Origin of the sequence: Streptomyces sp. NPDC091282, assembly GCF_044757385.1 — a bacterium.
Lineage (GTDB): Bacteria > Actinomycetota > Actinomycetes > Streptomycetales > Streptomycetaceae > Streptomyces > Streptomyces gramineus.
Genome location: NZ_JBIVUX010000001.1, coordinates 856202 through 1086245, shown reverse-complemented (window position 1 = coordinate 1086245; position 230044 = coordinate 856202). Strand labels below are relative to the sequence as shown.

Annotated in this window: 197 protein-coding genes and 4 tRNA genes (2 of these 201 cut by a window edge); 126 read left to right on the top strand and 75 right to left on the bottom strand. The window is 72.1% G+C overall.

Features of this window, described 5'->3' with window-relative positions; genetic code table 11:
* The 10 genes from ACIQOE_RS04900 to ACIQOE_RS04855 form a co-directional block, all read right to left on the bottom strand.
* A protein-coding gene (locus ACIQOE_RS04900) for a glutamate ABC transporter substrate-binding protein (RefSeq protein ID WP_351319868.1) crosses the window boundary here: on the bottom strand, positions 1 to 926 show its 5' portion. The gene continues 100 nt to the left of window position 1, outside the view; 926 of the gene's 1026 nt are visible here — the first part of the coding sequence; it begins with the start codon at positions 924 to 926; its stop codon lies beyond the left edge, outside the window.
* Between the two features lie 29 nt (positions 927 to 955).
* The gene (locus ACIQOE_RS04895) at positions 956 to 2368 is read right to left on the bottom strand and encodes a hypothetical protein (protein ID WP_401409670.1); all 1413 of its coding nucleotides are present in this window, start codon (positions 2366 to 2368) and stop codon (positions 956 to 958) included.
* A gap of 304 nt (positions 2369 to 2672) precedes the next feature.
* The gene (locus ACIQOE_RS04890; protein ID WP_365559844.1) at positions 2673 to 3644 is read right to left on the bottom strand and encodes a BadF/BadG/BcrA/BcrD ATPase family protein; all 972 of its coding nucleotides are present in this window, start codon (positions 3642 to 3644) and stop codon (positions 2673 to 2675) included.
* Complete coding sequence (locus ACIQOE_RS04885; RefSeq protein ID WP_365559842.1) at positions 3635 to 4903, bottom strand: 6-phospho-beta-glucosidase; 1269 nt, start codon at positions 4901 to 4903, stop codon at positions 3635 to 3637. The genes ACIQOE_RS04890 and ACIQOE_RS04885 overlap by 10 nt, the downstream gene beginning before the upstream one ends.
* Positions 4904 to 4910: 7 nt before the next feature.
* A complete protein-coding gene (locus tag ACIQOE_RS04880; RefSeq protein WP_351319289.1) occupies positions 4911 to 5807 on the bottom strand; it encodes a carbohydrate ABC transporter permease in 897 nt (298 codons plus the stop codon).
* A gap of 2 nt (positions 5808 to 5809) precedes the next feature.
* Positions 5810 to 6751 (bottom strand): sugar ABC transporter permease, encoded by a 942-nt coding sequence (locus tag ACIQOE_RS04875; protein WP_351319291.1) that lies wholly within the window; start codon positions 6749 to 6751, stop codon positions 5810 to 5812.
* A 2-nt stretch (positions 6752 to 6753) separates the two neighbouring features.
* On the bottom strand, positions 6754 to 8103 hold the full coding sequence (locus ACIQOE_RS04870) for an ABC transporter substrate-binding protein (RefSeq protein ID WP_365559841.1): 1350 nt from the start codon (positions 8101 to 8103) through the stop codon (positions 6754 to 6756).
* A 78-nt stretch (positions 8104 to 8181) separates the two neighbouring features.
* Entirely contained in the window at positions 8182 to 9393 is a 1212-nt protein-coding gene (locus ACIQOE_RS04865; protein WP_401409667.1) for an ROK family protein, read from the bottom strand.
* A gap of 292 nt (positions 9394 to 9685) precedes the next feature.
* Complete coding sequence (locus ACIQOE_RS04860; protein ID WP_401409665.1) at positions 9686 to 10519, bottom strand: hypothetical protein; 834 nt, start codon at positions 10517 to 10519, stop codon at positions 9686 to 9688.
* Positions 10520 to 10798: 279 nt separating this feature from the next.
* The gene (locus ACIQOE_RS04855; protein WP_351935392.1) at positions 10799 to 11902 is read right to left on the bottom strand and encodes a mechanosensitive ion channel family protein; all 1104 of its coding nucleotides are present in this window, start codon (positions 11900 to 11902) and stop codon (positions 10799 to 10801) included.
* A 343-nt stretch (positions 11903 to 12245) separates the two neighbouring features.
* Between ACIQOE_RS04855 and ACIQOE_RS04850 the strand changes: the two genes are divergently transcribed.
* Positions 12246 to 12782, top strand: coding sequence for an HNH endonuclease (locus ACIQOE_RS04850; RefSeq protein ID WP_351319301.1), 537 nt, complete (start codon positions 12246 to 12248; stop codon positions 12780 to 12782).
* Positions 12783 to 12818: 36 nt separating this feature from the next.
* On the opposite strand, the gene ACIQOE_RS04845 is transcribed toward ACIQOE_RS04850, so the two are convergent.
* From ACIQOE_RS04845 to ACIQOE_RS04825, 5 genes are read right to left on the bottom strand one after another with little or no spacing between them, the layout of a single operon-like run.
* Positions 12819 to 13421: a hypothetical protein gene (locus ACIQOE_RS04845; RefSeq protein ID WP_365572265.1), complete on the bottom strand. Its 603-nt coding sequence runs from the start codon at positions 13419 to 13421 to the stop codon at positions 12819 to 12821.
* Positions 13418 to 14722 (bottom strand): hypothetical protein, encoded by a 1305-nt coding sequence (locus tag ACIQOE_RS04840; RefSeq protein WP_401410111.1) that lies wholly within the window; start codon positions 14720 to 14722, stop codon positions 13418 to 13420. The genes ACIQOE_RS04845 and ACIQOE_RS04840 overlap by 4 nt, the downstream gene beginning before the upstream one ends.
* Positions 14723 to 14727: 5 nt before the next feature.
* Positions 14728 to 15492: an ATP-binding cassette domain-containing protein gene (locus tag ACIQOE_RS04835; protein ID WP_401409662.1), complete on the bottom strand. Its 765-nt coding sequence runs from the start codon at positions 15490 to 15492 to the stop codon at positions 14728 to 14730.
* Entirely contained in the window at positions 15489 to 16415 is a 927-nt protein-coding gene (locus ACIQOE_RS04830) for a zf-HC2 domain-containing protein (protein ID WP_401409660.1), read from the bottom strand. The genes ACIQOE_RS04835 and ACIQOE_RS04830 overlap by 4 nt, the downstream gene beginning before the upstream one ends.
* Entirely contained in the window at positions 16412 to 16993 is a 582-nt protein-coding gene (locus ACIQOE_RS04825) for an RNA polymerase sigma factor (protein WP_351319307.1), read from the bottom strand. The genes ACIQOE_RS04830 and ACIQOE_RS04825 overlap by 4 nt, the downstream gene beginning before the upstream one ends.
* Before the next feature lie 157 nt (positions 16994 to 17150).
* Between ACIQOE_RS04825 and ACIQOE_RS04820 the strand changes: the two genes are divergently transcribed.
* From ACIQOE_RS04820 to ACIQOE_RS04810, 3 genes are all read left to right on the top strand, one after another.
* On the top strand, positions 17151 to 17360 hold the full coding sequence (locus tag ACIQOE_RS04820; protein WP_390632612.1) for a hypothetical protein: 210 nt from the start codon (positions 17151 to 17153) through the stop codon (positions 17358 to 17360).
* A complete protein-coding gene (gene malQ, locus ACIQOE_RS04815; protein ID WP_401409658.1) occupies positions 17361 to 19472 on the top strand; it encodes a 4-alpha-glucanotransferase in 2112 nt (703 codons plus the stop codon). It begins immediately after the preceding gene.
* Positions 19473 to 19565: 93 nt separating this feature from the next.
* On the top strand, positions 19566 to 19832 hold the full coding sequence (locus ACIQOE_RS04810; protein ID WP_351319311.1) for a hypothetical protein: 267 nt from the start codon (positions 19566 to 19568) through the stop codon (positions 19830 to 19832).
* 85 nt (positions 19833 to 19917) lie between these two features.
* On the opposite strand, the gene ACIQOE_RS04805 is transcribed toward ACIQOE_RS04810, so the two are convergent.
* Positions 19918 to 20517: a TetR family transcriptional regulator gene (locus ACIQOE_RS04805; protein ID WP_351319313.1), complete on the bottom strand. Its 600-nt coding sequence runs from the start codon at positions 20515 to 20517 to the stop codon at positions 19918 to 19920.
* 143 nt (positions 20518 to 20660) lie between these two features.
* Between ACIQOE_RS04805 and ACIQOE_RS04800 the strand changes: the two genes are divergently transcribed.
* A complete protein-coding gene (locus ACIQOE_RS04800; RefSeq protein ID WP_399008117.1) occupies positions 20661 to 22100 on the top strand; it encodes an FAD-dependent monooxygenase in 1440 nt (479 codons plus the stop codon).
* Between the two features lie 26 nt (positions 22101 to 22126).
* Here the strand turns inward: ACIQOE_RS04800 and ACIQOE_RS04795 are convergent, their stop codons facing one another.
* From ACIQOE_RS04795 to ACIQOE_RS04780, 4 genes are all read right to left on the bottom strand, one after another.
* Positions 22127 to 22579, bottom strand: a complete 453-nt coding sequence (locus ACIQOE_RS04795) for a DUF5707 domain-containing protein (RefSeq protein ID WP_351319317.1) — start codon at positions 22577 to 22579, stop codon at positions 22127 to 22129.
* A gap of 320 nt (positions 22580 to 22899) precedes the next feature.
* Complete coding sequence (gene pepN, locus ACIQOE_RS04790) at positions 22900 to 25473, bottom strand: aminopeptidase N (protein WP_401409655.1); 2574 nt, start codon at positions 25471 to 25473, stop codon at positions 22900 to 22902.
* A gap of 100 nt (positions 25474 to 25573) precedes the next feature.
* Positions 25574 to 26362 carry a glucose 1-dehydrogenase gene (locus tag ACIQOE_RS04785; protein ID WP_365559829.1) on the bottom strand — a complete coding sequence of 263 codons (789 nt, stop codon included), beginning with the start codon at positions 26360 to 26362 and terminating at the stop codon, positions 25574 to 25576.
* Positions 26363 to 26523: 161 nt separating this feature from the next.
* Complete coding sequence (locus ACIQOE_RS04780) at positions 26524 to 27540, bottom strand: aspartate-semialdehyde dehydrogenase (RefSeq protein ID WP_401409653.1); 1017 nt, start codon at positions 27538 to 27540, stop codon at positions 26524 to 26526.
* A gap of 322 nt (positions 27541 to 27862) precedes the next feature.
* On the opposite strand from ACIQOE_RS04780, the gene ACIQOE_RS04775 reads away from it, so the two are divergent.
* Both ACIQOE_RS04775 and ACIQOE_RS04770 read left to right on the top strand, forming a co-directional pair.
* A complete protein-coding gene (locus ACIQOE_RS04775) occupies positions 27863 to 28390 on the top strand; it encodes an RNA polymerase sigma factor (protein WP_401409651.1) in 528 nt (175 codons plus the stop codon).
* A gap of 2 nt (positions 28391 to 28392) precedes the next feature.
* Positions 28393 to 29127 (top strand): hypothetical protein, encoded by a 735-nt coding sequence (locus ACIQOE_RS04770; protein WP_401409649.1) that lies wholly within the window; start codon positions 28393 to 28395, stop codon positions 29125 to 29127.
* A 45-nt stretch (positions 29128 to 29172) separates the two neighbouring features.
* Here ACIQOE_RS04770 and ACIQOE_RS04765 read toward each other — a convergent pair whose 3' ends face one another.
* Complete coding sequence (locus ACIQOE_RS04765) at positions 29173 to 32472, bottom strand: S8 family serine peptidase (protein WP_401409647.1); 3300 nt, start codon at positions 32470 to 32472, stop codon at positions 29173 to 29175.
* 210 nt (positions 32473 to 32682) lie between these two features.
* Here ACIQOE_RS04765 and ACIQOE_RS04760 point away from each other — a divergent pair, with 210 nt between their 5' ends.
* The 6 genes from ACIQOE_RS04760 to ACIQOE_RS04735 all read left to right on the top strand — a co-directional run bounded on the left by ACIQOE_RS04760 (position 32683) and on the right by ACIQOE_RS04735 (position 39658).
* Complete coding sequence (locus ACIQOE_RS04760; RefSeq protein WP_351319331.1) at positions 32683 to 33147, top strand: NUDIX hydrolase; 465 nt, start codon at positions 32683 to 32685, stop codon at positions 33145 to 33147.
* Positions 33148 to 33410: 263 nt separating this feature from the next.
* Positions 33411 to 35198: a TIGR03767 family metallophosphoesterase gene (locus ACIQOE_RS04755; RefSeq protein WP_365559823.1), complete on the top strand. Its 1788-nt coding sequence runs from the start codon at positions 33411 to 33413 to the stop codon at positions 35196 to 35198.
* Positions 35199 to 35301: 103 nt separating this feature from the next.
* Positions 35302 to 36435, top strand: a complete 1134-nt coding sequence (locus ACIQOE_RS04750) for a serine hydrolase domain-containing protein (RefSeq protein WP_401409645.1) — start codon at positions 35302 to 35304, stop codon at positions 36433 to 36435.
* A gap of 152 nt (positions 36436 to 36587) precedes the next feature.
* The gene (locus ACIQOE_RS04745) at positions 36588 to 37004 is read left to right on the top strand and encodes a YciI family protein (protein WP_351319337.1); all 417 of its coding nucleotides are present in this window, start codon (positions 36588 to 36590) and stop codon (positions 37002 to 37004) included.
* Positions 37004 to 38143 carry an RNA polymerase sigma factor gene (locus ACIQOE_RS04740; protein WP_401409643.1) on the top strand — a complete coding sequence of 380 codons (1140 nt, stop codon included), beginning with the start codon at positions 37004 to 37006 and terminating at the stop codon, positions 38141 to 38143. The genes ACIQOE_RS04745 and ACIQOE_RS04740 overlap by 1 nt, the downstream gene beginning before the upstream one ends.
* 312 nt (positions 38144 to 38455) lie before the next feature.
* Positions 38456 to 39658: a glycosyltransferase gene (locus ACIQOE_RS04735; RefSeq protein ID WP_351319878.1), complete on the top strand. Its 1203-nt coding sequence runs from the start codon at positions 38456 to 38458 to the stop codon at positions 39656 to 39658.
* A gap of 75 nt (positions 39659 to 39733) precedes the next feature.
* Here the strand turns inward: ACIQOE_RS04735 and ACIQOE_RS04730 are convergent, their stop codons facing one another.
* Positions 39734 to 40771 (bottom strand): hypothetical protein, encoded by a 1038-nt coding sequence (locus tag ACIQOE_RS04730; protein WP_351319340.1) that lies wholly within the window; start codon positions 40769 to 40771, stop codon positions 39734 to 39736.
* A gap of 207 nt (positions 40772 to 40978) precedes the next feature.
* Positions 40979 to 43558 carry an aminopeptidase N gene (gene pepN / locus ACIQOE_RS04725; RefSeq protein ID WP_401409641.1) on the bottom strand — a complete coding sequence of 860 codons (2580 nt, stop codon included), beginning with the start codon at positions 43556 to 43558 and terminating at the stop codon, positions 40979 to 40981.
* A 135-nt stretch (positions 43559 to 43693) separates the two neighbouring features.
* On the opposite strand from pepN (ACIQOE_RS04725), the gene ACIQOE_RS04720 reads away from it, so the two are divergent.
* Positions 43694 to 44356 carry a DsbA family protein gene (locus ACIQOE_RS04720; protein WP_351319344.1) on the top strand — a complete coding sequence of 221 codons (663 nt, stop codon included), beginning with the start codon at positions 43694 to 43696 and terminating at the stop codon, positions 44354 to 44356.
* A gap of 33 nt (positions 44357 to 44389) precedes the next feature.
* On the opposite strand, the gene ACIQOE_RS04715 is transcribed toward ACIQOE_RS04720, so the two are convergent.
* The 7 genes from ACIQOE_RS04715 to ACIQOE_RS04685 all read right to left on the bottom strand — a co-directional run bounded on the left by ACIQOE_RS04715 (position 44390) and on the right by ACIQOE_RS04685 (position 52150).
* Positions 44390 to 45793 carry an amino acid permease gene (locus ACIQOE_RS04715; protein WP_401409639.1) on the bottom strand — a complete coding sequence of 468 codons (1404 nt, stop codon included), beginning with the start codon at positions 45791 to 45793 and terminating at the stop codon, positions 44390 to 44392.
* Positions 45794 to 45904: 111 nt separating this feature from the next.
* The gene (locus ACIQOE_RS04710; RefSeq protein ID WP_365559815.1) at positions 45905 to 46798 is read right to left on the bottom strand and encodes a TauD/TfdA family dioxygenase; all 894 of its coding nucleotides are present in this window, start codon (positions 46796 to 46798) and stop codon (positions 45905 to 45907) included.
* Between the two features lie 11 nt (positions 46799 to 46809).
* Entirely contained in the window at positions 46810 to 48147 is a 1338-nt protein-coding gene (locus tag ACIQOE_RS04705; protein ID WP_401409637.1) for an LLM class flavin-dependent oxidoreductase, read from the bottom strand.
* Positions 48144 to 48857 (bottom strand): ABC transporter ATP-binding protein, encoded by a 714-nt coding sequence (locus ACIQOE_RS04700; protein WP_351319352.1) that lies wholly within the window; start codon positions 48855 to 48857, stop codon positions 48144 to 48146. Before ACIQOE_RS04700 ends, ACIQOE_RS04705 begins: the two co-directional genes overlap by 4 nt.
* Entirely contained in the window at positions 48833 to 49675 is an 843-nt protein-coding gene (locus ACIQOE_RS04695; protein ID WP_351319354.1) for an ABC transporter permease, read from the bottom strand. The genes ACIQOE_RS04700 and ACIQOE_RS04695 overlap by 25 nt, the downstream gene beginning before the upstream one ends.
* Entirely contained in the window at positions 49672 to 50739 is a 1068-nt protein-coding gene (locus ACIQOE_RS04690; RefSeq protein WP_365559812.1) for an ABC transporter substrate-binding protein, read from the bottom strand. Before ACIQOE_RS04690 ends, ACIQOE_RS04695 begins: the two co-directional genes overlap by 4 nt.
* Positions 50740 to 50965: 226 nt before the next feature.
* A complete protein-coding gene (locus ACIQOE_RS04685) occupies positions 50966 to 52150 on the bottom strand; it encodes an ROK family protein (protein ID WP_401409634.1) in 1185 nt (394 codons plus the stop codon).
* A 438-nt stretch (positions 52151 to 52588) separates the two neighbouring features.
* On the opposite strand from ACIQOE_RS04685, the gene ACIQOE_RS04680 reads away from it, so the two are divergent.
* Entirely contained in the window at positions 52589 to 53173 is a 585-nt protein-coding gene (locus tag ACIQOE_RS04680) for a biotin transporter BioY (RefSeq protein ID WP_351319360.1), read from the top strand.
* 68 nt (positions 53174 to 53241) lie between these two features.
* Here the strand turns inward: ACIQOE_RS04680 and ACIQOE_RS04675 are convergent, their stop codons facing one another.
* A complete protein-coding gene (locus tag ACIQOE_RS04675; protein WP_401409632.1) occupies positions 53242 to 53952 on the bottom strand; it encodes an LPXTG cell wall anchor domain-containing protein in 711 nt (236 codons plus the stop codon).
* A gap of 261 nt (positions 53953 to 54213) precedes the next feature.
* Here ACIQOE_RS04675 and ACIQOE_RS04670 point away from each other — a divergent pair, with 261 nt between their 5' ends.
* Entirely contained in the window at positions 54214 to 55899 is a 1686-nt protein-coding gene (locus ACIQOE_RS04670) for a protein kinase (protein WP_401409630.1), read from the top strand.
* A 13-nt stretch (positions 55900 to 55912) separates the two neighbouring features.
* On the opposite strand, the gene ACIQOE_RS04665 is transcribed toward ACIQOE_RS04670, so the two are convergent.
* On the bottom strand, positions 55913 to 57394 hold the full coding sequence (locus tag ACIQOE_RS04665; protein ID WP_401409628.1) for an amino acid permease: 1482 nt from the start codon (positions 57392 to 57394) through the stop codon (positions 55913 to 55915).
* A gap of 214 nt (positions 57395 to 57608) precedes the next feature.
* On the opposite strand from ACIQOE_RS04665, the gene ACIQOE_RS04660 reads away from it, so the two are divergent.
* A complete protein-coding gene (locus tag ACIQOE_RS04660) occupies positions 57609 to 58094 on the top strand; it encodes a ribose-5-phosphate isomerase (protein ID WP_351319368.1) in 486 nt (161 codons plus the stop codon).
* Positions 58095 to 58164: 70 nt separating this feature from the next.
* On the top strand, positions 58165 to 58968 hold the full coding sequence (locus ACIQOE_RS04655; RefSeq protein WP_351319370.1) for a DNA-formamidopyrimidine glycosylase family protein: 804 nt from the start codon (positions 58165 to 58167) through the stop codon (positions 58966 to 58968).
* A 37-nt stretch (positions 58969 to 59005) separates the two neighbouring features.
* On the opposite strand, the gene ACIQOE_RS04650 is transcribed toward ACIQOE_RS04655, so the two are convergent.
* Complete coding sequence (locus ACIQOE_RS04650; RefSeq protein ID WP_365559803.1) at positions 59006 to 60247, bottom strand: GNAT family N-acetyltransferase; 1242 nt, start codon at positions 60245 to 60247, stop codon at positions 59006 to 59008.
* A gap of 175 nt (positions 60248 to 60422) precedes the next feature.
* Between ACIQOE_RS04650 and ACIQOE_RS04645 the strand changes: the two genes are divergently transcribed.
* Positions 60423 to 61586, top strand: a complete 1164-nt coding sequence (locus ACIQOE_RS04645) for a PP2C family protein-serine/threonine phosphatase (RefSeq protein WP_351319374.1) — start codon at positions 60423 to 60425, stop codon at positions 61584 to 61586.
* Positions 61587 to 61646: 60 nt separating this feature from the next.
* The gene (locus ACIQOE_RS04640) at positions 61647 to 62099 is read left to right on the top strand and encodes an HD domain-containing protein (protein WP_365559802.1); all 453 of its coding nucleotides are present in this window, start codon (positions 61647 to 61649) and stop codon (positions 62097 to 62099) included.
* Positions 62100 to 62104: 5 nt separating this feature from the next.
* Here the strand turns inward: ACIQOE_RS04640 and ACIQOE_RS04635 are convergent, their stop codons facing one another.
* Complete coding sequence (locus ACIQOE_RS04635) at positions 62105 to 63250, bottom strand: acyltransferase family protein (protein WP_401409625.1); 1146 nt, start codon at positions 63248 to 63250, stop codon at positions 62105 to 62107.
* A 462-nt stretch (positions 63251 to 63712) separates the two neighbouring features.
* On the opposite strand from ACIQOE_RS04635, the gene ACIQOE_RS04630 reads away from it, so the two are divergent.
* Positions 63713 to 63907 carry a hypothetical protein gene (locus tag ACIQOE_RS04630; protein WP_351319380.1) on the top strand — a complete coding sequence of 65 codons (195 nt, stop codon included), beginning with the start codon at positions 63713 to 63715 and terminating at the stop codon, positions 63905 to 63907.
* A 184-nt stretch (positions 63908 to 64091) separates the two neighbouring features.
* On the opposite strand, the gene ACIQOE_RS04625 is transcribed toward ACIQOE_RS04630, so the two are convergent.
* A tRNA-Gly gene (locus tag ACIQOE_RS04625) sits at positions 64092 to 64162 on the bottom strand.
* Positions 64163 to 64324: 162 nt separating this feature from the next.
* On the opposite strand from ACIQOE_RS04625, the gene ACIQOE_RS04620 reads away from it, so the two are divergent.
* From ACIQOE_RS04620 to clpX, 5 genes are all read left to right on the top strand, one after another.
* Positions 64325 to 64401, top strand: a tRNA-Pro gene (locus ACIQOE_RS04620).
* Between the two features lie 187 nt (positions 64402 to 64588).
* Complete coding sequence (gene tig, locus ACIQOE_RS04615; RefSeq protein WP_351319382.1) at positions 64589 to 65971, top strand: trigger factor; 1383 nt, start codon at positions 64589 to 64591, stop codon at positions 65969 to 65971.
* A 345-nt stretch (positions 65972 to 66316) separates the two neighbouring features.
* Positions 66317 to 66922 carry an ATP-dependent Clp protease proteolytic subunit gene (locus ACIQOE_RS04610; RefSeq protein ID WP_351319880.1) on the top strand — a complete coding sequence of 202 codons (606 nt, stop codon included), beginning with the start codon at positions 66317 to 66319 and terminating at the stop codon, positions 66920 to 66922.
* Between the two features lie 73 nt (positions 66923 to 66995).
* The gene (locus ACIQOE_RS04605) at positions 66996 to 67661 is read left to right on the top strand and encodes an ATP-dependent Clp protease proteolytic subunit (protein ID WP_189261441.1); all 666 of its coding nucleotides are present in this window, start codon (positions 66996 to 66998) and stop codon (positions 67659 to 67661) included.
* Positions 67662 to 67850: 189 nt separating this feature from the next.
* Positions 67851 to 69137, top strand: coding sequence for an ATP-dependent Clp protease ATP-binding subunit ClpX (clpX, locus tag ACIQOE_RS04600; protein ID WP_351319384.1), 1287 nt, complete (start codon positions 67851 to 67853; stop codon positions 69135 to 69137).
* Between the two features lie 72 nt (positions 69138 to 69209).
* On the opposite strand, the gene ACIQOE_RS04595 is transcribed toward clpX, so the two are convergent.
* Complete coding sequence (locus ACIQOE_RS04595) at positions 69210 to 70145, bottom strand: hypothetical protein (protein ID WP_401409622.1); 936 nt, start codon at positions 70143 to 70145, stop codon at positions 69210 to 69212.
* Positions 70146 to 70282: 137 nt separating this feature from the next.
* On the opposite strand from ACIQOE_RS04595, the gene ACIQOE_RS04590 reads away from it, so the two are divergent.
* From ACIQOE_RS04590 to ACIQOE_RS04530, 13 genes are all read left to right on the top strand, one after another.
* Positions 70283 to 72913, top strand: coding sequence for a valine--tRNA ligase (locus ACIQOE_RS04590; RefSeq protein WP_401409620.1), 2631 nt, complete (start codon positions 70283 to 70285; stop codon positions 72911 to 72913).
* 165 nt (positions 72914 to 73078) lie between these two features.
* A complete protein-coding gene (locus tag ACIQOE_RS04585) occupies positions 73079 to 75523 on the top strand; it encodes a SpoIIE family protein phosphatase (RefSeq protein ID WP_399008135.1) in 2445 nt (814 codons plus the stop codon).
* Between the two features lie 106 nt (positions 75524 to 75629).
* Positions 75630 to 77159, top strand: coding sequence for a bifunctional folylpolyglutamate synthase/dihydrofolate synthase (locus ACIQOE_RS04580; RefSeq protein WP_401410108.1), 1530 nt, complete (start codon positions 75630 to 75632; stop codon positions 77157 to 77159).
* 2 nt (positions 77160 to 77161) lie between these two features.
* Positions 77162 to 77518, top strand: a complete 357-nt coding sequence (locus ACIQOE_RS04575) for a DUF4233 domain-containing protein (protein ID WP_351319392.1) — start codon at positions 77162 to 77164, stop codon at positions 77516 to 77518.
* Positions 77519 to 77595: 77 nt separating this feature from the next.
* Positions 77596 to 78009: a nucleoside-diphosphate kinase gene (gene ndk, locus ACIQOE_RS04570; protein WP_351319394.1), complete on the top strand. Its 414-nt coding sequence runs from the start codon at positions 77596 to 77598 to the stop codon at positions 78007 to 78009.
* 327 nt (positions 78010 to 78336) lie between these two features.
* Positions 78337 to 79356, top strand: coding sequence for a rod shape-determining protein (locus tag ACIQOE_RS04565; RefSeq protein ID WP_046734341.1), 1020 nt, complete (start codon positions 78337 to 78339; stop codon positions 79354 to 79356).
* A gap of 176 nt (positions 79357 to 79532) precedes the next feature.
* The gene (gene mreC / locus ACIQOE_RS04560) at positions 79533 to 80540 is read left to right on the top strand and encodes a rod shape-determining protein MreC (protein ID WP_351319396.1); all 1008 of its coding nucleotides are present in this window, start codon (positions 79533 to 79535) and stop codon (positions 80538 to 80540) included.
* A 16-nt stretch (positions 80541 to 80556) separates the two neighbouring features.
* Positions 80557 to 81231: a rod shape-determining protein MreD gene (gene mreD / locus ACIQOE_RS04555; protein WP_351319398.1), complete on the top strand. Its 675-nt coding sequence runs from the start codon at positions 80557 to 80559 to the stop codon at positions 81229 to 81231.
* A gap of 94 nt (positions 81232 to 81325) precedes the next feature.
* Complete coding sequence (gene mrdA, locus ACIQOE_RS04550) at positions 81326 to 83578, top strand: penicillin-binding protein 2 (protein WP_365559790.1); 2253 nt, start codon at positions 81326 to 81328, stop codon at positions 83576 to 83578.
* 28 nt (positions 83579 to 83606) lie between these two features.
* Positions 83607 to 84806: a rod shape-determining protein RodA gene (gene rodA, locus ACIQOE_RS04545; RefSeq protein WP_351319402.1), complete on the top strand. Its 1200-nt coding sequence runs from the start codon at positions 83607 to 83609 to the stop codon at positions 84804 to 84806.
* Positions 84807 to 84968: 162 nt separating this feature from the next.
* The gene (locus tag ACIQOE_RS04540) at positions 84969 to 86474 is read left to right on the top strand and encodes a CHAD domain-containing protein (RefSeq protein WP_401409616.1); all 1506 of its coding nucleotides are present in this window, start codon (positions 84969 to 84971) and stop codon (positions 86472 to 86474) included.
* A gap of 103 nt (positions 86475 to 86577) precedes the next feature.
* Positions 86578 to 88560 carry a TIGR03960 family B12-binding radical SAM protein gene (locus tag ACIQOE_RS04535; protein ID WP_401409614.1) on the top strand — a complete coding sequence of 661 codons (1983 nt, stop codon included), beginning with the start codon at positions 86578 to 86580 and terminating at the stop codon, positions 88558 to 88560.
* A 34-nt stretch (positions 88561 to 88594) separates the two neighbouring features.
* Entirely contained in the window at positions 88595 to 89404 is an 810-nt protein-coding gene (locus ACIQOE_RS04530) for a S1 RNA-binding domain-containing protein (protein WP_401409612.1), read from the top strand.
* An 85-nt stretch (positions 89405 to 89489) separates the two neighbouring features.
* Here ACIQOE_RS04530 and ACIQOE_RS04525 read toward each other — a convergent pair whose 3' ends face one another.
* The 4 genes from ACIQOE_RS04525 to ACIQOE_RS04510 form a co-directional block, all read right to left on the bottom strand.
* Positions 89490 to 90695 carry a cytochrome P450 gene (locus ACIQOE_RS04525; RefSeq protein WP_351319410.1) on the bottom strand — a complete coding sequence of 402 codons (1206 nt, stop codon included), beginning with the start codon at positions 90693 to 90695 and terminating at the stop codon, positions 89490 to 89492.
* Positions 90695 to 90820 carry a hypothetical protein gene (locus ACIQOE_RS04520; protein WP_351319412.1) on the bottom strand — a complete coding sequence of 42 codons (126 nt, stop codon included), beginning with the start codon at positions 90818 to 90820 and terminating at the stop codon, positions 90695 to 90697. Before ACIQOE_RS04520 ends, ACIQOE_RS04525 begins: the two co-directional genes overlap by 1 nt.
* 80 nt (positions 90821 to 90900) lie before the next feature.
* Positions 90901 to 91701 carry an SDR family oxidoreductase gene (locus ACIQOE_RS04515; protein ID WP_401409610.1) on the bottom strand — a complete coding sequence of 267 codons (801 nt, stop codon included), beginning with the start codon at positions 91699 to 91701 and terminating at the stop codon, positions 90901 to 90903.
* Between the two features lie 15 nt (positions 91702 to 91716).
* Positions 91717 to 92067, bottom strand: a complete 351-nt coding sequence (locus ACIQOE_RS04510) for an antibiotic biosynthesis monooxygenase (RefSeq protein ID WP_365559779.1) — start codon at positions 92065 to 92067, stop codon at positions 91717 to 91719.
* 109 nt (positions 92068 to 92176) lie between these two features.
* Between ACIQOE_RS04510 and ACIQOE_RS04505 the strand changes: the two genes are divergently transcribed.
* From ACIQOE_RS04505 to ACIQOE_RS04490, 4 genes are all read left to right on the top strand, one after another.
* Positions 92177 to 92704 carry a winged helix-turn-helix transcriptional regulator gene (locus tag ACIQOE_RS04505; protein ID WP_399008143.1) on the top strand — a complete coding sequence of 176 codons (528 nt, stop codon included), beginning with the start codon at positions 92177 to 92179 and terminating at the stop codon, positions 92702 to 92704.
* 260 nt (positions 92705 to 92964) lie between these two features.
* On the top strand, positions 92965 to 93711 hold the full coding sequence (locus tag ACIQOE_RS04500) for an SDR family oxidoreductase (protein ID WP_401409607.1): 747 nt from the start codon (positions 92965 to 92967) through the stop codon (positions 93709 to 93711).
* Between the two features lie 60 nt (positions 93712 to 93771).
* Positions 93772 to 94389, top strand: coding sequence for a VOC family protein (locus ACIQOE_RS04495; RefSeq protein ID WP_399008145.1), 618 nt, complete (start codon positions 93772 to 93774; stop codon positions 94387 to 94389).
* Between the two features lie 52 nt (positions 94390 to 94441).
* Positions 94442 to 95665 carry a cytochrome P450 gene (locus tag ACIQOE_RS04490; protein ID WP_365572347.1) on the top strand — a complete coding sequence of 408 codons (1224 nt, stop codon included), beginning with the start codon at positions 94442 to 94444 and terminating at the stop codon, positions 95663 to 95665.
* A 16-nt stretch (positions 95666 to 95681) separates the two neighbouring features.
* Here ACIQOE_RS04490 and ACIQOE_RS04485 read toward each other — a convergent pair whose 3' ends face one another.
* Complete coding sequence (locus ACIQOE_RS04485; RefSeq protein ID WP_351319426.1) at positions 95682 to 96293, bottom strand: DJ-1/PfpI family protein; 612 nt, start codon at positions 96291 to 96293, stop codon at positions 95682 to 95684.
* A 188-nt stretch (positions 96294 to 96481) separates the two neighbouring features.
* Here ACIQOE_RS04485 and ACIQOE_RS04480 point away from each other — a divergent pair, with 188 nt between their 5' ends.
* Complete coding sequence (locus ACIQOE_RS04480) at positions 96482 to 96718, top strand: DUF6400 family protein (protein WP_401409604.1); 237 nt, start codon at positions 96482 to 96484, stop codon at positions 96716 to 96718.
* A 68-nt stretch (positions 96719 to 96786) separates the two neighbouring features.
* Here the strand turns inward: ACIQOE_RS04480 and ACIQOE_RS04475 are convergent, their stop codons facing one another.
* The gene (locus ACIQOE_RS04475) at positions 96787 to 97140 is read right to left on the bottom strand and encodes a DUF805 domain-containing protein (protein WP_365559769.1); all 354 of its coding nucleotides are present in this window, start codon (positions 97138 to 97140) and stop codon (positions 96787 to 96789) included.
* A 181-nt stretch (positions 97141 to 97321) separates the two neighbouring features.
* Here ACIQOE_RS04475 and ACIQOE_RS04470 point away from each other — a divergent pair, with 181 nt between their 5' ends.
* The 6 genes from ACIQOE_RS04470 (at position 97322) to obgE (ending at position 105884) form a co-directional block, all read left to right on the top strand.
* Entirely contained in the window at positions 97322 to 98167 is an 846-nt protein-coding gene (locus ACIQOE_RS04470; protein ID WP_401409602.1) for a hypothetical protein, read from the top strand.
* Between the two features lie 108 nt (positions 98168 to 98275).
* Positions 98276 to 99040 (top strand): TIGR03936 family radical SAM-associated protein, encoded by a 765-nt coding sequence (locus ACIQOE_RS04465; RefSeq protein ID WP_351319434.1) that lies wholly within the window; start codon positions 98276 to 98278, stop codon positions 99038 to 99040.
* 278 nt (positions 99041 to 99318) lie between these two features.
* Positions 99319 to 103401: an Rne/Rng family ribonuclease gene (locus ACIQOE_RS04460; protein ID WP_401409600.1), complete on the top strand. Its 4083-nt coding sequence runs from the start codon at positions 99319 to 99321 to the stop codon at positions 103399 to 103401.
* Positions 103402 to 103670: 269 nt separating this feature from the next.
* Positions 103671 to 103991 carry a 50S ribosomal protein L21 gene (gene rplU, locus ACIQOE_RS04455; protein WP_030217740.1) on the top strand — a complete coding sequence of 107 codons (321 nt, stop codon included), beginning with the start codon at positions 103671 to 103673 and terminating at the stop codon, positions 103989 to 103991.
* 14 nt (positions 103992 to 104005) lie between these two features.
* Positions 104006 to 104260, top strand: a complete 255-nt coding sequence (gene rpmA, locus ACIQOE_RS04450; RefSeq protein WP_020940020.1) for a 50S ribosomal protein L27 — start codon at positions 104006 to 104008, stop codon at positions 104258 to 104260.
* A 181-nt stretch (positions 104261 to 104441) separates the two neighbouring features.
* On the top strand, positions 104442 to 105884 hold the full coding sequence (obgE, locus tag ACIQOE_RS04445) for a GTPase ObgE (protein WP_365559765.1): 1443 nt from the start codon (positions 104442 to 104444) through the stop codon (positions 105882 to 105884).
* 45 nt (positions 105885 to 105929) lie between these two features.
* On the opposite strand, the gene ACIQOE_RS04440 is transcribed toward obgE, so the two are convergent.
* Positions 105930 to 106814: an NAD(P)H-binding protein gene (locus tag ACIQOE_RS04440; protein WP_401409597.1), complete on the bottom strand. Its 885-nt coding sequence runs from the start codon at positions 106812 to 106814 to the stop codon at positions 105930 to 105932.
* A gap of 172 nt (positions 106815 to 106986) precedes the next feature.
* On the opposite strand from ACIQOE_RS04440, the gene ACIQOE_RS04435 reads away from it, so the two are divergent.
* The 6 genes from ACIQOE_RS04435 to ACIQOE_RS04410 all read left to right on the top strand — a co-directional run bounded on the left by ACIQOE_RS04435 (position 106987) and on the right by ACIQOE_RS04410 (position 116798).
* Positions 106987 to 107898, top strand: a complete 912-nt coding sequence (locus ACIQOE_RS04435; protein ID WP_401410106.1) for a LysR family transcriptional regulator — start codon at positions 106987 to 106989, stop codon at positions 107896 to 107898.
* A gap of 270 nt (positions 107899 to 108168) precedes the next feature.
* Positions 108169 to 109719, top strand: a complete 1551-nt coding sequence (locus ACIQOE_RS04430; protein ID WP_401409595.1) for an alkaline phosphatase D family protein — start codon at positions 108169 to 108171, stop codon at positions 109717 to 109719.
* Between the two features lie 204 nt (positions 109720 to 109923).
* Complete coding sequence (locus tag ACIQOE_RS04425) at positions 109924 to 111129, top strand: hypothetical protein (protein WP_365572365.1); 1206 nt, start codon at positions 109924 to 109926, stop codon at positions 111127 to 111129.
* 354 nt (positions 111130 to 111483) lie between these two features.
* Entirely contained in the window at positions 111484 to 112983 is a 1500-nt protein-coding gene (locus ACIQOE_RS04420; RefSeq protein WP_351319447.1) for a bifunctional cytidylyltransferase/SDR family oxidoreductase, read from the top strand.
* Positions 112984 to 113136: 153 nt separating this feature from the next.
* Positions 113137 to 115251 carry a hypothetical protein gene (locus ACIQOE_RS04415; protein ID WP_401409592.1) on the top strand — a complete coding sequence of 705 codons (2115 nt, stop codon included), beginning with the start codon at positions 113137 to 113139 and terminating at the stop codon, positions 115249 to 115251.
* A gap of 386 nt (positions 115252 to 115637) precedes the next feature.
* Positions 115638 to 116798 (top strand): glycosyltransferase family 2 protein, encoded by a 1161-nt coding sequence (locus ACIQOE_RS04410; protein WP_401410104.1) that lies wholly within the window; start codon positions 115638 to 115640, stop codon positions 116796 to 116798.
* A 27-nt stretch (positions 116799 to 116825) separates the two neighbouring features.
* Here ACIQOE_RS04410 and ACIQOE_RS04405 read toward each other — a convergent pair whose 3' ends face one another.
* Positions 116826 to 118229, bottom strand: coding sequence for a polysaccharide pyruvyl transferase family protein (locus tag ACIQOE_RS04405; protein WP_401409590.1), 1404 nt, complete (start codon positions 118227 to 118229; stop codon positions 116826 to 116828).
* 213 nt (positions 118230 to 118442) lie between these two features.
* Here ACIQOE_RS04405 and proB point away from each other — a divergent pair, with 213 nt between their 5' ends.
* From proB to ACIQOE_RS04380, 5 genes are all read left to right on the top strand, one after another.
* Positions 118443 to 119570 (top strand): glutamate 5-kinase, encoded by a 1128-nt coding sequence (gene proB, locus ACIQOE_RS04400; RefSeq protein WP_362646422.1) that lies wholly within the window; start codon positions 118443 to 118445, stop codon positions 119568 to 119570.
* A 124-nt stretch (positions 119571 to 119694) separates the two neighbouring features.
* Positions 119695 to 120123, top strand: a complete 429-nt coding sequence (locus ACIQOE_RS04395; protein WP_351319455.1) for a hypothetical protein — start codon at positions 119695 to 119697, stop codon at positions 120121 to 120123.
* Positions 120124 to 120210: 87 nt separating this feature from the next.
* Positions 120211 to 121497 carry a glutamate-5-semialdehyde dehydrogenase gene (locus ACIQOE_RS04390; protein ID WP_351319457.1) on the top strand — a complete coding sequence of 429 codons (1287 nt, stop codon included), beginning with the start codon at positions 120211 to 120213 and terminating at the stop codon, positions 121495 to 121497.
* Between the two features lie 139 nt (positions 121498 to 121636).
* On the top strand, positions 121637 to 122239 hold the full coding sequence (locus ACIQOE_RS04385; protein WP_351319459.1) for a hypothetical protein: 603 nt from the start codon (positions 121637 to 121639) through the stop codon (positions 122237 to 122239).
* 89 nt (positions 122240 to 122328) lie between these two features.
* Positions 122329 to 123399, top strand: coding sequence for a hypothetical protein (locus ACIQOE_RS04380; RefSeq protein WP_401409587.1), 1071 nt, complete (start codon positions 122329 to 122331; stop codon positions 123397 to 123399).
* 95 nt (positions 123400 to 123494) lie between these two features.
* On the opposite strand, the gene ACIQOE_RS04375 is transcribed toward ACIQOE_RS04380, so the two are convergent.
* On the bottom strand, positions 123495 to 124637 hold the full coding sequence (locus tag ACIQOE_RS04375; protein WP_351319888.1) for a M48 family metallopeptidase: 1143 nt from the start codon (positions 124635 to 124637) through the stop codon (positions 123495 to 123497).
* Between the two features lie 101 nt (positions 124638 to 124738).
* On the opposite strand from ACIQOE_RS04375, the gene ACIQOE_RS04370 reads away from it, so the two are divergent.
* The 7 genes from ACIQOE_RS04370 (at position 124739) to ACIQOE_RS04340 (ending at position 129185) form a co-directional block, all read left to right on the top strand.
* A complete protein-coding gene (locus ACIQOE_RS04370; RefSeq protein ID WP_351319463.1) occupies positions 124739 to 124900 on the top strand; it encodes a hypothetical protein in 162 nt (53 codons plus the stop codon).
* Between the two features lie 166 nt (positions 124901 to 125066).
* On the top strand, positions 125067 to 125234 hold the full coding sequence (locus tag ACIQOE_RS04365; protein ID WP_351319905.1) for a hypothetical protein: 168 nt from the start codon (positions 125067 to 125069) through the stop codon (positions 125232 to 125234).
* Positions 125235 to 125303: 69 nt separating this feature from the next.
* Positions 125304 to 125996 (top strand): nicotinate-nucleotide adenylyltransferase, encoded by a 693-nt coding sequence (gene nadD / locus ACIQOE_RS04360; RefSeq protein ID WP_351319465.1) that lies wholly within the window; start codon positions 125304 to 125306, stop codon positions 125994 to 125996.
* Positions 125997 to 126021: 25 nt separating this feature from the next.
* Positions 126022 to 127764 (top strand): LytR C-terminal domain-containing protein, encoded by a 1743-nt coding sequence (locus ACIQOE_RS04355; protein ID WP_401409585.1) that lies wholly within the window; start codon positions 126022 to 126024, stop codon positions 127762 to 127764.
* 103 nt (positions 127765 to 127867) lie between these two features.
* Entirely contained in the window at positions 127868 to 128311 is a 444-nt protein-coding gene (gene rsfS / locus ACIQOE_RS04350; RefSeq protein WP_351319469.1) for a ribosome silencing factor, read from the top strand.
* Complete coding sequence (locus tag ACIQOE_RS04345; RefSeq protein WP_401409582.1) at positions 128311 to 128979, top strand: histidine phosphatase family protein; 669 nt, start codon at positions 128311 to 128313, stop codon at positions 128977 to 128979. The genes rsfS and ACIQOE_RS04345 overlap by 1 nt, the downstream gene beginning before the upstream one ends.
* A 133-nt stretch (positions 128980 to 129112) precedes the next feature.
* Positions 129113 to 129185 (top strand) — tRNA-Ala (locus ACIQOE_RS04340).
* A gap of 60 nt (positions 129186 to 129245) precedes the next feature.
* On the opposite strand, the gene ACIQOE_RS04335 is transcribed toward ACIQOE_RS04340, so the two are convergent.
* Positions 129246 to 130157 carry a helix-turn-helix transcriptional regulator gene (locus ACIQOE_RS04335; RefSeq protein WP_351319473.1) on the bottom strand — a complete coding sequence of 304 codons (912 nt, stop codon included), beginning with the start codon at positions 130155 to 130157 and terminating at the stop codon, positions 129246 to 129248.
* Between the two features lie 123 nt (positions 130158 to 130280).
* Here ACIQOE_RS04335 and ACIQOE_RS04330 point away from each other — a divergent pair, with 123 nt between their 5' ends.
* The 3 genes from ACIQOE_RS04330 to ACIQOE_RS04320 all read left to right on the top strand — a co-directional run bounded on the left by ACIQOE_RS04330 (position 130281) and on the right by ACIQOE_RS04320 (position 132229).
* Complete coding sequence (locus ACIQOE_RS04330; RefSeq protein WP_401409580.1) at positions 130281 to 131750, top strand: MFS transporter; 1470 nt, start codon at positions 130281 to 130283, stop codon at positions 131748 to 131750.
* A gap of 68 nt (positions 131751 to 131818) precedes the next feature.
* Positions 131819 to 131992: a hypothetical protein gene (locus tag ACIQOE_RS04325; protein WP_351319477.1), complete on the top strand. Its 174-nt coding sequence runs from the start codon at positions 131819 to 131821 to the stop codon at positions 131990 to 131992.
* 3 nt (positions 131993 to 131995) lie between these two features.
* Complete coding sequence (locus tag ACIQOE_RS04320) at positions 131996 to 132229, top strand: hypothetical protein (protein ID WP_006136074.1); 234 nt, start codon at positions 131996 to 131998, stop codon at positions 132227 to 132229.
* Here the strand turns inward: ACIQOE_RS04320 and ACIQOE_RS04315 are convergent.
* Positions 132208 to 133419 (bottom strand): glycosyltransferase 87 family protein, encoded by a 1212-nt coding sequence (locus ACIQOE_RS04315; RefSeq protein WP_401409578.1) that lies wholly within the window; start codon positions 133417 to 133419, stop codon positions 132208 to 132210. The genes ACIQOE_RS04320 and ACIQOE_RS04315 overlap by 22 nt on opposite strands.
* Positions 133420 to 133532: 113 nt before the next feature.
* Between ACIQOE_RS04315 and ACIQOE_RS04310 the strand changes: the two genes are divergently transcribed.
* Positions 133533 to 133605: transfer RNA gene (locus tag ACIQOE_RS04310), tRNA-Ala, on the top strand.
* A 189-nt stretch (positions 133606 to 133794) separates the two neighbouring features.
* Here ACIQOE_RS04310 and ACIQOE_RS04305 read toward each other — a convergent pair.
* Positions 133795 to 135405, bottom strand: a complete 1611-nt coding sequence (locus tag ACIQOE_RS04305) for an NADH-ubiquinone oxidoreductase-F iron-sulfur binding region domain-containing protein (protein WP_351940256.1) — start codon at positions 135403 to 135405, stop codon at positions 133795 to 133797.
* Complete coding sequence (locus tag ACIQOE_RS04300) at positions 135402 to 136697, bottom strand: cytochrome b/b6 domain-containing protein (RefSeq protein ID WP_401409576.1); 1296 nt, start codon at positions 136695 to 136697, stop codon at positions 135402 to 135404. Before ACIQOE_RS04300 ends, ACIQOE_RS04305 begins: the two co-directional genes overlap by 4 nt.
* Before the next feature lie 426 nt (positions 136698 to 137123).
* On the opposite strand from ACIQOE_RS04300, the gene leuS reads away from it, so the two are divergent.
* The 9 genes from leuS to holA all read left to right on the top strand — a co-directional run bounded on the left by leuS (position 137124) and on the right by holA (position 148920).
* The gene (gene leuS, locus ACIQOE_RS04295; protein WP_365559749.1) at positions 137124 to 140003 is read left to right on the top strand and encodes a leucine--tRNA ligase; all 2880 of its coding nucleotides are present in this window, start codon (positions 137124 to 137126) and stop codon (positions 140001 to 140003) included.
* Positions 140004 to 140155: 152 nt separating this feature from the next.
* The gene (locus ACIQOE_RS04290; RefSeq protein WP_351319487.1) at positions 140156 to 140890 is read left to right on the top strand and encodes a hypothetical protein; all 735 of its coding nucleotides are present in this window, start codon (positions 140156 to 140158) and stop codon (positions 140888 to 140890) included.
* A 72-nt stretch (positions 140891 to 140962) separates the two neighbouring features.
* Positions 140963 to 141808 carry a DegV family protein gene (locus ACIQOE_RS04285; RefSeq protein WP_401409573.1) on the top strand — a complete coding sequence of 282 codons (846 nt, stop codon included), beginning with the start codon at positions 140963 to 140965 and terminating at the stop codon, positions 141806 to 141808.
* Between the two features lie 353 nt (positions 141809 to 142161).
* The gene (locus tag ACIQOE_RS04280; protein ID WP_401409571.1) at positions 142162 to 143043 is read left to right on the top strand and encodes a helix-hairpin-helix domain-containing protein; all 882 of its coding nucleotides are present in this window, start codon (positions 142162 to 142164) and stop codon (positions 143041 to 143043) included.
* A complete protein-coding gene (locus ACIQOE_RS04275; RefSeq protein WP_401409569.1) occupies positions 143040 to 145691 on the top strand; it encodes a ComEC/Rec2 family competence protein in 2652 nt (883 codons plus the stop codon). Before ACIQOE_RS04280 ends, ACIQOE_RS04275 begins: the two co-directional genes overlap by 4 nt.
* A 4-nt stretch (positions 145692 to 145695) precedes the next feature.
* Positions 145696 to 146550 carry an arylamine N-acetyltransferase gene (locus ACIQOE_RS04270; RefSeq protein ID WP_401409567.1) on the top strand — a complete coding sequence of 285 codons (855 nt, stop codon included), beginning with the start codon at positions 145696 to 145698 and terminating at the stop codon, positions 146548 to 146550.
* A gap of 155 nt (positions 146551 to 146705) precedes the next feature.
* Positions 146706 to 147587 (top strand): YceI family protein, encoded by an 882-nt coding sequence (locus ACIQOE_RS04265; protein WP_401409565.1) that lies wholly within the window; start codon positions 146706 to 146708, stop codon positions 147585 to 147587.
* 51 nt (positions 147588 to 147638) lie between these two features.
* On the top strand, positions 147639 to 147884 hold the full coding sequence (locus ACIQOE_RS04260) for a hypothetical protein (RefSeq protein WP_362168824.1): 246 nt from the start codon (positions 147639 to 147641) through the stop codon (positions 147882 to 147884).
* Positions 147885 to 147930: 46 nt separating this feature from the next.
* A complete protein-coding gene (holA, locus tag ACIQOE_RS04255) occupies positions 147931 to 148920 on the top strand; it encodes a DNA polymerase III subunit delta (protein WP_365559742.1) in 990 nt (329 codons plus the stop codon).
* Positions 148921 to 149166: 246 nt separating this feature from the next.
* On the opposite strand, the gene rpsT is transcribed toward holA, so the two are convergent.
* On the bottom strand, positions 149167 to 149433 hold the full coding sequence (gene rpsT, locus ACIQOE_RS04250) for a 30S ribosomal protein S20 (RefSeq protein WP_401409563.1): 267 nt from the start codon (positions 149431 to 149433) through the stop codon (positions 149167 to 149169).
* A gap of 221 nt (positions 149434 to 149654) precedes the next feature.
* On the opposite strand from rpsT, the gene lepA reads away from it, so the two are divergent.
* Positions 149655 to 151529, top strand: a complete 1875-nt coding sequence (gene lepA, locus ACIQOE_RS04245) for a translation elongation factor 4 (RefSeq protein ID WP_362646368.1) — start codon at positions 149655 to 149657, stop codon at positions 151527 to 151529.
* A 273-nt stretch (positions 151530 to 151802) separates the two neighbouring features.
* On the top strand, positions 151803 to 153677 hold the full coding sequence (locus tag ACIQOE_RS04240; protein ID WP_351319502.1) for an AMP-dependent synthetase/ligase: 1875 nt from the start codon (positions 151803 to 151805) through the stop codon (positions 153675 to 153677).
* Positions 153678 to 153688: 11 nt separating this feature from the next.
* Here ACIQOE_RS04240 and ACIQOE_RS04235 read toward each other — a convergent pair whose 3' ends face one another.
* A complete protein-coding gene (locus ACIQOE_RS04235) occupies positions 153689 to 154285 on the bottom strand; it encodes a response regulator (protein WP_365559740.1) in 597 nt (198 codons plus the stop codon).
* Positions 154282 to 158385 (bottom strand): HAMP domain-containing protein, encoded by a 4104-nt coding sequence (locus ACIQOE_RS04230; protein WP_351319506.1) that lies wholly within the window; start codon positions 158383 to 158385, stop codon positions 154282 to 154284. Before ACIQOE_RS04230 ends, ACIQOE_RS04235 begins: the two co-directional genes overlap by 4 nt.
* A gap of 102 nt (positions 158386 to 158487) precedes the next feature.
* Here ACIQOE_RS04230 and ACIQOE_RS04225 point away from each other — a divergent pair, with 102 nt between their 5' ends.
* Both ACIQOE_RS04225 and hemW read left to right on the top strand, forming a co-directional pair.
* Complete coding sequence (locus ACIQOE_RS04225; protein ID WP_401409559.1) at positions 158488 to 160461, top strand: SpoIIE family protein phosphatase; 1974 nt, start codon at positions 158488 to 158490, stop codon at positions 160459 to 160461.
* A 75-nt stretch (positions 160462 to 160536) separates the two neighbouring features.
* The gene (gene hemW / locus ACIQOE_RS04220; protein ID WP_351319510.1) at positions 160537 to 161769 is read left to right on the top strand and encodes a radical SAM family heme chaperone HemW; all 1233 of its coding nucleotides are present in this window, start codon (positions 160537 to 160539) and stop codon (positions 161767 to 161769) included.
* Positions 161770 to 161802: 33 nt separating this feature from the next.
* Here the strand turns inward: hemW and ACIQOE_RS04215 are convergent, their stop codons facing one another.
* The gene (locus tag ACIQOE_RS04215; RefSeq protein WP_362646356.1) at positions 161803 to 162609 is read right to left on the bottom strand and encodes a DUF3097 domain-containing protein; all 807 of its coding nucleotides are present in this window, start codon (positions 162607 to 162609) and stop codon (positions 161803 to 161805) included.
* Between the two features lie 34 nt (positions 162610 to 162643).
* Positions 162644 to 163366: an MBL fold metallo-hydrolase gene (locus ACIQOE_RS04210; protein ID WP_401409557.1), complete on the bottom strand. Its 723-nt coding sequence runs from the start codon at positions 163364 to 163366 to the stop codon at positions 162644 to 162646.
* 163 nt (positions 163367 to 163529) lie between these two features.
* Here ACIQOE_RS04210 and hrcA point away from each other — a divergent pair, with 163 nt between their 5' ends.
* The 10 genes from hrcA (at position 163530) to ACIQOE_RS04160 (ending at position 174364) form a co-directional block, all read left to right on the top strand.
* Entirely contained in the window at positions 163530 to 164546 is a 1017-nt protein-coding gene (hrcA, locus tag ACIQOE_RS04205; RefSeq protein WP_351319516.1) for a heat-inducible transcriptional repressor HrcA, read from the top strand.
* The gene (dnaJ, locus tag ACIQOE_RS04200) at positions 164547 to 165683 is read left to right on the top strand and encodes a molecular chaperone DnaJ (protein WP_351319518.1); all 1137 of its coding nucleotides are present in this window, start codon (positions 164547 to 164549) and stop codon (positions 165681 to 165683) included. It begins immediately after the preceding gene.
* 106 nt (positions 165684 to 165789) lie between these two features.
* Positions 165790 to 166887, top strand: a complete 1098-nt coding sequence (locus tag ACIQOE_RS04195; protein WP_351319520.1) for a nitronate monooxygenase — start codon at positions 165790 to 165792, stop codon at positions 166885 to 166887.
* Entirely contained in the window at positions 166884 to 167630 is a 747-nt protein-coding gene (locus ACIQOE_RS04190; RefSeq protein WP_351319522.1) for a 16S rRNA (uracil(1498)-N(3))-methyltransferase, read from the top strand. The genes ACIQOE_RS04195 and ACIQOE_RS04190 overlap by 4 nt, the downstream gene beginning before the upstream one ends.
* A 49-nt stretch (positions 167631 to 167679) precedes the next feature.
* Positions 167680 to 168072, top strand: a complete 393-nt coding sequence (locus ACIQOE_RS04185) for a VOC family protein (RefSeq protein WP_351940226.1) — start codon at positions 167680 to 167682, stop codon at positions 168070 to 168072.
* Positions 168073 to 168171: 99 nt separating this feature from the next.
* Positions 168172 to 168720 carry a hypothetical protein gene (locus ACIQOE_RS04180; protein ID WP_351319525.1) on the top strand — a complete coding sequence of 183 codons (549 nt, stop codon included), beginning with the start codon at positions 168172 to 168174 and terminating at the stop codon, positions 168718 to 168720.
* A 46-nt stretch (positions 168721 to 168766) separates the two neighbouring features.
* Positions 168767 to 171976, top strand: coding sequence for a S41 family peptidase (locus tag ACIQOE_RS04175; protein WP_401409553.1), 3210 nt, complete (start codon positions 168767 to 168769; stop codon positions 171974 to 171976).
* Positions 171977 to 172055: 79 nt separating this feature from the next.
* Positions 172056 to 172409 (top strand): histidine triad nucleotide-binding protein, encoded by a 354-nt coding sequence (locus ACIQOE_RS04170; RefSeq protein ID WP_363019140.1) that lies wholly within the window; start codon positions 172056 to 172058, stop codon positions 172407 to 172409.
* 6 nt (positions 172410 to 172415) lie between these two features.
* On the top strand, positions 172416 to 173321 hold the full coding sequence (locus tag ACIQOE_RS04165; RefSeq protein ID WP_401409551.1) for a ribonuclease Z: 906 nt from the start codon (positions 172416 to 172418) through the stop codon (positions 173319 to 173321).
* A 20-nt stretch (positions 173322 to 173341) separates the two neighbouring features.
* Positions 173342 to 174364, top strand: a complete 1023-nt coding sequence (locus tag ACIQOE_RS04160) for an adenosine deaminase (protein ID WP_365559733.1) — start codon at positions 173342 to 173344, stop codon at positions 174362 to 174364.
* On the opposite strand, the gene ACIQOE_RS04155 is transcribed toward ACIQOE_RS04160, so the two are convergent.
* Positions 174361 to 175542 carry an MFS transporter gene (locus ACIQOE_RS04155; RefSeq protein ID WP_351319535.1) on the bottom strand — a complete coding sequence of 394 codons (1182 nt, stop codon included), beginning with the start codon at positions 175540 to 175542 and terminating at the stop codon, positions 174361 to 174363. The two genes, ACIQOE_RS04160 and ACIQOE_RS04155, sit on opposite strands and share 4 nt — an antisense overlap.
* Positions 175543 to 175778: 236 nt before the next feature.
* Positions 175779 to 176555, bottom strand: a complete 777-nt coding sequence (locus ACIQOE_RS04150) for an IclR family transcriptional regulator (protein WP_399008175.1) — start codon at positions 176553 to 176555, stop codon at positions 175779 to 175781.
* A gap of 109 nt (positions 176556 to 176664) precedes the next feature.
* On the opposite strand from ACIQOE_RS04150, the gene ACIQOE_RS04145 reads away from it, so the two are divergent.
* Positions 176665 to 177606 carry a 5-dehydro-4-deoxyglucarate dehydratase gene (locus ACIQOE_RS04145; protein ID WP_401409548.1) on the top strand — a complete coding sequence of 314 codons (942 nt, stop codon included), beginning with the start codon at positions 176665 to 176667 and terminating at the stop codon, positions 177604 to 177606.
* Between the two features lie 155 nt (positions 177607 to 177761).
* Positions 177762 to 178937, top strand: a complete 1176-nt coding sequence (locus ACIQOE_RS04140) for a carbohydrate kinase family protein (protein ID WP_399008613.1) — start codon at positions 177762 to 177764, stop codon at positions 178935 to 178937.
* 131 nt (positions 178938 to 179068) lie between these two features.
* Here ACIQOE_RS04140 and ACIQOE_RS04135 read toward each other — a convergent pair whose 3' ends face one another.
* On the bottom strand, positions 179069 to 179758 hold the full coding sequence (locus ACIQOE_RS04135; RefSeq protein ID WP_401409546.1) for an FAD binding domain-containing protein: 690 nt from the start codon (positions 179756 to 179758) through the stop codon (positions 179069 to 179071).
* Positions 179759 to 180007: 249 nt separating this feature from the next.
* On the opposite strand from ACIQOE_RS04135, the gene ACIQOE_RS04130 reads away from it, so the two are divergent.
* The 8 genes from ACIQOE_RS04130 to ACIQOE_RS04095 all read left to right on the top strand — a co-directional run bounded on the left by ACIQOE_RS04130 (position 180008) and on the right by ACIQOE_RS04095 (position 187112).
* Positions 180008 to 181075, top strand: a complete 1068-nt coding sequence (locus ACIQOE_RS04130; protein WP_351319545.1) for a PhoH family protein — start codon at positions 180008 to 180010, stop codon at positions 181073 to 181075.
* Between the two features lie 14 nt (positions 181076 to 181089).
* Positions 181090 to 181587 carry an rRNA maturation RNase YbeY gene (gene ybeY, locus ACIQOE_RS04125; RefSeq protein ID WP_351319547.1) on the top strand — a complete coding sequence of 166 codons (498 nt, stop codon included), beginning with the start codon at positions 181090 to 181092 and terminating at the stop codon, positions 181585 to 181587.
* A 17-nt stretch (positions 181588 to 181604) separates the two neighbouring features.
* Positions 181605 to 182906 carry a hemolysin family protein gene (locus ACIQOE_RS04120; RefSeq protein WP_362646322.1) on the top strand — a complete coding sequence of 434 codons (1302 nt, stop codon included), beginning with the start codon at positions 181605 to 181607 and terminating at the stop codon, positions 182904 to 182906.
* Positions 182903 to 183262 (top strand): MmcQ/YjbR family DNA-binding protein, encoded by a 360-nt coding sequence (locus tag ACIQOE_RS04115; RefSeq protein ID WP_351319551.1) that lies wholly within the window; start codon positions 182903 to 182905, stop codon positions 183260 to 183262. Before ACIQOE_RS04120 ends, ACIQOE_RS04115 begins: the two co-directional genes overlap by 4 nt.
* 51 nt (positions 183263 to 183313) lie before the next feature.
* Positions 183314 to 183664 carry a cytidine deaminase gene (locus tag ACIQOE_RS04110; RefSeq protein WP_351319553.1) on the top strand — a complete coding sequence of 117 codons (351 nt, stop codon included), beginning with the start codon at positions 183314 to 183316 and terminating at the stop codon, positions 183662 to 183664.
* Positions 183665 to 184011: 347 nt separating this feature from the next.
* Entirely contained in the window at positions 184012 to 184479 is a 468-nt protein-coding gene (locus tag ACIQOE_RS04105; protein WP_351319555.1) for a hypothetical protein, read from the top strand.
* A 160-nt stretch (positions 184480 to 184639) separates the two neighbouring features.
* Positions 184640 to 185974 (top strand): beta-xylosidase, encoded by a 1335-nt coding sequence (locus ACIQOE_RS04100; RefSeq protein WP_401409542.1) that lies wholly within the window; start codon positions 184640 to 184642, stop codon positions 185972 to 185974.
* A gap of 79 nt (positions 185975 to 186053) precedes the next feature.
* On the top strand, positions 186054 to 187112 hold the full coding sequence (locus ACIQOE_RS04095; protein ID WP_365563418.1) for a WxL protein peptidoglycan domain-containing protein: 1059 nt from the start codon (positions 186054 to 186056) through the stop codon (positions 187110 to 187112).
* On the opposite strand, the gene ACIQOE_RS04090 is transcribed toward ACIQOE_RS04095, so the two are convergent.
* Positions 187006 to 187344 carry a P-II family nitrogen regulator gene (locus ACIQOE_RS04090; protein WP_351319561.1) on the bottom strand — a complete coding sequence of 113 codons (339 nt, stop codon included), beginning with the start codon at positions 187342 to 187344 and terminating at the stop codon, positions 187006 to 187008. The two genes, ACIQOE_RS04095 and ACIQOE_RS04090, sit on opposite strands and share 107 nt — an antisense overlap.
* Positions 187341 to 188651, bottom strand: a complete 1311-nt coding sequence (locus ACIQOE_RS04085; RefSeq protein WP_351319563.1) for an ammonium transporter — start codon at positions 188649 to 188651, stop codon at positions 187341 to 187343. Before ACIQOE_RS04085 ends, ACIQOE_RS04090 begins: the two co-directional genes overlap by 4 nt.
* 166 nt (positions 188652 to 188817) lie before the next feature.
* Between ACIQOE_RS04085 and era the strand changes: the two genes are divergently transcribed.
* Positions 188818 to 189786 (top strand): GTPase Era, encoded by a 969-nt coding sequence (gene era / locus ACIQOE_RS04080; RefSeq protein ID WP_351319565.1) that lies wholly within the window; start codon positions 188818 to 188820, stop codon positions 189784 to 189786.
* A gap of 31 nt (positions 189787 to 189817) precedes the next feature.
* Here the strand turns inward: era and ACIQOE_RS04075 are convergent, their stop codons facing one another.
* From ACIQOE_RS04075 to ACIQOE_RS04065, 3 genes are all read right to left on the bottom strand, one after another.
* A complete protein-coding gene (locus ACIQOE_RS04075) occupies positions 189818 to 190300 on the bottom strand; it encodes a hypothetical protein (RefSeq protein ID WP_351319567.1) in 483 nt (160 codons plus the stop codon).
* A gap of 44 nt (positions 190301 to 190344) precedes the next feature.
* Positions 190345 to 194877 (bottom strand): DUF6531 domain-containing protein, encoded by a 4533-nt coding sequence (locus ACIQOE_RS04070; protein ID WP_401409539.1) that lies wholly within the window; start codon positions 194875 to 194877, stop codon positions 190345 to 190347.
* A gap of 66 nt (positions 194878 to 194943) precedes the next feature.
* Positions 194944 to 195792, bottom strand: a complete 849-nt coding sequence (locus ACIQOE_RS04065; RefSeq protein ID WP_401409537.1) for a helix-turn-helix transcriptional regulator — start codon at positions 195790 to 195792, stop codon at positions 194944 to 194946.
* A gap of 131 nt (positions 195793 to 195923) precedes the next feature.
* Here ACIQOE_RS04065 and ACIQOE_RS04060 point away from each other — a divergent pair, with 131 nt between their 5' ends.
* The gene (locus ACIQOE_RS04060; protein ID WP_362646301.1) at positions 195924 to 196781 is read left to right on the top strand and encodes an NAD(P)-dependent oxidoreductase; all 858 of its coding nucleotides are present in this window, start codon (positions 195924 to 195926) and stop codon (positions 196779 to 196781) included.
* Positions 196782 to 196791: 10 nt separating this feature from the next.
* Here the strand turns inward: ACIQOE_RS04060 and ACIQOE_RS04055 are convergent, their stop codons facing one another.
* From ACIQOE_RS04055 to ACIQOE_RS04040, 4 genes are read right to left on the bottom strand one after another with little or no spacing between them, the layout of a single operon-like run.
* Positions 196792 to 198045, bottom strand: coding sequence for an MFS transporter (locus tag ACIQOE_RS04055; protein WP_401409535.1), 1254 nt, complete (start codon positions 198043 to 198045; stop codon positions 196792 to 196794).
* Positions 198042 to 199403, bottom strand: a complete 1362-nt coding sequence (locus tag ACIQOE_RS04050; RefSeq protein ID WP_401409533.1) for a GH1 family beta-glucosidase — start codon at positions 199401 to 199403, stop codon at positions 198042 to 198044. Before ACIQOE_RS04050 ends, ACIQOE_RS04055 begins: the two co-directional genes overlap by 4 nt.
* Positions 199404 to 199462: 59 nt before the next feature.
* Positions 199463 to 199729 (bottom strand): protealysin inhibitor emfourin, encoded by a 267-nt coding sequence (locus ACIQOE_RS04045; protein WP_362646294.1) that lies wholly within the window; start codon positions 199727 to 199729, stop codon positions 199463 to 199465.
* A 21-nt stretch (positions 199730 to 199750) separates the two neighbouring features.
* Positions 199751 to 200836 (bottom strand): M4 family metallopeptidase, encoded by a 1086-nt coding sequence (locus tag ACIQOE_RS04040; RefSeq protein WP_365563437.1) that lies wholly within the window; start codon positions 200834 to 200836, stop codon positions 199751 to 199753.
* Between the two features lie 318 nt (positions 200837 to 201154).
* Between ACIQOE_RS04040 and leuA the strand changes: the two genes are divergently transcribed.
* The 15 genes from leuA (at position 201155) to ACIQOE_RS03965 (ending at position 217267) form a co-directional block, all read left to right on the top strand.
* Entirely contained in the window at positions 201155 to 202876 is a 1722-nt protein-coding gene (gene leuA / locus ACIQOE_RS04035) for a 2-isopropylmalate synthase (protein ID WP_365563440.1), read from the top strand.
* 185 nt (positions 202877 to 203061) lie between these two features.
* Positions 203062 to 203757: a TerB family tellurite resistance protein gene (locus ACIQOE_RS04030; protein WP_365576986.1), complete on the top strand. Its 696-nt coding sequence runs from the start codon at positions 203062 to 203064 to the stop codon at positions 203755 to 203757.
* 97 nt (positions 203758 to 203854) lie between these two features.
* Positions 203855 to 205036 carry a sialidase family protein gene (locus ACIQOE_RS04025; protein ID WP_351319591.1) on the top strand — a complete coding sequence of 394 codons (1182 nt, stop codon included), beginning with the start codon at positions 203855 to 203857 and terminating at the stop codon, positions 205034 to 205036.
* 62 nt (positions 205037 to 205098) lie between these two features.
* The gene (locus ACIQOE_RS04020; RefSeq protein ID WP_351319593.1) at positions 205099 to 205632 is read left to right on the top strand and encodes a SigE family RNA polymerase sigma factor; all 534 of its coding nucleotides are present in this window, start codon (positions 205099 to 205101) and stop codon (positions 205630 to 205632) included.
* Positions 205629 to 206564 carry a hypothetical protein gene (locus ACIQOE_RS04015; RefSeq protein WP_401409529.1) on the top strand — a complete coding sequence of 312 codons (936 nt, stop codon included), beginning with the start codon at positions 205629 to 205631 and terminating at the stop codon, positions 206562 to 206564. Before ACIQOE_RS04020 ends, ACIQOE_RS04015 begins: the two co-directional genes overlap by 4 nt.
* A 180-nt stretch (positions 206565 to 206744) precedes the next feature.
* On the top strand, positions 206745 to 208349 hold the full coding sequence (locus tag ACIQOE_RS04010) for an ABC transporter substrate-binding protein (protein ID WP_401409527.1): 1605 nt from the start codon (positions 206745 to 206747) through the stop codon (positions 208347 to 208349).
* A 4-nt stretch (positions 208350 to 208353) separates the two neighbouring features.
* Complete coding sequence (locus tag ACIQOE_RS04005; RefSeq protein ID WP_351319599.1) at positions 208354 to 209313, top strand: ABC transporter permease; 960 nt, start codon at positions 208354 to 208356, stop codon at positions 209311 to 209313.
* A complete protein-coding gene (locus ACIQOE_RS04000) occupies positions 209310 to 211352 on the top strand; it encodes a dipeptide/oligopeptide/nickel ABC transporter permease/ATP-binding protein (protein WP_401409525.1) in 2043 nt (680 codons plus the stop codon). The genes ACIQOE_RS04005 and ACIQOE_RS04000 overlap by 4 nt, the downstream gene beginning before the upstream one ends.
* Positions 211349 to 212347 (top strand): ABC transporter ATP-binding protein, encoded by a 999-nt coding sequence (locus ACIQOE_RS03995; RefSeq protein WP_365563457.1) that lies wholly within the window; start codon positions 211349 to 211351, stop codon positions 212345 to 212347. The genes ACIQOE_RS04000 and ACIQOE_RS03995 overlap by 4 nt, the downstream gene beginning before the upstream one ends.
* Positions 212347 to 213273: a dihydrodipicolinate synthase family protein gene (locus ACIQOE_RS03990; RefSeq protein WP_401409523.1), complete on the top strand. Its 927-nt coding sequence runs from the start codon at positions 212347 to 212349 to the stop codon at positions 213271 to 213273. The genes ACIQOE_RS03995 and ACIQOE_RS03990 overlap by 1 nt, the downstream gene beginning before the upstream one ends.
* Before the next feature lie 121 nt (positions 213274 to 213394).
* Positions 213395 to 213610, top strand: coding sequence for a hypothetical protein (locus ACIQOE_RS03985; RefSeq protein ID WP_351319607.1), 216 nt, complete (start codon positions 213395 to 213397; stop codon positions 213608 to 213610).
* A 49-nt stretch (positions 213611 to 213659) separates the two neighbouring features.
* Positions 213660 to 214409, top strand: coding sequence for a DNA repair protein RecO (gene recO, locus ACIQOE_RS03980; RefSeq protein WP_401409521.1), 750 nt, complete (start codon positions 213660 to 213662; stop codon positions 214407 to 214409).
* A 17-nt stretch (positions 214410 to 214426) separates the two neighbouring features.
* Positions 214427 to 215266: an isoprenyl transferase gene (locus tag ACIQOE_RS03975; protein ID WP_351319611.1), complete on the top strand. Its 840-nt coding sequence runs from the start codon at positions 214427 to 214429 to the stop codon at positions 215264 to 215266.
* Between the two features lie 85 nt (positions 215267 to 215351).
* Entirely contained in the window at positions 215352 to 216704 is a 1353-nt protein-coding gene (locus ACIQOE_RS03970) for a histidine-type phosphatase (protein ID WP_401409519.1), read from the top strand.
* Between the two features lie 23 nt (positions 216705 to 216727).
* A complete protein-coding gene (locus ACIQOE_RS03965) occupies positions 216728 to 217267 on the top strand; it encodes a YcxB family protein (protein ID WP_401409517.1) in 540 nt (179 codons plus the stop codon).
* A 10-nt stretch (positions 217268 to 217277) separates the two neighbouring features.
* Here the strand turns inward: ACIQOE_RS03965 and ACIQOE_RS03960 are convergent, their stop codons facing one another.
* From ACIQOE_RS03960 to ACIQOE_RS03945, 4 genes are all read right to left on the bottom strand, one after another.
* Positions 217278 to 217700, bottom strand: a complete 423-nt coding sequence (locus ACIQOE_RS03960) for a transcriptional repressor (RefSeq protein WP_351319617.1) — start codon at positions 217698 to 217700, stop codon at positions 217278 to 217280.
* A 61-nt stretch (positions 217701 to 217761) separates the two neighbouring features.
* Positions 217762 to 218664 carry a metal ABC transporter permease gene (locus ACIQOE_RS03955; RefSeq protein WP_365563469.1) on the bottom strand — a complete coding sequence of 301 codons (903 nt, stop codon included), beginning with the start codon at positions 218662 to 218664 and terminating at the stop codon, positions 217762 to 217764.
* Positions 218664 to 219428, bottom strand: a complete 765-nt coding sequence (locus ACIQOE_RS03950) for a metal ABC transporter ATP-binding protein (protein ID WP_351319621.1) — start codon at positions 219426 to 219428, stop codon at positions 218664 to 218666. Before ACIQOE_RS03950 ends, ACIQOE_RS03955 begins: the two co-directional genes overlap by 1 nt.
* A gap of 11 nt (positions 219429 to 219439) precedes the next feature.
* Complete coding sequence (locus ACIQOE_RS03945; protein ID WP_351319623.1) at positions 219440 to 220396, bottom strand: metal ABC transporter substrate-binding protein; 957 nt, start codon at positions 220394 to 220396, stop codon at positions 219440 to 219442.
* Between the two features lie 198 nt (positions 220397 to 220594).
* On the opposite strand from ACIQOE_RS03945, the gene ACIQOE_RS03940 reads away from it, so the two are divergent.
* Positions 220595 to 221977, top strand: a complete 1383-nt coding sequence (locus tag ACIQOE_RS03940) for a glycine--tRNA ligase (RefSeq protein WP_351319625.1) — start codon at positions 220595 to 220597, stop codon at positions 221975 to 221977.
* 179 nt (positions 221978 to 222156) lie between these two features.
* On the opposite strand, the gene ACIQOE_RS03935 is transcribed toward ACIQOE_RS03940, so the two are convergent.
* The gene (locus ACIQOE_RS03935) at positions 222157 to 223203 is read right to left on the bottom strand and encodes a chitinase (protein ID WP_365563474.1); all 1047 of its coding nucleotides are present in this window, start codon (positions 223201 to 223203) and stop codon (positions 222157 to 222159) included.
* A 172-nt stretch (positions 223204 to 223375) separates the two neighbouring features.
* On the opposite strand from ACIQOE_RS03935, the gene ACIQOE_RS03930 reads away from it, so the two are divergent.
* Positions 223376 to 224386 (top strand): aldo/keto reductase, encoded by a 1011-nt coding sequence (locus ACIQOE_RS03930; protein ID WP_351319629.1) that lies wholly within the window; start codon positions 223376 to 223378, stop codon positions 224384 to 224386.
* Positions 224387 to 224412: 26 nt separating this feature from the next.
* Positions 224413 to 225015: a TetR family transcriptional regulator gene (locus tag ACIQOE_RS03925; RefSeq protein ID WP_351319631.1), complete on the top strand. Its 603-nt coding sequence runs from the start codon at positions 224413 to 224415 to the stop codon at positions 225013 to 225015.
* Here ACIQOE_RS03925 and ACIQOE_RS03920 read toward each other — a convergent pair.
* The 3 genes from ACIQOE_RS03920 to ACIQOE_RS03910 form a co-directional block, all read right to left on the bottom strand.
* Positions 225002 to 225433, bottom strand: coding sequence for a hypothetical protein (locus ACIQOE_RS03920; protein ID WP_362645934.1), 432 nt, complete (start codon positions 225431 to 225433; stop codon positions 225002 to 225004). The two genes, ACIQOE_RS03925 and ACIQOE_RS03920, sit on opposite strands and share 14 nt — an antisense overlap.
* A 237-nt stretch (positions 225434 to 225670) precedes the next feature.
* Entirely contained in the window at positions 225671 to 226819 is a 1149-nt protein-coding gene (locus ACIQOE_RS03915) for a serine hydrolase domain-containing protein (protein WP_351319635.1), read from the bottom strand.
* 55 nt (positions 226820 to 226874) lie between these two features.
* Positions 226875 to 227093, bottom strand: coding sequence for a hypothetical protein (locus ACIQOE_RS03910; RefSeq protein WP_351319637.1), 219 nt, complete (start codon positions 227091 to 227093; stop codon positions 226875 to 226877).
* A 290-nt stretch (positions 227094 to 227383) separates the two neighbouring features.
* On the opposite strand from ACIQOE_RS03910, the gene ACIQOE_RS03905 reads away from it, so the two are divergent.
* A complete protein-coding gene (locus ACIQOE_RS03905) occupies positions 227384 to 229633 on the top strand; it encodes an ATP-binding SpoIIE family protein phosphatase (RefSeq protein WP_351319639.1) in 2250 nt (749 codons plus the stop codon).
* A gap of 352 nt (positions 229634 to 229985) precedes the next feature.
* Here ACIQOE_RS03905 and ACIQOE_RS03900 read toward each other — a convergent pair whose 3' ends face one another.
* On the bottom strand, positions 229986 to 230044 hold the 3' end of the coding sequence (locus ACIQOE_RS03900; RefSeq protein WP_401409512.1) for an MFS transporter. The gene runs 1369 nt beyond the window's last position; only the last 59 of its 1428 coding nucleotides appear in the window; its start codon lies off the right edge, out of view — the gene reads right to left on this strand; it ends in the stop codon at positions 229986 to 229988.

Sequence of the window (230044 nt, the reverse complement as noted above, 5' to 3'; positions counted from 1 at the left end):
TCGGCCCGGTAGCCGACCAGGATCTGATTGACCCGGCGTACCAGATCGGTCGCACCCTGCTTCATCGCCACGCCGTAGTACTCGGTGGTGAAGGCCGCGCCCTTCAGTTCGACCGTCGGGTCCTGCGCGGCCTGGCTGGCGGCCAGCGCGCCGTCGGTGACCACCGCGTCCGCCTCACCGAGCTGGAGCCTTACCAGGCAGTCGAGTTGGTTCGGCACGGTGGCGGAGATGTCGGCCGAGGCGGGCAGCTTCCCGGACTTCTTGTCCGCGTCCAGCTTCGCGTACGCCGTCGAACCGGCCGCCGTGCAGATCCGCCGGTGCGCGAGCGAGCTGTCGTACCCGGTGATCGGCGACGACTTGGGCGCCAGCACCTGCTGGCCGGTCTTGAAGTACGGGGCGGAGAACGCCACGTCCTTCAGCCGGTCGCAGTTGATGGTCATCGTGCGGACCACCATGTCGACCCGGCCGTCCTGGATCGCCGGTATCCGCTGGCTGGTCGGAATCGCCTTGAACTGCACCGCGTCCGGGTCGCCGAGGATGTCCTGGGCGATCCGGTGCACCAGGTCGATGTCGAAACCCTCCAGCTCCGCACCCGCGTTGTTCGGGTTGCGGTAGCCCCAGCGGTAGCTGTTCTGGTCGACGCCGACGATCAGCTTCCGCTTGGCACCGGTACGGGCCTTGATGGCGTCGATCGTCGTGCCGTCCGCGCCCGACGGCGACCAGGTCTCGTTCTGCGCCTGGGAGTCGGTGCAGTTGCCGGCCGTCGCCTGGCGGGCGGTGGCCGACCCCGACCCGCCGCGGCCCGCGCCCGTCGTGCTCCCCGCGGACGACTGGGTCAGCGGCAGCAGCAGGACGAACGCCAGCGCCACAGCGCAGCCGACCGCCATCGCGCCCACTCCGCCCCAGCCGCGCAGGGAGGCCCGCATCCTCCGCACGAACACCGTCCCGCCCCCTCTCACCGGTACTCCGAAAGCCTGCGCCCGATGCCGAACAGCGCGCCCGACGCCGCCGCCACACCCAGCATGGCGGCACCGATCGGCAGCCCGGACATCGCGTCCCGGCCGTCGGTGGCCCGCGCCTGGAACTCGCTCTCCTCGTGGGCGAGCGCGTTCTTCAGGTTCGCGTCGACGCTGTCGAAGCACTCGGCGGTCGCGCCCTTGTCGCCTATCACCTTGTCCAGCGCGGCCTGGTAGTCGCCGTTCTCGTCCTCGGTGCGGGCGTCGGCGTGCCGCTCCTTCCACACCTTCATGTTCCCCTGGGCGGCCTGCACGGGCTTGCTGCCCGCCTGGTCGTCGGCGAGCGCCGCGGCCTGCGAGAGGCCCTTGGCGAGGGCCGTCATGTCCTGGTCGAAGTCGTAGTAGTAGGCGTCGTAGGTCCGCCCGTCGACCGTGACCGTCTCCGCGCCGCGCGAGACCAGGCTGAGGTTCTCGTTGCCCCGGGCCTTCAGGGAGGCGATCCGGGCGTCGTGCAGCACGTTCAGCGAGCGGACGCCGTGGTCGTAGGAGCCGTCCAGGCCGGCGCGGGCGAGACTGTGGCCGACGACCAGCCACAGCAGCGTGACCACGGTGGCCGCGGAGGCCGCGACCAGGCCGTGGTTGAGCAGGCGGTTGGTGCGGCGGTAGTGGCGCAGCTGGGCCCAGCCGAGCGCGAGGAGGGCGAGCAGGCCGAGGACGATCGCCGCCCACGGATAGGGGGTCGCGTCCGCGTAGTCGGACGACAGCCGGCCGTTCTCCTTGGTGTAGAGATCCTCCGCGGCCGGGAGCATCTCCTTCTGCATCTTCTCGTTCGCGTAGCGCAGGTAGGCGCCGCCGACCGGATAGCCCTGGCGGTTGTACACGCTGGCCCGCTCGACCAGCCCCTTGTACTCCGGGAGCAGCTTGTTCAGCTTCGCCACGGCCGCCTCCGAGGGCGAACCGGGCTCGGAGTTGGCGGCGGCGGTGACGAGTTTCGCGGCGGCCGTCCTGATGTCCGACTCGTACCGGGCCCGGGAGGCGGCGGTCTCCTGACCGCCCGCCAGGAAGCCGCTGGCGGCAGCGGTGTTGGCGTCCGCCAGCGAACGGTAGATGTCGGCCGCGCCCGAACTCAGCGGCTGGCTGCGGTGCAGCACGTCGTCGGCCGCCGCCGCGCGGTCGGTCATCTGCCAGGCGGTGACCGCGCCGAAGGCGACGATCAGCACGGCGAGGACGGCCCCGATCAGGCGGAGCCGGCCGGGCTCGGTGGTGACGGCGGCACGCACCTGCCCGACACCCTCCGCGAAGGCGGTGCGCCGCCGGGGCGTCACCTCGGGCGCGGAAGAGCCGGTCCGCTGTGCGGGCAGGACGGTGCCCGCGCCCGGCGGTGCCGCGCTCTTCGTCGGCGGGTGTGTCACTCGACCTCCCCCATGGTCATCCGGTCGCCGCCCAGTATCGCCGCCCGGACTGACATTCGGCACCGGCCGTCACGGGATCTTGATCCGATCGCAGCGGAACCCCTGCCCATGAATACGCCGGGGGGATCGGTTCGGTTCCGCGAGGGTGGTGCGGGGGCACGGCGCGGGGGCGCGGCGCGGAGAGGATGCGGCATCGTGGCCGGGCGCGGGCCGGTGGGGGCCGGTCGCGCGGTTCCTTCCCCGGCCTTCGGCCGGGGGTGCCCCCAGCGCCCCTACGGGGCACGTCCGGCCCCCACCTGCGGTGTCACCCCTCGAAGTACGCCCGCACCCTCTCCTGCACGGGCAACCGGGCGCCCACCGTGTCCAGTCCCAGCAGCGCGGCGCCCAGCACCGGCCGGGCCCGGACCACGCTCGGCACCGCCTTGGGCGCCCGTGCCGCCAGCAGTTCCCGTACGCCGTCGTCCAGTTGCGGGTGACCGCCGGTCAGCACGCCGCCGCCCAGCAGGACCGGCGTCTCCTCGTCCAGCAGGTCGAGGCGGGTCAGCGCGACCGTGGCCATCGTCGCGACCTCCTGCGCGAGGCGGTCCACCACCGAGCGCGCCACCGGGTCGCCGTCGGCGGCCGTCGCGAACAGCACCGGCGTCAGCTCGTGCCGCCTGCCGTACGCGACGTGCTCCAGGTGCAGCGCCTCGATCAGCGCGTACATGGACGTCAGCCCGAAGTGCGCCGGAAGGGTGTCCACCAGGGCCGTCGGCCCGCCGCGCCCGTCCTCGGCCCGCGCCGCGTGCCACAGCGCCTCCTCGGCCAGGCCCCAGCCGCCGCCCCAGTCACCGGAGATGCGGCCTATCGCGGGGAAGCGGGCGGTGCGGCCGTCGGGGCGCATGCCGACGCAGTTGATGCCCGCCCCGCAGACCACCGCGACGCCCCGGGGCTCGGCCACGCCGGCCCGCAGGATCGCGAAGGTGTCGTTGCGGACGGTCACCGAACCGCCCCAGCCGCGGGCGGCCAGCGCGGTGGCCAACTGCTCCTCCTCCACCGGCAGATCGGCGTTGGCGAGGCAGGCGGAGACATGGCCGGCCGAGGTGACGCCGGCGGCGGCGTACGCCTCGGTGACCGCCGCCGCCACCTCGTCCACGGCCTGCTCGACGCCGACCACGGGCGGCCGGAAGCCGCCGCCGCGGGCCGTGGCGAGGACCTCGCCGTCCGCGGCGACCACCGCGACGTCGGTCTTGCTGTTGCCCGCGTCGATGGCGAGGACACTTGCGGTCAGGCCCACGCGAGGTGCTCCCGGTTGTGCGCGATCAGCTGGTCGGTGAGGGCGTCGGCGTAGGCGTACTGGCCGACGAGGGGATGCGAGAGCAGGGCCCGGAAGACCCGGTCCCGGCCGCCGCGCAGCGCCGCCTCCAGCGCCAGTTCCTCGTACGCCGTCACGTTCGCCACCAGCCCCGCGAAGAGCGGGTCGACGTCCGGGACGGGCAGCGGCACGGGCCCGCCGGAGCCGACCGCGGCCTGCACCTCGATCACCGCGTCGTCCGGGAGGAACGGGAGCGTCCCGCCGTTGTACGTGTTGACCACCTGGTACGGGTTGCCGCCGCCGCCCAGCAGCGCCGCCGCCAGGTCCACCGCCGCCTCCGAGTAGTAGGCGCCGCCCCGCTTGGCGAGCAGCTCCGGCTTCTCGTCGAGCGCCGGGTCGCCGTACATCTCCAGCAACTGCTTCTCCATCGCGGCCACTTCGGCGGCCCGGGACGGCTTGGTGCGCAGCTCCCGCACGACCTCGTCGTGGGCGTAGAAGTAGCGCAGGTAGTACGAGGGGATCACGCCGCCCAGCCGGTCCAGGAGCCCCGGCGGCAGCCTCAGGTCGGCGGCGATGGTGTCGCCGTGCTCCCCGAGCAGCTTGGGCAGCACGTTCTCGCCCTCGGGGCCGCCGAGGCGGACCGCCGTCTCCCAGGTGAGGTGGTTGAGGCCGACGTGTTCGAGGTGCACCTCGGAGGCGGTGACGCCGAGCAGGTCGGCGAACTTCCGCTGGAAGCCGATCGCCACGTTGCACAGCCCGACCGCCCGGTGCCCGGCCTGCAGCAGTGCGCGGGTCACGATCCCCACCGGGTTGGTGAAGTCGATGATCCAGGCGTTCGGGTTGGCGCGGCGGACGCGTTCGGCGATGTCCAGGACGACGGGTACGGTCCGCAGCGCCTTGGCGAGGCCGCCCGCGCCGGTGGTCTCCTGGCCGATGCAGCCGCACTCCAGCGGCCAGGTCTCGTCCTGCTGCCGGGCCGCCTGGCCGCCGACGCGCAACTGGAGCAGCACCGCGTCGGCGCCCTCGACACCGGCGTCCAGGTCCGAGGTGGTGACGATCCGGCCGCTGTGGCCCTGCTTGGCGAAGATCCGGCGGGCCAGTCCGCCCACCAGCTCCAGGCGGTCGGCGGCCGGGTCGACCAGGACCAGTTCCTCGATGGGCAGGGTGTCCCTGAGCCGCGCGAATCCGTCGATGAGTTCGGGGGTGTAGGTCGAGCCTCCGCCGACCACGGTGAGTTTCATAAAAGGGTTAACCCTTCACTCCGGTGAGCGTGACGCCCTCGACGAACGCCTTCTGGGCGAAGAAGAACACGAGGATCACGGGGGCCATGACCAGTACGGTCGCGGCCATGGTGAGATTCCAGTCGGTGTGGTGCATGCCCTTGAACGACTCCAGGCCGTAGGACAGGGTCCAGGCGCCCGGGTTCTCCGAGGCGTAGATCTGGGGTCCGAAGTAGTCGTTCCAGGCGTAGAAGAACTGGAAGAGGGCGACGGCGGCGATGCCCGGCTTCGCCATGGGGATCACCACCCGCAGCAGGGTGCGCAGGTCACCGCAGCCGTCCACCTTCGCCGCGTCCAGGTACTCGTTCGGGATCGTCATCAGGAACTGGCGCAGCAGGAAGATGGAGAACGCGTCGCCGAACGCCATGGGGATGATCAGCGGCCACAGCGTGCCGGACAGGTCCAGCTGCTTCGCCCAGAACAGGTACATCGGGATGATGACCACCTGCGGCGGCAGCATCATCATCGAGATGACCAGCATCAGCGAGAGATTGCGGCCCCGGAAGCGGAACTTGGCGAGCGCGTACGCCACCGGCAGCGAGGACACGACGGTCAGGACGGTGCCCAGACCGGCGTAGATCAGCGTGTTCTTCCACCAGGTCAGGAAGCCCGGGGTGTCGAACACCTTCTTGTAGTTGCCCCACTCCCAGGTGTGCGGGATCAGGTCCCGGCTCAGTGCCTGGCTGTCGCTCATCAGCGAGGTCAGGAACACGAACACGAACGGGAGCGTGAAGAACAGGGCGGCGGCGAGGCCGACGGAGTGCACCGCCACCCAGTTCAGCAGTGCCTTGCGGCGGGCGGTGCGCTCGGCCGGGGAGACCGGCTGCGGCGCCAGTCGCGCCGGCCGGTCCAGTACCTGGGTCATCGTCAGTCACCTGCCTGGATGAGACCGCCCCGGCGCCGCATCAGGAACGCGGTGAACACCATCGACAGGGCGAAGAGGACGAGGGCGACGACACAGGCGGAGCCGTAGTCGAAGCGCTGGAAGCCGAGGTTGTAGACGAGCTGGGGGAGGGTGAGCGTCGACTTCTCGGGATAGCCGGGCTCGAACTGGGTGCCGGCGCCCTGGATGACGCCCGAGGCGACCTTCCCGGCGATCAGCGGCTGCGTGTAGTACTGCATCGTCTGGATGACGCCGGTGACGACCGCGAACATCACGATCGGCGAGATGTTCGGCAGCGTCACGAACCGGAAGCGCTGCCACGCGGACGCCCCGTCCAGCTCCGCGGCCTCGTACTGCTCGGTCGGCACGTCGAGCAGCGCGGCCATGAAGATGACCATGAGGTCGCCGATGCCCCACAGCGCCAGCAGGGTCAGCGCCGGCTTGGACCAGGTGGGGTCGTTGAACCAGCCCGGCGCCGGGATGCCGACCTTCTCCAGGATCGAGTTGACCGGCCCGGTGCCCGGGTTGAGCAGGAACGCGAAGGCCATGGTCGCCGCGACCGGCGGAGCGAGGTAGGGCAGGTAGAAGAGGGTGCGGAAGACGCCCGTACCCGTCTTGATCTTCGTGATGAGCATGCCGACGCCGAGTCCGAAGACGACCCGCAGCGACACCATCACGACCACCAGCCACAGCGTGTTGCGCAGCGCGGGCCAGAAGTAGGGGTAGTGCTCGAAGACGTAGCTCCAGTTCTTGGTGCCGGTCCACGTCGGCGGCCGGAAGCCGTCGTAGTGCATGAACGAGAAGTAGACCGTGGAGATCAGCGGGTACGCGAAGAACACCGCGAACCCGATCAGCCAGGGCGACATGAAGGCGGCCGTACGAAGCGCCGACCGGCGGCGCTTCGACGCGAGGGTGATGGCGCTCATCGCTACTGGGCCTGCGCGATGTCCGTGTCGATCTGCTTGGCCGTGGCCGCGAGGCCGGCCTTCAGGTCCTTGGCCTTGCCGCTCTCGTAGTCGTAGCCGAAGTTCTGGATCGTCGTCAGGTAGACACCGCCGTTGATGGAGGCGGGAGACGTCGTCGAGTCCGGGTTGGCGGCGATGTCCAGGAAGGTCTTGAAGCGCGGGTCGTACTTCAGCTTCGGCGACTTGAGGGCGGTCAGCGTGGACGGCACGTTGTGGATGGCGTTGGAGAAGTTCACCACCGCGTCGGTGTCCGTGGTGATGTACTTGACGAACTCCCAGGCCGCGTTCTGCTTCTTGCTGGTGGAGGCGATGCCGGCGATGGTGCCGGTGATGTAGCCCTTGCCGTACTGGGCGGCCTGGTCGTCGGGGACCGGCAGCGGGGCCACGCCTATGTCGAACTTCGGCTTGGTCGCCAGCGCCATCCCGAGCCGCCACTCGCCGTCGAGCTGCATGGCGACCTGGCCGGTGTGGAAGGGGTGCTTGTCGCCCCACTCGTCGCCGAGCGTCGCCCGGTACTTCTCCAGCTTCTGGAACCCGCCGAGGTCGTCGACGAGGTTCTTCTGCAGGGTGAACGCCTGCGTGAAGGCCGGGTCCTTGGCGATGTTCGACTTGCCGTCGGAGGTGAAGTACTGCGGCGAGAACTGGGCCGCGTAGTGCTCGGTCGTGGTCTCCCAGCCGTGGTAGTCCGGCATGAAACCGAGCTGCTGGTAGCTGTCGCCCTTGGCGATCGTCAGCTTCTTCGCGTCCGCCCGGAACTCGCTCCACGTCTTCGGCGGCGAGGTGATGCCGGCCTTCTCGAACGCCGTCTTGTTGTAGTAGAGGCCGTACGCGTCACCGAGCAGCGGGACCGTGCAGCGGTTCCCGTCGAACTGGGTGTACTCGTTCATCGCCTTCGGGAACGTCGTCTCGGGGTCGATGCCCGCCTTCTTGAAGAACGGGTTGAGGTCGATCAGCGCGCCCGAGGAGCAGAACTTGCCCACGTTGTTCGTGGTGAACGAGGAGATCACGTCCGGGGCCTTGTCGCCGCCGCCGCGTAGCGCCTGGTTGACCTTGTCGTCGGTCATGTTGCCGACGACGTTGACGTGGATGTTGGGGTGCGTCTTCTCGAAGTCGGCGACCAGCGACTTGACCGCGGCGACCTCGCTCGCCGAACTCCAGCCGTGCCAGAAGTTGATGGTGGTGTTCGCGGAGGCGTCGTCGTCGGCTCCGGAGGAGGACTGGCCGGTACAGGCGGTGAGCAGGGCCAGTGAACTCGCGGCGGCGGTCAGGGCAAAAGCCGTCTTTCGGGCCACTGCGGGTGTGCGTGAGGGCATGACGGGATCTCCCAGGGGCGGGCGGGCGGTGACGGAGGAAGCTGCTGTGCGGGAAGCCGGGGCGGAACGGGCGGGTGGTCAGCGCGAGGTGTCGAAGACCTCGTCGCGGGTGGTCGCGAGCGCGCTCTCCAGCGCGCCGCGCAGCACGGGGTGTTCCTGGACCTCGCCGACGACGAGCCGCGGCCGGGCGGCCGCCAGCTCCTCCAGCTCGGCCTGGACCAGGGCGCGCAGGACTTCGCCGCCCGCGGTCAGGACCGTGCCGCTGAGGACGACGAGTTCGGGGTCGAGGACGGAGACGAGGGAGGCGAGACCGGTGGCGATCCGGGTCGCGTAGGTCCGCAGGAGTTCGTGGTGCGGCCCGCTGCCGTGATCGGCGGCGCAGGCCACGAGCGCGGCGGCGGCCTCGGAGTGCGAACCGGCCGGCAGGTCGCCGATGCCGAGCGCGTCGGCCAGCCGGGGCAGCGACTGCGCGCCGGCGAGTTCCTGGTAGCCGCCGCTGTTGGCCTTGGTGACCTGGCGCACCAGCGGGGCGCCCGGCACCGGCAGGAAGCCGACCTCGCCCGCGCCGCCGGTCCAGCCGCGGTGCAGCCGGCCGCCGAGGACCAGGGCGGCGCCGAGGCCCTCCTCGTTCCACAGCAGGACGAAGTCGCCGTGGCCGCGGGCCGCGCCGAGCCGCTGTTCGGCGATGGCGGCGAGGTTGACGTCGTTCTCGTACTCGACGGGCATCGGCAGCGCGGCGGCGAGGTCGTCGAGCAGCGCGGGGGAGTGCCAGCCCGGCAGGTGCGAGGCGTAGCGCAGCCGGCCGGTGTTGGGGTCGAAGGCGCCGGGCGTGCCGATGACCAGCCGCCGGACGTCGTCGCGGGCCAGTCCCGCCGCCTTCACCGCGCCGTCGAGGGCGTCGGTGACCTGCCGTACGACGGACTGGGCGGACCGGCGTCCCGGGGTGGGGAGTTCGTACTCGCCGACGGTGCGGCCGGTGACGTCGGCGACCGCGGCCCGGATGCGGGCCGGGTTGACGTCGAGTCCCGCGGCGTGCGCGGCGCCCGGATTCACCGAGTACAGCTGGGCGTTGGGGCCCGGCCGGCCCTCGCTCGTGCCGGTCGCGAGCACCAGTCCGGCCGCCTCCAGGCGGGCCAGCAGCTGCGAGGCGGTCGGCTTGGAGAGGCCGGTGAGCTTGCCGATCCGGGTCCGCGACAGCGGGCCGTGCTCCAGCAGCAGGTCCAGTGCGGCGCGGTCGTTCATGGCGCGCAGTACGCGCGGGGTGCCCGGCGTGCCGGCGGTTCCTGCCATGCGGTTCGACACCTGCCTTTCCAGCCGCTCAGTTTCCCAGTGATCAGGGTGTGAGGTCCACCCGGGTGACGCGTCGGGTTCACGTGCCGGGATCGCCGGCCGGGACCGCTCACCCATGATCACTGTTAGGAAAGTTTCCTGTTGGCTGGAAAACGTAGGCCGCCGGAGGGAGAGCGTCAATAGCCCGACTGCGCGGCAACCCACTCGTTACCTGCGCTCGGACGCACCGAGGGCCCGTCCGGACGTCCGGACGGGCCCTTGTGTATGGGGGGGTGCGGGGTGGCCGCGGGTGCTACTTGACCTTGATGAAGTCACCGGTCGCCGTGGCCGGCGCGGTGGTCGCCGTGCCGGCGAAGACGTAGCGGTAGTAGCCGCTCCTCGACGCCTTCACGGTGGTGGACAGGGTGCCGCCGGTGCCCGACGTGATGTCCTTGACGTTCGTGTACGCGGTGCCGCCCTCGGGGCGGAACTGCAGGACGGCCTTCTGCCCCTGGTAGCCCTTGTACGCGGAGGCGTCCCAGTCGGCGCGGGTCAGCTTGCCCCTGACGGTGATCGTCCGGCCCTTGACCACCGGCTCCGGGGAGGCGTCGGCGGTCGCCCTGGCCGCCCGCAGCACCTTGGCCGTGCCGAGGTTGCCCCAGATCGCGGTGCCGGAGCTGGTGCTGAGGAAGTCGTCCGAGGCGGAGCCGTCGACGTAGCTGTAGAAGCCGCCCGCCTTCCAGGTGCCGGCGTCGGCGGCCTCGAACAGGTCCCTGCGCGGATCGACGACGATCTTCTCGGTGCAGCTGGCGGTGACGGTCGTCGCCGTGGTCGCCGTGGTGGTGCAGGCGGGGGCGTCGTCGGGGCCCACCGCGTTGTCCATCGCCTTCAGGGTGCCGCGGTAGAGGATCACGCCGGCGAACGACGAGTCGCCGTTCAGGGTCACGTCCGCGGGCCGGGTCAGGGTGTAGGTCACCGGCACGGTCACCTTCGCGGTGGTGCCGGCCACGACGGCCTTGCCGCCGTTGACCTTGATCCCGGTGAACTTCAGATCGGGCGTGCTCGGCGCCGCGGAGGCGGCGGGCGCCACGGCACCGGCCAGGGCCAGGGCGCCGGACAGGGCGGCGCCTATGGCGAGCTTTCTCATGTTTCCCCACCTTCACGACGGCTCCCCGGGCGGCTTCGCGCTCCAGATCAAGGACCCGTGGTGGGGCGACACTAGATCACCGCGAGATGGGCGGGTGATGGGGGGTTCCTGTGAAGAACGTGTGGACCGCGGGCGTACGGCGCCGGGCGGGGTTCTCCGTACGCCGCCGCCGGGCCGGGCCCGCGACGGGCGCCCCGGCAAAGCGAATGGGGCACCCCGTGCCCTTCGGCGTCGGGGTGCCCCGTCTGTCCACTCGGACGAGCGTGCTGAAGCGTTCCGCTACTTCCCGGGCGGCACCGGCCGCTGGGGTGTGATCGGGGCCGTCGCCGCCACCTGGGGCGAGTCCGCGTTGGAGAACACCGACGGGGCCGCCACGGCCGCCGTCGGGTCCGGCGCCTCCTCCTCGGTGAGCGCCACCGGCACCCCGCCGACGATCCTGATGTCGGCCTCGTCGAAGGCCCGCTTGATCCGCCAGCGCAGCTCGCGCTCCACCGTCAGGGCCTTGCCCGGCATGGTCTTGGCGGAGAGCCGGACCACCATCGAGTCGATGAGGACGGAGTCCAGGCCGAGGATCTGGATCGGACCCCAGAGGAGTTCGTTCCAGGGCTCCTCCTTGGCCATCTTCTCGGCGACCTCCTCCAGGGTGGCCCGGACCCGGTCCAGGTCCTCGGTGGGCCGGACGGTGACGTCCACGCCGGCCGTGGCCCAGCCCTGCGACAGGTTGCCGATCCGCTTGATCTCGCCGTTGCGCACGTACCAGATCTCGCCGTTGTCGCCGCGCAGCTTGGTCACCCGCAGGCCGACCTCGACCACCTCGCCGGAGGCGACCCCCGCGTCGATCGAGTCGCCGACGCCGTACTGGTCCTCCAGGATCATGAACACGCCGGACAGGAAGTCCGTGACCAGGTTGCGGGCGCCGAAGCCGATCGCCACACCGGCCACACCGGCCGACGCCAGCAGCGGCGCCAGATCTATCTGGAAGCTGCTGAGCACCATCAGCGCCGCGGTGCCGAGGATCAGGAAACTCGCCACCGACCGCAGCACGGAGCCGATCGCGTGCGAGCGCTGGCGCCGCCGCTCGGCGTTGACCAGCAGCCCGCCGAGCGTGATGCCCTCCGGCGACTCGGACGTCCGGTTCATCCGGTCGATGAACTTGGTGATCGCCCGCAGCACGATCTTTCTCAGCACCACCGCGATCACCAGGACGAGCAGCACCTTCAGCCCGATCGCCAGCCATGTCGACCAGTTCTGCTCGACCCACGTGGCGGCGTTGGTGGCGCTCTCCTGGGCGTCCTGGAGCGTGGGCACCGCCGGTGTCTCCGACCCCGAGGGGATCGGTGACGGCGACGGACCGGCGGCCGGCAGGGCGACGGGCAAGGACACGGCGGGTACCTCCTGGCGGTGCGGTACTGCCCTCCGGCACGGCGTTCACGGTCACGGCTTCAAGGTCACGAAAAGGTCACCGGACGGGCAGGATGACCACACTAACGGGGCATCGCGTGTGCGCCCGACGGATGCCGGGAGGAGAGACCGCACTCACGCCCCGGGCCTCCCGTTGAACTGGCCCGCGAGGGCGAAGCGGGACTCGGGGGACCCCTGTGGTGTGGTCGAAAACACTCCCAGGCCGTTACGTGGACATGGTGGCGCGTCCACCAGGCAAGAGGGGAGACTGGCCACAGATCGTCCCGGCGCGAGCCACGCGCCGCCGACGCCCAAGGAGGCCCCTGTGCCGCATGTCCTGGTCCTCAACGCGTCGTACGAGCCCCTCGGCGTCGTACCGCTCCGCCGCGCGCTCGTCCTCGTCCTGGAGAACAAGGCAGTCGCCTTGGAGGAATCCGGCGCCTTCATGCACAGCGCAACCGTCACAGTCCCCGCACCCAGCGTGGTCCGGCTCAAGCGATTCGTACGGGTTCCCTACCGCGGGCCCGTTCCGCTCACCCGAAGGGCGCTCTTCGCGCGCGACGGAGGCCGGTGCATGTACTGCGGTGGCGTCGCAACCAGCGTCGACCACGTCATCCCGCGCAGTCGCGGGGGTCAGCACGTCTGGGACAACGTGGTCGCGTCGTGCCGTCGCTGCAACCACGTCAAGGCCGACCGCCATCTCTTCGAGATCGGCTGGCGGCTGCGGCACAAACCAGCACCACCCACCGGCCTGGCCTGGCGCATCATCGGGACCGGCCATAGGGATCCGCGCTGGCTGCCCTATTTGCAGCCGTACGGCGCGGACGACGCCCTGGCCCGGATCGACGGCATCTCCGCCTGACGATCCGGGCCTTCGCACACCCCGTGGCTGCCCGCCTCAGCCACGGGGCCCTTCGACGCGCGCACCCCGTACGGCATACAGCGCGCCGCCCGCCGCGAACGCCCCCAGCGCCGCCGCCCAGGCGCCCGGTTGCATACCCGGTTGCACGGGCCACGCCCACACGGCCACCGCGCTCCCACGCGCCCCCGACGCCCCCAGGTACACGGCGCTCACGTACCCGAAGGCGGGCAGCCAGCTCAGCCGCGCCCCCAGCAGCACCGCCGCCCCGGCCGTGATGCCGGCACAGCCGAGCGTGTCGCGGACCATGGCCGGGGGCCCGAAGGTCTCCGGATGCCCCAGCACCGCCGGCGACAGCAGCCCGCACGCGACCGCGGTCAGCCCGGCCAGCTGCACCAGCCGGCGCGGCCACCACGGCCGTACCGCCGTACGGTCCAGTTCGTCCGAGGGCGCGTACAGGCTCACCCCGATCACCGCGGCCGCCAGCAGCGGGGCCAGCGCCGGCACCGGCACCCGGCGGCCGGGGTCCACGTAGGCGTCCAGCCCGGCCGCCGCCCAGGCCGCGAGGGCCGCCGTGCCCGCGAGCGCGGCCAGGGTGGCGGGCACCGCGCGCGAGCGGGCGTAGAGCAGCAGCGGCGTCACAGGGCCGGCACCCCCTTCGCATCGCACGCGGCGCGGGCAGCGAAGTACGCCGACAGCCAGGCCCGGCGTTCCGCACCGCCCATCGCCGTCAGCCGGGCGCGGGCGGCGCGGCGCTCGGCCAGTTCCGCCCGCTGCCGCGTGTTCCCCCCGGCTTCCAGGCGGTCGAAGTACTCCTGGTCCGGCCGCGGCGCGAGGTAGTCCAGGACCGCGTCGTCGGCCGTGGAGGACGCGTCGTCCGGGCAGTCGCCCCGCAGCTGAAGCGCCGCCGCTGCCTGCCACGCGAACATCACCGGGTCGGTCAGGCGGCCCCGCACGAACGACCAGCCGAGCGGCGTCAGCGACGGCAGCCCCGCCTCGTCCGCACGCGGTCCGCCCCACCGGTCCGACCAGCGCACCGGCAGGTTCCGCACCCCCGCCAGCCTGCCGGTGACGTCCGACAGCGCGTCGGTGAGCTGCGGCAGCGCACCGGCGTACCGGGCGTTCACGCACACCGCGGGCGTGACGGACGTGTCGCACACCTGCCTGCGGACGAGCGGGTCGGTGCGCCACAGCCCGTCCCCGGCCTGGGTGAGCAGCACGGCCGCGGCCGTCGCGGCGGCCAGCGGCAGCACCGCCGTCCACCGGCGCCGCGCCGCGTACGCCAGGACGGCCGCCCCCGCCAGACCGCCCGTCCAGACCGTCATCGCCACCGGCAGCCACCACACCGGCACGGACGTGTCCAGGACCAAGAACGCCGGGTCGAGGTGGCGCCAGCTCCCCGAGTCCGCCACCGCGGGCACGCCCAGCCCCACGTAGCCCGCGACGGCCGGCAGCGGCGCCGCCGCCCGCCACGGCACCACCCGCCCGACCACCTGACCGACGAGCACGGCCGCCCCCGTGACGGCCGCGTCGGCGGGCAGCCGCGCCAGACGCGGTCCGTCACCCGCTCCACCCAGGGCGTACGGCCAGGTCGCGAGCAGCGCCAGCCCCGCCGCGGCCAGGTACCCGGCGGCCACCCACAGTGCCGTCGGCAGCGCCGACACGAGGAACCGGGCCAGCGGCGCCCGTACGGCCGTCTCCCACAGCTCCCGGGTGCGCCGCCGCCGCTCCCGGCCGCCCTGCCAGCAGCCCGCGGCCGCGGCCGCCGGGGCCGCGATCAGCACGGCCGCGTGCAGTTCGGTGGCCGTCTCCGCCCAGCCGCCCTGCCACCGGTCGGCCGTGGCGGCGAGCGTCCCGCCCAGCGTCAGCAGCACGGCCAGGCCGGCCCAGGGCGCGAAGCCACGGCGGGCCTCCGTGAGCAGCGGCGCCCGCACCGCGGCCATGGCGCTCACCGCCGTGCTCCCGCGGTGGCGCGGTGGGTGCGCAGGGCCGTCGTGTAGCCGCGCTCGATCGGATGGTCGCCGGGGCCGTCGGACGCCTCACCGAGGGCGGCCAGCGTGCCGGGCGTGCCCCGGTAGGCGACCCGGCCCGCGTCCAGCAGGGTGACCTCCGTGCAGGCCGCGGCCACGTCCTCCACCAGGTGCGTGGAGACGACCACGGTCGCCGAGGCGCCCAGCTCGCGCAGCAGCTCCCGGAACTCGACGCGCTGTTCGGGGTCGAGGCCGGCGGTCGGTTCGTCGAGCAGCAGGACCTCCGGTTCGTTGACGACGGCCTGCGCGATGCCGACCCGGCGGACCATGCCCCCGGACAGCGTCCGGATCTTCGCGTCGGCCCGGTCGGCGAGCCCGACCCGGTCCACCGCCCGTGCCACCGCGGCCGGGACCCCGGCGGCCGGCATCTCCTTCAGCCAGGCCACGTACGCCACGAACTCCCGCACGGTGAAGCCCGGGTAGTGGCCGAACTCCTGCGGCAGATAGCCGAGCCGGGCCCGGACCTCGCCGAGGGCACGGTGCCCCGCGGTGTCCCGGCCGAGCACCTCCACCCGGCCCGCGGCCGGCCGGGCGACCGTCGCCAGCACTCTGATCAGCGAGGTCTTCCCGGCGCCGTTCGGACCCAGCAGCCCGTGCACGCCCGTGCCGAGCGCGAGGTCGACGGAGTCCAGGGCGACGGTCCTGCGGTGCCGTACCCGCAGGCCGGTGACGCGTATGCTCAACGGTTCTCCATGTGGTCGAAGGCGTGCCGGCGGACGGCCAGCAGCGCGGCGCACGCGACGGCGGCCGCGGCCCACGCGGCCTGGCTCCCGTCGAAGCGGGCGGACAGCTGAGCGGCCAGCCGGGCCGTGAACGGGCCGCCGTGGGCGGCGACGGCCGGGACGAGGACGGCGGCCAGCCAGCCGCCCCCGGTCACCGCCGTGGCGGTACGGCACCCGACGCAGGAAGCGAGCGCCAGGGAGCCGAGGGTCAGGGCCAGGCCCGGCAGCAGCCAGGCGGCGGCGCCGGGCGCGCCGGAGGCGGGCAGCGCGGCCCCGGTGAGGGCCAGCGCGGGCAGGCTCACGGCCAGGACGGCGGCGGTGCGGGTGAGCGCGAGGCGCAGGCCGCCGGACGGGGTGGCCGCGGTGATCTCGTGCAGGGGGTCGGCGTGCGGGCCGTAGGAGAGGGCGACGCCGGCCACGGGGACCACCGGGGCGACGGTGAGCAGGAGCGTGCGGGCACCCGCGTAGTCCGCGGCGCGGGCCAGCAGGAGGGCGCCCAGGACCACGCAGAGCAGGGCCAGGAGCCAGGAACCGCGCACGGCGGGCCCGAGGGACCACAGGGCGGCCTTCGCACGGGGGGCCCGGCGCGGGTGCGCGCGGGCCGGTCGCGCGGTTCCGCGTACCGCTCGGACGGTGCTCTCCGGCATCCCGTGAGCGGCGGTTCTCCGCGTCCCGCGCGCGGGTGACACGGACGTCAGCACCGCGTCGCGGATCTCGTCGAGCAGCGGGCCGGCCGCCGTGTGCCGTACCGCCGCCGACACCCGCGCCGCGCATCCGGCGCAGGTCTCCAGGTGCTTCTCCAGGGACCACGCGTCCGGCTCGGGAAGGGAGCCGTCGGCGTACCGCAGCGTGACGTCCTCGGAAGCGTGCCAGGGCTCCGTCATGCCGGGCCTCCCATCGGTGCGGGGTTCAGCCGGGCCAGGGCCGTGCGGAGTTCCGCCCTGGCCCGGAGCGCGCGGGACTTGACCGTGCCCTCCGGTATGCCGAGCAGCAGCGCGGTCTCGCGGGTGCTCAGGCCGTCCACGACCGTCGCCCGCAGCACCTCGCGGAGTTCCGGCGAGATCCGGTCCAGGGCCGTGCCGACGTCGCCGTACTCCAGGCCCGCGAGGACCCGGTCCTCCGCGGACGGCGTGGCCGCCGGACCGGGCAGGGGCTCCACCCGTGCAGCCCTCTCCTGCACCCGGCGGGCGTCCACCAGCCGGCGGGCGGCGATCGTCCACAGCCAGCCGCCGGCCTCCTGCCCGCGGTGCCCGGCCGCCGACCGCCACACCGTGACGAAGGTGTCCTGCAGCACCTCCCGGACCACCTCGGGGTCGGCGCAGCGCCGGGTCAGGCGGGCGTGCAGCCAGCCCGCGTGCCGGTCGTACAGCGCGGCCAGCGCCGCGTCGTCGCCGGACGCGACGGATCGCAGCAGCGCCCCGTCCGTGACGGCTGGAGCGTCGTCCTGCCGGTGGCCCCCCATGGGGCGGAACAGTCTCACACCGTCTCTATCGGTCACCCGGACGCGCGCGGTTCGCGGGGCGCGTGGCGGGACGGGGGAGTGCCCCCGGCGCTTCGGGGTAGGCCTGCCGAGACGCGGCGTCCGCCGCGCCGTTCGACGTCAGGAGAAGGAGGCCACCGTGGCCGCAGCGGTTCATCATCCGATCCCGGCCCAGTTCAAACCCCCGGTGCACAGCGAGGAGGATTCCCTGCTGTGCGTGTTCAGCGCCGAGACCGTCTGCGCGGAGGCGCCGCTGACCAGCGAGCCGCCGCTGCCCGACACCGAGCCGCTGACCAGCGAACCTCCGCTCGCCGACCTGGCTCCGCTGACCAGTGAGCCGGGGTTGTAGATGAGCGGAGCCCTGGACGGGGAACTGTGCCGGCTCGCCGGGCTGTACGGCGTCGCCACCTCCTACAGCCCGTCACCGGACCGTACGGTCGAGGCGTCGGCCGCCGCCGTGACGGCCGCGCTGGCCGCGCTGGACGTCGACGCGAGCGGCCCGGAGGCCGTCCGCGCCGCCCTCGCCGACCGCGAGCGGCACCTCGCCGAACGGCTGCTGCCGCCGACGCTCGTGCACTGGTCCGGCTCCGGCGACCCCGCCCTCGACCTGCCCGCCGGCACCCGGCTGGAGGTACGCACCGAGGACGGCTCCACCCGCGACGGCGTGACCGGCCTGCCGACCGGAGTGCACCGGCTGACCGCCGTCGCCCCCGACGGCCGCAGCGCGCACGCCCACCTGATCGTCGCCCCCGACCGGCTGCCCGCGCCCGCGGGCCGCAGCCACGGCCTCCTCGTCCAGCTGTACTCGCTCCTCTCCCACCGCTCCTGGGGCATGGGCGACCTCGGTGACCTCGCCGCTCTGGCCGACTGGGCCGGACGCACGGCCGGGGCCGGGTTCGTCCAGGTCAACCCGTTGCACGCGGCCGTGCCCGGCCCGCCGACCGACCCCTCGCCGTACCGCCCCTCCTCCCGCCGCTTCCCCGACCCGGTGCACCTGAGGCCGGAGTCCGTGCCCGAGTACGTCCCGGACCCCGCGCACACGGAACGCGCCGCGCAGCTGCGCGCCGCCGTCCTCGGCCAGGGCGCCCACATCGACCGGGACGCGGTCTGGGAGCTGAAGCGGCAGGCCCTGGAGGCGCCCGCCGCCGCGCCGCTCTCCGCCGCCCGGCAGGCCGCCTACGACGCCTTCCGCGCCGACCAGGGCCAGGCCCTGGAGGACCACGCCACCTGGTACGCGCTCGCCGAGCGGCACGGCCCCGACTGGCACCGGTGGCCGGAGCCGCTGCGCGACCCGCGGTCCGAGGAGACCGCCCGCGCCCGCGCCGAGCTGAGCGACCGGGTCGCCTTCCACACCCGGCTGGCCTGGCTCACCGACACCCAGCTCACCGCCGCCCAGCGCACCGCACGCGAGGCGGGGATGCCGGTCGGGATCGTGCACGACCTCGCCGTCGGCGTGCACCCGGCGGGCGCGGACGCCTGGGCGCAGCGCGCGTTCTTCGCCGCCGGGATGTCCGTCGGCGCCCCGCCCGACGCCTTCAACGCCCGCGGCCAGGACTGGGGCCTGCCGCCCTGGCGTCCCGACCGCCTGGCCGAGTCGGGCCACGCCCCCTACCGCCAGCTGCTGCGCGCCCTCTTCCGCTACGCGGGCGCGCTGCGCATCGACCACGTGATGGGCCTGTTCCGGCTCTGGTGGGTGCCGGAGGGCCGGCCGCCCACGGAGGGCACCTACGTCCGCTACGACGCCGAGGCGATGCTGGCGCTGCTGGCCCTGGAGGCGACCCGGGCGGGCGCGCTGGTGATCGGGGAGGACCTCGGGACGGTGGAGCCGGGGGTGCGCGAGGCGCTGCAGCGGCGCGGGGTGCTCGGCACGTCGGTGCTCTGGTTCGAACGGGACTGGGACGGCGACGGCCGCCCGCTCCCTCCGGAGAGCTGGCGCGCGGACTGCCTCGCCACCGCCACCACCCACGACCTGCCGCCCACCGCCGCCCGCCTCACCGGTGAACACGTCGAGCTGCGCGACCGCCTCGGCCTGCTGACCCGCCCGGTGGCCGAGGAGCGGGCGGAGGCGGCGGCGGACACGGCGGAGTGGCTGGCCGTGCTGACCCGGCTGGGCCTGCTGGCCGCCCCCGACGCCGGTGACGAGGAGGCCGAGATCCGGGCCGTGCACCGCTTCCTGCTGCGCACCCCGGCCCGCATGGTGGGCGTCTGGCTGCCCGACACGGTCGGCGACCGCCGCCCGCAGAACCTCCCCGGCACCTGGGACCAGTACCCGAACTGGCGGCTGCCGATCGCGGACGCCACCGGCCGGCCGGTGACCCTGGAGGAGCTGACGGCCGCGCCGAGGGTCCGGGAACTCCTGGCGGTCCTGCGGCCGGACGGCCCGCCGGACGAGCCGGAGGGCCCGCCGGACGAGGAGGAGGACGGTCGCCCGGTCTCCGTGCCGAGCCCGTCGGGGGCGTGAGAGCCGCGGCCCTGGAGGGCCGCGGCGGCATGCGGTGCCGCGTACCGGTACCCCGGCCGCGCGGCCCTCAAGTCGGCCCGCTAGTTTGGGAGGGTGGACAAGAAGAACGCCCTGCGCGCCGGCGCCCTGGCTGCCGGTACGACGCTGATGATGCTGCTCATGTCGTCCCCCGCTCTCGCGCTCACGCGTGACGACGGCGACGACCCCGGCAAGGGCCTGAGCGTCATCGAGACGCTGGGTCTCTACGTCCTGATCCCCCTCGTGCTCTTCGTGGTCATCGCGGGCCTGGTCATGGTGCTGGACAAGTCCAAGATCCGGGTGCACAAGCCCGGCGCCGTGAAGGCCAAGGCCAAGGCCTGACGAAGCTTTTCCGCAGAGGGCGTCGGCCGCCTTCCGCACCTCCCGTCGCGGGACGTGCGGAAGACGGCCGGCGCCCTCGTCGTGCTCAGGGGCTCGGCGCGGTCAGGTAGCGCTGCAGGGTCGGCCCGAGCCACGCCAGGACCTCCTCGCGCGTCAGCTCCACCACCGGCGGCAGCCGCAGCACGAACCGGGTGAGGGCGAGCCCCAGCAGCTGCGCCGCGCACAGTCCTGCCCGTGCCTGCACCTGCTCCGGGTCGGGGCACACCCGCCGGGCCATCGGGACCACCTGGTCCCGGAAGATGCCCTGCAGCCGTTCGGCGCCCGCCTTGTTGGTGATGCCGACCCGCAGCACCGCCGTGAACTCCTCGTTCGTCTCCCAGACGGTCAGGAAGTGGGCGACCAGCGTGCGCCCGGCCTCCTCGGGCGGCACCCGTGACACGTCGGGCATCTTCAGGTCCAGCGTGACGGCGGCCGCGAACAGGCCGTCCTTGGTGCCGAAGTAGCGCATGACCATGGACGGGTCGATGCGCGCCTCCTTGGCGATGGCGCGGATGGTGGCCCGCTCGTAGCCGTCGGTGGCGAAGCGTTCGCGGGCCGCGGCCAGGATGGCGGAGCGGCTGGCGTCGGAGCGGCGTGCCGCCGGGCCGCCGGCGGGTTCTGTGGTTCCACTGGGAGAGCCGGTCATGCCCACGAGCGTAGGTCAACACTCGTAGGCCAACAAGTGTTGACTGCGTCGCCGACCCTGCCTAGGCTTGTCAACAAGCGTTGGCAAACAATCGTTGGCAAACATGTGTTGGCCAACAGGCGCAGGCACTCAGGAGGCCTCCCATGAACGGCCCGACCGCCACCACCCCCTCCCGCGTGATCGTCGTCGGCTCCGGCCCCACCGGCCTGCTCCTGGCCGGTGACCTCGCCGCCGCCGGCGTCCCGGTCACGCTCCTGGAGAAGCGACCGCACCGCATCAGTAACCTCTCCCGCGCCTTCGTCCTGCACGCCCGCGCCCTGGAGCAGCTGGACGCCCGCGGCCTCGCCGACGACCTGGAGGCCCTCGGCAACCCGCTCACCCGGCTCAACCTCTTCGACGGCCTCACCCTCGACCTCGGCGCCCTCCCCTCCCGTTTCCGCCACGTGCTGGTGATCCCGCAGTACGAGGTCGAGAAGGTGCTGGAGCACCGCGCTGCCGCCGCGGGCGTCGACTTCCGGTACGAGTCCGAGGTGACCGGCCTGAGCCAGGACGCCGACGGGGTCACCGTGCACGTCGCGGGCGGCGAGGACCTGCGCGCCCAGTACGTCGTCGGTACCGACGGCATGCGCAGCGCCGTGCGGGAGGCGGTCGGGCTGCCGTTCCCGGGGAGGTCGGCCATCCGGTCCGTCGTCCTCGCCGACGTGCTGCTCGACGAGAAACCGGAGTCGCTGATCACGGCCGGGGCGGTCGGCGACGCGTTCGCCTTCCTCGCGCCCTTCGGCGACGGCTACCACCGCGTCATCTGCTGGCACCGCGGCCGCGACGTCCCCGACCACGAGCCGGTCGGCCTCGACGAGGTCAGGGAGATCACCCGGTCGGCACTGGGCCGGGACTTCGGGATGCACGACGCCCGCTGGATGTCCCGCTTCCACAGCGACGAGCGGCAGGCGCCCCGCTACCGGGTCGGCCGGGTCTTCCTGGCCGGGGACGCGGCGCACGTGCACACCCCGGCGGGCGGCCAGGGCATGAACACCGGTCTGCAGGACGCGGCCAACCTGAGCTGGAAGCTCGCCGCCGTCCTGCACGGCCACGCGGCCCCCGGCCTGCTCGACACCTACCAGAGCGAACGCCACCCGGTCGGCAGGTCGGTGCTGCGCAGCAGCGGCGCGATCGTCCGCCTGGCGATGGCCAAGGGCTGGCAGCTGCCGGTGCGTACGGTGCTGATGGCCGTGCTCGCCCGGCTGGCCCCCCTCCGCGCCCGGGTCACGGGGCAGGTCACCGGCGTCGGCTACCGCTACCCGGCGCCGCGGGGCGCCCATCCGCTGACCGGGACACGCGTTCCCGACCTCGCCCTGGCCGGTGGCGGCCGGCTCTACGAGGCGCTGCGCGGCGGCCGGTTCGTCCTGGTCACGCCGGGCGCCCACGACCCGGGCGAGGGGCGCGCGGACCGGCTGGCCGTGGCGCGCTGGGCGAGCGGCCGCGGTACGACGCTGCTGGTGCGGCCCGACGGGTACGCGGCCTGGGCCGCGGAGGACGCCGGGGCCGCGGACATCGAGGCGGCGCTGGCCGCGCACGTCGGCTGAGGGGACGCCATCGGCGGCGCACCGGCTCAGCCGACGGTGAAGTCGGTGACCTCGGTGTCCAGGGTGGTGCTGCCGTCCTCGGCGGTGGCCAGCACCGCGACGTGCCAGGTGCCGTGCGGCGAGGACGCGGCGTCGGCGGCGGACACCACGGCCCGGTAGGTGCACCGCGCGGTGTCCCCCGCGGCCGGCGCGCAGGTCGCCGACTCCACGGCGGCCATGTCCTTCGCGGTCAGCGGCTTCTTCGCGAACTCCGACTTCTGCGGCCAGGCCAGCACCTTCAGGCTCTTCACTCCGGAGGACGCGGTGACCTCGGTGGAGAAGGCGAGGGAACCGTCGTGACCGGCCCGGGGCGCGGTGTAGCGGGCGGTGCTGTGCGCGAAGGCGGGCGGCTGGTCGCCGGCGTAGGCGAGGGCGAAGGCACCGGCGCCCCCGAGGACGACGACACCAGCGACGACGGACAGCGCGATACGACGGGACATGACGGGTTCTCCCTGACGGGCGGGGGGCCGAGGGCCCCGGATCGGTGGACCGGCGCCGTGTGCCGCGCCGTTGCACCGATCCTCGCAAGCCGCGCGGACCCCGGACGTGAGCACGGATACTCAACTCGGCCTGGGGGATACCCGGGTGGGACACGCAACCGGACCACCGCCCCCCAACCCGGCCGCCGCACCCACACCAGGACCACCGCCCCCGCACCCGGCCACCGCACGCACACCAGGACCGCCGCCCCGCACCCGGCGCCGTACACGCGGAAGGGGCGCCGGAACACCGGCGCCCCTTCCGTCGTACCGTTCGGCCGCTACTGGGCCGCGGCGTCCGCCGCCTGGGCGCGCAGGGCGCGCTCGATGCCCGCGCGGGACTCCGAGACGAGGCGGGCCAGAGCCGCGTTCGGCTCGGCCTCGGTCAGCCAGGTGTCCGTCTTGGCGACGGTCTCCTCGGAGACCTGGAGGACCGGGTAGAGCCCGACCGCGATCTGCTGGGCCATCTCGTGCGAACGGCTGTCCCACACCGACTTCAGGACCTCGAAGTACCGGTCCGTGTACGGCGCCAGCAGCTCACGCTGATCGGTCTGGACGAAGCCGCCGATCACCGCCTCCTGCACGGCGTTCGGCAGCTTGTCGGACTCGACGACCGACGCCCACGCCTCGGCCTTGGCCTCGTCGGTCGGGCGGGCCGCACGGGCGGTGGCCGCGTGGCGCTCGCCGGCGGCCGTCCGGTCCCGCTCGTACTCGGCGGCGATCTCCGCCTCGTCGAACCGGCCGACCGCCGCCAGCCGCTCCACGAACGCCCAGCGCAGGTCGGTGTCGACGGCCAGGCCCTCGATGGTGTGGGTGCCCTCCAGCAGGCTGTCCAGGAGGTCCAGCTGCTCCGGGGTACGGGCGGTGGCCGCGAAGGCACGGGCCCAGGCAAGCTGGTGGTCGCTGCCTGCGGCGGCCGACCGCAGGTGGGCGAGGGTGGCGTCGGTCCAGCGGGTGAGCAGGGCCTCGCGGGCGGTCGGGGCGGCGTACATCTCGACGGCCAGCTTCACCTGGCGCTGCAGCGACTGCACGACACCGATGTCGGACTCCTTGCCGATGCCGGCCAGCACCAGGGACAGGTACTCGCGGGCGGGCAGTTCCGCGTCGCGGGTCATGTCCCAGGCCGACGCCCAGCACAGCGCGCGCGGCAGCGAGGCCTCGAAGTCGCCCAGGTGCTCGGTCACGAAGCTCAGCGACCGCTCGTCCAGGCGGACCTTCGCGTACGACAGGTCGTCGTCGTTGAGCAGGAACACCGCCGGGCGGCGGCGCCCGGTCAGCTGCGGCACGGCCGTCAGCTCGCCGTCCACGTCCAGCTCGATCCGGTCGGTGCGCACCAGCTTGCCGGTCGCCTCGTCCAGGTCGTACAGGCCGACCGCGATGCGGTGCGGGCGCAGGACCGGCTCGCCCTTGGCGCCGGCGGGCAGCGCCGGGGCCTCCTGGCGGATCGTGAACGAGGTGACGAGGCCGTCCGCGTCCGTCTCGACCTCGGGGCGCAGGATGTTGATCCCGGCGGTCTGCAGCCACTTCTTCGACCAGGTGCTCAGGTCCCGGCCGGAGGTCTCCTCCAGGGCGCCCAGCAGGTCGGACAGGCGCGTGTTGCCGAACGCGTGCCGCTTGAAGTACGCCTGCACGCCCGTGAAGAACTCGTCCATGCCGACGTAGGCGACGAGCTGCTTGAGGACCGAGGCGCCCTTGGCGTAGGTGATGCCGTCGAAGTTGACGAGGACGTCGTCCAGGTCACGGATCTCGGCCATGATCGGGTGCGTGGAGGGCAGCTGGTCCTGCCGGTACGCCCAGGTCTTCATGGAGTTCGCGAACGTCGTCCACGAGTGCGGCCAGCGCGAGCCGGGCGCGTACGCCTGGCAGGCGATGGAGGTGTAGGTGGCGAACGACTCGTTCAGCCACAGGTCGTTCCACCACTCCATGGTGACCAGGTCGCCGAACCACATGTGGGCCAGCTCGTGCAGGATCGTCTCGGCACGCGTCTCGTACGCCGCGTCGGTCACCTTGGACCGGAAGACGTACTGGTCGCGGATGGTCACCGCGCCCGCGTTCTCCATCGCGCCCGCGTTGAACTCCGGCACGAACAGCTGGTCGTACTTCTCGAACGGGTACGCGTAGTCGAACTTCTCCTGGAACCAGTCGAAGCCCTGCCGGGTGACCTCGAAGATCGCGTCCGAGTCGAGGAACTCGGCGAGCGAGGGCCGGCAGTAGATGCCCAGCGGCACGCTCTGCCCGTCCTTCTCGTACACGCTGTGCACGGAGTGGTACGGGCCCACGATCAGCGCGGTGATGTACGACGAGATGCGCGGCGTCGGCGCGAAGGCCCAGACGTCGTCCTTGGGCTCGGGCGTCGGCGAGTTGGAGATGACCGTCCAGCCGCTCGGCGCCTTCACGGTGAACCGGAAGGTCGCCTTCAGGTCCGGCTGCTCGAAGTTGGCGAAGACCCGGCGGGCGTCCGGCACCTCGAACTGGGTGTAGAGGTAGGCCTGCTCGTCGACCGGGTCGACGAAGCGGTGCAGGCCCTCGCCCGTGTTGGTGTACGCGCAGTCGGCCACGACCCGCAGGACGTTGCGGCCCTCCAGCAGGCCAGGCAGCGCGATCCGGGAGTCCGCGAAGACCTCGGCGGGGTCGAGCGGGTCGCCGTTCAGGGTGACCTCGTGGACCGCGGGGGCCACCAGGTCGATGAAGGAAGCGGCGCCCGCTTCGGCGACGTCGAAGCGCACCGTGGTCACGGACCGGTAGGTACCGCCCTCCTGCGCTCCGGAGAGGTCGAGATCGATCTCGTACGAGTCGACAGTGAGCAGCTTCGCCCGCTGCTGTGCCTCTTCGCGAGTCAGGTTTGTGCCAGGCACGCGGTCATCTCCTCGTTATGTGTGGGTTGCGCCATCCTTCCACGTCGGCCCTGCCCCGGGCGACGAGGGAAAACCCCAGACATCGCCCGGACGGCGGGCCTCAGGCGGCCGTTGTGCCGCCGTCGACCGGCATCGCCGCGCCGGTGACGAAAGAAGAGCGGTCGCTGCACAGCCACAGTGCGGCCTCCGCGACCTCGGCGGGGCCGGCCATCCGCTTCTGCAGTGTCTCGCCCTCGAACCGCTCCCGCAGTTCCGGCGTCGTCCGCACGGCCCGGTCCATCATCTCGGTGCGGGTGCTGCCGACCACCAGCGCGTTGACCCGGATGCCGCGCTCCGCGTACTCGGCGGCGGCGGCCCGGGTCAGCCCGAGGACGGCGTGCTTGGCGGCCACGTACGCGGCCGACGCCCCGGTCGCCCGCTGCCCCGCGACGCTCGACGTGTTGACGATCGTGCCGCCGCCGGACCCGAGCATCTCGGGGATCTGGAAGCGCAGGCAGTTCCACACCCCGCGCACGTTGACGTCCATGGTCCGCTCGTAGACGTCCTGGCCGGTCTCGTGCAGCTCGGTGCCCGCGGTCCCGAACCCGGCGTTGTTGAAGGCGCAGTCCAGGCGGCCGAAGGCGGTGACGGCGGTGCGCACCACCTGCTCGACCTCCTCGGCCGAGGCGACGTCCGCGGGGACGGCCAGGGCCCGGCCGCCGGCCGCGCCGATCTCGTCGGCCAGCGCGGCCAGCCGCTCCGTGCGCCGCGCCGTCAGCACGACGGCCGCCCCCTCCCGTGCGAAGAGTCGCGCGGCGGCCGCCCCGATCCCGCTGGAGGCACCGGTGATCATGACGACCTTGCCGTCGAGGACACGCGATGCGGCACAGGACGGCTCACTGTTGGTCATGGTGTCGGGGTTCCCCTTCGACGACGAGCCCTGCGGTGACGCGCCCGAAGGGGCGCTGGGGGCACCCCCGGCCGAAGACCGGGGGAGGAACTGCGCGACCGGCCGGGACGCTGCCGCGCCCGCCGACGGCAGGACGCGGCACACCCCGAGGCGGCCGGCGCCTAGGCGGACAGCTCCGCCGCCACCAGCTCGGCGATCTGCACCGCGTTCAGCGCGGCGCCCTTGCGGAGGTTGTCGTTGGAGATGAACAGCGCGATCCCGTTGTCCACCGTCTCGTCGCGGCGGATCCGGCCGACGTACGAGGCGTCCCGGCCGGCCGCCTGCAGCGGGGTCGGGATGTCGGACAGCTCGACGCCCGGGGCGCCGGCGAGCAGCTCGGTGGCGCGCTCCGGGCTGAGCGGGCGGGCGAACCGGGCGTTGACCTGGAGGGAGTGGCCGGAGAAGACCGGGACGCGCACGCAGGTGCCGGAGACCTTGAGGTCGGGCAGCTCCAGGATCTTGCGGGACTCGTTGCGCAGCTTCTGCTCCTCGTCGGTCTCGTTGAGACCGTCGTCGACGAGGTTGCCGGCGAAGGGGAGCACGTTGAAGGCGATGGGGCGCTTGTAGACCTGCGGCTCGGGGAAGTCGACCGCGCCGCCGTCGTGGGTGAGCTTGTCGGCGTCGGCGGCGACCTTCTGCACCTGCCCGTGCAGCTCGGCGACGCCCGCGAGACCGGAGCCGGAGACCGCCTGGTAGGTGGTGGCGACCAGCGCCTGAAGGCCCGCCTCCGCGTCCAGCACCTTCAGGACCGGCATCGCGGCCATCGTGGTGCAGTTGGGGTTGGCGATGATGCCCTTGGGGCGGTCGCCGATCGCGTGCGGGTTGACCTCGGAGACCACCAGCGGGACGGCGGGGTCCTTGCGCCAGGCGGAGGAGTTGTCGATGACGACGGCGCCCTGGGCGGCGACCTTCTCCGCGAGCGCCTTCGAGGTGGACCCGCCGGCCGAGAACAGCACGATGTCCAGGCCGGTGTAGTCGGCGGCCGCCGCGTCCTCCACGGTCACGCCGTCCAGGACGGTCCCCGCGGAACGGGCCGAGGCGAACAGCCGCAGCTCGGTGACCGGGAAGTCGCGCTCCGCGAGGATCCTGCGCATGACCGTGCCGACCTGACCGGTGGCTCCGACGATTCCGACCCTCACGGTGACTCCCTCTGCGTACGGTGACGTGTGTCTACGGCCTTTCCATCATGCGGCCGACCCGGGTCAGCCTGTCCAATTCTTTGCACGCCATGCCCGAAGGACGGACACCCCACCCCGTGGAACTCCCGTCGGCACCCGCGCTGAGCTGCATAAATTGGCCCCGTCCTGCGTCCGTGCCGCAAGCTGTGCTGCCGGGCGGGCCGGTGTGACGTACGCCTCGCACCCCCCTTCGGCCGCCCCCGGAAAAGATTTCCGGGCGCCGGCCGAACGTTTCCGGGGGCCGCGGCGTCGTAGGGGAAACGCGGTGAGGGGGGTGGGGTGTGTGCTGCGCGGAAAGGGCCGCCGGGCCCAGGGGGAACCGCACGGTGATCCCCTGGACGCGGACCAGGAACGCCGGGTGCGGGCGGTGCTCGCGCTGGGCGGCGTACCGCAGGCGGACCTGCCGGACGGGGTGCAGCAGGTCCGCCTGCGGCTGCTGGAGCGGGCCGCGAACGGGCAGGAGGCGCCGCGGGACGTGTCGGCGTGGGCGGCGGTGGTCGCCTCCCACCTCGCCATGGACTGGCACCGCGCCAAGCGCCGCCAGGAACGTCTCGGCGAACGCCTGGCCGCCCTCCGCGTCCCCGACCACGCCGACGGCGAGGACAGCAGCCTGCTGTCCTTCGCGGTGGCCCGCGGCCTGGACGAGCTGCCCGACGCCCAGCGCCAGGTCCTCGTCCTGCGCTTCTACGCCGACCTGCCGGTGCGCGGGATAGCCGAGGAGCTCGGCATCCCCGAGGGCACGGTCAAGAGCCGGCTGCACACGGCGGTCCGCGCCCTGCGCACCCGCCTGCACGAGGACGAGGTGGTGTGACCATGCCCGCCGGACACGACGGCCGAGACGGCCCGGACGAGGACGTCGACGCCCTGTTCGCGGTCCTCATGGAGGAGCCGCTCACCGACGCGCAGCGCGCCGACCCCGCCTTCCTGGCCGAGCACCGGGCCGCCGCCGCCGACGTGGCACTGCTGCGCGCCCAGCTCGAAACCCTCGGGGACGCCCTGGCCGGGCCGCGTCCGGCGCCCCGGCCCGATCCCCGGCCCGCGCCCCGCCCCGCCCGCAGGCGGCATCCCCGCGTGCGCTCCCTCGGTCTCGTCGGCGCCCTCGCGGCCGCCTTCGCCTGCGCCGTCCTCGGTATCGGCCGGCTCGGTACGCACGGCACCGACGACAAGGCGGCCGGGTCCGCCGCCGACAGCGCGGCCGCCGGCGGGTCCGGCGCGAAGTCCGCCGCCGGACCCGGCTACCTGGCCTGCGCCCGGCTGGTGGCCGAGGGCACGGTCACCGTGGTGCGGCGCCTGCCGGACACCGGAACGGAACGGGTCACCCTGCGCGTGACCCGCGCCTACAAGCCGGCGCGGACGGCCGGGGAGGTCGACGTCGTCGTCGCCTCCGACGCCCGGATCCGCGTCGGGTCCCGGCTGCTGGTCGGCGTCGCCCGGGGCGCGTCCACGGCCGGCCTGTCCGCCGTGGGCGAGGCCGAGATCGCGCCGGAACGCGCCTGGATCGTCCGGGACCTGCCCGGGTCGCGGACGGCGTCCTGCCCGGGCACATGACGAGGCGGGCGCCCCTCAGGGACGCCCGCCTCGTCAACCGGTCCCCTACGGGACGACCTTGTCGATCCTCACGCTGCCGGTGCCCGCGACCGTGCCGCGCGCGTTGACCAGCTGGACCCGGCCGAAGAACTCACGTCCCTCGGGGGCCGCCGCCACCGCCGTGACCTGGCCGCTCACCGTGGCCGAGGCACCGGTGCCCAGCTTGACCGGGGCCGAGCCGTCCACCGTGACGGCGCCGAGCGCGGCGGAGAAGAACACGTCGCGGTAGTTGTAGTCGGTGGCGCCGGACGGCACCGAGTAGCCGACGACCTTGACCGTGTAGGTGCCGGCGGCGGGCGAGGCGATGGAGACCGCCTCCTCCGAGTCGCCGTCGGCGGACTGCGCGACCTGCTTGCCGGACGCGTCGTACACCGTCAGGTCGAGGTCGGCCGCCGTGTCCGAGACCCCTCCGATGGCGACGTCCAGCGACGTGGCACCGGCCGGGACGTCCACCGTGGTGGTCTGCGTCTCGCCCTCCTTGATCGAGGGACGGGTCGTCTTCGAGGAGCCGAGCGGACCGCCGACCAGCTTGCCGTCGAGCGCGGCGAACTTGTTGGTCACCTTCCAGGAGGCGGTGGCCGGGACGCCGGCCTTGGCCTCGGGCAGGGTCACGGTCTGCGGGTCGAAGGCCGCGCCGAGCACGGTGACACCCAGCTTGTACGGGTTGTCGAGCAGCGGCGAGGTGCGGCGCGCCTCGACCTCGATCTCCCAGACACCGGCCTGCGGGTCGGCGTAGGAGCGGACGTCCGGCTTGCAGCCGTTGCCGTCGAGGTAGTTGTTGTAGCAGTACGGGGTGCCGGTGTTGTCGACCGGAGTGCCGTACGGGTGGATGGAGATGAACCGGGTCTGGCTCTTGTCGGCCAGCCCGCTCATCGCGACCTCCAGCGACGTGGCGCCCTCGGGCACGGTCACGAAGTACGACGTGGAGCTGTTGCGCTGCACCGAACCGGCCGCCGCGTAGGTGTGGTCGACGGGCGCCGAGACCACGACGGTCGCCAGGATCTGCTGGTCAACGCCCTCGGTGCGCGGGTCGTCGACCTCCAGGATCGCCGACTTGATGCCGGCACTCTTCGGCTTCGCCTGGACCGTGACCGTCACGGGCTGGTTCAGCGGCAGCTTCACCTCGTCGTCGCCGAGGATCTTGAAGGTGTGCCCGGCGTTGTTCTCGAGGCGCAGCTCGTGCCGGAGCGCCTTGTCCGGGCCGGAGGTCCGGGTGACGGTGACGGCGTAGGTCTTCTTCTGGCCGGCCTTCAGACCGCCCTCGCGGTCGTACAGGCCGGTGCCGAAGCCCGGGGTCTTCAGCGCGTAGTCGATCGCGGTGTCGACGGGCGCCTTGACGGTGTAGGTGTGCGCGGTGGCGTGGTCGCGGATGGACTCCCAGGCGTCGACGATGTCGATGCGGCCCGCGCCCTCCTCGTACGCCTGCACGTCCTTGATGTGGTGGGCGGTCGAGGTCAGCGCCGTGCGCAGGTCGGCGGGGGAGAGGGCGATGTGCTTCTGCTTCGCCGCCGACAGCAGCAGCGCGGAGGCTCCGGCCGCCTGCGGGGAGGCCATCGAGGTGCCCTGGAGCATGGAGTAGCCGGCCGGCAGCGAGTAGCCCGCCTCGGCGACCGGGGAGCCCGGCAGCCAGGTCTGGGTGGTGTTGATCGCGGCGCCGGGGGCGACCAGGGTCGGCGTGAAGCCGCCGTCCTCCCGCGGACCGCGCGAGGAGAAGGGCAGCAGCTGGTACTTGGTGGTCACCTGGGAGCCGTAGTTGGCGGCCCAGGTGTCCCGGGAGATGCCCGCGCCGACCGAGATGACCTTGTCGGCGAGGCCCGGGTCACCGATGGTGTTCGCGCCGGGGCCGGAGTTGCCGGCGGAGATCACCAGCTGCACGCCGTAGGTGTCGATGAGGCGGGTGTACAGCTCGGCGCGCGCGTTGTTGCCGTCGTTGAGCGCCGGCAGACCGCCGATGGACATGTTGACGATGTCGACGCCCCGGTTGGCGACCAGGTCGATCATGCCCTCGGTGAGCGCGACGTTGGTGCAGCCGCCGGTCCAGGTGCAGGCCCGGGAGGAGACGATCTTCGCGCCCGGTGCCGCGCCGTTCATCCTGCCGCCGAACAGGCCGTTGGCGGCGGTGATGCCGGCCACGTGGGTGCCGTGCTCGGACTCGATGACCCCGATGTTGACGAAGTCCGCCGTCTTGCCGACCCAGTCCCCGCCGTAGGGGTCCATGGGGACGTCCTTGCGGATCTGCACGACGAACGGCTGCCGCTCGACGACGTCGGTCGCCGGGTTGTCGGTGCCGAAGTAGCCGACCTGGTAGCCGTCCTTGTACGGCTTCATCGGCTTGTCGTCGGCGAAGTCGTGGTTGTTGTTCAGGTCGACGGTGACCGTGCCGGCCGCCGGGTCGTAGAGCACGCCCCAGCTGTCGGTGGTGTCCCCGTCCCGGTTGGCGTCACCGGCCGCGTCGCCGCCCGCGGTGTACGACTCCTTGAACGTGCTCACCTGGTACGACCCGGCGGGCGCGGTCCAGGTCTGGCCGCCGTAGCTGAAGCTCGGCCCGGACACGGCCGTGACCATGGGCCGCCAGGTCTGGTCGCTGTCGACGATCGGGTCGGTCGAGGTGACCCAGTCGACGATCTTCCGCTCGCCCGTGGTGGTCTTCTGCAGCGCCGGGTGGCCGAGGTCCACGCCGGAGTCGAGGATGCCGATCGTGACGCCCCGGCCGTCCGCCTTCGGGTGGTCCTCGACGAAGTCGACGGCGCCGGTCTCGAAGGAGGGGTTGTACGGGTTGCGCGCCGCGGTGTTCTTCCCCGGTGCCGGGTAGGCCTTCGCGGCCTTGGCCGGCTTGGCGGTGTCCGCCACCGCCGGGTCGTCGAGCGGGATCTCCTGGCGCAGGTCGATCGCGTGGACCGAGGACAGCTTCGCCGCGGCGGCGATCGCCGACTCCGCCCGGACGGTGGGGACGGTGGCACGGACGTAGCCGAGCCTGTCGTACGTACGGCCCACCGAGCCGCCCTTGACGCCGTCCAGTTCCTCGGCGACCCGCGCGGTCTGGCCCGGCGCGGTCGCGATCATCATCGTGACGTTCTTGGTGCCGTCGGCCCTGGCCTCGGCGAGCAGTTCGGCGTCGTCCGAACCGAGCTTGTCGTGGGCCGACTTGACGTCCGTGGTGGCGGGCGGGGCCGGGGTCGCGGCCGCGGCCGCGGCGAGGGGTATCGGTCCGGCGGCGCAGAGCGCGGCCACGACACCGACGGCGAGGGCCAACCGGCCCAGACGTCTGTGGCCCGGTATCGGCTCGTGCTGGGGGCTGAGGGTCATCTGCATCCCTTGTAGGTAAAGGAACGAGCATGGAACGGCCGGATTCCGGTCAAGAACCGGCGCGTAGGCGCACAGCTTTCCCCAAGGGAACGGTCTTTTGGGAACGTTGACCGAATCGATATGAACGTATGGGGAAAACCCCCTATCGGTGTCCTTGCCGTGAAAGGAAATCCGGTGGCCGCGGACGCGCGGGGGCCCTACCGTGCCGGTGTGCGCGAGAAGCTGAGGGTGGCGGCCTACGCCGTGTGCGTCCGCGACGGACAGGTCCTGCTGGCCCGGTCACCGGCCGACGACGGCACCCCCGAGTGGGTGCTGCCCGGCGGCGGCATGGAGCACGGGGAGGACCCCTACGACACGGTCCGCCGCGAACTCATGGAGGAGACCGGCTACCGCGTCGAGGTGACCGGCCTGCTGGGCATCGACTCCCAGCACCAGCGCTTCGCCCGGCGCGACCTGCTGGCCCGGGTCACCGACCACCACCACGTGCGGATCGTCTACAGCGCCGAGATCGCCGGCGGCGAGCTGCGCAACGAGGTGAACGGCTCCACCGACATGGCCGCCTGGCACGACCTGGACGCCGTACCGGACCTGAGGCACATCCGGCTCGTCGACACCGCCCTGCGGCTGTGGCGGGAACGGCCCGCGGCGGGACGGTTCGCCCACGACCAGGGGTAGCGGCCGGCGCACTCGTGAGCACCGGAGCCCCTCCCCTTCCCCGTCAGATGAACGCGGAGTGACCGGCCCCCGGCCGCCCGCGATCCGCTCCATGACCGGTCCCCACCTCACCTGATCCACGTACGGTGATCGGCGCTGCGCGTTGCCGTCGCGTTCACGCGCAGGCCATTCCCGGTGCCAACGATCCAGAGTGAGCGGGACGTTCGCGGAAGCGATCGCCCGCGACCACTGCCGGACGCGTTCGCACTCGGGGAGACCGCGCCATGTCGCGCATACGCTCAGTCGCCACCTCCGCGGCCCAGAAGGGCCGCGAGGCACTGGAGATCAACCGCCGCACCGTGCTCGCCGCCGCCGGAGCCGTCTCGCTCTCCGCGGGCGTCGGCCTCGCCCTGCGCCCCACCGCCGGCCAGGCCGCGCCCGCCGCGCCGGCCGCCGCCGCGGAGCAGCAGCCGGTCGCCGAGGGCCGCGCGGCCGCCGCGGCGCCCCTCGCGCCGTACACCAAGGGCACCACCGTGGCCTCCGTCGCCGCGCCCCGCAACGGCTCCGGCTACCGGCGGCTCGGCGACGGCCCCGGCTGGGCGCGCGTCCTGCGCTCCGACCTGGCCGCCGCCAAGTCCGGCCGGGCCGGCCGCCGCAGCGCCCTGGCCTCGTTCGTGCAGTTCACCGACCTGCACCTGATGGACGTCCAGCACCCGCTGCGCCTCGAATACCTGCGCGCCCACGACCCGCACGCCTGGCGCCCGCACGAGGCCCTCACCGTGCCCGGTGCGATCTCCCTCGTCGAGCGGGTGAACGCGCTGCGCGGCGCCCCGGTCACCGGCTCCCCGCTGCACTTCGTGATGACGACCGGCGACAACACCGACAACAACGCCCACTCCGAACTGGAGTGGTTCATGAAGGTGATGAGCGGCGGCCGGATCACCCCCAACAGCGGCGACCCCACGCACTACGAGGGCGTGCAGAACAGCGGCCTGAAGCAGTACTGGCAGGCGAGCTCGACCGTCCGCGACGGCGACAAGGCGCTCGGCTTCCCGCACCTGGCCGGCTTCCTGGCCGCCGCGATCCGCGAGGTCAACAGCCCCGGCCTCAACCTGCCCTGGTACTCCACCGTCGGCAACCACGACGCCCTGCCGCTCGGCTGCTACGGCTCCCACGCCGACCCCTACCTGGCCGCCGCCGCGGTCGCAGGCAAGAAGCTGATGACGGTGACCGACGCCGAGGCCAAGAAGCTCCAGGACGCCATCCGCACCGCCGCGGACCCGAAGGGCAGCGGCTACCGCGACTTCCTCAAGGCCCACGCCCGGTCGGCGCGCTCGGTCACACCGGACCCCAAGCGCGCCCCGTACACGGCCGCGGACTACCTCAAGGCCCACCTGGACCCGGCCTACCAGGGCCTCGGCCCGGTCGGGCACGGCTACTCCTCCGCGAACCTGGCCGCCGGCACCCAGTACTACGCCTTCCGCATCTCCGACGACGTGATCGGCATCAGCCTGGACACGACGGACGCCGGCGGCCACTACGACGGATCGATCGGCACGGCCCAACTGGCCTGGCTGGAGAAGACCCTGCGGGAGAACAAGGACTCCTACGCGGTCGTCTTCAGCCACCACACCAGCAAGACGATGACCAACACCCGCCCCGACCCGGCCCGTCCGGGCGACCGCCGCCACTCGGGCGCCGAACTGGTCAGCCTCCTCAACCGGCACGCGAACGTCCTCGCCTGGGTGAACGGCCACATCCACCGCAACCTCATCACCCCGCACAAGGCCTCCAACGGCAACGCCTTCTGGGAGATCACCACCGCCTCGCACGTCGACCACCCGCAGCTGGCCCGGGTCGTGGAGCTGACGGACAACAAGGACGGCACGGTCTCGCTCTTCACCACGCTGATCGAGGCGGCGGCCCCGCACCGCACCGACTTCTCCGACCTCTCCCAGACCGGCCTCGCGGCCCTCTACCGCGAACTGGCCTTCAACGCCCCCGGAGCCAGCAAGGTCCTCGCCGGCGACGCCGTCGACCGGAACACGGAGCTGGTCCTCAAGAAGGGCTGAAACTCACCCAACCGGCCCACAGTCGGGCAACCTCCCCGATCACGCCGGTGTCCCTCTCCCCAGCCGGGTACCACGACCACGGCGACCCGACCGGGGGAGAGACATGTTCGTACGTACGGCACTGGTGGCGGCCACCGCGGTGGCCCTGTCGGCGGCACTCCTGGCACCGGCGGCGGCGGCACCCGCCGCCGGCCACCGGGCCACCCGCGAGGCGGTGCGGACCGCGGTCGCGGCGGGCGTGCCCGGGGTGACGGCCACGGCCCGCGACCCGCACGGCACCTGGTCCACCACGGCCGGGGTGGGCGACACCCGGACCGGCGCGCCGCGCTCCGCCTCCGACCACTACCGGGTCGGCAGCATCACGAAGACCTTCGTCGCCACCGTCCTGCTCCAACTGGAGGCGGAGGGCCGCCTGTCCCTGGACGACACGGTGGACAGGTGGCTGCCCGGAGTGGTCCGGGGCCACGGCAACGACGGCCGCCGCGTCACCGTCCGTCAGCTGCTCGACCACACCAGCGGCATCTACAACTACACCTCGGACGACGGCTTCGTCCGCACGTACTTCCTGAAGGACGGCTTCCTGCGGCACCGCTACGACACCCTGACACCCGCCGAGCTGGTCGCCCTCGCGATGCGGCACGCGCCGGACTTCGCACCGGGCACGGACTGGTCCTACTCGAACACGAACTACGTCCTGGCCGGCATGGTGATCAAGGCGGTCACCGGCCACTCGTACGCCGAGGAGATCACCCGCCGGGTGATCGAGCCGCTGCGGCTGACCGGCACCGTCGTCCCCGGTACCCGCACCACCCTGCCGAGCCCGAGCAGCCGCGCCTACTCGAAGCTGGCGGAGACCGCCACCGGCCCCGCCTACGACGTCACCGCCCTCAACCCGTCCCTGGCCTCCTCGGCCGGCGAGATCATCTCCACCTCCGCCGACCTGACCCGCTTCTACCAGGCCCTGCTGCGCGGCCGGCTGCTGCCCGCGCACCAGCTCAAGGAGATGAAGACGACGGTCCCCGTCCCCGGCGACCCCGGCAGCGCCTACGGACTCGGCCTGATCGACCGCACCCTCTCCTGCGGCGTCCACGTCTGGGGCCACGACGGCGGCATCCACGGCTCCTCCTCCACCGCGGCCACCACCGCCGACGGCCGCCACGCCCTGGCCGTGAACTTCAACGGCGACTGGACGGGCGACCCGGGCACGGTTTTGGACGCGGAGTTCTGCGGCGACTGAGCGGCCCGGACGCGCACTCCCCGCGCGAGCGCCCGGCGGAATCCGCGGCGGCGGGAAAAATCTTTGGCGGCGATGTCGAGAACGCTCGGCCGGCTCCGTCCCAGGGGCGAGGGCGGCCACAATGGGCCGTACGAGCACCGAGGAGAACGACCATGGCGAAGTACCTGCTGCTCAAGCACTACCGGGGCGCTCCGGCCGCCGTCAACGACGTGCCCATGGACCGGTGGACGCAGGAGGAGATCTCGGCCCACATCCGCTACATGAACGACTTCGCGGCCCGCCTGGAGAAGTCCGGCGAGTTCGTCGACGGCCAGGCCCTCGCCCCGGACGGGATGTGGGTCCGGTACGACGGCGAGGGGCGCCCGCCGGTCACCGACGGGCCGTTCGCGGAGACCAAGGACGTCATCGCCGGCTGGATGGTGATCGACGTCGACAGCCAGGAGCGCGCCGTGGAGCTGGCCGGTGAGCTGTCGGCCGCTCCCGGCGCCGGCGGCCGGCCGATCCACGAGTGGCTGGAGGTGCGCCCGTTCCTGACCGCGCATCCCACCATCGAGGAGTCCTGCCACTGATGGACGAGGTCCTGCTCAGGAGCCTCTCCCCGAGCGTGCTCACCGTCCTCGTCCGCCGCGGAGCCGGTTTCGCGGCGGCCGAGGACGCCGTGCAGGAGGCGCTGGTGGAGGCGGTCCGGGTGTGGCCCGCCGACCCGCCGCGGGACCCGAAGGGCTGGCTGGTCACGGTGGCATGGCGGCGGTTCCTCGACGCGACCCGCGCGGACGCCGCCCGCCGCCGGCGCGAGGACCGGGCGGACGACGAGCCGCCGCCCGGCCCGGTCCCCGGCGCCGACGACACCCTCCAGCTCTACTTCCTGTGCGCGCACCCCTCGCTGACCCCCTCCGCCGCCGTCGCGCTCACCCTGCGCGCCGTCGGCGGCCTCACCACCCGCCAGATCGCCCGGGCCTACCTCGTCCCGGAGGCGACCATGGCCCAGCGGATCAGCCGCGCCAAGCGCACGGTCTCCGGCGTCCGCCTGGACCGGCCCGGCGACGTCGCGACCGTGCTGCGCGTCCTCTACCTGGTCTTCAACGAGGGCTACTCCGGGGACGTCGACCTCGCCGCGGAGGCCGTCCGGCTCACCCGGCAGCTCGCCGCCCGGGTCGACCACCCCGAGGCGGCCGGGCTGCTCGCGCTGATGCTGCTCCACCACGCCCGCCGGGCCGCCCGCACCGGGCCCGACGGCAGCCTGGTGCCGCTCGCCGAGCAGGACCGCGGCCGGTGGGACACCGGCCTGATCGCCGAGGGCGTCGGGATCCTCCAGGGCGCCCTCGCCCGCGACCGCCTCGGCGAGTACCAGGCCCAGGCCGCCGTCGCCGCCCTGCACGCGGACGCGCCCACCGCCGCGGAGACCGACTGGGTGCAGATCGTCGAGTGGTACGACGAACTCGCCCGGCTGACCGGCAGCCCCGTCGTCCGGCTCAACCGCGCGGTCGCCGTCGGCGAGGCCGACGGACCCCGCGCCGGCCTCGCCGCCCTCGCCGGGCTGGACACGTCCCTGCCCCGGTACGCCGCGGTCGCCGCCCACCTGCACGAGAGGGACGGCGACCGGGCGACCGCGGCCCGGCTGTACGCCGAGGCGGCCCGCAGGGCCACGAACCTCGCCGAGCGCGACCACCTGACCCGCCGGGCCGCCCGGCTCAACGCCCGCGGCTGACGTTCCGCGTACGTCCGGGTGGCCCGCTTGCCGATTCTTTGCCGTCGGCCGGCCCGCCCCGGCGCGTCCCACCGGCCCGGCGGAGAACCACGAAGCCGCAGGTCACAGGCGTGACAACGAAGGCATTGCGAGGCCGCTGAGCGTGCGTGTCCCGGCACGCACCGTGTAAATGAATCGGACTCCGGCACGAGACATGTCGTTCATCCGAATGAAACGTCCGTACCGCCTCATATCGGCTAACCCGAGGTTCCCGGGGATGGCTCGATCTGGTGCAAGGCAGGTGTTCGTGTGGGCGCTCGGCTCGGACTTCGTGTGCTCTCGGTCTACGAGGGCTTTTTCTCCGGGGGAGCCCGGATCGTGCACAGTGATGTGCTGCTGGGCCTGGTAGAGGGCGGACAGCAGTGGCACCGTGTGCTGAGTCTGCACGGTGAGGTCCACCGGGAAGCCACCACGCAGCGCATGGAGGACGACGCCTGTTACCGCACGCTGACGGCGGGCGGCGTCGAGGTGACCTCGCTGGGCCGCACCGCCGGACTGGTGGACGGCGCCGTCGCGGCGTCGGTTTTCAGCGGACCCGAACTGGCCGATACCGCACGGGCGATGGCCGGCGCGGACGTGATCCTCTCGCTGAAGGAGCAGCCGCTCGCGCTCCTCAACCAGGCCGGTCTGCCCCGCCGCCCCGTCGTGGTCTGCCTGCACCGGTCCGACCCGGAGAACCAGGGCCCGGCGCTGGACGAGCTGCGGACGGCCATCGCGGACGGGAAGGTCGTGGCGTGCGTGTGCTGCGCCGAGTCGACGCGGGACGCGTACGAGGCGGCCGGCATCCCCGGTGAGCTGCTGCACGTCATCCCGAACGGGGTCGACCTGCTCCGCTTCCGGCCGGATGCGGCGCTGCGCCTCGCCTTCCGCGAGTCGGCCGGGATCCCGGCCGGCGCTCCCGTCGTCGTCTTCGCCGCCCGGTACGCCGGCATGAAGAACGTGCCGCTCTTCCTGCGGGCGGCACGGGCCTGGCTGGCCCGCGAGGGCGGTGGCCACGTGGTCATGTGCGGTGCCGGGATGACCGAGGACAACCCCGCCCTGTGGGCCGACATGGAGATCGCCTTCGGCGCCGACCGGGCCGCCCTCGGCGACCGGGTGCACCTGCTGGGCGTACGGCACGACATGGAGGCCGTGTACGCCGGGTCCGACGTCGTGGCCCTGACCTCCGTCTCGGGCGAGGCGGCTCCGCTGTGCCTGATCGAGGGCATGATGTGCGGTGCCGTACCGGTGACCACCGACGTCGGCGACAGCGCGTCCATCGTCGAGGGCCACGGACTCGTGACGCCCTTCGACCCCGACGCGATCGCCTTCGCGTGGTCGGCCGCGGTGGCCGAGCGCGAGGCGTTCGCTCCCGCGCTGCTCGCGAGCCGCGAGCGGTTCAGCCGCACCCGGATGATCGCCGCGTACGCGGACCTGCTCGACCGCGTGGCCGGCGACGTCCGCGACGAACTGCGCCCGGGGGTCGGCGGGCAGTAGCGGCGGACGCCGAGGGGCCGTCGGTCCCCCTCCGAACCGACGGCCCCTTCGCTCCCCTCCGGACTCCCCCCTCGGTTACCGGGGCAGCACCACGACATGGGCGGCCGGGTCCCGGTCGGCGGAGGCCATCAGCGCGGTGCGGACCACCGCAGCCTGCTGCTCCATCGTGTCGCGGAGCTTCCTCGGGGTGAGGTGGACGACGGTGATGCCCAGCCGCTCCAGGTGCTCCCGCTTGCTGGCGTATTCGGACCACAGCGCGTCCTCGTCCTGTCGCGGTGCACGGGTGTCCAGCTCCACGGCGACGGCCTGCTCCGGCCAGTAGGCGTCCACGCCGCCCAGGTGCGGGCCGCCGGCCAGGCGCAGGTCGACGTTCCACACCGGGTCGGGCAGGCCGTGCTCGCGGACCATCCGGTAGAGGCGGTCCTCGGCGATGGCCCGGCCCTCGGCGACCAGTGAGTCGACGGCGTCGACCACGTGCGGGCGGGACAGCAGCTTGGCCTCGTTCAGCGCCCGCACCACCGCGGCCGGTTCGCAGTGGTGGCCGCGGACCGCCTCGGTCAGCAGCCGGCGGACCGCCTCCGCGTCGGTCAGGTCCGCCACCGCGTCCGCGAGGGCCCGGGGGACCGGCGCGACCGGCAGGCCGGTCACCGCCTCGGGCGTCGGCAGGGCCGGGGTGCGCAGCACCCGGACGTAGGAGGTGGAGCGGATCCGGCGCAGCCGCGGGACCAGGACGTCCACGTGCTCCAGGGAGAGCAGCGGCGGGGTGGCGGAGAAGCCGTGCAGGGTCAGCGCGGCCAGGCCGGTGATCATGGCCTCCGGGTAGACCGTGCGGTGCGGGGAGCCGGCACCGGGCTGGGACGGGACGCCGGGGGCGGGCTCGCGGGCGGCGAACAGCAGCGCCCCGTGCAGGCGTTCCTCGCTGGTGGGCGGTCCCGGGTGGAGCAGGACGACGCCGGGCAGCAGCTGCTGCCAGGGTCCGTCCGCCCGGCACTGCTCGGTGATCTCGGCGGCCGGAACGCCGTGGGAGCGGAGCTGAGTCGTCGTCAGCACCCGGCGGTGGACGTCGGAGAGGTGGCGGAGGGGGCGGGGGGACAGCGGGGTGTTGTGGGTCATGGACCGGAGATTCCCGCGTCCGGTCTGCCCGGTAACCGCTGTTACGTTCCTGTTGAAGAATGCGGACAGAATGGTGCTAAAGGTCAGGTGTTCGAGTGCCGAGTAGGAGCCGAAAACCCCTGGTCCGATCGAGTGCGGACCAGGGGTTACGGCCATGATGGAATGAATTCCGTAACGGTCACCCGGCGGGCAACCCAAGGCCAAAGGTCAGCCGGTGACGGCCCGCGCGTCGCACTCCTGTCCGCGCAGCGTCCGGGCCAGGTCGTCCCGGGCCTCCAGGACCAGCCGGCGCAGCGCCGCGGGCGCGTCGGCGTGGGCCGCGAGCCAGGCGTCCGTCGCCTCCAGCGTCTCGGGACGGTCCTGGAACGCCGGGTACAGGCCCCGCACCACGTCCATGCCGATCTGGATCGAGCGGTCCTCCCAGATCCGCGCGATGACCTCGAAGTACTTCCGCGCGTAGGGCGCCAGCAGGTCCCGCTGCGAGGACTGGGCGAAGCCCGCGATGGTCGCCTCCACCAGCGCGTTGGACAGCGCCTGCGACTCCACGACCTGCGCCCAGGCCTGCGCCTTCACGGCCGCCGAGGGCCGCGCCGCCAGGCAGCGCACCTGGTGGCGCTTGCCGGACGCGGTGTCGTCGCGGGTCAGTTCGGCCGCCAGCGCCGCCTCGTCGGCCACGCCGTGCGCGGCGAGGGGTTCCAGGAACGCCCAGCGCAGCTCCTGGTCCACGTCCAGGCCGTCGATCACGGCCGTGCCCGACAGCAGGTCGCCGAGCAGCCGCAGGTCCGCCTCGTCCGCCGCCGTCGACGCGAAGAACCGCGCCCAGGCCAGCTGGTGCTCGCTGCCCGGCTCGGCCTCCCGCAGCTCCCGCAGGGCGCCCTCCGCGAGCCGCCGCCCGGCCGCCTCCCGGCTCTCCGGCGCCACGTAGTGCACCAGCGCCGACTCCGCCCAGGCGTGCAGCATCTGCAGCACCCCGATGTCCGACTCACGGCTCGCGAACCGCAGCACCAGGCCGACGAAGTCCCGGGCCGGCAGCAGCGCGTCCCGGGTCAGGTTCCACAGCGCCGACCAGCACAGGGCACGGGCCAGCGGGTCGGTCAGGTCGCCCAGGTGGTCCCGGAGCGCGGCCAGCGAGGCGTCGTCGAAGCGGATCTTGCAGTAGGTGAGGTCGTCGTCGTTGACCAGGACCAGCTCCGGGGCCTCGGCGCCCGCCAGGTCGGCGATCACCGTGCGCGGACCGTCGACGTCCGCCTCCGCGCGCGCGTAGCGCTCCAGCGCGCCCTCGGCCGTACGGCGGTAGAGACCGACCGCGACCCGGTGCGGGCGCAGCTCGGGATGCGACTCGGCGGCCTCCTGGACCACCGCCAGCTCCTCGATCCGGCCGTCCGCGGCGAGCAGCACCTGCGGCGTCAGCGAGTTCACCCCGGCCGTCTGCAGCCACTTGCGCGACCAGGCGCCCATGTCCCGGCCGCTGGTCTCCTCCAGCACCGACAGCAGGTCGCCGAGGCGGGTGTTGCCGTACGCGTTGCGCTTGAAGTAGCGGCGGGCGCCCTCCAGGAACGCGTCCTGGCCGACGTACGCCACCAGCTGCTTGAGCACGGAGGCGCCCTTGGCGTAGGTGATGCCGTCGAAGTTGAGCTTGGCGTCCTGCAGGTCGCGGATGTCGGCCGTGATCGGGTGCGTGGACGGCAGCTGGTCGGCGCGGTAGGCCCAGGCCTTGCGGCGGTTGGCGAAGGTGGTCCACGCGTTGGTGAACCGCGTCGCGCCGACGTTCGCGAACGTGCCCATGAAGTCCGCGAAGGACTCCTTCAGCCACAGGTCGTCCCACCACACCATGGTGACCAGGTCGCCGAACCACATGTGCGCCATCTCGTGCAGGATGACGTTGGCCCGCGCCTCGTAGGACGCCTGCGTCACCTTGCCCCGGAAGATGTACTCCTCCCGGAAGGTCACGAGACCCGGGTTCTCCATCGCGCCGAGGTTGTACTCGGGCACGAACGCCTGGTCGTACTTCCCGAACGGGTACGGGTAGTCGAAGTGGTCGTGGAAGAAGTCCAGGCCCTGCCGGGTGACCAGGAAGACGTCGTCCGCGTCGAAGTACGGCGCCAGGCCCTTGCGGCACATCGCGCCGAGCGGGATCTCCAGCGTCGTCCCGTCCGGGAGCGTGCGCGTGTAGTGGTCCGTCACGTAGTGGTAGGGACCGGCCACCACGCAGGTGATGTACGTCGAGATGGGCTTCGTCTCCGCGAACCGCCACACCCCGTCGGCGAGTTCACCGGCGCCGTTGCTCCACACCGTCCACTCCTCGGGCGCCCGCACCTCGAAGCGGAACGGCGCCTTGAGGTCCGGCTGCTCGAAGTTGGCGAAGACCCGCCGGGAGTCGGCCGGCTCGTACTGCGTGTAGAGGTAGACCTCGCCGTCCTCGGGGTCGACGAAGCGGTGCAGGCCCTCACCGGTCCGGGAGTAGGCGCACTGCGCGTCCACCACCAGCTCGTTCTCCGCGGCCAGGTCCTCCAGGGCGATCCGGGCGCCGTCGAAGACCTCGCCCGGGTCGAGGTCCTTGCCGTTCAGGGTCACGGCCGTCACGCCCGGCGCGACCAGGTCGGCGAAGCTCGACGCGCCCGGCTCGTTGCAGCGGAACCGGATCGTGGTCACCGAACGGAAGGTGCGCGGTTCGGCCTGGCCCTCGCCGACGGCCGACCGCACGTCCAGCGATACGTCGTAGCTGTCCACCGACAGCAGTGCGGCCCGCTCGCGGGCCTCGTCACGGGACAGATTCTCACCGGGCACGGGCGGCACTCCCTCATCGTTGTCGGTCGCCGGAACAGCACCGATCCTCCCATGCGCACCTGACCGGGGGGACCCGGGAATGGGGTCGGGGGTGCCGGTGTTGCCGCTGGAAAAGGCCTTATTCCGAGGAGAACCATGTCCGAGACCGAGACGCGTTCCGGCAAGACCCCCGTCGACTTCTGGTTCGACCCGCTGTGCCCCTGGGCGTGGATGACCTCGCGCTGGGTCCTGGAAGTGGAGAAGGTCCGGGACATCGAGGTCCGCTGGCACATCATGAGCCTCGCCGTGCTCAACGAGCCGAAGCTGGACGAACTGCCCGAGGAGTACCGCGAGCTGCTGGAGACCAAGGCGTGGAAGCCGATCCGCGTGGTCACCGCGGCCTGGCAGAAGCACGGCTCCGACATCCTCGGCCCGCTCTACACCGCGCTCGGCACCCGCATCCACAACGACGGCGAGGGCCCGACCGTGGAGGCGATCGCCGGAGCGCTCGCGGACGTCGGCCTGCCGGCCGACCTGATCGACTACGCCGACCAGGAGGACTTCGAGTTCGACGCGGAGCTGCGCGCCTCCCACAAGGAGGGCATCGACAAGGTCGGCCAGGACGTCGGCACCCCGGTCATCGCGGTTCCCGGCGCGGACGGTGAGCAGATCGCCTTCTTCGGCCCGGTCGTGACCCCCGCCCCCAAGGGCGAGGAGGCGGCCCGCCTGTGGGACGGCACCCTCGCGGTCGCCTCCGTCCCCGGCTTCTACGAGATCAAGCGCACCCGCACCAAGGGGCCCGACTTCAGCAACCTGTAGTCACCGGCGCCGCCACGGCACGGCCTCCGCGCGTCACGGCCGCGCGGAGGTCCGGGCCGTGCGCCGCCGCTGCCGGGCCAGGCCGGCCGCCGCGAGCACGGCGGTCATCGCGCCCGTGGAGTACAGCTGCACGCGGGTGTCCGCCTCGCGGGCCATCAGCACGAAGACCGCCGCCATGCCGGCCAGCGCCAGCCAGGTCAGGTACGGGAACCCCCACATCCGCACCACCGGGCGCCCGGCCTTCTCCCGTTCGAGACGGCGGCGCAGCAGCAGCTGGGAGACGGCGATGAAGATCCAGACGACCAGGATCACCGCGCCGATCATGTTGAGGAGCCAGGGGAAGACGTCGTCGGGACGCCAGCGGCTGAGCAGGACGCAGCCGAAGCCGACGGCGCACGAGGTGAGCACCGCCGGGCGCGGCACACCGCCGGAGACCCTGGCCAGCGCCCGCGGACCGTGCCCGCGCTCCACCAGCGAGTGGGCGATGCGCGAGGAACCGTAGATGTTGGCGTTCATCGCGGAGAGCAGAGCGGCCAGGACGACCACGTTCATCACCTGGCCGGCACCGGGGATGCCCAGCCGGTCGAGGGTGGCGACGTAGGGGCCCTTCTCGACGAGTTCCGGGGAGTCCCAGGGGACCAGGGTGACGACGACGGCCATCGAGCCGACGTAGAACACCGCGATGCGCCACATCGCGGTGCGGACCGCGCTCGCCACGCCCCGTACCGGGTCCTCCGACTCGGCCGCCGCGATGGTGACCGTCTCCAGGCCGCCGTAGGCGAAGACCGAGGCGAGCAGGCCGACGATCAGGCCCTGGCCGCCGTTCGGGAGGAAGTCGGTGAGGTGGGCGGTGCCCGGCGGATCGGTGCCGGGCAGCACACCGGCGATCGCCAGGGCGCCGAGGACCAGGAACAGGCCGATCGCGCCGACCTTCAGCGCGGCGAACCAGAACTCGAACTCGCCGAAGTTGCGGACCGACGCCAGGTTCGTGACGCAGAACACGACCATGAAGAGGGCCACCCACGCCCACTCCGGTGTCCCCGGCAGCCAGCCGGTCACGATCTTCGCCGCGCCGATGCCCTCCAGCCCCACGGCCGTACACAGCAGGACCCAGAACGCCCAGCCCACGGTGAACCCCGCCCACGGGCCGATCGCCCGCTCCGCGTGCGCCGAGAAGGAACCCGACGACGGGTGGGCGGCCGACATCTCGCCGAGCATCCGCATCACCAGCATCACCAGCAGCCCGGAGAGGGCGTAGGCGACGACCACGGACGGGCCGGCGGCGGCGATCCCCGAGCCGGAGCCCACGAACAGCCCCGCGCCGATCACACCCCCCAGGGCGATCATCGAGAGGTGGCGCTGCTTGAGGCCGTGGGAGAGCCCGGCACCGCCGTCCTGCGTCGGCGGTGTCCGGACCGTGGTGGTGCTGTGCGGCATGGGCGCGGCTCGTCCAAGCGTGAGATGGGCAAAAACGCCCACAGTCTGGGCGGCCGTCCCGCTCACGGGCACGGCCGCCCACCATCCGGACGCCTCGCTGACGCAGTGCTGTTACGCGGCCACGCTCGTGTAGTGCGAGGCGTCGCCCGTGACCGAGTGGCTCTCCTTGCCCTCGACACCCACCGGGACGTCACCGGCGAGGGTCACCCGGTGCAGCCGGCGCGGCAGGCCGTCGTAGTTGTCGACGGCGTAGTGCTGGGTGATCCGGTTGTCGAAGACCACCAGCTGGTCCGGCGACCAGCGGTGGCGCAGGACGTTCTCCGGGCGGGTGACGTACGCCTGGAGCAGGTCGAGGATCCTGCGGGACTCGGCCGGCGGCAGCCCGGCGATCCGCTGCGCGAACCCGCCGATGAACAGGCCGCGTTCCCCGGTCAGCGGGTGCACCCGCACCACCGGGTGGACCGTGCGGTAGGTGATCGAGGTGAACTGGGCGCGCTGGGCGGCCTGCTCGGCGTCGATCTCCTCGTCGGGCACCGCGTAGTCGTAGTCGTTGGTGTGCTCCGCCCACAGCGTGTCCGCCAGCCGGCGCAGCGGCTCGGGGAGCTGCCGGTAGGCGGCGGCCGAACTCGCGATCAGGGTCTCGCCGCCGTACGGCGGGACGGTGACCGAGCGCAGGGTGGTCGCCTGCGGCGGGTTGAGGACGAACGTCACGTCCGTGTGCCAGTGGTTGGCGGCCCGGCCGCGCTCGCTGTCCACCGGCAGGACGTTCGGGGCGCCGGCGATCGAGGAGACCGTCGGATGGGCGGTGGTGACCTCGCCGAAGTGCCGGACGAAGGCCTGCTGGGAGTCGTCGTCGAGGTGCACGTCGTCGAAGACGAGCGCCTTGTGCGCGTTCAGGGCCTCGCGGATCTCGGCCGCGGCCGAGGCGTCGAGCGGCCGGGAGATGTCGACGCCGGAGACCCGGGCGCCGATGTTCGCGGTGATCTTGGTGATCTCCAGGGACATGACGGTTCCTTTCAGGCGGACACAGGGCTGGCGGTGTACTGGTTGGCGGGGCGGGGCAGGCCGTAGCGCTCCCGCAGGGTCCGGCGCGGGCCGTAGGAGGTGCGCAGCAGGCCGCGGGCGCGCAGGACCGGCACCACGTGGTCGACGAAGGTCTCAAGGCCCGAGGGCAGCACCGGCGGCATGATGTTGAAGCCGTCGGCGGCGCCCTCGGTGAACCAGGTCCCGATCGCGTCGGCGATCTGCTCGGGCGTTCCGGCGAAGGTCAGATGTCCGCGGCCGCCGCCGAGCCGCCCGATCAGCTGCCGCACGGTCAGCCGTTCGCGGCGGGCCAGCCCGACGACCAGCGTGTACCGGCTCTTCGCGCCCTCCACGGCGTCCTCGGTCGGCAGGCTGGCGGGCAGCCGCGCGTCCAGTTCCAGGGTGCCGGGGGCCAGTTGCAGGAGCCGTTCCAGGCGGTCGACGCCGTACCGGTGCACGATGTGGTCCTCCAGGAGCCGCTCCTGCTCCCGCGCCTCGGCCTCGGTCGAGCCGATCACCGGGACGATGCCCGGCAGCACCTTGACGTGGTCCGGGTCCCGGCCGGCCGCGGCCGTGCGCGCCTTCAGGTCGGCGTAGAAGGCCCGCGCGTCCGGGAGGGTCTGCTGCGCGGTGAACACCGCCTCCGCGTAGCGGGCCGCGAACGCCTTGCCGTCCTCGCTGGATCCCGCCTGCACCAGCAGCGGGTAGCCCTGCGGGGAGCGCGGCACGTTCAGGGCGCCCTCGACACGGAAGTACGGCCCCTCGTGCCGCGGCGGGTGGATCTTCGCGTCGTCGCCCCAGACGCCGGCCGCCTTGTCGGCGACGACCGCGTCGTCCTCCCAGCTGTCCCAGAGCTTCAGGGCCACGTCGAGGAAGTCGGCGGCCCGCGCGTACCGCTCGGCGTGCGCGGGCTCCGCGTCCAGACCGAAGTTGCGGGCCGCCTCCGCGCCCGCCGTGGTGACGATGTTCCAGCCCGCCCGGCCGCCGCTGAGGATGTCAAGGGAGGCGAACCTGCGGGCCAGGTTGTAGGGGGAGTTGTACGAGGTGGAGGCGGTGGCGATCAGGCCGATGTGCTCGGTCGCGGTCGCCAGCGCGGTGAGCAGGGTCAGCGGTTCCAGGGCACCGGCCGGACGCTGGGCGACACCGCCCCACAGATGCGGCCCGTCGGCGAGGAAGAGCGAGTCGAAGGTGCCGCGCTCCGCGGCCCTGGCCAGCCGCACGTAGTGCGTGAGGTCGGTGTGCGCGTGCGGGTCGCTCTCCGGGAGGCGCCAGGAGGCCTCGTGGTGGCCGGTGTTCATCAGGAACGCGTTCAGGTGCAGGGTGCGGGTCATGCGGGGTCCTCCGTGACACCGAGGGCGGTCAGCAGCCGGGTGCGGTACGCGTCCCGCGGGCGGTCGTGGTCCACGGCCAGGTCCAGGCCGATCCGGCCGTTCTCCAGGACCAGGACGCGGTCGGCGAGGACGACCGCCTCGTCGACGTCGTGCGTGACGAGCAGCACGGTCGGGCGGTGCCGCTGCCACAGCTCGCGCAGCAGGTGGTGCATCCGGATCCGGGTGAGGGCGTCCAGCGCCCCGAACGGCTCGTCGGCCAGCAGCAGTTCGGGTTCGCGGACCAGGGAGCGGGCCAGCGCGGCCCGTTGCGCCTCGCCGCCGGACAGCTCACCGGGCCAGGCCCGCTCCCGGCCGCCGAGACCGACCTCGTCGAGCGCCGAACGGCCCCTGTCCCGGGCGTCCTTGCCGTCCAGCCCCAGCACCACGTTGTCCAGCACCCGCTGCCACGGCAGCAGCCGGGAGTCCTGGAAGACCACCGACACCCGCTCCGGGGCGCTGAGTTCACCGCTGCCGCGGACCGCGTGGTCGAGTCCGGCGAGCGCCCGCAGCAGGGTGGACTTGCCGGAGCCGCTGTGCCCGAGCAGCGCGGTGAACTGTCCGGCGGGCAGGTCCAGGTCGATGCCGTCCAGGACCGTACGGTCCCCGAACGACCGGGTCAGCCCGCGGAGCCGGACGGCCGGGCGGGTCAGCTGCTCAGTGTGCGGCGCCACGACAGCACCCTCCGTTCGACGGCGCGGACCACGGTGTCGGAGACGAGGCCGAAGACGCCGTAGATCAGCAGACCGACCAGGATGATGTCGCTGCGGCCGTAGTTCTGGGCCTGGAACATCATGTAGCCGAGGCCGCTGGTGGCGTTGATCTGCTCCAGGACGACCAGCCCGAGCCACGATCCGGTGACGCCGAGCCGGAGCCCCACGAAGAATCCGGGCAGCGCGCCGGGGATCACGATCCTCGCGATGAACCGCGGCCGCGACAGGTCCAGCACCTCGGCGAGTTCGACGTACCGGCTGTCGATCGCGGACAGCGCGGCGTGCGTGTTCAGGTAGACCGGGATGTAGACGACGATCGCGATGATCGCGACCTTGAAGGTCTCGCCGATGCCCAGCCAGAGGATGAACAGCGGGATCAGGCCCAGGGTCGGGATCGCCCGGTTGATCTGCACGGTCCCGTCGATCAGCGCCTCGCCGGCCCGGCTGAGCCCCGCGGCCAGCGCCAGCAGCACCCCGGCGGCCAGCCCGATCGCGAAGCCGTACCCGGCCCGCTCCACCGAGGTCAGGATGTCGGTGCGCAGCGTCCCGGCCGTCCACAGGTGCACGGCGGTGTCCAGCACGGTCCACGGCGCCGGGACCGCGCCGGGGTCGAGCCGTCCGGCGGCGGAGGCGAGCGCCCACGCGGCCAGGACGACCAGCGGCCCGGCCAGGCGGGCGGCGGGCAGCCGGCGGCCGGGGGAGAGGCGGCGGCGCGGACGGACCCGGTGGTCCTCCTCCGCCACGGGAACCGGCACGGTGCCGGTGGCCACGGCGGTCATTTCCGGTACTCCGCGGGTACGGCCCGCGCGGCCAGGGACTCGAAGCGGTGGTCGAAGAGCGAGGAGACGTCGGTCTTCTTCACGAAGCCGCCCTCCGCCAGCAGGTCCGCGGTCTCCTGCTCCCAGGCGACCGCCTCGTCCCAGCTCGGCGGGAACAGCGGCTTGTTGGCGAGCCGTGTGACGCCCCGGGCCTGCGCGAGGGTCAGGTTCTGGGTCTTCACGTAGAACTCCTCGTTCCAGGTGTCCGGGTTCTCCCACTGCCAGACCAGGCCCCTGGCCCACTGCGGGATGTACGCGGCGACCGCGGCGGCCTTGGCCCGGTCGCCGAGGACCGCCTGCGGCGCCCACAGCAGGCTGAGCAGGTCGACGACGTCGGTGTCGATCGTGCGGGCGCCCTTCGCCGCGTACTGCTGGAGGTAGGACGGCGCCTGGGTGTTGGCCAGCGGGGCCACGTCGACCTGGCCGGACTGCAGGGCGGTGAGGAACTGGTTGCTGGTCAGCTGCACCAGCCGCACGTCGTCGTAGGCGAGCCCGGCCTCCTTCAGCGCCCGCAGCAGCACGACCCCCTGGGCCTGACCCTGCGAGAAGGCGAGCTTCTTCCCCTGGAAATCGGCGACCGTGCGGATGTCGCTGCCGGGCTTCGTGGCGAACAGGTAGTTGGGCCTGCGGGTGATGTTGATCGCCACGATCTTCGCCGCGAACCCCTGGAACTGCGCCTGGATCGGCGGAATCCCCGCGTTGTTCGCGAGGTCGAGGGACTTGGCGCGGAACGCGTTGATGACGTCGGGACCGGCCCCGATGTTCAGCCAGCTCGACACCGTGAACGGCAGCGGGGGCAGTTTCGCCAGCTTGAACTGGAGCTGCTGGGTGTTCAGGTAGGAGGCGATCTTCAGGCTGGTGCCGGCCGGCACCGCGGTGGCCAGCGGGGCGGCGGCCGCGCCCGCCGTCCCGGCGGCGGCCGTGCCGCCCGCGCAGCCGCCGAGCCCGGCCACGGCCGCCGAGGCGCCGAGCAGCGAGGTGAGGAAGAGCCGGCGGTCGACGCCGGAGGAGGACGCAGAAGGCATGGGAGGACTCCCGGGGAAAAGCGGCCGAAAGGCGGCTGAAAAACGGTGGGAAGACGGCGCGGGGCAGCTCGGATTCGCGGCGGAGGAAGGCCGGGAAGAGAGGACTCGCACGTCGGGAAATACGCGCCGAGGGCGCGTCAAGACGTCAGCAACAGAGGGTGCGACAGGTCATGGGAAGGATGCTCCTTGCCGTGGACGACGGCTGTCAATATTCCGAGTTTCTGAATTAAATAAGCCGTGGTGACGCGCTCAACGGGTCCCGGTACAGCACGTCGAGCACCACCGAACCGCCCGCCACCGCGAGCACCCGGTCCCCGAAACTGGTCGGCGCGACCACGGCCGCCCGCCGCGGCCCGACCGCCTCCCGCAGCGCGGCCAGACAGTCCTCGCGGTGCAGCACGCCCACCTCGGTGACGACCACGCTCTCCGGGTTCAGCACGTCGAGCAGCAGCCCCGCCGCCCGCCCGGTCAGCCGCGCCCGCTCCGTCAGCAGCCGCACCGCCACCGCGTCACCGGCGGCGGCCGCCGCCAGGACGTCCATCGGATTGGCGCGGTCCACGACCCCGGCCGCCCGCGCCCGCCGCACCAGCGTCCGCTCGCTCAGCTCCGCCTGGAGACAGCCGGTGCGCCCGCAGCCGCACGGCTCGGTGCCGCCCGGCACCGGGAGATGGGTGATCGTGCCGGCCTGCGAGCGCGGACCGTGGTGCACCTCGTCGCCGGTGGCGAAGGCCGCGTCGACCACGTTGCCGACGAACAGGTGCAGCACGCTCCGGCTGTGCCGGGCCCGCCCGAACAGCCGCTCGCCGTTGACCAGCGCCCGCGCGTGCCCGTCCACGTGGACCGGCAGTCCGGTGCGGGCGCCGAGCAGTTCACGCACCGGCACCTCGCGCCAGCCCAGCAGCGGATGCTCCACGACGGTCCCGGAGTCCCGGTCCACCCAGCCGCCGGCCGCGACCCCGACGCCCAGCGGCCGGCTGCCCGGCGCGCCGTCGAGCAGCGCGGCCAGCCCCGCGGCGGCCCGCTCCAGCACCCCGCCCGGCTCGGTGTCCCGGTGCTTCAGCTCCCGCCGCGCGAGCACCCGGCCGCGCAGGTCGAGCAGCGCGACCGTGGTGTACGGCACGGCCACGTGCACCCCGCCGACCACGAACCGCGAGTCGTCCAGGTCGACGGGCACGTGCGGCCGGCCCACCGAACGGGCCCGCCGGGGCGCCCGCGCCTCCCGGATCAGGCCGAGTTCGGTGAACCGGGCGCAGTAGTCGGTGACCGAGGCCGGGGACAGGCCGGTGAGCCGGGCGATGGTGGAGCGGGCCACGGGCCCGTGCTCCAGCACCGACCTGAGCACCACGCCGGCGCTGGTCCGACGCCGGTGGCCGGAGGGAGGGACGAGCGAAGGTGCCGCGGTACGGGGCATGGGATGCGTCCTCGGGAACGGGGGCCGACACGTCTGCGCGGGGCGAGGCGCGCCGGGAGGTCCCTGCCGCGCGGCCTCAGAGCGGACCGCGACAGGTGGCGGCCCCCTGCCGTCGCAGCTCGACATAGCGACGCGACGTGAGGTTCCGGGACTGGGCGGCCATGTGCGAGAGCGTAGGACAGCGGCCCGGAATCCCACCAGAGCACTGGGATTCGATTGGCGGAACTCCACAGGCCTGTTCAACGCCGTTGACGTGACTGAAACATCTCTGCCTCAGTGATCGGCGTCACCTCATGGCACGTGTAGCCCACATTCTTTGTGGGGAGCCCACCATGTGCCCGTCGCGGCCTTTGTCGATCGCTGACGTGTTCGGCTCAGGCGGCCCGGGATAGCGTCACGGTGTCCCCTGCCTGCCCACCCTCACCCCGCGGAGTCCCCATGAGCACCGCCACCGCAGCCGCGTCGACCCGCACCGGCACCGTCCTCGCCGACCTCCTGCCCGTGTCCCGGGTCCGCGACGTCGCCCTCGTGGCCGGCGGCGCCGCGCTCACCGGCCTCGCCGCGCAGATCGCCGTCCCGGTGCCGGGCTCCCCGGTCCCGGTCACCGGCCAGACCTTCGCGGCCCTGCTCGTCGGCACCGCGCTCGGCGCCCGCCGCGGCCTGCTCTCCCTCACGCTGTACGCGCTGGCGGGCCTCGCGGGCCTGCCGTGGTTCGCGGGCGGCACCTCCGGCGTCTCCGTCTCCTTCGGCTACATCCTCGGCATGATGCTGGCCTCCGCCGTCGTGGGCTCCCTGGCCCGCCGCGGCGCCGACCGCGACATGCTGCGGATGGCGGGCACGATGCTGCTCGGCGAGGCGCTCATCTACGCGGTCGGCGTGCCCTACCTGGCCTACGCCGCGCACCTGTCCGCGTCCGCGGCGATCGCCGCCGGCCTCACTCCGTTCCTGATCGGCGACGCGGTGAAGGCCCTCCTGGCCATGGGCGCGATGCCGGCCGCCTGGAAGCTCACCGGCAAGAACTGACGGCCCGCACAGACCGAGCGGGGGCCCGGGGCGCACACGCGCCCCGGGCCCCCGCTCGTGCGTCCCGCTCAGTCCGCCCGCCGCCGCGACCACCACACGCCCGCCGCGCCGGCCGCGACCAGCGCGGCACCGGCCGCGCCGAGCGGCACCACGTCGGGGCTCGCGCCGGTCTTCGGCAGCCGGTCGCCGCCCGGCCCGACCGGCTTGTTGTCGGTGCCGAGCAGCAGCGGCGTGGCCGGCGCGTTCGGCGACGGGTTCGTCGTACCGAACGGCACCGGGCCCTGCTGCCAGAAGGTCTTCTTCCCGTCCGCGCTCTGCACGGGCAGGCAGATCTTCCCCTTCCCGCCCAGGTCGAACGTGGCGTCGACCGGATACGACGCCGACTTTCCCGCGCCGAGCGCGCCGACCGGGCAGCTGAAGCCGCTGTTCGCGCCGGCCGGCAGGTCCTTCGCCGCGATTGCGTCGCAGCCCCGCACGCCGGTGACCTTCAGGCCGTCGAAACCGACCACCAGAAGCCTGATGCCGGCGCTCTCCTTGGTTCCTTCGTTCCTGACAGTGGCGGTGATCGCCGTTTTCCGCGAACTGTTGTCGACCGAGATCTTCCCGGGCAGTGTCGTCGTCAGCCTCACACCCGCGGGTGCCTGGTCGACCGCCTTTCCCCCCTTGCCGCTCGCCGGTCCCTGGTCATCGGCGGCAGCCGTGAACGGGAGGATCAGCACGGCCGAGAAAGATGCCGCGACGAGCGATCCCGTGACAACCGCCATACGACGAGAACTCATGTTCGTCCCCCTTGCAACCCCCTGGACCGCACCTGAATTCGCGGTCACTTGAAGAGGTACCACAAGATTTCTCCGCACTATGCTGGTACGGCCGTAAGTGTGACCATTGTGTGGCGCCGGAGGCGGTCGTTGAGGGGGTGCAGCGAATTGCCGGAGAATTCAGGGAGTTCAGAGATCCCGGGGAATTCCGGTGGTCCAGGGAATTCGGTTGGTCCAGGGAATTCGGGGAGGACGGGGGCCGGTGGTGTCCCGGGGCTGCTGGTGACCGGCCGCTACCGGCTGGCCGCGAGTATCGGGCAGGGGGGCATGGGGCGGGTGTGGCGGGCCACCGACGAGACGCTCGACCGGCAGGTCGCCGTCAAGGAGATGCGGATCGACGGCCTCGGCGCCGAGGACGCCCGCACCCGCCGGGAACGCACCCTGCGCGAGGCCAGGGCCACCGCCCGCATCGACCACCCCAACGTCGTCCGGGTCTACGACGTGGTCGAGGAGGGCGAACGCCTGTGGATCGTCATGGAGCTGGTCAACGGCCGCTCCCTGGAGTGGATCATGGCGGAGGAGGGGGCGCTGAGCCCGCGCGCCGCGGCCCGGATCGGCCTCGGCCTGGTCGCCGCGCTGCGGCAGGTGCACGCCCAGGGAGTGCTGCACCGGGACATCAAACCCGGGAACGTGCTGGTCGAGAGCGCCGCGGGCCGCGTCGTCCTCACCGACTTCGGGATCGCGGCGATCCAGGACGCCAAGGCACTGACCATGGTCGGCATGCTCGTCGGCTCGCCCGACTACATGGCGCCCGAGCGGATCTCCGGACGCCCGCAGGGCCCGCCGTCCGACGTCTGGTCGCTCGGCGCGACCCTGTGCGCGGCCCTCGCCGGCCGTTCCCCCTTCTCCCGGGACACCACCCTGGCCACCCTGCACGCGGTCCTCTACGAGGAGCCCGAACTCCCCGCGGCGGCCGGACCGCTGCACGGCCTGCTGGCCGCGCTGCTCGCGAAGGAACCGGCGCTACGGCCGGGACTGGCGGAGGTCGAGGAGGCCCTGCACCCGGTGGCCCACCCGCCCCGGACCCCGACGGTGGCGCATCCGGCCCCGGTTCCCGTCCCGGCGCGGCGCCCGACCCCGACGTACGTCGAGCCGGCGGAACCGCGTGCCGCGGAGCCGGAGGACGAACGCCCGGCGCGGGTGCGGACGCCTTTGCCGGCGAGCGCGTCGACGCAGGCGGCGGAATCCCGCGCGGAGCCCCCGTCCGGCCGTCCGGCGGACCCCGCGCCACGGAGGCCGTCAGGGGCGCAGGGGACACCCGCGGCCGAAGGGCGGGGGAGGGACGGCGCGCCCGCGGCGGTCCCCCGGCGCACCGCGCTCCTGGCCGTACTGGGGGCCGCGGCGGTGGCCGTCGCCGTCGCCGTCCTCGTCACCACCACGGCGGGCGGCGGTGACGGCAGGGCGGCCGGTGGCTCCCCGGCCGCCACGAGTGCGACGCCCGCCGCGTCCGCGCCCACCGTCGAGGGCACCGCCCGCCCCCGCACCCTGCCGCCCGGCGCCCACGAGGAGGCCGGCGGCTTCGCCTGGGTGACCCCGAAGGGCTGGCGCAGGGACGTGAAGACCGGCGCCGAGGTGCACTACACCTCGCCCGACGGCGGCCAGGAACTGGTCGCCAAGTCGTCGCTGGCCAGGGGTGATCTCATGGACAGCTGGCGGGCCTCCGAGCGCAGCGCCCGGCAGGGCCGGGACTACCGCAAGATCCGGCTGGCCCAGACGGTGTTCCGCGGCCGTCCCGCGGTGGTCTGGGAGTACACCTTCACGCTCCAGGGCGTCCCCTGGCACGCACGGCTGCTGGGCTTCGACGCCGACGGGAAGTCGTACCAGATCAACACCTGGTACCAGCCGGCGGTCGAAGCCCAGGCCGTACGGACCTACGAGCAGGTCAAGGAGGATTTCACCCTGCTGTGACCGGGGGTTCCGGTCAGCCGACGGACACCTTGTCGGCGGGCTCGGCGGCCTCGGTGGCGGCCGCCGCGCGGCCCGCCGTGACCTTCTGCTTCACCACGGCGACCGCGATCACGAGCGCCGCGACGAGCAGCGACAGCAGCACGGTCGTACGGCCGCTGCTCTCGCCCTCGGTGTCGGTCAGCATGTAACCGAGGACGAACACGATCAGACCGGCCGTCGCCCAGGTCAGGTACGGGTACAGCCACATCTTCACGACGAGCTTCTCCGGCGCCTCGGCCTGGATGATCTTCCGCATGCGCAGCTGCGAGAAGCAGATGACCAGCCACACGAACAGGGCGACCGCACCGGAGGAGTTGACCAGGAAGAGGAAGACGGAGTCCGGGAACCGGTAGTTGAAGAAGACGGCGACGAACCCGAAGACGACGGAGGAGACGATCGCGGTCATCGGCACACCGCGCGAGGTGGTCCGGGCGAACGCCTTCGGCGCGTCACCGCGCTGCCCGAGCGAGAACGCCATCCGGGAGGCCGTGTACAGGCCCGAGTTGAGACAGGACAGCACCGAGGTCAGCACGATGACGTTCATGATCTGGCCGGCGTGCGCGATGCCGAGGGAGTCGAGGGCGGCGACGTAGGAGCCCTTCTCCTTGATCGACGGGTCGTTCCACGGCAGCAGCGCGATGACGATGAGGATCGAGCCGAGGTAGAAGACGCCGATCCGCCAGATGATGCTGTTGGTCGACTTGGTGACCGCGCGCTGCGGGTTCTCCGACTCGCCGGCCGCCAGCGTGGCGATCTCGCTGCCCATGAAGGAGAAGACGACGAGCAGGACGCCGGTGAGGATGGCGCCGGGCCCGTGGGGCAGGAATCCGCCGTGGTCGGTGAGGTTCGCGAAACTCGCCTTGTCGGTGTGCACGCCGGGCAGCACGCCGAGGACGGCCAGCAGGCCGACGACGATGAACGCGCCGATCGCGACGACCTTGATCCCGGCGAACCAGAACTCGAACTCGCCGTAGGAGCCGACCGAGACCAGGTTGGTGGCGGTGAGGACCACCATCACGATGAGCGCCCAGCCCCACTGGGGCACGGCCGGGATCCAGCCCTCCAGGATCTTGGCACCGGCGGTCGCCTCGACCGCCAGCACCACGACCCAGAAGAACCAGTACAGCCAGCCGATGGAGAACCCGGCCCAGCGGCCGAGCGCGCGGTCCGCGTGCGCGGAGAACGAGCCGGAGGTCGGATTGGCGGCGGACATCTCGCCGAGCATCCGCATGACGAGGACGACGAGCGTGCCGACGAGGGCGTACGACAGCAGGATGCCGGGTCCCGCGGTGGCGATGCCCGAGCTGGAGCCGACGAAGAGACCCGCGCCGATGACGCCGCCGATGGCGATCATCGACAGATGGCGGTTCTTGAGTCCTGCGTGCAGACCGTTGCCCTCGCCGTCGCCGGGGTCGCCGGCCGGGGGCGGTGCAGTCGTGTTCGGCTGCGAAGTCATGGGGGAATTCCTTTGCGCCGTCGAGCGGGGGTGAGTGGGGGTCTCGCACGAGCGGCGTGCGAGTTGGTCCAGTGAAACGGAGGCGAAGGAATTCCTGAACCTTTGAATCCATATCGTTACTTGAGGTTTTCCTGAGGTTCTGTAGTGTTACTCACACTTTCCGGGGCGTGGCCCCTGTACTGCCGCGCGATTGCGGCCATGTCACACTCGTCCCATGCGCGTGTATCTCGGCTCCGACCATGCGGGCTTCGAACTCAAGAACCACCTCGTCGAGTGGCTGAAGGCGGCGGGCCACGACCCGGTCGACTGCGGCCCCCACATCTACGACGCCCAGGACGACTACCCGCCCTTCTGCCTCCGCGCGGCCGAGCGGACGGCGGCGGACCCCGAGTCCCTCGGCATCGTGATCGGCGGCTCCGGCAACGGCGAGCAGATCGCCGCGAACAAGGTGAAGGGCGTGCGCGCGGCGCTCGCCTGGAGCGCGGAGACCGCCTCCCTCGGCCGTGAGCACAACAACGCCAACGTCGTCGCGGTCGGCGCGCGGATGCACACCCAGGAGGAGGCGACGAAGTTCGTCGAGACCTTCCTGAACACGCCGTTCTCCGAGGGCGAGCGCCACATCCGCCGCATCGAGATGCTCGACACGTACGAGAGCACCGGCGCCCTCCCGCCGATCCCTTCGCACCACCCGCAGCCCTAGCGTCCGCCGCCCGGCGGGGGCCGGTCGCGCAGCACCCGTCCCCGCCGCCGGCAGGAAAGGAACCGCCTCCGTGCCAGAGGGGCACACGATCCACCGGCTCGCGCTGGACTACCGCCGGCTCACCGGACCCCTCCGGGTCAGCAGCCCGCAGGGCAAGTTCTCCGACGCCGCCCAGCTCATCGACGGTGCGTCCCTCACCCGCACCGAGGCCCACGGCAAACACCTCTTCCTGGGCTTCCGCGACGGCGACTGGGTCCACATCCACCTCGGCCTCTTCGGCAAGGTCGGCTTCGGCGACGCACCGGCGCCCCCGGCCGCCGACACCGTCCGCCTCCGCCTCGCCGACACCGCCTCCTATGTCGACCTGCGCGGCCCCACCACCTGCGCCCTGATCACCGACGCGGAGAAGGACGCGATACACGCCCGGCTCGGCCCGGATCCGCTGCGCGCCGACGCCGACCCGGACACCGCGTACCGGAAGATCTCCCGTAGCCGTACGACCGTCGCCGCACTGCTGATGGACCAGAAGGTCATCGCGGGGGTCGGCAACGTCTACCGCGCGGAGGTGCTGTTCCGGCACGGCATCGACCCCTACCGCGCGGGCCGGGACCTCGGCCGCGCCGAGTGGGACGCCGTCTGGGCCGACCTCGTCGCCCTCATGCGCGACGGCGTCCGCGACAACCGCATCGACACCGTCCGGCCCGAGCACAGCCCCGAGGCCATGGGCCGTGCGCCGCGCGTCGACGACCACGGCGGTGAGGTGTACGTCTACCGCAGGGCAGGCCTGCCCTGCCACGTCTGCGGCACCCACGTCGCCACGGCAGGACTGGCCGCCCGCAACCTCTTCTGGTGCCCCCGCTGCCAGAGCCGCTGACCAGCGGACCCGGCGGGCCGGGCGGGCCGGGCGGGCTCTAGAAGCCGTGCGGCAGCCACGGCAGGGCCGCCGCACCGAACGCCGTCGACGCCTCCGTGAGCGCACCCGGCCGCAGCTCGCGGACGCGGCCCGCCCTGGCCAGCGACGCCAGGGAGACACCACCGAGGTAGGCCGCCGCCAGTTCCCGTACGGACAGGGCGAGTTCGGCCGCGTCCGTCGTACGCTCGCAGGACGCGCCCTTGGCGTCGCCGGTCAGCCGCCAACGCCCGGTGTTCCAGGGGCAGAAGGCGTCCTCCACGTCCAGCACCACGTCCACCGGCGCCTGGTAGGTCCGCGCCGCGAGCGCCCGGCCGACGTCGACGAGGCGCAGGTACCCCATGTCCCGCACCCGCGTCAGACAGCGCCGGATGTCGGAGACCAGGTACTGCCAGGCGTCGTCGACCGGCCGCCCCCGCAGCGTCAGCTTCGACATCAGGTCGATCCCGAACAGGAACCGCCACAGCGCCGCGTCGCTCGCCGGGTCCAGCGCGGCCAGGTCCTCCAGCACCACCGTGCCGTCGTGCCCGCTCGGCGACCAGCCCATCTTGGTACGGAACCGGGCGTACCCGACGATCCGCCCGTCCCGCTCGGCGACCACGCACTGCAGCGCCGACGCGCCGTCCCGGTCGCTCTCCGGGTCCACCAGGAACGCCCGCTCCCAGCCCGGCTGCCGGGCCAGCATCCCGGGCCGCAGCGGCACCAGTTCCGCGTACACCGCCTCGCACGCGTCGAGCACGTCGGCCGGCCCGGCGTACCGGAGCCGTACGTCGTCCGTGCCGGGCGGCGCGGACAGCGTCACCCGGCTCGTGTCGATCTCGGCATGCAACTGCTGTACGGCCATGTCGTACCCGAAGCGGCCGTAGATCGCCGGCTCGGAGGCGGTCAGCGCGGCGAGCGCCTCCCCGCGCTCCCGTACGTCGTCCAGCTGGCGGCGCATCATCGCGGTCAGCACCCCGCGCCGCCGGTGCGTCGCGGCCACGCTCACCATGGTGACGCCCGCCACGGGCAGCACCGCGCCGCCCGGCACGGTCATCCGGAAACTGAACGCCCCGCCCGTCCCGACCACCTCGGTGCCGTCCCAGACGGCCATCGACCGCTCGAACTCCGTGAGGGAACGGTCCAGTTCACGCTCCTCCGCCGACGCGGGGCCGGCTCCGAAGGCCCGCACCAGGTGGTCCCACCACCCGTCGAACTCCTCGGCACGCAGCACCTTCAGCTCGGTCGTACGGTCGCTCGCCATGCGCCATGCCTACCAGGGACGATGCGGTACGGGCCAGCGAATTTCTCCCGGACGGCGACGCGGAGCCGTCCGGTGAAGTTCACTGTGAAGTCGCACCCGAAGGCGAACCTCGGACGGGGGACAAGTGGGACCTCCCGTGCCGAGCGGCCGGTCCGATGGATAGGGTCCCGAACTGATGGCAGTAGACGGAGAGCGGCGCGGGAAGGCCGAGACCTTCACGGCCCGGTGCAGGATGCAGTGGCACCGGGTCCGCGTCGGGCTGCGCAGAAGCGCCGTGGACTACTTCCGCGGCGACGGCTCCGACTGGATCGCGCTCGCCGGACTCCTGCTGACCGTCCCGGTGCTGGCGGCCATGACGCTCGCCAACTCGGTGTGGTTCTCGCCGGCCTCGCTGGTCCTGCCGATCATCGCGGGCGGCCTGCTGCTGCGCCCGGCGAGCCTGCTGGGCCTGTACGGCGCGGGGGCCACGGCACTGATCGTGGAGTCGGTCCGGCTCGGCCCCTACACCGAGGGCCCCTCCCGGGTCACCCCCGGCGTGGTCCTGGTCGTGGCGGCCTGCGGTTTCTTCGGCCTCCTCACCGCACAGTTCCGCAGCCGCGTCGGCGTGCCCTGGCGGCGCGGCGGCACCATGCTCTTCGACCTGCGCGAACGCATCCGGGTGCAGAGCAAGCTGCCGAAGCTGCCACCGGGCTGGCACCGCGAGATGGCGCTGCGGCCGGCCGGCGGGCAGTCCTTCTCCGGGGACTTCGTGGTCGCCGCCCGCACGAACAACGGCCGCACCATGGAGGTCGTCCTCACCGACGTCTCCGGCAAGGGCATGGACGCGGCCTCCCGCGCCCTGCTGCTGTCCGGCGCCTTCGGCGGCCTCCTCGGCTCCCTGCCCCCGCACGCCTTCCTCACCGCCGCCAACGGCTACCTCCTGCGCCAGGACTGGGACGAGGGCTTCGCCACCTCGATCCACCTCGTCCTCGACCTGGACTCCGGCGACTACGAGCTCTACTCCGCGGGCCATCCGCCGGGCCTCCAGCTCAGCGCGGGCAGCGGCCGCTGGGAGGAGAAGGCCGCGGAGGGCCCCCTCCTCGGCGTCTACGACGGCGCGCAGTTCGACTCGGTCAAGGGCTCGCTGCGTCCGGGCGACGTCCTGATGCTCTTCACGGACGGCCTGGTGGAGACGTCGGACCGGGACATCGTGGAGGGCATCGACCGGCTCACGGGGGAGGCGGACCGCTATGTGGCGGGCGGCTTCCACGGCGCGGCCTGGCACCTGATCGAGGCGGTCGCCAAGGACGTCAACGACGACCGCGCGCTGCTGCTGATCTGCCGCGAGGCGGCGAGGTGAGAGCCCCGGCGCCCACCGGGCGCCGGTGAGCGGCACGCCCCGCCGCGCGATACTCGCCCCATGACCCGGACCCCGCTCTCCCTCACCGACGTCGAGGAACTCGCCCGAGCCGCGCACGCCACACAGACCGACAAGGCCGGGCGCCCCTACGCCGAGCACCTCGCCGCCGTCGCCGAAGGCGTCCGCACCCGCGGCGGCGACGTGGAACAGATCGCCGCCGCCTGGCTGCACGACGCCGTCGAGGACCACGTCCTCACGCCGGAGGACCTGGCCGCGACCCCCCTCACCGCGCGGACCAGGGCCATCGTCCTCGCCGTCACCAAACGCCCCGGCGAGCCGCCCGAGGCCTACGCCCGCCGCATCCTCGGCACCCCGGGCGCGCTCCTGGTCAAACAGGCCGACCTCGCGCACAACGCGGACCCCGGCCGGCTCGCCGTGCTCGACGGGGCCACCCGCGAACGGCTGACCGAGAAGTACGCCCGGATGCGGGCGCTCCTCGGCCTGCCGTCGTAGCGGAGTCAGACGCCGGCCGTCGTCCGGCCCTCCTGGCCCTGGCCCGCGCGCTCGCGGCGGTCCTGCCGGCCGCGCGCGAGTTCCGCCGCGTCCTGCCGGAACGCCCAGGCCATGTCCGGCTCCATGGCGAACCGGAACACCCGCCGGACCGGCGCGGAGCACAAGAGCGTGACGACGGTGCCGGCGAGCGCCGTGACGAGGATCTCGCCGAGCGGGCCGTGCAGCCACCGCGCGTCGAACAAGCCCGCGTGATCGGCGTACTTCACGACGAAACCGTGCAGCAGGTAGCCGTACAGCGTGCCCGCGCCCAGTGCCGTGAACCACATCCGGCGGCCCGGCACCCAGGACAGGAAGCCGACCGTCAGCACCATCGAGCAGCCGAACATCGCGAGCACCATGACCGGCCCGCACCACCACGGCACGCCCAGCTCCTGCGCGGAGTCCCGGTGGTAGAACCAGGCGGTGTTCATCCGAGGCACCGACCACCAGGAGAACGCCAGCGCGAGGGCGAACACCGGCACCGCGGCGATCCGCACCGGCCACTGCCGGACCAGCCTGAAGTGCTCGGGCCGCAGGCACAGGCCGAGCACGAAGTACGGCAGGAACTGCAGGACCCGCTGGAGGTCCAGGTCGTCGCCGATGCTCGGGGAGACGGACGCCAGCATCGCGACGCCGAAGGCGACGGGCAGCGGATGGCGGACCGCCCGCCAGATCGGCGTGGTCAGCCGCCAGACGAACAGCGCGCACAGGAACCAGGTCAGGTACCAGGGGTCGAGCAGGCTGATGTCCTGGCCGGGGGAGTCGTTGACGTACCGCTCGAACAGCGAGTAGCCGGTCTCGAACAGGACGTACGGCACGACGACACCGGTGACCAGCCGCTTCAGCCGGTCCGGGCGCATGTCGAAGTTCCGGGAGAAGTAGCCGGAGATGATGATGAACGCCGGCATGTGGAAGGCGTAGACGACGCAGTACACCGCCTCCAGGACGCGGCTGTCGCCCTTCAGCGGCTCCCAGGAGTGCCCCATCGCGACGAGCACGATCGCCAGGTACTTCGCGTTGTCGAAGAACGCGTCGCGCTGTCTGTCCGCCGGCGGCCGGGCCGGGGGACGCGGTGCGGGGTTCTGGCCGGGGGACGTGGCGGCGGCAAACATCTGAGGCACCCTAGCCTCGCCTGTGGGATTTCGTAAAACCACCGATGTGAATGCCGGATATCCGCCGTGACCGCCGGCGGGCCGCCGGTTCAATTATCGCGGCCGACTCCTGTGTTCATGCGGTTTCATGCGGCACTTACACCCGCGATGTCCCTATTCATCCCGACTAATTGGTGCATAACGTCCCCATGTGGACCCGTCTTGTGGTGCCTGTGTCAACAATTCGAATTGGCTGCGCACGCGTTGTGTGGACACCGAAACCAAGTGCGCCGATTGCCGTGGATCCGCCGCCGCGCGGGGCGTCGAATTACTGTGCGGGCGGGGGCCGGTGGGCGGTGAGTTGTCGACGTTGTGTCACGGGCCGCATAGTGCGGCCGGGTTGGTGGCACGATGGTCCTGGCGGGGGTGCGGGGCAGTACCCCCGGGCCGGGAGAGCGGAACCGACCGAGGGCGTGATCAGTTGTGGCCATTTCACTGTCTGTGGTGCTGCTGTTGGCGATCATCCTGGTGGTGCTGATCAGAGGGGGGAGCATCAAGGCCGGTCCCGCGATCGTCGCCATCCTGTTCGGCTTCTTCCTCGCGTCCACCGGGATGGCCCCCTCCATCCAGCGCTTCCTCGACTCCATAGCGCAGACCATCAACTCGATCAGCTTCTGACCGCGCGGGCGCGCGCGTGTGCGCATGCGGGTGCGCGGGGCGTGGATTCCGTACGCCCTGTACGCCGCCCTGTACGCCGTCCGCCCCGTCCGGCCGCCCCCGCGGCCCGGCCTGCCCGGCTCCGGACGCACCGAAGGCCCAGGCGATGAGGTCGGAACCTCTCACCTGGGCCTTCGGCACGCAGAGCGGGCGACGGGAATCGAACCCGCGTAGTCAGTTTGGAAGACTGGAGCTCTACCATTGAGCTACGCCCGCACGTCATGCGCCGCAGGTCCGTGACCGCGGCACAGAGGCATCGTAGCGGGTCGTCCGCCGCTGAGGCCAACGTGTTGGTCTGCGCGGATGTGGCGTCGGCGCGGGTGAACAAAGCGGCCGACGCGGGCGGCCCGGGCATGTACCCTACGTGTCGCACCGAAACGGGGTGTGGCGCAGCTTGGTAGCGCGTCCGCTTTGGGAGCGGAAGGCCGTGGGTTCAAATCCCGCCACCCCGACCACCGGATGACGGCGTCCGTCTTGATCGCCTTTTGGGGCGCTGAGCGGCTGCGGTTACTATGCAAGCTGCTGGCCCGTGTGTCCCGGCCCCCGCACGGCGGCCTACGAACTCCTCCGGGCGGCGAACACTCCGCCGGGCCCCTCTGGCGCCGGCAGAACCCAAGCAGTCAGCCACAAGGAGACCGAACCGTGAAGAGCGCCGTGGAGACCCTGAACCCGACCCGGGTTCGGCTCACTGTCGAGGTGCCCTTCGAGGAGCTCAAGGACAGCCTCGACGCGGCGTACAAGAAGATCAACCAGCAGGTCACGGTGAAGGGCTTCCGCAAGGGCAAGATCCCGGCCCGCGTCATCGACCAGCGGTTCGGCCGCGGTGCGGTGCTGGAGGAGGCCGTCAACGACGCGCTTCCGAAGTTCTACACCGAGGCGGTCAACGAGGCCGAGCTCAACCCGCTGGGCCAGCCCGAGGTCGACATCACCGAGCTGAAGGACGGCGAGACGCTGAACTTCACCGCCGAGGTCGACATCCGCCCCGCCCTGGAGATCCCGGACTACTCCGGCATCGAGGTCGAGGTCGACGCCGTCGAGGTGACGGACGAGGACATCGAGAAGTCCGTGGAGCAGCTCCGCGAGCGCTTCGCCTCCACCTCCCCGGTGGAGCGGGCCGCCGAGGACGGCGACGTCGTCACCATCGACCTGGAGGCCAAGGTCGACGGCGAGGTGCTGGAGGACGGCATCGCAAGCGGCGTCTCCTACACCATCGGCTCCGGCGAGCTGCTGGACGGCATCGACGACGCCGTGAAGGGCCTGGAGGCCGGTGGCGAGGCCACCTTCGCCTCCGAGCTGAAGGGCGGCTCCGCGGCCGGCCGCGAGGCCGAGGTCACCGTCAAGGTCACCCAGGTCGCCGCCCGCGAACTGCCCGCGCTGGACGACGAGTTCGCGCAGCTCGCCTCCGAGTTCGACACGCTGGACGAGCTTCGCGAGGACAGCCGCAAGCGCCTCGCCGACATGAAGACCTACGACCAGGCCACCCAGGCCCAGGAGCGCGTCCTGGAGAAGCTCCTGGAGCTCGTCGAGGTGCCCGTCCCCGAGAAGCTGCTCGAGGACGAGATCAACACCCGCAAGCACAACCTGGAGCACCACCAGCTCGGCCAGATGGGTCTCGACCTGGAGAAATACCTCGAGATCCAGGGCAAGACCGCCGAGGAGTTCGAGGCCGAGACCAAGGAAGCCGCGGTCAAGGGCATCAAGACCCAGTTCGTCCTCGACGAGCTGGTCAAGGTCGAGAAGCTGAACGTCAACCAGGAGGAGCTCACCGAGCACCTCATGCGGCGTGCGGCCTCCTCCGGCATGTCCCCCGACCAGTTCGCCCAGGCCGTCGTCGAGGGCGGCCAGGTTCCGCTCCTGGTCGGCGAGGTCGCCCGCGGCAAGGCCCTGGCCGTCGTGGTCGAGGCCGCCACGGTGAAGGACACCAACGGCGAGATCGTCGACCTGGACGACGAGGACGAGACGGAGGCCCCCGAGGCCGCCGCCGAGGCCACGGACGCCGCCGCCGAGGAGAAGACCGAGGGCTGAGCCCACGGCGCCTCCAGCAGACGCAGAAGGGGCTCCTGGGCACTGTCCCGGGGGCCCCTTCGGTATGGGGCTCGGGTGTCAGCGCCCCGTAAGGGGCGCGGGGAACTGCGCGAGCGACCACGACGCACCCGTACGCGCCCGCGCACCCGTACCACCACGGCGAGTAGCCGTCGGCCACCGCCGAAGGCGACTACGCCCCCGGCGAACAGCCCTCTTACCGGGATTCCCCGAAGGGACCATCGCGTTAGGGTCCATGAGTACGAGGGCAGCCAAGCCCCCGGCTACGGAAACGTGAGACGGCACGGCGCCGTCGTAAGACGAGCAGGTGGATACGTGACGAATCTGATGCCCTCCGCCGCCGGCGAGACTTCCATCGGTGGTGGTCTCGGCGACCAGGTCTACAACCGGCTGCTCGGCGAGCGGATCATCTTCCTCGGCCAGCAGGTCGACGACGACATCGCGAACAAGATCACCGCGCAGCTGCTGCTGCTCGCGGCCGATCCCGGCAAGGACATCTACCTCTACATCAACAGCCCCGGTGGTTCGGTGACGGCCGGCATGGCGATCTACGACACCATGCAGTACATCCCGAACGACGTGGTGACCATCGCGATGGGCATGGCCGCCTCGATGGGCCAGTTCCTGCTCACCGGCGGCGCCGCCGGCAAGCGCTTCGCGCTGCCGCACGCCGACATCATGATGCACCAGGGCTCCGCGGGCCTCGGCGGCACCGTCTCGGACATCAAGATCCAGGCCGAGTACCTGCTGCGCACCAAGAAGCGCATGTCCGAGCTGACCGCTCAGCACTCCGGCCAGACCGTCGAGGCGATCGTCCGCGACGGCGACCGCGACCGCTGGTTCACCCCGGAGGAGGCCAAGGAGTACGGTCTCATCGACGAGATCATCACGCATGCCTCCGGTGTTCCGGGAGGCGGCGGCACCGGCGCCTGACACCAGGCCCGGCCACGCCACGCTCCGCCGAGACTCCAGCCCCCCGAACGCCACCAGGACGGTGAACACCCTCATGAGCAACATTCCCGGCGCCGCTGACGCCCGCTACGACGGGCCCCGGCCCGACGCCCGCTACGTCATCCCGCGCTTCGTCGAGCGCACCTCCCAGGGCATCCGCGAGTACGACCCGTACGCGAAGCTCTTCGAGGAGCGCGTGATCTTCCTCGGCGTCCAGATCGACGACGCCTCCGCCAACGACGTCATGGCGCAGCTGCTGTGCCTGGAGTCGATGGACCCCGACCGGGACATCTCGATCTACATCAACAGCCCGGGCGGCGACATGACCGCCCTCACGGCGATCTACGACACGATGCAGTTCGTGAAGCCCGACATCCAGACGGTCTGCATGGGCCAGGCGGCCTCCGCCGCGGCCATCCTGCTGGCCGCCGGCACCCCCGGCAAGCGCATGGCGCTGCCGAACTCCCGGGTCCTGATCCACCAGCCGGCCGGCTCCACGGGCCGCGGCCAGCTCTCCGACCTGGAGATCATCGCCAAGGAGTTCACGCGCATGCGTGACCAGCTGGAGACCATGCTGGCCAAGCACTCCAACCGGCCGATCGAGCAGGTCCGCGAGGACATCGAGCGCGACAAGATCCTCACGGCCGAGGAAGCGCTCGACTACGGCATCGTGGACCAGATCATCTCCACCCGGAAGATGAACAACGCTGACGTCCGCTGACAGAGACTGTAGTCTCTGCCGCCCTTGGCCCGGTTCCACCGCGGGCTCGGCAAGGTGCACGTCAAAGTGAACCGTGCCAAGGGGGGCCCGTACGGGGGTCCCGGCAAGGTACCGTCGACATAAGGCAGCACCAGGAGCCGCTGGATTCGGAAGAGTCCAGGCGTCTCCCAGGCGAAGGGGAAGCACACCGTGGCACGCATCGGTGACGGCGGCGATCTGCTCAAGTGCTCGTTCTGCGGCAAGAGCCAGAAGCAGGTCAAGAAGCTCATCGCAGGGCCCGGTGTGTACATCTGCGACGAGTGCATCGACCTCTGCAACGAGATCATCGAGGAGGAACTCGCCGAGACGAGCGAGGTGCGGTGGGAGGAACTCCCCAAGCCCCGCGAGATCTACGAGTTCCTGGAGGGCTACGTGGTCGGCCAGGAGGCCGCCAAGAAGGCCCTCTCGGTCGCGGTGTACAACCACTACAAGCGGGTCCAGGCCGGCGAGAACGGCGGCGGCCAGAGCCGCGAGGACGCCATCGAGTTGGCGAAGTCCAACATCCTGCTGCTGGGCCCCACGGGCTCCGGCAAGACGCTCCTGGCGCAGACCCTGGCCCGGATGCTGAACGTCCCGTTCGCGATCGCCGACGCGACCGCGCTCACGGAGGCGGGCTACGTGGGCGAGGACGTCGAGAACATCCTCCTCAAGCTGATCCAGGCGGCCGACTACGACGTCAAGAAGGCCGAGACCGGGATCATCTACATCGACGAGATCGACAAGGTCGCGCGGAAGAGTGAAAACCCGTCGATCACCCGGGACGTCAGCGGCGAGGGCGTGCAGCAGGCCCTGCTGAAGATCCTGGAGGGCACCACCGCGTCGGTGCCGCCGCAGGGCGGCCGCAAGCACCCGCACCAGGAGTTCATCCAGATCGACACGACGAACGTCCTGTTCATCGTGGGCGGCGCGTTCGCGGGCCTGGAGAAGATCATCGAGTCCCGGGCGGGCGCCAAGGGCATCGGCTTCGGCGCGACCATCCGCTCCAAGCGCGAGCTGCAGTCCAAGGACCAGTTCGAGGACGTCATGCCCGAGGACCTGGTGAAGTTCGGCATGATCCCCGAGTTCATCGGCCGGCTGCCCGTCATCACCTCGGTCCACAACCTGGACCGCGAGGCCCTGCTGCAGATCCTGATCGAGCCGCGCAACGCGCTGGTCAAGCAGTACCAGCGGCTGTTCGAACTGGACGGCGTGGAGCTGGACTTCGAGCGCGAGGCGCTGGAGGCCATCGCCGACCAGGCCATCCTCCGCCAGACCGGCGCCCGCGGCCTGCGCGCCATCATGGAGGAAGTCCTCATGTCGGTGATGTACGAGGTGCCGTCCCGCAAGGACGTGGCCCGCGTCGTCATCACGGCCGACGTCGTCCACTCCAACGTCAACCCGACCCTGATCCCGCGCGACGCGCGCGGCCGGGGCGCGGGGGAGCAGAAGTCGGCGTAGCCGTACCGGTCGTAGCGAAGAGGGGCGCCCGCGAGTCTCGCGGGCGCCCCTCTTCGGTGTCTCGGGGGACCGTCAGGCCTTGACGCGGACGTCGTTGCGGAGCTTGGCGGTGAGGGCGGCGGTGTCCTCCATCGAGCCGCTCTTCCCGGTCGCGATGGCGGCCAGGTCGTAGGCGAACACGTAGGCCACCGTGCTGTGGTCGCCCCACACGCAGAACGGCATCGTCGTGGACTTGCCGGTGGAGCTGTCCTTGGACTCGATCTCCTGGCACTTCATGATGCCGTCGAAGCCGGCGGGCTCGAACTTCTTCGGCTCGCCGACGAGCTTGCCCTGCGAGTCGCTCTTGGCGCTCTCCGCCTTGGTCTCGGCGAACATCGCGTCGACGGTCTTCTCGGGATCGTCGATGGTGCCGTACACCCCGCTGAACGACAGGGACTTGGCCGTCAGGCCCGAGCCCTGCACGTAGCTCGCGCTCACGTCCTTGGGGTCGTGGATGCCCCACGCCTCGGCGTTCTTGACGTCGGAGGAGGTCAGCTGGCCCGACTGGGAGGTGCCCTGCTTCTTGTAGGCGCCGTCGACGACCGCGGCCGGTGCCGTCAGCTTGTGCGGCCCGTCGTCGGCGACCGAGCTGGCGCCGCCGCCGTTGCCGAGGACGAAGTACGCGCCCACCGCGATCGCCGCCACGACCGCGACCGCGCCGATGACCAGGCCCGTCTTCTTCCTGCCGCCGCCGGGCGCCGGCGGCTGCGGGACGTAGGTCTGCTGGCCGTACGGAGGCTGGCCGTAGGGCTGCTGCGGCTGGCCGTACGGGTTCTGCTGCGGCGGGACGGGGCCGCCCTGGGGCGGGAAGCCGTAACCCGGCTGCTGGGGCTGCTGCTGCGGCTGCTGGGGGTAGCCGTAGCCGGGCTGGGGCGCCTGCGGCGGCTGGCCGTACGGACCCGGCTGCTGTCCGTAGGGTCCAGGCTGCTGCGGCGGCTCCCCGTACGGGCCCGGCTGGTTGTGACTCATCTCTGGGTTCCCCTCCAGATGCTTATGTGTTCCTGACATCCTGTCCCAGCCGCCGGAGCCCGACGGCACGGGGGTGCGCACCGTTACAGAACAAAGGCGTTTCGGGACAGCGCCGAGACACCCCTAAACTGAGCCCCGTGACCGAGAACGCTCAGCAGCAGCCCACAGCGCCCAGCACCGAACTGCCGACCCAGTACGCGCCGGCCGACGTAGAGGGGCCGCTGTACGAGCGCTGGGTAGAGCGCGGTTACTTCGCGGCCGACGCCAAGAGCGACAAGCCCGCGTACACCATCGTCATCCCGCCGCCCAACGTCACCGGCTCCCTGCACCTGGGCCACGCCTTCCAGCACACGCTGATGGACGCGCTGACCCGCCGCAAGCGCATGCAGGGCTTCGAGTCGCTGTGGCTGCCCGGCATGGACCACGCCGGCATCGCCACCCAGAACAAGGTCGAGCAGCAGCTCGCCGAGGAGGGCAAGTCCCGCCAGGACCTCGGCCGCGAGGAGTTCGTCGAGCGGGTCTGGCAGTGGAAGGAAGAGTACGGCGGCAGGATCCTCGGCCAGATGCGCCGGCTCGGCGACGGCGTCGACTGGGACCGTGAGCGCTTCACGATGGACGAGGGCCTGTCCAAGGCCGTCCAGACCATCTTCAAGAGGCTCTACGAGGACGAGCTGATCTACCGCGCCGAGCGCATCATCAACTGGTGCCCGCGCTGCCTGACGGCCATCTCGGACATCGAGGTGGAGTACCAGGAGGACGACGGCGAGCTGGTCTCCATCACGTACGGCGAGGGCGAGGAGACGCTGGTCGTCGCCACCACCCGCGCCGAGACGATGCTCGGCGACACCGCCGTCGCCGTCCACCCCGACGACGAGCGGTACAAGCACCTGGTCGGCCGGCGCATCAAGCTGCCGCTGACGGACCGTACGATCCCCGTCGTCGCCGACACGCACGTCGACCCCGAGTTCGGCACGGGTGCCGTCAAGGTCACCCCGGCCCACGACCCGAACGACTTCGCGATCGGCCAGCGCCACGGCCTGGAGTCCATCACCGTGATGGACGAGCGCGCCGTCATCACCGTCCACGGCCCCTTCGAGGGCCTGGACCGCTTCGAGGCGCGCTCCGCGATCGTCGCGGCGCTGCGCTCGCAGGGCCGGATCGTCGCCGAGAAGCGGCCCTACGTCCACTCGGTCGGCCACTGCTCGCGCTGCGGCACGACCGTCGAGCCGCGCCTGTCCATGCAGTGGTGGGTCAAGGTCGGCCCGCTCGCGAAGGCCGCCGGTGACGCGGTCCGCGACGGCCGGGTGAAGATCCACCCCGAGGACATGTCGAAGCGGTACTTCGACTGGGTCGACAACATGCACGACTGGTGCATCTCGCGCCAGCTGTGGTGGGGCCACCGCATCCCGGTCTGGTACGGCCCCGACGGCGAGGTCGTCTGCGTCGGCCCCGACGAGCAGCCGCCCGGCACCGAGGCGGAGGGCTGGAAGCAGGACACCGACGTCCTGGACACCTGGTTCTCCTCCGGCCTGTGGCCCTTCTCCACCCTCGGCTGGCCCGAACAGACCGCGGACCTGCGGAAGTTCTACCCGACCGACGTCCTGCTGACCGGCCACGACATCATCTTCTTCTGGGTCGCCCGGATGATGATGTTCGGCCTGTACGCGATGGACGGCGAGGTCCCCTTCCGCACCATCGCGCTGACCGGCCTGGTCCGCGACGAGCGCGGCAAGAAGATGTCGAAGTCCTTCGGCAACGTCGTCGACCCGCTGGACTGGATGGACAAGTACGGCTCCGACGCCGTCCGCTTCACCCTGGCCCGCGGCGCCAACCCCGGCACCGACGTGCCGATCGGCGAGGACTGGGTCCAGGCCTCCCGCAACTTCGCCAACAAGATCTGGAACGCCACCCGGTTCGCCCTGATGAACGGCGCCACGGTCCAGGGCCCGCTGCCGGACGCGTCCGAGATGTCGGCGACGGACCGCTGGATCCTGTCCCGCCTCAACAAGACGGTCGCCGAAGTCGACGCGTTCTACGACGACTTCCAGTTCGCGAAGCTGTCCGACTCGCTCTACCACTTCGCGTGGGACGAGGTCTTCGACTGGTACGTCGAGCTGTCGAAGACGACGTTCCAGGCCGGCGGCCGGGCCGCCGAGGTCTCCCAGCGGGTCCTCGGCGAGGTCCTCGACGTCACCCTGAAGCTGCTCCACCCGGTGGTCCCCTTCGTCACGGACACCCTGTGGACGACGCTGACGGGCGGCGAGTCGGTCGTCGTCGCGCAGTGGCCCTCCGACAGCGGCTTCCGCGACGAGGCGGCGGAGCGGGAGATCGAGTCCCTCCAGTCCGTCATCACCGAGGTCCGCCGGTTCCGCGCCGACCAGGGCCTGCAGCCCGGCCAGCGGGTCCCGGCCCGCCTCACCCTCGACGGCACGGCACTGGCCCCGCACGAGGCGGCCATCCGCCAGCTGCTGCGCCTCCAGCCGGAGGGCGACGCCTTCGCCGCCACCGCCACCCTCCCGGTCGCCGGTGCCACGGTCGCCCTCGACCTCTCCGGCACCATCGACGTGGCGGCCGAGCGCAAGCGGCTGGCCAAGGACCTCGCGGCCGCCGAGAAGGAGAAGGCCCAGGCGACGGCCAAGCTGGGCAACGAGGCGTTCCTGGCGAAGGCCCCGGACAACGTGGTGGACAAGATCCGCGGCCGGCTGGCCAAGGCGGACGAGGACATCGCCCGGATCCAGACCCAGCTGGACCGCCTCCCGCAGGCCTGACCCCGCACGCCCCGCACAGGCGTCCGGCAGCCCGTTCCCGGGCCGCCGGACGCCTGCGCGTTCTTCCCGTCGCCAAGCGCGGACCGGCCACCGCCCTACAATCCAAAAGTAGGGACATAGCCTGGATGTTCCGTTTCGACGCAAGGTGGCGGAGGGAACGCCCGCATGCTGCGCAGGGGCCGAAGGAGGACACCTCCGCAAGGAGGGCTGGTCCCCCTGACGGCTGTCACCGGCGCCGTGCTCGCGGTCCTCATCGGCGTCGTCTTCCTGATGCTGCTGTGGGCCATCCAGGACGCACGCGGCTCCCTGCAGACCGCCCGCGCGGGCCGGCCCGCGCTGGACCAGGCGGGCGCGGTCCAGAAGGTCGTCCTGGACATGGAGGGCGGGCAGCTGGGCTACGTCATCACCCGGCAGGACGAGTTCCTCAAACCCTGGCGGGCCGCGCGCGCCGCGTTCCCCGCGCAGGCGCAGCGGCTCGTGGACATCAGCGCCTCCGACTCCCAGCGCCGGCTCGCCCTGCGGATCCAGCAGTCCGGGCAGTCCTTCATCGACGACTACTCGGTCCCGCTGGTCGACGCGGTCCGGCGCGGCGACCCGGACGCGAGCAGCACGGCACGCACCCGCGACGGCCGGCAGCGCGTCGAGGAGCTGCGCAGCTCGCTCAGGAACTACCTCGGCGGCGAGCGCGTCGTCATCGACCGGCAGGAGCACGTCCTGGAGCACCGGATGGACCGGCTCGCCCTCGGGGCGTCCATCGGGGTCGCCGGCGCGGTGGTACTGATCGTCGGCTACGGCGCCTACGTCACCCGCGTGATCGTCTGGCCGGTGCGCCGGATGGCCGGCACCGCGACCCGGCTCGCCGCGGGCGACCTGAGCGCGCGGGTGCCGCCCTCGGGCCGGCGGGAGATCGGGCAGCTGGAGACGGCGTTCAACACCATGGCGGCCTCCCTGGAGAAGAGCCACCGCCGGCTCAGACTGCTCTACGACGCCGGGACGGCCCTCGGCAACACCCTCGACGTGCGGCGGACCGCCGACGAACTCGTCCGGGTCGCCGTCCCCCGCTTCGCCGACCACGTCACCGTCGACCTGGCGGCGGCGGTCCTGACCGGCGGCGAGCCGGAGAACGCCGACGGCACCGCCGTGCTGCGCCGGGTCGCCAGGGGCGGTGTCGGCGAGCACGCGCCCCTGGACCCCGTCGGCGCCCCCGCCGCGCCCAGCCGGGCCGCCCCCGGCGCGGGCGCCGCCCTCCACTCCGACCTGCGCGTCGCCCCGGAAGGCTGGGCCACCGACGACCGCAGCGCGGAACAGCTCCTCGGCTACGGCATGGGCTCGCTGATCACCGCGCCGCTGGCGGCACAGGGCGTGCCGATGGGAGTGATCGCCTTCTGGCGGATGCGGGACTCCCCGCCGTTCGAGGAGGACGACCTGTCCGACGCGGAGGAGCTGGCCGCGAAGACCGCGGCCGCCATCGAGAACGCGCGGCGCTACACCCGGGAGCGCGAGACCGCGATGGCGCTCCAGCGCAGTCTGCTCCCGCACGACCTGCCCGAGCGTCCGAGCGTCGAGGTGGCCTACCGGTACCTGCCGACCGGCACCCGGGCCGGCGTCGGCGGCGACTGGCTCGACGTGATCCCGCTGTCGGGCACCCGGGTGGCCCTGGTCGTCGGCGACGTCGTCGGCCACGGCATCCAGGCCTCGGCCACCATGGGGCGGCTGCGCACCGCGGTCCGCACCCTCGCCGACGTCGACCTGCCGCCCGAGGAACTCCTCACCCACCTGGACGACCTCGTCCTCCACCTGGACGACGGCGCACCCGAACCGGCCGGAGAGGTCGGCTCGACCTGCCTGTACGCCGTCTACGACCCGGTGTCGCGGCGCTGCGCCCTCGCCAGCGCCGGTCATCCGCTGCCCTTCGTGATCACTCCGCAGGGTGCCGTGGAGAAGGCTCCCGGCCAGCCCGGACCGCCGCTCGGGCTCGGCGGCCTGCCGTTCGAGACGACCGAGCTGGACCTCGCCAGGGGCTCCACCCTCGCGCTGTTCAGCAACGGCCTGGTGCACTCCCGCGACCTCGACCTCAGCCAGGGCCTGGACCGGCTCCGGGACGCCCTGACGGCCCCCGGGGAGTCGCTGGAGGCCACCTGCGACCACGTGGTGGCCATGCTCCGCGAGGGCGAGCCCGCCGACGACGTCGCGCTGCTGCTGGCCCGCACCCACGCCCTGCCCGGCGACCGGGTGGCCACCTGGGAGGTCCCGGCCGACCCCGAGCACGTCGCCCGTGCCCGGACCCTGACCACCGACCAGCTCGGCGCCTGGCGGCTGGAGGACCTGTCGTTCACCACCGAGCTGGTGGTCAGCGAGCTGGTCACCAACGCCATCCGCTACGGCGGCTCCCCGATCCGACTGCGGCTCATCCGGGACACCGCGATGCTGATCTGCGAGGTCTCCGACGGCAGCAGCACCGCCCCGCACCTGCGCCGGGCCCGGGTCTTCGACGAGGGCGGCCGCGGCCTGCTGCTGGTCGCCCAGCTCACCCAGCGCTGGGGCACCCGCCAGACCTCCGCGGGCAAGACCATCTGGTGCGAGCAGTCCCTGCCGCCCGCCGACACCTAGGCCGGACACGACCCGCCACCCGGGTCTCTCGGGCCCGGTGCGTGCTCCGGCCCCTCCTGGGCCGCCGGGCGGCCGCCGGGCTCCGTAGACTGGTGGCGTGAGTGACCTGCCCCCGCGCGACCCCCATGACAGCTCCGACGACAGCTTCGACGACCGCGTCGAGGACGACTTCGACGGCATCGTCGCGGCCGAGACGGACCGCGACCCCGATCTCGCGGTGATCGAGGCCGGCAGCCGGACCCTGCGTACCCAGGGCTCCACGCCGCAGGACGACGTCCCGGCCCGCCCCGCGGACCCCGAGGTCGACCGGGCCCTGCGGGAGGTCGAGGCGGACCTCGCGACCCGCTGGGGCGAGACCAAGCTGGAGCCGTCGGTCACCCGGATCGCCGCCCTCATGGACGTCCTGGGCGACCCGCAGCGGTCGTACCCCTCGATCCACATCACCGGCACCAACGGCAAGACCTCCACCGCCCGCATGATCGAGGCCCTGCTCGGCGCCTTCGACCTGCGCACCGGCCGCTACACCAGCCCCCACGTGCAGTCGGTCACCGAGCGCATCAGCCTCGACGGCGCACCGATCGGCGCCGAGAAGTTCATCGAGACCTACCAGGACATCAAGCCGTACGTGGAGATGGTCGACTCCGGGCAGGAGTACCGGCTGTCCTTCTTCGAGGTGCTCACCGGCATGGCGTACGCGGCCTTCGCGGACGCCCCCGTGGACGTGGCCGTCGTCGAGGTCGGCATGGGCGGCACCTGGGACGCCACCAACGTGATCGACGGCGACGTCGCCGTCGTCACCCCGATCGACCTCGACCACACCGACCGGCTCGGCACCACCACCGCCGAGATCGCCGGCGAGAAGTCCGGGATCATCAAGCAGGACGCCACCGTGATCCTCGCCCAGCAGCCCGTCGACGCCGCCCAGGTGCTGCTGAAGAAGGCCGTCGAGGTGGACGCCACGGTGGCCCGCGAGGGCCTGGAGTTCGGCGTGGTCGCCCGCCAGGTCGCCGTCGGCGGCCAGCTGCTCACCCTGCGCGGCCTCGGCGGCGAGTACGAACAGGTGTACCTCCCGCTGCACGGCCCCTACCAGGCCCACAACGCGGCCGTCGCGCTGGCCGCCGTCGAGGCGTTCTTCGGCGTCGGGGCCCAGCGGCCCGAGCCGCTCGCCGTCGACACGGTCCGCAAGGCGTTCGCCGCGGTCACCTCGCCGGGCCGGCTGGAGGTCGTACGGCGCTCTCCCACCGTCGTCCTGGACGCCGCGCACAACCCGGCCGGCGCCCGCGCCACCGCCGAGGCGGTCGGCGAGGCCTTCGACTTCAGCCGGCTGATCGGCGTGGTGGGCGCCAGCGGCGACAAGAACGTCCGGGGCCTGCTGGAGGCCTTCGAGCCGGTCTTCGCCGAGGTCGTCGTCACCCAGAACTCCAGCCACCGCGCGATGGACGCGGACGAACTGGCCACGATCGCCGTCGAGGTGTTCGGCGAGGAGCGCGTGCAGGTCGAGCCGCGGCTGCCGGACGCCCTGGAGGCCGCGATCACGCTGGCCGAGGAGGAGGGCGAGTTCGCGGGCGCCGGAGTGCTGGTCACCGGCTCGGTCATCACGGTCGGCGAGGCCCGGCTGCTGCTGGGGAGGTCCTGACCGTGCGGACGCTCTGCTCCTCCACCCTGATCGGCGAGTTCTTCGTCATCGGCTTCGCCGCGCTGGTCGCCATGAAGGACCCCGACCTGTCCACCTCCACGGTGTGGCTGGTCAGCGGCATCGCGATGGTCCTGTGCGTGGCGCTGTGCGGGGTGATCACCCGGCCCGGCGGCGTCGCCCTCGGCTGGGCCCTGCAGATCGCGCTGGTCGCCTCCGGCGTCTTCGTGCCGACGATGTACTTCCTGGGCCTGGTCTTCGCGGCCCTGTGGTGGGCGTCGGTGCACTACGGCAGGAAGATCGACGAGGCGAAGGCGCGCTTCGCCGCGCAGCCGGACGGACCCCCGGCCCCGGGGAGCTGACACTGCGTGACGGGCGTCCGGACCAGCCCTGTAGCCTCTCCTCACCGCACACGTAAGTACCGCGAAGGAGCCCTCACGTGACTCAGCGCACCCTCGTCCTGCTCAAGCCCGACGCCGTCCGTCGCGGCCTGACCGGCGAGATCATCGGCCGTATCGAGCGCAAGGCCGACTGGCGGATCACCGCGCTGGAGCTGCGCTCCCTGGAGCGGGCGACGCTGGAGCAGCACTACGCCGAGCACGTCGGCAAGCCGTTCTACGAGCCGCTGGTCGAGTTCATGGCCTCCGGTCCGGTCGTCGCCCTGATCGCCGAGGGCGAGCGGGTCATCGAGGGCGTCCGCGCGCTGGCCGGCCCCACCGACCCGATCGCCGCCGCGCCCGGCTCCATCCGCGGCGACTTCGGTGTGATCGTCCGCGAGAACCTGATCCACGCCTCCGACTCCGAGGAGTCCGCGGAGCGCGAGATCAAGATCTTCTTCCCGGGTCGCGCGTAGCCCGTCCGGGGCCGACGCGCCCCGCGAGGATTTTTCGTGGACGTTTTTGACGGGGTGTCAGTCCGGCGGTCCACGTGACCTGGGACGGCCGGATGATTTCGGCCGTCCCTCGGCATATGCGTGCCGATCGGGGGAACGAGTGCCCCCGTCGGACCGTCTCCACAAGCGAGACGGCCCCGTACGTGCTGACAATGGCGAAGACCCTCGCGCAGTGTTCGTGCAGGCGCGTCTACCATGGAAGCCTTCACGTCACAGCACCCACTTCGCCGACCTGAAATGCCCTCAAAAGCTCCCGGGAAGGCCAGACGAATCCTGATGGGGAACTCAATGTCGTTCATCGGCCGTGACATGGCTGTCGACCTCGGGACCGCCAACACGCTGGTGTACGTCAGGGGTCGCGGGATCGTACTCAACGAGCCGTCCGTCGTCGCGATCAATACGAACACCGGTGGAATCCTGGCAGTCGGTGCAGAGGCGAAGAAGATGATCGGGCGCACGCCCGGCAACATCGTCGCCGTACGCCCGTTGAAGGACGGCGTGATCGCCGACTTCGAGATCACCGAGCGGATGCTCCGCTACTTCATCCTCAAGATCCACAAGCGGCGCTACCTGGCGCGCCCGCGGGTCGTCGTGTGCGTGCCCTCCGGCATCACCGGAGTCGAGCGCCGCGCGGTCATCGAGGCGTCGTCGCAGGCCGGTGCCCGCCAGGTGCACATCATCGAGGAGCCCATGGCCGCCGCCATCGGCTCCGGCCTGCCGGTCCACGAGGCCACGGGCAACATGGTGGTGGACATCGGCGGCGGCACCACCGAGGTCGCGGTCATCTCGCTCGGCGGCATCGTCACCGCCCAGTCGATCCGCGTCGCGGGCGACGAGCTGGACAACGCGATCATCCAGCACATCAAGAAGGAGTACAGCCTCCTCCTCGGTGAGCGCACGGCCGAACAGATCAAGATCACGATCGGTTCGGCGTACGAGCTGGACTCCGACGAGCACACCGAGATCCGCGGCCGGGACCTGGTGTCCGGGCTGCCGAAGACCGTGGTCATCTCGGCCGCCGAGGTCCGCAAGGCGATCGAGGAACCCGTCAACGCCATCGTGGACGCCGTGAAGACGACGCTGGACAAGTGCCCGCCGGAGCTGTCCGGCGACATCATGGACAGGGGAATCGTTCTGACCGGCGGCGGAGCACTGCTGCGCGGCCTGGACGAGCGGCTGCGCCGGGAGACCGGCATGCCCATCCACATCGCCGAGGACCCGCTGGACAGCGTGGCGCTCGGCTCCGGCAAGTGCGTCGAGGAGTTCGAGGCGCTCCAGCAGGTCCTGGACGCCCAGCCGCGCAGATGACGTAACTCTTCGATTCCGCCGTACGAGATGATCCCCTCTCGTGCGGCGGATCGTTGATATGGAGGCATAGGCTCCACGGACGAGCCCCTCCGCTCCCCGTTCTCCCGAGAACAATTCCCCATTCCTGAAGACAGTTCCCCGCAAGTTCCTATTCGAGGAAGGCACGGCCGCCGCACGTGAGGGACACGAAAGAGAGCCGGCTGCTCCTGGTGCTGCTGATCGCGATCGCGTTCGCGCTGATCACGGTGGACATCCGAGGTGGCAGGAACTCCCCGGTCGACGGCGCCCGGCAGGCCGCGGCCGCGGTCTTCGGCCCGATCGAGAACGGCATGTCGTCGGTGGTGGACCCGGTCGGCAACGCCGTCTCCGCCGTCCGCGACTCCGACGAACGGCACGACCGGCTGGCCCGGCTGGAGAAGCAGAACGCGACGCTCAAGGCGAAGCTCGGCAGCGACGACCGCAACCGCAGCCGCCTCGCCCAGCTCGACTCGATGCTGAAGATGGCGGGCGAGGGCCAGTACGGCATCAAGGGCGCCCAGGTCATCGCCATAGGGTCGGCCCAGGGCTTCTCCTGGACCATCACCATCGACGTCGGTGCCAACGACGGCATCAAGCGCGACATGACCGTCCTCAACGGCAGCGGCCTGGTCGGCCGGGTCACCACCGTCGGCCCCGACGCCTCCACCGTGCTGCTCGCCAACGACCCCGACTTCACCGTCGGCACCCGGATGGAGGGCAGCGACGAACTCGGCTTCGCCTCCGGCCAGGGCGACCGCCCGCTGCGCGTCGAACTCCTCAACGGCAAGGCCGAGGTGAAGAAGGGCGACCGGCTCGTCACCTTCGGCTCCGAGGCCGACCGGCCCTTCGTGCCCGGCGTCCCGGTCGGCACCGTCACCGGCGTCGACCCGTCCAACGGCGGTCTCACCCGCACCCTCTCCGTCACGCCGTTCGTCTCCTTCACCAAGCTCGACATCGTCGGCGTGGTCGTCGAGGCGCCGAAGAAGGACCCGCGCGACGAGGTGCTCCCCAGCAAGCCGAAGCCGACACCGACCCCGACGGTGACCGTCACGGTCACCCCGTCCGCGAGCGCGAACACGGCGTCCGACACGAGCAGCGCCTCGGCCACGGAGTCCGCGACGGACTCGGCCACCGACGAGACCGACACCAACGCCCAGCAGCGGTAGGAGCTGAATCCTTTTCATGCGTGTCAACCGGATCCTGCTCTCCTCCGCCCTCGTCGTCGTCTCCCTGGTGATCCAGGTGAGCGTCCTGGCCCGTCTCCACCTGCCAGGCGCCGTCCCCGACCTGATGCTCCTCACCGTCCTCGGCCTCGCCATGGTCTACGGCCATGTGGGCGGCGCCCTCGTCGGCTTCGGCGCCGGACTCCTCGCCGACCTCGCCCCGCCCGCCGACCACGCGGCCGGCCGCTACGCCCTGGTGCTCTGCGTCGTCGGCTACTGCGCCGGCCTCATCAAGCCGGAGAACGGCCGGCTGAAGTCCGCGACCGGGCCGATGCTCGTCGTGGTCGCCGCCGCCGTCGGCTCCACCCTGCTGTACGCGGGCGTCGGCGCCCTCGTCGGCGACACCGCCGCCCGGCACGTCGGCATGACCAGCCTGCTGATCACCGCCGCCCTCTACGACCTGCTGCTCGCCCCGTTCGTCGTCCCCGGCATCATGTGGCTGGCCCGCCGCGCCGACAGCGACCCGCTGACCGAGGCCAACTCCGGCAAGAGCGGCGACATCTCCTCCGGCTGGCTCTCCTCCGGCACCGGACTGCGCATCGGCGGCCAGCGCGGCGGCCTCGGCTCCCTGAAGGCCAGAGCCCGCACCCGCAACGTCCGCGTCGGCCGCATCAAGGGGGTCAAGCGGCTGTGAACGCGGGGGAGTTCACCCGGCCGCCCGGCGACGCGGCCCACAGCTTCGTCGTATATGACACGTACGTACAGCACGGAGAGGGGGAGGCAACCCAGTGACCAACATTCCCGAGACCGGTCGGAGCCCACGGGTCCAGATCCGTCTCGTCGTCATCCAGATCCTGGTGCTCTCCCTGCTCGGCACGCTCGGCGGCCGTCTGTGGTACCTGCAGATCCGTGAGGGCGCCGAGTACCAGAAGGAGGCCTCCGGCAACCACGTCCAGCAGGTCGTCGAGCCCGCCGTGCGCGGCTCGATCCTGGACGCGCGCGGAGTCCCCATCGCCGACAACGAGACCCGGCTCGTGGTCTCCGCCTCCCGTACCGACCTGCTCAAGCAGAAGGACGACGGCAAGGCGGTCCTCACCAAGCTCGCGGGCGTCCTCGGCATGAACCCCACCGACGTCATGCAGAAGGTCCGCCTCTGCGACTCCAAGACCCCGCAGCCCTGCTGGAACGGTTCTCCCTACCAGCCGATCCCGATCACCGACGAGGCCACCGCCAAGCAGGCCCTGCAGATCCGCGAGCGCGCCGAGGACTTCCCCGGCATCACCGCCGAACCCGAGGCCGTGCGCCGCTACCCGGCTCCCGGCAAGGCCAACACCTCGCAGGTCCTCGGCTACCTCTCCCCGGTCACCGACGACGAGATCCAGCAGGCCCAGAACAGCAGCTCGCCCTACCTGCGCTCGGACATGGTCGGCCGCTCCGGGCTGGAGCGCCAGTACGACAAGGAACTGCGCGGCAAGGCCGGCGTCACCCGCTACGAGGTGGACAATCTCGGCCGGGTCATCGGCAAGGCCAAGTCCGACGCCGCCCAGCCCGGTTCCAACCTGGTCACCAGCATCGACTCCCGCGTCCAGCGGGTCGCCGAGTACGAGCTGGACAAGGCGATGAAGGTCGCCCGCCAGCAGTACGACAAGATCACCAGCCAGAACTACAAGGCCGACTCCGGCGCCGTCGTCGTGATGGAGGCCAAGACGGGCCGGATCGTGGCCATGGCCTCCGCGCCCACCTACGACCCGAACGTCTGGGTCGGCGGCATCTCCGCCAAGGACTACAAGGCCCTCACCGGCAAGAACTCCGACTACCCGCTGCTCAACAGGGCCATACAGGGTCAGGCGGCGCCCGGTTCGACGTTCAAGGTGGTCTCCACGGCCGCCGCGGTCCAGGCCGGTTACGTCTGGGACGGCGGATATCCCTGCACGAGTTCGTACTCGGTGGGCGGCCAGGTCTTCAAGAACTTCGAGGGCGAGAACTTCGGCCCGATCTCGCTCGGCCGCGCCCTGGAGGTGTCCTGCGACACCGTCTTCTACGGCCTCGCCGACAGCGAGTGGAAGAAGGACGGCGGCATCAACCCGAAGAAGAACCAGCCCAAGGACTGGTTCTTCAAGACGGCCCACCAGTTCGGCCTCGGCAAGGAGACCGGCGTCGACCTCCCCAACGAGGTCACCGGCCGCGTCCCCGACCGCCAGTGGAAGCTCGACTACTGGAACGCCAACAAGGACGCCTGGTGCAAGTCCGGCAAGAAGGACGGCTCGTACGTCGAGAAGATCGAGTACGAGAACTGCCTCGAAGGCAACAAGATGCGCGAGGGTGACGAGATCAACTACTCCATCGGCCAGGGCGACACGCTCGTCACGCCGATCCAGGAGGCGATGATCTACGGCGCGGTGGCCAACGGCGGCACCGAGTACCAGCCGACCATCGGCAAGGCGGTCGTCAGCGCCGACGGCAGGACCGTCCAGGAGATCAAGCCCAAGCCGGTCCGCAAGCTGCCCGTCAGCCAGGCCACCCTCAAGGGCATGGACGACGCCTTCGCGGGCGTCATCACCCGCGGTACCGCCGCCTGGAAGTTCGGCGGCTGGCCGCAGGACAAGATCGCCCTGCACGGCAAGACCGGTACCGCCGAGGTCTACGGCAAGCAGACCACCTCGTGGCTGGCGACGTACTCCAAGGACTACACGGTCATCATGACCATCGCCCAGGCCGGAACCGGTTCCGGTGCCTCCGGTGAGGCGGTCCGCAACATCTACAGCGCGCTGTACGGCGTCGGCGCCAACGGCTCCATCGACAAGAACAAGGCGCTGCTCTACACCCCGCAGCAGGGCCTGCCCAAGGTCCGCACGGACGGCACCATCGCCTCCCCGAAGGTCTCCAAGGACGCGGCGAAGGACTTCCAGGCGAGCCAGCAGGGCGACAAGGGCGACGGCAGCGGCCAGCCGACCCCGGCCACCTCGTCCTCGCCGTCCACGGGCAACCGCGACACCCGAAGGCGGGCGCGGAAGAGGGGAAGCCGGAGGATGCTGACGTGACGTGCGTGTGCGACGGGAGGTTCGCGGCATGACCGGAGCCAACAGCTTCTCCGTCTCCGGATACGGTCCCGCGCGGGCCGGCTGGACCCGGGTCTTCGCCCGGGACTCGATGGCCCGCCGCCTGGACTGGCCGATGCTGATGGCGGCCCTGGCGCTGTCCCTGCTCGGCTCCCTGCTGGTGTACTCGGCGACCCGCAACCGCACCGAGATCAACCAGGGCGACCAGTACTACTTCCTGCTCCGGCACCTGATGAACACCGGCATCGGGCTCGGCCTGATGATCGGCACGGTCTGGATCGGCCACCGCCAGCTGCGCAACGCGGTGCCGATCCTGTACGGCCTGTCGCTGCTCGGCATCCTCGCCGTGCTCACCCCGCTGGGCTCCACCGTCAACGGCGCGCACTCCTGGATCGTGCTCGGCGGCGGCTTCTCGCTCCAGCCGTCCGAGTTCGTCAAGATCACGATCATCCTGGGGATGGCGATGATACTGGCGGCCCGCGTCGACGCCGGCGACAAGAAGTACCCGGACCACCGCACGGTCCTGCAGGCACTCGGGCTGGCCTCGGTGCCGATCCTGATCGTGCTGCTGATGCCCGACCTCGGCTCGGTCATGGTCATGGTGATCATCATCCTGGCCGTGCTGCTCGCCTCCGGCGCCTCCAACCGCTGGATCTTCGGCCTGCTGGCGACCGGCCTGCTGGGCGCGATCGCGGTCTGGCAGCTGCACATCCTGGACGAGTACCAGATCAACCGCTTCGCGGCCTTCGCCAACCCGGAACTCGACCCGGCCGGCGTCGGCTACAACACCAACCAGGCCCGGATCGCCATCGGCTCCGGCGGACTGACCGGCGCGGGCCTCTTCCACGGCTCGCAGACCACCGGCCAGTTCGTGCCCGAGCAGCAGACCGACTTCGTCTTCACGGTGGCGGGAGAGGAACTGGGCTTCGCCGGCGCGGGCCTGATCATCGTGCTGCTCGGCGTCGTCCTGTGGCGTGCCTGCCGGATCGCCCGCGAGACGACCGAGCTGTACGGCACGGTCGTGGCGGCCGGCATCGTGGCCTGGTTCGCGTTCCAGGCGTTCGAGAACATCGGCATGACCCTCGGCATCATGCCGGTCACCGGCCTGCCGCTGCCGTTCGTGTCGTACGGCGGCTCGTCGATGTTCGTGGTGTGGGTGGCGGTGGGGCTGCTCCAGTCGATCAGAGTGCAGCGCCCCATGTCCGCCTGAGGGGGGCGGCGCCACGAGACGGCGGCGAGGGTGAGCGGGGCATCCGGTATGCGGCGAAAGGGCCGTTTGCCGGTTGTTCACCTCACCCTCGTTTTTGTGCCACTCCGGATTCACCTCCCGGGCCCGCTGTCCTCGCGGCGCCCGGGCGATTAGATTCGGTTCATGGCGGATACGAAGCGTGAGATCGAGCGCAAGTACGAATCCGACGAGAGCGGGCTGCCCGACCTGACCGGCGTCGCCGGCGTGGCGAACGTCGTGGACAAGGGCACCGCCGAACTCGACGCCACCTACCACGACACCTCCGACCTGCGGCTCGCCTCGGCCGGCGTCACCCTGCGCCACCGCACCGGAGGCACCGACGCCGGCTGGCACCTCAAACTCCCGGTCGCCCCCGGCGTCCGCGACGAGATCCACGCCCCGCTCTCCGACGCCCTCCCCGCCGAACTGGCCGGCCTGACCCGCTCCCGGGTCCGCGAGGGCCGGCTGGTCCCGGTGATCCGCCTGCGCACCACCCGCGACATCCGCCACCTCGTCGACGCCGACGGCGCCCTGCTCGCCGAGGTCAGCGTCGACCACGTCCGCGCCGAACGGCTCTTCGGCGGCACCGGCAAGGCGCAGTGGACCGAGATCGAGGTGGAACTCGCCGACGGCGGCGACCCGGCCTTCCTCGACAAGGTGGAGAAACGCCTCGGCAAGGCGGGCGTACGGCCCTCGAAGTCCGCCTCCAAACTGGGCCGGGCCCTGACCGCGACCAAGGGCGGCAAACCGCACCCGCCCACGTCGGGCCCCGGCGCACCCGTCACGGCCGGTGACCACGTCCTCGCCTACGTCCGCGCCCAGCGGGACGCCATCGTCGCCCTCGACCCCGCCGTCCGCCTGGACACCGAGGAGGGCGTCCACGACATGCGGGTGGCCACCCGGCGGCTGCGCAGCACCTTCCGCACCTTCGGCAAGGTCCTCGACCGGCGGGTCACCGACCCGGTCGCCGACGAGCTGAAATGGCTCGCCGGGGAACTCGGCGTGGGCCGCGACCAGGAGGTCCTCGCCGAACGCCTGCTCGCCGCCCTGGACGAGGTCCCCGGCCCGCTCGTCTCAGGACCGGTCCACGACCGGCTGCACGCCTGGGCCGAAGCCGGCGCCCGCGGCTCCCGCGGCCGGCTCCTCGGCGTCCTCGACTCCCGGCGCCACCTCGCCCTGCTGGACACCCTGGACGCCCTGCTCGCCGACCCGCCGCTGCGCCGGGCCGCCGCCGGGGACCCGGAGAAGGTCCTCGCCAAGGCCGTACGCCGGGACTTCGCGAAGGTGACCGGCCTGATCGAGACCGCCATGGACCAGCCCCCCGGCCACGAGCGCGACCTCGGCCTGCACGAGGCCCGCAAGAAGGCCAAGCGCACCCGCTACGCCGCCGAGGCGGCCCGCCCCGCCCTCGGCCGCCCCGCGAAGGCACTGGTCGCATCCATGAAGTCGCTCCAGTCCCTGCTCGGCGAGCACCAGGACAGCGTCATGGCCCGCCGGACCCTGCGCGAACTGTCCGCCGTGGCGCACGCGGCCGGCGAGAGCGCGTTCACCTACGGGCTGCTGTACGGCCGCGAGGAGCGGCGGGCCGCGGAGGTGGAGGCGAGGACGCCGCGCGCCTGGCGCAGGATCACCGAGGACGTCCGCGTCTGAGCGGGCGTACGGGGGACACCGCCGGGCGCGCTAGGCTGGATGACCACCCTCCCCCCAGCCGTCGGCCGGGGGTGCCCCCAGTCAGCTCACAAAGGTCCGCGAGATGCCTGCCGAAGCCGCCGCCCAGGTCGCCGAGTCTGTGTTCCCGCAGCTCGAAGCTCTGCTCCCGCATGTGCAGAAGCCGATCCAGTACGTCGGCGGAGAGCTCAACTCCACGGTCAAGCCCTGGCAGGACTGCGACGTCCGCTGGGCGCTCATGTACCCGGACGCCTACGAGGTCGGTCTGCCCAACCAGGGCGTCATGATCCTCTACGAGGTGCTCAACGAGCAGCAGGGCGTCCTCGCCGAGCGCACGTACAGCGTGTGGCCGGACCTGGAGGCGCTGATGCGCGAGCACCGGGTCCCGCAGTTCACGGTGGACAGCCACCGCCCGGTGAAGGCCTTCGACGTGTTCGGCCTGTCCTTCTCCACGGAGCTGGGCTACACCAACATGCTCACCGCGCTGGACCTCGCGGGCATCCCGCTGGAGTCCAAGGACCGCGGCCTGGACGACCCGATCGTCCTGGCCGGCGGCCACGCGGCCTTCAACCCGGAGCCCATCGCCGACTTCATCGACGCGGCGATCATCGGCGACGGCGAGCAGGCCGTCCTCGACATGACGAAGATCATCCGCGACTGGAAGGCGGAGGGCCGCCCCGGCGGCCGCGAGGAGGTCCTCTTCCGCCTCGCGAAGACCGGCTCCGTCTACGTCCCCGCCTTCTACGACGTCGAGTACCTGGCCGACGGCCGGATCGCCCGCGTGGTCCCCAACAAGTCCGGCGTGCCGTGGCGGGTCTCCAAGCACACCGTCATGGACCTGGACGAGTGGCCCTACCCCAAGCAGCCGCTCGTCCCGCTCGCCGAGACCGTCCACGAGCGCATGTCCGTGGAGATCTTCCGCGGCTGCACCCGCGGCTGCCGCTTCTGCCAGGCCGGCATGATCACCCGCCCGGTCCGCGAGCGCTCGATCACCGGCATCGGCGAGATGGTCGACAAGGGCCTCAAGGCGACCGGCTTCGAGGAGGTCGGCCTGCTCTCCCTGTCCTCCGCCGACCACTCGGAGATCGGCGACATCGCCAAGGGACTGGCCGACCGCTACACCGAGGACAAGATCGGCCTCTCCCTGCCCTCCACCCGGGTCGACGCCTTCAACGTCGACCTGGCGAACGAGCTGACCCGCAACGGCCGCCGCTCCGGCCTCACCTTCGCCCCCGAGGGCGGCTCCGAGCGCATGCGCAAGGTCATCAACAAGATGGTCTCGGAGGACGACCTGATCCGCACGGTCGCCACCGCCTACGGCAACGGCTGGCGCCAGGTGAAGCTCTACTTCATGTGCGGCCTGCCCACCGAGACCGACGAGGACGTCCTGCAGATCGCCGACATGGCGATGAACGTCATCCAGAAGGGCCGCGAGGTCTCCGGCCAGGGCGACATCCGCTGCACGGTCTCCATCGGCGGTTTCGTCCCCAAGCCGCACACCCCGTTCCAGTGGGCCCCGCAGCTGTCCGCGCAGGAGACGGACGCCCGCCTGGAGAAGCTGCGGGACAAGATCCGCGGCGACAAGAAGTACGGCCGCTCGATCGGCTTCCGCTACCACGACGGCAAGCCCGGCATCGTCGAGGGCCTGCTCTCCCGCGGCGACCGCCGCGTCGGCGCCGTGATCCGCGCGGTCTACGAGGACGGCGGCCGCTTCGACGGCTGGCGCGAGCACTTCTCCTACGACCGCTGGATGGCCTGCGCCGACAAGACGCTGCCCGCCCTCGGCGTGGACGTCGACTGGTACACCACCCGCGAGCGCGGCTACGAGGAGGTCCTGCCCTGGGACCACCTCGACTCCGGCCTCGACAAGGACTGGCTCTGGGAGGACTGGCAGGACGCCCTCGACGAGACCGAGGTCGAGGACTGCCGCTGGACCCCCTGCTTCGACTGCGGGGTCTGCCCGGCCATGGACACCCAGATCCAGGTCGGCCCGACCGGCAAGAAGCTGCTCCCGCTGACGGTCAAGAACGCGGGTCCGACGCCGGCCGCGAGCGGGCATACGCACTGAGGTGAGCGGTCCCTCCCGTGAGAGTCTTCACGACATGGGGGACGCGTCGGCCGGAGGGGACGTCCGCAGGTTTCTGGCGGCGATCGGTGTCGGGGACGTGTGCCACGGCACGGTCGTCGCGGTTTCCCGGTCCGGGATCCAGGTGCTCCTGGACGGCTTCACCGACCGGCCGCTCGGCACGGTGGGCCCGTTGGAGGGTTCCTGGCGCCGGCGCTTCGCCGACGTCGCTGTGGTCGGAGAGAGGATCGCCGGCGAGGTGACGGCGGTGGACGAGGGCGGGGTGCGGCTGTCGATGGCGGCCATCGAGAATCCGGAGCTCTGGGCGTTCCTCAAAGGGCTTCGTCCTGGGCAGTGCTTGACCGGCACGGTGGCGGCGATCGAGTCGTTCGGGGTCTTCGTGGCGCTGGACGAGGGTCCTGAGCATCCGGTGTTTCCCGGCGTCGGCTTCATCACGTATCCCGAGCTGTCCTGGCGTCGTTTCGAGACCGCTTCCGACGTCGTCGAGGTCGGGCAGCGGGTGTCGTGCGAGTTCTTGCAGTTCGACGACTGGAACGGGGAGGCCCGGCTGTCCCTGCGGGCGATGCAGCCGGACCCCTTCCTGGTGTTCGCCGACGGCATCGTGGTGGGACAGAGGCTGAGTGGGCGGGTGACGAAACTGGTCCCGTTCGGTGCCTTCGTGGAGGTCGCCGACGGCATCGAGGGCATGGTGCATCTGTCCGAGCTGAGCCCGGTGCCCGTGGCCGCGCCGGAGGACGTCGTACGGGTCGGCGATGAGCTGACGGTCGTCGTCGTGGACGTCGACCGCCAGCGGCGCCGGCTGTCACTGTCCCGGCGGCAGGCCTGAGCGGGTCGAGAACGCGGCCCGGCGCCGGCCGCCGACGGCGTGCCGGGCCGGGCGGGGCGTCCGGGCCGGCACGCTGTCGGTTCTTCTACCAGGTCACCGGCAGTTCCAGCGGGAAGCGCCGGATCGTCTCGGTGTCCCAGCGCACCTTCTCCGGCGGTACCGCGAGCCGCAGGTTCGGGAACCGCTCCACGAGGCGGCCCACGGCCACTTCGAGTTCGGCCATGGCCAGCGGCATCGCGATGCAGCGGTGGCCGCCCCAGCCGAAGGTCATGTGCGGGGCGCTCGGGCGTTCCGGGTCGATGTCGTGCGGGGCCTGGTAGCGCTCCGGGTCACGGTTCGCGGTCAGGTACGACACGTGCACGAAGTCGCCCGCCTTGATCTGCGCGCCGTCGAGCTCGACGTCCTCCAGCGCCACCCGCGGGATCCCGACGCCCTTGCGGAACGGGATGCAGCGCAGCATCTCGTGCAGGACGTCGGTCAGCGTCTCGGGACGGGCCGTGAGGTCCCGCATCAGGTCGGGCTGCGTCAGCAGCAGGTAGACGATGTTGCTGATCTCGCAGGTCGCCGTGTCCTGGCCGCTGAGCGCCAGGGTCAGCGCCATGACGGCCAGTTCCCTGTCGTCGAGGTGGTCCTCGTTCTCCCGCGCCGCGGCCATCGCGCTGATGATGTCCGGGCCGGGCGAGGTGCGGCGCAGGGCGACCAGCTCGGCGAAATAGTCCGTCAGGTCGGCCTTGGCCTTGACCGCGGCCTCCTTGCCGCCCTCGCCGACGACGAGCAGCTGGTGGACGGCCTTCCCGATCCGGGACCAGTCCTCGCGCTCGATGCCGAGCAGGTCCAGGACGGCGTGCTGGGGAAGCCGGTCGGCGAGGTGCTCCACGACGTCCGCCGGGGGGCCGGCCTTCTCCATGTCGTCCAGGAGACGGTCGGTGAGCCCGACGATCCGGTCCCGCATGAGGTCGACCCGCGGCTGCGTGAAGGCCTGCGAGGCCAGGTGGCGGACGCGGCTGCTCTGCGGCACGTCCATCACGTTGATCGACTCCGGCGAGACGATGGGCTCCGCCGTCATCCGGGGGTAGTCGTGGCCGATGATGCCGGCGCGGCTGAACCGCGCGTCGGTGGTCACCTGCTTGACGGCGTCGAAGCCGGTGACCAGCCAGGCCTCCGCGTCGCCGTAGGGGAGCCGGATGCGCGTGGGGGAACGGTGTTTCATCAGGTCCGCGAGCTCGGGGTCGAAGTCGAGCGCTTCGCTGAAGCTGAACGTACAGGTCGGGGTCTCGTTGTCTGCGGCCATCAGCCGGCTCCTCCAGGAATGGGTTCCGCGAGGACGGGCTGGACCTGGTGGGTGATCCCGACCGGTGCCCGGCGCCGGGACGCGGTGGATCGGGAGCGGGTGTCCTGCTGTCTCTCGTCGGTCATGTGATCGCCCTTCTCGCAGGATGCAAGCACGAGAGACCGCGTCGACCGCTGACCGGCACAGGTGCACCCGTCCAGGTGGGCTAACACTTGGGCGGGTCCGCTGCTCCGCCCGGCTGCCGGCCGGTCCCGGCGGGATGGAAGGGCCGGTCCTCGGGAGCCTGTTTGCGTGCCCGCAGGAGGCGTTCGGCGGGCGGCCCCACCGGCACCCGCAGCGGCGGATCGGGCTCCTCGACGGTCCGGGCCACCACCGCGGCCACGTCCTGCGGGGTCACCGTCTCGCCGCGCAGGCCTGCCAGGGCCTCCTGCAGCGGGAGGTAGGGGTCGTCCTCCGCCAGGAACACCTTCGCGCGTTCGGCGCCGCCCGAGGAGACCGCGCCGGGCTGGACGATGCTCACCTGCACGCCGAAGCCGGCGGTCTCCAGGGCGAGGGTCTCGGCGAGGGCTTCCAGCGCCCATTTCGAGGCGGCGTACGGGCCGGTCAGCGGGAGCACCAGGCGGCCCTGGACGCTGGAGACGAAGACCAGCCGGCCCGCTCCCCGCCGGCGCATCGCGGGGAGCACGGCCTGGGTCACGCGCAGCGCGCCCAGGGTGTTGAGCCGGAAGAGCCGCTCGACCTCGGCGGGCGGGACGCTCTCCAGCGGTGCCCGGACGGTGGCGCCGGCGTTGCTGATCAGGACGTCGATCTCGCCCGCCCGGCGGACGGCCAGGTCGACGGTGTCCTGGTCGGTGACGTCCAGGCGCAGCCGCTGGTCGACGGGCAGGCCGGCCAGGGTCTCGGGGTCGCGTGCGGTGGCGATCACGCGGTGGCCGCGGGCCGCCAGTTCGGCGGCGACGGCGCGGCCGATGCCTCGGGAGGCGCCGGTGACGAGGACGGAGGACATGGCGGACCTCGCCGTTCAGGAGGGGGTGGAGGGTGCGGTGACGGGGGCGGCGCCGTGGTCCGGCGCCGGGTCGGGGCCGGCGACGACCTCTCCGCGCATCAGCCAGGTCGGGCCGGTGGCGTAGGCACCGGCCTCGGCGAAGAACGCGGCGAAGTACGGACCGGCGGCGTGGGCGGCGAACGCGTCCGCGTCGGCGTAGACCTCGTTGAGGTAGAAGACGTCCGCGTCCTCCTCGTCCGCGATGATCTCGAACCGGTGGGATCCGGGTTCGTTCGCCAGGGAGTCGCGGGCGGTGGCGCGGGCCGCCCGGACGAAGTCGGCGCGGTGTTCCGGCCGGACGGTGAAGGACACAAGGAACTGGTACAAGGTCGGGCTCCTCGGCTCGGGAAGGGCAGTTCAGTCACTGAACTGCCACTGCTCACGACCGTAGCACGCATCGGTTCAGTGAGTGAACCGGCGGAGGTAGGGTGGTCGCATGACACTGCCCAGCACCTACGCGGACCGCAACTGCTCGCTGGCACGGACCCTGGAGGTCGTGGGGGAGCGGTGGACACTGCTGATCGTCCGCGACGCGTTCTTCGGAGTGCGCCGGTTCGGGGACTTCGCCGCCCAGCTCGGCATCCCGCGCGCGGTGCTGACCGACCGGCTCAAGTCGCTCGTCCGGGAAGGCGTGTTCACCCGGGACGACGGGACGGGCGGCGCGGTCGAGTACCGGCTGACGGCCAAGGGCGTCGAGCTGTGGCCCGTCCTGCGCGCCCTGATGGCCTGGGGAGACGCCTTCTACTCGCCGGCGGGGGCGAAGCGGGTCTTCCGGCACGAGCGCGACGGCGGTCCGATCGACCGCGACGGACGGTGCGCGACGTGCGGCTCGGCCGTCCCGGTCCCGGAGACCGTGCTGGAGACCGGCCCCGGATTCGAGCCGGAGGACCGCGGCGAGGATCCCGTTTCCGCGGCGATCGACGGGCCGCGCCGGCTCCTGGACCCCGTCACGCTGCCCCGGTGAAGGGGCCCCGGCCCGGATGCCGTTCGGCCGGCGGAGTGACAGACTGAGGGTCCCGAGACGGCGGGTCCGCGACGGAGCGTGACGCGGAGCCCGGGGGAGCGGAGGGCTCGCGGGCTGCCGTCGGCGGTGTCCGCCGTGCCGCGTCCCGGGCAGCGAGCGATCCGGTCGCCGGCCAGTTGGGAACCGTCCATGACTGCTGACACCTTCCGAGCGCGGCACCTGACGCACCCCCGGCTGCCACCGGGACGGAGCCCGTCGCCATGAGCGGTGACGGGACGGGCCGCGGTGAACTCGCCGGGCAGACGGTCGTGGTGCTCGGCGGCAGCGCGGGCATCGGCCTGGAGACCGCACGGCAGGTCCGCGCGGCCGGCGGCGAACCGGTCCTCGTGGCACGCGACGCCGAACGCCTGCGCCGGGCCGCCGCCGAACTCCACCCCGTGCGCACGGCCGCCTTCGACGCCTTCGACACCGCACGGACCGAGCGCTTCCTCGGCGGCCTGCCCGGGACGGTCGACCACGTGCTGGTGACGGCGGGCAGCCCCGCGTACACCCCGCTCGACGCACTCGATCCGGCCGACGCCGGACGGGACTTCGGCGGGCGGCTCGCCCTGGCGGTGGCGGTGGCACGGGCGAGCCGCGGGAAGGTCAGGCCCGGCGGGGCGCTGGTCTTCATCGGCGGTACCGGCGGCCGGCGGCCCGCGCCCGGCATGGCGGTGACCGGCGCCGTCACCGCCGCGCTGCCGGCGCTCGTCGCCAACCTGGCGCTGGAGGTCGCCCCGGTCCGGGTCGCGCTCATCGCCGCCGGATTCGTGGACACCCCGCTGTCGGCCGCCCTGCTGGGCGACGAACTCGACGCCCGGCGCGAGGAGTTGAGGAGGACCCTGCCCATCGGCCGGGTGGTCGGTCCCGCCGACGTCGCCGCCCTCGCCGTACACCTCATGGTCAACGACGCCCTCACCGGCGCCACCTACGACATCGACGGCGGCCAGCAGCTCCTCGCGCACTGAGCCGGTGCCCCGCGCGCCCTGCCGTCGCCGGTGGCCCCCGAGAGACGGGAAGTGCAAGCCATGGACATGAAGCTAGAGGTCGTCGTGGTGCCGGTGTCCGACGTGGACCGGGCCAAGGACTTCTACACCGGGCTCGGCTGGCGGCTCGACGCGGACGTCGCCACCGACGGGGAGTTCCGGGTCGTGCAGCTGACCCCGCCCGGCTCCCCGGCGTCGGTCATCTTCGGCGAGGCGGTCACCGAACAGGCGCCGGGCTCGGCCCGCGGGCTGCACCTGGTCGTCGACGACATCGACACCGCCCGCGACGAACTCGCCCAGCACGGCGCCCGCCCCAGCGAGGTGTTCCACGACGCCGGCGGGGTCTTCCACCACGCCGACGGCGACGCCCGGCTGCCCGGCCCCGCCCCGCAGCACGGCAGCTACGGCTCCTTCCTGTCGTTCAGCGACCCGGACGGCAACGGCTGGCTCCTCCAGGAGGTCACCGACCGGCTGCCTGGCCGGCTGGATCCCGCGGCCACCTCGTACGCCTCGGCCGAGGACCTGGCGAGCGCCCTGCGGCGCGCCGAGGCCGCCCACGGCGAGCACGAGGCACGCACCGGCGCCCCCGACCCCGACTGGCCCGACTGGTACGCGCGGTACATGGCCGCCGAACAGGCCGGCACGCCGCTGCCCGAGTGAGCGAGGCCCGGAGCCCGGACGGCCTCGGCAGGAGACACCACCAGGAGACACCATGAAGCCCGGCACCCTCTCCGCGCGGATCCTCGACCCCGCCAACCGCGCCGACCCCTACCCGCTCTACGCCGAACTGCGCAGGACACCGGTGCTGCGGGAGGACGACGGCACCTACCTGGTCAGCACCTACCACGAGGCGCGGAGCCTGGCCAACGACCCGCGGCTGAGCCAGGACCTGCGCCACCGGCCGCCCGGCTCGGAGCGGCCCGCGCGGCCGGAGGAGGAGACCGGCCTGCCGCCGAGCTTCATCTTCACCGACCCGCCCGAACACGACCGGCTGCGCGCCGCCGTCAACCGGCCGTTCGGCCCGCCCCACAGCCCCGGGTTCATCGACAGCCTGCGCGGCGAACTGGCCGCGGTCGTCGGCGGGCTCCTCGACGACTTCGAGGGCAAGGACCGCATCGACATCGTCGAGGACTTCGCCTACCCGCTCCCCGTCACCGCCATCTGCCGGGTCCTCGGCGTGCCGCGCGAGGACGAACCGCGCTTCCACGGCTGGGCGGACGCCGTCGCCTCCCACATCGACCCGGCGCAGGCGGGAATCGGCCAGGAGGAGATCCTGTCGGCGCGCCGGGAACTCAGCTCCTACCTCGCCGAGTTGATCGAGACCAGGCGCCGGCACCCCGGCCCGGGGCTGCTCAGCGCCCTCGCGCCGGAGACCGGGCCCGGCGGCAGCCTGACCCCCGGGGACCTCGTGGCCACCGCGGTCCTGCTGCTGGTCGCCGGCCACGAGACCACCGTCAACCTGATCACCAACACCACGCTCACCCTGCTGCGCCACCCCGACGTCCTGGAGAGGTTCAGGACCCGGCCGGCCCTGACCGTCCCGCTCGTCGAGGAGATGCTGCGCTACGAACCGCCGGTGCAGTTCGTCCCGTTCAACGTCGCCCTGGCCGACATCGAACTGGCCGGCACCACCATCCCCGAGGGCTCACTGGTGTGGATCATGGTGGCCGCCGCCAACCGCGACCCGCGGCGCTTCGCGGACCCCGACCGGTTCGACCCGGACCGCGCGGACAACGAACACCTCGGCTTCTACACCGGCATCCACTACTGCTTCGGCGCCCCGCTCGCCCGGGTCGAGGCCCAGCTCGCCCTGCCCGAACTGTTCCGCCGGGTCCAGGGCCTGCGGCTGCTGGAGGACCCGCCGCCGTACCGCGCCAACGCGGTGCTGCGCGGCCCCCGCCACCTGCCGGTGTCCGCGACGGGCCTGACCGCCTGAGCGGGCGGGGGCGCCGTCAGCGGGCGGCCGTGGCCGTGGCGGTACGGACGGCGCGCAGCGCGCGGTCGACGGTCTCCTCGTTCTCCCCGACCGGAGCGACGTAGTCGAGGACCCCGCGGGCCGCGTCCTCGCCGAGGGTCCGGGTCATCACCCAGGCGGCGAGGTACTGGGAGGCCAGGCAGCCGCCGGCCGTGGCGACGTTCCCCTCGGCGTGGAAGGGCGTGTCCAGGACGGTGAACCCGGCCGCCTCGACGAAGGGCCTGGTCCTGCGGTCCGTGCAGACCGGCATCGAGCCGAGCAGGCCGAGCCGGGCGAGCACCAGCGCGCCGGAGCACTGCGCGCCGACCAGCTGCCGGGACGGGTCGAGGCGCAGCCGGGAGACCAGCCGGTCGTCGGCCGCCACCTCACGGGCCCGTACCCCGCTGCCGACCAGCACCACGTCGGCCTCGGTCACGAACTCCATCGGGCGCTGCCCGGTCACCTCGACGCCGTTCATCGACGTGACCACCGGCGTCGGTGTCGTGATGAAGGCCTCCAGGCCGTCGGCGCGGCACCGGTTGATCAGCGCGGCGGCGATGAAGCTGTCGAGTTCGTTGAATCCGTCGAAGGTGAGTACGGCTACCTGCATGGCGTCTCCTCGCAGCACAACGGGGGTGCGGATTCTCTCAGGAGGTCCCGGACCGGGTCGCGGGCCGATCCGCGGCCGGTGGCCCTCTTCCGCGCCTGCGCACCGGCTCGGGCTGCCGGCGACGACCTGCTGTGAGGTGTCCCACGGACTCTTGTCGCGGGCGGACCGGGCTGCCTAAATTCGGTCATATGTCCAGTTCCGATGCCCCCCTTCCCGCCGAACCGGTCGCCTTCGACATCGACCTCACCGGCCACGAGATGACCCGGCGCGCCCACGTCATGGCGGCCCTCGGCGACGACTGGAACCCCGTCGCGGCGCTGCGCGGCGAGGAGGAGGCGTACGACCTGCTGTACTCCGGGCTCGACGAGGAGCAGCAGCGGCTGTACGACGCGCTCGTCGCGGCCGGTGTCCTGCCCCGCCGCTGACACCGCCGCCCCGGAGACGGGCGAAGGCCCGCCGGACGGATCCGGCGGGCCTTCGGCGTGACAGCGCGTCAGACGGCGACCGCGTGCTTCGGGTTCTCGCCGTACTGGTTCGCCTCGGGCTTGCCCTCGGAGGCGAACCACACCAGCAGGATGATCCCGCCGACCAGCGGGATGATGCCGATCAGGATCGCCCAGCCGGAGCGGCCGGTGTCGTGCAGGCGACGGACCGCGACCGCGAGGCTGGGCACCAGCACCGCGAGGTAGTAGACGGCCACCAGCGCGGGGAACCCGATGACCCGCCCGATGATCGCCAGCACGATGGCGGCGATCACGTTGAACAGGGTGTACATCCAGTACTCCTGCCGGCGCGCACGGCCGCTGAACACCGCGTACTTCTTCAGTACGTCCACGTACCAGTTCATTGTTCGTCCCCCAAGGACCCAAGAAAGGCTCAAGATTTGGCTGGCGCCCAGCAAATCAAGCCGCCATGGCCGGATCCATCCAGATTGGCGTGCGCGGGTCAAACGTTATCTTCTCGCCGCCGTTCGGTGATCAAGGGTGGCCGATCGCATCCGCTCCGTGCGCGATAGCGTCTCTACGGCCATGGACATGCAGAAACAGCCGTACCGGCAACCGCCGCCGCCGACACAGCAGCCCGAAGGGTGCCTGGTCGTCGCGATCAGGATCCCCGTCCGCATCGTCGTGTTCCTCGTCGTCCTCCCCGTACGGCTGCTCTGGGACGCCTTCGCGGCCGTCGCCCGGTTCCTGTGGCGATACCTCGTCGTCGCCGTCGCGCGCTTCCTGTGGCGGTACGTCCTCACCCCCGTCGGCCACGCCGCCGCCCGGCTCCTGCACGTCCTCGTCGTCGTGCCGCTGATCTGGCTGTACCGCCACCTGCTCACCCCCCTCGGCCACGCCCTCGCATGGCTCTACGCGCGCGTGCTCACCCCGCTCGGCCACGCGCTGCTGCGGATCCTCGAACCCGTCGCCCGAGCCGTCGCCTGGCTGCTCGCACAGCTGGTCACCGCCCTGTACTGGACCGCGCGCGTCCTCCTCGTGCTGCCCGCCGCCGCCCTGTGGCGCTGGATCCTCGCCCCGGCCGGCCGCGTCCTGCTCATCGTCCTCAAGGAGATCCTGGACGCCCTCGGACTCGCCTGGCGGGCCGCAGGACACGTCGCACGGGCCCTCGGACGGATCCTGGGGACCCTCTTCCGGTGGATCCTCCTGGAACCCGCCCGCCTGCTCCACCGGACCGTCCTCACCCCGGTCGGGCACGTCCTGCGCGACCACCTGCTGAGGCCCGCCGCCCAGGTCGCACGGGCGGTCGGCCGCGCCGTCCGGCAGGCCCGCGCCGACCTGCGCCGCGCCCTGTTCGGCGCCCCGTCCCGGCCGCCCGCCGCGGACCGCCGGGAACCCGTGGGCCGCGACACACGTACTCTTGATGGATAGCAGGACACGGCAGCACGGCCCCCGCGGCACGGCCGCCCCCACGAGAACCACGAAGGACTGACGACACTGGGCAAGCGACAGCCCGAAGGCCCGCCGCCCGCACCGGCGGTGCAGCGCATCCGACTGCGCTACACCAAGCGCGGCCGCCTCCGGTTCACCAGCCACCGTGACTTCCAGCGCGCCTTCGAGCGTGCGCTGCGCCGCGCCGAGGTGCCCATGGCGTACTCGGCGGGGTTCACACCGCACCCGAAGGTGTCGTACGCCAATGCCGCACCCACCGGCACCGGCAGCGAGGCCGAGTACCTGGAGATCGCGCTCACCGCGGCCCGCGACCCGGAGCCGCTGCGCGTCCTCCTCGACGAGTCGCTGCCCGCCGGGCTCGACATCGTCGAGGCGGTCGAGGCCCGCACCTCCGGCCTCGCCGACCGGCTCACCGCCTCCGTGTGGGAGATGCGGCTGCCCGGCCTGGACCCGGAACTGGCCACGGCGGCCGTCGCCGCGTTCAACGCGGCCGACGCCGTCGACGTCCAGCGCATGACCAAGAACGGCGTCCGCACCTTCGACGCACGCCCCGCCGTCGTACGACTTGAAACGCACAATGAAACGGCTGATAGGCCGAGCGACCAGGCCTGTGCGATACTGCGGCTGGTTGTTCGGCACGTGACGCCTGCCGTACGACCCGACGACGTCCTGTCCGGTCTCCGCGCCGTGGCCGACCTGGCGCCGCCGGTCCCCGCAGCGGTGACCAGGCTGGCGCAGGGGCTGCTCGATGAAGAGACCGGCACGGTGACCGACCCGCTCGCGCCCGACCGCGAGGCAGTTGCGGCCCTCTCGAAGGCCGAACCCGCTGCCACCGCGACGGTGCCCGCGTAGGGAAGGTCCCGCGAAGGACGGACGTCGTTACGCGCAGCCCTCGTACTCGGGAGCCACCTGGGTCGGGCAGCGCACCGACCAGAAGACTTTCGCCAGGCCGTCCGCGACAAGGCGTACGGAACCGGCGAGACAGGACACAGAGAGCTCCTGTGCGGCGCCCGCGCCCCACACGGCGGCACCGCGCATCGCGCGAGCCGCGGACGTCACCGGCGGTCGCTCGAACCGAACGACGCCGGATCAGGCGCGGCGCCCGGGAGCCTGACGGGAGAACCGCCCGCATGCTCGAACCGACCGAGCCCATCGAGGGCTCCGAACCGAACACCCCCAGCGACACCCTGCCCCCGCGCAGGCGTCGCCGAGCGGCTTCCCGCCCCGCGGGACCGCCCGCCGGGACCGACGCCGTGGCCGAGACCACCGCGCCGGCCGTGACGGCCGCCGAGGCGGTCACCGCGGCGGCCGACGAGGCCCCGACCGTGACGGCCGCGGCGGACGAGACCGCCGAGGCCGCCCCGCGCGCCCGCCGCCGGGCGACCCGCCGCGCCTCCGCGCCCGCCGGCGCCCCCACGGGAGCCGAGGCCGTCGAGACGGCCGAGACCGTCCTGCCCGCGACCACGGCTGCCACCGAGCCCGCCGAGGCCGTCGAGACCACCGTGCAGAGCGACGAGGAGGCCGCGCCGCGCCGGACGCGCAGGCGTGCCACGCGCCGCGTCACCACCCCCGCCGAGACGGCCGAGGCCGAGACCACGGGGAACGAAGCGGCCGTCGAGGCACCCGCGGTGTCCGCGGCCCCCGAGACGGACGAGACCGCCGAGGCCGTCGAGACCGCCGAAGCCGCCGAGGAGACCGTGCCCGCCCCGCGCACCCGCCGCCGGGCCACCCGCCGCGCCTCCGCGCCCGCCGGTACCCCGGCCGCGGACGAGACCGCCGCCGAGACCGCACCCGCGGCCCCCGAGACCCCCGAGGCCGTCGAGGAGCCCGCCGCCGAGACCGGCGGCACCTCCCCGGGCGCCCCCGAGGCCGAGCCCACCACGCCCGCGCCCCGCACCCGGCGCCGCGCCACCCGCAAGGTCACCGCGCCCGCCGGCGCGCCCGAGGCCGCCGCCGAAGCCCCCGCCGCGGCCCCGCAGGCCGTCCAGGCCCCGGCCGTCACCTCCACCACCGAGGCGCCCGCCGCCGAGGAGGCGCAGACCGAGTCCCCGAGGCGCCGCCGCCGGGTCGTACGGCAGGCCGCCGTCGGGTTCTCCGAGCCCGCCGCCGCTGCCGCGTCCGCCGAGGACGACGCGCAGCGCCGCCCCGCCCGGCCCGCCGTGGCCGTGTTCCAGGCGCCCGTGTTCACCGAGCCGAAGTTCCAGACCCCGGAGCGCGCCGCCGCCGAGGCGGCCGCCGTCGCCGCGGTCACCGAGGAGCCCGAGGAAGTCGCCCCCTACCGCCCGGAGCCGGCCGAACAGGCCGAGCAGTCCGAGCAGGCCGAGACCGGATCGCGCCGCCGGCGCCGGCGCCGTGGTGCCGCCGACGACGCCCCGGCCGCCCGGCCCGCCGCCGAGGACGAGACCGAGGAGCCCGAGGAGTCTGCCGACGAGGCCGAGGACGCCGCCGACGGTGACGACGACACCGAGGAGGCCGGGTCCCGCCGCCGTCGCCGCCGCGGAGGCCGCCGCCGTCGCCGCGGTGACGCCGGTGACGGCGAGGGCGGCGACGCCGACAGCGACGAGATCGCCGCCGAGCAGGCCGACGAGGACGCCACCGACACCGCCGACCAGGAGGAAGAGGACGACGAGGAGGCCCACGACGAGGCCGCCGGATCCTCCAGCAGCCGCCGTCGCCGTCGCCGCAGGCGCCGCGCCGGGGACTCCTCCTCCGACAGCGAGCCCGGTGACAACGACCCCGAGCGCACGGTCGTCAAGGTCCGCGAGCCCCGCAAGCAGTCCGAGCCGTCCGACGAGGTGCAGTCCATCAAGGGCTCCACGCGTCTGGAGGCCAAGAAGCAGCGCCGCCGCGAAGGCCGCGAGCAGGGCCGCCGCCGCGTCCCGATCATCACCGAGGCCGAGTTCCTGGCCCGCCGCGAGGCCGTCGAGCGCGTGATGGTCGTCCGCCAGCACGGCGACCGCACCCAGATCGGCGTCCTGGAGGACGGCGTGCTCGTCGAGCACTACGTCAACAAGGAGCAGGCCACCTCGTACGTCGGCAACGTCTACCTGGGCAAGGTCCAGAACGTGCTGCCCTCGATGGAGGCCGCCTTCATCGACATCGGCAAGGGCCGCAACGCCGTCCTGTACGCCGGCGAGGTCAACTTCGAGGCGCTCGGCATGGCCAACGGGCCGCGCCGCATCGAGGCCGCCCTCAAGTCCGGCCAGTCCGTGCTCGTCCAGGTCACCAAGGACCCGATCGGCCACAAGGGCGCCCGCCTGACCAGCCAGGTCTCCCTGCCGGGCCGCTACCTCGTGTACGTGCCCGAGGGCTCGATGACCGGCATCAGCCGCAAGCTGCCCGACACCGAGCGGGCCCGGCTGAAGACCATCCTCAAGAAGATCGTCCCCGAGGACGCGGGCGTCATCGTGCGCACCGCCGCCGAGGGCGCCAGCGAGGACGAGCTGCGCCGCGACGTCGAACGCCTCCAGGCGCAGTGGGAGGAGATCCAGAAGAAGTCGAAGAACGGCAACGCCCCGGCGCTGCTGTACGGCGAGCCCGACATGACCGTCCGGGTCGTCCGCGACATCTTCAACGAGGACTTCTCCAAGGTCGTCGTCAGCGGCGAGGACGCCTGGGAGACCGTGCACGGCTACGTCGCGCACGTCGCCCCCGACCTCGCGGGCCGGCTGTCGCGGTGGACCTCCGAGGTCGACGTCTTCGCCACCTACAGGATCGACGAGCAGCTCGCCAAGGCCCTGGACCGCAAGGTCTGGCTGCCCAGCGGCGGTTCGCTGGTCATCGACCGGACCGAGGCGATGGTCGTCGTCGACGTCAACACCGGCAAGTTCACCGGCCAGGGCGGCAACCTGGAGGAGACGGTCACCAGGAACAACCTGGAGGCGGCCGAGGAGATCGTCCGCCAGCTGCGGCTGCGCGACCTCGGCGGCATCATCGTCATCGACTTCATCGACATGGTCCTGGAGTCCAACCGGGACCTGGTCCTGCGCCGCCTGCTCGAATGCCTCGGGCGGGACCGCACGAAGCACCAGGTGGCCGAGGTGACCTCGCTGGGGCTCGTCCAGATGACCCGCAAGCGGGTCGGACAGGGCCTGCTGGAGTCCTTCTCCGAGACGTGCGTGCACTGCAACGGCCGCGGCGTCATCGTCCACATGGAGCAGCCGAGCTCCGGCGGTGGCGGCGGCAAGCGCAAGAAGCGCGGCCGCGGCGGCGACGGGCACGAGCACGACCACGACCTGCACGAGACCCACACGGCCGCCGCCGACGGCGCCGTCGAGCACGCCGAGGCCGTCCAGGCGGCCGAGACGGCGGCGGAGGTCGCGGCCGAGGCCGCCGCCCCCGTCGCGCTGCCCGCCCCGGACTTCGCCCCCGACGAGGAGCTGTACAGCAGCGTCGCCGAGGCGGAGGCCGCGGCCGGACGCGGCCGAGGCCGCCGCCGGGCGAGCCGCCGGGCCTCGGCTCCGGCCGGCGCGCCCAGGGAGCACGCGGGACGCGGCCGGGGCGCGGAGGCCGAGACGCCGGCCGCGCGCGCCGACCACGAGGTGCTGCCGGAACCGGCCGCCGAGGCGCACGCCGAGCCGGTCGCCGTGGAGGACCCGGTCGTCCAGGCCCCCGAGGCGCCGGAGACCCCGGCCGCCGACGAGGCCGCGCCCAAGGGCCGTACCCGTCGCCGGGCCACCCGGAAGGTGTCGGCGCCCGCCGGCTCCCCGGCCGGTGCCGAGACGGCCGTGGTGACCGTCGTCGCCGAGTCCGCCCCGGCCACCGAGGCGGTGGCCGAACCCGTGGCCGAACCCGTGGCCGAGCCGGTGGCGGAGACGGCCGCGGAGCCCGAGGCGGCCGCGCCCGCCGAGAGCGCCGCACCGGCCCGCCCGCGCCGCCGCGCGGTCCGCAAGGCCACCGCGCCGACCGCGTCGGAGGAGACGGCCGTCGTGGTCGTCCCGGCGACGGAGGCCCCGGAGGCCGCCGACACCGCCGCCGAGGCCGCCGAGGCCGCCGAGGAGGCCGCTCCGGCCAAGAAGACGGCCCGCAAGACGGCCGCCAAGAAGACCGCCGCGAAGAAGACGGCGGCGAAGAAGACGGCCGCCAAGAAGACCGCGGCCAAGAAGACGACGGCCAAGACGACGGCGAAGAAGGCGGCCAAGACCGCCAAGACCGCCGCCGCCAAGTCGACGGCGAAGAAGACCGCCACGGTCGCCGCCTCCGACGAGGCCTGACACCCCTGGTACGGGACCGGTCCGCGCGGCCGGTCCCGTACCCCGTGGGGCCCGCTCCGAGTGACCGGCCCCACATCGCACGGGCCCGGTTTGACCCCCTCGGCCACCGCCCCGTAACCTTGACCGTCGGCGTGTCCATGGATATGAGGACGTGCCACATCCCCGTAAACCTCTTCCTCCGGAGCACACGGTGTTCCGGAGAGGCCGCCCGCGTGCCGGACGGCTGGACTGCGGGGGTGCCGTTCCCCGAGCGAGAGAGTGAGATCCGCGTGTACGCCATCGTGCGCAGCGGTGGCCGCCAGCACAAGGTTGCTGTCGGTGACATCGTTGAGGTTGACAAGATTTCCACCGCCAAGGTTGGCGACACGGTCGAGCTCTCGACCCTGCTCGTTGTCGACGGCGAAGCCGTGACCAGCGACCCGTGGGTGCTGGCCGGCATCAAGGTCCAGGCCGAGGTCGTGGACCACCACAAGGGCCAGAAGATCGACATTCTGCGCTACAAGAACAAGACCGGTTACCGTCGTCGTCAGGGCCACCGCCAGCAGTACACGGCGATCAAGGTCACTGAGATCCCCGCGGCTGCGAAGTAAGGGACTGAGGAGAGATGGCACACAAGAAGGGCGCATCGTCCACCCGTAACGGTCGTGACTCCAACGCTCAGCGCCTCGGCGTGAAGCGCTTCGGCGGTCAGGTCGTCAACGCGGGCGAGATCCTGGTCCGTCAGCGCGGCACCCACTTCCACCCCGGCGCCGGCGTCGGCCGTGGCGGCGACGACACGCTGTTCGCGCTGCAGCCCGGCGCGGTGGAGTTCGGTACCCACCGTGGCCGCAAGGTCGTGAACATCGTTCCGGTCGCCTGAGTCCTGGTCTTCTGACCGGACGGCACCCGGCCCTCCCCCTGGAGGGTCCGGACCGGACGCACCGCGAGGCGGACCTCACTTCCCGATCGGGAAGGCGGGTCCGCCTTTCGCGTGTTGACATAGGCATCACCCCGTACTCCCCCCGGCCCCGGCCGGGGGTATCCCCAGGAGGCACACCACCATGACCACCTTCGTGGACCGCGTCGAGCTGCACGTCGCCGCGGGTAACGGAGGCCACGGCTGTGCCTCCGTACACCGGGAGAAGTTCAAGCCGCTCGGCGGCCCCGACGGCGGCAACGGCGGCCGCGGCGGCGACGTCATCCTGACCGTCGACCAGTCCGTGACGACCCTCCTCGACTACCACCACTCCCCGCACCGCAAGGCCACCAACGGCAAGCCCGGCGAAGGCGGCAACCGGGCGGGCAAGGACGGCCAGGACCTGGTCCTGCCCGTGCCCGACGGCACCGTGGTGCTCGACGGGGCGGGCAACGTCGTCGCCGACCTCGTCGGCCACGGCACCTCCTACGTCGCAGCCCAGGGCGGCCGCGGCGGCCTCGGCAACGCGGCCCTCGCCAGCGCCCGCCGCAAGGCCCCCGGCTTCGCGCTGCTCGGCGTGCCCGGCGACCTCCAGGACGTCGTCCTGGAACTGAAGACCGTCGCCGACGTCGCCCTGGTCGGCTACCCCAGCGCCGGCAAGTCCTCGCTGATCTCCGTCCTGTCGGCCGCCAAGCCGAAGATCGCCGACTACCCGTTCACCACCCTGGTCCCCAACCTCGGTGTGGTCACCGCCGGTTCCACCGTCTACACCATCGCCGACGTCCCCGGACTCATCCCCGGCGCCAGCCAGGGCCGCGGCCTCGGCCTGGAGTTCCTGCGCCACGTCGAGCGGTGCAGCGTCCTCGTGCACGTCCTGGACACCGCCACCCTGGAGTCCGAGCGCGACCCGCTCTCCGACCTCGACGTCATCGAGGAGGAGCTCAAGCAGTACGGCGGCCTCGACGACCGGCCCCGGATCGTCGTCCTCAACAAGACCGACATCCCCGACGGCAAGGACCTCGCCGACATGGTCCGCCCCGACCTGGAGGCGCGCGGCTACCGCGTCTTCGAGGTGTCGGCGGTCGCCCACCTCGGCCTGCGCGAACTGTCCTTCGCGCTCGGCGACCTGGTCGCCCAGGCCCGCGCCGCCAAGCCGAAGGAGGAGGCGACCCGGATCGTCATCCGGCCCAAGGCCGTCGACGACGCCGGTTTCACCGTCACCCAGGAGGAGGACGGCCTCTTCCGGGTGCGCGGCGAGAAGCCCGAACGCTGGGTCCGGCAGACCGACTTCAACAACGACGAGGCCGTCGGCTACCTCGCCGACCGCCTCAACCGCCTCGGTGTGGAGCAGGAGTTGATGAAGGCGGGCGCCCGCTCCGGCGACGGCGTCGCCATCGGCCCCGAGGAGAACGCCGTCGTCTTCGACTGGGAGCCGTCCGTGATGGCCGGCGCCGAGATGCTCGGCCGCCGCGGCGAGGACCACCGCTTCGAGGAGCAGCGTCCCGCCGTGCAGCGCCGCCGCGACCGCCAGGCCGAACGCGACGAGTCGCTGCGCGAGTACGGGGACTTCGACCCGTTCGAGGAGTGACCGGCAGCGGGGGAGGAGCGCCCGGAGCCGGCCGGCCCCGGGCGTTCAGCCCGTCACGGCGGGCCTGAGCACCTCCTCGCACCACGTCCTGAACGACGTCGGCGTCGTCGACTGCGCCGTGCGCGGCTCGGCGTTGTCCAGACCCCTGTTCTTCGCCTCGAACATGTCGGCCAGCCCCCGGGCCATCCCCTCGCTCATCCCGAAACCGGTCATGCGCTCCCGGAACGCGGCGCCGGTGATCCGCCGGTAGCCGACCTCGGTGCCGAGCACCTCCGAGACGATCCGGGCCATGTCGTTCGGCGACAGATCCTCGGGACCGAGGCAGGCGACCTCCCCCGACCGCGTCCAGGTGCCGTCGAGCAGCAGCCGTACGGCGGTCGAGGCGATGTCCCGGGCGGCCACCAGCGGCGCCCGCAGATCCGGGTCGGCCATCATCGCGAACCGGCCCTGCTCCCTGATCGACCCGACGTGGTGGAGCAGGTTGTGCATGAACGACGGGCACGCCACCGCCCGGAAGTTCACCCCCGACGCGGCGATCAGGTCGCACATCGCCCGAGACGACGTCACCGCACCCGCGTGCTCCGCGAGCCGCGTGCCACGGCCCAGCGCCGTGACGGCGACGACCCGCCGGACCCCGTGCCGGGCGAACGCCCGCGCCGCGGGACGGGTGAAGTCGACGTAGGCGGCGTCGGCGGTCGGCGCGGCCGGGTCGTCGGGCGCCAGCCAGAAGACGGCCTCGGCGTCCGCGCAGGCCCGGTCGATCACACTCTCCTCCCCGTGCGAACCCTCGACGACCTCGGCCCGCGCCCGGACCCCGGGAGCGAGCCGCGAGGCGTCCCGGGTGACCAGACGGGGCCGCTCGCCGCGATCGAGCAGGCCGTCGACGACCAGACGGCCGATGGTGCTGGTGGGTGCGGTGATGACGTACACGTGCGTGCCCTTCGTGACGGTGGAACGCGGCGGATCCCCGCGGGGCCGGTCCGCCGGACCCGCTCCCGCCGCGAGGACCACTCTTGGCCGCACACCACCCGCACCGCCATGCAAAGATGAGCAGGCAATCCTTGCCGCAGGCGCAAAAGTGCAGCTCAGAAGGGTCATTTTGATCGATCTCAACCTGCTGCGCGTCCTGGACGCCCTGCTCCAGGACAACAGCGTGACGCTGGCCGCCGAGCGGCTCGGCACCTCGCCCGCGGCGATCAGCCGCACCCTCGCCCGGCTCCGCCGGGCCGTCGGCGACCCGCTCCTGGTGCGCGCCGGGCAGGGCCTGGTGCCCACCCCGCGCGCCCTCGAACTCCGCGACCAGGTCGCCGAACTGCTGCGCGGCTGCGACGACGTCCTGCGGCCCGGGGCCGGCTTCGACCCCGTCCACCTGCAACGTGCCTTCACCGTGCAGAGCACCGAACTGCTCCTCGTCGGCCTGGCCGGCACCCTCACCGACCACGTCCACGCCGAGGCCCCGGACGTCGACGTCGTCTTCGTACCGGAGGCGCTGGAGGGCGGGCCCGCGCTGCGGCAGGGCCTGGTCGACGTCGAACTGGGCGTCCTCGGCCGTCTGGACCCCGAGATCCGCACCCGCCGGCTCGCCCGCAAGACCCTGGTCGGCGTCGCCCGCGCCGGACACCCGCTGCTGGAGGGACGGATCACCGCCCGCCGGTTCGCCGCCGCCGGACACATCGGCATCTCCCGGCACGGCAGACGCCTCGGCCCCATCGACCGGGCCCTCGACGGACTCGGCCTCCGGCGCCGTATCGCCGTCGTCGTCCCCAGCCACACCAGCGCCATGCTGCTCGCCCGCACCACCGACCTCGTCGCCCTCACCGTCGCCGACTGGCTCGACGACACCATCGACGCGCTGGGGCTGCGCACCTTCCCGATCCCGCTCGCCCTCGATCCCGTCGAGTTCGGCATGGCCTGGCACCCGCGCAACTCGGCCGACCCCGGCCACCGCTGGTTCCGCGACCGGCTGGCGGCGGCGGTCACGGCGGCGGCGGGGGCCGGCCCGGCGACGGGGTGACGGGGGCCGGTGGCGCGCCGACGGGAGCCGGTGCGGGTCCCGGTGGCCGTGGGCGCGCCGCGTCGCCCCGCCGGTGTGGTCCGCCGGTGTGGTCCGCCGGTGTGGTCCGACGGTCGTGCCACTGGTCTGTTCCTCTGGCGGCCAGGTCGCCCGTTGGATGCCTAGTTGTCATGCGCACGAAGGCCTTCGTTCAGCGCGCGGGCCGTCCGCCCGTGGGAGCTTCCGAAGGCCAGACCGTCCAAGAGGCCACTGTGGCAAGGGAGTCCGCGCATGACCGGAGCACCATCGCCCGACCGACGCCGCTTTCTGACCACCGGTGCCGCCGTCCTCACCGCCGCCGCGTCCGCCCAGCTCTGGCTGCCCGCCTCCGCCCAGGCGGCCGAGACCCCGCTGCCCGACGGCGTGTTCGCCCTCGGCGTCGCCTCCGGCGACCCGCTCCCCGACGGCATCGTGCTCTGGACCCGGCTCGCCCCCGACCCCCTGAACGGCGGCGGCATGCCCGACACCGTCGTCCCGGTCGCCTGGGAGATCGCCGAGGACGAGCGGTTCCGCAAGCCCCTCCGCCGGGGCACCGCCCACGCCCGGCCCGAGTACGGGCACAGCGTCCACGTGGACGTACGAGGACTGCGCCCCGGCCGCACCTACTGGTACCGCTTCCGCGCCGGCGGCCGGATCTCCCCGACCGGCCGCACCCGCACCGCACCCCACCCGCACGCCCGGGGCGGCTCCCTGCGCGTGGCCCTCGCCTCCTGCCAGAACTGGCAGCACGGATACTTCACCCCGTACGCCGACATGCTGGCCCAGGACCCCGACGTCGTCCTCTTCGTCGGCGACTACATCTACGAGTCCACCCCGTCCTCGGCCGGCCCGCGCCGCCACGAGGGGACCGGAGAGCCGTACACCCTCGCGCAGTACCGCAACCGCTACGCCCAGTACCGCAGCGACCCCGACCTCGCCGCGATGCACGCGAACGCGCCCTGGGTGGTCACCTTCGACGACCACGAGGTCGACAACGACTGGGCCGGCCAGGTCCCGCAGGACCCCGACAAGCAGTCCCACGACGCGTTCGTCGCCCGGCTGACCGCCGCCTTCCAGGCCTACTACGAGCACATGCCGGTCCGCGCCACCGCGATCCCCGACGGACCGCACATCCGGATGTACCGCCGCCTGGAGTTCGGCCGCCTCGCCCGGCTCAACGTCCTGGACACCCGGCAGTTCCGCAGCGACCAGGTCACCAGCCAGGCGGCAGCCGAGGACCCCTCCCTGACCATGCTCGGCGCCGCGCAGAAGCAGTGGCTCCTCGACGGGCTGCACGACTCCCCGGCCCGATGGAACCTGATCGCCTCGCAGATCATGATGGCCGAGACCGACATCCTGCCCGGCGAGGGAAAGCTCTGGTACTACGACGCCTGGGACGGCTACCAGGTCGAACGCAACGCCCTGCTGGACGAGTTCGCCTCGATCCGCAACCCCGTCGTGCTCAGCGGCGACCGGCACCTCACGATGATCAGCGACCTGAAGAAGGACTTCGCCGACCCGTCCTCGGACGTCGTCGGCGCCGAGTTCGTCGGCACCTCCGTCTCCAGCAACGGCGACCAGGACCAGGCCGCCTTCCACGCCCAGTTCGACCCGCTGAAGCCCGACAACCCGCACTGGAAGGTCATCGACGCCCACCGCGGCTACCACCTCTTCGACATCCGCCGCGACGGCATCGACGCGCGCGTGCGGGTCGTCGACACCGTCGTCCGGCCGCAGGCCACCGCGAGCACCTTCGCGACCCTGCGCGTCGAGGCGGACGAACCGGGCGTACGGGTGGTCTGAGCGGCGCACCGGGGCGTGCGCGCCGTCCGACCGGTTCGCCGGGCGGAGCACGCGTGCGCCCGGCGATCCGGGCCGCAGGCCGACGACTCCGTGTGACGGGAGCCTGGGACTCATCCGTGTCCCAGGCTCCTCTCAGGTGAACCTCAGGTAAACGTCTTACCTTCCTTTCACCATGGAGACGGACTGTACGAGAGGCGAAGCCCGGTGAACGACGCCCCAATAGGCCCCGAAGGGCCCACGAGCCCCCTGCGCACCGCCGGCCCCCTCGCCGCCCTGCCGCCCGGTACCCGCCTGCTGCACATCGGCCCGCACAAGACCGGCACCACGGCCGTCCAGGGCGCCCTCTTCGCCGCGAAGGACAAGCTGCCCGCACACGGCGTGGAGTTCCCGGCGACCAGCCGGCATCCCATGGAGGCCGTCCTCGCCGCCTGCGCCCGGCCCGCGATGATGGGCGACATCGCGCCCACCGAGAAGCACTGGACCCTCCTGCTCAAGCAGGTCGAGGCCACCGGTTCCCGCACCTCCGTGATCAGCAGCGAGTTCTTCGCCGACGCCGCCGACGACGAAACCGTCGCCCGGATCGTCCGGCAGCTCGGCGGCGACCGCGTGCACGTCCTGGTCACCCTGCGCCCGCTGGCCCGGATCATGCCCTCGCAGTGGCAGCAGTACGTGCAGAACGGGCTGCGCATGGGCTACGAGGAGTGGCTGCACCACATGCTGCGCAAGGCCCCCTACGAGAAGCCCAACCCCAGCTTCTGGCGCCGCCACCGGCACGACCGGCTGGTGGAACGCTGGAGCCGCGCGGTCGGCGCCGACCGGCTCACCGTCGTCGTGGTCGACGACCGCGACCGTGACAGCCTGATGCGCACCTTCGAAGCACTGCTCGGGCTGCCCGAGAACCTCCTCCAGCCCGTCCCGGACACGGCGAACCGCTCCCTGACCCTCGCCGAGACCGAAATGCTGCGAAAGCTCAACATGGAATTCCGCGGCAATGGGCTGCCCGACGAGCTCTATTCCCAGCTCGTCCGCAACGGCGCCGTCATGCATATGAAGAACACGTGCAGCCCCGCCGCCGACGACCTCAGGATCTCCACCCCCGACTGGGCCGTGGAGGCCGCCGGCCGTATCGGCGCCGAGATGGCGCAGCACATCGACGCCACGGGCGTCCGCGTCGTCGGCGACCCGTCCCTGCTCTCCGCCGTGCCCCGGCAGCGCGGCCCGGCCCCCGCCGAGGCCCGCATGGCACCGGAGGTCGCCGCCCAGGCCCTGTACGGCGTGCTCGCCGCGGCCGCCGCGGTGCCGGTGCGCCACACCGCGGAGGCGAAAGCACGGACGGTGCACCAGACGTCGTCGAAGGACCTCCTGCGGGTACTGGGCCACCGATGTCTGAAGAAGCTGCGACGACGCTGAACCGGTCCTGTGCCCGGACGGGCCGGCGCGGACCGGGACGGGCAGGGGCGGGCTCGGGCGCGCCGGGCCGCCCGGTGGGGCACGTCTTAGCCGCGCTAAGGCATCGACGGGGCACGTCTTAGTGTGACTGAGACGTGCCACACGTCACGCACAGCAATCGGAATGCCTTGTGCAGTTACTCACAGCAAATTCACGGAACTTCCCCGGATGCCCGGGAGGCGATGCCCATCACCAGCGCCGCAAGGTGAATGAAAGGTTGCGGGCACATATGCGGCGGGCGGCGCTCACCTTGCACACCGGTAACCCGAAGTGGGACCATTTCCAGGTTCCCTGATGCCCCAAGGTAGGTCACCTGTGTCCCAGCACATAGCCAAGCCCCGAACCACCGCAGTGATCCTGGCCGGTGGCACCGGCCAGCGGGTGGGTCTGTCGATCCCCAAGCAGTTGCTGAAGATCGCCGGCAAGGCAGTCATCGAGCACACCCTGACCACCTTCGAGAACACCGACTCGATCGACGACATCATCGTCCTGATGGCCCCGGGCTACGTCCCGGACGTCGAGAAGATCGTCGCCAAGGCCGGGTTCACCAAGGTCAAGAAGATCATCGAGGGCGGCACCACGCGGAACGAGACCACCGAGCGCGCCATCGCGGCCCTCGGTGAGGGCCTGGCCGAGGGCGAGGACCTCAACGTCCTCTTCCACGACGCCGTACGCCCCCTGCTGTCGCGGCGCGTCATCGACGACTGCGTGACCGCGCTGGAGCGCTACGAGGCCGTGGACGTCGCCATCCCGTCCGCCGACACCATCATCGTCACCCGGACGCACGGCCAGGACGGCGAGTTCATCACCGAGATCCCGGACCGCTCCCGGCTGCGCCGCGGCCAGACCCCGCAGGCCTTCAAGCTGTCCACGATCAAGCGGGCCTACGAGGTCGCCGACGGCGACCCGAACTTCCAGGCCACCGACGACTGCTCCGTCGTCCTCAAGTACCTGCCGGACGTCCCGATCCACGTCGTCGCGGGTGACGAGTACAACATGAAGGTCACCCAGCCCGTCGACGTCTTCATCGCCGACAAGCTGTTCCAGCTCGGCTCCACCGCCGCGCCCGAGCAGAAGGACGAGGACGCCTACCGCGAGCTGCTCACCGGCAAGACCGTGGTGATCTTCGGCGGCTCGTACGGCATCGGCAAGGACATCGCCGAACTCGCCGAGTCCTACGGCGCGAACGTCTACGCGCTCGGCCGCTCCACCACCGGCACCCACGTGGAGAACCCGGAGGAGGTCGACGACGCGCTCTCCAAGGCGTACGCCGAGACCGGCCGGATCGACCACGTCGTCAACACGGCGGGCGTGCTGCGCATCGGCAAGCTCGCCGAGACCGACAACGCCACCATCGAAGAGGCGATGAAGGTCAACTACCTGGCCCCGGTGCAGATCGCCCGCTCCAGCTACAAGTACCTCGCCGAGACCAAGGGCCAGCTGCTGCTCTACACCTCCAGCAGCTACACCCGGGGCCGCGCCGAGTACAGCCTGTACTCCTCGACCAAGGCCGCCATGGTGAACCTCACCCAGGCGCTGTCCGACGAGTGGGCCGGCGACGGCATCCGCGTCAACTGCGTCAACCCCGAGCGCACCGCCACGCCGATGCGCACCAAGGCGTTCGGCCAGGAGCCGTCGGGCTCGCTGCTCTCCTCCGAGGCCGTCGCCCGCACCTCCCTCGACGTGCTGCTGTCGGAACTCACCGGCCACGTCATCGACGTCCGCCAGCAGGACCCGACGGCCGCCGCCGGCCAGGCCTCCGGCTTCGAGCAGGCGCTGGCCAGTGTCCTGGACCGACAGGACGGCGTGGCATAATCGACGTCCCTTAGTCAGCTGTAATTCAGGCCTCTGTGGCTGCGCGTTCGCGGAGCATTCACAGGGGCCTGAACCGTAAGAATCTCCGATCGACAACTTCCCAGATCGTCCGCAAGGTCAAATTCCGGCCTTTTTGTCAGCAAAAGGTTCTCCGTGATATCCACCGCAATTCGCGTCGCCCGGGTGGGCAGCGCGGCCGAGCTGGCCGCGGCGGCACTCATGATGCTGGGCTTCCCCGTCCTCATGATCGCCGCGCTCGTCCCGAGCGTGTACGCCTTCGCGGCCGCGGCCGCCGTCACGTACCTGGCGGACCACTACCTCCACCGCAAGGGCAGCTATCTCGTCAACCGCCTGAGCAAGGTCCGGGCCGGTCTGTCGATCCGCTTCCTGATCCGGCAGCTGCTGCTGATCCTGCTGCTGGCCCGGATGGACCTCTCGAACCACCTGATCTTCTACGGCGCGATCGCCTGCTTCATCGCCTCCTACGGCCTCCAGGCCCCGCACGGCGCGCTCGTCCAGCTGATCCGCAACCGCCGCCGGATGCCGGTCGCCACCCGCAACGTCGACCTCAAGTCCCGCATCCGCATCCCGGACGCCCCGCCGCGGGGCCTGCTCGACCGCTCCGCCGAGAAGATGCTCCACCTCGACCTCGCGGCCGTCGTCGGCCTGCTGATCTCGGCGATGACCGACAACGCGATCGCCGGATTCGCCGGCATCGGGATCACCCTCGCACTGGGCTGCCTGTACGTCCTGGTGCTGATGCCGTACGTGCGCGGCCGCAAGACCCCGCCGGACGCCGACACCGTGCTGGCCGCCGTCGACGACTGGCTGGGCCACTACAAGCCCGAGACCGTCCTGTACTTCTCCGGCTCCAAGGATTCCGCCTACCAGGTCAACATGTGGCTGGAGACCATGGAACAGCTGGACTCCCGTCCGCTGGTCCTGCTCCGCGAGCGCGTCATCCTGCAGAACCTGGCGCCCACCACCGCCCCCGTCATCTGCGTGCCCGGCGGCGTGCACCTGATGAACCTGGACCTCGCCACGGTCCGCGTCGCCCTCTACGCGGCCAACGTCGGCAAGAACATCCACCTGCTGCGCGTCCCCACCATGAAGCACGTCTTCATCGGCCACGGCGACAGCGACAAGCTGGCCAGCGTCAACCCGTTCAGCAAGGTCTACGACGAGGTGTGGACCGCCGGCCGTGCGGGCCGCGACCGCTACGCCATCGCCGACGTCGGTGTCCGCGACGCCGACATCGTCGAGGTCGGCCGCCCGCAGCTGGCCCCCATCCAGAGCGGGCCCGCCACCCCCGCGGACGGCCGCTGCCCGACCGTCCTGTACGCGCCCACCTGGGAGGGCTGGGACGGCAACCCCGGCAACACCTCCCTCGTGCTGGCCGGCGAGAACATCGTGAAGAAGCTGGTCAAGGCCGACCCGCCGGTCCGCGTCCTCTACAAGCCGCACCCCTTCACCGGCACCGTCAGCGCCCAGGCGGGCGCCGCCCACCGGCGCGTCACCGCCCTCCTGGAGAAGGCCGCCGCCCAGCGCGCCACCGACGCCCGCTTCACCACCGACGCGACCGCCTTGGCCGCCGCGCAGGCCGACCTGACCCGGATCGAGGCCCGCCTGGCCGAGCTGGCCGGCGCCGGCGGCGAGAAGCGCGACGAGGCCGAGGCCAGCCGCGACGACGTCGTCGACCTGAAGAAGCACGAGGAGATCGCCCGGCTGCGCGCCGAGTGGAACGACGCCCACTGGCGTTCCTTCCCCGACCACCAGCACCAGGTCGTCACCGGCGCCGAACCGCGCCTGTACGACTGCTTCAACGTCGCCGACGCGATGGTCTCCGACATCTCCAGCGTCGTCTCCGACTTCATCGCGAGCGGCAAGCCGTACGCCGTCACCGACTCCGCCGAGGTCGGCGTGGAGGAGTTCAAGCGGGCGAACACCGCCGTACGCGCGGCCGTGATCCTCTCCAACAGCGCCAAGGAACTCGACGCACTGCTGGACGCCGTACGCGACCCTTCGGCCGATCCGCTGGCTCTGGAGCGAGGCGAACTCAAGCAGTACCTGCTGGGACCGGACGAGCCGACCTCCATCGAGCAGTTCAACGCCGCGGTCGCCGCGCTCGCCCGCAAGGCCGAGTCCCGCAACCTGGGCCAGGAGGCCCTGATCGCGGCGGGCGACCCGGAGGCTGCCGAACTCGCCGAGGTACTGCCCGGCGACACGCTGAAGGCCGCCGGCGAAGCCGAGAGCAACCCCACCGGCTGACCGCTCGCACAACGACGCCGAGGGGGCGCGGACCCAGGATCTTTCCTGGGTCCGCGCCCCCTCGGCGTCGTTCCGGGCCGTTGCGACCTCTTACCGCTGCTCAGAAATGCGCGCTCTTCTTCTTACCGACGCTTCGCCGTCTTCGGTGAGCAGCTCTTACCGCGCATCCGTACTGTCCGACGTAACCCGCTGTACACCACACGGCAGGCTCACTGTTGTGTGACGTGTGCCACTGCGAGTGCGCCCCGAGGCAACCGGTTGCCTCCACCGGTCATCTAAAACATTGCGATCCGGATGACGCAGGGGGAACGCACCATTGACTAGGGGGAAACGTGACCGTCGTTGCGCAGCCTGATGTGACTGTGATCATCGGGGCGTACGAAGCGATGCCGTATCTCGTCGAATGCCTGGCCTCCGTGGAAGGCCAGACGCTCGACCCGGCACGCATGGAGGTCATCGCGGTCGACGACGGGTCGACCGACGGCACGGGGGAGTACCTGGAGGAGTTCGCGGCCCGCGCCGCCATGCCGGTGACGGTCATCCGCCAGGAGAACTCCGGCGGCCCCAGCGGCCCCCGCAACGTCGGCCTCGGCAAGGCCGCCGGCCGCTACGTGTTCTTCCTGGACGCCGACGACCGGCTCGGCCCCGAAGCCCTGGCGCGCATGGTCGCCATGGCCGACAAGAACAACACGGACGTCGTCCTCGGCAAGGTCGAAGGAATCAACCGCAAACCCCCGCAGTCCATGTGGGGCAAGACGCTCGACCGGACCGACGTCTTCTCGTCCAACATCAAGTTCACGCTCAGCGCGCAGAAACTCTTCCGCCGCTCACTCCTCGAACAGCACGGCATGCGTTTCGACGAGTCCCTGTGGACCGGCGAGGACGCGCTGTTCACCATGGAGGCCTACCTGCGCGCCGACGGCGTCTCCGTGGTCGCCGACTACCCCTGCTACTACCTGGTCGGCCGCGACGACGGCAAGCACGTCACCAAGAGCGGCAGCTACACCCTGCGCTTCGACTCGGCACGTGCCCTCATGAACCTCATCGCGGACATGGTGCCGGCCGGCCCGCGGCGCGACACCCTCATGGTCCGGCCGTTCCTGGTCACCCTGCTCCCGCAGTTCGGCCCGAAATTCCTCAAGGACGGCGACGACGTACGGGCGAAGAAGATGGAGCTGGCCAAGCCCCTGATGGACGCCCACTGGAACCCGGAGATCGCCCGCCGGCTCAGGGTCCACGAACGGCTCAGACTCCACCTGGTCGCCGTCCGCCGCCCCGACCTCCTCCTGGACGTCGTCGAGTTCGTCCGCGCGAAGAAGCAGGCCGGGGCCCTCCTGGAGAAGCGCGGAACCCGCGTCTACTTCGCCTACCCGCACTTCCGCGTCAAGAAGTCGGGCATCCCCGACTGGATCTACCTCGCCGAACCCCGCGAGGCCCGCGCCGTCGCGGGCTACCGCGAGGACGCGGCCAACACCTTCCTGCGGCGCGCCGCACGCAGGCTCCGCAGGTCGCTGCCGACCCGCGAGGTCAAGGCCGCGGCGGCCTGACCGGACGCCGGGCGCCGGGCGGGACGTCTACTGACCCGTCCCCAGCGCCCGCCGGATCGGCCTGCCCACGGCCCGCCGCGCCCGCCGGTACACCGAGGAGGGCCGCGGCGGCTGCGCGGCGACCACCTTGGTACGCGTGCCCGAGCGCACCAGCTCCTTCTGCAGCCGGGCGTTGTCCACCGACAGCGCCTCGATACGGCTGTGCAGCCAGCCGAACCGCGCGGTGAGCGAGGCGAAGTCCGCGTCGTTCCACGGACGGATGCCCGCCGGGAACGTCAGCGCGCGCATCCGCTCGTCGAAGGCCGCGCCGCCGTCGCCGTGCGTGAACGTGTTCTGCAGACCGTTGCGGTCGAGGAACCCGGTGAACCGCTCGAAGCGCTCCCGGTGACCGCCGACCAGACCGCCGAAGTCGGCCTCCGCGTACAGCTTCGCCGGGTCCGCCGAGTCGAGGTCCTTGACCGCCCGGTCCAGCCGCTGGTGCGGGATCTCGAAGTAACGGCACAGCTCCAGCGTCCGCGAGTCACCGCACAGCACGGTCGCCGGCGTACCGGCGAGCAGCGCGGCGATGTTGCCGTGGATGCGCGAACCGAAGGAGAAGTCGAAGGACCGCAGATCGTCGATCCAGGTGAGGGGATCGACGTAGACCCGCACCTTGTCCTCGCGGAACATCGGGTGGTCCGGATGGGTCGGCATCGCGGTCACCGCGGCGTTCGGGTCCGACAGGTCGCGCCAGTGCAACTGCCGTGCGTCACTGAGGTTCTGGCCGACGAACCGCAGATGCGCGTAGCGCTCGTGGGTGCGCGTGATGATCCGGTCCAGGCCCTGCGCGCGTACCGCGCTGTGCGAGCCGTTGATCGCGATCCGCGAATCCGGCGTCAGCTCCAGCGCCTCCTTGTCCACCCGCAGCCGGTCGCCGTACATGAACAGCGAAGGACAGCCGATCGTCTCGACGTCCTTGAAACCCATGTCCCTCAGGTACTGCTCGGTGAACTCGCCCCGCACGCCGATCGACGCGCTGCGCTCCAGCACCGCCGCGCAGAACTCCCGCACGGTCGGCTCGATCCGCTTGAGCCGGTCCGCGTTGTAGCCGACTCCGGTCTGCGCGCCGACACCGAGCACGACCACCGGGATCTTCAGTTTCGAGATCAGCCGGGTCATCCGCTTCAGCGAACTCTCGAAGGACGGGCGGAAGGCGTTCGCGAGCGGGATGACGAAGGCGTCGTACTGCTCGTTGATGCGGCCGGCGGCGGAGACGTCGGAGGGCATGCCGTTGGAGACGACCTCGGTGCCCGGGGTCTCCAGGATCTTGTGCGCGGCGTCGCTGAAGATCAGGTTGCCCGAGTTGGTGGCTATGACGTCCCGGTGCAGGGCTTCTTCGACCCCGACGACGTCATAGGGGCTCTTGCCCGACCTGAGCAGGATGCGCTTCATGCTGCGATTTTTAGATGACACAGACTTCAAATTAACTTTAAGTTCGTTTCGATTTCTATGGACAGTCCACACAACCTTTTTGCCTTGTTCGGTACGTGACCGCGCGACTACGGGACGTCGTGTCCGCCGCCGTGTCCGGAGGCTGGACGCCCGGCCGGACGGGGGTCCCGTTCGCGTAGATTGCTGCCACGCGCGAGGAAGTGGGGACAGGACGTGGCAAGCGCAAGGCAGGCTGTCGGCGAGGCCCGCAGGATCGTCGTCAAAGTGGGCTCCTCCTCGCTGACCACCGCCTCCGGCGGCCTGGACGCCGACCGGGTCGACGCACTCGTCGACGTCCTCGCCAAGAGCCGCGGCGGCGGCGACAAGGAGGTCGTCCTCGTCTCCTCGGGAGCGATCGCCGCCGGCCTCGCCCCGCTCGGCCTGCGCCGCCGCCCCAGGGACCTCGCCCGTCAGCAGGCCGCCGCCAGCGTCGGCCAGGGACTGCTCGTCGCCCGCTACACCGCCTCCTTCGCCCGCTACGGCGTCCGGGTCGGCCAGGTCCTGCTCACCTCCGACGACATGAGCCGCCGCGCCCACCACCGCAACGCCTCCCGCACCCTCGACAAACTCCTCGCGATGGGCGCCCTGCCGGTCGTCAACGAGAACGACACCGTCGCCACCGACGAGATCCGCTTCGGCGACAACGACCGCCTCGCCGCCCTGGTCGCCCACCTCGTCCACGCCGACCTCCTGGTCCTGCTCTCCGACGTCGACGGCGTCTACGACGGCGACCCGAGCAGGCCCGGCACCGCGCGGATAGCGGAGGTGAAGGGCCCCGAGGACCTCGCCGGCGTCGAGATCGGCAGCACCGGGAAGGCCGGCGTCGGTACCGGCGGCATGGTCACCAAGGTGGAGGCCGCCCGGATCGCCGCCGCCGCGGGCGTCCCCGTCGTCCTCACCAGCGCCGTGCACGCCGCCGACGCGCTCTCCGGCGGCGACACCGGCACCTACTTCCACCCGACCGGCAAACGGTCCGCAGACCGCCTCCTGTGGCTTCAGCACGCCTCCACCCCGCAGGGCTCGCTCACCCTCGACGACGGCGCCGTCACCGCCGTCGTCGACGGCCGGAAATCCCTGCTGCCCGCCGGGATCGCCGCCGTGGAGGGCGAGTTCTCCGCGGGCGACCCCGTCGAACTGCGCGACACCCGGGGCCGTGCGGTGGCCCGCGGGCTGGTCAGCTTCGACGCCAAGGAGATCCCCCAGCTGATCGGACGCTCGACCAGGGAACTGGCGCGCGAGCTGGGCCCCGCCTACGAGCGCGAGGTCGTACACAGGGACGACCTGGTGATCCTCCACCCGTAAAAACGGGGCGTAACGACGGCCCCCGGTGGGGGACGTTCCGTAAAACCGCCACACGAACCCTTGCGGCCTGCTCAACTTTGTCTCAGGACCACGTTCCGCACGAGCACAGCTGAAGGAGGCCGTCGTGAGACGAGTGCGCCCTGGGGCTGCGGCGTCCCGCGGTGCTCTGACGAGCGTCGCGGCCGGGGACACCTACGAGGAGCCGAAGGACCTGCCGCGCCTGTGGCACGTCACCCTCAGCGTCTGCGGTGCCGAGGTCCCCCTGCCGGAACTGCGCCGCGGACTCGAACAACTGGCCCACGACCACCCGTTCCTCCTCACCAGCCGCTACGCGTGCGACCACGCCGAGATCCGCTACTGGGAGGAGGCCCGCGACCTCCACGACGCCGCCGCCGTCGCGCTGCGCCTGTGGGGCGAGCACCGCCAGACCGCCGGGCTGCCGGCCTGGGAGATCGTCGGCCTCGAAGTCATCGACCGCACCACCTACCACTTGCGGATCGCCGAGGGCTACGGTCCGCCGCCCGCGACACCGGTCGGTATCCACCCGTTCTGAGCCTGCCCGTTATCAACCCTTTTCGGGCTCGTCTCGCGGTATGGAACGAACCGTGAACGCGGCACCCGCGCGCACTACCCTTCCTCCATGACCACGCTCTCGCCGTACGACGCCATGTCCCCGGTCACCCAGGCCGCCTACCGTGCCAAGGCCGCCGCCGCCGACCTCGCGCCGCTGCCGCGTGCCGTGAAGGACGACGCGCTGCTCGCCGTCGCGGACGCCCTGGAGGTCCGGACCGGCGAGATCGTCGAGGCCAACGCGAAGGACATCGCCAAGGCCCGCGAGAACGGCACCAGCGAGGCGATCATCGACCGCCTGACCCTCACCCCGGAGCGGGTCCGCGCCATCGCCTCCGACGTCCGGGACGTCGCGAAGCTGCCCGACCCGGTCGGCGAGGTGGTCCGCGGCTCCACCCTGCCCAACGGCATCGACCTGCGCCAGGTCCGCGTCCCGCTCGGCGTCGTCGGCATCATCTACGAGGCCCGCCCGAACGTCACCGTCGACGCGGCCGCCCTGTGCCTGAAGTCCGGCAACGCCGTCCTGCTGCGCGGCTCCGCCTCCGCCTACGAGTCCAACACCGCCCTGGTCCGCGTCCTGCGCGACGCCGTCGGCGGCGCCGGCCTGCCCGCCGACGCCGTCCAGCTGGTGCCGGGCGAGGGCCGTGAGTCCGTGCACGAGCTGATGCGCGCCCGCGGCCTCGTCGACGTCCTCATCCCGCGCGGCGGCGCCTCCCTGATCCAGACCGTCGTCATGGAGTCCAAGGTCCCCGTCATCGAGACCGGCACCGGCAACTGCCACGTCTACGTCGACGCCCACGCCGACATCGACATGGCGATCGACATCCTGATCAACTCCAAGGCGCAGCGGGTCAGCGTCTGCAACGCCGCCGAGACCCTCCTCGTCCACCAGGACATCGCCGCCGAGTTCCTGCCGCGCGCCCTGGACGCCCTCGCCGCCGCCGGCGTCACCGTCCACGCCGACGAACGCGTCCTCGCCTACGCCGAGGACTCCAAGGCGACCGTGGTCGAGGCCGTCCCGGAGGACTGGGAGACCGAGTACCTGTCGTACGACATCGCCGCCGCCGTCGTCGACTCCCTGGACCGGGCCGTCGAGCACATCCGGCTGTGGACCTCCGGGCACACCGAGGCGATCGTCACCACCTCCCAGCAGGCCGCCCGCCGTTTCACCCAGCTGGTCGACTCCACCACCGTCGCCGTGAACGCCTCCACCCGTTTCACCGACGGCGGCCAGTTCGGCTTCGGCGCCGAGATCGGCATCTCCACACAGAAGCTGCACGCCCGCGGCCCCATGGGCCTGCCGGAACTGACCAGCACCAAGTACATCGTCACCGGCGACGGCCACGTCCGCCGCTGACGAGGACCGTCGGCATCACCCGAACGGCCCAACCGCGCACGCCCCACGGCGCGCGGGCGCGCGGCAGGGCGTACGAAGGGCCCGCACGGTCGTGAGAGGTGTCTCACCGGCCTACGAATTTCCATACCGTCTGCCCAAATTGACCCCCCAGGTCTACTCTGGATCCGTGCCGGAGGACGTGGGGGGCACGCCGTTCCCTGACGGCTGGGAGCCCGACGACGACCATGACCGCGGGATGTCGGACGAGGAGTTCGACGCCGTGGTCTTCGACGAGGCCTTCGTCAAGGCGGCCGTGATCCACGAGCCGACCGCGGTCGAACGCCTCCTGGCCGCCGCGCAGGCCAGAGCGGAGGCCTCCGAGGCCGAGGCCCGCCGTGCCGTCGCCGGGGGCGAGCACTTCGAGGACCGCTTCCACCGGGACGGCACCGATCTCGGCGGCCTCGACGACCTGGACGACACCGACGAACCCGAGGACGGCTACGGCGCCCGCAGCGCCTACGGCAGGAACGTGCGCTGGCACCGCCCCGTGGCCTGGGTGCTCGCGGTCGTCATGGGCATCGGCATGGTCGCGCTGGCCTTCGCTGCGGTCTACCGGGGCGCGTCCTCGGGCGGCAGCCGCGACCAGGTGCCCCGCCCTCCCTCCACCGGCCTGGAACAGGGCACCGCGGCCGCACCCTCCGCGTCCGCCGAGTACTCCCAGCCGGCCCAGCCGGCGGTCTCCGCGGTCCCGCGCACCCCCTGAGCGGCGATGGCCGGTTGTGGTGAGAACCTGTCAGAAGTTGTCGTGTAGCTGGGCGTTTACCTGAGGCTTCCGAGACCTACTCTGAGAGTATGGGCGGGCCTGCGGACCCACCCGAGGGGACACCCGAGGGCGGCCCCGTGGGTGGTGAGGACGAATACCGATCCGTCGTCTTCGACGAATCGTTCATCCGCGCTGCCCGCCTCCAGGAGTCCTCCGCGCACGAACGCATGTCCGACCATGCGCCCGCCGTGCGCCGCCGCCCGCCCCTGCGCCGGGGCCTCACCCGGCAGGCCCTGATCCTCGTCCTGCTGATACTCGTCGCCTTCGGCACCGCGATCTACATGGGCGTACGCCACCCCTACGGCACCCAGGAGGCGCAGCAGCCCGTCGAACCGCTGCGGATGACCGTCGTCCCGCTCGCCCCGCAGGGCCCGGTGCCCGGCGCCGCCGACGCGGAGACCCTGTTCGCCCACAGCCCCGCCGCCCAGTACGAGGCCGGCGCCGAAGGCATACCGCTGCCGGCCGTCCGAGGCACCGCGCACTTCTCCGACAGCCAGGTCGTCACCGCCCTGACCACGGCCAAGGACTACATCGTCCGCTCGGCGCTCTACCCGGAGGTCCTCGACAGCAGCGAGGTGCGGCCCGCCCGGGCCCTGCTGGACCCGCGGCAGCTCGACCAGTTCGACCAGAGCCTCGACCACCCCGCGGCGGACGGCCGGCACGCGCCCACCGGATGGCTGATCCGTTTCGACCCCGCCCGTGTCGAACTCGCCGACCCGAGGATCCGCGTCCAGGGCAGCATGCAGGCCACCGAGACCGGCTCGGCCACCCTCCAGGTCACCGCCGACCACACGCTCGTCTACGCGCTGCGGCCCGCCGGCGCACCGGCCGGCTCCCAGGTGTCCCTGTTCACCGTCCGCCGCGAGCTGACCTTCCGCTTCGACCGGGACGACCTGCGTCTGCACCAGGCCCAGCTGGTCGTCTCCTACGTCCAGGCGGGCCCGCTGTCCTGCGCCGCGGACTCCGCCGACCGCCTGCGCCCGCTGCTGGCCGGCGAGAAGGCCCAGGCGGGCGGCCCCGCGGGCACCGACCCGTACGCCACCGACAGCGCCGCCGCCCTGTGCGGGACGCTGGCCGCCGCGGCCGAACCGAAGCCCTGACCGCCGCGGCCGAACCGAAGCTCTGACCTGCGCGGCCGAACCGAAGCCCTGACCGGCGACCGCCGGCCCCTCGTCCCGCCCGGATCCCGTCCCGCCTACTCCTCGTCGCGCGGCGGGGTGTCCTGCGCCGGGCCGTCCTTCCGGAGGTCGTCCTTCGGGGGCGCGTCCGTCGCCGAGGAAGCACCGCCGGGCGACGGGCTCGTGAACCCCTCGAAGCCGCGCTTGACCCGGCCGCCCAGACCGCCGGCCCCGCCGGCTATGTCCGAGACCAGCTTCATCAGCGGGTCCTTCGAGCTCTTCACGTCACTCGCGTAGCTGGCCGCCGACTCCTTGAACGAGTCACCGACCGACGTGTCCTTGTCCTCGTCCCGCCGCGGATAGTGACCGTCCATGATCCGCTGGTGGTCCCGGGACGCGGCCCACTTCTTCAGCTCGGCCGCGCGGACCGTGGTGAACGGATGCGAGCGCGGCAGCACGTTCAGGATCTTCAGCACCGAGTCGCGCAGGTCGCCCCCGGACTCGTACTCCTCGGCCTGCTGGAGGAACGCGTCCACGTTCATCTCGTGCAGGTGGTTGCCGCCCGCGATCTTCATCAGCCCGCGCATGGACGCCTGCAGGTCCTGCCCCACCAGCAGCCCGGCCCGGTCGGCGGACAGCTCCGACTTGCGGAACCACTCCCGCAGCGCCGTCACGATCGCCATGACCGCGAGGTTGCCCAGCGGGATCCAGGCGACGCGCAGCGCCAGGTTCGTCAGGAACAGCAGCACCGTGCGGTACACCGAGTGGCCGGACAGGGCGTGCCCCACCTCATGGCCGACGACCGCCCGCATCTCCTCCTCGTCGAGCAGCTCGACGAGCCCGGTGGTCACGACGATGATCGGCTCGTCCAGGCCGATGCACATGGCGTTCGGCTGCGGATCCTGGTTGACGTACATCGGCGGGACCTTCTCCAGGTCCAGGATGTAACAGGCGTCCCGCAGCATGTCGTTCAGGTGTGCGAACTGCTGGTCCGACACGCGGACCGAGTCCGACAGGAACAGCAGCCTCAGACTCCGCTCCGGAAGCAGCCCGCTGAGCGCCTTGAAGACCGTGTCGAAACCGCTCAGCCTGCGCAGCGCCACCAGGGCCGAACGGTCCGCCGGATGCTCGTACGCGCGCGAGGAGATCCCCGGGAACCGCCTGCGCTGCCTGCTCGGCACCCGCCCGTCCCCGTTGTGCTCGTGGCCGTCGTCGGACATGTCATCCCCCATGTGCGTGAGTGTGCCCACCGTGCCCCCGAAGCAGGGACCAGCCTAGGCGGCGCTACCGTGGTCGGGCAGTACTGCCGAAGGAGTGCCTCATGGAGCCCAACCCCAGAGCCGCCTGGCTCACCCAGGCCGCGAGCGCCGCCCACCAACAGGGCTCGGGCGACCTGCTCCGGGTCGTCCTGATCGTCATGTTCCTGGGCTGCGCGCTGACCGCCTGGTTCCTGCTGCGCGGGTACAGACAGAAGGACGACTGAGCCACGGGGATCGTTCCCGGCCCGGCGGAGCCGCCGTGACCCGTGGTCCTGGCGGGACGGCCGGGGAGTCGGCCCAACGGAGGAGTCGGCGTGATCGCCGCCGCACCGCCCGCATACGATGGACCGACGTCTTTATCCCGTCCACACGCGATAGGTCCTGCCGCAGATGATGAATCTTCACAGCGCCGCTGCCCAGTTGGTCACCCTCGCCGCCGAGGGCGAGGAGCGCGGCGGCAACCACGACAGCCTCAACCCGCTCGTCACCGGCGGCGGCGCGCTGATCGTGCTGCTGCTCCTGCTGTGGATCACCACCCGTTTCAACCGCGACCGCTGAACCGGCGGCCGAGCCCGGCACCCGTCCTCGGGACAGGGCCCACGGGCCGGGCCGGTAGGGTCTGCACGCATGGGAGAGCAGGACATGCCTACCGGTCCGGCGCATGACGCGGCCGACGCCGCCGACGACACGGTGACGACCCCGCGGTACACAGCCGCGGGCCCCGCGCACACCGGCAAACGCCGCCTCGGCGTCATGGGCGGAACGTTCGACCCGATCCACCACGGACACCTCGTGGCGGCCAGCGAGGTCGCCGCCCAGTTCCACCTCGACGAGGTGGTGTTCGTGCCCACCGGACAGCCGTGGCAGAAGACTCACCGCAAGGTCTCGCCGGCCGAGGACCGCTATCTGATGACGGTGATCGCGACCGCGGAGAACCCGCAGTTCTCCGTCAGCCGCATTGACATCGACCGCGGCGGCCCCACCTACACCGTCGACACCCTGCGCGACCTGCGCGCCCTCAACCCCGACGCCGACCTCTTCTTCATCACCGGCGCCGACGCCCTCGGCCAGATCCTCACCTGGCGCGACTCGGAGGAACTCTTCTCCCTCGCCCACTTCATCGGCTGCACCAGGCCCGGCCACCAGCTGACCGACCGCGGTCTCCCCGAGGGCGGCGTCTCGCTGGTGGAGGTTCCCGCGCTGGCCATCTCCTCCACAGACTGCCGTGCGAGAGTCGCCAAGAGCGACCCCATCTGGTACATGGTGCCGGACGGAGTCGTGCGCTACATCGACAAGCGCGAGCTGTACCGCGGCGAGTGACGCGAGTGAGCCGAGAGGGGCACCGGTGAACGACCGATACGACGCGGGCTACGGCAGCGACCAGTACGAACTCGTCGGCTACGACGAGTACGGGCAACCGGTGTACCGCCAGATCCCCGCACAGCAACAACAACACCAGCAGCAACAGCAGACGTGCGACCCGTACGCCGGACAGGGCTACGGGTACGACCCGTACAACGACCCCGGCCGGCAGGGCACGCCCGCGTACGACCCCGGACGGCAGGCCCCGCCGGCGTACGACACCGGGCAGCAGGCCCCCGTGCACCCCGCCCACGACACCGGGCAGCAGCCGGTCACGCCCGCCTACGACCCGTACGGCACCGGCGGCCACCCCGTGCACGACCCCTACGGGCAGGCCGCCACGAGCGGCAGGCAGCCCCGGGTGGCCGAGCAGACCGCGCACATCCCGCAGCAGGCCGGCCCCGTCCACGAACCCGCCGGCCCCCGCCAGGCCCCCGGCGACGAAGGGGACTACGACACCGGACAGTTCGCGTTCGTCGAAGCCCCCGACGGTGACTCCGAGGACGTCATCGACTGGCTGAACTTCACCGAGAACCGCACCGAACGCCGCGAAGAGGCAAAACGCCGCGCCCGCAGCCGCATGACCGCACTGGTCGTCGTCCTCGCCCTGGCCGTCGTCGGCGGCGCCGGCTACCTCTGGTACGCCGGAAAACTCCCCGGACTGTCCTCCTCCGCGGCCAAGGGCGGTACGGCGACGTCCGCGGCCGCCCAGAAACGCGACGTCGTCGTCGTCCACCTGCACAACACCAGCGGCGGCGGCACCTCCACCGTGCTGCTCGTCGACAACACCACCACCAAACAGGGCACCACCGTCCTGCTGCCCAACGCGCTCGCCATGACCGACGACGACGGCAGCACCACGACCCTCGCCAAGTCGGTCACCGACGACGGCTCCTCCGGGACCCGCGACCAGCTCGACACCGTCCTCGGCACCAACATCGAGGGCACCTGGCGCCTGGACACGCCCTACCTGCAGAACCTCGTCGAACTCGTCGGCAACATCGACATCGACACCAACACCGACGTCCCCGACCCGGACGCCAAGAAGAAGGGCCAGGCACCCCTCGTCCACCAGGGCAAGGACCAGACCCTCAGCGGCAAGGCCGCCGTCGCCTACGCCACCTACCGCGCGTCGGGCGAGGCCCAGAACGCCCAGCTGGAGCGGTTCGGACAGGTCATGCAGGGCGTGCTGCGCAAGATGTCGTCGGACTCCTCGGCCGCCACGGTCACCGTGCAGACCCTCGCGCAGATCCTCGACCCCTCGCTGACCGACAAAGACCTCGGCACCTTCCTCGCCAAGCTCGCCGACCTCGCCAAGGGCGGCGACTACAAGACAGCCCTGCTGCCCGTGCAGAGCGACGGCACCCTCAGCGCCCAGACCAGCTCCAGCGTCGTCAAGGACATCCTCGGCGGCACCGCCAAGAGCCCTTCGGCGGACTCCGCGGTCCGCGTCTCCGTCCAGAACGCCAGCGGCGTCAAGGACAACACCGACAAGGCGCGCGTGGTCCTCGTCAACGGCGGCTACACCTTCCTGGAAGGCGGAACGGGTTCCGGTACCGAGGCCGCCTCCAAGGTGCTGTACTCCGACGCCGCCGACAAGGAGAACGCCACCGAGGTCGCCAAGACCCTCGGCCTCGACGCCGGCGCCGTGGCCAAGGGCACCGTCGGCTCGGGCGCCGACGTCTCGGTCGTCCTCGGCCAGGACTACAAGCCGTCCTCCTCCTGAGCCGGCGGCCGCCGCACCCCACGTGACCCGACCATCACGTGGGGTGCGCCCGGCGGTCCGTGAGACCCTTGAGGTCAATCGACCGCCGACGGAAAGCCATGTAGTGACCGCCACCGACCGTTCCCTCGAGCTCATCACCGCCGCCGCCCAGGCGGCCGCCGACAAGCTCGCCCACGACGTCATCGCCTACGACGTCAGCGACGTCCTGTCGATCACGGACGCCTTCCTGCTGGCCTCCGCGCCCAACGACCGCCAGGTCAAGTCGATCGTCGACGAGATCGAGGAACGCCTCCAGAAGGAACTCGGCGCCAAGCCGGTGCGCCGCGAGGGCGACCGCGAATCCCGCTGGATCCTGCTCGACTACGTCGACATCGTCGTCCACGTCCAGCACAGCGAGGAGCGCGTCTTCTACGCCCTGGAGCGGCTGTGGAAGGACTGCCCCGAGATCGAGCTGCCCGCCGACGCCAAGGCCACCCGCGGCAAGGCCGCCGAGCACGCCGAACTGAAGGCCGCCGAAGCCGACGGTGAGCCCGGCGGGGAGTGGTGATGAGCGCCACGGGCGAGGTGACCGACCGCACGGGCCGCGGCCGCCGCATCATCCTGTGGCGGCACGGCCAGACGTCCTGGAACGTGGAACGCCGCTTCCAGGGCTCCACCGACGTCGAGCTCACCGAGACCGGCGTCGGCCAGGCCCGCCGCGCGGCCCGGCTGCTCGCCTCCCTGGGCCCGGACGCCATCGTCGCCTCCGACCTGCGGCGGGCCGCCGACACGGCCGCGCAGCTCGCCGAGCTCACCGGCCTCGACGTGATCCGCGACGAGGCGCTGCGCGAGACCTACGCGGGCGTCTGGCAGGGCCTCACGCACGAGGAGATCATCGCCCGCCACGGCGACGAGTACGCCGCCTGGAAGCGCGGCGAGCCGGTGCGCCGCGGCGGCGGCGAGCTGGAGACCGAGGTCGCCGACCGGGCCGCCCCCGTCGTGCTGCGGCACGCCGAGAAGCTCCCCGAGGACGGCACCCTCGTGGTCGTCAGCCACGGCGGGACCATCCGGACCACCATCGGCCGCCTGCTCGGCCTGGACTCCCAGCACTGGGAGAGCCTCGGCGGTCTCACCAATTGCTGCTGGTCCGTGCTCGGCGAAGGCGCACGCGGCTGGCGGCTCCTGGAGCACAACGCGGGCACCCTCCCGGAGCCCGTCCTCGGCGACGACGACTGACGCGTCCCTCCCGGCCGCGGACCGGCGACCCTCCGGCCGCCCCGCGCCGGAGCCCGGATTTCACTTTCCGGCAGGTCGCAGGCTAAAGTTCTTCTTGTTCGCCCCGCCAGGCAAAACGGCGAGAAGAACACGCGGGGCTATAGCTCAGTTGGTAGAGCGCCTGCATGGCATGCAGGAGGTCAGGAGTTCAATTCTCCTTAGCTCCACAGATCGACACTCCACTCAAGAGTCGAGTTGTCGAAGATCGCTGAATGAATCCCGCCCTCTCAAGGGGCGGGATTTTTCGTGTTCCACTCATGGATGATCTCGGCGGCCTCGTCGTCGCTCACCGGCCACAACCGCTGCCTGCGCCGCCGCAGCAAGGCGACCTGCTCCCGCGTCCGTTCGTCCTCCGGCGTGTAGACCACGATCCGGGACTCCGGCATCCCGTCGATCGACAGCGACTGCGACGTCATCCGCAGCTCACCCACCGCCTCATGACGGAACGTCTTCACCCGCGGCCCCGGCCGTGCCACCGCACCGCTCTCCCACAGCCGCGCGAAGTACGCACTCGCACCGGACAACGCCCGGACGAAATCCTCCCAGGCCGGCTCGCCGACATGCCTGCCGTAACTGGAGCGCAGGGTCGCCACCATCACCGGCAGCTCCCGCTCCCGGTGCACCACCGGGCACGCCTCCTCCGACACCGTGAACAGCGTCCACAGGACGTTCGGCACACCGATCCGCACCGTTTCCGGCACCAGGAACAGATCCCGGTAGGCCGGATTGGTCGCCAGCACGTCGTACCGCGACGTGTACACCACCGCCGGCAGCGGATCCAGGGCGTCGATGATGCCCTGCACCTCCGCGCCGACCGACCGGGACAGCCGCTCCGGCGCCGCCGCGTACGGCACCTCCGCAAGCCGGTACAGATGCTCCCGCTCCGGCGTGTCCAGCCGCAGCGTGCGCGCCACCGCGTCCAGCACCTGCGGCGACGCATTGATCGGCCGGCCCTGCTCCAGCCACGTGTACCAGGTCACCCCCACGCCCGAGAGCTGGGCGACCTCCTCCCGGCGCAGCCCCGGAGTGCGCCGCCGCAGCCCCGGCGGCATCCCCACGTCGGCCGGGGTCACCCGGGCCCGCCTGCTGCGCAGGAAAGCGGCCAGCTCAGGCCTGCGGCGGTGTGCAGTCGTCGGCATCGTCACGCCCCCCGTCGTCACGTCCTCCATCGTGCGCGCAGCACCCGCCCGCTGCCAGGTGCTGCCAGTACCAGCATCGGCGGACTCTCGGCACCCGTACAGGCCCCTGGTCACGCTCGGAACATGACGACGACATCCCGGACGGAACCAGATTCCGCATCCGCTGGAATTCCCGCGAAAAGTGAAGCACCCACCGCCGACGGCCCGCCCCGGCTGCTCCTCGCGGTCGTCCTCGCGGCCCTGTTCATGGCCGTGCTGGACGTCTTCATCGTGAACGTCGCGGCCCCCACCATCGGCTCCGACCTCCACGCCTCCGGAGCCGACCTGCAACTGGTCGTGGCCGGCTACGCCATCACCTACTCCGTGCTGCTCATCACCGGCGCCCGTCTGGGCGACCGCCTCGGCCACGGCCGGGTCCACCTCGCCGGACTGGTGCTGTTCACGGCGGCCTCACTCGCCTGCGGCCTGGCCCAGGGAACCACCGAACTGATCGTGTTCCGGCTCGTGCAGGGCGCCGGATCGGCGGTGATGATCCCGCAGGTCCTCAGCATCATCCAGCGCACCTTCGGCGGCGAGGCCCGTATCCGGGCACTCGGCGCCTACTCGGCGGTCCTCGCCGTCGGCGCCGCGGCCGGCCAGATCATCGGCGGCGTCCTGGTCGGCGCGGACCTGTTCGGCACCGGCTGGCGGCCGGTGTTCCTCGTCAACGTGCCGGTCGGCGCCGTCCTCCTCGTCCTCGGCAGGCGCGTCCTGCCCCGGGACACCGGATCAGGACCCGAACGGGCCCGCGGCCTGGATCTGCCCGGCCTGGTCCTGCTCGGGGCCGCCGTGTCCCTGCTCACGGTCCCGCTGGTGCTCGGCCAGGAGGAGGACTGGCCCCTGTGGTCCTGGCTGTCCCTCGCGGCCGCCGTGGTCGTCTTCGCGCTGTTCTGCGCCTACGAGGTGCGACTCGCCCGGCGCGGCGGCGCCCCGATCGTGGCACCCCGCGTCCTGCGCCACCCCGGCATGGGACTGGCCGTCCTGCGCATCCTCGCCGTCATGGCCGTCAACGCCGGACTCCTGTTCACCCTCACCCTGCACGTCCAGACCGGCCTCGGCTACGGCGCACAGCGCGCCGGACTCACCTTCGCGCCGACCGCCGTCGTCTTCGGCGCGGTCGCCCTCACCTGGCGCGGCTGGCCCGCCTCCTGGCAGCGGGCGCTGACCCCGGCCGGATTCGCGCTGACCGCGCTGTCCGTCGCCGGCGTCGGCCTGGTCCTCCGCGACGGCGGCGACGGGGGCGCGTGGCTCTATCTGGCGTACGCCGGAGTGGGCGCAGGGCTCGCGCTCGCTTTCAGTCCCACACTCACCGGTGCACTCGCAACCGTGCGCCCCGAGGACGCGGCGGACGCCAGCGGTCTCCTGGCGACCGTCACCCAACTCGGCCAGCTCATGGGTGTCGCCGCGTTCGGCACACTGTTCTTGAACCGGCTTGAGTCACTTGGGGCGCCACGGGCGTATACCTCTGCGGAGGCGCTGTCAGCCTGCGCATGGGCGCTCGCCGCGACCGCGGCCGCGGGTGCCGTGTCCGGACTGGTACTGAGGCGTCGCTGACCGTATTGGTCCGGCCGTGGCAGAATCAAACGGCCGGAAGGGGGCGCGGCCCGACGGGAGGAGTAGCGATGCCTGCGAGCATCCTTGAGGAGGGCGGCCACCTCCTCGGTGCGGCGTTGATACAGGACACGACCACCCGGCTGCTCTGCCCTTCCTGCGGTTCCGTCCATGTCGCCCAAGTACTGGGCGACAACGGCGGGATCTCCTACGTGTGCACGGCCTGCGGCCACAGCTGGAGCTGATCGATGGGTGCACACAGGCGGAAGTGCGACTGGTGCGGGAGCGGCACCCCGATCGTCCGCGACATGGAGCCGATCAACCCCGACTACCAGTACTGGTGCGAGGAATGCGCGCGGGCGCTGATCATAAAAGGCGACCCCATCGAGACCTACCGTGAACTGGAGGGCGAGCCGATCTACGGCCGTCTCCTCGAGGAACACTGCACGCTCAAACGGTTCTACTCGTTCGTCACGGCCTGAACGGCGCCCGGCTTCGGCAACGATGTCCGGGCGAGCGCCAGGAACAGCAGTCCCGAGACCACGTAGAGTGCCGACAACGCCAAGTCCACGGCGTTCTGGTGCAATTCGGGCCTTCCTTGCCCGTGTGGCACCCACCACAGGGCGTACGAGCAGAAAACCAGCGCCGTGCCGGCCGCCACGGCCCGGTGTCCGCGCGTCCACAGCAGCAGCACCACGGGCACGCACCAGACCCAGTGGTGCGACCAGGACACCGGGCTGATCAACAGCGCCGTCACCGCGCACCCAGCCACCGCCCAGCCCCGTCGGCCGCGCAGCTCCGCCGCCACCGCCACCGCGAGCCCCAGAACGGCCGTCAGGGCCGCGGCAGCGGTCCAGAGCGCTCCGGGCTCGGGAGTGTGCAGCAAACGCGCCAGAACGCCGCGCAGGGCCTGATTCGCGGTCTCCTCGGCCCGCCCCACCCGCCCCGTGCGGAACACCATCCCGGTCCAGAACCGCCACGAGTCGTACGGCAGGACGGCCGCCGCCAGCAGGGTCGCCCCCACGAAGGCGACCGCCGCCCCGCGCGCGTGCCGCAGCCACGGCCCGCCGTCCCGGCCCGCGCGACGCGCCATCAGACCCGTGACGAGCAGGAACACCGCGAACAGGGCGGGCGTCAACTTCACCGCGGCCGCGAGCCCGACGCCCACCCCCGCCCAGCGGCCCGGACGTTCGGCCGCTGGCCGTGACAGATCCCACAGCACCAGCACGGCCAGCAGCAGATTGACCTGCCCGTACCGCACGGTCGTCCACACCGGCTCGCACCACACCGCCGCCGCCGCGACCCACAGCACGCCTTCCACGCGCGCGTGTCCCACGAGCCGCAGCGACAGCGCCACGAACACCATCAGGAGAACGAGGTTCCCGGCCGTCGCCAGCGTCCGCAGGGTCGCGACGTCCGGCAGGGTCAGCGGCGTGAACAGCAGCGCCGCGAACGGCGGGTAGGTGGACGGCAGATGGGCGGCCGTCGTCCGCAGCGCGTAGAGGTCGCCGCCCGCGAGGACCGTCGTGCCCTCCGCCCGGTAGACCATCAGGTCGATCATCGACACGTGCGCGGCCCGCTGGGCCGCCCAGAACGCCGTGAACGACAAGAGGCAGAACCCCAGGGCCACCGGCGCGCGGCGCCGGGTCTCGGACAACACGATCACGGTCACGAAGTCCGACACTAGCGCCCGTATCCGCACACAACGGAAACGATTTGGTGATGCACCCGGTCGACCGTGTAATGTTGGCGTCGCCGCCGGGGAAACCGGGCGGAGCGAAACACGGGGCTATAGCTCAGTTGGTAGAGCGCCTGCATGGCATGCAGGAGGTCAGGAGTTCAATTCTCCTTAGCTCCACAGGAGTCGAAGGCGGATCATCCGGATGGATGGTCCGCTTTCTGCGTTGCCGGGCGACTTTTGTGCCTGCGTCGTCGGCGTCAGGCAGAAACACGGAAACAACGAAAACGGGTACCCGGAGAGATGTGACCTGGTGTGTGCGGGCCACCCGGCCGGGTGGCCCGCACACACCAGGTGGTGTCCGTGCGATCAGCGGCCGAGGGCGCGACGGCCGCGGCCCTGCGAGAGGACCGGCAGGTTCTTGGCCGGAGCCTGGGAACGCGTGTCCTCCTCAAGACGCAGGGCGAGCGCCGGGCAGCGGCGCACCGCGCGCAAAGCCTTGGCCTCCGCGAAGCGCGGCACCTTCGCCTGCGCCACCGTCGGGAAGCCGTCCGCCCCCAGCTCGAAGACCTCCGGGAGGATGTCCGCGCACAGACCGTGACCCCGGCACAGCGTCCAGTCCACGTGAATCTTCTGCCGACTGCCGCCGGCCTCCTCGGGCTCCGCGCCGCCAGGGATGCCGGTCGGCGTCTTCCCGCCCTCGAAGAGCGGCAGAACGCCTTCCACGGGCCGTCCACAGCCGTTTCCGAGGACATGCGCGGCCAGGTCGTCGGTGAACGCCTTGATCGTCGACTCCAGGAACATCGCGGAACCGTCCGGATGCGAGCACGCACCACGCCGCTTGACGTTCTTGGCGACCTGCTTGAGGGCTTCCAGGGCGGCCGGGCCGCCGCCGTTGAGGATGTCCTCCATGCCGCGTGCCGCCGCGGGCAGGCCGAGGTAGCAGGGACCGCACTGTCCCGCGCTCTCCTCCGCCAGCCACTGGGCGACCCGCAGCGATTCGCCCAGGGGGCAGGTGTCCTGGGTGATCGGCAGGATCGCGCCGGCGCCCAGCGCACCGCCCACCGCGTCCAGCGAGTTGCGGGAGACGATCGCCTCGTTGACCGTGGCCGCGTCGATCCACTTGCCGTGGTAGCCGCCGGTCAGCACACCCTGCGGCACCGGCGGAGCACCGGCCAGCTGCAGGACGTAGCGCAGCGGCACACCTGTGGGCACCTCGATCACCATGGGGCGGGCGACCGCGCCGGAGACCGTCAGCATGACGGTGCCCGGCTCGTCGTACAGGCCGGTGTTGCCGTAGCGCTCCGGGCCGATCCGGGCGGCGATCGCCAGCTGCGCGAACGTCTCCGCGTTCGACAGCAGCGTGGGAGCGCCGCCGACTCCGTTCTGGGAGGCGCTGGTCTTGCGGCCCGGCGGGATGGCAGGGCCGCCGTCGATCGAGCGGACCAGCGACGCGGCGGCACCGGTGACCATGCGGACCGGATTCCGCTGCACGAACGCCTTCAGAGCCGAACGGCGACCGGTGCTCAGGCCACGTTCGGCGAGCGCCTGCTCCATGGAACGCTGAGTGGACTCCCGGGTGACCCCCACCACGAGCGTGCGGGCACCCAGCGCCTCGGCGCACAGCAACGCGCCGTCCAGGATCAGATGCGGGGCACGGTTGATCAGCACGGTGTCCTTGCGGCAGGCGGGTTCGTCCTCGCTGCCGTTGACGACGACCACCGGCCGGACGCCGCGCTTGATCGCCGCTTCGGCGACCGACCGCAGCTTTTTGTGGAAGGGGAAGCCCGCGCCGCCGCGGCCCTTCAGGTTGATGCGTTCGGAGAGCTGCGCGAGCTGCTCCCCGCCCAAGGGCTCAAGCGGCCCGTGCACCTTGAGGTGCATGGGCAGATCGAGCCTTTCGACAAGGTCGAAACCCGACGTGAGCTGTGGAAGGCCGACCACTCGGACTTCTGGTACGTCGGGCAGGGCCTCGTTCACCTATAGCCTCCGGAAGGCGTGTTCCAAGGTTCGCCCGAACCCGGTGCGTCGTAGGAGGCGCCGGGCGCTGGTTCGTTGGCGGGACCGCTGTTGTACGTGTCATTCGAGTTGTACGTGCCATAGCGGGCGTTCGTCTCACCCGTGTCGTACACATCACGTCCGCCTGTTCCGGTCGCGCCCGGATTGCCATAGACCGGGATGTTGTATCCGGTGTCCTGGAGCGGGTCGTACGCCGACGGCGGCGCCTCGCCGACCGGCGGCGGCGACGGGACCGGCCAACTGCCCGAGGTGCTGTTGGGGCCGTCCGCGCGCGGGAAGGACTCGGTGGCCTGGAGATCCAGCCGCTCCATGCGCGCGGTCTGGCCGGACGCGAACGGCGACTGGGGCTGGCTCGGCGAGGTGGCACGGTAGGCGGCCGCGAAGCCGGAGGCCGGCTCGGCGGAGGGCGTGCCGGTCGGGAAGAGCGGGTTGGGCTGCGGCGCGGAGGCGCCGGCCCGTGAGGACCTCGGTTCGCGGTCACGGTCGCGACCGCCGTCGTAGCCGGACAGGCCCGACTCGCCCATCCGCGCACGGCTGGCGTCCAGGTCGTCCAGTTCGGGGCGCTCCGAGCTGCCCAGAACGGAGACGAGACGGTCGGCGACCTTGCGCTTGAACGGGCGCGGAGCGGCGCGCAGCGCGAGTGCGGCCATCACGCCGACCAGGCAGAGCTCGTACGAGATCATGAAGAAGGGCTTCGCCGCACGGCCCGCGAACAGACCGTGGATCAGTGCGGCGCACCAGGCCGGGTAGGCCAGCATGTGCATGGCCCGCCAGCGGGCCGCCACCACGGCCGGCGCGGCGAAGTTGCTGCGCAGGGCACCCGTGACGCCAACGAAGATCATCAGCAGTCCGGCCAGCGAGCCGAGCCCGATCAGGCCGGCGCTTCCGGTGACGCCGAGCGAGAACGGGATGATCGCGGCGATCACGACGGTGTGATCGAGGGCGATCTTCGTGACGATGTGCACCAGCAGGAACGCGATCGACGCGACCGCGGTCGTCCGGTGGACCGCCTGTCCGACGATCCGCTGGCGGGTGTTGAGGAAGATGCGGTCCTGTGCGATCAGACCCCAGATCACCGAACAGCTCAGCGAGACGAGCGACAGCACGCCCGCGCCGAAGTTCAGAAACGATTGGAACTGGCTGCCACCGGTCAGCACGACCACGGGTATGAGCAGCAGAACGACAGCGGACGCCACCCCCCAGACCGAACGGCCTGGCTTGGGGAGCGAGCTGTTACTACGACGAGGGTTCATGGGGGCAACTCCGAGCAGTTCGGGAAAGCGGTCCCGGTGCCGCAGCCTAAGTGGCGCCATACCGATCAGTACGAGGTTTGAGTTATTGCGTTGTTATCAAAGGGCAATATGAGTCGTGTGATGTCCCTTAGCGGTTGTTACGCGAAGTAAGTTTTGAACCTGGTTCAACTTTCGTCCTGATTGTCGCCTTGGACGTACGTGTCAACCGTTGATACGTAAGCGCGTCGCGGCTTGCTCAAGTGCTGCGGTACCCTGACGCCATGCGTGCCGTACGCCTTCTGCTTAGCGGGCCGCGCTGATCAGTCCCGACCGCCGGACCAAACGGCCGGTCGGCATCGGCGCGGCGTCCCCTCCTGTGCGAGGGGATTTTTCGTTTCTAGAAAGTCGCAGCCGCAGGCAGAGACGATCGATGGAGCTTTGAGGATCATGAGCGAGACGAACCCCGCTGCCGCCGCCATGTCGACGGAGGCTGCGCCGCACCGCTACACGGCAGCCCTGGCGGCCGAGATCGAGGCACGCTGGCAGGACTTCTGGGACGCCGACGGCACCTACGCCGCGCCCAACCCCAAGGGTGACCTGGCGGGCGACCCCGAGCTGGTCGCCAGGCCCAAGAAGTTCATCATGGACATGTTCCCGTATCCGTCCGGGGCGGGACTCCACGTCGGCCACCCCCTGGGGTACATCGCCACCGACGTCTTCGCCCGCTTCCAGCGGATGAACGGCCACAACGTCCTGCACACCCTGGGCTTCGACGCCTTCGGCCTGCCCGCCGAACAGTACGCGGTGCAGACCGGCACGCACCCGCGCGTCTCCACCGAGTCCAACATCGAGAACATGAAGGCCCAGCTGCGCCGGCTGGGCCTGGGCCACGACAAGCGCCGGTCGTTCGCCACGATCGACCCGGACTACTACAAGTGGACCCAGTGGATCTTCCTGCAGATCTTCAACTCCTGGTACGACGACGAAGCGGACAAGGCCCGCCCGATCTCCGAACTGATCGCCCAGTTCGAGTCCGGTGAGCGCGCCGTCCCGGGCCACACGCGCGCGTGGAACGAGCTGACCGCCACCGAGCGCGGCGACGTCCTGGGCGAGTTCCGGCTGGCCTACGCCTCCGACGCGCCGGTCAACTGGTGCCCCGGCCTGGGCACCGTGCTGGCCAACGAGGAGGTCACCGCCGACGGACGCTCCGAGCGCGGCAACTTCCCCGTCTTCAAGGCGAAGCTGCGCCAGTGGAACATGCGCATCACCGCCTACGCCGACCGGCTGCTGGACGACCTGGAGGCGCTGGACTGGCCCGAGGCGATCAAGCTGCAGCAGCGCAACTGGATCGGCCGCTCCGAGGGCGCCCGCGTCGACTTCCCGATCGACGGCGAGAAGATCACCGTCTTCACCACCCGTCCCGACACCCTGTTCGGCGCGACCTACATGGTGCTGGCCCCCGAGCACCCGCTGGTCGACACGTTCGTCCCGGCCGCCTGGCCCGAGGGCACCCACGACGTGTGGACCGGCGGCCACGCCACGCCCGCCGAGGCCGTGGCCGCGTACCGCGCGCAGGCCGGCGCCAAGTCGGACGTGGAGCGGCAGGCCGAGGCCAAGGACAAGACCGGCGTCTTCACGGGCGCGTACGCCACCAACCCGGTCAACGGCGACAAGGTCCCGGTGTTCATCGCCGACTACGTGCTGATGGGCTACGGCACCGGCGCGATCATGGCCGTCCCGGCCGGCGACCAGCGCGACTTCGAGTTCGCGCGCGCCTTCGAGCTGCCGATCGTGTGCATCGTCGAGCCGACCGACGGCCGCGGCACCGACACCTCCACCTGGGAGGACGCCTTCGCCTCGTACGACGCGAAGATCATCAACTCCTCCAACGACGGCATCAAGCTGGACGGCCTGCCGGTCGCCGAGGCCAAGGCCCGCATCACCGAGTGGCTGGCCCGCAAGGGCATCGGCGAGGGCACCGTCAACTTCCGGCTGCGCGACTGGCTGTTCAGCCGCCAGCGTTACTGGGGCGAGCCCTTCCCGATCGTCTACGACGAGGACGGCGTCGCCCACGCGCTGCCCGAGTCGATGCTGCCGCTGGAACTGCCCGAGGTGGAGGACTACTCGCCGCGCACCTTCGACCCGGAGGACGCGGACACCCAGCCCGAGACGCCGCTGTCACGCAACGAGGAATGGGTCAACGTCACCCTGGACCTGGGCGACGGGCCGAAGAAGTACCGCCGCGAGACCAACACCATGCCCAACTGGGCCGGTTCCTGCTGGTACGAGCTGCGCTACCTGGACCCGCACAACGACCGGCAGCTGGTCGACCCGGAGATCGAGCAGTACTGGATGGGCCCGCGCCAGGGCATGCCGCACGGCGGTGTCGACCTGTACGTGGGCGGCGCCGAGCACGCCGTGCTGCACCTGCTGTACGCCCGTTTCTGGTCGAAGGTCCTGTACGACCTGGGGCACGTCTCGTCCGCCGAGCCGTTCCACAAGCTGTTCAACCAGGGCATGATCCAGGCCTACGTCTACCGTGACAGCCGCGGCTTCCCGGTGCCCGCCACCGAGGTCGAGGAACAGGACGGCGCCTACTTCCACCAGGGCGAGAAGGTCACCCGCCTGCTGGGCAAGATGGGCAAGTCCCTGAAGAACGCGGTGACTCCCGACGAGATCTGCGCCGAGTACGGTGCCGACACGCTGCGCCTGTACGAGATGGCGATGGGCCCGCTGGACGTCTCCCGCCCGTGGGACACGCGCGCGGTCGTCGGGCAGTTCCGGCTGCTGCAGCGGCTGTGGCGCGTCATCGTCGACGAGGCGACCGGTGAGGTCACCGTCACCGACGGCGAAGCGGACGAGGAGACGCTGCGTGCGCTGCACAAGGCGATCGACGGTGTCCGTCAGGACCTGGAGGGCCTGCGTTTCAACACCGCCATCGCCAAGGTCACCGAGCTGAACAACCACCTGACCAAGGCCGGCGGCGCGGTTCCGCGGACGGTCGCCGAGCCGCTGGTGCTGATGATCGCGCCGCTGGCCCCGCACGTCGCCGAGGAACTGTGGCGCAAGCTGGGCCACACCGACTCGGTCGTCCACCGGGACTTCCCGGTCGCCGACCCGGCCTTCGTGGTGGACGAGACCGTGACCTGCGTCGTGCAGATCAAGGGCAAGGTCAAGGCCCGCCTGGAGGTGCCGCCGGGCATCTCCGAGGACGAGCTGGAGAAGGCCGCGCTGGCCGACGAGAAGGTCGTCGCGGCGCTGGACGGCGCGGGGATCCGCAAGGTGATCGTCCGCGCGCCGAAGCTGGTGAACATCGTCACGGCCTGACGGCCGCGGGCCGCCTCCCGGCGGTCCCCTAAGGGCAGGTTCGGGGTTTTTCTGGAACTCCGGGCCTGCCCTTTGCGTTTACCGTTGAAGAGGGCGGCCGCCCCCGCCGTGCTCGGAAGCGGTCGGGTGACCGGGAGCCGAGGAGGAGCACCGTGGAAACAGTGATCGCCGTATTCGCCGTGCTCTTCCTGCTTTTCGTCGCGGGTGGGGCCTACGTCACCTTCAAGGCCGTCGGCGCCGCCAAACGCGGTGTGGACCGCACGATCACACAGGCCCGGCGGACGGTCGAGGACCACACCCTGCGCGCCAAGTCCATGGTCCAGATCGGTCCGGCGGCCGAGATCGCACAGCTGCGCCTCGCCCTGCGCACCTCGATGCGGGCCACCCAGGACGCGCTGGACGCCGGCGCCGCCGAGGACGAGTCGCTGAAGGAATCCCAGGCCCTCTTCCAGCGGCTCAGCGTGCACGGGCACGAACTGGACAGCGACCTCAGGCGCCTGGAGGCCGAGCCGGACCGGACCACCCTCGCCGCCCGGCTGCCCGAGCTGCGCGGGCGCACCAGCCGCATCACCGAGTCCGCGGACGCGCTGCGATGGGCCGTGCGCGACCGCGCCCACCGGTTCGCCGACGACGACCTGGACACCCTGAGCACGCAGATCGGCGTCGAGGCGGACGCCCTTCGGCACTGGACCCGTCCCACCGCGGCCTCCGCCCCCGCGACTCCGCCGTGGCCCGAGGCAGCCGCCGGCCAGGCCGACCGGCAGACCTGGCCCGAGTCTCCCCGGTCCGCCCCGGACGAGGGTCCGGCACAGCCCGCGATCACCCCGCCGGGCCGCCGTCAGGCCTACCCCTGGCAGAAGAAGCCCCGCCCGGAGAGCACCACTTGAGGCGGCCGGTCCAGGTCGGGACCGTCGGGGGCGGGCTGCCGCACCTGAGCTACGCCAGGTAACCTCCAGCTCATGTCCCGCCATGTCGCGATCGTCACCGATTCAACGGCCTACCTGCCGCCGCGGGCGATGGCACGGCACGGCATCACCGCGGTCCCCCTGACCGTGGTCCTCGGTGACCGGGCGCTCGAAGAGGGCACCGAGATCTCGACCCGTTCCCTGGCCCATGCGCTGCAGAAGCGGCGCTCCGTCACCACGTCGAGGCCCAGCCCCGAGGTGTTCGCCGAAACGTACCGCAAGGTCGCCGAGTCCGGTGCCACCGACATCGTCTCCCTCCACCTGTCCGCCGAACTGTCCGGCACCTACGACGCGGCGGTCGTCGCGGCCCGCGAAGCACCCGTCCCGGTACGGGTGGTGGACACCGGGATGGTCGCCATGGCGCTCGGGTTCTGCGCGCTCGCCGCGGCCGAGGCCGCCGAGGCGGGCGGCACCGCCGACGAGGCGGTCACGGCCGCGGAGAAACGCGCCGCGGGCACCTCGGCGTACTTCTACGTCGACACCCTCGACTATCTGCGCCGCGGTGGCCGTATCGGCACGGCCCAGGCGCTGCTGGGTTCCGCGCTGGCCGTGAAGCCCCTGCTGCAGCTGGACGGCGGACGGATCGAGCTCCTGGAGAAGGTACGGACGGCGTCCCGGGCCATCGCCCGCCTTGAAGAACTCGCCGCGGAGCGGGCGGGCGGCGCCGAGGTGGACATCGCCGTCCACCATCTCGCCGCCCCCGAGCGGGCCTCGTCCCTCGCCGACCGGCTGCGGGCGCGGGTGCCGGGGCTCGCCGAGCTGCATGTGAGCGAGGTCGGCGCGGTGATCGGCGCGCACACCGGCCCCGGCCTGCTCGGAGCGGTCGTCTCACTGCGGTGACCTGTGGATCACCGGACGACCGGCCCGTCGTTCTCACTCGTACGAGTGGTGAAGTTGTCCACAACCGGGCCGCCTTCCACGGAATTTGAGCAAGATCATCGCGGATCTGCGGCGAGCCCCATCCTCGTCGCATGGCACTTCGATCACGCTCACACACGACACATGCGACCAGCGGCCCGGGCCGGGGCCCCGCCTCGGACGGCCGGAGCCGGAACCGCCGGCCCGCGGTCCTGCTCCGCGCCCGGCACCGCCCGGCCCCCGCGGAAGAACTGCGCCGCCGGGCACAGCTTCTCTTCGGCGAACGGGGAGTCACCAGGCCCGAACCGGAACACGGCCCCCCGCACGCGGGAACGGTGACCGGTACGGGTGCGGCGGCCGGACTGACCGCTGCCACCTCCGGGATGCGCGCCGCCGCCTCCGGAGTACGTACCGCCGCGGCCGTCCTGTCCACGGCGGCCGCCGTGATGTCCTCGGCCCGCGTGCTCGGCGACGAGCCCACGGCCTCGCGCCGCCCTGCGCTCCCCGCGCTGCGGACCCGCGTCGGGCTCGCCGTCCGTGAGCGGATGCCGGTCTGGCTGCAGGCCCGCTGCGGGCTGGAGCGCCGGGGCGCGGTCGCGATCGGCGTGGTCCTCGTCGTGGCGGGAGCCCTGGCCGTGCACCACTTCTGGTCGGGCCGGACCGAGACCGTGAGCGCCCCGGAGGTGGTGCGAGCCGAGGCACCCTACGAGAAGAGCGGGCAGAACGCTCCGGCCGAGAGCAGCAGCACCACCGCGGCGCCCGCCGGGCCGGCGCGGTCCGGCGGCGAGGTCGTCGTGGACGTCACCGGCAAGGTGCGTGAGCCGGGCGTCCACTCGCTTCCGGCCGGCTCCCGGGTCACCGACGCGCTGCGAGCGGCGGGCGGGGTACGGCCCGGAACGGACACCGGCGGACTCAACCGGGCCCGTTTCCTGGTCGACGGCGAACAGATCGTCGTCGGGGGCCCCGCCCCGCCGGCCGCTCTTGGGCAAGCGCCAGGCGGTGCCGCCGCGGGAACGGGCCCGTCCGCACCGATCTCCCTGAACACGGCGACCGTGGAGCAACTCGACGCCCTGCCCGGCGTCGGCCCGGTACTGGCCCAGCACATCGTCGAGTACCGCACCGCGCACGTGGGTTTCCGCTCGGTCGACGAACTCCGCCAGGTCAAGGGCATCGGCGACCGCCGCTTCTCCGACCTGCGGGACCTGGTACGGCCATGAGCACCACGACCCACGCGACGCAGCCGGGGAGCGGGACCCTGCGCCGGGCCGCGCACGCCGACTCCGGCGGCCGGCTCGGCACCGCGCACCCCCGGCAGGACACGGCGGCCGACCTGCGGCTGGTGCCACCGGCGCTTGCCGCCTGGGCGACAGCGGCCCTGACCCTGGACGCGCCGGTCGCGTGGACCGCCGGAATCGCCGTCGTCTGTCTCCTCGCCGGCCTGACCCTGCTGTGGCGGAGCCGGACGAACCCCCGAGCCGGTACAGCGGCGGCCGGCCTTCCGGCCCTCGCGCCCAGGGCGGCGATCACCAGCGCCCCTCCGGACCACCGGCCCGCCACCCCCGCCACCGACGAACTCCCGGCCCACCGATCGGCCTGGCGCAACGCCTCCGTCGGCGCGCTGCTTCTCTGCGTCGCAGGAGCCGCCGCCTCCGCGGGGCTGCACGGGGCGGACGTGCGCCGCGGACCGGTCCCCGGGCTGGCCCGCGCCTACGCGACCGTGACCGTCGAGGTGGAGCTCACCGGCGATCCGTGGCTCAGCAGGCCACGGGTGCGGGGAGACCACGCCACTCCGGTCGCCGTGCTGGTGCGCGGCGAGGTACGGCGGGTGGAAGACGGCGAGGGGACGGCGGTGACGACGAGGTCACCGGTGCTGATCGCCGTCGACCCGGGAGTGCGGGCGCCCGGTGGCGGTGGCCGCGCGCAGTGGCTCGGGCTGCTCCCGTCGACACGGCTGCGGGTGACCGGCCGCCTGGCTCCGGCGACGGCCGGCGGGGACCGGACCGCGGCGATACTGCGCGTACGGAAGGATCCGGCACCGACAGTGGTGGGCGAGCCCAGCAGGCCGCAGCGGCTGGCCGGGCGGTTGCGGGCCGGGCTGCGGGAGGCGACCGAAGGGCTGCCCGCGGACGCGCGGGCGCTGCTGCCCGGACTGGTCGTCGGCGACACCTCGCGGATCACGCCCGAACTGGACGAGGCTTTCGAACAGACCGATCTCGCGCACACCCTCGCGGTCTCCGGCAGCAACCTCACCATCCTGCTCGCCCTGCTCATCGGACCGCCGGGGCTGGCCCAGCAGGTCGAGCGGCGCGGCCTCGCCCCACGCCTGGGACTGTCGCTGCGAGCGACCTCCCTGTTCGCGTCCGCGCTCACCCTCGGATTCGTCGTCGTGTGCCGGCCGGATCCCAGCGTGCTGCGGGCCGCGGTCTGCGGAGCCGTCGCCCTGCTGGCCCTGGCCACCGGCCGCCGCAGATCCCTGCTCCCGGCGCTGGCGACGGCGGTCCTGCTGCTGGTGCTCTACGACCCGTGGCTGGCCCGCAGTTACGGCTTCGTGCTGTCCGTGCTGGCCACCGGGGCGCTGCTGGTGCTGGCGCCCGGCTGGAGCGAGGCGCTGCGACGGCGCGGGGTGCCGGAGCGGCTGGCCGAGGCACTCGGCGCGGCCGCCGCCGCGCAGGCGGTGTGCGCACCGGTCGTCGTGGTGCTGTCGGCGCGGGTGAGCCTGGTGTCGGTCCCGTGCAATCTGCTGGCCGAGATCGCCGTCGCGCCGGCCACGGTCCTGGGGTTCGCGGCGCTCGCGGCGGCCCCGGTGGCGATGCCCCTGGCCAAGGTGCTGACGTGGTGCGCGGGCTGGCCGGCCGGATGGATCGCCGGGATCGCCCGGGCCGGGGCCGCGTTGCCGGGCGCGGGCGTGGACTGGCCGGGGAGCTGGGCGGGGGCGCTGCTGCTGGCCGCGGTCACGGTGGTCGTCGTACCGCTGGGGCGGCGGGTGCTGCGGCATCCCTGGTGGTGCGGGGCGTTCGCGGTGCTGCTCACGCTGCTTGTGGTGCGGCCGGTGCCGCTGACCCGGGTGATCACGGGCTGGCCGCCGCCCGGCTGGCGGCTCGCTATGTGCGACGTGGGGCAGGGCGACGCAACGGTGCTCGCCGCGGGCGCCGGCACGGGCGTGGTGGTGGACGCCGGACCCGATCCGGCCCTGGTCGACCACTGCCTGCGGGAACTCGGCATCACCCGCATCCCGCTGGTCGTCCTGACCCATTTCCACGCCGACCACGTCGCAGGGCTGCCCGGGGTGCTGCGCGGGCGGACGGTGGCGCAGATCGAGACCACCGGGTTCGAGGAGCCCGCGGAGCAGGCCGCGTTCGTACGCAGGGAGGCGGCCGAGTACCGCATTCCGATCACCCGCGCGGTCGCCGGAGAGCGCCGCGCCACCGGCGGGCTGGACTGGCAGGTGCTGTGGCCGCCCCCGGACCCTTTACCGTCGGCCGACGGCCCGAACGACGCCAGTGTCGCGCTGCTGGTCCGTTCGGCCGGGCTGCGGATGCTGCTGCTCGGAGACCTCGAACCGCCGGCCCAGCAGGAACTGCTGAGATCACCGGCCGCCGCCGCGCTGGGCCGGGTGGACGTGCTGAAGGTGGCCCATCACGGGTCGGCGTACCAGGATCCGCAGTTGCTGCGGCTGGCGGCGCCGCGGGTGGCGCTCATCTCGTGCGGGGCGGACAACCCGTACGGGCATCCGGCGCCCGGCACGGTGGCGCGGCTGCGGGCGGCGGGCGCGGTCGTGCTGCGGACCGACCGGGACGGTGCGCTCGCCGTGACCGGCGGCCGTACGGGGCGGGGCGCGGGGGAGTTGGCGGTGGCGCGAGACTGAGGCCATGAAGTCGCTGACCCGCACACAGGCCGACGCGTACCTCCGCCGGCTCGGGGCCGCCCGCCCGGCCCGGCCGACCGCCGAGGCCCTGCACGACCTGCATCTGAGGCATCTGCGGGCCGTGCCCTTCGAGAACCTGTCGATCCACCTCAGCGAGGAGGTCGTGCTGGCGCAGGAACGGCTGCTGGACAAGGTGACCGTCGCGGGCCGGGGCGGGTTCTGCTACGAACTCAACGGAGCCTTCTCGGCGTTGCTGGACGCCCTCGGCTTCGATGTCGCGCTGCTGGCGGCGCGGGTGTACGGGGACGAGGGGCGGCTCGGCATCCCGTACGACCATCTCGCGCTGCGCGTCGGGACGGCGGACGGGAGCGAATGGCTCGCCGATGTCGGGTTCGGGGCGCACAGCCACGGTCCGCTGGCGTTCGCGGAGCGCGGTGAGCAGGAGGATCCGGGAGGCACGTTCCGGATCGCCGCGGCCGGGCCGGACACGGTGGGGACCGGGGGAGAAGCCCATGCGGCCGCCGGGGACCTGGACGTGCTGCGGAACGGGAAGCCGCAGTACCGGCTGGAGGTCCGCCCGCGCGTGCTCGGAGACTTCGCCGCCGGAGCGTGGTGGCACAGCACCTCGCCGTCGTCCCACTTCACCCGGTCACTGGTGTGTACCCGGGTCACCGAGGACGGCGGTCGCGTCACGATCGGCGGGCGCACGCTGACGACGACTGCCGCGGACGGGGCCCGGGAGGTACGGGAGTTGGGGAGCGACGAGGAGGTACTGGCGGTCTACCGGGAGCGGTTCGGCATCCGGCTGGACCGTGTGCCCGTCGTACGGGATTCGCGGGACACCGTCCGGAACGGCTGATCCGGGCTGCACGGACGCCCAGCCCGCTCCCCGCGGGTGGTTCCGGCGCATCTGCCGGATTACCGCGATGTGGCACCGAGTTGCCCCGAAAGCCGTATCGATGATCGAATGTTCCTTCGTCGGTGACGGTGGCGAGGTGTACAGAGGTGACGTGGATGTTCGGCGGCTTGAGGGGAAACCGGACGAAGCGGGTGCAGCGGACGAGTCCCCTCGCGGCGGTGCAGACCCCGCCCGACGCCGGTGTGCTGAGCTGCCGGGTGCTCGACCCGGTCGACGAGCCGGTGACGAACGCCGAGTTCACGGTCACCGACACCCTGGGGCGCACGGTGGTGAGCGGGGGCGTGGATCCCTACGGCTCGTTCGTGACGGCCGTGCCCGCCGGGGAGTACCGGGTGGCGGTGTCCGCCGAGGGGTTCATGCCGTACCGGGCCGTCACGCAGGTCGCGGAGAACAGTCTCGCGTCGCTCGGTGACGTCACCCTCCAGGTCGCCCGGCCGCCGGAGCTGCCCGCGCCGGGGGACTGGGAGATCGAACCGACGCACTCCTCGATCGCCTTCACCGCGCGGCACATCGGACTGGCGCGGATCCACGGGCGGTTCAACTCGTTCGCCGGGGCGGTACGGATCGCCGATCCGATGGAGCGGTCCGCCCTGCACATCGTGATCGACGCCGCGACCATCGACACGGGCGTGCGGATGCGGGACGACCATCTGCGGTCGGCGGACTTCCTGGACGTGCTGAGCTTTCCGACGCTGGAGTTCTACGGCGACCGGTTCGCGTACCGGGGCGGTGCCCGGTGGGCCGTCACGGGAGCGCTGTCCCTGCACGGCGTGACCCGGACCGTGACGCTCGACACCGAGTACCTGGGGCTCGGCAACGGCATGGAGGGCGAGGTGCGGGCGGCCTGCCGGGCCACGACCGAGCTGCACCGCGACGACTTCACCGTGAGCTGGCAGACGATGCTGGCGCGCGGGATCGCCGTGGTCGGACCGAGCATCCGCGTCGACCTGGACGTGCAGATCGTGCCCAAGGGCTGAGCCGGTCACGGCGCCTCTTCGCTGCCGGCGGCCGTGGCCGACAATGGTGCCGTGAGCGATGTGAGACATGTGCTGGTGCTGCCGGACCGCGACGCGGCGGAGGAAGCCGCCGAGGCGCTGGGGGAGCGCTTCGGGATCGGTGAGGAGCCGCGGCTGGTGCGGGACGCGCTGGCGGGGGAGGACGACGCCGAGGACGCCCAGTGGCTGGTGCTGCTGAGGGACGCCGAGGCCCGCCTTGACCCGGCGGAGCTGGACGAGTTCGCCGGCGAGTGGGAGGGCTGGCGCGAGGAGCCGTAGCGAGCGCGCGGCGGCGTTGTCAGTGGGCCGTGGGATGCTTGGCGCGATGGCAAAGAAGACCGCTGATGACGATCCGCTCGCCCCGCTGACGCTCGCCGTGGGGCAGGAGGAGCTGCTCCTCGACCGTGCCGTGCAGCAGGTGGTGGCCGCCGCTCGGGCCGCCGACGCCGACACGGACGTACGGGACCTCACCCCGGACCAGTTGCAGCCCGGCACGCTCGCCGAGCTGACCAGCCCGTCGCTCTTCGCGGAGCGCAAGGTCGTCGTCGTACGCAACGCGCAGGACCTGTCCGCCGACACGGTCAAGGACGTGAAGGCCTACCTCGGCTCACCCGCCGAGGAGATCACGCTGGTCCTGCTGCACGCGGGCGGCGCCAAGGGCAAAGGACTGCTGGACGCGGCCCGCAAGGCGGGGGCGCGGGAGGTCGCCTGCCCGAAGATGACCAAGCCGGCGGACCGGCTCGCGTTCACCCGCGGCGAGTTCCGCGCGCTCGGGCGCTCCGCCACTCCCGAGGCCTGCCAGGCCCTCGTCGACGCCATCGGCAGCGACCTGCGGGAACTGGCATCCGCCGTGACCCAGCTCGCCGCCGACGTCGAGGGCACCATCGACGAGGCCGTCGTCGGGCGGTACTACACCGGGCGGGCCGAGGCATCGAGCTTCACCGTCGCCGACCGGGCCGTGGAGGGCCGTACGGCGGAGGCGCTGGAGGCGTTGCGCTGGTCGCTGGCGACCGGGGTGGCCCCCGTGCTGATCACCAGCGCGCTCGCGCAGGGAGTGCGGGCGATCGGGAAGCTGTCGGGCGCGCGCGGCGGACGGCCCGCGGATCTCGCGCGGGAGCTCGGAATGCCGCCCTGGAAGATCGACCGGGTACGGCAGCAGATGCGCGGCTGGACACCCGACGGGGTCGCGGTGGCGCTGCGGGCCGTCGCCGAGGCCGACGCGGGAGTCAAGGGCGGCGGGGACGATCCCGAGTACGCCCTGGAGAAGGCAGTGGTCACCATCGCGCGGGCGGCCCGCTCGCGCGGCCGGGGCTGACCTCAGGCCCGCCGCGAGGACACCTGGCCCGCGGCGCGGGCAGTAGGCCACCTCGCCGCTCGGGCTCGTCCGGAATGCCGGAAGCCCCGGCGGTCTCCCTGGGGAAGGGTGACGTGCCGGGGCATCGGTTCAAGCTTTTCGAGCCCGTTCCCGCGTGGCGAACGCAGGCCGCGAACAGGCTCTGAGGGCCGTCAGGGGGCGGATGAGAGAGGGCCCGCCCGGATCCTTCCGGCTTCGTATCAAGTGTCAGCCCTGGAGGGACGCGACCTTGGAAGCGAGCGCCGACTTCTTGTTGGCGGCCTGGTTCCTGTGGATGACACCCTTGGAGACGGCCTTGTCGAGCTGACGCGCGGCAGCGCGCTGGTACTCGGTGGCCTTCTCGACGTCACCCGCGGCAGCGGCCTCACGGGCCTTGCGGATCGCGGTCTTCAGGGAGGACTTGACGGCCTTGTTGCGCAGCCGAGCCTTCTCGTTGGTCTTGATCCGCTTGATCTGGGACTTGATGTTCGCCACGAAAGAGCCTTTTCAGGTTCTGGTGCGGGACCGCGCGGATCCCGTACCGATGATTTCTCGAAGACGTGCCTCGCGCTGAGAGGGCAAGAGACACAGCTGCCCAGAGTAGCAGCGGGGCGGGGAACGGCCCAAACCGGTCCCCGGTCCCCTGTCATGGGACCATGGAGGCTACGTATCGATCCGACCCGAGGCACAAGGCGCCTCAAGAGACAGGACCCTGCGTGCCCGCGACCCCTAAGAATGTGCCCGAGCCGAGCCGTACCGACCCGGCGCTGATCCGCAATTTCTGCATCATCGCGCACATCGACCACGGCAAGTCCACGCTCGCCGACCGGATGCTCCAGCTGACCGGTGTGGTCGAGCAGCGGCAGATGCGTGCTCAGTACCTCGACCGGATGGACATCGAGCGCGAGCGCGGCATCACGATCAAGTCCCAGGCGGTGCGTCTGCCCTGGGCCCCGACCGAGGGCCCCGACCAGGGCAGCACGCACATCCTCAACATGATCGACACCCCGGGGCACGTCGACTTCACCTACGAGGTCTCGCGGTCGCTGGCGGCCTGCGAAGGGACCGTCCTCCTCGTCGACGCCGCCCAGGGCATCGAGGCGCAGACTCTCGCCAACCTCTACCTGGCGATGGAGAACGACCTCGCGATCATCCCCGTGCTCAACAAGATCGACCTGCCGGCCGCGCAGCCCGAGAAGTTCGCCGAGGAACTGGCGAACCTGGTCGGCTGCGACCCGGACGACGTGCTGCGGGTCTCCGCGAAGACCGGTGTCGGCGTCGACGCGCTGCTGAACAAGGTCGTCAAGGAGATCCCGGCGCCGGTCGGTGTCGCCGACGCGCCCGCCCGCGCGATGATCTTCGACTCGGTCTACGACTCCTACCGCGGTGTCGTCACCTACGTCCGTGTCATCGACGGCCAGCTCAACAAGCGCGAGCGCATCAGGATGATGTCGACGGGCGCCACCCACGAGCTGCTGGAGATCGGGACGAACTCGCCGGAGATGCTGGGCGCCGACGGCCTCGGCGTCGGCGAGGTGGGGTATCTGATCACCGGTGTGAAGGACGTCCGCCAGTCCAAGGTCGGTGACACCGTCACCAGCCAGACCAAGGGCGCCACGGAGGCTCTTGGCGGCTACAAGGACCCGAAGCCGATGGTCTTCTCCGGTCTGTATCCGCTGGACGGCTCCGACTACCCGGAGCTGCGTGAGGCCCTGGACAAGCTCCAGCTCAACGACGCCGCGCTCGTCTACGAGCCGGAGACCTCCGCCGCCCTCGGCTTCGGTTTCCGCGTCGGTTTCCTCGGCCTGCTGCACCTGGACGTCATCCGGGAACGGCTGGAGCGCGAGTTCGGGCTCGATCTCATCGCGACCGCCCCGAACGTGGTCTACCGCGTCGTGATGGAGGACGGCAGCGAGCACACGGTCACCAATCCGAGCGAATTCCCCGAGGGGAAGATCGGCGAGGTGTACGAGCCGGTCGTGCGCGCCACCATCCTGGCGCCCAGCGAGTTCATCGGCTCGATCATGGAACTGTGCCAGACCCGGCGCGGCACCCTGCTCGGCATGGACTACCTGTCCGAGGACCGCGTCGAGATCCGGTACACGCTGCCGCTCGCGGAGATCGTCTTCGACTTCTTCGACCAGCTGAAGTCGAAGACGCGCGGGTACGCGTCGCTGGACTACGAGCCCACCGGCGAGCAGACGTCCAGCCTGGTCAAGGTCGACATCCTGCTGCACGGCGACAAGGTGGACGCCTTCTCGGCGATCACGCACAAGGACGCGGCCTACGCGTACGGCGTGCGGCTCGTCGCCAAGCTGCGCGAGCTCATCCCCCGGCAGGCCTTCGAGGTGCCCATCCAGGCAGCCATCGGCTCCCGGGTGATCGCCCGCGAGACCATCCGCGCCATCCGCAAGGACGTCCTCGCCAAGTGCTACGGCGGTGACATCTCCCGTAAGCGCAAGCTGCTGGAGAAGCAGAAGGAAGGCAAGAAGCGGATGAAGATGGTGGGTTCCGTGGAGGTTCCTCAGGAGGCCTTCATCGCGGTCCTCAGCAGCGATGACAGCGCGGGATCGGCCAAGAGCAAGAAGTAACCACCGGTAACATCCGGCCGCGGCCGCAAAACGGGTGCAACAGGGGTCCGCCGTACGAAAGTGCGTCGGGCCCCTACGCGTGCGTAGGGTCGCTCTCGGTGGAACATGCGGGAAAACAGACAGGCCGGGGCCCCTTACGTACGGGCCGGTCGCGGCTTACTCTGATCCCTGCTCGATAGTTACTCACGAGTTAAACAAGAAGTTCGAACCGCACCGTGAGTGAACCCAGCCGTACTGAGCCAGCCGCACCGTCGCGGGCCCCCGGAGGATGTCGTGAGCGACACGCAGACACTGATCGAGAACCGTCCGCCGTCTGTGGCGGCCCTCTTCCTGGAGCGTGTGGCGGCCACACCGGACGCCGAGGCCTACCGGTACCCGGTGCCCGCCGCCTCCGGCCAGGGCCCGGACGAATGGAAGTCGCTGACCTGGGCGCAGGCCGCCGAACGCGTCTACGCGATCGCCGCCGGACTCATCGAACTCGGCATCGAACCCGAGCAGCGCGTCGCCCTCGCCTCCTCCACGCGCGTGGAGTGGATCCTCGCCGACCTCGGCATCCTGTGCGCGGGAGCGGCCACCACGACCGTGTACCCGCAGACCAACGCCGAGGAGTCGGCGTTCATCCTGTCCGACTCCGGCAGCCGGGTGCTGATCGCCGAGGACGCGGCACAGGTCGCCAAGGCCCTGGAGAAGCGCGCGGAACTGCCCGAGCTCACCCGGATCGTCGTCATCGACCCGGCAGGCCCGGAGACGGGCGACGAGGTCATCAGCCTGGCCGAGCTGGAGCGGCGCGGCGCCGCGTACCTGGAGGAGCACCCCGAGCTGATCAAGGAGCGGGTCGGGGCGATCACCAAGGAGCAGCTCGCCACGCTCATCTACACCTCCGGCACCACCGGCCGTCCCAAGGGCGTACGGCTGCCGCAGGACAACTGGTCGTACATGGCGAAGGCGATCGCCGCGACCGGCCTGATCGGCACCGACGACGTGCAGTACCTGTGGCTGCCGCTCGCCCACGTCTTCGGCAAGGTGCTCACCTCCGGGCAGATCGAGGTCGGACACGTCACGGCCGTCGACGGCCGCGTCGACAAGATCATCGAAAACCTGCCGATCGTGCAGCCCACCTACATGGCGGCCGTACCGCGCATCTTCGAGAAGGTCTACAACGGCGTCGCCGCGAAGGCGCGCGCCGGCGGTGCCGCCAAGTACAAGATCTTCCAGTGGGCGGCCGACGTCGCCCGCGAGTACGCCAAGGTCACCCAGGACAACTTCCGCCGCACCGGTGCCGCGACCGCGCCGTTCGGGCTGGCCGCCAAGCACAAGGTCGCCGACGGGCTCGTCTACTCCAAGCTGCGCGAGGCCTTCGGCGGACGGCTGCGGGCCTGTGTCTCCGGGTCCGCCGCGCTGGCCCCCGAGATCGGCTACTTCTTCGCCGGTGCCGGTGTGCACGTCCTGGAGGGCTACGGTCTGACGGAGTCCTCCGCCGCGTCCCTGGTCAACCCGGGCGAGGCCTACCGCACCGGCACGGTCGGCAAGCCGCTGCCCGGCTGCGAGGTGCGCATCGCCGACGACGGGGAGATCCTGCTCCGCGGCCCCGGCATCATGGAGGGCTACCACGGGCTGCCCGAGAAGACGGCCGAGGTCCTGGAGGCCGACGGATGGTTCCACACCGGTGACATCGGTGAACTGTCCCCCGACGGCTACCTGCGGATCACCGACCGCAAGAAGGACCTCATCAAGACGTCCGGCGGCAAGTACATCGCGCCCGCCGAGGTCGAGGGACAGTTCAAGGCGGTCTGCCCGTACGTCTCCAACATCCTCGTGCACGGCGCCGACCGGAACTTCTGCACCGCCCTGATCGCCCTCGACGAGGTCGCGATCCTCGACTGGGCCAAGGAGAACGGTCTGGAGGGCAAGTCCTACGCCGAGATCGTGGCGGCGCCGGCGACCGTCGAGATGGTCGACGGTTACGTCAAGCAGCTCAACGAGGGTCTGCAGCGCTGGCAGACCATCAAGAAGTTCCGGCTGCTGCCCCGGGACTTGGACGTGGAGCACGGGGAGATCACGCCGAGCCTGAAGGTAAAGAGGCCGGTGGTGGAGCGGGGTTACAAGCACCTCATCGACGAGATGTACGCGGGGACGCGCGAGGCGTAGCGGCCGCGCCGTCAGGTTCCGGCGCGCGGGGGCTGGTCGCGCAGGCCCCCGCGCGCCCGCGGCCGGATCAGCCGGCGCAGCTCGCCCACCTCGGCCCGCAGGGCCGCCGCGTCCGGCGGGCCGTCTCCCGACAGGTGGTCCTCCAAGGCCGCCAGACGGGTGCTCAACTCGCCGAAGTCCGCCTGTTCCCGGCTCAGCAGTGTCTGCAACTGCTGGTTCTTCCTGTGCAGCTCCAGGAACACGTTGACCTTCGCCCGCAGCACCCACGGGTCGAAGGGTTTCGTCAGATAGTCCGCCGCGCCCGTCGCGTACCCGCGGAAGGCGTATCCGGCGTCCTCCTCGACTCCCGTCAGGAAGATGATCGGGACGTCCTTGGTCTGGTCGAGCCGTTTGATGTTCGCGGCCGTCTCGAAGCCGTCCATGCCCGGCATGCGGATGTCCAGGAGGACCACGGCGAAGCGGCGGCGCAGCAGGGCCTTCATCGCCTCCTCGCCGGAACGCGCGCGCACTATCGGCTCGTTCAGCGATCCCAGAACGGCCTCCAGTGCGATCAGGTTGTCCTCCATGTCGTCGACCAGGAGGATGCCGGCCCGCTCGTCAGTGGTCATCGCCCCGTCCGTTCCGTGGCGGCGGTCGCGTCGTCCTGCGTGCCGTCGGGGTCCAGGAGTGCGCAGACGACGGTGAGCAGCCGGTCGACGTCCACGGGTTTGGGCACGTAGTCGTTGGCGCCGCGGGCGATGGACTTCTCGCGGTCGCCGGGCATCGCCTTCGCCGTCAGCGCGACGATCGGCAGCCCGGTCCAGCGCGGGGCGCGGCGGATGGCTGCGATGGTCTCGTAGCCGTCCATCTCCGGCATCATGATGTCCATCAGGACCAGTTCGACGTCCGCGTTGCGTTCGAGGGTCTCGATGCCTTCCCGGCCGTTCTCCGCGTACAGCACGGGCATGCCGACGCGGCCCAGGACGTGGGTGAGCGCGAACACGTTGCGGATGTCGTCGTCGATGATCAGCACGCGCCGGCCGGGCAGGACCCGTCCGGCGCGGCCGGACTGCCAGGCCGCCAGTTTGGCCGGGGCCGGCCAGGAGTCGTCGGTGTCGGGGGCGCCGGACCTGGCGGGGTCGGGGGCCGGCGGGACACGGTCCTCGGGGGTCGGGCCCGTCGCGGGGTGGCCGGGGCTGACGACCGGGACGTACAGCGTGAACGTCGAGCCCCTGCCCTGTTCGCTCGCCGCGACGATACGGCCGCCGAGCAGGCCCGCGATCTCGCGGCTGATGGACAGGCCGAGGCCGGTGCCGCCGTACTTGCGGTTCGTCGTCCCGTCGGCCTGCTGGAACGCCTCGAAGATCACCGGGAGTTTCTCGGCGGCGATGCCGATGCCGGTGTCCGTCACCTCGAAGGCGATCACCTCGTCGCTGCCGTGGACGTAGTGCTGTTCGGGGTCCTTGACCCGGTCGACCCGCAGTTCCACCCGTCCCTTGGCGGTGAACTTGATCGCGTTGGAGAGCAGGTTGCGCAGGATCTGCTGGAGTCGCTGTTCGTCGGAGTGCATCTCGCGCGGCACGTCCTCGCCGACCGCCACCTCGAAGGCCAGGCCCCGGTCCAGGGTCAGCGGGCGGAAGGTGGCGTGGACGTAGTCGAGGAGCTTGATCAGCGGCAGGCGTTTGGGGCGTACGTCCATGCGGCCGGCCTCGATCTTCGACAGGTCCAGGATGTCGTTGATGAGCTGGAGGAGGTCCGAGCCGGAGCGGTGGATCGTCGTCGCGAACTGGACCTCCTGGTCGGAGAGGCGGCCGTCCGGGTTGTCGGACAGCAGCCGGGCCAGGATCAGCAGGGAGTTCAGCGGAGTGCGCAGTTCGTGGGACATGTTCGCCAAGAACTCCGACTTGTACTGCGAAGACGTCGCCAGGAGCGCGGCCTTTTCCTCCAGTTCCGCGTTCGAGCGCTGCAGTTCGGCCTGTTGTTCCTGGAGTTCGTCCGAGCGTTCCTGGAGCTGCATCGCCAGGCGCTGCGACTCGCCGAGCAGGGACTCCGTGCGGGAGTTGGCGATGATCGTGTTGATGGCGACGCCGATGGTGTTGACGAACTGGTCGAAGAAGGCCAGATGGACGTCGGAGAACCGGGAGAAGGAGGCCAGTTCGATCACGCCGAGGAGTTTGTCCTCGAAGAGGATCGGGATGATGACGATCGTCGTCGGCGCCGCTTCGCCGAGACCGCTGTTGATCTTGATGTAGTCCGGTGGCGCCTCCTCGACGAGGATCCGCTTCTTCTCGCGGGCCGCCTGGCGGATCAGGCCGTGCACCGGCAGGCCGCCCGTCTCGACGATCGCGTCCTGGGCCGAGCCGTAGCCGGCGATGAACGCCAGGCCCTTCGCCGGCGGGGCCGTCCCGACGGCGGCGCCGTCCTCGTCCGGGTCGGCCAAAAAGAACGCGCCGTACTGGGCGTTCACCAAGGGGGTCAGCTCGCGCAGGATCAGGTCGGCGACCTCCATCAGGTCCCGGTGGCCCTGCATCAGCGCGGCGAGCCGGGCCAGATTGGACTCCAGCCAGTCCTTCGCGCGGGTCGTCTCGCGCAGGTTGGCCACCATCAGGTTGATGTTGTCCTTCAGTTCGGCGACCTCGCCCTGCGTCTCCACCGTGATCGACCGGGACATGTCGCCCTGGGCCACCGCCGACGCGACCTCGGCGATCGCACGGACCTGGGTGGTGAGGTTGAGGGCGAGTTCGTTGACGTTGGTCGTCAGGCGCTTCCAGGTGCCGTACACGCCCTCCACACGCGCCTGCCCGCCCAGCTGTCCCTCCGAGCCCACCTCGCGAGCCACGCGGGTCACCTCGGACGAGAACGACGACAGGGTGTCGACCATCGTGTTGATCGTCGTCTTCAGTTCGAGGATCTCGCCGCGCGCGTCCACGTCGATCTTCTTCGACAGGTCGCCCTGTGCCACGGCCGTCGCGACCTGGGCGATGTTGCGGACCTGCGAGGTGAGGTTGTCGGCCATGTAGTTGACGTTGTCGGTCAGGTCACGCCAGACGCCGGAGACGCCGAGGACCTGGGCCCGGCCGCCGAGCCGGCCGTCGGTGCCGACCTCGCGGGCCACGCGCGTGACCTCGTCGGCGAAGGCCCGCAATTGTTCCACCATCGTGTTGACGGTGTCCTTCAGTTCCAGGATCTCGCCGCGCGCGTCGACGGTGATTTTCTTGGAAAGATCGCCGTTGGCGACGGCCGTCGTCACCTGGGCGATGTTGCGGACCTGGGAGGTCAGGTTCAGCGCCATGAAGTTGACGTTGTCGGTGAGGTCCTTCCAGACGCCCGAGGCGCCTCTGACCTGCGCCTGACCGCCGAGGTTGCCCTCGGTTCCGACTTCGCGTGCCACGCGGGTGACTTCGTCGGCGAAGGCGGAGAGCTGGTCGACCATCGTGTTGATCGTCGATTTCAGTTCGAGGATCTCGCCTTTCGCCTCCACGGTGATCTTCTTTCCGAGATCGCCCTGTGCGACGGCCGTGGAGACCAGCGCGATGTTGCGGACCTGCGACGTCAGGTTGTCCGCCATGAAGTTCACGTTGTCGGTGAGGTCTTTCCACACGCCGGAGACGCCCCGTACCTGCGCCCGGCCGCCGAGGTTGCCCTCGGTTCCGACTTCGCGTGCCACGCGCGTGACTTCGTCGGCGAAGGCGGAGAGCTGGTCGACCATCGTGTTGATCGTCGACTTCAGTTCCAGGATCTCGCCCTTCGCGTCGACCGTGATCTTCTGCGAGAGGTCGCCGTTGGCGACGGCCGTCGTCACCTGGGCGATGTTGCGGACCTGGGAGGTCAGGTTCGACGCCATGAAGTTGACGTTGTCGGTGAGGTCCTTCCACACGCCGGAGACGCCCCGCACCTGCGCCCGGCCGCCCAGCTGGCCCTCCGTGCCGACCTCGCGCGCGACGCGCGTCACCTCGTCGGCGAACGCGGACAGCTGGTCGACCATGGTGTTGACGGTCAGTTTCAGCTCCAGCAGTTCACCGGTCGCCTCGACGGTCACCGTGCGGGTCAGGTCGCCGCGGGCCACGGCCGTCGTCACCAGGGCGATGTCACGGACCTGGGCGGTCAGCCGGGACGCCATCGTGTTGACGGCCTCCGTCACGTCCCGCCAGCTGCCGGACAGGCGCTGCACCTTGGCCCGGCCGCCGAGCCGTCCCTCGGTGCCGACCTCGCGCGCGACCCGCGTCACCTCGCCGGTGAACAGGGACAACTGGTCGACCATCTTGTTCACCGCGCGGCCCAGCCGGCGCAGGTCCCCGCGCAGCTGGCGGCTGCCGTCGTGCAGGTCGACGCGCTGGGTCAGGTCGCCGCCGGCCACCGCGTCCAGCACGCGTGTGGCGTTCGCCGCCGGTGCGACCAGCGCGTCGAGGACCTGGTTGACGTCGTCGACCCGGGACGTCCAGGCACCCTGGCCGGGACTGGCCGAGACGCGTTCGTCGAGACGGCCGTGGCGCACCAGCTCCCGTTTCACGCGCTGCACCTCGGTGTTGAAGTGCACGCTGCGATCCATGATCTGGTTGAAGACCGCGGTGAGTTCGCCGACGATCCCCTCCCCGCCCTCCGGCGCCTTCGTGAAGTCGCCGTCGCGGGCGGCGGTCATCGCGGCGAGCAGGGGGCGCAGCTCGGATGCTCGGAGTTGTTCCGGTTTCTGTCCGACTTCGAGCACACGCGTAGCACGGTTCTCACTCATGGCGGCCCACTTCGGTAACTCGGTGCTTATGGGCGCAGTCAGTCTGTCACTCTGTCCGCATCGACCGGGATGCATTCGTCCGAACTGCTCGGGGAGCTCGACATGGGGGCCATACCCACGCAACGGGAGACCGTCTCCCGGGTCCGTGAGGCGCCTGCGCACGACGAGGCGCCCGCGCCTGCGCACGACGAGGCGCCCGCGCCCGCGCACGAGGTCGCGGGCGCGTACGCGCAGGGGCGCGCGACCCTGCCCGGCAGCCCCCTGGCGCCGGGCTCCGCCCGCGCGCTGGTGCGCGCCGCCGTCGACGAGTGGACGGACTGCGGCCTGCTGGAGCCGGGACAGCGGATCGCCGAGGACGCCATGGTCGTCGTCAGCGAACTGGTCACCAACGCCGTCGTGCACGCCGGCACCGACGTCGAGGTCGAGTGGTGGCTGGAGGAGACACGGCAGGAGACGGCGTTCGTCGTCGAGGTCACCGACCGCCATCCCTCCCGCGCCCCGCGCGACCACCCGGGCGAGACGCCGTACGAGACCCCGGAGTACGGGCGCGGGCTGCGCCTGGTCGCCTCGCTCGCGGAGTCCTGGGGCGTCACCTACCGCATCGGCGCGAAGACGGTGTGGGCCCGCCTGACCGGCCGGGGCGGCACGCTCCCGGACGAGCAGGAGCTGAAGGTGGCCGAGATCCTCGCGCCCGAGCCTCCCGCGCACGCCTCCGCGCCGGAGCGCGGCTGTCCCCGGCGTTCCGACCGGGACCGGGACTGGCTGGACAGGGGCGCGCTGTCGTTCCTCGCCGAGGCCTCCGACCTGCTCGCCGGGCAGCTCGACGAGAACCTGGTGGCCGCGCTCACCGGCCAGCTGATCGTGCCGCGGCTGGCGGACTGGTGCGCGGTGTGGCTGGAGGACGAGTCGACCGTGCGGCCCGGCGGCCACGGCGACGCGAGCGGCGCGGGCGGGCCGCGGCTGGCCCGGGTCTGGCACGGCAGCGAGAACCGCATCGAGGACCTGCGCCGGGCGCTGGAGAAGGACCCGCCGTGCGCGACGGGCGGACTGCGGTCGGGGCCCGAGCCGTATCCCTGGCCCGGCGAGGCGCTCGGCGGCCCGCAGGGCGCGGTCGGCTCGGCGCTCGCCTACCGGCTGATCGCGGGCGGACGTCCGCTCGGCACGCTCGTGATCGGACGCCTGGGCCCGGCCGGTTTCCCGGACGAGATCACCGGCCTGGTCGAGGACTTCGGCCGCCGGGTGGCGCTCGCCATCGGCGCGGCCCGCCAGTACGCCCGGCAGGCCACCATCAGCGCCGTCCTGCAGCGCGGGCTGCTGCCCGGCGCGGTCGCCGAGATCCCGGGCATGCGCAGCGCCCTGGTCTACGAGCCCTGCGACAAGGGCGGCCCCAGCGGTGACTTCTACGACCTCTTCCCGGCCGGCGACGGCCGCTGGTGCTTCGCCGTCGGCGACGTGCAGGGCAAGGGTCCCGAGGCCGCGGTCGTGATCGGTCTGGCGCGGCCCTGGCTGCGGCTGCTCGCCCGCGAGGGCTACCGGGTCGCCGATGTCCTGGACCGGCTCAACCAGCTCCTCCTGGACGACGCCACCGAGGCCGCGGACGCCGCCGCACGCGCGCTGGTCGCGGCCGGCGGCCGCGCGGTGCCGCCGGGCGACGGCCCGCAGACACGTTTCCTCTCCCTCCTGTACGGCGAGCTGACGCCGCTGGAGGGGGGCGGTGTCCGCTGCACCCTGGCCTCGGCCGGGCACCCGCTGCCGCTGCTCCTCGGCCCCGGCGGCGAGGTCCGCACCGCCGCCCGGCCGCAGACCCTGCTCGGCGTCGTGGAGGACGAGACGTACACCAGCGAGACCATCGAGCTGGGGCCCGGCGACAGCCTGCTGTGCGTGACCGACGGGGTCACCGAGCGCCGCTCGGGCTCCCGGCAGTTCGACGACGGCGACGGGCTCGCGCGGGCGCTCGCGGGCTGCACGGGCCTGAGCGCCGAGCTGATCGCCGAGCGCATCAGACGCCTCGTGCACGAGTTCGGCGGCGGGCAGCCGGAGGACGACCTCGCGCTGCTGGTCCTCCAGGCCGAGTGACCGGCGCCGCGGGCGGCGGGCGGCGTCCGGGACGGGCGTCGCGGGGTTCGGGCGGCGTACGGGACAATGGAGGACATGCCTTCCGCACTTCCCGACGGCGAGCCGGTCCCGGACGACGGCGCGCTCCCGGCGCACGCGCTGGCCGGTGCCGCCGACCGCCCGCTCGGCTTCTACCTGCACGTCCCGTACTGCGCGACCCGCTGCGGCTACTGCGACTTCAACACCTACACGGCGACCGAGCTGCGCTCCACCGGCGGTGTCCTCGCCTCCCGCGACAACTACGCCGACACCCTGGCCGACGAGGTCCGGCTGGCCCGCAAGGTCCTCGGCGACGACCCGCGCGAGGTCCGCACGGTGTTCGTGGGCGGGGGCACGCCGACGCTGCTGGCCGCCGGTGACCTGGTGCGGATGCTGGGCGCGATCCGGGACGAGTTCGGACTGGCCGCCGACGCGGAGGTCACGACGGAGGCGAACCCGGAGTCCGTCGACCCCGCCTACCTGGCGGCCCTGCGCGAGGGCGGCTTCAACCGGATCTCCTTCGGCATGCAGAGCGCCCGGCAGCACGTGCTGCGCGTCCTGGACCGCACGCACACCCCCGGGCGCCCCGAGGCGTGCGTGGCCGAGGCCCGCGCGGCCGGTTTCGAGCACGTCAACCTCGACCTGATCTACGGCACGCCGGGCGAGTCCGACGACGACTGGCGGGCCTCGCTGGACGCGGCGGTCGGGGCCGGCCCCGACCACGTGTCCGCGTACGCGCTGATCGTCGAGGAGGGCACCCAGCTGGCCCGCCGGATCCGCCGGGGCGAGGTCCCGATGACCGACGACGACGTGCACGCGGACCGCTACCTGATCGCCGAGGAGATGCTGTCGGCGGCCGGCTTCGACTGGTACGAGGTGTCCAACTGGGCCACCTCCGAGGCCGCCCGGTGCCTGCACAACGAGCTGTACTGGCGGGGCGCCGACTGGTGGGGCGCGGGACCGGGCGCGCACGCGCACGTGGGCGGCGTGCGCTGGTGGAACGTCAAGCATCCCGGCGCGTACGCGGCGGCGCTGGCGGCGGGACGGTCGCCGGGCGCCGGGCGCGAGGTCCTCACCGACGAGGACCGCCGGGTGGAGCGGATCCTGCTGGAGCTGCGGCTGCGCGAGGGAGTGCCGCTGACGCTGCTGAAGGAGCAGGGGCGGACGGCGGCCCGGCGCGCGCTGGCGGACGGGCTGCTGGAGAAGGGCCCGTACGACGGCGGACGGGCCGTGCTGACGCTGCGCGGCCGGCTGCTCGCCGACGCGGTGGTCCGGGACCTCGTGGACTGAGAGGCGGGCGGTCCGGACCCCGAGGGGGAGACCCTAGGGAGCCGTCACGAAGTCGATCAGTTCCTCCACCCGGCCCAGCAGTTCCGGTTCCAGGTCCTTGTAGGAGCCGACGCGGGCCAGGATCGCCTGCCACACCGCGCCCGTGTTGTCCGAGGGCCAGCCGAGCGCCCGGCACACGCCCGTCTTCCAGTCCTGGCCGTGCGGGACCCGCGGCCAGGCGTCGATGCCGACGGCGGCCGGTTTCACCGCCTCCCAGACGTCGATGTACGGGTGGCCGACCACCAGGGCGTGTCCGCTGGTGACCGACTCGGCGATGCGCCACTCCTTGGTGCCGGGCACCAGGTGGTCCACCAGGACCCCGAGGCGGGCGTCGGGGCCCGGCGCGAACTCGGCGACGATCGCCGGCAGGTCGTCCACGCCCCCCAGGTACTCCACGACCACGCCCTCCACGCGCAGGTCGTCGCCCCAGACCTTCTCGACGAGTTCCGCGTCGTGGCGGCCCTCGACGTAGATGCGGCCGGCGCGGGCCACGCGCGCGCGTGCGCCGGGGACGGCGACGGAACCGGAGGCCGTGCGGGAGGGGCGCGCGGGGGCGGCAGCGGCGGGGCGCACGAGGGTGACCACCCGGCCCTCCAGGAGGAAGCCGCGGGGCTCCAGCGGGAAGACGCGGTGTTTGCCGAAGCGGTCCTCCAGCGTCACCGTGCCCGCCTCGCAGCGGATCACCGCGCCGCAGAAGCCGGTGCCGGGTTCCTCGACGACCAGGCCGGGTTCGGCGGCCACCTCCGGGACCGGCTTCGGCTTCTTCCACGGCGGGGTCAGGTCGGCGGAGTACTGGCGCATTCGGATGACGATAGGAGAAGCGGGGGCGGCGTGGTCACGACACGCCGAAGCGGGCGGCGAGCGCGTCGCGCTGGCGTCGTACGAAGGCCGCGTCCACCACCGCTCCGTGACCGGGCACGTACCGGGCGTCCTCGCCGCCCAGGGACAGCAGGCGGTCCAGCGCGACCGGCCAGCGGGACGGCACGGCGTCGGGTCCGGTCTGCGGCTCGCCGGACTCCTCCACCAGGTCGCCGCAGAACACCACCGCGGGGTCGCCGGGGACGAGGACCGCGAGGTCGTGCCGGGTGTGGCCGGGGCCCACGGCGGCCAGCAGGGCCCGGCGGCCGGTGCCGAGGTCCAGGGTCCGTTCGCCGCGCACCGCGCGGCCGGGCTCCGTCAGCGCGGCCACCGCCTCGGCGGCCTCGGCGGCCGGCAGGCCGTTGCGGACCGCGTCCAGGCGGATCTCCTCGCGGCCGTGCCCGAACACGGCCTCTACGCCCGCCGCCGCGTACACGTCGGCGCCCGCGAACGCCGGGGCGCCGAGGACGTGGTCGAAGTGGGGATGGGTGAGCGCGAGATCGGTCACACGGCGTCCGGCCAGCCGCCGCGCCTGCCCGCGCAACCGCGCGCCCTCCGCGAGGCTCGACCCGGCGTCCACCATCAGGGCCCGGCCCGCCCCGAGAACCAGCCCGGCCGTGCAGTCCCAGCCCGGCAGCCGGCACCGGCCGACCCCCTCGGCCAGCCGCTCCCAGCCCAGCTCTTCCCAAGTCACCGTCATACCGGGACGCTAGCTGCAGAACGCAACGGGTCCCGGCCGACCTTGCCCGGTCGGTGCCCGACGGCCGTACACTGGGCCGGGGACGCTGGCACTCGGGATCGCAGAGTGCCAGACGAAAGACCCGAAAGGCCGCGGGGACGACTTTCTGGAGGTGTGGCGCCGCATGCTGAGTGAACGCAGGCTTCAGGTATTGCGCGCCATCGTCCAGGACTACGTCGGTACCGAGGAGCCGGTCGGGTCGAAGGCGCTGACCGAGCGGCACAACCTCGGCGTCTCCCCGGCGACCGTGCGCAACGACATGGCCGCCCTGGAGGACGAGGGGTACATCGCCCAGCCGCACACCAGCGCCGGGCGGATCCCGACCGACAAGGGCTACCGGCTGTTCGTCGACAAGCTCGCCGGTGTCAAGCCGATGACCGCGCCCGAGCGGCGGGCCATCCAGAACTTCCTCGACGGCGCCGTCGACCTCGACGACGTCGTGGCGCGGACGGTGCGGCTGCTGGCGCAGCTGACCCGGCAGGTCGCGGTCGTGCAGTACCCGTCGCTGACGCGGTCCACCGTGCGGCACGTGGAACTGCTGGCGCTCGCGCCGGCCCGGCTGATGCTGGTGCTGATCACCGACACCGGACGGGTCGAACAGCGTATGGTCGACTGTCCGGCGCCCTTCGGGGAGTCCGCGCTGGCGGATCTGCGGGCACGGCTCAACAGCCGGGTCGCGGGCCGCCGGTTCTCGGACGTGCCCCGGCTGGTGGAGGATCTGCCGGAAGCCTTCGAGGCCGAGGACCGCGGTACGGTCTCGGCGGTGCTCTCCACCCTGCTGGAGACGCTCGTCGAGGAGAACGAGGAGCGGCTGATGATCGGCGGTACCGCCAATCTCACCCGCTTCGGACATGACTTTCCCCTCATGATCCGGCCCGTCCTGGAGGCGCTGGAGGAGCACGTCGTGCTCCTCAAGCTCATGGGCGAGGCGGGGGATTCGGGCATGACCGTACGCATCGGTCACGAGAACGCCTACGAGGGACTCAACTCCACGTCCGTGGTGTCGGTCGGCTACGGTTCGGGCGGCGAGGCACTCGCCAAACTCGGCGTGGTCGGACCGACCCGCATGGATTACCCGGGAACGATGGGAGCGGTACGAGCGGTGGCACGGTACGTCGGACAGATCCTGGCGGAGTCGTAAGTGGCCACGGACTACTACGCCGTTCTCGGCGTGCGCCGCGACGCGTCGCAGGAAGAGATCAAGAAGGCCTTCCGTCGGCTCGCGCGCGAGCTGCACCCGGACGTCAACCCGGATCCGAAGACCCAGGAGCGGTTCAAGGAGATCAACGCCGCCTACGAGGTGCTCTCGGACCCGCAGAAGAAGCAGGTCTACGACCTCGGCGGCGATCCGCTCTCGCAGAGCGGCGGCGCGGGCGCGGGCGGCTTCGGGGCCGGCGGCTTCGGGAACTTCTCGGACATCATGGACGCGTTCTTCGGTACGGCGTCGCAGCGCGGTCCGCGCTCGCGCACCCGCCGCGGCCAGGACGCCATGATCCGGATCGAGGTCGAGCTGGACGAGGCGGCCTTCGGCACGACCAAGGACATCCAGGTCGACACGGCCGTCGTCTGCAACACCTGCAACGGCGAGGGCGCGGCGCCGGGCACCTCGGCGCAGACCTGCGACATGTGCCGCGGCCGCGGTGAGGTGTCGCAGGTGACGCGGTCCTTCCTGGGCCAGGTCATGACCTCGCGGCCGTGTCCGCAGTGCCAGGGCTTCGGCACCGTCGTGCCCACGCCGTGCCCCGAGTGCGCCGGCGACGGCCGGGTGCGCTCGCGCCGGACGCTGACCGTGAAGATCCCCGCGGGTGTCGACAACGGCACCCGGATCCAGCTCGCCGGCGAGGGCGAGGTCGGCCCCGGCGGCGGTCCGGCCGGCGACCTGTACGTCGAGATCCACGAGCTGCCGCACTCCACGTTCCAGCGGCGCGGCGACGACCTGCACTGCACGGTGACGATCCCGATGACGGCGGCGTCCCTCGGCACGAAGGTGCCGCTGGAGACGCTGGACGGCCTGGAGGAGGTCGACATCCGGCCGGGCACCCAGTCCGGGCAGTCGATCCCGCTGCACGGGCGCGGTGTCACGCACCTGCGCGGCGGCGGCCGCGGCGACCTGATCGTGCACGTCGAGGTGACGACCCCGACCAAGCTCGACCCCGAGCAGGAGCGGCTGCTGCGGGAACTGGCGAAGCTGCGCGGCGAGGAGCGTCCGACGGGCCAGTTCCAGCCCGGCCAGCAGGGTCTGTTCAGCCGTCTCAAGGACGCGTTCAACGGGCGCTGACGGGCCGCCGGGCCGGGGCGCCGCCCCCGCGGGCCGGACATATGTGGCATGTGCCAAAGGGGCGGCCCGATTCGGTCTTGTTCGGAGGACGTGACAACATGCCGTCATGTCCTCCGCACTGACCGATCTCTTCCCGCTTCCGATCGTGCAGGCCCCGATGGCGGGCGGGGTCTCCGTGCCGCAGCTCGCCGCCGCCGTGTCCGAGGCGGGCGGCCTCGGCTTCCTGGCCGCCGGGTACAAGACCGCCGACGGGATGTACCAGGAGATCAAGCAGCTGCGGGGACTGACCGGCCGGCCCTTCGGCGTGAACGTGTTCATGCCGCAGCCCGAGCACGCCGAGTCCGGCGCGGTGGAGGTGTACGCGCACCAGCTGGCCGGTGAGGCCGCCTGGTACGAGACCGAGCTCGGCGACCCGGACAGCGGCCGCGACGACGGCTACGACGCGAAGCTCGCCGTCCTCCTCGACAACCCGGTGCCCGTGGTCTCCTTCCACTTCGGCGTGCCGAGCCCGGAGGCGCTTCAGGCGCTGCGCCGGGCGGGCACCCTCACCCTCGTCACCGCCACCACCGCCGAGGAGGCGCTCGCCGTCGAACGGGCCGGCGCCGACGCGGTGATCGCCCAGGGCGTGGAGGCGGGCGGCCACCAGGGCACCCACCGGGACGTGCCGGAGAACGACGGGTCCGGGACGGGCCTGCTGGCGCTGGTCGGCCGGATACGCGAGACCGTGGCCCTTCCCGTCGTCGCGGCGGGCGGCATCATGCGCGGCAGCCAGATCGCCGCCGTCCTCGCCGCCGGGGCGAGCGCCGCCCAGCTGGGCACCGCCTTCCTGGCCACGCCCGAGTCCGGCGCCGCCGAACCGCACAAGCGGGCGCTGACCGACCCGCTGTTCACCCGCACCGCGCTGACCCGGGCGTTCTCCGGGCGGCCCGCCCGCGGCCTGGTCAACCGCTTCATGCGCGAGCACGGCCCGTACGCGCCCGCCGCCTACCCCGAGGTCCACCACCTCACCTCGCCGCTGCGCAAGGCCGCCGCCGCGGCCGGGGACGCGCAGGGCATGGCGCTGTGGGCCGGGCAGGGGCACCGGATGGTCCGCGAACTGCCCGCCGCGCGGCTGGTGGAGGTCCTCGCGGACGAACTCGCCGCCGCGGCGACAGCGTTGTCCGCCGGGGCCGGCGGCACGGGCGTCACGGGGGCCGGGCGGTGACCGCCCCGGTGTTCGTGGCCGACCCGCTGACCGTCCTCGGCGGAGAGGCCGTCCTGGAGGGACCCGAGGGCCGGCACGCCGTCTCCGTGAAACGGCTCCAGCCCGGTGAGGACGTCATCCTCACCGACGGACGCGGACGGTGGGGCGAGGGCGTCGTCAAGGCCGCCGAGGGCAAGGACCGGCTCGTCGTGACGGGCCTGGCCCTCCACGAGGAGCCGCCGCCGCGGCCCCGCATCACCGTCGTCCAGGCGCTGCCCAAGGGCGACCGCGGCGAGGTCGCCGTGGAGACCATGACCGAGGTGGGCGTCGACACGATCGTGCCCTGGCAGGCCGCCCGCTGCATCACCCAGTGGAAGGGCGACCGGGGCCTGAAGTCCCTGGCGAAGTGGCGGGCCACCGCCCGCGAGGCCGGCAAGCAGTCCCGCCGGGTGCGCTTCCCGGAGATCGCGGACGCGGCGACCACCAAGCAGGTCGCGGCACTTGTGGCGGGCGCCGCCCTGGCCGCCGTGCTCCACTCCGACTTCGGGCACGCCAGTGAGGCGCTGGCCGCCGTGCCGCTGCCCGCCGACGGCGAGATCGTGCTGGTCGTCGGGCCCGAAGGGGGCGTCGCCCGGGACGAGGTGGCGCTCTTCGAGGAGGCGGGTGCCAGGGCCTGCACCCTGGGGCCTACGGTGATGCGTACATCGACCGCCGGAACCGCGGCCGCGGCCCTGCTCCTCGGCCGGACCGGCCGGTGGTCCTGACCCGTACGACACCACCCCGACCCGAACGACACCCCAGGGGGAACGCGCCGTGGAACTCGCCCAAGTCCGGCTCCTCGTCTCCGACTTCGCCGCCTGCTACCGCTTCTACGCCGAGGTGCTCGGGCTGAAGCCGCAGTCCGGGGCGAGCGAGGGACCGTACGAGAAGTTCAGTCCGCACGCCGGGTCGGCGGGGATAGCCCTGCAGGACCGGACCATGATGGCCGAGGTGCTGGGCGAGCTGGGGGACACCGCGACCGGGCACCGTTCGCTGGTGGTGCTGCGCGTCGACGACCTGGACGCCTACTGCGAGCAGCTCGCCGCGCGGGGCGCGGTCCTCGTGCACGGACCGGCGCCGATGACCGAACGCATGCGCGTGGCCCACCTGAAGGACCCGGAGGGCAACCTGGTGGAACTCCAGGAATGGCTGCTGCTGCTCACCTGACGAGACACGGGCCGCGCCCCGTGCGGGTGACCCCTGCGAACACGTGAGTGGCCGCACGCCCCCTACCGTCACGGACCGGTCGGTGGCAGTCTGCCTGTCATGGGGGCATCGAGGCCGCTTCGGCGACGGCCGCGCGTGACCGGGCCCGCGGCCGCTGCGGGGCTCGTCGTGATCGCCGTGATCGGCCTGGCGGGCTGCCGGCCGACGGACCTGAACTCCGCGACCGTCGCGTACACCACCGACCGGACCGCCACCGCCGAGCTGCAACGGCAGCACGTCGACGTCAGCTGGCTCACCTGCACCGGCAACTACGGTTCGGCCGCGCCGAAGACGCCCTCGGCGTCCGAGACCGCCGTCGTCTCCGTGGACTGCCGGGGCAGGACCAAGGACGGCCGGGACATCACCGTCACCGGGCGGATCACCAAGGCGGTCAGCGGGGCCTGCGTGCGCGGGAACCTCGTCGCGAAGGTGGGCGGCAAGGAGTGGTTCCGGGTGACGGGCCTCGGCGACTGCGACGCCACCCCCGCGCCCGTCGGCAGCACCTACCGGCCGCCCACCTACGGACAGCGGCCGGGTCCCACCGTGACCGTGACGAGGACCCTCTGGTGCGAGGACGATCCCAAGTGCCGGCCCGTGCAGGGCAAGTGATCGAAACCGGTCACCGCGACCGGCCCGGCGTGCATAGTCTGAGCGGGTGACTCAGGGTGCAGCGACAGGACCGCGGTCCTACCTCCGATTTCCCCATGTCCACGGCGACCTGGTCGCCTTCACCGCCGAGGACGACGTGTGGCTCGCGCCCCTGGACGGCGGCCGGGCCTGGCGGGTCAGCGCCGACAACGTCCCGGTGACCCTGCCGCGCATCTCGCCCGACGGGACCACGCTGGCCTGGACCTCCACCCGCGACGGCGCCCCCGAGGTGCACACCGCCCCCGTGGACGGCGGCTCCGCCACCCGCCTGACGCACTGGGGGAGTTCCCGCACCCAGGTGCGCGGCTGGACCGCCGACGGACAGGTCCTCGCGATCAGCACCTACGGCCAGGCCAGCCTGCGGCGCAGCTGGGCCAGGACCGTCCCGCTCGACGGCGGGCCCTCCGCCGTGCTGCCCTACGGCCCGGTCGGCCACGTCGCCCTCGGACCGCACACCGTGCTGCTCTCCGCGACGATGGGACGCGAGGCGGCCGCCTGGAAGCGGTACCGCGGCGGCACCGCGGGCCGGCTGTGGATCGACCGCGAGGGCGGGGGCGAGTTCGTCCGGCTGCACGAGGAACTCGACGGCAACATCGAACAGCCCGTGTGGGCCGGGGACCGGATCGCCTTCCTCTCGGACCACGAGGGGACGGGCGCGCTGTACTCCTCCCTCGCCGACGGCTCCGACCTGCGCCGGCACACCCCCCTCGGCGGCTTCTACGCCCGGCACGCGGCCGGTGACGGCACCCGCGTGGTCTACGCCTCGGCAGGTGAGCTCTGGCTCCTGGACGACCTGGAGGGCGCCGAGCCGCGCCGGCTGGACATCCGGCTCGGCGGGGCCCGGGTGGACCGGCAGCCGGGCCCGGTCAACGCGGCCCACTGGTTCTCCGCCGCCTCGCCCGACCACACCGCGCGCGGCAGCGCCGTCCTGGTCCGCGGCGGCGTGCACTGGGTGACCCACCGGTCGGGTCCGGCCCGCGCCCTGGCCGCCGAGCCCGGAGTGCGCGCCCGCATGCCCGTCACCTTCCGCGCGGACGCGGAGGAGTGGGTGGTGTGGGTGACGGACGCCGAGGGCGACGACGCCCTGGAGTTCGCGCCCGCCACCGGCCGGGTGCCCGGCGCCACCCCGCGCCGGCTCGCCGCCGGGCAGCTCGGCCGGGTCCTGGACCTCGCCGTCGCCCCCGACGGCGGCCGGGTCGCGGTCGCCGCGCACGACGGACGCCTGCTCCTCGTCGAACGCGAGACCGGCGAGGTGCGCGAGGTCGACCGCAGCGAGGACGGCGACGTCGGCGGGCTCACGTTCTCGCCCGACTCCGGCTGGCTGGCCTGGTCCCACCCCGGTGTCGGCGGGCTCGCCCAGCTCCGCATCGCGCACACCACCGACCTCACGGTCACCGAGGCGACCCCGCTGCGCTTCAAGGACTACGCGCCCGCCTTCACCCGCGACGGCAAGCACCTCGCCTTCCTCTCCACCCGCTCCTTCGACCCGGTCTACGACGAGCACGTCTTCGACCTCGCGTTCGTGGTCGGCGACCGGCCGCACCTGATCACCCTGGCCGCCACCACCCCCTCGCCGTTCGGCCCGCAGCGGCACGGCCGCCCCTTCGAGACCCCCGACAAGGACGAGACCCCCGACGCCGAGGGCACCCCCGCCACCCGCGTCGACCTGGAGGGCCTCGCCGACCGGATCGTGCCCTTCCCCGTCGAGGCCGGCCGCTACTCGGGTCTGCGCGCCGCCAAGGACGGCGTCCTGTGGCTGCGGCACCCGGTGCGCGGTGTGCTCGGCGCCTCCCGCGCCCACCCCGAGGACCCGGAGCCCAAGACCGAGCTGGAGCGCTACGACCTCGCCCAGCAGCGCATCGAGTACCTCTCCTCCGACGCCGACCACTTCGAGGTCAGCGGCGACGGCAAGCGCGTCCTGCTGTGGGCCGACGGCAAGCTCAGGGTCGTACCCAGTGACCGCCGTGCCTCCGGCGACGACGACAGCGACACCAACGTCACCGTCGACCTGTCGCGCGTCCGGCAGACCCTCCACCCGGCCGCCGAGTGGCGGCAGATGTTCGACGAGACCGGCCGCATCATGCGGGACCAGTTCTGGCGGCCGGACCTCGGCGGCCTCGACTGGGACGGCGTCCTGGACCGCTACCGCCCGCTCGTCGACCACGTCGCCACCCACGACGACCTGGTCGACCTGCTCTGGGAGGTGCAGGGCGAACTGGGCACCTCGCACGCCTACGTCACCCCGCGCGGCGGCCACGGCCACGGGCCGCGCCAGGGCCTGCTCGGCGCCGACGTCTCCCGGCACCCGGACGGCAGCTGGCGCATCGACCGGATCCTGCCCGCCGAGACCTCCGACCCCGGCGCCCGCTCCCCGCTCGCCGCGCCGGGCGTCGCGGTCCGGCCCGGCGACGCGATCGTGGCCGTCGCCGGCCGCCCCGTCGACCCGGTGACCGGACCCGGCCCGCTCCTCGTCGGCACCGCGGGCAAGGCGGTCGAGCTGACCGTGTCCCCGGCGGGCGGCGGCGAACTGCGCCACCCCGTCGTCGTCCCCGTCGCCGACGAGGAACCGCTGCGCTACCACGCGTGGGTGGCCGGCCGCCGGGCCCGGGTGCGCGAGCTGTCCGAGGGCCGGCTGGGCTATCTCCACGTGCCGGACATGCAGGCGCCGGGCTGGGCGCAGATCCACCGCGACCTCGGCGTGGAGATGGCCCGCGAGGGCATCGTCGTGGACGTCCGGGAGAACCGCGGCGGGCACACCTCGCAGCTCGTCGTGGAGAAACTGGCCCGCCGGATCGTCGGCTGGGACGTGCCGCGCGGCATGCGCCCGTTCAGCTACCCCGGCGACGCGCCCCGGGGCCCGGTGGTGGTCGTCGCGAACGAGTTCTCCGGTTCGGACGGGGACATCGTCAACGCGGCGATCAAGGCGCTCGGCATCGGCCCGGTGGTCGGCACCCGCACCTGGGGCGGGGTGATCGGCATCGACAGCCGCTACCGCCTGGTCGACGGCACGCTGGTCACCCAGCCGAAGTACGCGTTCTGGCTGGAGGGGTACGGCTGGGGCGTGGAGAACCACGGCGTCGACCCGGACGTGGAGGTCGTACAGGCGCCGCAGGACTGGGCCGCGGGCCGGGATCCCCAGCTGGAGGAGGCGGTGCGGCTGGCGCTGGAGGCGCTGCGGACCACGCCCGCCAAGACCCCGCCGTCGCTGCCCGGGTGAGGACGGCGCCCGGCCCCCGCCCTCCCGCGGCCGGACCGACTACGATGCCCACGAAGCTGATCACCGGTGAGGAGAAGACATGGCAGGGGAACCCGAGGACGACTGCCTGTTCTGCAAGATCGTCGCAGGCCAGGTCCCCGCGACCGTCGTCCGCGAGACGGACACCACCGTCGCCTTCCGGGACATCAACCCCCAGGCGCCCACGCACGTCCTGGTGATCCCCAAGGTCCACTACGCGAACGCGGCCGAACTCGCCGCGGCCGAACCCGCGGTGGCCGCCGACATACTGCGCGAGGCGCAGGCCGTCGCCGACGAGGACAAGCTGGAGAGCTACCGCATCGTCTTCAACACCGGCGGCGGCGCCGGCCAGACCGTCTGGCACGCCCACGCGCACGTCCTCGGCGGCCGTGGCCTGCAGTGGCCGCCCGGATAGACCGCCGTGTCCGTCCGTGAACTGGTGGTCCTCGGCACCGCCAGCCAGGTGCCCACCCGGCACCGCAACCACAACGGCTACCTGCTGCGCTGGGACGGCGAGGGCATCCTCTTCGATCCCGGCGAGGGCACCCAGCGGCAGATGCTGCGGGCCGGGGTCGCCGCGCACGACCTGAACCGGATCTGCGTCACCCATTTCCACGGCGACCACAGCCTCGGCCTCGCCGGGGTGGTCCAGCGCATCAACCTCGACAAGGTCCCGCACCCGGTCACCGCGCACTTCCCGAGGTCCGGGCAGCGGTTCTTCGACCGGCTCCGGTACGCCACCGCCTACCGGGAGACCGTCGGCGTCACCGAGGCGCCCGTCGACGCGGACGGCGACCTGGCCGTCACCGCCGGATACACGCTCCAGGCCCGGAAGCTGTCCCATCCGGTCGAGTCCTACGGCTACCGGCTGGTCGAGCCCGACGGCCTGCGCATGCTGCCCGACCGGCTCGCCGCGCTCGGCGTGCGGGGCCCGGGCGTCGGCCGTCTCCAGCGCGAGGGCGTCCTCGGTGACGTCACCCTGGACCAGGTCAGCGAGGTGCGGCGCGGGCAGCGGTTCGCGTTCGTGATGGACACCCGGCTCTGCGACGGGGTGCACGCCCTCGCCGAGGACTGCGACCTGCTCGTCATCGAGTCCACGTTCCTCGACGAGGACGCCGGGCTCGCCGCGGAGCACGGCCACCTGACCGCCGGTCAGGCGGCCGCCGTCGCCCGCGACGCCGGGGTCCGGCACCTGGTGCTGACCCACTTCAGCCAGCGCTACCCGGACCCGGAGGAGTTCGAGCGGCAGGCACGGGACGTGGGCTACGCGGGCGAGTTGACCGTCGCCTACGACCTGCTCCGAGTGCCGGTTCCGAAGCGCAGGTGAAGCGGCCTTACGATGCTTTGATGCCCCTCCCCAAAGCGGAACTGCACCTCCACATCGAAGGCACGCTGGAACCGGAGCTGGCGTTCCGGCTGGCCGCCCGCAACGGCGTCGTGCTGCCCTACGCGGACACCGAGGCCCTGCGCGAGGCCTACCTGTTCAAGGATCTCCAGTCCTTCCTGAACCTGTACTACGAGCTGATGACCGTCCTGCGCACCGAGCAGGACTTCGAGGACCTGGCGAACGCCTATCTGGCGCGGGCCGCCGCGCAGGGCGTGCGGCACGCCGAGATCTTCTTCGACCCGCAGGCGCACATCGCGCGCGGCGTGCCCATGCGCACGATCGTCGAGGGGCTGTGGCGGGCGCTCGGCCGGAGCACCGAGAACCACGGGATGTCCACCCGGCTGATCATGTGCTTCCTGCGGGACGAGTCCGCCGACTCGGCGCTGGAGACGCTGGAGGCCGCCCGGCCCCACCTGGACCGGATCATCGGCGTCGGGCTGGACTCGGCCGAGGTCGGCCACCCGCCGGCCAAGTTCCGCGAGGTGTACGAGACGGCCGCCGACCTCGGGCTGCGCCGCGTGGCGCACGCCGGTGAGGAGGGGCCGCCCGCCTACATCACCGAGGCCCTGGACCTGCTCGGCGTGGAGCGCGTCGACCACGGGCTGCGCTGCATGGAGGACCCGGACCTGGTCGCCCGGCTGGTGCGGGAGCGGATCCCGCTGACGCTGTGCCCGCTGTCGAACGTACGGCTGCGCGCGGTCGACGTCCTCGCCGAGCACCCGCTGCGGGCGATGCTGGAGGCGGGCCTGCTGTGCACGGTCAACTCCGACGACCCGGCCTACTTCGGCGGTTACGTCGCCGACAACTACCACGCCGTGCGCGACGCGCTGGGCCTGACCAAGGAGCAGATGCGGGAGCTGGCCCGCAACTCCTTCCGCGCCTCCTTCCTGGAGGACGACGAGGACCTGCGCTCCCGCTACCTCGCCGAGGTGGACGCCTACGAGTTCGGCGACGGCCCCCACGGCACACCGGGCAGGGGCTAGGCGGCGACGTCCAGGCGGACCGGTTCGTCGGTGAGGGACGGGTAGGCCGTCGTGACGGTGGTGGTCCTGCGCCCGAGCGCCACCGCCGTCAGCGGGACCGCGACCGCGAGCAGGCCCGCCGCCAGGACCGCGCCCATCGCCGGGAACCCGGCGGCGGCCGACAGCAGGCTGCCGGTCATCGGGCCGACGGCCGTCCCCAGTGACGACGCCGATCCGACCAGCACCGCCCAGCGGCCCCGCGGGTCCAGGGAGGCGGCCAGGCCGATGACGTACGACAGGACGACCGGGTAGAGCAGGTTCCAGGCGATCTCGCCGGACGCGAACGTCGTCAGGTCCGTGGCCGACGCGCTGAGCGCGATGCAGCCGGCGATCAGCACCGTGCCCAGGCCGATCGGCAGGGCCTGCCCGAGCCGCGGGCCGAGCGCGCCGGCCGCGACCACGCCCAGCAGGCCGGCGCCGAGCGCCACCGCGAAGACCACGCCGACGGTCACCTCGCCGAGGTGCGCCTGCGTCAGGCCGATGCGGCCGCTCACTCCCCACAGCGAGTTCTGCGCCGCCGACCAGCACGGCATCGCGGCGGCCAGCAGCAGGCCGGAGCGCAGGTGCGGCAGTTTCGGGCCGGAGGTGACGGCGACGGTCCGGGCGGTACGGGGGGACAGGCGGCCGGTGAGCGGCCAGACCGCGAGCGCGGTGAGCGCGATCGCCGCGAGCGGCTGGGCGTGGCCGGGTCCGAGGTGCGGGACCGTCAGGTACACGGCCGCGGCGAGCGCGGAGACGCCGAGCAGGCCGAGCGTGGTGACGCGGTGCGGGTCGCGCTGAGCCGCGATGCCGGTGGCGGCCACCGCGGTGACCGTGCCGGAGCCGAAGCCGCCGGCCATCACGCCGGCCACGACCGCCGGGACGTGCCCGGTGAGGGCGGCGCCGCCGTAGCCGAGCACGGCGAGCAGCAGTCCGGCGCGGGCCAGGGTGCGGGGGCCGATGCGGTCCACGCGGGAGGCCAGCAGGAAACCGGCCGCCGCGGAACTCAGCAGCAGGGCGCTGCCGATGGCGCCGGCCTGGGTGGCGGAGACGGGGAGCCCCGAGTCGAGCCGGCCGACGGTGGTCGGGAGCAGGTAGGGGGAGAGGTACCCGGCCGTGAAGAGGGCGACGAGCGGCCAGGGGGTGGTGCGGGCGAACACGGGCGTTCCCAGGGCATGCGAAAGGAGCGACGGAGCGGGGGGAGGGGGCGCAGGCCGTCGACGGACAGGAACGCGCGGGCAATTTGTATCAAGCGCGGGGAGGGCGGAAGAAGGGGAGGCGGTGTGATCTGGGTCATGTTCTGTTTGCGGGGTGGGCCGAGGGGTAGGAGCGCCGCGCGCCGTGGCAGGCCGCACGGCACCGCCCGGTCCGCGCCCGCGCGTGAAGTCCCTTTCCGTCAGCGCCAGTTGACGGTGCCTCCGGTCGTCGCCGCCTCGATCCTCGCGCGGACCTCCCGCATCACGGCGACGATCCGGTCCTCGTGCTCCGGCGTCAGACGGGTCACCGGCACCGAGCAGCTGACGGCGTCCTGGGCCGGGGTGTCGTAGCGCAGGGCGAAGCCGAAGCCGGTGATGCCGGTGACGGCCTCCTCGCGGTCGATCGCGTGGCCGCGGGCGCGCACTTCGGCGAGGTCGGCGGCCAGCGCCTCCCGCGTGGTGCGGGTGCGCGGGGTCAGGGCCTCGTACGGCCCCTCGGGGAGGTCCTCGCCGGGGCGTTGCGCGAGGAGCGCCTTGCCCAGGGCGGCGGCGTGCGCGGGCAGCCGGCGGCCCACCCTGCTGATCGTGCGCAGGTACTCGTGGGACTCCCGGGTCGCCAGGTACACCACGTCCCGGCCGTCCAGGCGGGCCAGGTGCACGGTCTCGCCCAGCTTCTGCGACGCCTCGTCCAGGTAGGGGCGCACCAGGCGGACGCGCGGGTCGGAGTCCAGGTAGGTCGTGCCGGTCAGCAGGGTGCGGATGCCGACGCCGTAGAGGGAGCCGGTCGTGTCGGTGCGCACCCAGCCCCGCGCGATCAGGGTCTGCAGCAGCGCGTACATCGAGCTGCGCGGGACGCCGAGTTCGTCCGCCAGTTCCTGGAGGCGGGCCGGCCGGTCGCCGCGGGCCGCGAGGAGCTCCAGCAGCTCCACCGTGCGCGCCGCGGACTTCACCTCGCGGACGCCTGCTGTCTCGGACATGTGCCGATCGTAAGGGGGCGGGGGCGGGGTGCGCCGTTGACGGGGGGTGTTCGCATATCTAGTCTTGGTTCTCATACGTGTATGACGTCTACGTGGGGAGATGGATTCGGTGGCCGGACAGCCGGAGGACGTGGTGCGCAGGCTGCGGGACGGAATGGCGGGCGGGGTGCTGTCGTTCCCGCTGACCGCCTTCCACGCCGACGGGTCCCTGGACCCGGACGGATTCCGCGAGTACGTCCGCGGGCAGCTCGCCGCCCGCCCCGGCGCGCTCTTCCCGGCCTGCGGGACGGGCGAGTTCTTCTCGCTCGACGAGGACGAGTACCGCCAGGTCGTGGCCGTCGCCGTCGAGGAGGCCGCCGGACGGACACCGGTGGTCGCCGGAGTGGGGTACGGCTGGGCGCAGGCCGCCCGGTTCGCCCGCGCCGCCGAGGAGGCCGGGGCCGACGCCCTGCTCGTGCTGCCGCACTACCTCGTCGCCGCCCCGCAGGACGGGCTGGTCGCGCAGCTGGAGCGGATCGCGGCCCGGACGTCCCTGCCGCTCATCGCCTACCAGCGCGGACAGGTCGCCTACACGGCCGGCTCGCTGGCCCGCATCGCCCGCGTCCCCGGTGTCATCGGGCTCAAGGACGGCCACAGCGACCTCGACCGGCTCCAGCGGCTCACCCTCGCCGCCCCGGAGGACTTCCTGTTCTTCAACGGCGCCGCCACCGCCGAGATCCAGGCCCGCGCCTACGCCGCCGTCGGCGTCCCCGCCTACTCCTCCGCCGTGCACGCCTTCGCGCCCGAGATCGCCGACGCCTTCTTCGCCGCCCTCGGCGCCGGCGACCACGGCACCGTCGACAAGCTGCTGCGCGACTTCTACGTGCCCTTCGTCGAACTCCGCGACCTGGTGCCCGGATACGCGGTCTCGCTGGTGAAGGCGGCGGCCCGGCTGCGCGGCCGGCCCGTGGGCCCCGTGCGCGCCCCGCTCACCGACCCGAGCGCCGCCCACCTCGCCGGCCTCCAGACGCTGCTGACCACCGGCCTCGACCTCGTCGGAGCCTCCCTGTGAACCCCGCGGCCACCGGCGGGCGCCCGGCACCGGACGGAGGGCGACCGCACGCTGCGTGACGGGGCTCGTCGGAGCGGTCGTATGCCGGGAGCCGCCGTCACCGCCCCGGCATGGTGCAGACTGGCCGGATCCGCACCACGTCCAGGGAGCGCACCGTGACCGCGTCCAACGCGTTCGCCGGAGAGGAACCGGAGTACCTCGACGACGACAGAGGAGCAACGACGTCCCACTGCGCCGCCCAGGTCGACCCGCTGGCCGGCCTGCGCGCGCCCGGCGATCCGCCGTGGGACGTCTACCTCACCGGCACCGTCTTCCTCGACATCGTCTTCACCGGCCTGCACTCCGCGCCCGTGCGCGGCACCGAGTCCTGGGCGCGGGGCATGGGCTCCAGCCCCGGCGGCGTCGCCAACATGGCCACCGCGCTGGCCCGGCTCGGCCTGAAGACCTCCCTCGCGGCCGCGTTCGGCGACGACCACTACGGCGAGTACTGCTGGGACGCCCTCGAACAGGGCGAGGGCATCGACCTCTCCCCGTCACGGACGGTGCGCGGCTGGCATTCGCCGGTCACCGTGTCCATGGCGTACGAGGGCGAGCGGACCATGGTCTCGCACGGCCACGAGCCGCCCGCCGACACCCTGTTCCGGCAGCAGAACGCGCCCGGTCACCCGGCGCACGCGCGGGCCGCCGTCGCCTCCCTGACCCCCGGCACCCGCAACCCCTGGATCGCCCGCGCCGCCGCCGAGGGCACCCGGATCTTCGCCGACGTCGGCTGGGACGACACCGGTGCCTGGGACCTGGCCGGGCTCGCCGACCTGGAGCACTGCGAGGCGTTCCTGCCGAACGCCGAGGAGGCGCGGCGCTACACCGGCGCCGACTGCCCGCGGGCCGCCGCCCACGCCCTCACCCGATACGTCCCCCTCGCCGTCGTCACCCTCGGCGCCGAGGGCGCCTACGCCGTCGACGGGCGGACCGGCGAGTCCGCGGAGGTCCCGGCGATCGCCGTGGAGGCCCTCGACCCGACCGGCGCGGGAGACGTCTTCGTCGCCGGGTTCGTCACCGGCACCCTCGCCGACTGGCCGCTGGCCGACCGCCTCGCCTTCGCGGGCCTGACGGCGGCGCTCTCCGTCCAGGAGTTCGGCGGCTCGCTGTCCGCGCCCGGCTGGTCGGAGATCGGCGCGTGGTGGCGCAAGGTCCAGTCGGTGGACGGCCAGGACCCCGCGGCGCTGCGGCGGTACGCGTTCCTGGACGGGCTGGTGCCCCAGGAGGACCAGGTACGGCCCTGGCCGCTGCGCCGAGCGGTCCCGACGATCGGCTTCGGCCGGGCGGGGTGACGCCCGGTCCGTCGTCGGCCGCGCCCCCGGAAGGGGCGCTGGGGGTGCCCCCGGCCGGAGGCTGGGGGAGGAACTGCGCGACAAGCCCCCACCGGCCCGCGGCCGACGACGACGGACCCGCCCGCCCCCGCCTACGCCCCGGTCGCCCTCGCGACCTGCTCCCGCACCAGCGCCCGTCCCCCCTCGGACACCCCGGCCAGCGCCCCGGCGAACAGCTCCTCCACCCCGTCCCCGCCGGCCGCGGCCGACCCGCGGCTCAGCTCGTACCGCTCCCGCACCGCGACCCGCAGCACACCCCCCGTGTCCACCGCCGCCGCGGCGATCGTCGGCACCTCGCCGCCCGCCGGATCCGCGACCTTCGCGTACGCGCCCCGCACCGGCTCCCGCCAGCGCAGCGCCAGCAGGACCGGCGCCTTGGCCTCCAGCTCGGCCAGGTCCACCTCGTCCACGCCGTCCGCCGTGAGCACCTCGGCCCACGCGTCCAGCACGATCGCCGCCGGCAGCAGGTCCCGCAGGGTCGACCCGGCGAGGTTCCCGCCCACCGTCGCGGTCCGGCGCACCGAGCCCGTGCCGACGCCCTTCGCCGCCGTCCGCAGCACCTCGGGAACCCGGTCGTCCACCTGGTGCAGCAGCACCGCGCCCCCGAGCACGCCGTCCCCGATCGCCGTGGCCTCGGGCACGTTCCGCAGGGAGACCGCCTGTTCCGGGAAGCCGTCCCGTTGCCACACGGCCCAGACGAGGGTCGCACCACCGACGGGTATCGCTCCCTCGGACAGGCACTGGCGGGCCTCGGACACCGACGTGGGCAGACGCAAGCGCACGGCTACCTGCTTTCTGGGCGGACAGGTGGCGCGGAGCGGACGCGGCCCCCCGGCCACGCGTGGCGGTGAAACCGGATTCTGCCCCGGCGCACCGGAGCGCATGCAGGGCTCACGGCGGCAATGGGGGCGCCTTCCGCCGGGAAAAGGCCTACGGCGTTGTCACCCCGGCGTCGTACGCTTGGTAGCGCGAGGCCGCCCTCAGCTACGCGGCCGTGATGAGGAGGAACCGCAGGCCTTAAGCGCCGGCCCATGACTCAGACACCCACAGCTCACACGCCCGCGCAGCAGCAGGCCCGAGCTCAGTTCGAGGTTCCCGCCCAGCACCCCATGGTCACCGTGCTGGGATCCGGCGACTCCCTGCTGCGTGTGATCGAGAAGGCCTTCCCGGCGGCCGACATCCATGTCCGGGGCAATGAGATCAGCGCGGTCGGCGATGCCCGTGAAGTCGCCATCGTCCAGCGCCTGTTCGACGAGATGATGCTGGTGCTCCGCACCGGGCAGCCGATGACGGAGGACGCAGTGGAACGCTCGATCGCCATGCTGCGGGCGAGTGAGAACGGGGAGGGCGCGGAGGAGACCCCGGCCCAGGTTCTGACCCAGAACATCCTGTCCTCGCGCGGCCGTACGATCCGCCCCAAGACCCTCAACCAGAAGCGGTACGTCGACGCGATCGACAAGCACACGATCGTCTTCGGCATCGGCCCCGCCGGTACCGGCAAGACCTACCTCGCCATGGCCAAGGCGGTGCAGGCCCTGCAGTCCAAGCAGGTCAACCGCATCATCCTGACCCGGCCCGCGGTCGAGGCGGGCGAGCGGCTCGGCTTCCTGCCGGGCACGCTCTACGAGAAGATCGACCCCTACCTGCGGCCGCTGTACGACGCGCTGCACGACATGCTCGACCCGGACTCGATCCCGCGCCTGATGGCGGCCGGCACCATCGAGGTGGCGCCGCTCGCCTACATGCGCGGCCGCACCCTCAACGACGCCTTCATCATCCTCGACGAGGCCCAGAACACCTCGCCCGAGCAGATGAAGATGTTCCTGACCCGGCTCGGCTTCGAGTCGAAGATCGTGATCACGGGTGACGTCACCCAGGTCGACCTGCCCAACGGGACCAAGTCCGGTCTGCGCCAGGTGCAGGACATCCTGGAGGGCGTGGAGGACGTGCACTTCTCCCGGCTGACGTCCCACGATGTCGTACGGCACAAGCTGGTGGGCCGTATCGTCGACGCGTACGAGCAGTACGACAGCACGCACGGCACGGAGAACGGCGCCCACCAGGGCGGCCGCTCGAAGTCCGGGCACAAGGGGAAGTAGACAAGCACAGCGCCATGTCGATCGACGTCAACAACGAGTCCGGAACCGAGGTCGACGAGCAGGCGATCCTCGACATCGCCCGCTACGCCCTCGCGCGGATGCGCATCCACCCGCTCTCCGAGCTCTCGGTGATCGTCGTGGACGCCGACGCCATGGAGCAGCTGCACATCCAGTGGATGGACCTGCCCGGGCCGACCGATGTCATGTCCTTCCCGATGGACGAGCTGCGCCCGCCGTCGAAGGACGACGACGAGCCGCCGCAGGGGCTGCTCGGCGACATCGTGCTCTGCCCGGAGGTCGCCGCCAAGCAGGGTGCCGAGGCCGACACCCAGCACTCCATGGACGAGGAGCTCCAACTGCTCACCGTCCACGGAGTGCTGCACCTGCTCGGCTACGACCACGAGGAGCCCGACGAGAAGGCCGAGATGTTCGGCCTGCAGGCGGCCATCGTGGACGGCTGGCGCGGAGAGAAGGGCCTGACCGGCCCCTCGCCCGCGCCCACGGTCTCCTAGCCGGGGGTCGGCCTCGTATGAGTCCCCAGATCGTCGCCGGAGCGATCGCCCTGGTCGTCGTCGCATGGCTGGCCGCCTGCGCCGAGGCCGGTATCGCCCGCGTCTCCAGCTTCCGCGCCGAGGAGGCGGTGAAGTCCGGGCGGCGCGGCAGCGCCAAACTCGCCCAGATCGCCGCCGACCCCACCCGCTACCTCAACGTGGCGCTGCTGGTCCGCGTCGCCTGCGAGATGGCCGCCGCGGCCCTGGTCACCTACGCCTGCCTCCAGGAGATCCCCGCCACCTGGGAGGCGCTGCTCGCCGCGATCGGCGTGATGGTTCTCGTGTCCTACGTCGCCGTCGGCGTCTCCCCGCGCACCATCGGCCGCCAGCACCCGCTGAACACGGCCACGGCCGCCGCGTACGTCCTGCTGCCGCTGGCCAGGATCATGGGCCCGGTCCCGTACCTGCTCATCCTCATCGGCAACGCCCTGACCCCGGGCAAGGGCTTCCGGCGCGGTCCGTTCGCCTCCGAGGCCGAACTGCGCGCCCTGGTCGACCTCGCCGAGAAGGAGTCCCTGATCGAGGACGAGGAGCGCCGGATGGTGCACTCGGTCTTCGAACTCGGCGACACCCTCGTGCGCGAGGTGATGGTCCCGCGCACCGACCTCGTCGTCATCGAGCGGTACAAGACCATCCGGCAGGCCCTCACCCTGGCCCTGCGCTCCGGTTTCTCGCGCATCCCGGTCACCGGCGAGAGCGAGGACGACATCGTCGGGATGGTGTATCTGAAGGACCTGGTCCGCAAGACGCACATCAGCCGGGACGCCGAGTCCGACCTCGTCTCCACCGCGATGCGGCCCGCGTTCTTCGTGCCCGACACCAAGAACGCCGGCGACCTGCTGCGCGAGATGCAGAAGGAACGCAACCACGTCGCCGTCGTCATCGACGAGTACGGCGGCACGGCCGGGATCGTCACCATCGAGGACATCCTGGAGGAGATCGTCGGCGAGATCACCGACGAGTACGACCGTGAACTCCCGCCCGTCACCGACCTCGGCGACGACCGCTACCGGGTCACCGCCCGCCTCGACATCACCGACCTCGGCGAGCTGTACGGCCTGGAGGAGTACGACGACGAGGACGTGGAGACCGTCGGCGGCCTGCTCGCCAAGGCGCTCGGCCGGGTGCCCATCGCGGGTGCCGCCGCCCAGGTCGAACTGCCCGACGGCCGGAAGCTGGCGCTGACCGCGGAGGCCGCCGCGGGCCGCCGGAACAAGATCGTGACGGTGCTGGTGGAGCCGGTTCCGGTGCCCGACGACCCCGAGGACGCACCCGAGTGACCCCCGACCGGCTCCGCGCCCTGTGCCTCTCCTTCAACGCGGCGGCCGAGGAGTTCCCCTTCGGCCCGGACACCTCCGTCTTCAAGGTGCTCGGCAAGATGTTCGCGCTGAGCCGGCTGGACGCACGCCCGCTGACGGTCAACCTCAAGTGCGACCCGGAGGACGCGGTGCGGCTGCGCGCCGACCACGAGGGACTGATCGTCCCCGGCTACCACATGAACAAGCGCCACTGGAACACGGTGACCGCGGACGGCGGCCTGCCCGACCGGCTGCTGAAGGAACTCGTAGAGGACTCCTACGACCTGGTCGTGGCCGGTCTGCCGAGGGCGGAACGGCTGCGCCTTGACCGGGCCTGACGCGGGCGGCCCGGGTGTCTGACCGAGTCAAGTTGTTCGTATGCTCGGGGCATGACCGAGAGCAGCGCGCTTGACCCCGAGGACCGGAAGATCGTCACCCTGGCCCGTTCGGCCCGGGCCCGCAACGGGGTGCCCGAGGGGGCGGCGGTCCGGGACTCCACGGGCCGGACCTACGTGGCCGGCACGGTGGAGCTGGCCTCGCTGAAGCTGAGCGCGCTGCGGACGGCGGTGGCGATGGCGGTGGCGTCGGGGGCGGAGTCGCTGGAGGCGGCGGCGGTCGTGACCGGCGCGGACGGGGTCGGTCCCGAGGACCTGGCGGCGGTGCGGGATCTCGGCGGGGCGGGGACGCCGGTGCTGCTGGCGGGGCCGGACGGAGAGGTACGACTGACCGTCCCGGCCTGACCGGGTTGACTCCGTCGGGGGGCGGACGAGGACCGTTGACCCGGGTGCGGGTACGTCGTGGTCGCTCGCGCAGTTCCCCGCGCCCCCGAAAGGGGCGCGGGGAACTGCGCGACCAGCCCCCACGCACCCGCACTCGCCCCGGTGGCCGCACCGCCCCGTCGCACTAGGCCAGATTTCAACCTTGTCGGGTCCGTGTCGCTCGCGCATCAATGGGACCGTAAGTTCCGACGGACCGTCAGATACGGGCGGGGCGCCGGAACCGGCGCCCCGCGGTGTGCCCGCATCCACCCGGACCGGGGTCGCCATCCCCACATGGCATTCCCACAACGGGAAGGGAGCCCGATCCCATGAAACGCTTGACCACCGGTGCGGCCCTCGCGGCGGGGGCCCTCGCCGCCACGGCGCTGGCCTTCGCACCCTCGGCCGCCGCCGTCACCCCGACCACCGCCACCGTCACCGCCAGCTGCGGCATCTTCGGCGGCGGCGCGGCCACCCTCACCGCGACCCAGAGCGGTACCTCGGCCACCCTCAAGCTCACCTCCACCGCGATCACCACCCCGCTCGCCCTGTCGGCGAACTCCATCGCCTCCACGCTCACCATGGCCAACTCGCACGGCAGCAACGTCGTCTTCAGCGGCACCGTGAACCCGGCCATGGCCGCCGGCAGCGCCGTCACCGTCGGCCCGCTGCCCGGCACCGTCGCCTCCGGCGACAGCCTCGACTTCCACGGCGGCTCGCTGAAGATGGTCATCTTCGGCATCACCGTCACCTGTACGTCCAGCGCGGCCCAGTCGCCCGGTCCGTTCGTCTTCTGATCCCGGGCGCGCTGACGGGTTCGTTCCGGATGCCGCAGAAGCTGATGAACCGTCAGGTTTCTGCGGCATCTCCATTGACTTCTCACGCGCCCTCCACATCAATGGCCCCCTGTCGGCGCAGAGGAGCCGCTGCGCCCGCAACCCTCAGGAGGGGGCTTCCATGGGTTCACCCCCAAGATCACGAAGATCCCGACGGTGGCGCCTGGTCTCACTGTTCGGGGCGACCGCGCTGGCGGTCACGGCGGGAGGCGCGCTGGCCTGTCCGGCCGGTGCCGCCGGGACGAACGTCGACTTCGCCACCCACTGCATCCCGCCCGCCGTCGCGGGCCTCCCGCCGATCGACGGCACGACCACCGCGAGCGTCTCGGTGGACGACGCCACACCCAAGGTCGGCGACACGGTCACCGTGACCTACACGGTGGTCACGCCCGCCGCCAACAACCCGACCGCGCTCGCCCTGCCGGCCGACATCATGACGCCGACCGGGAAGGTGACCCTGGGCGGGGCGCAGAGCGGGGACGTCACCGTGACCGGGCCGAAGAAGAACGACCCGGTGCCCGGTTACGGCACCTTCCCGTCGTTCTCGATGACCGGCACCTTCACGGTCACCTCGCCGGGTGCCATCACCCTCTCGCCCGGCGACTACAACATCCACACCAGCTACATCCTGGAGCTGGACACCCCCTGCACGGTCACCAACCCGCCCGCCCCGGTGTCGCAGACCGTCACGGCGACCGACTCGACCCCGGTCAACAACCGCGCCATCTCTCTGAGTTCGGCCTCCGGGAACGCCGGTGACAGCGTGACCGTCAGCGGGCGGAACTTCACCCCGGGCGCGGCCGTCACGCTCGCCGGCCGGTCCGGGAGCAGCCAGACCGCGGACACGGCCACCGCCACCGCGGGCTCCGACGGTTCCTTCAGCGCCCCGCTCACCGTCAACGACAAGACGACGACCGGGATCGTGGCGTACGAGGGAAGCGCGTGGAGCGACACGGCGGGCGCCGGTCCCGCCGCCTACGTGGTCAACGACACCACTCCGGTGCCGGACGGCAGCCAGAAGCTGACGACCACCGTCAAGGCGGGCACCCTGTCCATGTCCCAGGCCGGGGACTCCGTCGCGCTGTCGGCGGTCGACTTCGGCCAGGGCGGGGCGTCCACCGGCGCGCTGCAGACCGTCACCGTGAAGGACTTCCGCGGCGGTCCCGCCGGGTGGTCGCTCACCGGCAAGGTCACCGACTTCACCGGGCCCGGCGCCAAGATCGACGCCGGGAAGCTGAGCTGGACGCCGTCCTGCGCGACCAAGGCGGGCAGCCCGAGCACCTGTGCGGCCGGTTCGGCGGGTGCCGTCGGCGCTTCCGGAGCGACCCTCGCGTCGGCCCCGGACTCCACCGTCACCGGCGGCGAGTTCACCGTCGGCGCCGGACTCTCCCTGGACGTACCGGCGTTCACGCCGCCGGGATCGTACTCCGGAGTCCTCACCCTGACGCTCAGCTGAGCCACCTCCCCGTGGCGACCGGGCCCGCCGGACGGACCCGGTCGCCACCCGAACCGCTTCCGACCGGGGGTCCGCACCCATGCGTCGCGTCAAGCCGTATGTCCTCCTCCTGAGCCTGCTCCTCGGACTCCTGTGCGCGGTGGCTCCCGCGCACGCCGCCGACAACGGCAGCTGGTCCGTGTATCCGGTCGCCTCCAGGATCGCCGCGCGGCCGTACTTCTACCTCTCCCTGGACCCCGGGCGGACGATCACCGACAAGGTGGCCGTCGCCAACAAGACCGGCAGGCCGCTCACCTTCCGGCTGTACGCGGCCGACGCCTACAACACCGCGCGGGACGGCGGATTCGCCGTCCGGACGGTGCGCGAGAAGATGCGGGGGGTGGGGGCCTGGGCGCGGATCGCGAAGAAGCGGATCACCGTGCCGCCGCACCGGACGGTCACCGTCCCCTTCACCCTCCACGTGCCCGGGGACGCCGAACCCGGCGACCACCCCGGAGCGATCGTGGCGCTGGACGAGCGCGTCGACCCGGGAGCCGGTTCCCTCGCGCTCGGCGTGCAGCGGGCCGTCGGCGCCCGCGTCTACCTGCGGGTCAGCGGGCCCACGCTGCCGGCTGTCTCCGTCGAGAACGTGCGCCTCGTCCACCACCAGCCGCTCGTGCCCGGCCTCGGCGACAGCACGGCGACGGTCTCCTACACCCTGCACAACACGGGGAACGTGACGCTGAACCCCCGGGTCCGGCTGCGGGCCGAGGGACTGTTCGGCCGTACGCTGCTCAGCCGCGACCTCACCGGCGTCCCCTCCGAGCTGCTGCCCGGAGAGCGCGTGCGCCTGACCGCGCCCTGGCGGGACGCGCCCCAGTTCGACTGGGGGAACGTCACGCTGACGGCCAGCGCGCACGGCACCGAGGAGTCGGCGAGCACGTCGTTCCTCGCCCTGCCGTGGCTGGTGGTGGGGCTGGTCTTCGCCGCCGGGGTGGCCGGCGGCGTGCTGCTGGCCCGGGTCCGGCGGCGCCGTGGTCCGCCGCGGCCGTTCAGAGGGCGTCGGGACCGCGCTCGCCCGTCCGTACCCGTACGACCGTCTCCACCGGCTGGGCCCACACCTTCCCGTCCCCGATCTTCCCCGTCCGCGCGGCCGTGACGATCGCCTCGATCACCGGCTCGGACTCGGCGTCCTCCACGACCACCTCGATGCGGACCTTGGGTACCAGGTCGACGCGGTACTCGGCGCCGCGGTACACCTCGGTGTGGCCGTGCTGCCGGCCGTACCCGCTGGCCTCGGTCACGGTCAGGCCGTGCACGCCGAGCTCCTGGAGTGCGGTCTTCACGGCGTCGAGGCGGTGGGGCTTGACGATCGCGGTGACGAGCTTCATGGCTGGGGCTTGACCTTCTGGGCGGAGGGGAGGAGGGACGCGCCGACCGGGGCGCCGTGGCCCAGGACTCCGTGATCGTAAGCCGTCTCGGCGTGCACCGTAAGGTCGAGACCCGTGTGCTCCTGGTCCTCGCTCGCCCGGAAGCCCAGCGTCCTGTCCAGCAGCCGGCCGAGCCCGTACGTCACGGTGAACGCGTACGCCGCGACGGCCGCCACCGCCACCGCCTGCTTCCCGAGCTGGGCGAGCCCGCCGCCGTACAGGAGGCCCTCGGCGCCGCCGGTCATGGCCCGCTCGGCGAACAGGCCGATCAGGAGGGTGCCGACGACTCCGCCGACCAGGTGGACGCCGACGACGTCCAGCGAGTCGTCGTAGTTCAGCCGGAACTTCCAGGAGACCGCGTACGAGCAGACCACGCCCGCGGCGAGGCCGACCACCAGCGCGCCGGGCAGCGACACCGAACCGCACGACGGAGTGATCGCGACCAGGCCGGCGACGGCGCCGGAGGCCGCGCCCAGCGTGGTCGGGTGGCCGTCGCGCCGCTGCTCCACGAAGAGCCAGCCCAGCAGGCCCGTGCAGCCGGCGGCCATGGTGTTCAGGAAGACGGCGGCCGCCAGACCGTTCGCGCCGAGCGCGCTGCCCGCGTTGAATCCGAACCAGCCGAACCAGAGCAGACCGGCGCCCATGACCACCATGGGGAGGTTGTGCGGGCGCATGGCGTCCTTCTTGAACCCGAGCCGCGGGCCCAGAACCAGGCACAGCGCCAGGCCGGAGGCGCCGGAGCCGATCTCGACGGGCAGGCCGCCGGCGAAGTCCAGGGCGCCCAGGTACCGCGCGATCCAGCCGCCCGGACCCCACACCCAGTGCGCCACCGGAACGTATACGAGCAGCGCCCACACCGGCACGAACACCAGCCACGCCCCGAACTTCGCCCGGTCCGCGACCGCACCGCTGATCAGCGCGGCCGTGACGATCGCGAAGGTGAGCTGGAAGGTGGCGAACAGGAGGGTGGGGACGGTGCCCTGCACGCTGTCCGGGCCGAGCCCGCTCATCCCCGCGTGCGTCAGGCCGCCGAGCAGACCCGCCCCGACGTCCGGCCCGAAGGCCAGCGAGTATCCGGCCGCCAGCCACACCACGGTCACCAGCGCGATCGACACGAAGCTCATCATCAGCATGTTGAGGACGCTCTTGGTGCGGACCATGCCGCCGTAGAACAGGGCCAGGCCGGGCGTCATCAGCAGGACCAGGGCGGTGGCGGCGAGCAGCCAGGCGGTGTCGCCGGTGTCGGCGTGCGCGGCGGCGGTGATCACGGGCGGCTCCGGCGTCGTGGGGGCTCGGCAGGGGAACGTCGTGCGGGCTCGTCAGAGATTCACCGCATCGCGTTTCCGGCCGCCTACAGGAGTGTTTCCGTGACGTTTCGTTGCCGCTGCGTCACCGAATTCTCACGGTACGGCGGGGGCTCGTGGATCAGGGAGAATGGGGGCCATGAGCGTTCGCAGCCAGTCAACCGAGCCGTCGGAACCGTCGAAGGCCGTCCACCGGGCGGGCTTCGCCTGTTTCGTCGGACGCCCCAACGCGGGCAAGTCCACCCTCACGAACGCTCTGGTCGGGCAGAAGGTGGCGATCACCGCGAACCAGCCGCAGACCACGCGGCACACGGTACGCGGCATCGTGCACCGGCCGGACGCGCAGCTGATCCTGGTCGACACCCCGGGCCTGCACAAGCCGCGCACGCTGCTCGGCGAGCGGCTCAACGACGTCGTCCGCACGACCTGGGCCGAGGTCGACGTGATCGGCTTCTGCCTGCCGGCGAACGAGAAGATCGGTCCCGGTGACCGCTTCATCGCCAAGGAGCTGGCCGGGATCCGCAAGACCCCGAAGATCGCCGTCGTCACCAAGACCGACCTGGTCGACTCCAAGGCCCTCGCCGAGCAGCTGATCGCCATCGACCAGCTGGGCAAGGAGCTGGGCTTCGAGTGGGCCGAGATCGTGCCGGTGTCGGCGACCGGCGACCGGCAGGTGAGCCTGCTGGCCGACCTCCTCGTGCCGCTCCTGCCCGAGGGCCCGGCGCTCTACCCCGAGGGCGACCTCACCGACGAGCCCGAGCAGGTCATGATCGCGGAACTGATCCGCGAGGCGGCCCTGGAGGGCGTCCGCGACGAACTGCCGCACTCCATCGCCGTCGTCGTCGAGGAGATGCTGCCGCGCCCGGACCGCCCCGCCGACAAGCCCCTCCTGGACATCCACGCCAACCTCTTCATCGAGCGCCCCAGCCAGAAGGGCATCGTCATCGGCCCCCAGGGCAAGCGCCTGAAGGAGGTCGGCATCAAGTCCCGCAAGCAGATCGAGGCCCTGCTGGGCACCCCGGTCTTCCTGGACCTGCACGTGAAGGTCGCCAAGGACTGGCAGCGGGACCCGAAGCAGCTGCGGCGGCTGGGGTTCTAGGGCGTGTTGCCCTAGGGCCGGCCCCGCTGTCCTACTGCGCCGTCTCCCCGAAGGCGGCGACGAAATCCCGTACCACCCCCGCCGAGAAGGGGTCGGTCGCGGGGTCCTCCGGTGTGAGCAGGCTGACGGTGTAGTACTCCGCCATCAACAGGCCCGTTCCTTCGACCGCTTGTCCGACGTCGGGGTCGTCCGTCCTGATGCCGGAGATCGCCGTGGCGTGCAGCGGCCCGGTGCGGCGGCGGTAGAAGACTGCGAACGGCCCCTGCCCCGAGTGGTCCAGCGCGTAGCCGTTCTCCTCCCAGAAGTCCTCCATCTCCGGCCCGGAGGAGAAGGTGACGATCCCGGAGTAGTCGTCGTCCGGTTCGGGAAGCCGCCACGGCGCCTCCCCGGCCGACGGCTCCCCGGACAGCAGGAGCCGCGACCACCGCCGGCGGGCGCGGGCCACGAAGCGGCGCATGGCGTCGGGGAAGGCCGAGTCCACGGTGAAGTCGTTCGAATGACCGGTCAGGTCCATACGTGTTCCTCGCTGGGGTGCGGTGTCTGTGTGATGTGCTTGGTTCAGGCCGTCCAACCCGAGGTCGGGCCGTGGTACCGAATCGCGTCGCGGGGAACGGTGACGTCGCTGCCGGAGAACCAGATGTGGTCCCGGCCGCCCCGGAGCCGCCCGGAGAAGAGCTTCTTCTCGGCCTCGAATTCGATCATGTACTCGCTCTTCTCCTTCGTGAGACCGAGATAGGACTTGAAGCCGCCGGGCTTCTTGGCCACCTCTGCCGGGCTCATCGGTGTGACGTACACTGCGGCGGCGTTTCTCCCCTGGGTCGTGGCCGGCACCTTCAGGGTGATGCCGTTCTTGCCACCGCCGCCCATGATCTTGTTGTAGCCGCTCTTGGTCGTGTAGTGCCGGATGACGGTCTTGCACGAGGGAGCCAGCCCCAGCGGGTCGACCCAGGCGAGCGGGTTGACGACGTAGCCGTGGTGGTGCGGGGCCGGGTCCAGCCCCAGCGGGTCGGGGCTGTGGTACCGGGCCGCGGCGGGGTCGTAGTAGCGGTGGTGGTTGTAGTGCAGCCCTGTCTCGACGTCGAGATACTGGCCCGGAAAACGCAGCGGGCAGTCAGCCTGACCGGGGGACGGCGGGGCGCCCGTCGGCAGGCCCCACAGGGTGTTCCGGGAGCGCCAGACCGCCCGGCCATCCTCGTCGACGAGTTCCGTGGGTGTGCCGACGAGATCGGTGACGATGGAGTAGAACCGTTCGTCGACCCATGAGTCGTCGTCCGGGCCGCCGCTCGACCGGGTGCGCTGTACGAGGGGGCGGTCACCGCCCGGTTCCCAGTCCCATGTGGTCGTCTCCGAGGAACCCCGGGCAGCCGAGCGGTTCTGCTCGGCCAGCCGGGTGCCGTCCCAGACGAAGTCGGTCCGTTCCAGGACGGTTGTACCGTCGGCGGCGAGGAGTTCCTTGGCGGTCCGCCTGCCCAGCGGGTCGTAGCGGTAACGCCACAGGCTCCCGTCGGGGGTGCGCACGGCGCGCAGCCGGTCCTCGGGGTCCCAGGTGAAAGCCCAGACGCGGTGTCCGCCGGACAACAGGGTGCGGGTGTGCCGCACCACCCGGCCCTGGGCGTCGTGTTCGTACCGGGAACGCCCGGCGCTCTGCACGAGGGTGCCCCGGTAGGTGAGGGCACCCTGGACCTCGGGTGTCCGACCGTCGGACAGTCCGGAAAGCTCGGACCGGACGAGGTTGCCCAGACCGTCGTAGGCGTAGTTCTCCCGGCGGTCGCGGGCGGTGACCGCGGTGACCCGTCCGCGCGAGTCGAGCGCGTACGCGGTGGAGCCCGACGTGGAGTCGGTGACGACGCTGGGCAGGCCGTCGGCACGGTAGGTGTACGAGCGGGCGATCAGGTCCGGCTCGTCCCGCGCCCCCACGACCTGGGACACCAGGCGATGCCCGGTGGAACTCCACCCCTGCCGCAACGACGCTCCGTTCGGCAGGGACCGCAGCACCTCGTGGCCGGCGGCGTCGTGGGCGAAGCCCACCGTGTGCCCCGAGCCGTGCAGCTCGGCCGGGTGATGCCCGGCGTCGTAGCGCCACTCACTGAGCAGGCCGCCCGGTGTCCGGCGACGTATGCGCCGGCCGGCGGCGTCGTAGGCGTTCGTCAGCGTCGCGCCGTTGCAGGTCTCCGTCAGGACGCGGCCGTTCGCGTCGTAGGTGAACGAGAGATCGGCGTCCGCGTTGACGGCACGCAGGAGAGCTCCGCCCCGGTCGTACTCGAAGTGCGTGACGCGGCCGTCGGAGTCCTCCTGCTCGATCACCCGGTCCAGCGCGTCGTGACGGTAGCGTACGGACTGACCGGCGCCGTTGACGCGTTCGACGACCCTTCCCACCGGGTCCCGCAGATAGGCGGTCTCGCGGCCGTTGAAGTCCGTCTCAGCGATGAGGTCGCCCAAGGGGTCATAGACGTACGTCCAGGTCTGCCCCTGGGCGTTGCGTACGGCTACCGGCCGGAGTTCGGTGTCGTACGTGAATTCGATCCTGCCGCCGTCGGTGTCGGTCCGGGCGGCGGTCCGGTCGAAGGGGGCCGGCTCGAAACGAGTGACGGCGGCCAGTACGTCGGTGTGCGTGAGGATGTTGCCCTCGGCGTCGTAGGTCCAGGTCTCGGCCGAGCCGTCGGGGAAGGTGCGCCGCGCCGCATGCCCCTCGACGGTCCATGCCACGGCGGTCGCCCCGCCGTCCGGCTCGATGACCTGGACCGCCCGGCCGAACGCGTCGTAGCGGAACCGTGTGACGGCCCCCACCGGTGAGGTCACCTCGGTCGGCAGCCCCGCGGCGTTGCTGGTCACCCGGCTCTCGCCGCCGAGTGTGTCGGTGACCGAGGCGACCGCGCCCCGGTCGTCGTAGCGGTAGGCGGTGGTCGAGGCGGACGGGTCGGTGACGGACACCACGTTTCCGCGGTCGTCGTAGGCGTAGTGCCAGGTGGCACCGTCCTGCTCGACAGCCGTGACCAGGTCCCCGCCGCGCGTGTAGGTGTAGGCGGAGCCGCTTCCGTCCGGATGGACCACGAGGGTGGTGTTGCCGTCCTCGTCGTACGTGTAGCCGGTGGTCCGGTCGAGCGGGTCGGTGAGGGTCAGGAGATTGCCGTGCCGGTCCCAGGTCCGGGTCGTCGTGTGCCCGAGCGGGTCGGTCTCGGTGATCAGCCGGTAGGCCTCGTCGAACCGGTAGGTGGTGCTGTGGCCGAGGGAGTTCGTGGCTACCGAGGTGTGGCGCTTCGCGTCGTAGAGGTAGGTGTAGTCAAGGATGCCGCCGGTTCCGGTGGTGGCCGTGCACCGGTCTTCGTCGTCGTACGTGTACCGGTACCGGACACCGTTGCGGTCCTCCCAGCCGGTGATGCGGTGCCGCTCGTCGTAGTCGAATCTCAGAGGCAGACCTGAGGAGTTGTAGATCTCCGTGAGATCACCCCTCGCGTCGTACCCGTAGCGCAGGAGCGTCGGCCGCTCGGGGTCGCTGAGCAGGGTGAACCGGTTGATCCGGCCCGCTTCCGTCGTCACCCCCAGCCGGTAGCCTCCGCTGTGCGCGACCTCCGTGAGGGTGCCGTCCGGCCCGTGGCTCAGAGCGACGGTGTTGCCGTTGGCGTCGGTGAGGGAGACGAGCGGCAGATCGGTCGCCGCGTGGCCGGGCAGCCGCCGGAAACGGAGTGTCAGGCCGGTCTCCGGTCGGCGTACGGCCAGGACTCCGGCCCCTTCGTCGACCCACTCCAGCGGCCACCGTGGGCCTTCGACGGGAAGCACCGGGACGCCCTGGGCCGGCAGCGGATAGGTGAGGGCCATTCCGTCGGCGGTGTGGAACCGGACCCCGTACGGTTCGAGGATCAGTCGCTGATCAACCGTGGACGTCCAGGCGGGGCCGAACATACGTCCGTCGCCGAGGCCGGTCCGGTGGTGCCGCTCGATCTCCAGGGGGAACACCCCGTCCAGCAGGATGTCCGTCTCGGAGAGGACCATCTGCCCGGTGGCCATGTCGATCGGGTCGCCACAGGTGACGAGCTTCTTCATCTGCCGGCTCAGCGCACGGGTGCTCCTGCCGAGCCCCTTCACTCCGATGCTCATGGCCTTCATGCCGCCGCGGAGGTTCTTCAACTCCTTGACGCCCTTGGCGAGTTTGCCCAGTGACGTGATGCCCTTGCCGCCGGGTATGCAGTCCAGGGCCGCGAACGCGACGTCCCACAAGGAGGCTTGGCCTTTGGAGTATTTGTAGAGGGTGTCCGCGAGGACGACGAGGGCGGCGACCAGGACGATCGCGCCGAGGATCGGACCGCCGATGATCAGCGCGATGATCCCCACGACCGCGACGACGACCTTGCAGACCGTGACGATCGTGTCCCAGTTGTCCTCGAACCAGTGACCCACGTCCTGCCACCAGTGCCGGTTCGGGATCCCCGCGTCCGACGCCTCGTCGATCTTCCGCTTCGCCTCGCCCGCCGCGTCGTCGCGCATCCTCCGCGCGTCCTCGGCCATCTTCTTCGCCGCGTCCAGCGCGCTCTGCGCGGACGTGACATCCGACTGCGCCGCCGTGTGGGCGGACTTCGCGTTCCGCATGTCCCGGGTCGCGGCCCGCACCTTCGCCTCGTCCGGCTTCTCGCCGTCCGACTTCGCGCCGGTGGGGTCGTCCTTGTACTTGTCGGCTTCCTTCCCGGCCCGCGTCACCCACGAATCAGCCGAGGACAGCCGCGACTTGGCCGAGGAAAGATCGGACTGGGCGTCCTTCGCCTTCGCGAGCGCCCGGTCCGCCAGAGCCTGCGCACGCTCCAGCTTCGGCCAGTAGTCCGCCAGCGCGTCTCCGCACAACTCGTAGGACTTCTTCAGCTTCTTCAGGTTCTTCGGAACGTCCTTGAACTGCTCCTTGAAGACGTCCGCGGACTTCCCCGCCCACTGCAGCAGGGTGTCCTCACCCGCCATGCCCTTCACCAGACGCAACGCGTCCGAGACGTCATCGGCGAAGGCGTGCAGCTGGGAGGCGAGCGTACGGACCCGGTACGGATCACCGGGCGTGGGATCCCGGTCCAGGTCGAGTGGCTGCCAGTCCGCCGGCCGGTACCCCGCCATACCCCGCAACCCCCGTTGCCGTCGTTCGCTCATTGCGTGTGCGTTCCGGCAACGGTATCCGAGGGGTCAGGAGCGGCTCGGGGTCATGTCCTGGAGGCCCACCACCCGCAGCAGTTGCAGGCGTTCGTGGGAGGGGGAACCCGGGCGGGCGGTGTGGACGACCAGTTGCTGGTGGGTGTCGGCGTTGAGGAGGACCTCGCAGTCCAGTTCCAGGAGGCCGACGGCGGGGTGCAGGAAGCGTTTGACGGTGGCGCGCCGGACCGCCACCTCGTGGTCGGCCCACAGGCGGGCGAACTCCTCGCTGCCCGCCAGGAGTTCGGCGATGAGGGCGGCGAGGACCGGGTCGGCGGGGCGGGCCGCGGCCACCGCCCGCAGGTTGGCCACGTGGTCCCGGGTGTGGGCCGGCCGGTCCTCCGGCGGGAACAGGTCGCGGGCCGACGGGTCCAGGAAGTACCGCCGGAGCAGGTTCCGTTCACGCGGCGGCCGGGCCAGGACGTCACCGCTGAGCGCCCGCGACAGCGCGTTCTGGGCCAGGACCTCGCCGTAGTCGGTCGTCACCAGCGCCGGGGTGTCGTGCAGTCGGTCCAGGACCAGGAGGAGGCCGGGGCGGACGTGGGTGCTCGTCGCCTCCCGGCGCGGCGGCTCCTCGCCGGCCAGGTGGAACAGGTGGTCGCGTTCGTCATCCGTCAGCCGCAGCGCGCGGGCCATCGCCGTGAGCATCTGGCGGGACGGGCGCGGGCCCCGGGACTGTTCGAGGCGGGTGTAGTAGTCCGCCGACATGCCGGCCAGGGACGCCACCTCCTCGCGGCGCAGGCCCGGCGTGCGGCGGCGGGCGCCGGCGGCCAGGCCCACGTCGGCGGGGTCCAGGCGGGTGCGGGCGTGGCGAAGGAAGTCGGCCAGTTCGGGGCGGTTCACCCCTCCAGGGTGACGCGGGCCGCCCGGCTTATCCAGGGACTGCCGGTCCCCTGATCGGGAGGTCTCTCCCGGTGCCGGTCCGCCGGGCCGAGGGTGGTGGTGTCGGAGCGAAGGCCCAGAAGGAGAACGTCATGATCACTCTTGTCACCGGAACGACCGGACAGGTCGGACGGCGGTTCGTGCCCCGGCTGCTCGGCCAGACCCGGCCGGGGGAGCGGGTGCGCGTGCTGGTGCGGGACGCGGCCCGCGGCGAGCCGTTCGAGGCCCTCGGCGCCGAGGTGGCCGTCGGCGACCTGCGGGACGAGGAGGCGCTCGGCAAGGCCGTCGCCGGGGCGGACGCCGTCGTGAACGTCGCCGCGGCCTTCCGCGGGGTGCCGGACGAGGAGGCGTGGGCCGTCAACCACGATGCCGCGGTGGCCCTCGGCAGGGCCGCCCTGGCGGCCGGCGTACGACGGTTCGTGCAGGTCAGCACCGGGAACGTGTACGGCACCGGGCGCGGCAGGCCGCTGACCGAGGAGGACGAGAGCCGGCCCGGCGGCGAGCTGTGGGGCGCCTACCCGGAGTCCAAGGCGGCCGCCGAACGGGAGCTGCTCGCGCTGGCGGGCGCCATGGAGGTGCGGATCGGGCGGCTGCCGTTCGTCTACGGCGAGGGGGACCCGCACCTGGCCGCCGTCATGCGCTGGGCCGTGAACTGGGCGCCCGCCCAGCGGCTCCAGATGGCCCACCACGCGGACGTCGGCCAGGGCCTGATGCGTCTGCTGTACGCCCCGGCGGTCGGCGGCCCGCTCTACAACATCGCCGACGACGCCCCGGTCACGACCGTCGAGCTGTACCGGCTCAACGGCGTGGAGATGCCCGCGGACCAGCACACCCGCACCGATGCCGACCCCTGGTTCGGGATCATGTCCAACCAGCGGATCCGCCGCGACCTCGGCTTCCGGCCGATCTACCCGAGCGTGTGGACCGCCCGCGACGCCGGAGCCCTGTGAACAACACGCCCTAGTCGACCCCTCGTATCCGCCCCACGAGCCCCGCCCCCGCCAGCCCGATCACCGCCGCGAGCAGGTAGAGCACCCGGTAGCCGCCCAGGTAGGTGACGACCGGCGCGGCGAGGGCGGGGGCGGCGACCTGGGGCAGGGCGTTGGCCACGTTGATGACGCCGAGGTCCTTGCCGCGGTCCAGGGCCGTCGGTAGCACGTCCGTCATCAGGGCGAAGTCGACGGAGGTGAAGACGCCGAAGCCGACGCCCAGCAGGGCCGCCGCGACGATCGCCCCCGGCCAGGTCTGCCAGCCGGCCAGCAGCGCGGTCGCCGCCGCCATCAGCATCCCCGACCAGATCACGAACGGCTTGCGCCGGCCCACCCGGTCCGACCAGACGCCGCCGACCACGACGGTGGCCATCAGCGTCAGCCCGTTCACCGCCGTCAGGATCAGCACGCCCTGCTCGGGGTCGGCGTGGTGCAGGCGGTCGCGGAGGTAGTACAGCAGGTAGAGCAGGACCAGGGCGTTGCTGAGGTTGATCAGGAAGCGGGTCAGCCACGCCCAGCCCAGGTCCGGGTGGCGGCGCGGGCTCAGCCAGAACCCGGCGAGGAAGCCCCGCCGTGACCAGGGCGGCCGGTCCGCGGGCGCCAGCCTGAGGTCCGGGTACCGGAGCACGTACGGCAGCACGCCGAGCGCCGTGAACACCGCGCACGCCGTGTAGCCCGCCCCGACGCCCCCGACGGCCGTCGCCAGCCCCGTGCCGCCGACCACCCCGAGGATCTGCGCGGCGCCCAGCCAGCCGCCCACCGAGCCCCGCTGGCTCCTGGGCACCCGGTCCGGCACGGCCGCCGTGACGGCCGCGAACGCCGCGTTCAGCGTCAGCTGGACCAGGCACCAGCCCAGCATCATCGTCCCCATGCCGCCGGCGCCCGCCAGGAGCAGCAGGGACAGCGCCCCGCCGGCCGTGCCCGCGACGATCCACGGCGTGCGGCGGCCCCGGCGGGACGTCGTACGGTCCGACAGCGCGCCGAACAGCGGGTTCGCCGCCAGCGACACCACCGCGCCGACGCCGGTCACCCACGCGAGCATCGTCTCCTTCGACATCCCGGAGCCGGGCGCGAAGTCCTTCGCCTGGGAGGCGAGGAGGATCTGGAGCGGGCCGTACCAGCCCACCCAGATCGCCCCGTTGGCGAGACTGAGCGCCGAGGTCCAGCCCCGGCCGACCCGCTCGGCCGGTTCGGCCAGCGCGGCCGGCTCCCGCGTCGTGGTCATCCGCGCGCCCGGGCTCTCTGGGCCAGGAGCCGGTCGCGGAACCAGCGGTAGGACGACTTCGGGGTCCGCGTCCCGGTGGCGTAGTCCACGTGGACCAGGCCGAACCGGCGCGCGTACCCCTCCGCCCACTCCCAGTTGTCCAGCAGCGACCAGACGAAGTAGCCGCGCACGTCCACCCCGGCCCGAACCGCCCGGTGCAGCGCCCGGATGTGGCCGTCCAGGTAGGCGATCCGTTCCTGGTCGTCCAGGCCCTCGTAGGAGCAGCCGTTCTCGGTGATGACGATCGGCGGGAGCCGGTCGCCGTAGCGGTCCCGGAAGCCGGTGAGGAGTTCGGTCAGGCCCTCCGGGACCACCGGCCAGCCGAAGTCCGTCACCGGCACGTCCTCGATGTCCTGGACGGAGAAGGGGAGGTCGGCCGGGAGGGTGAGCCCGCCGAACTCGATCTCGGTGCCGCGCGGGGCGCCCACCTTCGTCGGGGCGTAGTAGTTGACGCCGTACCAGTCGAGCGGCTCGGCGATCACCGCCAGGTCCGCGGCGACGTCGCCCGGCATCAGGTCACCCATGCCGTCGGGGTACGCGCCCAGCAGGACCGGCTCCGCGAACAGCCGGTTGAGCAGGAGGTCGTAGAAGGCGGCCGCGTCCAGGTCCGGCTGCTCCGGCGAGGCCGGCCAGGTGGGGCCGTGGGAGTTGGCGATGCCGATGTCGGCGGCCCCCGCCGCGCGCAGCGCCCGTACCGCCAGGCCGTGGGCGAGGAGCTGGTGGTGGGCGGCCGGGAGCGCGTCGAACATCAGCCGCTCGCCGGGGGCGTGGGCGCCGAGGGCGTGGCCGAACAGGGTGTGCTCGGCGGGCTCGTTCAGGGTGATCCACTTGTGGACGCGGTCGCCGAGCCGGTCCGCGACCGTCGTGACGTGGTCGGCGAACCGGGCCGCGGTGTCCCGTTCCAGCCAGCCGCCCTTGTCGTGCAGGGCCGTCGGCAGGTCCCAGTGGAAGAGGGTGGGGACCGGGCGTACGCCGGCCGCGCACAGCTCGTCCACCAGCCGGTCGTAGAAGTCCAGGCCGCCCGCCGAGCGCACCCTCGGCCAGGAGACCGAGAAGCGGTACGCGTCCACGCCGAGGCCGGCCAGCAGGGCGACGTCCTCGCGGTGGCGGTGGACGTGGTCGCAGGCCACCGCCGCCGTCGAACCGTCCTTGATCCGGCCGGGTCCGGCCGAGAACACGTCCCACACGGAGGACTCGCGCTCCGTTGCCGCCCCCTCGATCTGGTGGGCCGAGGTCGACACACCCCAGAGGAAACCGTCGGGGAAGCCGGGGAGCTCAGGTGCCGGATGGACCGCGTCAGTCGCCATGGCCGGGATCATCCTTACCACCAGTAACGGAAGTCAACGCCTCGGCGTGAACTACCCGTTGCCGGTGCCGTTCAGGCGCCCTCCTTCAACACCCTTGTGATCAGCTCTCGTTGCTCGGCGGTCAGCTGCGGGTCGGCCGCGTACGCGGTCCGCCCGTCCACCGTGATCCGGTACGCGAACCCGTCCGGCACCCCGTGCGGGGGCGCGCCCCGGCCGGCCGCGAGCGCGTGCTCGGCCAGGGTCTGCCACTCCTGGGCGTCGGGCCGCCCCGAGGTGTCCACCTCGGCCTGCCGCTCGATGCCCGCGAACCCGCCCGTACGCCTCACCTGAATACGCATGGGTCCCTGTGTAGTACGGGATCAGGCGGTCTGCACACCCACCTGGGCCCACGCCTTGACGACGGCCTCGCTCTCCTCGCCCTCCTCGAAGCGGGACCTGGCCGCGGCCACGGTGAGCTTCGCGAAGTCGGTGAAGGCGGCGTCCGCGCGCAGGTCGCCGCCGGTGAGCACGTCGTACCAGATCTGTCCGGCCCGCTCCCAGGCGTTGCCGCCGAGGGCGGCGGCGAGCAGGTAGAAGGCGTGGTTGGGGATGCCGGAGTTGATGTGGACGCCGCCGTTGTCGCGGTTGGTTTTCAGGTAGCCGGCCATGGTCGCGGGCTGCGGGTCCTTGCCGAGGCGGGGGTCGTCGTACGCCGTGCCGGGCGCCTTCATGGAGCGCAGGGCCACCCCGCGCACGCCCGGGGCGAGCAAACCCTCGCCGATCAGCCAGTCGGCCTGGTCCGCGCTCTGGCCGAGGGAGTACTGCTTGATCAGCGAGCCGAAGACGTCCGAGACCGACTCGTTGAGCGCGCCGGACTGGCCGTAGTACTCCAGGTTGGCGGTGTACTGCGTGACGCCGTGGGTGAGTTCGTGGCCGATGACGTCGACGGAGCTGGTGAAGTCGGTGAAGATCTCGCCGTCGCCGTCGCCGAACACCATCTGCTCGCCGTTCCAGAAGGCGTTGTCGTAGTCGCGGTCGTAGTGCACGCTCGCGTCGAGCGCGAGTCCGGCGCCGTCGATGGAGTCGCGCGCGTACGCCTTCAGGTAGAGGTCGAAGGTGGCGCCGAGGCCGGCGTAGGCGCGGTTGACGCTGGCGTCCTGGCCGGGTTCGGAGCCCTCCTCGCGGACCTTGGTGCCGGGCAGGTCGGTGCCGTGCCCGGCGTCGTAGACCGTGCGGCGCGGTGTGCTGTCCGGGGCCGCCGGGGCGGCGACGGCGGTGAGCGTGCGCACGGCGGTGACCCGGCGGCGGGTGCGGGCCGCGGAGTCGTGCTGCAGGGTGCGCAGCGCCGAGTCGGCGAGTGCGCCGTCCTCGTGCCGGGCGAGCTGGTCGAGGATGTGCGGCGGCACGATCCCGCAGAAAACGGGCGTGCGGCGGATGACGGGCTCAGAGCCCCCGTTGGTCGTCATGCACCGCACCCTCGCACTGGGTCACGCCGGTGTCACTACCCGCAACCATGATTGATGAAATACCGCGACAATTGATGACTCTGCGTGAGCGTGAGTGGTATGGCGCACGTTTTGTCCTATTCGTCCCCACGGTCCCGCATACTGATACGGCGCCCCGCGTCCGAAGGGGCTCGACTAGCATGCGGAGCATCATGCGTTTCGGGCTGCTTCTTCTTAGCTGCCGCGGCGAGGGCCTGTAGTCCAGGTCGACTCCCTCCCCGCGGAGCTTCGTGTTGCGTCGTCGGCCGTCCTTCCGGACATCCTGAGGAGCCCCGCATCATGGCCAACCGCCAGCAGCCCACCACCATGCCGGTCCACAAGTACGGCCGTTACGACCAGGTCGACATCCCGGACCGCACCTGGCCCCAGCAGCGCATCACGGCCGCGCCCCGCTGGCTCTCCACCGACCTGCGCGACGGCAACCAGGCCCTGATCGACCCCATGTCGCCCGAGCGCAAGCGCCGGATGTTCGACCAGCTGGTGAAGATGGGCTACAAGGAGATCGAGGTCGGCTTCCCCGCCTCCGGCCAGACCGACTTCGACTTCGTGCGCTCCATCATCGAGGAAGAGGGCGCGATCCCCGACGACGTCACGATCTCCGTGCTGACCCAGGCCCGCGAGGACCTGATCGAGCGGACCGTGGAGTCCCTGAAGGGCGCCCGGCGGGCCACCGTGCACCTGTACAACGCCACCGCCCCGGTCTTCCGCCGGGTGGTCTTCCGCGGCTCCAAGGACGACATCAAGCAGATCGCCGTCGACGGCACCCGCCTGGTGATGGAGTACGCGGAGAAACTGCTGGGCCCCGACACCGAGTTCGGCTACCAGTACAGCCCGGAGATCTTCACCGACACCGAGCTGGACTTCGCGCTGGAGGTCTGCGAGGCGGTGATGGACGTCTACCAGCCCGGTCCGGGCCGCGAGATCATCCTCAACCTGCCCGCCACCGTGGAGCGTTCGACGCCGTCCACGCACGCGGACCGCTTCGAGTGGATGCACCGCAACCTGTCCCGCCGCGAGCACGTCGTGCTCTCCGTCCACCCGCACAACGACCGCGGCACCGCCGTCGCCGCCGCCGAACTGGCGCTGATGGCCGGCGCCGACCGCGTCGAGGGCTGCCTGTTCGGGCAGGGCGAGCGCACCGGCAACGTCGACCTGGTCACCCTCGGCATGAACCTGTTCTCGCAGGGCGTCGACCCGCAGATCGACTTCTCCGACATCGACGAGATCCGCCGTACGTGGGAGTACTGCAACCAGATGGAGGTCCACCCGCGCCACCCGTACGTGGGCGACCTGGTCTACACGTCCTTCTCCGGCTCCCACCAGGACGCCATCAAGAAGGGCTTCGACGCCATGGAGGCCGACGCGGCCGCGAAGGGCGTCACCGTCGACGACATCGAGTGGGCCGTGCCCTACCTGCCGATCGACCCGAAGGACGTCGGCCGCTCCTACGAGGCGGTCATCCGGGTCAACTCGCAGTCCGGCAAGGGCGGTGTCGCCTACGTCCTGAAGAACGACCACAAGCTGGACCTGCCGCGCCGGATGCAGATCGAGTTCTCCAGGCTCATCCAGGCCAAGACGGACGCCGAGGGCGGCGAGGTCACCGGCTCCGACATCTGGGCGGTCTTCCAGGACGAGTACCTGCCGAACCCGGACAACCCCTGGGGCCGCGTCCAGGTGCGCACGGGCCAGTCGACCACCGACACCGACGGCGTGGACACCCTCACCGTCGAGGCCGTCGTCGACGGCGAGGACACCGTCCTGACCGGCTCCGGCAACGGCCCGATCTCCGCGTTCTTCGACGCGCTGCAGGGCCTGGGCATCGACGTACGCCTGCTGGACTACCAGGAGCACACGATGAGCGAGGGCGCCTCCGCGCAGGCCGCCTCCTACATCGAGTGCGCGATCGGCGACAAGGTTCTGTGGGGGATCGGGATCGACGCGAACACGACGCGTGCGTCGCTGAAGGCGGTCGTCTCCGCCGTCAACCGCGCGACGCGATAACCCCTCTGACCGGCGGTTTACCGGCCCTGATCGCGAGTTGCGGCGATCAGGGCCCCGTCGTTTACCGGCCATCGGACCGTGGAGGTCACGGAAAGGTCTCGTACGGGGTACTGACTCCACCTCGCCGATGTGGCTAACATCACGCCAGCGGTGGCGATGTTGCCACGGCGTTAAGGAGGTGCGACGTGCTGCCAGTACGGGGACGAGACGGCCGAACCGCCAGGCCTGCCCGCATTCTGGGCACCCGCACCGCATGGACCCCCGTGGGCGACGGCGAGTTCTTCTGCCCCGGCTGCGGAGGCGACCGCAACTACCAGCGGCTCACCGGCCGCCGCCGCTTCACCCTGCTCGGCGTGCCCGTGCTGCCGCGCGGCACCACCGGGCCGGTCGTGGAGTGCGCCGCCTGCCGCCACCACTTCGGCACCGACGTCCTCGACCACCCCACCACCTCGCGCTTCTCGGCGATGCTGCGCGACGCCGTGCACACCGTCGCCCTCGCCGTCCTCGCCGCCGGCGGCACCTGCGCCCGCGCCTCCCTCGAGGCGGCCGCCGGCGCCGTCCGCGCGGCCGGCTTCGAGGACGCCACGGAGGACCGGCTGAGCGCGCTCGTCGACGCGCTCGCCGCCGACACCGGCCGGGTCTTCGAGCAGCCGGGCGGCGCGAGCCTCGCGATAGAACTGCACGAGGCCCTCGACCCGCTGGCCCCGCACCTCGCCCCCGGCGGCCGCGAGTCCCTGCTCCTGCAGGGAGCCCGGATCGCGCTCGCCGACGGCCCCTACACCAACGCCGAACGCGAGGTCCTCGGCACGGTCGGCGCGGCCCTGACCATCTGCGCCGCCGACGTGACCCGCCTGCTGGCGGCGGCCCGCATGCCGTCCTGACCTGACGGTGCGCCAGACCGCCTCACCCGTTCGGTCGTTGCGGGGATGCGCCGGCGGCGGCGTGGAGGACCATGGAGGCGTGAGCCATGTGTCTCCTGTGACCCGTGCGAGCCGGATCTCCCTCGCCGCCGCCCTGCTGCTCGGGGCATTCACCGCCGCACCCAAGGCCTGGGCGGCCACCTGCGAGTCCTCCGTGCCCTACACGTCCGGGACGGAGGGCTACGCCCAGTTCCGCATCCCGGCCGCCGTCCGCACCGGCCACGGCACCCTGCTCGCCTTCGCCGAGGGCCGGCACAGCACCACCGGGGACAGCGGCGACATCGACGTGGTCCTCAGACGTTCCGCCGACGGCGGCTGCACCTGGGGCCCCCTCCAGGTGGTGACCGACGGCGACGGCGACACCCGCGGCAACCCGGCGCCCGTGGTCGACCCGCGCACCGGCGACGTCGTCCTGGTGACCTCCTACAACGACGGCTCGGTGAACGAGGCGCAGATCATGCGCGGCCAGGTCACCGCGGAGCAGAGCCGCCGGGTGTTCGTGCAGCGCAGCAGGACCGACGGCCGGTCCTTCACCGCCCCGAAGGAGATCACCGCGCAGGTCAAACGCGCCGGCTGGCGCTGGTACGCCACCGGTCCCGGCCACGCCGTCGCCCTCACCGAGGGACCGCACCGCGGCCGCCTGGTGGTCGCCGCCGACCACTCCGGGCCGCCCCGCGCCGGCTCCACCGACACCGGCCGGGAGGCCAGGTACTACGGCGGCCACGCGATCTACAGCGACGACGGCGGCCGGCGCTGGCACCTCGGCTTCGCCGACGACTCCTACACCGGCCGCGACAACGCCAACGAGACGACCGCCGCCCAGCTCCCCGGCGGCCGGATCTACTTCAACGCCCGTGACCAGAACGGCTCCAGCCCCGGCAACCGCCTCGACGCCTATTCGAGCGACGGCGGCCAGACCCTGGACGCGCCCTACACCGTCCAGCCGACCCTGCGCCGGGTCCCGGTGGTCCAGGGCTCGGTCCTCCAGCTCCAGGGCCCCGACGCCCCGCTGCTCTTCTCGGGTCCCTCGGTCCCGACCGCCCGCCAGGCCATGGCCCTGTGGACCAGCACGGACCAGGGCATCAGCTTCGACCAGCTCCTGACCCTGTCCACCCTCAAGGCGGCCTACTCGGACCTGGTCCAGGTGGACCGCCGCACGGTGGGCGTGCTCTACGAGACGGGCACGCGGACGGCGTACGACACGATCGAGTTCCGGCGGGTGGCGGCACCCCGGCAGTGAACCCGGGCCCCGGGCAACCGAATCGGCGCGGCGGGTGGTCTGGAGGGTGAGGGGGGTGGCTGATGCAGGCCGAACTCGAGGCCCAGTTCCAGGAATTCGTCAGAGCGCGGTGGTCCCATCTGGTGCGGACCGCCTATCTGCTCACCGGCGACCCGCACCACGCGGAGGACCTCACGCAGACCGCGCTGGCGAAGGCGTACCGCTCGTGGCGCCGGGTCTCCAAGGCCGACCGCCCGGAGGCCTACGTCCGCCGCATGCTGGTCAGCTGCAACAGCGACCGGTTCCGCAAGCGGCGCGTCACGGAGTCGCTGACCGCCGCGCCGCCCGAGCGCGCCGGGCACGACGACGCGGTCTCCCGGGCCGACGAGCGCGGCACGCTGCTCGCGGCCCTCGCGCAACTGCCGCCCAGGCAGCGCGCGGTGGTGGTGCTGCGGTACTGGGAGGACCTGTCCGAGGCGGAGGTCGCCGACGTGCTCGGCTGCTCGCCGGGCACGGTCAAGAGCCAGGCGTCCAAGGGCCTGGCGAAGTTGCGCACGTTTCCCGGACTCACCCAGGCCATGAGCCACGCGGGATCCGGGCAGGGAGGCACCAGGTGAGCGGCGGGAAGCAGGACGCGCAGGACGGGCCGGAGTTCGAGGACCGGGTCCGGGCGCTGCTGGCGGGAGACGCCGCGGACATCCGGCCGTCACCGGTGCCGTATCCGGAGATCCGGCGGCGGGGCCTGCGGGAGCGCCGGCGGCGGCTCGGGGTGACCGGGATGGCGCTGGCGGCGCTGGCCGCGCTGCCGGTCGGCGCGTACGCGGTCGCGGGGGGCGGCGGCGGAGGCGAGGCGGCCGGCCCGGCGCGGCCCGAGCCGTCCGTGCGGACCAGCACCCGCCCGGCGCCGTCCGCGACCGCGGCGGGCCCCGCACGGCCCGCCGGCGAGGGGCAACTGCTCGACGGCGTCACCTACGAGCAGGCCGCCGCCGGGCTCGGCCGGTGCATCGCCTACAACAAGGCCCACCGCATCGCCGGGGACCCGAGCTACCGCGACCTGGGCACGGCCGCCGACTACCGGATCGTCCTCGCGATGAAGGCCACCGGCGACACCAACTCGCCCGGCGACGGCTTCTCCGTGGTCGCCGTGCGCGCGAAGCCGACGCCGGCCCGGCTGATCTGCACGGACAAGGACGGTGCGGCACAGGGCCTGAACACCGGCATCGGCGACCCCTTCGGCGACTCCCTGGTGGCCGTGGTCCCGGACCTCAACGCCGGCAGGCTCTACCAGCAGTCCGCCCTCGACAAGGGGCACTGGAAGCTGCCGTACCGCTGGGGGTTCATCGGCGCCTGCCGCCCCTCGGTCGGCAAGGTGACCGTCACCTACGGCGGCAGCACCCGCGAGGCCGTCCTGGACCACGGCTGGTTCGTCGCCACCGGCACCCTGGACCGCCAGGTCACCGTCGCGCCGCGGGTCCGGGGATACGACCACGCCGGCAAGCTCGTCTACGACTCCGACCAGGACGCCTCCTACGAGAAGACCCTGCCCTAGGCCTCTCGTCCGGCACCGGTCGCCTCCCGGTGGCCGGTGCCGTCGCACCGCGCGCCATTGGTCCGGCCTCTGATGGTTTACGCCATTCGTGCGCGCTGCCTTGACCGTCCCGAAACCCCCTCTTATGGTCGCGCTTACACACGAGGTCCGACGTCTCCTTTCCCCCACGCTGGAGGCACCGTGCGCGACGAGGCGACCCACGGCCGCAGGACGTTCCTGAAACACGCCGGGGCGCTGGGCGCGACCGCCTCGCTGACGACGCTGACCGCCTGCGGACCCCGGTCCACGATCGACCTCGGCGGCCACGGCACCGACCGCACCCTCACCGCCGTCATCGGCTACGGCAACGACGGCAGCTGGGACCCGACCCAGACCGCCTCCGCGTTCGCGATGGCCGCCAACAACCACATCTACGAGGGCCTCGCCGACACGGACCCGATCACCCGCGCCCCCTATCCCGCGCTGGCCACCCGGCTGCCCGCCGACCCGTCCGCCACCACCTGGCGGTTCACCCTGCGCCCCGGCGCCACCTTCCACGACGGCACCCCGGTCACCGCCGACGACGTGGTCTTCGTCTTCGACCGGATCCTCGACCCGGGCACCCAGACCCTCGCCAAGGGCTTCTTCGCCGGCTGGCTCAAGGAGGTCCGCAAGGTCGGCACCCGGACCGTGGACCTGGTCCTCGCCTTCCCCTTCCCGGACGGCGTCGCCCGGCTCACCCTCGCCAAGATCATGCCCAGGCACGTGTTCTCCCGGCCCGGCGCCTGGGACGACGCGATCAAGGGACTGGCGGTGGGCACCGGACCGTACCGGCAGACCGGCCACCACCCGAAGTCCAACACCACCTTCGCCGCGTACGACGGCTACAACGGCCCCCGCCGGCCCGCCTTCCGCGCGATGAACTGGCTGACGATCGTCGACGCGGCCTCACGGGTGGCCAGGATCTCCGGGACCGGCGCGGGCGCGCAGATCTCCGACAACATCCCCTACGCCAACATCACCCGCCTCGAACAGGGCGGACTGTCGGTCGGCGGCGGCGCCGGGATGAACAACCTGTTCCTGATGTTCAACACGCGGCACAAGCCCTTCGACGACGTCCGGGTCCGCCAGGCCCTGCACTACGCCATCGACACGGAGCAGCTCGTCGAGGTCGCCCTCAAGGGCCACGGAAAGCCCGCGAGTTCGTTCCTGAACGAGACCAACCCCGCCTACCGCAGGGCCAGGACGGTCTACGGCCACGACCCGGACCGGGCAAAGGCGCTCCTGAAGGCCGCCGGAGTGCGCGGCCTGCGCGTGAACATCCTCGCCGTCAACGTGAGCTGGCTCGTCGACTGCCTGCCCACCATCAAGTCGTCCTGGGACGCCGTCGGCGTCGCCACGACCCTGTCACCCCAGGAGACCACGGCCGTGTTCACCAAGATGGACCAGAAACAGGACTACCAGGTCGTCGCCGCCGTCTCGAACCCCAACCAGTTCGGCCTCGACGCCGACCTGATCATGCGCTACAACTACGGCCCCGGGAACCTCTGGATGGGCTACGCGCGCTGGTCCGACGACGCCGTCGCCAAGCGGCTCTTCGCCGACATGGACGCGGCCACCCGCGAACCGGACCCGGACCGCAAGAGGACGATGATCCAGGAGTACGTCGACGTCGTCGCCGAACAGGCCGTCCTCTACCCGGTCGTCCACAACGAGCTGATCACCGCCTGGGACCCGCGCAGGCTCACCGGCATAAGGGCCCAGCCCTACCCCGGCATCAACGTCCTGACGGCCAAGTGGGCCTGACGGCATGCACGCCGTCCCGCGCATCCTGCTGCGCCGCGTCGCCCTGCTGGTGCCGCTGCTGCTCGGCATCGCCCTGTTCGTGTTCCTGGTGATGCGCTTCTCCGACGTCGACCCGGCGTCCGCGTTCTTCCAGGGCGCCAACCCCACGCCGCGCCAGCTCCACGACTTCCGCGAGCGCAACGGCCTCCTCGACCCGCTGCCCCTGCGCTACGTCCACTTCGTCGGCGGTCTGCTCCACGGCGACCTCGGCACCAGCGCCCTCACCCGCACGCCCGTCCTCGACCAGGTCGCCACCGCCCTGCCGCTCACCCTCCAGCTGACCTTCCTCGGCCTCGGCATCGCCGTCGTCCTGGCCCTCGCCGGAGGAGTCACCGCGGCCGTCCACCGCGACCGCTGGCCGGACCAGGCCATCCGCGTCCTGTCCCTCGTCGGCGTCGCCGCCCCCGCGTTCTGGCTGGCGCTGCTGATGATCCAGTACCTGGCGGTCGACCGGGGCTGGTTCCCGTCCGGCGGCTACATCAACCCGGAGGACTCCGTCACCGGCTGGCTGAGGACCATGGCGCTGCCCGCGCTCGCCCTCTCCCTGCCGGTCGCCGCCCAGCTCACCCGGATCGTGCGCACCTCGGTGGTCGAGGAACTCGACAAGGACTACGTCCGCACCGCGATCGGCAGCGGCCTGCCGCCCCACGTCGTGGTCGGCCGCAACGTCCTGCGCAACGCGCTCGTCAACCCGCTGACCGTGCTCGGGCTGCGGGTCGGCTACCTGCTCGGCGGCGCCGTCGTCATCGAGACCGTCTTCGCCCTGCCCGGCATGGGCAAGCTGATGATCGACGCCGTGCAGAACGGCGACCCGGCCGTCGTGCAGGGAGTCGTGCTCACCACCGCGACCGGCTTCGTCGTCGTCAACCTCGTCATCGACATCCTCTACCTGCTGGTCAACCCCCGTCTGCGGGAGGCGGCATGACGACGTTCACCCGCTCGGCCCTCACCGCCGCCCTGGTCCGGCCCGGCGTACGGCTGCGCCGCCTGTCCCCGCTGTCCCTGGCGGCCCTCGTCCTCCTGGCCGCGGTCGCCCTGACGGCGCTGTGCGCGCCGCTCCTCGCCCCCGACGACCCGCTCGCCCAGCAGGCCCCCGCAGGCGGCACCGGACACCCCTCCGCCGGGCACTGGATGGGCCAGGACAGCCTCGGCCGGGACATCCTCAGCCGGCTGATGTACGGGGCCCGCTGGTCCCTCGCCATCGGCCTCGGCGCGACCGCGCTCGCCCTGGTCGCCGGCGCGCTGCTCGGCGCCCTCGCGGCCACCTCCCGCAAAGGTGTCGACGAGACGCTGATGCGCTGCCTGGACGTGGTGATGGCGTTCCCCGGCATCGCCCTGGCCGCCGTCCTGGTGGCCGTCTTCGGCGGCGGCATCACCGTCCTGATCTGCGCGATCGCGTTCCTGTTCACCCCGCCCGTGGCCCGCGTGGTCCGGGCGAACGTCCTCGACCAGTACGGCGAGGACTACGTCACCGCGGAACGCGTGATCGGCGCCCGCACCCCGCACATCGTCCTGCGTCACGTCGCCGTCAACTGCGCCGCGCCCGTGCTGGTCTTCTGCACGGTCCAGGTCGCCGAGGCCATCGTCTTCGAGGCCTCCCTGTCCTTCATCGGCGCGGGCGTGCGGCCCCCGGACCCGTCCTGGGGCAGCGTCATCGCGGACGGCAGGAACATGGTGCTCACCGGCGGCTGGTGGGCGACCCTCTTCCCCGGCCTGCTCATCCTCCTCACGGTCCTCTCGCTCAACGTGCTCTCCGAGGGCGTCTCGGACGCGTGGGCGGCACCGGCAGCGAAGGAGCCGGAACCGGCCGAGGACCCCGTCCAGGCACCACCCGAGCCGGGCGGGGTCCTGGAACTGCCCGCGCTGGAGGAGGCCGCCGCACGGCTCCGGGCCCGGGCCCGCCCGCTTCCCCGCGACGACGGGCCGCCGGTCCTGTCCGTCACGAACCTCACCGTCGCCTTCCCGGACCGGCACCGCGGCGTGAACATCGTCGACGGCATCGGCTTCGCCGTCCACCCGGGCGAAGTCCTCGGGCTGGTCGGGGAGTCGGGCTGCGGCAAGTCCCTGACGGCCCTGACGGTCATGGGCCTGCAGCCGAGGACGGCACGGGTGACGGGCCGGATCGACTTCCACGCCGGTGCGCGGACGCGCCCCGGCAGGGTGCGGGGCCGTACCGGAGACGCGGCCGCCGCCGAACCGGCGCGGCCGGCCGCCGGCCCGCAGCCACCGCTGGACCTGACCACTCCGCACCGTCGCCTCCTCGGCCACGAGATCGCGATGGTCTACCAGGACGCCCTGTCCTCCCTCAACCCCTCGATGACGGTGAACGCCCAGCTCAAACAGCTGGTGCGACGCGGAGGCCAGCACCCGCCGGCCGAACTGCTCTCCCTCGTCGGCCTCGACGCAGCCCGCACGCTCCGCAGCTACCCGCACGAACTCTCCGGCGGCCAGCGCCAGCGCGTCCTGATCGCCATGGCCCTCTCCCGCGACCCGCGCCTGATCATCGCCGACGAACCGACCACCGCCCTCGACGTCACCGTCCAGGCCCAGGTGATGGAACTCCTCCTGCGCCTGCGCGCCGAACTCGGCTTCGCGCTGATCCTCGTCTCCCACGACCTGGCCCTCGTCGCGGACGTCACCGACCGGGTGGCGGTGATGTACGGCGGGCAGATCGTCGAGACCGGCGTCACCGCGGAACTCGTCGCCGCACCGGCCCACCACTACACCCGCGGCCTGCTCGGCAGCGTCCTGTCGCTGGAGTCCGGGTCCGAGCGGCTGACCCAGATCAGCGGCGTGGTGCCGTCCCCGGCCGACTTCCCGGCGGGCTGCCGGTTCGCGGACCGCTGCCCGGCGGCGAGCGCGGTCTGCCGGACCACGGCACCGGACCTCGCCGGCTCCCGCGTCCACACCGTGGCCTGCCACCACCCGGCCGCCGACCTGGCCGGCGCGGAGGCGGTGACATGAGCGCGGTGGAGCTGTCCGGCGTCCACGTGGTCCACCGGGCGCGCGGCGCAGGCCTGTTCGGCCGGGACCGGGTGCACGCGCTGACCGGCGCGGACCTCACCGTGGCGCCCGGCGAGACCGTCGGCGTGGTCGGCGAGTCGGGGTGCGGGAAGTCGACGCTGGCCAAGGTCCTGGTCGGCATCCAGCGGCCGACCTCGGGCACGGTCGCCTTCCGCGGCCGCGACCTGTGGTCGATGGCCCCGGCCGAACGCCGCTCGGCCGTGGGCGCCGGCACCGGCATGATCTTCCAGGACGCCTCGACGGCCCTGAACCGGCGGCTGCCGGTGCGCCGCATCCTGCGCGACCCGCTCGACGTCCACGAGCGCGGCACGAAGGCCGAACGGGAGGACCGGGTACGGGAGCTGATGAGCCTGGTCGGCCTGCCCCGGGCCGTCGCCGACGCGCTGCCCGGCCGGCTCTCCGGCGGTCAGCGCCAGCGGGTCGCGATCGCCCGCGCGCTGGCCCTGGACCCCCACCTGGTGGTGGCCGACGAACCGACCAGCGCCCTGGACGTCTCGGTCCGCGCCCAGATCCTCAACCTCCTGCTCGACCTGCGCGAGCGGCTCGGCCTCGCCATGGTCTTCGTCTCCCACGACATCCAGACGGTACGGCGGATGAGCGACCGGGTGATCACCATGTACCTGGGCCGGATCGTGGAGGAGACCCCGGCCGCCGACGTCACCGACCACGCCCGGCACCCGTACACCAGGGCCCTCTTCTCGGCCGCCCCCGGCCTGCTCCGCCCCATCGACCCCATCCCGCTGACCGGCCCGGTGCCCTCGGCGGTCCGGCCGCCGTCCGGGTGCCCGTTCCGCACCCGGTGCTGGAAGGCGGACGACGAGTGTGCCGTCCGCATGCCTGACTTCACGGCCGCGTCACGCCCCGCTCACCGTTACCGCTGTCACCATCCACTGGAGGAGGACCAGCCGAGCCACCGTCTGCCCAGGGAGCCCTGATGACCCTGCCCACCCCGCTGACCGGAGTCGTACCGCCCGTCTGCACCCCCCTGACCCCGGACGGCGAGGTGGACGTCCCCTCGCTGCGCAGGCTCGTCGACCACCTGGTGACGGCCGGGGTGAGCGGACTGTTCGTGCTGGGCTCGACCTCGGAGGCCGCCTACCTCACCGACCGGCAGCGCCGGCTGGTCACGGAGACGGTGGTGTCCCACGCGGCCGGGCGGCTCCCGGTGCTCGCCGGGGTCATCGACATGACGACGCCCCGGGTCCTGGACCACGTGGCGTCTGTCACCGCGGCGGGCGCCGACGCGGTCGTCGTCACCGCGCCCTTCTACACCCGCACCCACCCCGCCGAGATCGCCCGCCACTTCCGCCTGGTCGCCGACCGCTCGCCGGTCCCGGTGATCGCCTACGACATCCCGTCCGCCGTGCACACCAAGCTCCCCGCCGACCTGGTCCTGGAACTGGCCGCCGAGGGAGTGCTGGCCGGACTGAAGGACTCCAGCGGCGACCTGGCGGGCTTCCGCGAGGTCGTCACCGGCAGCCGGGGCCTGCCCGGGTTCAGCGCGCTGACCGGCTCCGAGCTGACCGTCGACTCGGCCCTCGCGCTCGGCGCCGACGGAGCGGTACCGGGGCTCGCCAACGTCGACCCGGACGGCTACGTCCGGCTCCACCGGCTCTGCCGGGACGGCGACCGGGAGCGGGCGCGGGCCGAACAGGAGCGGCTGTGCGGGCTGTTCGGGATGGTCCGGGCCGGCGACGGGCGCCGGATGGGCGGCAGCTCGGCGGCGCTGGGCGCGTTCAAGGCGGCGCTGCACCTGCGCGGGATCATCGCCTCCCCGGTCACGGCGGAGCCCCAGGTGCCGCTGTCGCAGGCGGAGACCGAGTGCGTGGGCAAGCACCTCGCCGCCGCCGGACTGATGTGAGCGGTGCCGCCGCGGCGGGCCGTCCGGGACAGACTCCGGCCGAGTCTAGGCACGCAGCGCCACCCCGGTGATGCGAAGCGTGAAATCCCCGGGGGCGGGGGAGCCAGGTGAGGTGACTGCGATGAACCTCCCCGTCGGCTCCTGCGCCGTCGACACCGGTACCGGGCGGCTGGGCATCGTCATGGGGCACGAGGGCCCGTACGTGCAGCTGCGGCCGTACGGGGGAGGACGCGAGTGGGACGCCCGGCCGGACGCCGTGCGGATCGCGACCCAGGCCGAACGGCTCAGCGCGGCCACCGCCCACGCCAACGCCCGCAGCCGCGGCGAGGTGCCCTGAGCGATCCGGACCGGACCGGCCCCGCGCCGCGGCAGGGCAGAATGGGCCCATGAGCCTGTTCCGCGACGACGGCATCGTGCTGCGCACCCAGAAGCTGGGTGAGGCGGACCGGATCATCACGCTGCTCACCCGCGGCCACGGCCGGGTGCGGGCCGTGGCCCGCGGAGTACGGCGGACCAAGTCGAAGTTCGGTGCCCGGCTGGAACCGTTCTCCCACGTCGACGTGCAGTTCTTCGCACGGGGGAGCGAGCTGGTCGGGCGCGGGCTGCCGCTGTGCACGCAGAGCGAGACCATCGCGCCGTACGGCGGCGGCATCGTCACCGACTACGCGTGCTACACCGCCGGGACCGCCATGCTGGAGACCGCCGAGCGGTTCACCGACCACGAGGGCGAACCGGCCGTGCAGCAGTACCTGCTGCTGGTGGGGGCGCTGCGGACCCTCGCCCGCGGCGAGCACGCACCCCACCTCGTCCTCGACGCGTTCCTGCTGCGCTCCCTCGCCGTGAACGGCTACGCGCCGAGCTTCGACTCCTGCGCCAAGTGCGGCATGCCCGGTCCGAACCGTTTCTTCTCGGTCGCCTCCGGCGGCAGCGTCTGCGTCGACTGCCGGGTCCCGGGCAGCGTCGTACCCTCACCGCAGACCCTGGTTCTCCTCGGCGCGCTGCTTACGGGAGACTGGGAGACGGCGGACGCGGCCGAGGCGCGGCACATCCGGGAGGGCGCCGGGCTGGTGTCCGCCTATCTGCACTGGCACCTGGAGCGGGGGCTGCGCTCGCTCAGGTACGTAGAGAAGAGCTAGAGGGAGACGAGAAGCACATGGTCGTACGCGGGATCCTGGGGAGCCGGCGCCGCGAGTACAGGACGCCGGAGCCGCACCCGTCCGGTGCCCGGCCGCCCAAGCTCCCGGGCGAACTGGTCCCGGGCCACGTGGCCATCGTCATGGACGGCAACGGCCGCTGGGCGAAGGAGCGCGGGCTGCCGCGCACCGAGGGCCACAAGGTCGGCGCCGAGCGCGTCCTGGACGTGCTGCAGGGCTCCATCGAGATCGGCGTCCGGAACATCTCGCTCTACGCCTTCTCCACCGAGAACTGGAAGCGCTCGCCCGAAGAGGTCCGCTTCCTGATGAACTTCAACCGCGACTTCATCCGCAAGACCCGCGACCAGCTCGACGAACTCGGCATCCGGGTGCGCTGGGCGGGCCGGATGCCCCGGCTGTGGAAGTCGGTCGCCAAGGAACTCCAGGTCGCCCAGGAGCAGACCAAGGACAACGACCTGCTCACCCTGTACTTCTGCATGAACTACGGCGGCCGCGCCGAGATCGCCGACGCCGTGCAGTCGATCGCCGAGGAGGTCAGGGCCGGCCGCCTCGACCCGTCGAAGATCTCCGAGAAGACCATCCAGAAGCACATGTACTACGGCGACATGCCGGACGTCGACGTGTTCCTGCGCCCCAGCGGCGAGCAGCGCACCTCCAACTTCCTGCTCTGGCAGAGCGCTTACGCCGAGATGGTCTTCCAGGACGTCCTGTGGCCCGACTTCGACCGCCGTGACCTGTGGCGCGCGTGCCTCGAATTCGCCTCCAGGGACCGCCGGTTCGGCGGCGCGATCCCCAACGAGGAACTGCTGGCAATGGAGGGCCGCCACCCCGGCGAGTAGCGGTCACCCGCCGTTCACTGAAGCCGTCCAGGATGCGGGAGTTCATGCCCGGCCCCACCGGTCTCCCGCCCCTGGACGGTCCTTCATGAAGCGTGTCACCCCGGTCCTCGCCCTGGGCGCCCTGCTGCTGGCGGCGCTGCCCGCGCACGCCACCGGCGACGGGCCCGCCCGCCGCGACGGTTACGGCACCAAGGCGGTGTACTCGCCCGGCCAGGACCCGCGCACCTACCGGCAGCCGCCCGCCGGGTACACCGCCGTGTTCACCGAGAACGTCTCCCGGCACGGCTCGCGCTCGGCCACCGACGGCGAGGACGGCGACACCGTCCTCGCGCTCTGGGACCGGGCCGCGGCCGACGGCCAGCTCACCCGGCTCGGCCGGGAGTTCGGCCCGGACGTGCGGGCCCTCGAAGCGGCCATGAGCGCCGTCGGGTACGGCAGCCTCAGCGGCCGCGGCAAGGACGAACTGCGCGCCACCGCCGTCCGCATGGAGAAGCGCCTGCCGGGTCTGTTCGACTCGATCGCGAGGAACGGCGAGAAGATCGACGTCGTCAGCTCCGGGCAGGGCCGCGCGGTCGACAGCGGTACGGTCTTCGCCACCGCGCTCACCGACGCCGACCCGGCGCTGAAGGCCGCGCTCGGCCCCGCCCGGGTCGACAAGGACCTGCTGTACTTCCACAAGTCCGCGGGCGGCGCCGACTACCAGAAGTGGCTGGCCGGCGACGAGCGGCTGGCCTCGACCCTGGAGTCGGTCACCGACCAGCCGGCCACCCACCGGGCGGCGGCCCGGGTCCTCGGCAGGATCTTCGCGCCGGCGTTCGTGCGGCGCGTCACCGGCGGCGAGTTCTCCGCCGTCGCCTCCGACGTCACCGCCGCCGAGGCCGTCTACAACCTCTACGCGATCGCGCCCGCGATGAGCGAGGAGAGCCCGGACGGCAGGGGCTGGGACTTCGGCCGCTACCTCACCCCGCGCGACGCCGCCTGGTTCGGCTACCTCGGCGACGCCGAGGACTTCTACGAGAAGGGCCCGAGCTTCGCGGACAGCGACATCACCTACAAGATGGCGGCCCCCCTCCTCGACGACCTCTTCCGGCAGGTCGAGGCCAAGCGGGACGGCACCGGCACGCTGGGCGCCGAACTCCGCTTCACGCACGCCGAGGAGATCATCCCGCTCGCGGCGCTGATGGGACTGCCGGGCAGCGAGAAGCCCGCGAAGCCGGGCCGGACGTACACGTACGCGACCAACCCCTGGCGCGGCGCCGAGGTCGCCCCGCTGGCCTCCAACATCCAGTGGGACGTCTTCCGGAAGGGCGACGACTACCTGGTGCGGATGCTCTACGACGAGAAGGAGATCCCCTTCAAGGCCGACTGCAAGCCCCTCTCCAAGGGCAGCACGTTCTACCGCCTCGACGAACTGGAGAGGTGCTTCGACCGCAGCTGACCGGCGCGGCTACGATCCGCCCCATGGTCATGGACATGAATCTGGGGCAGAACTCCGTGCCGGACACGGTGGAGTTGGAGTTCGTGCCGACGGCGAGGGACTTCGTCGCGATATCGCGGGAGCGCCGTCGGTTCAGCAGGGGCGGGCGACGGGAGTACTGGATGATCGGCGTGGCCTCCGCGTTGGCCGCCCTGCAGGTCCTCCTGATGCTCACCGGGCAGAACGCCAACGTGGGTCTGCTGGTCGGGCTCGTCACCTTCGTGGCCCTGCTGCTCGTCCTCCCGAGGCTGATGGGACGGGCCATGCAGCGCATGGCCGCACGCAACGGTGTCTTCCGGGCGGTCGTCACGGCGTCGGGGGTGACGGTGACCACCGACCACACCTCGACCACGGTCGACTGGGTGGCGCAGCCCCGCTACCGCGAGACTCCCGAACTCTTCGTGACGTTCAGCGACACCAAGGGCGCGGTCGCGTTCACGATGCTGCCCAAGCGCGGCCTCTCGGACCCCGCCGACGTCGACCGGCTGCGGGCGATCCTCGACCGGAACATCACGCGCGGGTAGCGCGGGCGGCTCAGCAGCTTCCCGCGGTCCCGGCGCAGTCCGCGCACGTGCCGAAGATCTCGACGGTGTGGGCGACGTTGACGTAGCCGTGCTCGGCGGCGATCGCCTCCGCCCACTTCTCGACGGCGGGTCCCTCCACCTCCACCGCCTTGCCGCACACGCGGCAGACCAGGTGATGATGGTGGTCGCCGGTGGAGCAGCGGCGGTACACGGACTCGCCGTCGGAGGTGCGCAGGACGTCCACCTCGCCGGCGTCGGCGAGGTTCTGGAGGGTGCGGTACACCGTGGTGAGGCCCACCGAGTCGCCCTTGTGCTTGAGCATGTCGTGCAGTTCCTGCGCGCTGCGGAACTCGTCGACCTCGTTGAGGGCCGCCGCCACGGCTGCCCGCTGACGGGTCGAGCGGCCCTTCACGGGCGGTCCAGCGGTCGTCACCGGTTGCCTCCTCACATCACTGCTTCTGCCGGGCCATTGTGCCAGCCCGCAGGCAGCGCGGTCAGACGCCGGCCTCGTCGGCGGCCTGCCGTCCGGCCGGAATCGCGCACTCCGCCGGGTCCCCGGCGGGCCGCCGCGCGGCCGCCGCACGGGCGCGCCGCCGGGCCAGCGGCGCGGCCAGCAGGCTCAGCACCACGAACGCGGCGATGGTCAGCAGCACGATCGTCGCCCCCGGCGGAACGTACTGGTAGTACGACGTGATGGTGCCCCCGATCGTCACCGTCACACCGATCGCGACGGCGATCGCGAAGGTGGCCGCGAAGCTGCGGCTCAGCTGCTGGGCCGCGGCCACCGGCACCACCATCAGCGCCGACACCAGCAGCAGACCCACCACGCGCATGGCGACCGTCACGGTGACCGCGGCGGTGACGGCGGTCAGCAGGTTCAGCGCCCGCACGGGCAGGCCCGTCACCCGGGCGAACTCCTCGTCCTGGCTGACCGCGAACAGTTGCCGGCGCAGACCGAGGGTGACCAGCAGGACGAAGGCGGCGAGCACGCAGATCGCGGTCACGTCCGACTCCGACACCGTCGACAGCGAGCCGAAGAGGTACGACATCAGGTTGGCGTTGGAGCCGCCCGGCGCGAGGTTGATCAGCATCACACCGCCGGCCATGCCGCCGTAGAAGAGCATCGCGAGGGCGATGTCGCCGCGGGTGCGGCCGTACCAGCGGATCAGCTCCATCAGGATGGCGCCGAGGACGGAGACGGCCGTGGCCATCCACACCGGGGAGGTGGAGAGCAGGAAGCCGAGGCCGACGCCGGTCATCGCCACGTGGCCGATGCCGTCGCCCATCAGCGCCTGGCGGCGCTGGACCAGGTAGATGCCGACGGCGGGCGCGGTGATGCCGACCAGGACGGCGGCGAGCAGGGCCCGCTGCATGAAGGCGTAGTTCAGGAAGTCCATCAGCTCAGCAGTCCCGTGCGCAGTGGTGTGTGCTCGTCGTGGGGGTGGACGTGGTCGTGGCCGGGCAGGGCGTGCTGGCCGACGGCCGCCGGGGGCGGGCCGTCGTGCAGGACGCAGCCGTCGCGCAGGACGACCGCGCGGTCGATCAGCGGCTCCAGCGGGCCCAGTTCGTGCAGGACCAGCAGGACCGTGGTGCCCTGGGCGACCTGCTCGCGCAGGGTGCGCGCGAGGATCTCCTGGCTGGCCAGGTCCACGCCCGCCATCGGCTCGTCCATGATCAGGACGTCGGGCCGGGCGACCAGGGCGCGGGCGATCAGCACCCGCTGGTGCTGGCCGCCGGAGAGCGCCTCGACGTTGTCCCTGGCCCGGTCCGCCATCCCGACCAGGCCGAGCGCGTCCCGGACGGCCTGGTGGTCGGCCCTGCGGAAGAAGCCGAAGCGGGTGCGGGAGAGCAGCCCGGCGGAGACCACCTCGGTGACGGTGGCGGGGACCCCGCCCGCCGCGGTGGTGCGCTGCGGGACGTAGCCGACCCGCGACCAGTCGCGGAAGGCGCGGCGCGGGGTGGAGAACAGGGCGATCTCGCCGCCGGTGGCCGGCACCTGGCCGATGATCGTGCGGATCGCGGTGGACTTGCCTGAGCCGTTGGCGCCGAGCAGGGCGACGACCTCGCCGCGGTGCACGGTCAGGTCGATGCCGCGCAGGACGGGGCGCGAACCCAGCTCGGCGGTGACACCGCGCAGGGATATGACGGGCTCGCCGGTCATTTTCTCTCCGCTCATTTCGCGCCGAGGGCCGTTCGGAGGGCCTTGAGGTTGGCCTGCTGGACGGCGAAGTAGTCCTTGCCGCGGGACTTGCCGGTGATGCCCTCGATCGGGTCGAGGACGTCCGTCCTCAGTCCGGCGTCGGCGGCGATGGTCTTGGCCGTCTTGTCGCTGACGAGCGTCTCGTAGAAGACGGTGGAGACGCCGTCGGCCCTGGCCATGGTCTCCAGGTCCTTCACGCGGGCCGCGCTGGGCTCCGACTCGGGGTCGAGGCCGTTGATGGCCTCCTCGGTCAGGCCGTACCGCTCGGCGAGGTAGCCGAAGGCGGCGTGGGTGGTGATGAAGACCTTGGTCCTGGTGTGGGCGAGGCCGTCCTTGAACGCGGTGTCGAGGGCGTCCAGCTGCTCGACCAGGGCGGCGGTGTTCTTCCTGTAGTCGTCCGCGTGCTCGGGGTCGGCCTTCTCGAAGGCCTTGCCGACGCCCTCGGCGACCTGGGCGTAGCGCACCGGGTCCAGCCAGATGTGGGGGTCGAGGCCGGAGGCCTCCTCGTTCTTGGAGGTGTCGTGCGAGGCCGCGTGGCCGCCGACCTCGTTGCCGTGCTGCTCCAGCGTGGTCAGGGAGGCCGCGTCGATCTTCGTGCCGACCGAGGACTGGGCGACCGCGGCGTCGACGGAGGGCTGCAGGTTCTTCAGGTAGAGGACCGCGTCGGACTTCTCGATCCCGATGATCTGCTTGGGGCTGATCTCCAGGTCGTGCGGCTCCTGGCCGGGCGAGGTGAGACTGGTGACGTGGACGTGGTTCCCGCCGATCCGGTCGGCGAGGAAGGCCATCGGGTAGAAGGAGGCGACGACGTCGAACCTCCCGGTCCCGGCCGCCGTGGCGTCACCTCCGCAGGCCGTGAGGGTCGCGATGCCGAGGGTGGTGACGGTGGCCGCGGCGGCCGCGGATATGAGGCGACGTCGTACGTTCATGAGAGTCATTTTCAACAAAGATGGAAACCGTTGTCAACAAGCTCCGGCGGGGCACTTCGGCGACACTCCGGTGCGCGCCGGGCCTCCCGTCCGTCATGGGGGACCGATTTGGCCGGGGGGGAGCCCCCGCCGGTAACCTGAATCATTCGCTGTGAAGCATCTCGCTTCGTCGCCCGTCGTCGTAATGAAGAGAGCACCGTGGCCGCCGACAAGATCGACACCATCGTCAGCCTGAGCAAGCGCCGTGGCTTCGTATTCCCGTGCAGTGAGATCTACGGCGGACAGCGCGCCGCCTGGGACTACGGGCCGCTCGGTGTCGAGCTCAAGGAGAACCTGAAGCGCCAGTGGTGGCGCTACATGGTGACGTCGCGCGAGGACGTGGTCGGTCTCGACTCGTCCGTCATCCTGGCCCCGGAGGTCTGGGTGGCCTCCGGTCACGTCGCCACCTTCACGGACCCGCTCACCGAGTGCACCGCGTGCCACAAGCGGTTCCGCGCCGACCACCTGGAGGAGGCCTACGAGGCCAAGCACGGCCGCCTCCCGGAGAACGGCCTGGCGGACGTGAACTGCCCCAACTGCGGCAACAAGGGCCAGTTCACCGAGCCCAAGCAGTTCTCGGGTCTGCTCTCCACCCACCTCGGCCCGACCCAGGACAGCGGCTCCGTCGCCTACCTGCGCCCGGAGACCGCCCAGGGCATCTTCACCAACTTCGCCCAGGTGCAGACCACTTCGCGCCGCAAGCCGCCGTTCGGCATCGCCCAGATGGGCAAGTCCTTCCGCAACGAGATCACGCCCGGCAACTTCATCTTCCGCACCCGCGAGTTCGAGCAGATGGAGATGGAGTTCTTCGTCAAGCCGGGCGAGGACGAGAAGTGGCAGGAGTACTGGATGGAGCAGCGCTGGAACTGGTACACCGGCCTGGGCCTGCGCGAGGAGAACATGCGGTGGTACGAGCACCCGAAGGAGAAGCTCTCCCACTACTCCAAGCGCACCGCCGACATCGAGTACCGCTTCCAGTTCGGCGGCAGCGAGTGGGGTGAGCTGGAGGGCGTCGCCAACCGCACCGACTACGACCTGAACGCCCACGGCAAGGCCTCCGGCCAGGACCTCTCCTACTTCGACCAGGAGGCCGGGGAGCGCTGGACGCCGTACGTCATCGAGCCCGCGGCCGGTGTCGGCCGCGCGATGCTGGCGTTCCTGCTCGACGCCTACGTCGAGGACGAGGCGCCGAACGCCAAGGGCAAGCTGGAGAAGCGCACGGTACTGCGCCTCGACCACCGCCTGGCGCCGGTCAAGGTCGCGGTGCTCCCGCTGTCCCGCAACCCCGAGCTGTCCCCGAAGGCCAAGGGCCTCGCCGCCGCCCTGCGGCAGCACTGGAACATCGAGTTCGACGACGCCGGCGCCATCGGCCGCCGCTACCGCCGCCAGGACGAGATCGGCACGCCGTACTGCGTGACCGTCGACTTCGACACGCTGGAGGACAACGCGGTCACCGTCCGCGAGCGTGACTCGATGAAGCAGGAGCGGATCTCCCTGGACCAGATCGAGGGCTACCTCGCCGGACGCCTGCTGGGCTGCTAGACCCGTTTCCACCCCAGGACGCCCGCCCTCCAGCCGACTCGGTCGGCCGGAGGGCGGGCATCCTGGATCGGGCGGCGGGCCGTGAGCGCCCTCAGGGGCGCGGGGAACTGCGCGATCAACCCCCACCGGCCCGCGGGGATCCACCGGCCCGCGGGTGCCCGCCGGCCGGCCCCGTGCGGTCAGCGGTGCTGGAGCGCCTTCACGTTGTCGCCGAAGGTCCAGTTCTTGGAGCCGTCCCAGTTCAGCGACCAGGTCATCAGGCCCTTGAGGGACGTGCCGTAGTGGTTCCAGGCCTGGGCGACCAGGCTCGGCGACATGTAGCCGCCGCCCGCGCCCGACTGCGCGGGCAGTCCCGGGACCTGCTTGTCGTACGGCACCTTGATCGTCGTGCCCTGCACGACCAGGCCTTTGTTGAGGCAGTCGGTCTGGGCGGTGAAGCCGGCCACCGTGCCCGCCGAGTAGGAGTCGCCGGAGCAGCCGTACATGCTGCCGTTGTAGTACTGCATGTTCAGCCACCACAGCCGGCCGTTGTCGGCGTACTTCTTCACGATCGGCAGATAGGCGCCCCAGATCGAGCCGTAGGTGATGCTGCCGCCGGTGACGTACGCCGTCTCCGGGGCCATCGTCAGGCCGAAGCCCGCCGGCATCTGGGCGAGCACCCCGTCGATGATGCGGACCAGGTTGGCCTGGGACGTGGAGAGCTGGCCGATGGAGCCGCTGCCCACCAGGCCCGTCTCGATGTCGATGTCGATGCCGTCGAAGTTGTACTTCTTCAGGATCGGGACGATCGTCGCCACGAACCGGTCGGCCACGGCGGACGAGCTGAGGTCGATGCCGGCCGCCGCGCCGCCGATCGACAGCAGGATGGTCTGCCCCGCCGCCTTCGCCGCGCACATCTCCGCGGGGGTCGCCACCTTCACGCCCGCGTCCATGCCGTCCTCCCACAGCGCGGTGCCGTCGGAGCGGATGACCGGGAAGGCCGCGTTGATCACGTTGTAGCCGTGCGCGGCGATCCGGGAGTCGGTGATCGGGGTCCAGCCGAACGGCGGGTGGACGCCGTTGGCGGAGCCGTCCCAGTTCTCCCAGTAGCCCTGCAGGACCTTTCCGGCCGGCTTCGGCTTCACCGCGCAGGTGTCGGCGGCGGAGGCGGGGGCGGCGGCGGGCAACTGGGTGAGCGCGGCGGTCGCCAGGGCGGCGGCGAGCAGGCTGAGGGCGCGGCGGAACATACGGATCCTCCCGGTGGGGGTGCGGCGAGGTGTCGTAGCCAGGGCAGTGCTGTCGTAGCCATGACAGTGCGCGTGGTCCAGACCTCTCGTCAATAGGTCTGGACCAGAAAGCCGGGCCATGTATGGAATGACAGATATTGAAATCTGTCAGCTGTCATGCCAAGCTGGGGGCATGACGACGCACATCCGCACCCTCGGAACCACCGGCCCCCGCGTCCACGCTCTCGGCCTCGGCTGCATGGGCATGTCCGCGCTCTACGGCGAGGCCGACCGCGCCGAGTCGATCGCCACCGTCCACGCGGCCCTCGACGCCGGCATGACCCTCCTGGACACCGGCGACTTCTACGCCATGGGCCACAACGAGATGCTGGTCGGCGAGGCCCTGCGCACCGCCCCCGCCGACCTCCGTGACAAGGCCCTGACCAGCGTCAAGTTCGGTGCCCTACGCGACCCGGCCGGCGGCTGGAACGCCTACGACGGCCGCCCGCAGGCCGTGAAGAACTTCGCCGCCTACTCCCTCCAGCGCCTCGGCGTCGACCACATCGACGTCTACCGGATCGCCCGCGTCGACCCGGACGTGCCGATCGAGGAGACGGTCGGCGCCATCGCCGAACTGGTCGAGCAGGGATACGTCCGGCACATCGGGCTCAGCGAGGCCTCGGTGGACAACATCCGCCGGGCCGCCGCCACCGCGCCCATCTCCGACCTGCAGATCGAGTACGCGATCATCACCCGCGACATCGAGCGGGAGATCCTGCCCGCCACCCGCGAGCTGGGCATCGGCATCACCGCCTACGGCGTGCTGTCCCGGGGCCTGATCTCCGGCCACTTCACCAGCGACCGGCAGCTCGGCGCCGGCGACTTCCGGGCCTTCTCGCCGCGCTTCCAGGGCGACAACCTCCGGCACAACCTCGACCTCGTGGAGGCGCTGCGCAAGATCGCCGACGAGAAGGGCGTGACCGTCGCCCAGATCGCCATCGCCTGGGTGCTCTCCCGCGGCGACGACATCGTGCCGCTCGTCGGCGCCCGCACCCGCGAGCGGCTCGCCGAGTCGCTGGGCGCGCTGGACGTCACGCTGGACGAGGCCGACCTGGCGGCGATCGAGGAGGCCGTGCCGGCCGGCGCCGCGGCGGGCACCCGCTACCCGGCCGCGCAGATGAGCCATCTCGGCACCGAGCACTGATCCCGGTGCCAGGTACCGTCTAGGCCATGGCAGCGACGTCCCCGACCCCGACCCCGGCCCTGACCGCCGAGCGCATCCTCGAAGCGACCGAGGAGGTGCTGCGCCGGCACGGCCCGGCCAAGGCCACCGTGGTGGACGTGGCCCGCGCGCTCGGCGTCAGCCACGGCAGCGTCTACCGGCACTTCCGGACCAAGGCGGCGCTGCGGGAGGCGGTGACGAAGAGGTGGCTGGACCGCACCTCGGAGCAGCTGTGCGGCATCGCGGCCGCCGACCGGGACCCCGGGGCGCGGCTGCGGGACTGGCTGTGGGCGCTCTTCGACGCCAAGCGCCGCAAGGCCGGCGACGACCCGGAGCTGTTCGCCACCTACATGGTGCTGGTCGACGAGAACGGCCCGGCGGTCACCGAGCACATCGACGACCTGACCGGGCAGCTCGCCCGGATCCTCCGGGACGGGGCCGGCACGGGAGTCTTCACCGTGTCCGACCCCGCCGCGGCGGCCCGGGTCGTCTTCCAGGCCACCGGCCGCTTCCACGACCCGGGCTACGCCCGCGAGTGGATGCGGCCGGAGGCCGAGGCGGACTTCGCCTCACTGGCCGATCTGCTGCTGCGCGGTCTCAGTTCACCTTGACGGTGACCGTGGGGGAGTGGGTCTTGCCGGCCGCGATCCGCAGATGCTCGGTGCCCTTGGTGTTGATCTTCGAGGTGAGCGCGTAGGCGCTGCCGTTCTTGACCTTGACGCTCGCCCGGAGCGGGACCCACTTTCCGTGGTTCTCGTGCTGGAGCACCAGCGGCGTGCCGATCTTCAGGCCCTGGGTGCGACCGGTGAAGATCACCTTGTCACCGGCCTTGACCGAGGTCTTGTTCGTCTTGACCGAGATCGAGCTCATGCCGGACTTGGACGGGCTCGGCTTCGGCTTGGCGCTGCTCGGCGCGGGACTCGGCTTGGCCTGCGCGGCGAACGAGCCGGCGGTACCGGCCGACAGCAGGGCCAGGGAGAGGGCGCCGGCGGCGAGAACCCGCGAGACCGGGCGGTGGATGCGGTGCATTGCTGAGCTCCTGTCGACGAGGACGAGGGACTCCTCAAGGCTTCGCCGGGCCGCGCGCGACGGCGACCCGGACGGTTCCGGAACGGGTCGCGGGCACCTCTCGGCCCGGTAAAGTCCGCAGGTGGCGACAGCCGCGCCGACCTCGCGACCCGCCCCCGCACCGTCACCCGAATGCAGTAACCGCCAAACCGGCCGGAAGCGGTCGCCGCGCGGCAGGCGGGACGTTCGCGGCTGGCCCTAGGCGGTGACCCGCCAGAACTCCCGCATCAGCGGGTTCGGGGTCGGGCCCGTCATGGCCACCTGGGTCATCAGGACGGTGACCGTGCCGGTGGCCGGGACCAGGTGTGCGGTGGTGCCGGTGCCGCCCACCCAGCCGTAGCGGCCGGGCACGTTCCACGGATCGGCCGGGGCGACGTCGACCTGGCCGCCGTACCCCCAGCCCTGGCCCTCCAGGAAGAGGGCGGCCCGCTCGCGCTGGGACGCCGTCAGGTGGTTGGTGGTCATCCGGCTGACCGAGGTCGCGGACAGCAGCCGGCGGCCGTCCGGCGCGCTGCCCGCGTTCAGCAGCAGCCGGGCGAACGCCAGCCAGTCGTCGGCCGTCGAGACCAGACCCCCGCCGCCCGAGGCGAAGCGCGGCACCCGGGCGTAGTCGCCGTCCGGGGTGTCGGTCAGGCGCAGGGTGCCGTCCTGGGCGGGCGCGTACGACGAGGTGAACCGGTCCCGCTTCGACGCTGGCACCTCGAACCCGGTGTCCCGCATGCCCAGCGGCTCGAAGATCCGCTCCGAGAGGAGGTCGGGGAAGGCGCGGCCGGACACCCGGGCGGCCAGGATGCCCTGCAGGGCCGAGGAGGTGCCGTACAGCCAGGCCTCGCCCGGCTGGTGCAGCATCGGCACCCCGGCGAGCAGACCCAGCCAGGTGTCCGGGTCCGGCCAGTCCCCGAAGGGACGGCTGTGGTCCTGCACCTCGAACAGGGCCCGCGCGGCGGGCAGCGAGAAGTCGGAAGGCAGGCCCCAGCCGGCGCGGAAGCTGAGCAGGTCCTCGACGGTGACCTGCCGGGCGGCCGGCACGACGTCGTCGACGGGGCTGTGCGGGGTGCGGACCACCATCGGCTTCGCCAGCTCGGGCAGCCACTCGGCCACCGGGTCCTCCAGCCCGATCCGGCCTTCGTCCACCAGCATCAGCACCGCCGCCGCGGTCACCGGCTTGGTGATCGACGCGATCCGGAAGATCGAATCCCGGGCCATCGGCGCGGACCCCTCGGCACCGGCGTTCCCGACGGCCACCGCCTCCACGTCGGCGCCGCGGGCGACCAGCCCCACGGCCCCGGGAACCGTCCCGTCCTCGACACGGCGGCGCAGGGTGGCACGGAGCGGTGAGTCGGTCATCGGTCGTCCTTCCGTCGGATGCGGTCGCACGTACGACCCGCGCACCGGCGGAAACTCATCGGGAGGGCTGCGCTCCCTCCGGGTCCACGGTGGCCTGGTGGGCCTCGGCCAGGTGCTCCTCGGCCTTCAGCCAGGGCAGGAACTGCGCGCTCTGCCGCCAGCCGCAGGTGTCACACCTGATCGTGCGCTGGACGCCGGTGCGCCGGACCCGCACCGTGTGCTCCCGCCCGTGCTGGTCCCACCGGCTGACCTTGCTCGAATCCAGCTGTGACATGACGCCTCCGAGTCGGTGCCCGATCTGCCCTCCGGCACGTGTCGACGGGAGGAGTGTGCAGCATCACCAACATCAACGGGGATTTCTTCACAGCGAGTTGGCCAAGCCGTGTCCGGCCGGCCGGGTTTTTGCCGCTGGACAGGACGTTCCCGGTGTACATCCGGGCTCCCGTGCCAACCCGGCGGGCCCGAGCCCGACTTGGTGTACCGGCGGAAACCCTGGACACGGCATTGACCAAGGCTCAAGATGAGAGCGACCTTTGCTGAAGCGGCCACCGGCACGGAGAGGCGATGCTGCCGGATCCACAACGTTTCCTTGCCGTGTCCGGCCGCCGGATCGCTCGCGCCGAGGGCGCGGCCCAGGTCGTCAGGGAACTGTGCCTGTCGACCGTTCCCGACCTGGCGGACGGCGTGTTCGTCTACCTCGCCGAGCAGGGACCTGACCCGGACGGCCCGTTGCGCCTGCTGCTGGACGGCCCGCCGGCCGAACTCGGCGGCCTGATGGGCGGCGCCCCGCCGGCCGCCGCCCCGGTGCCCTCCGGCGGCGCCCTCGCCGGGATCCTGCGGTGCGGGCGGGCGTGCGGCAGGGACGCGGACGGCGTCGAGGAGGCCCTCGGTGAACTGCTCGGGACCGCTTCCCGTCTCCCGCAGGGCAACAGGATCCTGCTCGCCCCGCTGCGCGCACCCGACGCCGTCGTGGGCCTCGCGGTGTTCCTGCGGCGCATGGACCGGGAGGACTTCGTGGCGGACGACATCGCCCTCGCCGACGCGCTGTCGGCGCTGGCCGCGCTCGGCGTGAGCGAGGACGCCGACGGCCCGCGGACCCGCCCCGCCGTCCCCAGGGCGCCCGACGAGGACCGGCTGCGCTACGTCGGCGCCGCCACCCGCCGGATCGCCCGCGGCTTCGACACCGACGAGATCGTGCTCGGACTGTGCCGGGCCGCCGTCCCGACCTACTCCGACGCGGCCCTCGTCTACCTGCGCGACCCGCTGCCGGTCGGCGACGAACGTCCCGCCGGACCGGCCGTGCTGCGGCTGCGCCGCACCGACCGGATCAAGGGTCCCGGCGCCGAGGGCCTGGTCTGGCCCGCCGAGGCCGTCGACGACGAGCAGGACGACCTGGACGCCGGCGACTGGAGCGAGGTGGTGCCCGGCGGCGCGCTCGCCGAGGTGCTGCGCGGGGTCCGGCCGGTGTTCGCCGACGACCGGGCGACCCGCACCGCGCTGAGCGAACTCGTCGGCGAGGACAGCGCGTTGAACGGCTGGTCCGGCATGCACGCGATCCTCGCCCCGCTGCGCGGCCGCCGCCGGGTCACCGGCGCGGTGGTCTTCCTGCGCCGCCCGGAACGCCCGGCCTTCGAACCCGCCGATCTCCTGGTCGCCGCCCAGCTGGCCACCCACACCGCGCTCGGCGTCGACAAGGCGGTCCTCTACAGCCGCGAGGCCTTCATCGCCGACCGGCTGCAGCGCGCGATGCTGCCGCACTCCCTGCCCCGGCCCACCGGCGTCCGGCTGGCCGTGCGCTACCTGCCCGCCGCCGAGACGGCCCGCGTCGGCGGCGACTGGTACGACGCGATCCCGCTGCCCGGCAGCCGGGTGGCCCTCGTCGTCGGCGACGTCATGGGGCACTCCATGACCTCCGCCGCCGTGATGGGCCAGCTGCGCACCACCGCGCTCACCCTGGCCGGCCTCGACCTGCCGCCGCAGGAGGTGCTGCACCACCTCGACGAGCAGGCCCAGCGCCTGGGCACCGACCGCATGGCGACGTGCCTGTACGTCGTCTACGACCCGGTCTCGCACCGCATCACCGTCGCCAACGCCGGCCATCCGCCGCCGATCCTGCTGCACCCCGGCGGCAAGACGGAGGTCCTCGCGGTGCCGCCCGGTGCCCCGATCGGCGTCGGCGGCATCGACTTCGAGGCGGTCGAACTGGACGCGCCCGCCGGGGCGACCCTGCTCCTCTACACCGACGGCCTGGTCGAGTCCCGGCTGCGCGACGTGTGGACCGGCATCGAGCAGCTGCGGGAACGGCTCGCCGCCACCGCCCAGCTGACCGGCCCCGACCGGCCGCCCCCGCTGGAGGAGCTGTGCGACGAGGTCCTCGACATGCTCGGACCGGGCGACCGGGACGACGACATCGCGCTGCTCGCCGCCCGCTTCGACGGCATCGCCCCGAGCGACGTGGCCTACTGGACCCTGGAACCGGAGGTCGGCAGCCCCGGCCGGGCCCGTCGGCTGACCCGGCAGGCCCTGGCCGGCTGGGGCCTCGACGAACTCAGCGACACCGCCGAACTGCTGGTCAGCGAGATCGTCACCAACGCGGTACGGCACGCCTCCCGGCCGATCACCCTGCGGCTGCTGCGCACCGACGTGCTGCGCTGCGAGGTCGGCGACGACGTCCCGCAACTGCCCAGGCTGCGCCGGGCCTCACCCGAGGAGGAACACGGCCGGGGCCTGTTCCTGGTCAACCGCCTGGCCCGCCGCTGGGGCACCACCCGCCTGGGCACCGGCAAAATCGTCTGGTTCGAACTCCCCACCTGACCCCACCCCGAGACGCCCCCGAAGGGGCGCGGGGAACTGCGCGACCAGCCACGACGGCGCGGCACTCAGGGTCGGCGGGCGTTTGAAGGGGCGCGGGGAACTGCGCGACCAGCCACGACGGCGCGCAACTGTCGGCACGGCCCTTCGCTGCGATCCCGGAGGGTGCCGAACCCACGCCGGTCCCGGCGGCCGACCTAGGGGCGCGAGGAACTGCGCGACCAGCCACGACGGCGCGGCACTCAGGGTCGGCGGGCCGGTGAAGGGGCGCGGGGAACTGCGCGACCAGCCACGACGCCGCCGCACCCGAACGACACGCACCGCACCCGCACTCACCCCCTCGCCCGCGCGCAGCTCACCGCACCGCACGCGGCAACCGCAAACTCAACCCCCCGGTCACCACCACTAGCCCCA

What these genes read in the sequence shown, in the direction of transcription:
- ACIQOE_RS04230 (WP_351319506.1), bottom strand. Translation starts at nt 158,385, where the DNA reads ATGAGTGAGAACCGTGCTACGCGTGTGCTCGAAGTCGGACAGAAACCG.
- ACIQOE_RS04805 (WP_351319313.1), bottom strand. Translation starts at nt 20,517, where the DNA reads ATGACCGGCTCTCCCAGTGGAACCACAGAACCCGCCGGCGGCCCGGCG.
- ACIQOE_RS04785 (WP_365559829.1), bottom strand. Translation starts at nt 26,362, where the DNA reads ATGACCAACAGTGAGCCGTCCTGTGCCGCATCGCGTGTCCTCGACGGC.
- ACIQOE_RS04390 (WP_351319457.1), top strand. Translation starts at nt 120,211, where the DNA reads ATGACCACGCTCTCGCCGTACGACGCCATGTCCCCGGTCACCCAGGCC.
- ACIQOE_RS04375 (WP_351319888.1), bottom strand. Translation starts at nt 124,637, where the DNA reads ATGTCCGACGACGGCCACGAGCACAACGGGGACGGGCGGGTGCCGAGC.
- ACIQOE_RS04830 (WP_401409660.1), bottom strand. Translation starts at nt 16,415, where the DNA reads ATGACGGAGCCCTGGCACGCTTCCGAGGACGTCACGCTGCGGTACGCC.
- ACIQOE_RS04430 (WP_401409595.1), top strand. Translation starts at nt 108,169, where the DNA reads ATGACCGGAGCACCATCGCCCGACCGACGCCGCTTTCTGACCACCGGT.
- ACIQOE_RS04645 (WP_351319374.1), top strand. Translation starts at nt 60,423, where the DNA reads ATGGCAGTAGACGGAGAGCGGCGCGGGAAGGCCGAGACCTTCACGGCC.
- ACIQOE_RS03930 (WP_351319629.1), top strand. Translation starts at nt 223,376, where the DNA reads ATGACGACGCACATCCGCACCCTCGGAACCACCGGCCCCCGCGTCCAC.
- ACIQOE_RS04840 (WP_401410111.1), bottom strand. Translation starts at nt 14,722, where the DNA reads ATGGCCGCGGTGCGGGCGCCGCTGCTCACGGAGGCCCGCCGTGGCTTC.
- ACIQOE_RS04005 (WP_351319599.1), top strand. Translation starts at nt 208,354, where the DNA reads ATGCACGCCGTCCCGCGCATCCTGCTGCGCCGCGTCGCCCTGCTGGTG.
- ACIQOE_RS04150 (WP_399008175.1), bottom strand. Translation starts at nt 176,555, where the DNA reads ATGTCCGAGACAGCAGGCGTCCGCGAGGTGAAGTCCGCGGCGCGCACG.
- ACIQOE_RS04885 (WP_365559842.1), bottom strand. Translation starts at nt 4,903, where the DNA reads ATGAAACTCACCGTGGTCGGCGGAGGCTCGACCTACACCCCCGAACTC.
- ACIQOE_RS04865 (WP_401409667.1), bottom strand. Translation starts at nt 9,393, where the DNA reads ATGGCAGGAACCGCCGGCACGCCGGGCACCCCGCGCGTACTGCGCGCC.
- ACIQOE_RS04665 (WP_401409628.1), bottom strand. Translation starts at nt 57,394, where the DNA reads ATGACTTCGCAGCCGAACACGACTGCACCGCCCCCGGCCGGCGACCCC.
- ACIQOE_RS03965 (WP_401409517.1), top strand. Translation starts at nt 216,728, where the DNA reads ATGGTCATGGACATGAATCTGGGGCAGAACTCCGTGCCGGACACGGTG.
- ACIQOE_RS04160 (WP_365559733.1), top strand. Translation starts at nt 173,342, where the DNA reads ATGCCCCTCCCCAAAGCGGAACTGCACCTCCACATCGAAGGCACGCTG.
- ACIQOE_RS03920 (WP_362645934.1), bottom strand. Translation starts at nt 225,433, where the DNA reads ATGCACCGCATCCACCGCCCGGTCTCGCGGGTTCTCGCCGCCGGCGCC.
- ACIQOE_RS04705 (WP_401409637.1), bottom strand. Translation starts at nt 48,147, where the DNA reads ATGACCCGCACCCTGCACCTGAACGCGTTCCTGATGAACACCGGCCAC.
- ACIQOE_RS04195 (WP_351319520.1), top strand. Translation starts at nt 165,790, where the DNA reads ATGTCCTCCGCACTGACCGATCTCTTCCCGCTTCCGATCGTGCAGGCC.
- ACIQOE_RS04225 (WP_401409559.1), top strand. Translation starts at nt 158,488, where the DNA reads ATGGGGGCCATACCCACGCAACGGGAGACCGTCTCCCGGGTCCGTGAG.
- ACIQOE_RS04750 (WP_401409645.1), top strand. Translation starts at nt 35,302, where the DNA reads ATGTTCGTACGTACGGCACTGGTGGCGGCCACCGCGGTGGCCCTGTCG.
- ACIQOE_RS04000 (WP_401409525.1), top strand. Translation starts at nt 209,310, where the DNA reads ATGACGACGTTCACCCGCTCGGCCCTCACCGCCGCCCTGGTCCGGCCC.
- ACIQOE_RS04680 (WP_351319360.1), top strand. Translation starts at nt 52,589, where the DNA reads ATGAGCACCGCCACCGCAGCCGCGTCGACCCGCACCGGCACCGTCCTC.
- ACIQOE_RS03935 (WP_365563474.1), bottom strand. Translation starts at nt 223,203, where the DNA reads ATGTTCCGCCGCGCCCTCAGCCTGCTCGCCGCCGCCCTGGCGACCGCC.
- ybeY (WP_351319547.1), top strand. Translation starts at nt 181,090, where the DNA reads ATGTCGATCGACGTCAACAACGAGTCCGGAACCGAGGTCGACGAGCAG.
- hrcA (WP_351319516.1), top strand. Translation starts at nt 163,530, where the DNA reads ATGCTGAGTGAACGCAGGCTTCAGGTATTGCGCGCCATCGTCCAGGAC.
- ACIQOE_RS04105 (WP_351319555.1), top strand. Translation starts at nt 184,012, where the DNA reads ATGAAACGCTTGACCACCGGTGCGGCCCTCGCGGCGGGGGCCCTCGCC.
- ACIQOE_RS04285 (WP_401409573.1), top strand. Translation starts at nt 140,963, where the DNA reads ATGTCCCGCCATGTCGCGATCGTCACCGATTCAACGGCCTACCTGCCG.
- obgE (WP_365559765.1), top strand. Translation starts at nt 104,442, where the DNA reads ATGACCACCTTCGTGGACCGCGTCGAGCTGCACGTCGCCGCGGGTAAC.
- ACIQOE_RS04050 (WP_401409533.1), bottom strand. Translation starts at nt 199,403, where the DNA reads ATGATCCCGGCCATGGCGACTGACGCGGTCCATCCGGCACCTGAGCTC.
- ACIQOE_RS03945 (WP_351319623.1), bottom strand. Translation starts at nt 220,396, where the DNA reads ATGAACGTACGACGTCGCCTCATATCCGCGGCCGCCGCGGCCACCGTC.
- ACIQOE_RS04365 (WP_351319905.1), top strand. Translation starts at nt 125,067, where the DNA reads ATGATGAATCTTCACAGCGCCGCTGCCCAGTTGGTCACCCTCGCCGCC.
- ACIQOE_RS03970 (WP_401409519.1), top strand. Translation starts at nt 215,352, where the DNA reads ATGAAGCGTGTCACCCCGGTCCTCGCCCTGGGCGCCCTGCTGCTGGCG.
- ACIQOE_RS04460 (WP_401409600.1), top strand. Translation starts at nt 99,319, where the DNA reads ATGCTCGAACCGACCGAGCCCATCGAGGGCTCCGAACCGAACACCCCC.
- ACIQOE_RS04470 (WP_401409602.1), top strand. Translation starts at nt 97,322, where the DNA reads ATGGACATGCAGAAACAGCCGTACCGGCAACCGCCGCCGCCGACACAG.
- ACIQOE_RS04275 (WP_401409569.1), top strand. Translation starts at nt 143,040, where the DNA reads ATGAGCACCACGACCCACGCGACGCAGCCGGGGAGCGGGACCCTGCGC.
- ACIQOE_RS04635 (WP_401409625.1), bottom strand. Translation starts at nt 63,250, where the DNA reads ATGTTTGCCGCCGCCACGTCCCCCGGCCAGAACCCCGCACCGCGTCCC.
- ACIQOE_RS04675 (WP_401409632.1), bottom strand. Translation starts at nt 53,952, where the DNA reads ATGAGTTCTCGTCGTATGGCGGTTGTCACGGGATCGCTCGTCGCGGCA.
- ACIQOE_RS04075 (WP_351319567.1), bottom strand. Translation starts at nt 190,300, where the DNA reads ATGGACCTGACCGGTCATTCGAACGACTTCACCGTGGACTCGGCCTTC.
- ACIQOE_RS04370 (WP_351319463.1), top strand. Translation starts at nt 124,739, where the DNA reads ATGGAGCCCAACCCCAGAGCCGCCTGGCTCACCCAGGCCGCGAGCGCC.
- ACIQOE_RS04515 (WP_401409610.1), bottom strand. Translation starts at nt 91,701, where the DNA reads ATGTCCTCCGTCCTCGTCACCGGCGCCTCCCGAGGCATCGGCCGCGCC.
- leuA (WP_365563440.1), top strand. Translation starts at nt 201,155, where the DNA reads ATGGCCAACCGCCAGCAGCCCACCACCATGCCGGTCCACAAGTACGGC.
- ACIQOE_RS03975 (WP_351319611.1), top strand. Translation starts at nt 214,427, where the DNA reads ATGGTCGTACGCGGGATCCTGGGGAGCCGGCGCCGCGAGTACAGGACG.
- ACIQOE_RS04530 (WP_401409612.1), top strand. Translation starts at nt 88,595, where the DNA reads ATGGGGGACGCGTCGGCCGGAGGGGACGTCCGCAGGTTTCTGGCGGCG.
- ACIQOE_RS04585 (WP_399008135.1), top strand. Translation starts at nt 73,079, where the DNA reads ATGCTGCGCAGGGGCCGAAGGAGGACACCTCCGCAAGGAGGGCTGGTC.
- ACIQOE_RS04265 (WP_401409565.1), top strand. Translation starts at nt 146,706, where the DNA reads ATGTTCGGCGGCTTGAGGGGAAACCGGACGAAGCGGGTGCAGCGGACG.
- ACIQOE_RS04055 (WP_401409535.1), bottom strand. Translation starts at nt 198,045, where the DNA reads ATGACCACGACGCGGGAGCCGGCCGCGCTGGCCGAACCGGCCGAGCGG.
- ACIQOE_RS04485 (WP_351319426.1), bottom strand. Translation starts at nt 96,293, where the DNA reads ATGCAGGTAGCCGTACTCACCTTCGACGGATTCAACGAACTCGACAGC.
- ACIQOE_RS04345 (WP_401409582.1), top strand. Translation starts at nt 128,311, where the DNA reads ATGAGCGCCACGGGCGAGGTGACCGACCGCACGGGCCGCGGCCGCCGC.
- ACIQOE_RS04325 (WP_351319477.1), top strand. Translation starts at nt 131,819, where the DNA reads ATGCCTGCGAGCATCCTTGAGGAGGGCGGCCACCTCCTCGGTGCGGCG.
- ACIQOE_RS04525 (WP_351319410.1), bottom strand. Translation starts at nt 90,695, where the DNA reads ATGGCCGCAGACAACGAGACCCCGACCTGTACGTTCAGCTTCAGCGAA.
- ACIQOE_RS04495 (WP_399008145.1), top strand. Translation starts at nt 93,772, where the DNA reads ATGGACATGAAGCTAGAGGTCGTCGTGGTGCCGGTGTCCGACGTGGAC.
- ACIQOE_RS04535 (WP_401409614.1), top strand. Translation starts at nt 86,578, where the DNA reads ATGCCTGCCGAAGCCGCCGCCCAGGTCGCCGAGTCTGTGTTCCCGCAG.
- ACIQOE_RS04180 (WP_351319525.1), top strand. Translation starts at nt 168,172, where the DNA reads ATGGGGGCATCGAGGCCGCTTCGGCGACGGCCGCGCGTGACCGGGCCC.
- ACIQOE_RS04795 (WP_351319317.1), bottom strand. Translation starts at nt 22,579, where the DNA reads ATGTCCCGTCGTATCGCGCTGTCCGTCGTCGCTGGTGTCGTCGTCCTC.
- ACIQOE_RS04765 (WP_401409647.1), bottom strand. Translation starts at nt 32,472, where the DNA reads ATGACCCTCAGCCCCCAGCACGAGCCGATACCGGGCCACAGACGTCTG.
- ACIQOE_RS04610 (WP_351319880.1), top strand. Translation starts at nt 66,317, where the DNA reads ATGCCCTCCGCCGCCGGCGAGACTTCCATCGGTGGTGGTCTCGGCGAC.
- ACIQOE_RS04720 (WP_351319344.1), top strand. Translation starts at nt 43,694, where the DNA reads ATGTCCGAGACCGAGACGCGTTCCGGCAAGACCCCCGTCGACTTCTGG.
- ACIQOE_RS04490 (WP_365572347.1), top strand. Translation starts at nt 94,442, where the DNA reads ATGAAGCCCGGCACCCTCTCCGCGCGGATCCTCGACCCCGCCAACCGC.
- ACIQOE_RS03995 (WP_365563457.1), top strand. Translation starts at nt 211,349, where the DNA reads ATGAGCGCGGTGGAGCTGTCCGGCGTCCACGTGGTCCACCGGGCGCGC.
- ACIQOE_RS04040 (WP_365563437.1), bottom strand. Translation starts at nt 200,836, where the DNA reads ATGACGACCAACGGGGGCTCTGAGCCCGTCATCCGCCGCACGCCCGTT.
- ACIQOE_RS04120 (WP_362646322.1), top strand. Translation starts at nt 181,605, where the DNA reads ATGAGTCCCCAGATCGTCGCCGGAGCGATCGCCCTGGTCGTCGTCGCA.
- ACIQOE_RS04870 (WP_365559841.1), bottom strand. Translation starts at nt 8,103, where the DNA reads ATGCCCTCACGCACACCCGCAGTGGCCCGAAAGACGGCTTTTGCCCTG.
- ACIQOE_RS04020 (WP_351319593.1), top strand. Translation starts at nt 205,099, where the DNA reads ATGCAGGCCGAACTCGAGGCCCAGTTCCAGGAATTCGTCAGAGCGCGG.
- ACIQOE_RS04335 (WP_351319473.1), bottom strand. Translation starts at nt 130,157, where the DNA reads ATGCCGACGACTGCACACCGCCGCAGGCCTGAGCTGGCCGCTTTCCTG.
- ACIQOE_RS04300 (WP_401409576.1), bottom strand. Translation starts at nt 136,697, where the DNA reads ATGAACCCTCGTCGTAGTAACAGCTCGCTCCCCAAGCCAGGCCGTTCG.
- ACIQOE_RS04740 (WP_401409643.1), top strand. Translation starts at nt 37,004, where the DNA reads ATGGACGAGGTCCTGCTCAGGAGCCTCTCCCCGAGCGTGCTCACCGTC.
- ACIQOE_RS04095 (WP_365563418.1), top strand. Translation starts at nt 186,054, where the DNA reads ATGCGTCGCGTCAAGCCGTATGTCCTCCTCCTGAGCCTGCTCCTCGGA.
- ACIQOE_RS03985 (WP_351319607.1), top strand. Translation starts at nt 213,395, where the DNA reads ATGAACCTCCCCGTCGGCTCCTGCGCCGTCGACACCGGTACCGGGCGG.
- ACIQOE_RS04330 (WP_401409580.1), top strand. Translation starts at nt 130,281, where the DNA reads ATGACGACGACATCCCGGACGGAACCAGATTCCGCATCCGCTGGAATT.
- ACIQOE_RS04410 (WP_401410104.1), top strand. Translation starts at nt 115,638, where the DNA reads ATGCCGTATCTCGTCGAATGCCTGGCCTCCGTGGAAGGCCAGACGCTC.
- ACIQOE_RS04380 (WP_401409587.1), top strand. Translation starts at nt 122,329, where the DNA reads ATGGGCGGGCCTGCGGACCCACCCGAGGGGACACCCGAGGGCGGCCCC.
- ACIQOE_RS04880 (WP_351319289.1), bottom strand. Translation starts at nt 5,807, where the DNA reads ATGACCCAGGTACTGGACCGGCCGGCGCGACTGGCGCCGCAGCCGGTC.
- ACIQOE_RS04745 (WP_351319337.1), top strand. Translation starts at nt 36,588, where the DNA reads ATGGCGAAGTACCTGCTGCTCAAGCACTACCGGGGCGCTCCGGCCGCC.
- mreD (WP_351319398.1), top strand. Translation starts at nt 80,557, where the DNA reads ATGCGTGTCAACCGGATCCTGCTCTCCTCCGCCCTCGTCGTCGTCTCC.
- ACIQOE_RS04070 (WP_401409539.1), bottom strand. Translation starts at nt 194,877, where the DNA reads ATGGCGGGGTACCGGCCGGCGGACTGGCAGCCACTCGACCTGGACCGG.
- ACIQOE_RS04710 (WP_365559815.1), bottom strand. Translation starts at nt 46,798, where the DNA reads ATGTCCCTGGAGATCACCAAGATCACCGCGAACATCGGCGCCCGGGTC.
- ACIQOE_RS04800 (WP_399008117.1), top strand. Translation starts at nt 20,661, where the DNA reads ATGAACGGCCCGACCGCCACCACCCCCTCCCGCGTGATCGTCGTCGGC.
- ACIQOE_RS04875 (WP_351319291.1), bottom strand. Translation starts at nt 6,751, where the DNA reads ATGAGCGCCATCACCCTCGCGTCGAAGCGCCGCCGGTCGGCGCTTCGT.
- ACIQOE_RS04860 (WP_401409665.1), bottom strand. Translation starts at nt 10,519, where the DNA reads ATGAGAAAGCTCGCCATAGGCGCCGCCCTGTCCGGCGCCCTGGCCCTG.
- ACIQOE_RS04715 (WP_401409639.1), bottom strand. Translation starts at nt 45,793, where the DNA reads ATGCCGCACAGCACCACCACGGTCCGGACACCGCCGACGCAGGACGGC.
- ACIQOE_RS04770 (WP_401409649.1), top strand. Translation starts at nt 28,393, where the DNA reads ATGCCCGCCGGACACGACGGCCGAGACGGCCCGGACGAGGACGTCGAC.
- ACIQOE_RS03915 (WP_351319635.1), bottom strand. Translation starts at nt 226,819, where the DNA reads ATGACCGACTCACCGCTCCGTGCCACCCTGCGCCGCCGTGTCGAGGAC.
- ACIQOE_RS04640 (WP_365559802.1), top strand. Translation starts at nt 61,647, where the DNA reads ATGACCCGGACCCCGCTCTCCCTCACCGACGTCGAGGAACTCGCCCGA.
- rodA (WP_351319402.1), top strand. Translation starts at nt 83,607, where the DNA reads ATGACCGGAGCCAACAGCTTCTCCGTCTCCGGATACGGTCCCGCGCGG.
- ACIQOE_RS04270 (WP_401409567.1), top strand. Translation starts at nt 145,696, where the DNA reads ATGAAGTCGCTGACCCGCACACAGGCCGACGCGTACCTCCGCCGGCTC.
- ACIQOE_RS03905 (WP_351319639.1), top strand. Translation starts at nt 227,384, where the DNA reads ATGCTGCCGGATCCACAACGTTTCCTTGCCGTGTCCGGCCGCCGGATC.
- ACIQOE_RS04045 (WP_362646294.1), bottom strand. Translation starts at nt 199,729, where the DNA reads ATGCGTATTCAGGTGAGGCGTACGGGCGGGTTCGCGGGCATCGAGCGG.
- ACIQOE_RS04695 (WP_351319354.1), bottom strand. Translation starts at nt 49,675, where the DNA reads ATGACCGCCGTGGCCACCGGCACCGTGCCGGTTCCCGTGGCGGAGGAG.
- ACIQOE_RS04475 (WP_365559769.1), bottom strand. Translation starts at nt 97,140, where the DNA reads ATGAACTGGTACGTGGACGTACTGAAGAAGTACGCGGTGTTCAGCGGC.
- ACIQOE_RS03925 (WP_351319631.1), top strand. Translation starts at nt 224,413, where the DNA reads ATGGCAGCGACGTCCCCGACCCCGACCCCGGCCCTGACCGCCGAGCGC.
- ACIQOE_RS04825 (WP_351319307.1), bottom strand. Translation starts at nt 16,993, where the DNA reads ATGGGGGGCCACCGGCAGGACGACGCTCCAGCCGTCACGGACGGGGCG.
- ACIQOE_RS04110 (WP_351319553.1), top strand. Translation starts at nt 183,314, where the DNA reads ATGACCGAGAGCAGCGCGCTTGACCCCGAGGACCGGAAGATCGTCACC.
- ACIQOE_RS04235 (WP_365559740.1), bottom strand. Translation starts at nt 154,285, where the DNA reads ATGACCACTGACGAGCGGGCCGGCATCCTCCTGGTCGACGACATGGAG.
- nadD (WP_351319465.1), top strand. Translation starts at nt 125,304, where the DNA reads ATGGGAGAGCAGGACATGCCTACCGGTCCGGCGCATGACGCGGCCGAC.
- malQ (WP_401409658.1), top strand. Translation starts at nt 17,361, where the DNA reads ATGAGCGGAGCCCTGGACGGGGAACTGTGCCGGCTCGCCGGGCTGTAC.
- ACIQOE_RS04170 (WP_363019140.1), top strand. Translation starts at nt 172,056, where the DNA reads ATGGCAGGGGAACCCGAGGACGACTGCCTGTTCTGCAAGATCGTCGCA.
- era (WP_351319565.1), top strand. Translation starts at nt 188,818, where the DNA reads ATGGGGGCCATGAGCGTTCGCAGCCAGTCAACCGAGCCGTCGGAACCG.
- ACIQOE_RS04660 (WP_351319368.1), top strand. Translation starts at nt 57,609, where the DNA reads ATGCGCGTGTATCTCGGCTCCGACCATGCGGGCTTCGAACTCAAGAAC.
- ACIQOE_RS04755 (WP_365559823.1), top strand. Translation starts at nt 33,411, where the DNA reads ATGTCGCGCATACGCTCAGTCGCCACCTCCGCGGCCCAGAAGGGCCGC.
- recO (WP_401409521.1), top strand. Translation starts at nt 213,660, where the DNA reads ATGAGCCTGTTCCGCGACGACGGCATCGTGCTGCGCACCCAGAAGCTG.
- ACIQOE_RS04130 (WP_351319545.1), top strand. Translation starts at nt 180,008, where the DNA reads ATGACTCAGACACCCACAGCTCACACGCCCGCGCAGCAGCAGGCCCGA.
- ACIQOE_RS04690 (WP_365559812.1), bottom strand. Translation starts at nt 50,739, where the DNA reads ATGCCTTCTGCGTCCTCCTCCGGCGTCGACCGCCGGCTCTTCCTCACC.
- ACIQOE_RS04505 (WP_399008143.1), top strand. Translation starts at nt 92,177, where the DNA reads ATGACACTGCCCAGCACCTACGCGGACCGCAACTGCTCGCTGGCACGG.
- ACIQOE_RS04480 (WP_401409604.1), top strand. Translation starts at nt 96,482, where the DNA reads ATGTCCAGTTCCGATGCCCCCCTTCCCGCCGAACCGGTCGCCTTCGAC.
- ACIQOE_RS04685 (WP_401409634.1), bottom strand. Translation starts at nt 52,150, where the DNA reads ATGCCCCGTACCGCGGCACCTTCGCTCGTCCCTCCCTCCGGCCACCGG.
- ACIQOE_RS04565 (WP_046734341.1), top strand. Translation starts at nt 78,337, where the DNA reads ATGTCGTTCATCGGCCGTGACATGGCTGTCGACCTCGGGACCGCCAAC.
- holA (WP_365559742.1), top strand. Translation starts at nt 147,931, where the DNA reads ATGGCAAAGAAGACCGCTGATGACGATCCGCTCGCCCCGCTGACGCTC.
- ACIQOE_RS04730 (WP_351319340.1), bottom strand. Translation starts at nt 40,771, where the DNA reads ATGACCCACAACACCCCGCTGTCCCCCCGCCCCCTCCGCCACCTCTCC.
- ACIQOE_RS04405 (WP_401409590.1), bottom strand. Translation starts at nt 118,229, where the DNA reads ATGAAGCGCATCCTGCTCAGGTCGGGCAAGAGCCCCTATGACGTCGTC.
- hemW (WP_351319510.1), top strand. Translation starts at nt 160,537, where the DNA reads ATGCCTTCCGCACTTCCCGACGGCGAGCCGGTCCCGGACGACGGCGCG.
- ACIQOE_RS03950 (WP_351319621.1), bottom strand. Translation starts at nt 219,428, where the DNA reads ATGACCGGCGAGCCCGTCATATCCCTGCGCGGTGTCACCGCCGAGCTG.
- ACIQOE_RS04215 (WP_362646356.1), bottom strand. Translation starts at nt 162,609, where the DNA reads ATGCGCCAGTACTCCGCCGACCTGACCCCGCCGTGGAAGAAGCCGAAG.
- ACIQOE_RS04210 (WP_401409557.1), bottom strand. Translation starts at nt 163,366, where the DNA reads ATGACGGTGACTTGGGAAGAGCTGGGCTGGGAGCGGCTGGCCGAGGGG.
- ACIQOE_RS04650 (WP_365559803.1), bottom strand. Translation starts at nt 60,247, where the DNA reads ATGGCGAGCGACCGTACGACCGAGCTGAAGGTGCTGCGTGCCGAGGAG.
- ACIQOE_RS04520 (WP_351319412.1), bottom strand. Translation starts at nt 90,820, where the DNA reads ATGACCGACGAGAGACAGCAGGACACCCGCTCCCGATCCACCGCGTCC.
- ACIQOE_RS04060 (WP_362646301.1), top strand. Translation starts at nt 195,924, where the DNA reads ATGATCACTCTTGTCACCGGAACGACCGGACAGGTCGGACGGCGGTTC.
- ACIQOE_RS04540 (WP_401409616.1), top strand. Translation starts at nt 84,969, where the DNA reads ATGGCGGATACGAAGCGTGAGATCGAGCGCAAGTACGAATCCGACGAG.
- ACIQOE_RS04090 (WP_351319561.1), bottom strand. Translation starts at nt 187,344, where the DNA reads ATGAAGCTCGTCACCGCGATCGTCAAGCCCCACCGCCTCGACGCCGTG.
- rpmA (WP_020940020.1), top strand. Translation starts at nt 104,006, where the DNA reads ATGGCACACAAGAAGGGCGCATCGTCCACCCGTAACGGTCGTGACTCC.
- leuS (WP_365559749.1), top strand. Translation starts at nt 137,124, where the DNA reads ATGAGCGAGACGAACCCCGCTGCCGCCGCCATGTCGACGGAGGCTGCG.
- ACIQOE_RS03910 (WP_351319637.1), bottom strand. Translation starts at nt 227,093, where the DNA reads ATGTCACAGCTGGATTCGAGCAAGGTCAGCCGGTGGGACCAGCACGGG.
- ACIQOE_RS04595 (WP_401409622.1), bottom strand. Translation starts at nt 70,145, where the DNA reads ATGAGTCACAACCAGCCGGGCCCGTACGGGGAGCCGCCGCAGCAGCCT.
- ACIQOE_RS04500 (WP_401409607.1), top strand. Translation starts at nt 92,965, where the DNA reads ATGAGCGGTGACGGGACGGGCCGCGGTGAACTCGCCGGGCAGACGGTC.
- ACIQOE_RS04605 (WP_189261441.1), top strand. Translation starts at nt 66,996, where the DNA reads ATGAGCAACATTCCCGGCGCCGCTGACGCCCGCTACGACGGGCCCCGG.
- ACIQOE_RS03955 (WP_365563469.1), bottom strand. Translation starts at nt 218,664, where the DNA reads ATGGACTTCCTGAACTACGCCTTCATGCAGCGGGCCCTGCTCGCCGCC.
- ACIQOE_RS04320 (WP_006136074.1), top strand. Translation starts at nt 131,996, where the DNA reads ATGGGTGCACACAGGCGGAAGTGCGACTGGTGCGGGAGCGGCACCCCG.
- ACIQOE_RS04100 (WP_401409542.1), top strand. Translation starts at nt 184,640, where the DNA reads ATGGGTTCACCCCCAAGATCACGAAGATCCCGACGGTGGCGCCTGGTC.
- ACIQOE_RS03990 (WP_401409523.1), top strand. Translation starts at nt 212,347, where the DNA reads ATGACCCTGCCCACCCCGCTGACCGGAGTCGTACCGCCCGTCTGCACC.